This is a genomic window from Novosphingobium sp. TH158 (assembly GCF_002855555.1).
Taxonomy (GTDB): domain Bacteria; phylum Pseudomonadota; class Alphaproteobacteria; order Sphingomonadales; family Sphingomonadaceae; genus Novosphingobium.
The window spans coordinates 2,386,901-2,610,749 of the sequence record NZ_PKRT01000001.1; the positions used below are offsets into that span (position 1 = coordinate 2,386,901).

218 protein-coding genes, 1 tRNA gene, 2 pseudogenes and 1 riboswitch (2 of these 222 cut by a window edge) are annotated in these 223,849 nt (G+C 66.4%); of the genes and pseudogenes, 95 read left to right on the top strand and 126 right to left on the bottom strand.

The genetic code is table 11. The features are described 5' to 3' along the window. Positions 1–863: the 5' portion of a DUF1592 domain-containing protein gene (locus C0V78_RS11800; RefSeq protein ID WP_101797892.1), read on the bottom strand. It extends 853 nt beyond the left edge of the window; only the first 863 of its 1,716 coding nucleotides appear in the window; it begins with the start codon at positions 861–863; its stop codon lies off the left edge, out of view. 1 nt (position 864) lies between these two features. Continuing rightward, a complete protein-coding gene (locus C0V78_RS11805) occupies positions 865–2,094 on the bottom strand; it encodes a hypothetical protein (RefSeq protein ID WP_144039888.1) in 1,230 nt (409 codons plus the stop codon). Positions 2,095–2,366: 272 nt separating this feature from the next. On the opposite strand from C0V78_RS11805, the gene C0V78_RS11810 reads away from it, so the two are divergent. Beyond that, the gene (locus C0V78_RS11810; RefSeq protein WP_158241548.1) at positions 2,367–3,107 is read left to right on the top strand and encodes a DUF1080 domain-containing protein; all 741 of its coding nucleotides are present in this window, start codon (positions 2,367–2,369) and stop codon (positions 3,105–3,107) included. Positions 3,108–3,117: 10 nt separating this feature from the next. Here the strand turns inward: C0V78_RS11810 and C0V78_RS11815 are convergent, their stop codons facing one another. From C0V78_RS11815 to C0V78_RS11835, 5 genes are all read right to left on the bottom strand, one after another. Next, complete coding sequence (locus C0V78_RS11815; RefSeq protein ID WP_101797895.1) at positions 3,118–3,918, bottom strand: SDR family NAD(P)-dependent oxidoreductase; 801 nt, start codon at positions 3,916–3,918, stop codon at positions 3,118–3,120. A gap of 106 nt (positions 3,919–4,024) precedes the next feature. Continuing rightward, the gene (locus tag C0V78_RS11820; protein ID WP_101797896.1) at positions 4,025–4,960 is read right to left on the bottom strand and encodes a hypothetical protein; all 936 of its coding nucleotides are present in this window, start codon (positions 4,958–4,960) and stop codon (positions 4,025–4,027) included. A 240-nt stretch (positions 4,961–5,200) separates the two neighbouring features. Continuing rightward, positions 5,201–5,872 (bottom strand): DUF2490 domain-containing protein, encoded by a 672-nt coding sequence (locus C0V78_RS11825; RefSeq protein ID WP_101797897.1) that lies wholly within the window; start codon positions 5,870–5,872, stop codon positions 5,201–5,203. Between the two features lie 15 nt (positions 5,873–5,887). Continuing rightward, positions 5,888–6,565 carry an OmpW family protein gene (locus C0V78_RS11830; protein WP_101797898.1) on the bottom strand — a complete coding sequence of 226 codons (678 nt, stop codon included), beginning with the start codon at positions 6,563–6,565 and terminating at the stop codon, positions 5,888–5,890. Positions 6,566–6,638: 73 nt separating this feature from the next. Then, positions 6,639–7,229 carry a phosphoribosyl-AMP cyclohydrolase gene (locus C0V78_RS11835; RefSeq protein WP_101797899.1) on the bottom strand — a complete coding sequence of 197 codons (591 nt, stop codon included), beginning with the start codon at positions 7,227–7,229 and terminating at the stop codon, positions 6,639–6,641. Positions 7,230–7,306: 77 nt separating this feature from the next. Here C0V78_RS11835 and C0V78_RS11840 point away from each other — a divergent pair, with 77 nt between their 5' ends. The 4 genes from C0V78_RS11840 to C0V78_RS11855 all read left to right on the top strand — a co-directional run bounded on the left by C0V78_RS11840 (position 7,307) and on the right by C0V78_RS11855 (position 11,534). Beyond that, entirely contained in the window at positions 7,307–8,473 is a 1,167-nt protein-coding gene (locus C0V78_RS11840) for a sensor histidine kinase (RefSeq protein ID WP_216822179.1), read from the top strand. Continuing rightward, the gene (locus C0V78_RS11845) at positions 8,470–9,117 is read left to right on the top strand and encodes a response regulator transcription factor (protein WP_101797900.1); all 648 of its coding nucleotides are present in this window, start codon (positions 8,470–8,472) and stop codon (positions 9,115–9,117) included. The genes C0V78_RS11840 and C0V78_RS11845 overlap by 4 nt, the downstream gene beginning before the upstream one ends. An 8-nt stretch (positions 9,118–9,125) precedes the next feature. Beyond that, positions 9,126–11,081 carry an ATP-binding protein gene (locus C0V78_RS11850; protein WP_101798347.1) on the top strand — a complete coding sequence of 652 codons (1,956 nt, stop codon included), beginning with the start codon at positions 9,126–9,128 and terminating at the stop codon, positions 11,079–11,081. A gap of 132 nt (positions 11,082–11,213) precedes the next feature. Beyond that, positions 11,214–11,534: a response regulator gene (locus tag C0V78_RS11855; protein ID WP_256385685.1), complete on the top strand. Its 321-nt coding sequence runs from the start codon at positions 11,214–11,216 to the stop codon at positions 11,532–11,534. Between the two features lie 23 nt (positions 11,535–11,557). On the opposite strand, the gene C0V78_RS11860 is transcribed toward C0V78_RS11855, so the two are convergent. The 4 genes from C0V78_RS11860 to C0V78_RS11875 all read right to left on the bottom strand — a co-directional run bounded on the left by C0V78_RS11860 (position 11,558) and on the right by C0V78_RS11875 (position 17,194). Continuing rightward, a complete protein-coding gene (locus C0V78_RS11860; protein ID WP_101797901.1) occupies positions 11,558–13,435 on the bottom strand; it encodes an AMP-binding protein in 1,878 nt (625 codons plus the stop codon). A gap of 16 nt (positions 13,436–13,451) precedes the next feature. Further along, positions 13,452–13,955, bottom strand: a complete 504-nt coding sequence (locus tag C0V78_RS11865) for a GNAT family N-acetyltransferase (protein ID WP_101797902.1) — start codon at positions 13,953–13,955, stop codon at positions 13,452–13,454. A gap of 97 nt (positions 13,956–14,052) precedes the next feature. Next, entirely contained in the window at positions 14,053–15,735 is a 1,683-nt protein-coding gene (locus tag C0V78_RS11870; RefSeq protein WP_101797903.1) for an MFS transporter, read from the bottom strand. 22 nt (positions 15,736–15,757) lie between these two features. After that, positions 15,758–17,194: a DcaP family trimeric outer membrane transporter gene (locus C0V78_RS11875; RefSeq protein WP_144039889.1), complete on the bottom strand. Its 1,437-nt coding sequence runs from the start codon at positions 17,192–17,194 to the stop codon at positions 15,758–15,760. A gap of 201 nt (positions 17,195–17,395) precedes the next feature. Here C0V78_RS11875 and acs point away from each other — a divergent pair, with 201 nt between their 5' ends. Both acs and C0V78_RS11885 read left to right on the top strand, forming a co-directional pair. Further along, positions 17,396–19,345 (top strand): acetate--CoA ligase, encoded by a 1,950-nt coding sequence (gene acs, locus C0V78_RS11880; RefSeq protein WP_101798349.1) that lies wholly within the window; start codon positions 17,396–17,398, stop codon positions 19,343–19,345. Continuing rightward, positions 19,342–19,974 carry a response regulator transcription factor gene (locus C0V78_RS11885; RefSeq protein ID WP_101797904.1) on the top strand — a complete coding sequence of 211 codons (633 nt, stop codon included), beginning with the start codon at positions 19,342–19,344 and terminating at the stop codon, positions 19,972–19,974. Before acs ends, C0V78_RS11885 begins: the two co-directional genes overlap by 4 nt. Here C0V78_RS11885 and C0V78_RS11890 read toward each other — a convergent pair. After that, positions 19,951–23,292 (bottom strand): PAS-domain containing protein, encoded by a 3,342-nt coding sequence (locus C0V78_RS11890; RefSeq protein WP_101797905.1) that lies wholly within the window; start codon positions 23,290–23,292, stop codon positions 19,951–19,953. The two genes, C0V78_RS11885 and C0V78_RS11890, sit on opposite strands and share 24 nt — an antisense overlap. A gap of 135 nt (positions 23,293–23,427) precedes the next feature. Between C0V78_RS11890 and C0V78_RS11895 the strand changes: the two genes are divergently transcribed. Next, the gene (locus C0V78_RS11895) at positions 23,428–23,850 is read left to right on the top strand and encodes a nuclear transport factor 2 family protein (protein WP_158241549.1); all 423 of its coding nucleotides are present in this window, start codon (positions 23,428–23,430) and stop codon (positions 23,848–23,850) included. Between the two features lie 94 nt (positions 23,851–23,944). Beyond that, positions 23,945–24,175: a hypothetical protein gene (locus C0V78_RS11900; protein WP_101797907.1), complete on the top strand. Its 231-nt coding sequence runs from the start codon at positions 23,945–23,947 to the stop codon at positions 24,173–24,175. A 115-nt stretch (positions 24,176–24,290) separates the two neighbouring features. Here C0V78_RS11900 and C0V78_RS11905 read toward each other — a convergent pair whose 3' ends face one another. After that, positions 24,291–24,662, bottom strand: coding sequence for a thermonuclease family protein (locus tag C0V78_RS11905; protein WP_254049906.1), 372 nt, complete (start codon positions 24,660–24,662; stop codon positions 24,291–24,293). A gap of 98 nt (positions 24,663–24,760) precedes the next feature. Then, positions 24,761–25,996: a NupC/NupG family nucleoside CNT transporter gene (locus tag C0V78_RS11910; protein WP_101797909.1), complete on the bottom strand. Its 1,236-nt coding sequence runs from the start codon at positions 25,994–25,996 to the stop codon at positions 24,761–24,763. Positions 25,997–26,113: 117 nt separating this feature from the next. On the opposite strand from C0V78_RS11910, the gene C0V78_RS11915 reads away from it, so the two are divergent. The 14 genes from C0V78_RS11915 (at position 26,114) to C0V78_RS11980 (ending at position 40,057) form a co-directional block, all read left to right on the top strand. Further along, the gene (locus tag C0V78_RS11915; protein ID WP_101797910.1) at positions 26,114–26,749 is read left to right on the top strand and encodes a queuosine precursor transporter; all 636 of its coding nucleotides are present in this window, start codon (positions 26,114–26,116) and stop codon (positions 26,747–26,749) included. Between the two features lie 22 nt (positions 26,750–26,771). Next, the gene (gene argB, locus C0V78_RS11920; protein ID WP_101797911.1) at positions 26,772–27,668 is read left to right on the top strand and encodes an acetylglutamate kinase; all 897 of its coding nucleotides are present in this window, start codon (positions 26,772–26,774) and stop codon (positions 27,666–27,668) included. 89 nt (positions 27,669–27,757) lie between these two features. Beyond that, positions 27,758–28,051 carry a YggT family protein gene (locus C0V78_RS11925; protein WP_101797912.1) on the top strand — a complete coding sequence of 98 codons (294 nt, stop codon included), beginning with the start codon at positions 27,758–27,760 and terminating at the stop codon, positions 28,049–28,051. Then, the gene (gene folD / locus C0V78_RS11930; RefSeq protein ID WP_173843390.1) at positions 28,051–28,947 is read left to right on the top strand and encodes a bifunctional methylenetetrahydrofolate dehydrogenase/methenyltetrahydrofolate cyclohydrolase FolD; all 897 of its coding nucleotides are present in this window, start codon (positions 28,051–28,053) and stop codon (positions 28,945–28,947) included. The genes C0V78_RS11925 and folD overlap by 1 nt, the downstream gene beginning before the upstream one ends. Further along, positions 28,944–29,657: a hypothetical protein gene (locus C0V78_RS11935; protein ID WP_173843392.1), complete on the top strand. Its 714-nt coding sequence runs from the start codon at positions 28,944–28,946 to the stop codon at positions 29,655–29,657. The genes folD and C0V78_RS11935 overlap by 4 nt, the downstream gene beginning before the upstream one ends. A gap of 7 nt (positions 29,658–29,664) precedes the next feature. Next, positions 29,665–30,285, top strand: a complete 621-nt coding sequence (locus C0V78_RS11940; protein WP_101797914.1) for a MarC family protein — start codon at positions 29,665–29,667, stop codon at positions 30,283–30,285. Between the two features lie 99 nt (positions 30,286–30,384). Continuing rightward, positions 30,385–32,184, top strand: coding sequence for a hydantoinase B/oxoprolinase family protein (locus tag C0V78_RS11945; protein ID WP_101797915.1), 1,800 nt, complete (start codon positions 30,385–30,387; stop codon positions 32,182–32,184). After that, a complete protein-coding gene (locus tag C0V78_RS11950; RefSeq protein WP_101797916.1) occupies positions 32,181–34,253 on the top strand; it encodes a hydantoinase/oxoprolinase family protein in 2,073 nt (690 codons plus the stop codon). The genes C0V78_RS11945 and C0V78_RS11950 overlap by 4 nt, the downstream gene beginning before the upstream one ends. Positions 34,254–34,309: 56 nt before the next feature. Then, complete coding sequence (locus tag C0V78_RS11955) at positions 34,310–34,843, top strand: TetR/AcrR family transcriptional regulator (protein ID WP_101797917.1); 534 nt, start codon at positions 34,310–34,312, stop codon at positions 34,841–34,843. 65 nt (positions 34,844–34,908) lie between these two features. Continuing rightward, complete coding sequence (locus tag C0V78_RS11960; protein WP_101797918.1) at positions 34,909–36,297, top strand: hypothetical protein; 1,389 nt, start codon at positions 34,909–34,911, stop codon at positions 36,295–36,297. 5 nt (positions 36,298–36,302) lie between these two features. Beyond that, entirely contained in the window at positions 36,303–37,748 is a 1,446-nt protein-coding gene (locus C0V78_RS11965) for an acyl-CoA reductase (protein ID WP_101797919.1), read from the top strand. A gap of 6 nt (positions 37,749–37,754) precedes the next feature. Next, positions 37,755–38,468: an alpha/beta fold hydrolase gene (locus tag C0V78_RS11970; RefSeq protein ID WP_101797920.1), complete on the top strand. Its 714-nt coding sequence runs from the start codon at positions 37,755–37,757 to the stop codon at positions 38,466–38,468. 75 nt (positions 38,469–38,543) lie between these two features. Next, positions 38,544–39,290: an SDR family oxidoreductase gene (locus tag C0V78_RS11975; protein WP_101797921.1), complete on the top strand. Its 747-nt coding sequence runs from the start codon at positions 38,544–38,546 to the stop codon at positions 39,288–39,290. Positions 39,291–39,307: 17 nt separating this feature from the next. Then, positions 39,308–40,057 carry an SDR family NAD(P)-dependent oxidoreductase gene (locus C0V78_RS11980; RefSeq protein ID WP_101797922.1) on the top strand — a complete coding sequence of 250 codons (750 nt, stop codon included), beginning with the start codon at positions 39,308–39,310 and terminating at the stop codon, positions 40,055–40,057. 646 nt (positions 40,058–40,703) lie between these two features. On the opposite strand, the gene ppa is transcribed toward C0V78_RS11980, so the two are convergent. From ppa to C0V78_RS11995, 3 genes are all read right to left on the bottom strand, one after another. After that, positions 40,704–41,237: an inorganic diphosphatase gene (ppa, locus tag C0V78_RS11985; RefSeq protein ID WP_101797923.1), complete on the bottom strand. Its 534-nt coding sequence runs from the start codon at positions 41,235–41,237 to the stop codon at positions 40,704–40,706. 70 nt (positions 41,238–41,307) lie between these two features. Next, entirely contained in the window at positions 41,308–41,955 is a 648-nt protein-coding gene (locus C0V78_RS11990) for a DUF1345 domain-containing protein (protein ID WP_173843394.1), read from the bottom strand. Then, a complete protein-coding gene (locus tag C0V78_RS11995) occupies positions 41,952–43,913 on the bottom strand; it encodes a M61 family metallopeptidase (protein ID WP_101797924.1) in 1,962 nt (653 codons plus the stop codon). The genes C0V78_RS11990 and C0V78_RS11995 overlap by 4 nt, the downstream gene beginning before the upstream one ends. 139 nt (positions 43,914–44,052) lie before the next feature. Here C0V78_RS11995 and hisS point away from each other — a divergent pair, with 139 nt between their 5' ends. The 7 genes from hisS to C0V78_RS12030 all read left to right on the top strand — a co-directional run bounded on the left by hisS (position 44,053) and on the right by C0V78_RS12030 (position 51,831). Next, the gene (hisS, locus tag C0V78_RS12000) at positions 44,053–45,279 is read left to right on the top strand and encodes a histidine--tRNA ligase (protein WP_101797925.1); all 1,227 of its coding nucleotides are present in this window, start codon (positions 44,053–44,055) and stop codon (positions 45,277–45,279) included. After that, positions 45,279–46,343, top strand: a complete 1,065-nt coding sequence (prfA, locus tag C0V78_RS12005; protein WP_101797926.1) for a peptide chain release factor 1 — start codon at positions 45,279–45,281, stop codon at positions 46,341–46,343. The genes hisS and prfA overlap by 1 nt, the downstream gene beginning before the upstream one ends. Next, positions 46,344–47,207 carry a peptide chain release factor N(5)-glutamine methyltransferase gene (gene prmC / locus C0V78_RS12010; RefSeq protein WP_101797927.1) on the top strand — a complete coding sequence of 288 codons (864 nt, stop codon included), beginning with the start codon at positions 46,344–46,346 and terminating at the stop codon, positions 47,205–47,207. It abuts the gene before it with no gap. A gap of 194 nt (positions 47,208–47,401) precedes the next feature. Next, positions 47,402–48,166 carry a DUF4167 domain-containing protein gene (locus C0V78_RS12015; RefSeq protein ID WP_254049907.1) on the top strand — a complete coding sequence of 255 codons (765 nt, stop codon included), beginning with the start codon at positions 47,402–47,404 and terminating at the stop codon, positions 48,164–48,166. 77 nt (positions 48,167–48,243) lie between these two features. Next, positions 48,244–49,815, top strand: a complete 1,572-nt coding sequence (lnt, locus tag C0V78_RS12020) for an apolipoprotein N-acyltransferase (RefSeq protein ID WP_101797929.1) — start codon at positions 48,244–48,246, stop codon at positions 49,813–49,815. A 41-nt stretch (positions 49,816–49,856) separates the two neighbouring features. Beyond that, positions 49,857–51,062 (top strand): methionine adenosyltransferase, encoded by a 1,206-nt coding sequence (metK, locus tag C0V78_RS12025; protein WP_101797930.1) that lies wholly within the window; start codon positions 49,857–49,859, stop codon positions 51,060–51,062. A gap of 25 nt (positions 51,063–51,087) precedes the next feature. After that, on the top strand, positions 51,088–51,831 hold the full coding sequence (locus C0V78_RS12030; RefSeq protein ID WP_216822181.1) for a sulfite exporter TauE/SafE family protein: 744 nt from the start codon (positions 51,088–51,090) through the stop codon (positions 51,829–51,831). Between the two features lie 4 nt (positions 51,832–51,835). Here the strand turns inward: C0V78_RS12030 and C0V78_RS12035 are convergent, their stop codons facing one another. Genes C0V78_RS12035 through C0V78_RS12050 form a run of 4 tightly spaced genes read right to left on the bottom strand, consistent with a single transcriptional unit; the run spans position 51,836 to position 54,937 of the window. Then, complete coding sequence (locus C0V78_RS12035) at positions 51,836–52,387, bottom strand: glutathione peroxidase (RefSeq protein ID WP_101797932.1); 552 nt, start codon at positions 52,385–52,387, stop codon at positions 51,836–51,838. Positions 52,388–52,412: 25 nt separating this feature from the next. Further along, positions 52,413–53,072 (bottom strand): CoA transferase subunit B, encoded by a 660-nt coding sequence (locus tag C0V78_RS12040; RefSeq protein ID WP_101797933.1) that lies wholly within the window; start codon positions 53,070–53,072, stop codon positions 52,413–52,415. Positions 53,073–53,108: 36 nt separating this feature from the next. Then, positions 53,109–54,230 carry a hypothetical protein gene (locus tag C0V78_RS12045; RefSeq protein WP_101797934.1) on the bottom strand — a complete coding sequence of 374 codons (1,122 nt, stop codon included), beginning with the start codon at positions 54,228–54,230 and terminating at the stop codon, positions 53,109–53,111. Continuing rightward, a complete protein-coding gene (locus C0V78_RS12050; protein WP_101797935.1) occupies positions 54,230–54,937 on the bottom strand; it encodes a CoA transferase subunit A in 708 nt (235 codons plus the stop codon). Before C0V78_RS12050 ends, C0V78_RS12045 begins: the two co-directional genes overlap by 1 nt. Positions 54,938–55,158: 221 nt before the next feature. Here C0V78_RS12050 and C0V78_RS12055 point away from each other — a divergent pair, with 221 nt between their 5' ends. After that, on the top strand, positions 55,159–55,941 hold the full coding sequence (locus C0V78_RS12055; protein ID WP_101797936.1) for a universal stress protein: 783 nt from the start codon (positions 55,159–55,161) through the stop codon (positions 55,939–55,941). Positions 55,942–56,340: 399 nt separating this feature from the next. Next, a pseudogene (locus tag C0V78_RS12060) lies at positions 56,341–58,643 on the top strand (CDC48 family AAA ATPase). An 18-nt stretch (positions 58,644–58,661) separates the two neighbouring features. Here the strand turns inward: C0V78_RS12060 and polA are convergent. After that, a complete protein-coding gene (gene polA, locus C0V78_RS12065) occupies positions 58,662–61,514 on the bottom strand; it encodes a DNA polymerase I (RefSeq protein ID WP_101797937.1) in 2,853 nt (950 codons plus the stop codon). Between the two features lie 281 nt (positions 61,515–61,795). On the opposite strand from polA, the gene C0V78_RS12070 reads away from it, so the two are divergent. Together C0V78_RS12070 and C0V78_RS12075 are read left to right on the top strand one after the other, a co-directional pair. Further along, positions 61,796–61,993 carry a hypothetical protein gene (locus C0V78_RS12070; RefSeq protein ID WP_101797938.1) on the top strand — a complete coding sequence of 66 codons (198 nt, stop codon included), beginning with the start codon at positions 61,796–61,798 and terminating at the stop codon, positions 61,991–61,993. Between the two features lie 208 nt (positions 61,994–62,201). Next, a complete protein-coding gene (locus tag C0V78_RS12075) occupies positions 62,202–62,507 on the top strand; it encodes a hypothetical protein (protein WP_101797939.1) in 306 nt (101 codons plus the stop codon). A gap of 85 nt (positions 62,508–62,592) precedes the next feature. Here the strand turns inward: C0V78_RS12075 and C0V78_RS12080 are convergent, their stop codons facing one another. Next, the gene (locus tag C0V78_RS12080) at positions 62,593–63,708 is read right to left on the bottom strand and encodes a serine hydrolase (protein WP_254049908.1); all 1,116 of its coding nucleotides are present in this window, start codon (positions 63,706–63,708) and stop codon (positions 62,593–62,595) included. Between the two features lie 288 nt (positions 63,709–63,996). After that, positions 63,997–64,737 carry an outer membrane protein gene (locus C0V78_RS12085; RefSeq protein WP_101797940.1) on the bottom strand — a complete coding sequence of 247 codons (741 nt, stop codon included), beginning with the start codon at positions 64,735–64,737 and terminating at the stop codon, positions 63,997–63,999. Positions 64,738–64,911: 174 nt separating this feature from the next. Here C0V78_RS12085 and C0V78_RS12090 point away from each other — a divergent pair, with 174 nt between their 5' ends. After that, positions 64,912–66,051 carry a hypothetical protein gene (locus tag C0V78_RS12090; protein ID WP_144039890.1) on the top strand — a complete coding sequence of 380 codons (1,140 nt, stop codon included), beginning with the start codon at positions 64,912–64,914 and terminating at the stop codon, positions 66,049–66,051. Between the two features lie 86 nt (positions 66,052–66,137). Here the strand turns inward: C0V78_RS12090 and groL are convergent, their stop codons facing one another. From groL to C0V78_RS12105, 3 genes are all read right to left on the bottom strand, one after another. Continuing rightward, the gene (groL, locus tag C0V78_RS12095) at positions 66,138–67,781 is read right to left on the bottom strand and encodes a chaperonin GroEL (RefSeq protein WP_101797942.1); all 1,644 of its coding nucleotides are present in this window, start codon (positions 67,779–67,781) and stop codon (positions 66,138–66,140) included. Between the two features lie 45 nt (positions 67,782–67,826). Then, on the bottom strand, positions 67,827–68,114 hold the full coding sequence (gene groES / locus C0V78_RS12100; RefSeq protein WP_101797943.1) for a co-chaperone GroES: 288 nt from the start codon (positions 68,112–68,114) through the stop codon (positions 67,827–67,829). Positions 68,115–68,231: 117 nt separating this feature from the next. Next, positions 68,232–69,611 carry an MATE family efflux transporter gene (locus C0V78_RS12105; RefSeq protein WP_101797944.1) on the bottom strand — a complete coding sequence of 460 codons (1,380 nt, stop codon included), beginning with the start codon at positions 69,609–69,611 and terminating at the stop codon, positions 68,232–68,234. A gap of 129 nt (positions 69,612–69,740) precedes the next feature. On the opposite strand from C0V78_RS12105, the gene C0V78_RS12110 reads away from it, so the two are divergent. Then, positions 69,741–70,172 carry a cytochrome c family protein gene (locus C0V78_RS12110; RefSeq protein ID WP_101797945.1) on the top strand — a complete coding sequence of 144 codons (432 nt, stop codon included), beginning with the start codon at positions 69,741–69,743 and terminating at the stop codon, positions 70,170–70,172. Between the two features lie 19 nt (positions 70,173–70,191). On the opposite strand, the gene C0V78_RS12115 is transcribed toward C0V78_RS12110, so the two are convergent. From C0V78_RS12115 to rplJ, 3 genes are all read right to left on the bottom strand, one after another. Then, complete coding sequence (locus C0V78_RS12115; RefSeq protein ID WP_101797946.1) at positions 70,192–70,932, bottom strand: hypothetical protein; 741 nt, start codon at positions 70,930–70,932, stop codon at positions 70,192–70,194. A gap of 98 nt (positions 70,933–71,030) precedes the next feature. Next, positions 71,031–71,408 carry a 50S ribosomal protein L7/L12 gene (rplL, locus tag C0V78_RS12120; protein ID WP_101797947.1) on the bottom strand — a complete coding sequence of 126 codons (378 nt, stop codon included), beginning with the start codon at positions 71,406–71,408 and terminating at the stop codon, positions 71,031–71,033. 66 nt (positions 71,409–71,474) lie between these two features. Further along, positions 71,475–71,984, bottom strand: a complete 510-nt coding sequence (gene rplJ / locus C0V78_RS12125; RefSeq protein ID WP_101797948.1) for a 50S ribosomal protein L10 — start codon at positions 71,982–71,984, stop codon at positions 71,475–71,477. Positions 71,985–72,346: 362 nt separating this feature from the next. On the opposite strand from rplJ, the gene C0V78_RS12130 reads away from it, so the two are divergent. Continuing rightward, a complete protein-coding gene (locus C0V78_RS12130) occupies positions 72,347–72,991 on the top strand; it encodes an isoprenylcysteine carboxylmethyltransferase family protein (RefSeq protein WP_101797949.1) in 645 nt (214 codons plus the stop codon). A gap of 131 nt (positions 72,992–73,122) precedes the next feature. Here the strand turns inward: C0V78_RS12130 and C0V78_RS12135 are convergent, their stop codons facing one another. The 3 genes from C0V78_RS12135 to C0V78_RS15250 form a co-directional block, all read right to left on the bottom strand. Then, on the bottom strand, positions 73,123–73,365 hold the full coding sequence (locus C0V78_RS12135; RefSeq protein ID WP_101797950.1) for a helix-turn-helix transcriptional regulator: 243 nt from the start codon (positions 73,363–73,365) through the stop codon (positions 73,123–73,125). Next, positions 73,365–73,922 carry a DUF2975 domain-containing protein gene (locus C0V78_RS12140; protein WP_101797951.1) on the bottom strand — a complete coding sequence of 186 codons (558 nt, stop codon included), beginning with the start codon at positions 73,920–73,922 and terminating at the stop codon, positions 73,365–73,367. The genes C0V78_RS12135 and C0V78_RS12140 overlap by 1 nt, the downstream gene beginning before the upstream one ends. Positions 73,923–74,099: 177 nt before the next feature. Further along, complete coding sequence (locus C0V78_RS15250; RefSeq protein WP_256385672.1) at positions 74,100–74,228, bottom strand: hypothetical protein; 129 nt, start codon at positions 74,226–74,228, stop codon at positions 74,100–74,102. 160 nt (positions 74,229–74,388) lie between these two features. On the opposite strand from C0V78_RS15250, the gene C0V78_RS12145 reads away from it, so the two are divergent. From C0V78_RS12145 to rpoC, 3 genes are all read left to right on the top strand, one after another. After that, positions 74,389–75,459 carry an acyltransferase gene (locus C0V78_RS12145; RefSeq protein WP_101797952.1) on the top strand — a complete coding sequence of 357 codons (1,071 nt, stop codon included), beginning with the start codon at positions 74,389–74,391 and terminating at the stop codon, positions 75,457–75,459. Between the two features lie 288 nt (positions 75,460–75,747). Then, entirely contained in the window at positions 75,748–79,920 is a 4,173-nt protein-coding gene (gene rpoB, locus C0V78_RS12150) for a DNA-directed RNA polymerase subunit beta (protein WP_101797953.1), read from the top strand. Between the two features lie 74 nt (positions 79,921–79,994). Then, positions 79,995–84,275: a DNA-directed RNA polymerase subunit beta' gene (gene rpoC / locus C0V78_RS12155; protein ID WP_101797954.1), complete on the top strand. Its 4,281-nt coding sequence runs from the start codon at positions 79,995–79,997 to the stop codon at positions 84,273–84,275. Between the two features lie 116 nt (positions 84,276–84,391). On the opposite strand, the gene C0V78_RS12160 is transcribed toward rpoC, so the two are convergent. From C0V78_RS12160 to C0V78_RS12175, 4 genes are read right to left on the bottom strand one after another with little or no spacing between them, the layout of a single operon-like run. Continuing rightward, positions 84,392–84,601 (bottom strand): hypothetical protein, encoded by a 210-nt coding sequence (locus tag C0V78_RS12160; RefSeq protein ID WP_101797955.1) that lies wholly within the window; start codon positions 84,599–84,601, stop codon positions 84,392–84,394. A 20-nt stretch (positions 84,602–84,621) separates the two neighbouring features. Continuing rightward, entirely contained in the window at positions 84,622–84,813 is a 192-nt protein-coding gene (locus C0V78_RS12165) for a hypothetical protein (RefSeq protein ID WP_101797956.1), read from the bottom strand. Between the two features lie 8 nt (positions 84,814–84,821). Next, the gene (infA, locus tag C0V78_RS12170; RefSeq protein ID WP_101797957.1) at positions 84,822–85,082 is read right to left on the bottom strand and encodes a translation initiation factor IF-1; all 261 of its coding nucleotides are present in this window, start codon (positions 85,080–85,082) and stop codon (positions 84,822–84,824) included. A 4-nt stretch (positions 85,083–85,086) separates the two neighbouring features. Next, positions 85,087–85,293 carry a cold-shock protein gene (locus tag C0V78_RS12175; protein ID WP_101797958.1) on the bottom strand — a complete coding sequence of 69 codons (207 nt, stop codon included), beginning with the start codon at positions 85,291–85,293 and terminating at the stop codon, positions 85,087–85,089. 211 nt (positions 85,294–85,504) lie between these two features. On the opposite strand from C0V78_RS12175, the gene C0V78_RS12180 reads away from it, so the two are divergent. Then, positions 85,505–87,166, top strand: a complete 1,662-nt coding sequence (locus C0V78_RS12180) for an NAD+ synthase (RefSeq protein ID WP_101797959.1) — start codon at positions 85,505–85,507, stop codon at positions 87,164–87,166. Here C0V78_RS12180 and C0V78_RS12185 read toward each other — a convergent pair. After that, a complete protein-coding gene (locus tag C0V78_RS12185) occupies positions 87,107–87,991 on the bottom strand; it encodes a hypothetical protein (RefSeq protein WP_144039891.1) in 885 nt (294 codons plus the stop codon). The two genes, C0V78_RS12180 and C0V78_RS12185, sit on opposite strands and share 60 nt — an antisense overlap. A 201-nt stretch (positions 87,992–88,192) precedes the next feature. Continuing rightward, positions 88,193–89,344 (bottom strand): diguanylate cyclase, encoded by a 1,152-nt coding sequence (locus tag C0V78_RS12190; RefSeq protein WP_101797961.1) that lies wholly within the window; start codon positions 89,342–89,344, stop codon positions 88,193–88,195. Between the two features lie 106 nt (positions 89,345–89,450). Here C0V78_RS12190 and gltX point away from each other — a divergent pair, with 106 nt between their 5' ends. Together gltX and C0V78_RS12200 are read left to right on the top strand one after the other, a co-directional pair. Continuing rightward, positions 89,451–90,782 carry a glutamate--tRNA ligase gene (gene gltX, locus C0V78_RS12195; protein WP_101797962.1) on the top strand — a complete coding sequence of 444 codons (1,332 nt, stop codon included), beginning with the start codon at positions 89,451–89,453 and terminating at the stop codon, positions 90,780–90,782. Between the two features lie 520 nt (positions 90,783–91,302). Then, complete coding sequence (locus tag C0V78_RS12200) at positions 91,303–92,331, top strand: aspartate-semialdehyde dehydrogenase (RefSeq protein ID WP_101798353.1); 1,029 nt, start codon at positions 91,303–91,305, stop codon at positions 92,329–92,331. A 235-nt stretch (positions 92,332–92,566) separates the two neighbouring features. Here the strand turns inward: C0V78_RS12200 and C0V78_RS12205 are convergent, their stop codons facing one another. Both C0V78_RS12205 and C0V78_RS12210 read right to left on the bottom strand, forming a co-directional pair. After that, entirely contained in the window at positions 92,567–93,028 is a 462-nt protein-coding gene (locus tag C0V78_RS12205; RefSeq protein ID WP_101797963.1) for an MEKHLA domain-containing protein, read from the bottom strand. A 90-nt stretch (positions 93,029–93,118) separates the two neighbouring features. Beyond that, on the bottom strand, positions 93,119–94,201 hold the full coding sequence (locus C0V78_RS12210) for a YadA-like family protein (RefSeq protein WP_158241550.1): 1,083 nt from the start codon (positions 94,199–94,201) through the stop codon (positions 93,119–93,121). 95 nt (positions 94,202–94,296) lie between these two features. On the opposite strand from C0V78_RS12210, the gene C0V78_RS12215 reads away from it, so the two are divergent. After that, positions 94,297–94,698: a hypothetical protein gene (locus tag C0V78_RS12215; protein ID WP_101798354.1), complete on the top strand. Its 402-nt coding sequence runs from the start codon at positions 94,297–94,299 to the stop codon at positions 94,696–94,698. On the opposite strand, the gene C0V78_RS12220 is transcribed toward C0V78_RS12215, so the two are convergent. Then, a complete protein-coding gene (locus tag C0V78_RS12220) occupies positions 94,695–95,327 on the bottom strand; it encodes an SOS response-associated peptidase family protein (RefSeq protein WP_254049909.1) in 633 nt (210 codons plus the stop codon). The genes C0V78_RS12215 and C0V78_RS12220 overlap by 4 nt on opposite strands. 71 nt (positions 95,328–95,398) lie before the next feature. Here C0V78_RS12220 and C0V78_RS12225 point away from each other — a divergent pair, with 71 nt between their 5' ends. Next, a complete protein-coding gene (locus C0V78_RS12225) occupies positions 95,399–96,415 on the top strand; it encodes a sterol desaturase family protein (RefSeq protein WP_101797965.1) in 1,017 nt (338 codons plus the stop codon). A gap of 7 nt (positions 96,416–96,422) precedes the next feature. On the opposite strand, the gene C0V78_RS12230 is transcribed toward C0V78_RS12225, so the two are convergent. Beyond that, on the bottom strand, positions 96,423–97,289 hold the full coding sequence (locus C0V78_RS12230) for an MBL fold metallo-hydrolase (protein WP_101797966.1): 867 nt from the start codon (positions 97,287–97,289) through the stop codon (positions 96,423–96,425). A gap of 64 nt (positions 97,290–97,353) precedes the next feature. Between C0V78_RS12230 and C0V78_RS12235 the strand changes: the two genes are divergently transcribed. Genes C0V78_RS12235 through C0V78_RS12245 form a run of 3 tightly spaced genes read left to right on the top strand, consistent with a single transcriptional unit; the run spans position 97,354 to position 98,988 of the window. Next, positions 97,354–97,680: a helix-turn-helix transcriptional regulator gene (locus tag C0V78_RS12235; protein ID WP_101797967.1), complete on the top strand. Its 327-nt coding sequence runs from the start codon at positions 97,354–97,356 to the stop codon at positions 97,678–97,680. A gap of 5 nt (positions 97,681–97,685) precedes the next feature. Then, positions 97,686–98,219, top strand: coding sequence for a rhodanese family protein (locus C0V78_RS12240; RefSeq protein WP_101797968.1), 534 nt, complete (start codon positions 97,686–97,688; stop codon positions 98,217–98,219). 4 nt (positions 98,220–98,223) lie between these two features. After that, a complete protein-coding gene (locus C0V78_RS12245) occupies positions 98,224–98,988 on the top strand; it encodes a sulfite exporter TauE/SafE family protein (RefSeq protein WP_101797969.1) in 765 nt (254 codons plus the stop codon). Between the two features lie 24 nt (positions 98,989–99,012). On the opposite strand, the gene C0V78_RS12250 is transcribed toward C0V78_RS12245, so the two are convergent. Beyond that, positions 99,013–101,025, bottom strand: a complete 2,013-nt coding sequence (locus C0V78_RS12250; RefSeq protein ID WP_101797970.1) for an SEL1-like repeat protein — start codon at positions 101,023–101,025, stop codon at positions 99,013–99,015. 189 nt (positions 101,026–101,214) lie between these two features. Here C0V78_RS12250 and C0V78_RS12255 point away from each other — a divergent pair, with 189 nt between their 5' ends. The 3 genes from C0V78_RS12255 to C0V78_RS12265 all read left to right on the top strand — a co-directional run bounded on the left by C0V78_RS12255 (position 101,215) and on the right by C0V78_RS12265 (position 105,343). Next, the gene (locus C0V78_RS12255) at positions 101,215–102,063 is read left to right on the top strand and encodes a MipA/OmpV family protein (protein ID WP_101797971.1); all 849 of its coding nucleotides are present in this window, start codon (positions 101,215–101,217) and stop codon (positions 102,061–102,063) included. A 35-nt stretch (positions 102,064–102,098) separates the two neighbouring features. After that, positions 102,099–102,204: riboswitch (TPP riboswitch) on the top strand. Between the two features lie 37 nt (positions 102,205–102,241). Next, on the top strand, positions 102,242–104,101 hold the full coding sequence (gene thiC, locus C0V78_RS12260; RefSeq protein WP_101797972.1) for a phosphomethylpyrimidine synthase ThiC: 1,860 nt from the start codon (positions 102,242–102,244) through the stop codon (positions 104,099–104,101). Between the two features lie 228 nt (positions 104,102–104,329). Continuing rightward, positions 104,330–105,343 carry a hypothetical protein gene (locus tag C0V78_RS12265; RefSeq protein ID WP_144039892.1) on the top strand — a complete coding sequence of 338 codons (1,014 nt, stop codon included), beginning with the start codon at positions 104,330–104,332 and terminating at the stop codon, positions 105,341–105,343. A gap of 26 nt (positions 105,344–105,369) precedes the next feature. On the opposite strand, the gene C0V78_RS12270 is transcribed toward C0V78_RS12265, so the two are convergent. Beyond that, positions 105,370–106,422: a TrkA family potassium uptake protein gene (locus tag C0V78_RS12270; RefSeq protein WP_254049910.1), complete on the bottom strand. Its 1,053-nt coding sequence runs from the start codon at positions 106,420–106,422 to the stop codon at positions 105,370–105,372. A gap of 116 nt (positions 106,423–106,538) precedes the next feature. Between C0V78_RS12270 and C0V78_RS12275 the strand changes: the two genes are divergently transcribed. Then, a complete protein-coding gene (locus C0V78_RS12275) occupies positions 106,539–106,808 on the top strand; it encodes a hypothetical protein (protein WP_144039893.1) in 270 nt (89 codons plus the stop codon). Positions 106,809–106,826: 18 nt separating this feature from the next. Here C0V78_RS12275 and C0V78_RS12280 read toward each other — a convergent pair whose 3' ends face one another. Genes C0V78_RS12280 through C0V78_RS12290 form a run of 3 tightly spaced genes read right to left on the bottom strand, consistent with a single transcriptional unit; the run spans position 106,827 to position 108,015 of the window. Continuing rightward, positions 106,827–107,096 (bottom strand): DUF1971 domain-containing protein, encoded by a 270-nt coding sequence (locus C0V78_RS12280; protein WP_101797975.1) that lies wholly within the window; start codon positions 107,094–107,096, stop codon positions 106,827–106,829. 11 nt (positions 107,097–107,107) lie between these two features. Further along, complete coding sequence (locus C0V78_RS12285) at positions 107,108–107,416, bottom strand: alkylphosphonate utilization protein (protein ID WP_101798357.1); 309 nt, start codon at positions 107,414–107,416, stop codon at positions 107,108–107,110. Positions 107,417–107,430: 14 nt separating this feature from the next. Continuing rightward, positions 107,431–108,015, bottom strand: coding sequence for a DUF2585 domain-containing protein (locus C0V78_RS12290; RefSeq protein WP_254049911.1), 585 nt, complete (start codon positions 108,013–108,015; stop codon positions 107,431–107,433). A gap of 56 nt (positions 108,016–108,071) precedes the next feature. On the opposite strand from C0V78_RS12290, the gene C0V78_RS12295 reads away from it, so the two are divergent. Both C0V78_RS12295 and C0V78_RS12300 read left to right on the top strand, forming a co-directional pair. After that, on the top strand, positions 108,072–108,971 hold the full coding sequence (locus tag C0V78_RS12295) for a phytanoyl-CoA dioxygenase family protein (RefSeq protein WP_101797977.1): 900 nt from the start codon (positions 108,072–108,074) through the stop codon (positions 108,969–108,971). A gap of 10 nt (positions 108,972–108,981) precedes the next feature. Then, a complete protein-coding gene (locus C0V78_RS12300; protein ID WP_101798358.1) occupies positions 108,982–109,563 on the top strand; it encodes a TIGR00730 family Rossman fold protein in 582 nt (193 codons plus the stop codon). Here the strand turns inward: C0V78_RS12300 and C0V78_RS12305 are convergent. From C0V78_RS12305 to C0V78_RS12325, 5 genes are all read right to left on the bottom strand, one after another. After that, positions 109,560–109,943: a potassium channel family protein gene (locus tag C0V78_RS12305; RefSeq protein WP_101797978.1), complete on the bottom strand. Its 384-nt coding sequence runs from the start codon at positions 109,941–109,943 to the stop codon at positions 109,560–109,562. The two genes, C0V78_RS12300 and C0V78_RS12305, sit on opposite strands and share 4 nt — an antisense overlap. 3 nt (positions 109,944–109,946) lie before the next feature. Continuing rightward, positions 109,947–111,104: a glutathionylspermidine synthase family protein gene (locus tag C0V78_RS12310; protein ID WP_101797979.1), complete on the bottom strand. Its 1,158-nt coding sequence runs from the start codon at positions 111,102–111,104 to the stop codon at positions 109,947–109,949. A 1-nt stretch (position 111,105) separates the two neighbouring features. Beyond that, entirely contained in the window at positions 111,106–111,504 is a 399-nt protein-coding gene (locus C0V78_RS12315; protein ID WP_101797980.1) for a hypothetical protein, read from the bottom strand. 25 nt (positions 111,505–111,529) lie between these two features. Then, positions 111,530–111,937: a DUF350 domain-containing protein gene (locus C0V78_RS12320; RefSeq protein WP_101797981.1), complete on the bottom strand. Its 408-nt coding sequence runs from the start codon at positions 111,935–111,937 to the stop codon at positions 111,530–111,532. 104 nt (positions 111,938–112,041) lie between these two features. Continuing rightward, positions 112,042–113,295 (bottom strand): multidrug effflux MFS transporter, encoded by a 1,254-nt coding sequence (locus C0V78_RS12325; protein WP_101797982.1) that lies wholly within the window; start codon positions 113,293–113,295, stop codon positions 112,042–112,044. 82 nt (positions 113,296–113,377) lie between these two features. On the opposite strand from C0V78_RS12325, the gene dinB reads away from it, so the two are divergent. Beyond that, entirely contained in the window at positions 113,378–114,508 is a 1,131-nt protein-coding gene (gene dinB, locus C0V78_RS12330; RefSeq protein WP_371514439.1) for a DNA polymerase IV, read from the top strand. On the opposite strand, the gene C0V78_RS12335 is transcribed toward dinB, so the two are convergent. The 7 genes from C0V78_RS12335 to C0V78_RS12365 form a co-directional block, all read right to left on the bottom strand. Beyond that, the gene (locus C0V78_RS12335; RefSeq protein ID WP_101797983.1) at positions 114,471–114,962 is read right to left on the bottom strand and encodes an NUDIX domain-containing protein; all 492 of its coding nucleotides are present in this window, start codon (positions 114,960–114,962) and stop codon (positions 114,471–114,473) included. The genes dinB and C0V78_RS12335 overlap by 38 nt on opposite strands. After that, complete coding sequence (locus C0V78_RS12340; protein WP_101797984.1) at positions 114,950–115,570, bottom strand: 6-phosphogluconolactonase; 621 nt, start codon at positions 115,568–115,570, stop codon at positions 114,950–114,952. Before C0V78_RS12340 ends, C0V78_RS12335 begins: the two co-directional genes overlap by 13 nt. Positions 115,571–115,607: 37 nt before the next feature. Next, positions 115,608–116,069 carry a Dps family protein gene (locus C0V78_RS12345; protein ID WP_101797985.1) on the bottom strand — a complete coding sequence of 154 codons (462 nt, stop codon included), beginning with the start codon at positions 116,067–116,069 and terminating at the stop codon, positions 115,608–115,610. 97 nt (positions 116,070–116,166) lie between these two features. Further along, positions 116,167–116,721, bottom strand: a complete 555-nt coding sequence (locus C0V78_RS12350) for a hypothetical protein (protein WP_101797986.1) — start codon at positions 116,719–116,721, stop codon at positions 116,167–116,169. Positions 116,722–116,774: 53 nt separating this feature from the next. Beyond that, the gene (gene dcd / locus C0V78_RS12355) at positions 116,775–117,329 is read right to left on the bottom strand and encodes a dCTP deaminase (RefSeq protein ID WP_101797987.1); all 555 of its coding nucleotides are present in this window, start codon (positions 117,327–117,329) and stop codon (positions 116,775–116,777) included. 55 nt (positions 117,330–117,384) lie between these two features. Beyond that, positions 117,385–117,906: a hypothetical protein gene (locus C0V78_RS12360; RefSeq protein WP_101797988.1), complete on the bottom strand. Its 522-nt coding sequence runs from the start codon at positions 117,904–117,906 to the stop codon at positions 117,385–117,387. A 141-nt stretch (positions 117,907–118,047) separates the two neighbouring features. After that, entirely contained in the window at positions 118,048–120,372 is a 2,325-nt protein-coding gene (locus C0V78_RS12365; RefSeq protein ID WP_101797989.1) for a TonB-dependent receptor, read from the bottom strand. A 168-nt stretch (positions 120,373–120,540) separates the two neighbouring features. Between C0V78_RS12365 and C0V78_RS12370 the strand changes: the two genes are divergently transcribed. Beyond that, entirely contained in the window at positions 120,541–121,176 is a 636-nt protein-coding gene (locus C0V78_RS12370) for a TetR/AcrR family transcriptional regulator (protein ID WP_101797990.1), read from the top strand. A gap of 4 nt (positions 121,177–121,180) precedes the next feature. On the opposite strand, the gene C0V78_RS12375 is transcribed toward C0V78_RS12370, so the two are convergent. From C0V78_RS12375 to C0V78_RS12385, 3 genes are all read right to left on the bottom strand, one after another. Further along, entirely contained in the window at positions 121,181–121,945 is a 765-nt protein-coding gene (locus tag C0V78_RS12375; RefSeq protein WP_101797991.1) for a molybdopterin-dependent oxidoreductase, read from the bottom strand. Continuing rightward, positions 121,938–122,678 (bottom strand): cytochrome b/b6 domain-containing protein, encoded by a 741-nt coding sequence (locus C0V78_RS12380; protein WP_101797992.1) that lies wholly within the window; start codon positions 122,676–122,678, stop codon positions 121,938–121,940. Before C0V78_RS12380 ends, C0V78_RS12375 begins: the two co-directional genes overlap by 8 nt. 72 nt (positions 122,679–122,750) lie before the next feature. Continuing rightward, complete coding sequence (locus C0V78_RS12385) at positions 122,751–123,389, bottom strand: carboxymuconolactone decarboxylase family protein (protein ID WP_254049912.1); 639 nt, start codon at positions 123,387–123,389, stop codon at positions 122,751–122,753. Between the two features lie 130 nt (positions 123,390–123,519). On the opposite strand from C0V78_RS12385, the gene C0V78_RS12390 reads away from it, so the two are divergent. The 4 genes and pseudogenes from C0V78_RS12390 to C0V78_RS15175 all read left to right on the top strand — a co-directional run bounded on the left by C0V78_RS12390 (position 123,520) and on the right by C0V78_RS15175 (position 126,457). Continuing rightward, positions 123,520–123,593 (top strand) — tRNA-Gly (locus tag C0V78_RS12390). A 202-nt stretch (positions 123,594–123,795) separates the two neighbouring features. Further along, positions 123,796–125,004 (top strand): integrase arm-type DNA-binding domain-containing protein, encoded by a 1,209-nt coding sequence (locus C0V78_RS12395; protein WP_101798361.1) that lies wholly within the window; start codon positions 123,796–123,798, stop codon positions 125,002–125,004. A 529-nt stretch (positions 125,005–125,533) separates the two neighbouring features. Next, positions 125,534–125,770: pseudogene (locus C0V78_RS15170) on the top strand (winged helix-turn-helix domain-containing protein); the annotation flags it as partial. A gap of 72 nt (positions 125,771–125,842) precedes the next feature. Then, the gene (locus C0V78_RS15175; RefSeq protein WP_254049914.1) at positions 125,843–126,457 is read left to right on the top strand and encodes a restriction endonuclease; all 615 of its coding nucleotides are present in this window, start codon (positions 125,843–125,845) and stop codon (positions 126,455–126,457) included. Here the strand turns inward: C0V78_RS15175 and C0V78_RS12405 are convergent. After that, positions 126,454–128,760 (bottom strand): arylsulfatase, encoded by a 2,307-nt coding sequence (locus tag C0V78_RS12405; protein WP_158241551.1) that lies wholly within the window; start codon positions 128,758–128,760, stop codon positions 126,454–126,456. The genes C0V78_RS15175 and C0V78_RS12405 overlap by 4 nt on opposite strands. Before the next feature lie 37 nt (positions 128,761–128,797). Here C0V78_RS12405 and C0V78_RS12415 point away from each other — a divergent pair, with 37 nt between their 5' ends. The 3 genes from C0V78_RS12415 (at position 128,798) to C0V78_RS12425 (ending at position 132,232) form a co-directional block, all read left to right on the top strand. After that, on the top strand, positions 128,798–129,748 hold the full coding sequence (locus tag C0V78_RS12415) for a LysR family transcriptional regulator (RefSeq protein ID WP_144039894.1): 951 nt from the start codon (positions 128,798–128,800) through the stop codon (positions 129,746–129,748). A 71-nt stretch (positions 129,749–129,819) separates the two neighbouring features. Beyond that, positions 129,820–131,310 (top strand): sulfatase-like hydrolase/transferase, encoded by a 1,491-nt coding sequence (locus C0V78_RS12420; RefSeq protein ID WP_101797994.1) that lies wholly within the window; start codon positions 129,820–129,822, stop codon positions 131,308–131,310. A gap of 13 nt (positions 131,311–131,323) precedes the next feature. Continuing rightward, positions 131,324–132,232, top strand: a complete 909-nt coding sequence (locus tag C0V78_RS12425) for a formylglycine-generating enzyme family protein (protein ID WP_101797995.1) — start codon at positions 131,324–131,326, stop codon at positions 132,230–132,232. A gap of 472 nt (positions 132,233–132,704) precedes the next feature. Here C0V78_RS12425 and C0V78_RS12430 read toward each other — a convergent pair whose 3' ends face one another. From C0V78_RS12430 to C0V78_RS12445, 4 genes are read right to left on the bottom strand one after another with little or no spacing between them, the layout of a single operon-like run. Then, positions 132,705–133,139, bottom strand: coding sequence for a type II 3-dehydroquinate dehydratase (locus tag C0V78_RS12430; RefSeq protein ID WP_101797996.1), 435 nt, complete (start codon positions 133,137–133,139; stop codon positions 132,705–132,707). Positions 133,140–133,186: 47 nt separating this feature from the next. Next, positions 133,187–134,110: an XdhC family protein gene (locus tag C0V78_RS12435; RefSeq protein WP_101797997.1), complete on the bottom strand. Its 924-nt coding sequence runs from the start codon at positions 134,108–134,110 to the stop codon at positions 133,187–133,189. 18 nt (positions 134,111–134,128) lie between these two features. Then, a complete protein-coding gene (locus C0V78_RS12440) occupies positions 134,129–134,680 on the bottom strand; it encodes a nuclear transport factor 2 family protein (RefSeq protein WP_101797998.1) in 552 nt (183 codons plus the stop codon). Position 134,681: 1 nt separating this feature from the next. Next, the gene (locus tag C0V78_RS12445; RefSeq protein WP_101797999.1) at positions 134,682–135,563 is read right to left on the bottom strand and encodes an SDR family NAD(P)-dependent oxidoreductase; all 882 of its coding nucleotides are present in this window, start codon (positions 135,561–135,563) and stop codon (positions 134,682–134,684) included. A gap of 125 nt (positions 135,564–135,688) precedes the next feature. Between C0V78_RS12445 and C0V78_RS12450 the strand changes: the two genes are divergently transcribed. The 3 genes from C0V78_RS12450 (at position 135,689) to tcuA (ending at position 139,294) form a co-directional block, all read left to right on the top strand. Further along, positions 135,689–136,675, top strand: coding sequence for an NAD-dependent epimerase/dehydratase family protein (locus C0V78_RS12450; RefSeq protein WP_158241552.1), 987 nt, complete (start codon positions 135,689–135,691; stop codon positions 136,673–136,675). Continuing rightward, positions 136,672–137,724 (top strand): 2-methylaconitate cis-trans isomerase PrpF family protein, encoded by a 1,053-nt coding sequence (locus tag C0V78_RS12455; protein ID WP_101798001.1) that lies wholly within the window; start codon positions 136,672–136,674, stop codon positions 137,722–137,724. The genes C0V78_RS12450 and C0V78_RS12455 overlap by 4 nt, the downstream gene beginning before the upstream one ends. A gap of 73 nt (positions 137,725–137,797) precedes the next feature. Beyond that, the gene (tcuA, locus tag C0V78_RS12460; RefSeq protein WP_101798002.1) at positions 137,798–139,294 is read left to right on the top strand and encodes an FAD-dependent tricarballylate dehydrogenase TcuA; all 1,497 of its coding nucleotides are present in this window, start codon (positions 137,798–137,800) and stop codon (positions 139,292–139,294) included. Positions 139,295–139,322: 28 nt separating this feature from the next. On the opposite strand, the gene aqpZ is transcribed toward tcuA, so the two are convergent. From aqpZ to C0V78_RS12475, 3 genes are all read right to left on the bottom strand, one after another. Further along, complete coding sequence (aqpZ, locus tag C0V78_RS12465) at positions 139,323–140,009, bottom strand: aquaporin Z (RefSeq protein ID WP_101798003.1); 687 nt, start codon at positions 140,007–140,009, stop codon at positions 139,323–139,325. 125 nt (positions 140,010–140,134) lie between these two features. Beyond that, positions 140,135–141,796, bottom strand: a complete 1,662-nt coding sequence (locus C0V78_RS12470; RefSeq protein ID WP_101798004.1) for a DEAD/DEAH box helicase — start codon at positions 141,794–141,796, stop codon at positions 140,135–140,137. Positions 141,797–142,080: 284 nt separating this feature from the next. Continuing rightward, positions 142,081–142,917, bottom strand: a complete 837-nt coding sequence (locus tag C0V78_RS12475) for a TauD/TfdA family dioxygenase (protein ID WP_101798363.1) — start codon at positions 142,915–142,917, stop codon at positions 142,081–142,083. 125 nt (positions 142,918–143,042) lie between these two features. On the opposite strand from C0V78_RS12475, the gene C0V78_RS12480 reads away from it, so the two are divergent. Next, on the top strand, positions 143,043–144,182 hold the full coding sequence (locus C0V78_RS12480) for a helix-turn-helix transcriptional regulator (RefSeq protein WP_101798005.1): 1,140 nt from the start codon (positions 143,043–143,045) through the stop codon (positions 144,180–144,182). 113 nt (positions 144,183–144,295) lie between these two features. Further along, positions 144,296–145,612 (top strand): M20/M25/M40 family metallo-hydrolase, encoded by a 1,317-nt coding sequence (locus C0V78_RS12485; RefSeq protein ID WP_101798006.1) that lies wholly within the window; start codon positions 144,296–144,298, stop codon positions 145,610–145,612. Here C0V78_RS12485 and C0V78_RS12490 read toward each other — a convergent pair. Genes C0V78_RS12490 through C0V78_RS12500 form a run of 3 tightly spaced genes read right to left on the bottom strand, consistent with a single transcriptional unit; the run spans position 145,609 to position 149,304 of the window. Then, positions 145,609–146,901, bottom strand: a complete 1,293-nt coding sequence (locus tag C0V78_RS12490; protein WP_101798007.1) for a hypothetical protein — start codon at positions 146,899–146,901, stop codon at positions 145,609–145,611. The genes C0V78_RS12485 and C0V78_RS12490 overlap by 4 nt on opposite strands. Then, entirely contained in the window at positions 146,901–147,818 is a 918-nt protein-coding gene (gene prpB / locus C0V78_RS12495) for a methylisocitrate lyase (protein ID WP_101798008.1), read from the bottom strand. Before prpB ends, C0V78_RS12490 begins: the two co-directional genes overlap by 1 nt. Positions 147,819–147,828: 10 nt before the next feature. Next, a complete protein-coding gene (locus C0V78_RS12500) occupies positions 147,829–149,304 on the bottom strand; it encodes an aldehyde dehydrogenase (protein ID WP_101798009.1) in 1,476 nt (491 codons plus the stop codon). A 116-nt stretch (positions 149,305–149,420) separates the two neighbouring features. Between C0V78_RS12500 and C0V78_RS12505 the strand changes: the two genes are divergently transcribed. Both C0V78_RS12505 and C0V78_RS12510 read left to right on the top strand, forming a co-directional pair. Continuing rightward, complete coding sequence (locus tag C0V78_RS12505; RefSeq protein ID WP_158241553.1) at positions 149,421–150,770, top strand: MmgE/PrpD family protein; 1,350 nt, start codon at positions 149,421–149,423, stop codon at positions 150,768–150,770. Continuing rightward, positions 150,767–151,618, top strand: coding sequence for an SDR family NAD(P)-dependent oxidoreductase (locus C0V78_RS12510; protein ID WP_101798011.1), 852 nt, complete (start codon positions 150,767–150,769; stop codon positions 151,616–151,618). The genes C0V78_RS12505 and C0V78_RS12510 overlap by 4 nt, the downstream gene beginning before the upstream one ends. 2 nt (positions 151,619–151,620) lie before the next feature. On the opposite strand, the gene C0V78_RS12515 is transcribed toward C0V78_RS12510, so the two are convergent. The 3 genes from C0V78_RS12515 to C0V78_RS12525 all read right to left on the bottom strand — a co-directional run bounded on the left by C0V78_RS12515 (position 151,621) and on the right by C0V78_RS12525 (position 154,519). Further along, positions 151,621–152,799 (bottom strand): hypothetical protein, encoded by a 1,179-nt coding sequence (locus tag C0V78_RS12515; RefSeq protein ID WP_101798012.1) that lies wholly within the window; start codon positions 152,797–152,799, stop codon positions 151,621–151,623. A 109-nt stretch (positions 152,800–152,908) separates the two neighbouring features. After that, on the bottom strand, positions 152,909–154,168 hold the full coding sequence (locus C0V78_RS12520; RefSeq protein ID WP_101798013.1) for a cytochrome P450: 1,260 nt from the start codon (positions 154,166–154,168) through the stop codon (positions 152,909–152,911). Positions 154,169–154,192: 24 nt separating this feature from the next. After that, a complete protein-coding gene (locus C0V78_RS12525) occupies positions 154,193–154,519 on the bottom strand; it encodes a 2Fe-2S iron-sulfur cluster-binding protein (protein ID WP_101798014.1) in 327 nt (108 codons plus the stop codon). Between the two features lie 118 nt (positions 154,520–154,637). On the opposite strand from C0V78_RS12525, the gene C0V78_RS12530 reads away from it, so the two are divergent. Together C0V78_RS12530 and C0V78_RS12535 are read left to right on the top strand one after the other, a co-directional pair. Then, positions 154,638–155,294 (top strand): TetR/AcrR family transcriptional regulator, encoded by a 657-nt coding sequence (locus tag C0V78_RS12530; protein ID WP_101798015.1) that lies wholly within the window; start codon positions 154,638–154,640, stop codon positions 155,292–155,294. An 81-nt stretch (positions 155,295–155,375) separates the two neighbouring features. Beyond that, on the top strand, positions 155,376–156,284 hold the full coding sequence (locus tag C0V78_RS12535; RefSeq protein ID WP_101798016.1) for an SDR family NAD(P)-dependent oxidoreductase: 909 nt from the start codon (positions 155,376–155,378) through the stop codon (positions 156,282–156,284). Between the two features lie 4 nt (positions 156,285–156,288). On the opposite strand, the gene C0V78_RS12540 is transcribed toward C0V78_RS12535, so the two are convergent. The 5 genes from C0V78_RS12540 to C0V78_RS12560 form a co-directional block, all read right to left on the bottom strand. Then, positions 156,289–157,338 (bottom strand): nucleoside hydrolase, encoded by a 1,050-nt coding sequence (locus C0V78_RS12540; RefSeq protein ID WP_101798017.1) that lies wholly within the window; start codon positions 157,336–157,338, stop codon positions 156,289–156,291. Positions 157,339–157,392: 54 nt separating this feature from the next. Beyond that, on the bottom strand, positions 157,393–158,160 hold the full coding sequence (locus C0V78_RS12545) for an enoyl-CoA hydratase/isomerase family protein (RefSeq protein WP_101798018.1): 768 nt from the start codon (positions 158,158–158,160) through the stop codon (positions 157,393–157,395). Positions 158,161–158,352: 192 nt separating this feature from the next. Beyond that, positions 158,353–159,618 carry an acetyl-CoA hydrolase/transferase family protein gene (locus C0V78_RS12550; RefSeq protein ID WP_101798019.1) on the bottom strand — a complete coding sequence of 422 codons (1,266 nt, stop codon included), beginning with the start codon at positions 159,616–159,618 and terminating at the stop codon, positions 158,353–158,355. Then, entirely contained in the window at positions 159,615–160,499 is an 885-nt protein-coding gene (locus tag C0V78_RS12555) for a CoA ester lyase (RefSeq protein ID WP_101798364.1), read from the bottom strand. The genes C0V78_RS12550 and C0V78_RS12555 overlap by 4 nt, the downstream gene beginning before the upstream one ends. Before the next feature lie 17 nt (positions 160,500–160,516). Continuing rightward, positions 160,517–161,683 (bottom strand): acyl-CoA dehydrogenase family protein, encoded by a 1,167-nt coding sequence (locus tag C0V78_RS12560; RefSeq protein WP_101798020.1) that lies wholly within the window; start codon positions 161,681–161,683, stop codon positions 160,517–160,519. Between the two features lie 135 nt (positions 161,684–161,818). On the opposite strand from C0V78_RS12560, the gene C0V78_RS12565 reads away from it, so the two are divergent. Beyond that, a complete protein-coding gene (locus tag C0V78_RS12565) occupies positions 161,819–162,973 on the top strand; it encodes a CaiB/BaiF CoA-transferase family protein (protein ID WP_101798021.1) in 1,155 nt (384 codons plus the stop codon). Between the two features lie 12 nt (positions 162,974–162,985). On the opposite strand, the gene C0V78_RS12570 is transcribed toward C0V78_RS12565, so the two are convergent. The 19 genes from C0V78_RS12570 to C0V78_RS12660 form a co-directional block, all read right to left on the bottom strand. Further along, positions 162,986–163,585 (bottom strand): response regulator transcription factor, encoded by a 600-nt coding sequence (locus tag C0V78_RS12570; RefSeq protein ID WP_101798022.1) that lies wholly within the window; start codon positions 163,583–163,585, stop codon positions 162,986–162,988. Positions 163,586–163,786: 201 nt separating this feature from the next. Next, on the bottom strand, positions 163,787–164,176 hold the full coding sequence (locus tag C0V78_RS12575) for a flagellar protein FliS (protein ID WP_254049915.1): 390 nt from the start codon (positions 164,174–164,176) through the stop codon (positions 163,787–163,789). A 4-nt stretch (positions 164,177–164,180) separates the two neighbouring features. After that, a complete protein-coding gene (gene fliD, locus C0V78_RS12580; protein WP_101798023.1) occupies positions 164,181–165,617 on the bottom strand; it encodes a flagellar filament capping protein FliD in 1,437 nt (478 codons plus the stop codon). 42 nt (positions 165,618–165,659) lie between these two features. Next, a complete protein-coding gene (locus tag C0V78_RS12585; RefSeq protein ID WP_101798024.1) occupies positions 165,660–166,796 on the bottom strand; it encodes a flagellar biosynthesis protein FlhB in 1,137 nt (378 codons plus the stop codon). Further along, positions 166,793–167,575 carry a flagellar biosynthetic protein FliR gene (fliR, locus tag C0V78_RS12590; protein WP_101798025.1) on the bottom strand — a complete coding sequence of 261 codons (783 nt, stop codon included), beginning with the start codon at positions 167,573–167,575 and terminating at the stop codon, positions 166,793–166,795. The genes C0V78_RS12585 and fliR overlap by 4 nt, the downstream gene beginning before the upstream one ends. Then, positions 167,572–167,844 carry a flagellar biosynthetic protein FliQ gene (locus C0V78_RS12595; RefSeq protein ID WP_101798026.1) on the bottom strand — a complete coding sequence of 91 codons (273 nt, stop codon included), beginning with the start codon at positions 167,842–167,844 and terminating at the stop codon, positions 167,572–167,574. Before C0V78_RS12595 ends, fliR begins: the two co-directional genes overlap by 4 nt. 6 nt (positions 167,845–167,850) lie before the next feature. Next, a complete protein-coding gene (gene fliP, locus C0V78_RS12600; RefSeq protein WP_101798027.1) occupies positions 167,851–168,582 on the bottom strand; it encodes a flagellar type III secretion system pore protein FliP in 732 nt (243 codons plus the stop codon). Then, entirely contained in the window at positions 168,579–168,848 is a 270-nt protein-coding gene (locus C0V78_RS12605) for a flagellar biosynthetic protein FliO (protein ID WP_101798028.1), read from the bottom strand. The genes fliP and C0V78_RS12605 overlap by 4 nt, the downstream gene beginning before the upstream one ends. A 3-nt stretch (positions 168,849–168,851) precedes the next feature. Further along, positions 168,852–169,106 carry a flagellar motor switch protein FliN gene (fliN, locus tag C0V78_RS12610; RefSeq protein ID WP_101798029.1) on the bottom strand — a complete coding sequence of 85 codons (255 nt, stop codon included), beginning with the start codon at positions 169,104–169,106 and terminating at the stop codon, positions 168,852–168,854. 18 nt (positions 169,107–169,124) lie between these two features. After that, the gene (locus C0V78_RS12615) at positions 169,125–170,021 is read right to left on the bottom strand and encodes a FliM/FliN family flagellar motor switch protein (protein WP_101798030.1); all 897 of its coding nucleotides are present in this window, start codon (positions 170,019–170,021) and stop codon (positions 169,125–169,127) included. Then, positions 170,021–170,614: a flagellar basal body-associated protein FliL gene (gene fliL, locus C0V78_RS12620; RefSeq protein WP_101798031.1), complete on the bottom strand. Its 594-nt coding sequence runs from the start codon at positions 170,612–170,614 to the stop codon at positions 170,021–170,023. The genes C0V78_RS12615 and fliL overlap by 1 nt, the downstream gene beginning before the upstream one ends. A 26-nt stretch (positions 170,615–170,640) precedes the next feature. Continuing rightward, on the bottom strand, positions 170,641–171,984 hold the full coding sequence (locus C0V78_RS12625; RefSeq protein WP_101798032.1) for a hypothetical protein: 1,344 nt from the start codon (positions 171,982–171,984) through the stop codon (positions 170,641–170,643). A gap of 33 nt (positions 171,985–172,017) precedes the next feature. Continuing rightward, positions 172,018–172,449: a hypothetical protein gene (locus C0V78_RS12630; RefSeq protein ID WP_144039895.1), complete on the bottom strand. Its 432-nt coding sequence runs from the start codon at positions 172,447–172,449 to the stop codon at positions 172,018–172,020. Further along, positions 172,433–173,728, bottom strand: coding sequence for a FliI/YscN family ATPase (locus C0V78_RS12635; RefSeq protein ID WP_101798366.1), 1,296 nt, complete (start codon positions 173,726–173,728; stop codon positions 172,433–172,435). Before C0V78_RS12635 ends, C0V78_RS12630 begins: the two co-directional genes overlap by 17 nt. 26 nt (positions 173,729–173,754) lie before the next feature. Continuing rightward, complete coding sequence (locus C0V78_RS12640; RefSeq protein ID WP_101798034.1) at positions 173,755–174,348, bottom strand: FliH/SctL family protein; 594 nt, start codon at positions 174,346–174,348, stop codon at positions 173,755–173,757. Then, positions 174,341–175,369 (bottom strand): flagellar motor switch protein FliG, encoded by a 1,029-nt coding sequence (gene fliG / locus C0V78_RS12645; RefSeq protein ID WP_101798035.1) that lies wholly within the window; start codon positions 175,367–175,369, stop codon positions 174,341–174,343. Before fliG ends, C0V78_RS12640 begins: the two co-directional genes overlap by 8 nt. After that, entirely contained in the window at positions 175,366–177,006 is a 1,641-nt protein-coding gene (fliF, locus tag C0V78_RS12650; protein ID WP_101798036.1) for a flagellar basal-body MS-ring/collar protein FliF, read from the bottom strand. Before fliF ends, fliG begins: the two co-directional genes overlap by 4 nt. 3 nt (positions 177,007–177,009) lie before the next feature. Beyond that, the gene (gene fliE / locus C0V78_RS12655) at positions 177,010–177,372 is read right to left on the bottom strand and encodes a flagellar hook-basal body complex protein FliE (protein ID WP_173843396.1); all 363 of its coding nucleotides are present in this window, start codon (positions 177,370–177,372) and stop codon (positions 177,010–177,012) included. After that, positions 177,369–178,661, bottom strand: coding sequence for a sigma-54-dependent Fis family transcriptional regulator (locus tag C0V78_RS12660; RefSeq protein ID WP_101798037.1), 1,293 nt, complete (start codon positions 178,659–178,661; stop codon positions 177,369–177,371). The genes fliE and C0V78_RS12660 overlap by 4 nt, the downstream gene beginning before the upstream one ends. A 243-nt stretch (positions 178,662–178,904) precedes the next feature. On the opposite strand from C0V78_RS12660, the gene C0V78_RS12665 reads away from it, so the two are divergent. Continuing rightward, on the top strand, positions 178,905–179,729 hold the full coding sequence (locus C0V78_RS12665) for a flagellin (RefSeq protein WP_101798038.1): 825 nt from the start codon (positions 178,905–178,907) through the stop codon (positions 179,727–179,729). Positions 179,730–180,138: 409 nt separating this feature from the next. On the opposite strand, the gene C0V78_RS12670 is transcribed toward C0V78_RS12665, so the two are convergent. The 14 genes from C0V78_RS12670 to flgB form a co-directional block, all read right to left on the bottom strand. Then, on the bottom strand, positions 180,139–180,549 hold the full coding sequence (locus C0V78_RS12670) for a nuclear transport factor 2 family protein (protein WP_101798039.1): 411 nt from the start codon (positions 180,547–180,549) through the stop codon (positions 180,139–180,141). Between the two features lie 123 nt (positions 180,550–180,672). After that, positions 180,673–181,512: a flagellar motor protein MotB gene (locus C0V78_RS12675; protein ID WP_101798040.1), complete on the bottom strand. Its 840-nt coding sequence runs from the start codon at positions 181,510–181,512 to the stop codon at positions 180,673–180,675. A gap of 3 nt (positions 181,513–181,515) precedes the next feature. Further along, a complete protein-coding gene (gene motA, locus C0V78_RS12680) occupies positions 181,516–182,379 on the bottom strand; it encodes a flagellar motor stator protein MotA (protein WP_101798041.1) in 864 nt (287 codons plus the stop codon). 31 nt (positions 182,380–182,410) lie between these two features. Then, positions 182,411–183,331: a flagellar biosynthesis protein FlgL gene (locus C0V78_RS12685; RefSeq protein WP_101798042.1), complete on the bottom strand. Its 921-nt coding sequence runs from the start codon at positions 183,329–183,331 to the stop codon at positions 182,411–182,413. Positions 183,332–183,344: 13 nt separating this feature from the next. Further along, positions 183,345–184,682 carry a flagellar hook-associated protein FlgK gene (gene flgK / locus C0V78_RS12690; RefSeq protein WP_101798043.1) on the bottom strand — a complete coding sequence of 446 codons (1,338 nt, stop codon included), beginning with the start codon at positions 184,680–184,682 and terminating at the stop codon, positions 183,345–183,347. A 3-nt stretch (positions 184,683–184,685) separates the two neighbouring features. After that, complete coding sequence (locus tag C0V78_RS12695) at positions 184,686–185,000, bottom strand: rod-binding protein (protein WP_101798044.1); 315 nt, start codon at positions 184,998–185,000, stop codon at positions 184,686–184,688. Continuing rightward, the gene (locus C0V78_RS12700; protein ID WP_101798045.1) at positions 185,000–186,088 is read right to left on the bottom strand and encodes a flagellar basal body P-ring protein FlgI; all 1,089 of its coding nucleotides are present in this window, start codon (positions 186,086–186,088) and stop codon (positions 185,000–185,002) included. Before C0V78_RS12700 ends, C0V78_RS12695 begins: the two co-directional genes overlap by 1 nt. A gap of 8 nt (positions 186,089–186,096) precedes the next feature. Then, the gene (locus C0V78_RS12705) at positions 186,097–186,768 is read right to left on the bottom strand and encodes a flagellar basal body L-ring protein FlgH (protein WP_173843398.1); all 672 of its coding nucleotides are present in this window, start codon (positions 186,766–186,768) and stop codon (positions 186,097–186,099) included. 8 nt (positions 186,769–186,776) lie between these two features. Then, on the bottom strand, positions 186,777–187,565 hold the full coding sequence (gene flgG, locus C0V78_RS12710; RefSeq protein WP_101798047.1) for a flagellar basal-body rod protein FlgG: 789 nt from the start codon (positions 187,563–187,565) through the stop codon (positions 186,777–186,779). 18 nt (positions 187,566–187,583) lie between these two features. Beyond that, the gene (locus C0V78_RS12715; protein WP_101798048.1) at positions 187,584–188,324 is read right to left on the bottom strand and encodes a flagellar basal body rod protein FlgF; all 741 of its coding nucleotides are present in this window, start codon (positions 188,322–188,324) and stop codon (positions 187,584–187,586) included. 11 nt (positions 188,325–188,335) lie between these two features. Next, positions 188,336–189,151, bottom strand: a complete 816-nt coding sequence (locus tag C0V78_RS12720) for a flagellar hook-basal body protein (protein ID WP_101798049.1) — start codon at positions 189,149–189,151, stop codon at positions 188,336–188,338. Between the two features lie 12 nt (positions 189,152–189,163). Beyond that, positions 189,164–189,505 (bottom strand): flagellar hook capping FlgD N-terminal domain-containing protein, encoded by a 342-nt coding sequence (locus C0V78_RS12725; protein WP_101798050.1) that lies wholly within the window; start codon positions 189,503–189,505, stop codon positions 189,164–189,166. After that, positions 189,502–189,912, bottom strand: coding sequence for a flagellar basal body rod protein FlgC (gene flgC, locus C0V78_RS12730; protein WP_101798051.1), 411 nt, complete (start codon positions 189,910–189,912; stop codon positions 189,502–189,504). The genes C0V78_RS12725 and flgC overlap by 4 nt, the downstream gene beginning before the upstream one ends. Before the next feature lies 1 nt (position 189,913). Further along, positions 189,914–190,261, bottom strand: a complete 348-nt coding sequence (gene flgB / locus C0V78_RS12735) for a flagellar basal body rod protein FlgB (protein ID WP_101798052.1) — start codon at positions 190,259–190,261, stop codon at positions 189,914–189,916. A gap of 174 nt (positions 190,262–190,435) precedes the next feature. Here flgB and C0V78_RS12740 point away from each other — a divergent pair, with 174 nt between their 5' ends. The 8 genes from C0V78_RS12740 (at position 190,436) to C0V78_RS12775 (ending at position 196,555) form a co-directional block, all read left to right on the top strand. Then, positions 190,436–191,101: a MotA/TolQ/ExbB proton channel family protein gene (locus tag C0V78_RS12740; RefSeq protein ID WP_101798368.1), complete on the top strand. Its 666-nt coding sequence runs from the start codon at positions 190,436–190,438 to the stop codon at positions 191,099–191,101. After that, the gene (locus tag C0V78_RS12745; protein WP_144039896.1) at positions 191,101–191,553 is read left to right on the top strand and encodes a hypothetical protein; all 453 of its coding nucleotides are present in this window, start codon (positions 191,101–191,103) and stop codon (positions 191,551–191,553) included. Before C0V78_RS12740 ends, C0V78_RS12745 begins: the two co-directional genes overlap by 1 nt. Further along, complete coding sequence (locus C0V78_RS12750) at positions 191,550–192,083, top strand: flagella basal body P-ring formation protein FlgA (RefSeq protein WP_101798054.1); 534 nt, start codon at positions 191,550–191,552, stop codon at positions 192,081–192,083. Before C0V78_RS12745 ends, C0V78_RS12750 begins: the two co-directional genes overlap by 4 nt. Positions 192,084–192,165: 82 nt before the next feature. Then, on the top strand, positions 192,166–192,453 hold the full coding sequence (locus C0V78_RS12755) for a flagellar biosynthesis anti-sigma factor FlgM (RefSeq protein ID WP_101798055.1): 288 nt from the start codon (positions 192,166–192,168) through the stop codon (positions 192,451–192,453). Further along, the gene (locus C0V78_RS12760; protein WP_254049916.1) at positions 192,450–192,773 is read left to right on the top strand and encodes a flagellar protein FlgN; all 324 of its coding nucleotides are present in this window, start codon (positions 192,450–192,452) and stop codon (positions 192,771–192,773) included. Before C0V78_RS12755 ends, C0V78_RS12760 begins: the two co-directional genes overlap by 4 nt. Positions 192,774–192,836: 63 nt before the next feature. After that, on the top strand, positions 192,837–193,706 hold the full coding sequence (locus tag C0V78_RS12765; RefSeq protein WP_101798057.1) for a transglycosylase SLT domain-containing protein: 870 nt from the start codon (positions 192,837–192,839) through the stop codon (positions 193,704–193,706). Positions 193,707–193,709: 3 nt separating this feature from the next. Beyond that, positions 193,710–195,824 carry a flagellar biosynthesis protein FlhA gene (locus C0V78_RS12770; RefSeq protein ID WP_101798058.1) on the top strand — a complete coding sequence of 705 codons (2,115 nt, stop codon included), beginning with the start codon at positions 193,710–193,712 and terminating at the stop codon, positions 195,822–195,824. Further along, a complete protein-coding gene (locus tag C0V78_RS12775; RefSeq protein ID WP_101798059.1) occupies positions 195,821–196,555 on the top strand; it encodes a sigma-70 family RNA polymerase sigma factor in 735 nt (244 codons plus the stop codon). The genes C0V78_RS12770 and C0V78_RS12775 overlap by 4 nt, the downstream gene beginning before the upstream one ends. A gap of 1 nt (position 196,556) precedes the next feature. Here the strand turns inward: C0V78_RS12775 and C0V78_RS12780 are convergent, their stop codons facing one another. Further along, positions 196,557–198,602 carry a protein-disulfide reductase DsbD gene (locus tag C0V78_RS12780; protein ID WP_101798060.1) on the bottom strand — a complete coding sequence of 682 codons (2,046 nt, stop codon included), beginning with the start codon at positions 198,600–198,602 and terminating at the stop codon, positions 196,557–196,559. A 99-nt stretch (positions 198,603–198,701) separates the two neighbouring features. Between C0V78_RS12780 and C0V78_RS12785 the strand changes: the two genes are divergently transcribed. Both C0V78_RS12785 and C0V78_RS12790 read left to right on the top strand, forming a co-directional pair. Next, complete coding sequence (locus tag C0V78_RS12785; RefSeq protein WP_101798061.1) at positions 198,702–200,339, top strand: alkaline phosphatase family protein; 1,638 nt, start codon at positions 198,702–198,704, stop codon at positions 200,337–200,339. Further along, on the top strand, positions 200,336–201,547 hold the full coding sequence (locus C0V78_RS12790) for a UbiH/UbiF/VisC/COQ6 family ubiquinone biosynthesis hydroxylase (RefSeq protein ID WP_101798062.1): 1,212 nt from the start codon (positions 200,336–200,338) through the stop codon (positions 201,545–201,547). The genes C0V78_RS12785 and C0V78_RS12790 overlap by 4 nt, the downstream gene beginning before the upstream one ends. A gap of 16 nt (positions 201,548–201,563) precedes the next feature. Here C0V78_RS12790 and C0V78_RS12795 read toward each other — a convergent pair whose 3' ends face one another. Together C0V78_RS12795 and C0V78_RS12800 are read right to left on the bottom strand one after the other, a co-directional pair. Continuing rightward, positions 201,564–202,574, bottom strand: coding sequence for an LLM class flavin-dependent oxidoreductase (locus tag C0V78_RS12795; protein WP_101798063.1), 1,011 nt, complete (start codon positions 202,572–202,574; stop codon positions 201,564–201,566). Between the two features lie 11 nt (positions 202,575–202,585). After that, positions 202,586–203,080 carry a nitroreductase/quinone reductase family protein gene (locus tag C0V78_RS12800; protein WP_101798064.1) on the bottom strand — a complete coding sequence of 165 codons (495 nt, stop codon included), beginning with the start codon at positions 203,078–203,080 and terminating at the stop codon, positions 202,586–202,588. A gap of 172 nt (positions 203,081–203,252) precedes the next feature. On the opposite strand from C0V78_RS12800, the gene C0V78_RS12805 reads away from it, so the two are divergent. Next, entirely contained in the window at positions 203,253–204,611 is a 1,359-nt protein-coding gene (locus tag C0V78_RS12805) for an SRPBCC family protein (protein ID WP_101798065.1), read from the top strand. A 40-nt stretch (positions 204,612–204,651) separates the two neighbouring features. After that, a complete protein-coding gene (locus C0V78_RS12810; RefSeq protein ID WP_101798066.1) occupies positions 204,652–206,631 on the top strand; it encodes a TonB-dependent receptor in 1,980 nt (659 codons plus the stop codon). A gap of 9 nt (positions 206,632–206,640) precedes the next feature. On the opposite strand, the gene C0V78_RS12815 is transcribed toward C0V78_RS12810, so the two are convergent. From C0V78_RS12815 to hemC, 3 genes are read right to left on the bottom strand one after another with little or no spacing between them, the layout of a single operon-like run. After that, on the bottom strand, positions 206,641–207,534 hold the full coding sequence (locus C0V78_RS12815; RefSeq protein ID WP_101798067.1) for a hypothetical protein: 894 nt from the start codon (positions 207,532–207,534) through the stop codon (positions 206,641–206,643). After that, positions 207,531–208,211 carry a uroporphyrinogen-III synthase gene (locus C0V78_RS12820; RefSeq protein WP_101798068.1) on the bottom strand — a complete coding sequence of 227 codons (681 nt, stop codon included), beginning with the start codon at positions 208,209–208,211 and terminating at the stop codon, positions 207,531–207,533. Before C0V78_RS12820 ends, C0V78_RS12815 begins: the two co-directional genes overlap by 4 nt. Next, entirely contained in the window at positions 208,211–209,146 is a 936-nt protein-coding gene (gene hemC, locus C0V78_RS12825; RefSeq protein ID WP_101798069.1) for a hydroxymethylbilane synthase, read from the bottom strand. Before hemC ends, C0V78_RS12820 begins: the two co-directional genes overlap by 1 nt. 43 nt (positions 209,147–209,189) lie before the next feature. On the opposite strand from hemC, the gene tsaD reads away from it, so the two are divergent. From tsaD to C0V78_RS12845, 4 genes are all read left to right on the top strand, one after another. Continuing rightward, positions 209,190–210,218 (top strand): tRNA (adenosine(37)-N6)-threonylcarbamoyltransferase complex transferase subunit TsaD, encoded by a 1,029-nt coding sequence (gene tsaD / locus C0V78_RS12830; RefSeq protein ID WP_101798070.1) that lies wholly within the window; start codon positions 209,190–209,192, stop codon positions 210,216–210,218. Then, complete coding sequence (locus C0V78_RS12835; protein WP_101798071.1) at positions 210,215–211,207, top strand: NAD(P)H-dependent glycerol-3-phosphate dehydrogenase; 993 nt, start codon at positions 210,215–210,217, stop codon at positions 211,205–211,207. Before tsaD ends, C0V78_RS12835 begins: the two co-directional genes overlap by 4 nt. Next, positions 211,204–212,691, top strand: a complete 1,488-nt coding sequence (locus tag C0V78_RS12840) for a lipopolysaccharide biosynthesis protein (RefSeq protein WP_101798072.1) — start codon at positions 211,204–211,206, stop codon at positions 212,689–212,691. Before C0V78_RS12835 ends, C0V78_RS12840 begins: the two co-directional genes overlap by 4 nt. A 101-nt stretch (positions 212,692–212,792) precedes the next feature. Then, positions 212,793–213,524 carry a hypothetical protein gene (locus C0V78_RS12845; protein ID WP_101798369.1) on the top strand — a complete coding sequence of 244 codons (732 nt, stop codon included), beginning with the start codon at positions 212,793–212,795 and terminating at the stop codon, positions 213,522–213,524. On the opposite strand, the gene C0V78_RS12850 is transcribed toward C0V78_RS12845, so the two are convergent. Both C0V78_RS12850 and uvrB read right to left on the bottom strand, forming a co-directional pair. After that, on the bottom strand, positions 213,521–214,117 hold the full coding sequence (locus C0V78_RS12850) for a hypothetical protein (protein WP_144039897.1): 597 nt from the start codon (positions 214,115–214,117) through the stop codon (positions 213,521–213,523). The genes C0V78_RS12845 and C0V78_RS12850 overlap by 4 nt on opposite strands. Further along, entirely contained in the window at positions 214,114–216,300 is a 2,187-nt protein-coding gene (gene uvrB, locus C0V78_RS12855) for an excinuclease ABC subunit UvrB (protein WP_101798074.1), read from the bottom strand. Before uvrB ends, C0V78_RS12850 begins: the two co-directional genes overlap by 4 nt. 167 nt (positions 216,301–216,467) lie before the next feature. On the opposite strand from uvrB, the gene C0V78_RS12860 reads away from it, so the two are divergent. Together C0V78_RS12860 and C0V78_RS12865 are read left to right on the top strand one after the other, a co-directional pair. Then, a complete protein-coding gene (locus C0V78_RS12860) occupies positions 216,468–217,337 on the top strand; it encodes an OmpA family protein (RefSeq protein WP_101798075.1) in 870 nt (289 codons plus the stop codon). A gap of 105 nt (positions 217,338–217,442) precedes the next feature. Then, positions 217,443–217,781, top strand: a complete 339-nt coding sequence (locus C0V78_RS12865) for a PilZ domain-containing protein (protein ID WP_101798076.1) — start codon at positions 217,443–217,445, stop codon at positions 217,779–217,781. Here the strand turns inward: C0V78_RS12865 and C0V78_RS12870 are convergent. Continuing rightward, the gene (locus C0V78_RS12870) at positions 217,778–218,446 is read right to left on the bottom strand and encodes an extensin family protein (protein WP_101798077.1); all 669 of its coding nucleotides are present in this window, start codon (positions 218,444–218,446) and stop codon (positions 217,778–217,780) included. The genes C0V78_RS12865 and C0V78_RS12870 overlap by 4 nt on opposite strands. Before the next feature lie 227 nt (positions 218,447–218,673). Here C0V78_RS12870 and C0V78_RS12875 point away from each other — a divergent pair, with 227 nt between their 5' ends. From C0V78_RS12875 to C0V78_RS12885, 3 genes are all read left to right on the top strand, one after another. Further along, positions 218,674–219,807 carry a phosphoserine transaminase gene (locus C0V78_RS12875; protein ID WP_101798078.1) on the top strand — a complete coding sequence of 378 codons (1,134 nt, stop codon included), beginning with the start codon at positions 218,674–218,676 and terminating at the stop codon, positions 219,805–219,807. Positions 219,808–219,920: 113 nt separating this feature from the next. Further along, positions 219,921–221,504: a phosphoglycerate dehydrogenase gene (gene serA, locus C0V78_RS12880; protein WP_101798079.1), complete on the top strand. Its 1,584-nt coding sequence runs from the start codon at positions 219,921–219,923 to the stop codon at positions 221,502–221,504. 66 nt (positions 221,505–221,570) lie between these two features. Next, positions 221,571–222,692: an ATP phosphoribosyltransferase regulatory subunit gene (locus C0V78_RS12885; RefSeq protein WP_101798080.1), complete on the top strand. Its 1,122-nt coding sequence runs from the start codon at positions 221,571–221,573 to the stop codon at positions 222,690–222,692. Here the strand turns inward: C0V78_RS12885 and C0V78_RS12890 are convergent. Both C0V78_RS12890 and C0V78_RS12895 read right to left on the bottom strand, forming a co-directional pair. Further along, positions 222,689–223,621 carry an alpha/beta hydrolase gene (locus C0V78_RS12890; protein ID WP_371514440.1) on the bottom strand — a complete coding sequence of 311 codons (933 nt, stop codon included), beginning with the start codon at positions 223,619–223,621 and terminating at the stop codon, positions 222,689–222,691. The genes C0V78_RS12885 and C0V78_RS12890 overlap by 4 nt on opposite strands. Before the next feature lie 74 nt (positions 223,622–223,695). Next, a protein-coding gene (locus tag C0V78_RS12895) for an SRPBCC family protein (RefSeq protein WP_101798081.1) crosses the window boundary here: on the bottom strand, positions 223,696–223,849 show its end. It continues 1,181 nt past the right edge of the window; 154 of the gene's 1,335 nt are visible here — the last part of the coding sequence; its start codon lies off the right edge, out of view; it ends in the stop codon at positions 223,696–223,698.

Here is a 223,849-nt window from a genome sequence, read left to right on the forward strand (position 1 = left end):
TCCTTGAACAGGTCATTGAACCCGTCGAACAGCAGCATGTCCGAGAAGAACGAGCGGACCGCCTTTTCCAGTTTGGGCGAGGACACCAGCCGGTCGACCTGCCGGGCAAGGCCTGCCTCGGTATGGATCTCGCCGCTGGCGGCAGCGCGCAGCAGTTCCGCATCGGGTGCCGTATCGCTCAGGAAGTAGCTGAGCCGGGTCGCCTTGGACCAGGCGTCCAGCCGCTGCTGTCCGGGACGGGCCGGGTCCGGCTCCGTCCGTTCGATCCGCATCAGGAAGTGCGGAGAGACCAGCATGCCCGCAAGCGCGAATTCGAGCCCGTCATGGAACTTGCCCAGCTTCTGCTGTGCCGTTGCGGCAACGGTGACATAGCGATCACGCTCGGCAGAAGTGAGCGGACGGCGGAACAGGCGCTGGCCATAGGTTTCGACAAAGCGGGTGGCACAGGCCTTGTCGAAGGCGGCTTCATCCTTCGGCTGGCATGGCATGAACTGCGCGCGGCGTTTTTCGCTGGTGACTTCGGCGGCGATGCTGCGCGCCGAAATGTCGTACTGCTCGATGCTGAAGGCCGACATGCCGCCATAGGTCGTGCCCACGGCCAGCAGGCCATCGACGCGCAGGCCGCGTTCGAAACGGCCGGCAATCGGCACGTCGGGCGCGAAGATGTCGGCGATGGTGGCGCGGTACTGCGATTCGGTCAGGCGGCGCACATTGCCGGGCGCTGTCGCCGGCCCGCTTTCCGCTGCCTGTGCCGGTCCGGCCACGCGAGCGCCGTCCTGCTGCGTCCAGGCGAGCGTCCCGGCGAGGGCCAGCCCCAGCCCGATGCAGGTCTTGCGAAGGAACGATGGATGCTTGCGGGTCACTTCATTTCCTCATGGCAAGGGGCGCGTTGATGCTCTGCGTCTTCGTATCGACCACGAAGGCGGGCATCAGGCGGATCTTGTATTGTGTGGAGATCGTGGTGCAGCGGCCAGTGGCCGGGTCGCGGTGTCCGTCGGCGGCCTGCTGCATGGCCTGGTAAACGCCATTGCACGAATAGCCGAGCGCGCCGGCGCGACCCACCGAAGTCTGGATGCGCATCCGCTCGGGCGCCAGTTCGCCCTTCGCGTTCCGGCTGGTCCGTACGCCGAACTGCACGTTGTAGATCGAATCGATCGGCGAATAGCCGGCCAGGTAGCCTTCCATGCCGCCGTCTGGCGTGAAGGTCAGCCGCACACGGGCATCGCGCAGCTCGCGATCCTCGGACATCGAATTGACCACGTTGATCAGGCGCACGTCCATCGCGCCGCTGGTGAGGACACCATTGACGATCCGCCCCTTGGCCGTCGCGTGGTAGCGCTTGTCGCGGTGGACGGCATAGGTGGCAAAAGGCAGTGCATTGCGCGCCGCGCTCAGTTGCAGCGGGTCGGCATTGGCATAGATGCCGACTTCGACCTCGGGATCGTTGGCCAGGCTGTCCACGCCCTTGAGCGAGACGAGGATGCCCCACGATCCGGTGTACATTTCGGTCTGGAAGCCATTGCCGGCACCGGTTGACTGGAAGCCGGTGGTGCAGCCGATCACGCGGTAGAACTGGTTGTCGATACCGCGCTGGCCCTGCGCGCCGCGAAATTCGGGATGGCCGCAGGTCGCTGCGGACTTGCCCTTGCCCTTGCCATCGCCGTCGAGGTCAATGCCCTGGGCAATCGCATCGCGCCCTTCGACCATGCGCCAGTTGGGATCTGTCGGGCCGGCCTGCGGGTTCATGCAGATGTTCTGGCCGTTGGGCGCGGTGTTGACCATCATGTTCAACCGGCGCTGATAGCCCTGATCGCTCTCGCCTTCGCGCCGCGCCCCTTCGGGCCGGGCCTTCAGCTGTTCGACCAGTCCGCGGACGCCGCCGGTCAATCCGCGCGGGCATGCGTTCGACGCCGAAGCATCGGGGCCAAGGGCATATGCGAATTCGGTGGCGACGAAGCCTGCTTCGCCATTGCGCACAACGTCAGCGAAGACCTCGTCGCTGACCGGCGTCGGAGCAGGGGCGGGATTCGCCTCGGCCGGGCGCCAGAAGCTGGCACCGGCCGCCGCCGCAACCACCAGGGCGCTTATAGCCAATGGAGCCAATAGTCTGCGTTGCGGCACCCAACTCTCCTCGATCCCTGACACGGCAAGCCTCGTGGACCCGCCTGGTAAGACCGCATTATCGCGATCTCGCGGCAGATGGCCAGACCGATCGCCGCCGGTGCGACCATTTATTACAAGCTGCTACGAAGCCCCGAATGTGGCGGTTTACGCGGGGTATCGGCCTATTCCTGCCAGCCATGACCGGGTTGACACGCGGCGGATGCCTTCCGAATAGCCGGGCAGGCAATCAGCGGGAGAGAACGATGCGCCTTGCAACCTATGGCCTGGCCTTGCTGGCCGCTGGTGCCTCCATCGCGCCACTGGCGGCGAAGCCCGCCCGCGAAGTTGCGTTGTTCAACGGCAAGGATCTTTCCGGCTGGACCTTCTTCCTTGAGGAAAAGGAATTCAACACTGGCGGCAAGGGCCGCATTTCCGATTTTGCCCGGGTCTTGCCGGGCGGGGTGCTTGAGATTCGCCCCCGGATGCACGGCGCCCTGATCACCCGGCGCGATTACCTGAACTACCGTCTGCGGGCCGAATTCCGCTGGCCCGAACCCGGCCCGCGCGATGACAGCGGCCTGTTCCTGCGCGTCCGCCCGCCCTTCGCCTGGGACATGGTTCATGGCGAGATGGCGCGGTTCTACATGTTCCAGATCCAGCCCGGCAACACCGGCGACCTGTGGGTGATGGGCTACAGCGAATCCTTGCTGAAGACCGATCCGGCGCGCTCGTTCCAGCCGTTCGGCAATCTCCCGCTCGGGCCGGGCGGACATATCCGCCGCCACGTGAAGACCCACGATGCCGAGCGGCCCGCGGGCGAGTGGAACGCACTTGAAGCCGTGATCGAGGGCAAGACGGTGAAGGTCTATGTCAACGGCCAGTTGGTCAACGAAGGGCGCAACCTTGCCGACCTGCCCGGGCGCATCGGCCTGGAATCGGAACGCGGCACCATCCAGTACCGCAACATTCGCCTGCTTCCCCTCCCGGACAAGGCAGGGGGCTAGGCCGCAGGGATCAGGCGATCACGCCGCCATCGACCGGAAGGGTGCTGCCGGTCATGAACAGCGACATGTCGCTGGCGCAGAACAGCACGGCCCGGGCAACGTCGTCCGCCACGCCATGGCGGCCGAGCGGGCTGCCGGCGATGCCCGGGATGCCGGTGTGCTTGAAGATTTCCGCGCCGGCTTCCTTCAGGAACATGGTGTTCTCCGTCAGGCAGACGCCGGGCGCGATGCCCATCACGCGGATGCCGTGCGGGGCAAACTCGATCGAAAGCTCGCGCGTCAGGCCGACCACCCCGTGCTTGGAACTGACATACGCGGCCTGGCCCGAGGAAATGCCGCGCAGACCCGCGAGCGAGGCAATGTTGACGATGACCCCGCCCTTGCCGGCCGCGATCATCCGCCGCGCCGCCTCGCGCGCGCCGACGAAGGTGCCGCGCAGGTTGATGTTCTGCACCTTGTCCCATTCCTCGATGGCAAGGTCGAAGGCCGGGACGTGCGAGGCGACACCGGCGTTGTTGACCCATATGTCCAGTGAACCGAACCTGGCCACGGCGTGATCGGCCACGGCCTCGATCTCGGCAACATTGGCTGCGTCCATGCGGATGGCGCTGGCCGGTCCTTCCAGCCCCTGCGCGGTTTCCTGCGCGCCAGCCTCGTCGATGTCGCAGACCACGACACTGGCCCCGGCTTGTGACAGGCGGCGCGCGATGGCCTTGCCCAGCCCCCGTGCCGACCCGGTGACGACTGCCGTACGCCCCTTCAGCGAAACGATTTCGGAAACGGGCAGGTCGGTTACGTCGGGCAGTTCCATGTAATCCCCCAAGGACAGGCAGGCAGATAGTATGCGATACAATGTCGCGTAATATCCTGCGCACGGTCAAGCCGAAACTTTGCCCGGCGTCCCTTGCGCAGCGCCTTCAGCCGCCGATCATCCCCTGCGGGCCGGCATCGATTGCCGCCTGTGCGTGCATCTGGAAGTAGCCCAGGAACGAGGCCATGAAGGTGAGGAAGGAACAGATCATCAGGTCGGAAAAGCGGATCTGCCCGGTACGCCCCGGCGGTTCATCGAGCAGGCCCTGTTCATGGCCGCTGGCCAGCAGGCGCAGCAGGTTGCTGCGCGACCCGCCAAAGCGCCCGGCGGCACTGCGGATGCTCAGTTCCACCGCACTGCGCCGCAGTTCGGCATCTCCGGTGATGGAGGCGAGGGCCACGTGTTCCATCAGCAGCCAGCCACCATCCGATGCGGCGAAATGCAGCACTTCTGGAAAGGGGTCGATCGGCTGCCAGCCGGCCAGCAGTCCCTGTGCGCCCCGGATCCGCATTTCTCGGCCCAGCTCGGGAAAGTCGCGACGGATCTCCAGCAGGTTGCTGCCTGCCGCCGCATCGACCGAGGCAAAGATATTGTCGTTCCATTCCTCGACGATGGCCATGAACCGGCCGGTCGGTTCGAGATGGACGACGCGGCTGTCCAGCTTCGAGCGGACCGGGGTCAGGTAACCCCCCAGTTTCATGACGTTGAGGAAAGCAGAGACCCGGCCCGGACTGGCCAGGCCGAGCTGCCTGCAGACCCGCTGCAGGTTGGCCACGGTCAGCCCCGATCGCGGATCGCCGGGATCGCGGGTGGCATGCAGGTACAGCGTGAAGACCAGGATCTGGAACCGCCAGACTTCGGCCACCACCTTGTTGAGGATCAGGTTGTAGGCGAAGAACGGCTGCATCACGCCTTCATGGCGGCGCACACCGTCAAGGAAGCGGGGAAGGTTCCTGAAGGCGACGATACGATTCCATTCCGCTTCCGGCATGCGGCTGGCGAACAGCGCGTCATGCTTGCGGATATCCAGGCAGTCAGACATTCAACTCCTCGTCCCGGCGCAGGCCGACCGATCCGGCCGACCCGTCGCGGCACGCTTCCCGATAAGCTGCGCGATATACGTATAAATGCCTGGGCACGGATAACGGCGCACCGGCTTTTCCACGGTGGCGCCTGCCTTGCGGAACAATCGCCCCGGCATTGCGCACCGCCGGGACGGGAAGAGCCGATCAGCACGGTCGGCGCCGGCTCAGGGCTGAACAGCTGCTCTTGTCGTTGCGCGTCAGAAGCTGGCTGACAAGGTAAGGTTGGCGGTGTGGTCCACCCGGTCCGCACCGTTTCGCACCACCCACTGGTTGAGGTAGCCCGGCTCGAGCGTCACCGCCTTGCCCAGCGGCACGGAAACGCCCGCGAAGTTGCGCCACAGGCCCAGGCCATCGCGCTGGAAGCCGGTTTCGTTGAGGCCGATGAACGGTTCGGTCCACACCACGCCGCGCATCTTGCCCGATAGCGGCGCGGTCAGCCGCAACTGCTGGCGCAGGCGCCAGGCCGTGCCCGGCTGCTCTTCAAGGAAGCGCTGTTCCAGCCGGGTGCGGCCGGTGATCGTCACCCCCTTGCCATCGCCCAGCAGGCGGAACGAGAGCTGCTGGAATAGGCGGTGCTCGTTGGTCCGCACCGGGCCGACCGGATCGGTCATGACATAGGCATAGCCGATCCAGGCCGTGGTGGTCTTGTCCAGCTTGTAGCCGATCGCCGGACGCACCAGGAACTGGCCGAGGCGCGAGGCATCGTTGGTGAAACGCTCCTGCGCCTCGAGCCAGAGCTGGCCGCCACCGCCCAGGTCGACCGTGGCGGTCTGCGCCAGCCAGATGTTCGCATCTTCCTCTGCCGCGTGGGCGGCCAGTGGGACGAGGCAGCCGATCAGGCCTGCCATGACGGAGACGGTGCGAAACATCGGGCGGCCCTCCGGTCAGAAGCGGTAGCTGATGCCGCCGCTGACCACCCACGGATCGAGCTTGTGGTCGGTTTCCAGGGCGACTGCCGCACCCTTGTAGAAGCTCGCCGTGGTGTTGACGAAGTAGCGCTTGGCATCGACGCTCAGGCCAAGGCCGCGGTCGTTGATCGGCAGGTCGAAGCCGGCCTGCAGCGCCACGCCGAAGCGGTTGGAAAGATCCACCTTGGTCACGCCCAGCGTCGCGGCATCGGCGCCGACACCTTCGCTGAAGATGAAGAAGTGCGTCGGACCCGCGCCGAGGTAGGGTTTCACCCCGCCAAGGTCGAAGTGGTACTTCAGCGTAACGGTCGCCGGCAGGATGATCGCATTGTCGACCAGGCGCGCGCCGGCCAGTCCGCCCCGGCCGTTGACGTCGTGCGGGGTGACGCAGCAGATCGTCTCGATCGAGAAGTTGGGCGAAACGAAATATTCGACCGCCAGCGTGGGCACCACGGCATCGCTGGCCTTGGACTGCGTCGTCGCCGGGGCGCCCAGCGTGTTGGTCTTCACCGCGCTGATCTTGCCATCGGGCAGCACGCCGGTGGCAAAGGCCTTGACCTGGATCTTGCCCTCGCTGCTGCCGGCAAGCGCGGGCGAGGCAAGGGCAAAGGCGGAGACGAGCGCGGCGGATGCCGCAAGGGTACGCTTAAGCATGGGGGGAATGCTCCATCGGGAGGAAATGGGGCGGGCGGCTGCCGCTCAGGACCCGGCAGCCGCCCGGTCTGCCTTACTTCGGCGAGTAGGGCAGCGACGAATGGTGCAGGACGATGCGCAGCTTGCCGTCCCCGCCGCGGACATAGCCCCAGGTCTTGTCCACCTTGGTCATGTTGCCCTTGGCGTCCCAGATGGTGACGTTGCCCATCGAGATCGCGGAATTGCCGGTGACGACCACGCCGGCGTTGTCGATCTTGAACGTGCGCCAGCCCTTCAGCGCGAAGCCGCTGTCATTGGGATAGGTCTTGTCGCCACCCACGAAGTAGGCCAGCGCCCCATCGCGCGAGGTGCGGAAGGTCTGCGGCGTTACCGTCAGCGTCGGCTTGAACAACACCGGACCCATGCCATAGCCATAGGCGCTGTCGAGCACCTGTTCGGCCACCTTCTTGGCGGCGGCATGGCCCTTGGTGTCATATTCGGTGGCAATGGCGACCAGCGCCTGGCCCCAGGCCTGCTGCGCGGCTTCGACCTCGGCCACGGTGATCGGCGCATAGGTTGCGGTGGGGGCGGCGGCACCGGCGTGGTTGTGGGCCATCGCCGGGGTGGCAAGGGCCGCTGCGGGCGCCACGGCAAGGGCCAGAAGGCGCGTCTTGAAGGTCTTCATGGTGTTCGCTCCTTGAAACTTGGGGTCCTGGCTGATCGCCTGGAGAAGGGGGCATTGCACCGCCTCCGCCAATCGTCGTGAAGCAGATAGGCAATTGGAACTCGGGCAAGAATTGGCCGGATGGCTGGCTGCGCGGCCTAGGCTGGATGGCCTATGCACAAGGCGGCGGGCGGGGTATCAGGGCGGGCATGGAACAAGGCGCGCCTGCCCTGGCCCTTCAGGTCGAAACCGTGGCAGAGCTGCGCGAGCTCTATCGCGCGGCAGAGGCGCGGGCGGCGCGGATGCGGCTGATGTCCACCAGCGGCCGCCAGCTGGCCCTCGCCGAACCGGGCACTGCCGGACCGATCCTCGATGGCTGTGCCGAGCGGCTCGCCTATTTCCTGGGATCGCGCAAGGGCACGGTCAGCCACGATCCTGCGGCACCCGGCCTGCCGATCCCGGCGCCCGGCAGCGGCAATCGCAAGATCGGCGCTGTCCAGATCGAGGGCTTCTCCGCGCTCGACGACATCGCCGATCCCGAAGACCGCGAGGCCTGCCGCCTGCACCTGGAGATGATGGGCGCGACGATCGACCGGATCGACCGCGAACAGCGCCTGGAATTCGTCGTCGGCCGCCTGTTCACCGCGCAGGAAGAAGAACGCCGCCGCGTCAGCCACGAACTGCACGATGGCGTTGCCCAGACCGCGACGGCGCTGGCGCGGATGCTTGAAGGCGCCAGCACGGGCGGGCGTGATCTGGAAGCGGCGGACCGCGGCAGGCTGGCTGCCATCGCCCGCGAGCTGGTTGGCGAACTGCGCGCGGTGATCCGCGGCCTGCGCCCCACGATCCTTGATGACCTGGGCCTTGCTGCCGGGCTCCATTCGCTGGGCGAGGGCATCGAGGCCGAGGGATACCGCGTCACGGTGCGGATCGACAGCGATGTGGCCGCATGGCCCTCGCACGTGGAAACCGCCCTATTCCGCGTCGCGCAGGAAGCCGTCACCAATATCCGCAAGCATGCCGGGGGCCCCTGCGCAGTCACAATCGAGCTTTCCGCCCGCAAGGACGGCCCCTTGCCCTTCCTGCGCGTGGCCGACGGCGGTCGCGGCGCTGCGGCGGGCGGCTCCGGCGTGCCTTCGGGACCGCGCGAGCGGTTCGGCATCGACGTGATGCGCGAACGCATGGCCTCCATCGGCGGCGCGCTTGACTGGCAGGCCGGGCCCGCCGGCGTCACCGTCACCGCCAGCTTCCCGAGGCCCGAATGACCGTTCGCGTGCTTATTGTCGATGACCACCAGCTGGCCCGCGTCGGGCTCAAGGCGGTGCTTTGCGACGATGGCTTCGAGGTGGTGGGCGAAGCTGCCAGCGGCGAGGAAGCCGTGCGTCTTGCCGCCGAACTGGTGCCCGACGTGGTGCTGATGGACGTGCGCCTGGGCCCCGGAATCGACGGGCTGGAAGCCACCCGCCGCATCGCTGCGCTGGGCCTGCCGACGCGGGTGCTGATGCTCTCGCTGCACGAAATGCCCGCCTATGTGCGCGAGGCGCTGGCCGCCGGTGCTGGCGGCTATGTACTGAAGGACGCCAGCATCGGTGAACTGCGCGGCGCGGTCAGCCAGGTCATGGCGGGGCAGAGCGTGATCCCGCTGGGCCTGATCAACGCCGCCATGCGCGAGCCGCCGCCGCAGCGCGCGTCGCGGGCCGATCCCGTCGCCCTGCTGACCCCGCGCGAACGCGAGGTGCTCGGCGAAGTGGCGCGCGGGCGCACCAACAAGGAGATTGCCCGCGTGCTCGCCGTCAGCCCGGCGACGGTGAAGGCCCATGTCGAGCGGATCATCGCCAAGCTGGGCGTTTCTGACCGGACCGAGGCCGCGGTGCTTGCCGCCCGCGCAGCCGCCGGCGTGACGGAGTGAGGCGCGCCATGGCCCTGCGCACGCTGACCCGCTTCTGGGCCGATCGCCCGCTGGCGCTAAAGGGGCTGGTGGTGGTCGCCCTGCCGCTGGCCATCCTGCTCGGTGCGCTGGTTTCGCTCTACATCGCCAGCAATGCCGAAGTGCGCGCCGAGGATGACGTGCGCCGCGCCGTGGCGATCCAGCGCGATACCTATCAGGCCCACGCCCTGCTGGCCGAAGCCGCCGCCGGGGTGCGCGGCTATGCGCTGACCGGCCAAGATCGCTTCCTCGAACCCTATCGCAAGGCGGAAAGCTACCTGCCCGAAACGATGGCCCGGCTCGACCAGGCGATCCGCGACAAGGAGGTGCGCCAGCGCTTTGACCGGATCAACGAACTGGCCGGGCGCAAGCGCGAGGGCCTGCGCCGCATCGTCGAACTGGCCGACGATCCCGCTGCGCGGCAGGGTGAGCCTTCGCCGATCGAGCAGGCGCTGGTTTCCAACAAGGTCGTGCTCGATGCCATGCGGCTGGAGATCGAGCTGATCCAGCGCCGGGAATCGGTGCTGCTGGACGAGCGCCGCGCCCGCGTGGAGGAAGTGCGCGCGCGTTACCTTACGCTTACGGCGGTCAGTGCGCTGGTCGGCCTGCTGGGCAGTCTGGCGGCGGTCTACCTGTTCTCCACCGGCATCGTCCGGCGGGTGAAGATGCTTGAGGGCAATGCCGGCCGCCTCGCCCGCGGCGAGGAGCTGACCAACCTGCCCGATGACGATGCCGACGAGATCGGCCGGCTGGCGCAAAGGCTGGCGCGGGCCAGTGCCCTGCTGCGCGGCCGCGAACAGGCGCTGCGCGAAAGCGAGGAACGCTTCCGCCTGGTGATCGAGGAGGTGCGCGATTACGGCATCTTCGCGCTCGATCCCGATGGCGTCGTCACCAGCTGGAACCTGGGCGCGCAACGCATCAAGGGGTGGGAGGCGGACGAAATCCTCGGCCACCACTTCAGCAGGTTCTATCCCGAGGAAACGCGCGATTACCTGCCCGGTGAAATGCTCGCCCGCGCGCGGCAGGGCGGCACGGCAGAGGACGAGGGCTGGCGCCTGCGCAAGGATGGCAGCCGCTTCTGGGCCAATGTCGTCATCACCGCCCTGCACGATGAACTGGGCGAGCTGCGCGGTTTCGCCAAGGTCACCCGCGACATGACCGACCGACGCCGCTCGGAGGAAGCGCTGCGGGTGGCGCGCGAGGAGGCGATTGCCGCCAACCTTGCCAAGAGCGAGTTCCTTTCCCGCACCAGCCACGAACTGCGCACGCCGATGAGCGCGATCCTGGGCTTCGGCCAGTTGCTCGAACTCGACGAGGACCGGCTGGAGCCGCGCCATCGCGAGGCGCTGAGCCAGATCATGAAGGCGGGCCGCCACCTGCTTTCGCTGATCAACGACCTGCTCGACATTTCGAGCATCGAGGCGGGCGGGGCGGAGCTGTCGATCGAACCGCTCGATCTTGGCGAATTGCTGGAAGAGGTCCATGCGCTGGCCGGGCCGATTCTGGACACCGCCGGGCTGCACTTCGTGCTGGAGCCGCCGGCGCAGCCGCTCGTCGCCTGGGCAGACCGGCGGCGGGTGGTGCAGGTGATGCTCAACCTCGTGTCCAACGCGGCAAAGTACAACCGTACCGGCAGCCAGGTACGCTTGTCCTGCGCGCTGCGCAGCCGCGACATCCGCATCGCGGTGGAGGACGATGGCGAAGGTGTCGCCCCGGCCGACGTGCCGCGCCTGTTCACCCCCTTCGACCGGCTGGGCCAGCAGAACCGGGGCCGGGTGGACGGCACCGGGCTTGGCCTTGCCCTGTCCAAGCGGCTGGTGGAATCGATGGGCGGCCAGATCGGCTACGAGGCGCCCGGCCATGGCGCGCGGTTCTGGTTCACCCTGCCTTCGCGCCCGCGCAGCCGCGCCCGCGCTTCTGCCGCCAAAGCGGCCATCAAGGTCTGACCCATGCCCACCAACCTTGTCGACAGCGCCGAAATCCGGTCCCGCCGCATCCTCATCATCGATGACGAGGCGGCCAATGTCCTGCTGCTGGCCAGCGTGCTCGAGCGCGAGGGCTAAGGCGATATCCACTCGATCACCGATCCGACCGAGGCGGTGGCGGCCTTCGTCCGGCTTGAACCGGACCTTGTCCTGCTTGACCTGATGATGCCCGAGGTCGATGGCTTCCAGCTGCTCGAGGCGTTCAAGCGGCACGACCGGCCGGACGAGTTCCGCCCGGTGCTGGTGCTGACCGCCGATACCACCATCACCACCCGCCGCCGGGCGCTGGCGCTGGGGGCCAAGGATTTCATTTCCAAGCCCTTCGATGTCATCGAAGTGGCGCTCAGGATATCCAACCTGCTGGAAACGCGCGCGCTCTACCAGCGGCTGCGCGAGGGGCGGCAGGCAGACTAGGTCGCCCGCCGCCCCCGGCACGTTCAGCCCTGGGCCGCTTCCTGCAGCTTGCGCTGGATCGCCTCGGGAATCGAGGGGTCGTCGATCGTCGGCGGCGTTTCGAACGGCTGGCCGTTGGCGATCTTGCGCAGCAGGTTGCGCAGGATCTTGCCCGATCGGGTCTTGGGCAGTTGTGCCACCATGTGCGCGGTCTTGAGCGCGGCCACCGCACCCAGTTCGGCACGCACCGCGGCGATCACCTTGGCGGGAAGCGTCGCATCGTCCTCCGCCCCGGCGCGCGCGACGAAAAAGGCGATGGGCACCATGCCCTTGATCGCATCGTCCGCGCCGATCACCGCGCATTCCACGACGCCATCCTGCTGCGAGACGATCTGCTCCATCTGCCCGGTGGACAGACGGTGGCCGGCGACGTTGATGATGTCATCGGTGCGGCCCATGATCGACAGGAAACCATCGGCATCGAAGTGGCCGGCATCGCCGGTTTCGTACCAGCCGGGGAAGCCGGCGAAGTTCTTCTCGAAGCCGGCCTTGTTGTTCCACAGCGTGCGGAACGCTCCCGGGGCGAGCGGGGCGCGGATGGCCACGGCGCCGCTCTCGCCGGTCGGCACCGGCTGGCCATCCTCGCCCAGCACGGCGAATTCGAAGCCGGGAACGGGGAAGCCGGCGCTGCCGCGCTTGCGGCGCAGGTCACCCAGCGCGAAGCAGCTGGCGATCGCCGGCCAGCCCAGCTCGGTCTGCCACCAGTGGTCGATCACCGGCAGGCCGCTCTTGTCTTCCAGCCAGCCGATGGTGTCGGGATCGGCGCGCTCGCCCGCCAGGAAGATGGCCTGGCACTGGCCGGTGCCGATCTCGGCAAGGAAGGTGGCGTCGGGATCTTCCTTGCGCACGGCGCGGATCGCGGTGGGGGCGGTGAAGAAGCTTTTGACGCCGTGGCGCGCGATGGTGCGCCAGAAGGTGCCCGGATCAGGCGTGCCGACGGGCTTGCCTTCGAACAGCACGGTCGTCGCGCCGACCAGCAGCGGGGCATAGACGATGTAGCTGTGGCCCACGACCCAGCCCACGTCGCTTGCCGCCCAGAAGGTGTCGCCCGCACCGATGCCGTAGATGTTGGCCATCGACCAGGCGAGCGCCACGGCATGGCCGCCGTTTTCGCGCACCACGCCCTTGGGGGTGCCGGTCGTGCCCGAGGTGTAAAGGATGTAGAGCGGATCGTCCGATGCCATTTCCGCACAGGCGGGCGCGGGATCGGCCGCGCAGGAGGCGGCGAGCTCTTCCCAGTCGAGCGCGGTGCCAAGTTCGGCCTGCACCTGTTCGCGCTGGAACACCACCACGCTTTCGGGCTGGTGCGCGCAAAGGGTCAGCGCCTCGTCCACCATCGGCTTGTAGGCGATGGTGCGTGCGCCCTCGATCCCGCAGCTGGCGGTAAGCAGAACGCGCGGGGTGGCATCGTCGATGCGCTTGGCCAGTTCCAGCGGGGCAAAGCCGCCGAACACCACCGAATGGATCGCCCCCAGCCGCGCGCAGGCGAGCATGGCGAAGACGGTCTGCGGGATCATCGGCATGTAGATGATCACCCGATCGCCCTTTGCCACGCCGAGGCGGGCGAGCATGGCGGCGACGCGGCCGACCTCGTCCTGAAGCTCGGCATAGCTGTAGCGGCGGATCGTGCCGGTGACCGGGCTGTCATAGACCAGCGCCGGCTGTTCGCCCCGACCCGCCGCGACGTGGCGGTCGATGCAGTTGAAGGCGGTGTTGAGCGTGCCGCCGGCAAACCAGCCGCGGGCATCGTCCCAGGCCGATTGCGGCCGGGCAATCCAGTCGATCGCCTGTGCCGCGCGGCTCCAGAACCCTTCGCGATCCTCGATGCTTTCGCGCCAGGCGCTTTCGTAGGCTTCGCTCATCTGCCGCCCTCCCCGCTTACCGGAAAGTCTTGGAGAGGATCACGAGGGTCGGTTCGCCCTCGAAGGGTTCAGGGGTGAAGCCCTTTTCGCGTTCCAGTTCGATGGCGGCGTGGTTGTCGCGGCTTTCGATGGCGATCACCCGGCGTACGCCGCGCCGCCGGGCCTCGCTGCCCAGGAAATCGAGCAGTGCCCAGCCCACGCCCTTGCCCTTGTAGTCGCTGCGGATCGAAACCGCGATCTCGCCGGTGTCCAGCGCCTTGTCGCAGGCCAGCAGCGCCGAACCGACGAGCGCGCCGTTGGCGCTGTCGAAGGCGAGGAAGCTTTCCGACTGGTAGTGATCGGCATGGATCAGCGGATCGAGCTGTTCGTGGCTGACATGCTCTGCCGCGGCGAGGAACCGGAAGCGCCGGTCTTCATCGCTCACCGAATCGAAAAAGGCCGCGAGTGCGGCTTCGTCGGCTTCGCTGGCGATGCGCACGTCGAGCGCGATGCCGGACCGGGTGCTGAGCTGGGTAGTCATGGGTTACTCCGTTTGGTGGGGTCTGCGCCTATGGACCCCTGGAAGCGCCGCGCCATGATCGGGATCAAGACGCGGCGACTTCCTGGGGAGATGGCAATCAGTCGTCGATGTTCCGCTTGAAGGTTTCAGGCAGGAACAGCAGGCCGACAACCAGGGTCAGGCCGGCAACCACGATCGGATACCACAGGCCATAGTAGATATCGCCGGTAGCCGCGACCATGGCGAAGGCCGTGGTCGGCAGGAAGCCGCCGAACCAGCCGTTGCCGATGTGATAGGGCAGCGACATCGAGGTGTAGCGGATCCGGGTGGGGAACAGTTCCACCAGCAGGGCGGCGATCGGGCCGTAGACCATGGTCACCAGCAGGACGAGGTAGAACAGCAGGGCCACGGTGAGCGGCTTGTTGATCTGGTCCGGGTTGGCCTTGGCCGGGTAGCCGGCGGCGGCAAGGGCGGCCTTGACCTCTTCGGTGAAGGTCTTGATCGCGGCCTTGCGTTCATCGCCGCTCACCTGCGCCGGATCGGGCGCGGTGAAGGTCTTGTCGCCGATCTTGATCTGGGCGACCGTTCCTGCCGGAGCTTCCTGCGAGGTGTAGCTGACCGCCGACTTGGCGAGCAGCGCCTTGGCAATGTCGCAGCTCTTGCTGTCGAACTTGTTCTTGCCGACGGGGTCGAACTGCAGCGAGCATTCGGCATCGTTGGTGATGACCGTGACCGGTGCATTGACCTGGGCGGCGGCCAGCTGCGGGTTCACCGCAGAGGTCAGCGCCTTGAAGGTCGGGAAGTAGGTCAGAACCGCCAGCAGGCAGCCGGCCATGATGATGCCCTTGCGGCCGATGCGATCCGACAGCCAGCCGAAGAACACGAAGAACGGCGTGCCGATGGCCAGCGCGATGGCGGTAAGGATGTTGGTGGTGGCACCATCGACCATCAGCGTCTTCTCAAGGAAGAAGAGCGCATAGAACTGGCCGGTGTACCAGATGACTGCCTGGCCGGCGACGGCGCCGAGCAGGGCGATCAGCACCCACTTGGCGTTCTTCCACTGGCCGAAGGCTTCGGTCAGCGGCGCCTTCGAAGTGGTGCCTTCCTCCTTCATCTTCTGGAATACGGGGCTTTCGTTCAGCTGCATGCGGATCCACATGGAAACGGCGAGCAGCACGATCGAAACCAGGAACGGCACGCGCCAGCCCCAGTCCTTGAACGCTTCTTCGCCCACCAGCGTGCGGGTGCCGATGACCACCAGCAGCGCCGCGAACAGGCCAAGGGTGGCCGTGGTCTGGATGAAGCTGGTGTAAAGCCCGCGCTTGTTGTTGGGTGCGTGCTCGGCAACGTAGGTTGCCGCGCCGCCGTATTCACCGCCCAGCGCCAGGCCCTGCAGCAGGCGCATGGCCAGCAGCATGATCGGCGCGGCCACGCCGATCGAGGCGTAGGACGGCAGCATGCCGACCACGAAGGTGGAAAGGCCCATCAGGCCCATGGTGACGAGGAAGGTGTTCTTGCGGCCGACCATGTCGCCGATCCGTCCGAACACCAGCGCGCCGAAGGGGCGCACGGCGAAGCCGGCGGCGAAGGCGGCCAGCGCGAAGATGAAGCCGGTCGTCTCGTTCACGCCCGAGAAGAACTGGGCGGAAATGATCGTGGCGAGCAGGCCGTACAGGTAGAAATCGTACCATTCGAACACGGTGCCCAGCGAGCTGGCGGCAATGACCAGCTTCTCGTCCTGGGTGGCGGTGTGATGCTTGGGCAAGGCGGCGACATCCGCCGCTGTTTCATGGAATTCCATCGTCCCTCTCCGTTTGTTATCCTTAGAAGCTGTACTTGGCGACCACGTCGATGCGATCCGTCGAGCCTTCGGCCCCGCCGACCAGCTTGCGCTCGCCGTGGCGGTACTCAAGCCCCAGGTCGACGTTCTTCACCGGGGTGTAGAACAGGTTGGCGGCCGCGCTCCACGCGTGCTTGTTGAACGTGGCGAGGCTGGCGGCGGTCAGCGCATCGGCATAGTCGACCGTCTGGTAGCTGCCCATCAGGTTGACGCGCACGCCCGGCATCAGCGGCAGGCGGACCGCGCCGATCATGGCGAGCACGCTGGCCGATTCCAGCTTGTTGGTGCCGGGCACGAACACCGCGTCGGGCGCGAAGTTCAGGCCGACATAGCGGCCGATGTTGCGCCCGTAGGTGACCATGAAGCGGGCATCGCCGGTCTTCTCGTCGTTGAGGAACAGCTTGCCGCCCAGCGAGACGCCGAAGCCGCCCGCGCTGGCCGCAACGCCGCTGTTCTCCACCCGCACCTGCCGCGCCAGCGCGCCGAGCGAGAGTTCGCCCATCTTGCCGGCATAGGCCAGCCGGGCGACGAAGTCGGGCAGCCGGTCATCGCCGTTTTCGTTGAGCGCCGGTGCGCCGAAGCTCGCCGTGCCCGATTCGGGGTTTTCGACCGCAAGGTGCAGGGTCGTGCCGCCGCCCATCGGCGCGCTGTAGCGGATCAGCGGCTGGCGGACGAAGACGGTGCCTTCCGCGCCGCCGACATAGTCGGTGCTTTCGGGCAGGGCGCCGGTGTACTGGAAGGTCGACCAGTCCTGCCCGAAGGTCCAGCGATCGACCTGCATGAACGCGCGGCGCAGCGCCGGGTTATAGCCGTTGGTCGTGCGCTGCGAACCCTGCGTGCCGGGCGATGTCTGGAAGTCGAACTCGAGATAGCCCTTGAGCGCGTGGCCCGCGACAGTGCTGTCGAGATTGAGCCAGAAGCGCGATTGCTTGGCGGTGAAATCGGTATCGTGCGCCGAAGGCTGGCCCCCCGTGGGGATGGTCTGCGGCAGGTAGAAATCGCGGCCGGTTGAATTGGTCGCCACTTCGCCGTCGCTGTAATGGGTGCTCGATCCGATCAGCTTGATATAGCCGCCCAGCTTGATCGTCGTGTTGCCCGAACGGAAACCGTCCGCCGGTGGCGGCGGCGCGGCCGGGGCAGGCGCGGGCTTGCTTTCCAGCGCCGCGACGCGCTGGATGGCGCCGGCGCTTTGGCTTTCGGACAGGCTGGCGCGGGCCTCTGCGGCATTGGCGCGCTGCACGGCGGCGTCGGTTTCGGCGCGCGATTTGGCCAGGTCGGCGCGCAGCGCGCTGAGCTCCGCCTCAAGCCGGTCAAGCCGCGCCTCGACTGAATTGGTTGACCGGGCCAGTGCGGCGTGCGGTGCGGCAAGTGCCGATCCCGCCAGCAGGCAACAGGCCAGGGCCTTGATCCCCTTGTTCATTGCATCCCTCTCCTCAACAGCCCCGGCCGGGTGGTTGTGGCCCACCGTCTGGACCTGGGGTTCCCGCCAGCCTGCCCCCTGCCGTGCAGGGCAACCACCCCGACCATGGTCTGCCATCTACGACCTTGGTCTAGGTCCACGCGGGGCGCGGGGGCTCTAAAGGTGTCCGGCAAAACCAACGGCAGAGAGGAGAGTCTGACCATGGCGGAAGCGCTCTATCCCGTACCCGGCACCTGGGCCGAAACCGCGCTGATCGACGAGGCGCGCTATCATGCGATGTATCGTCGCTCGGTCGAACAGCCGGAGGACTTCTGGCGCGAGCAGGCCCAGCGGATCGACTGGATCCGGCCCTTTACCGAGGTGAAGAGGACCAGCTTTGCCGAGGCCGACTTCGGCATCGAATGGTTCGCCGATGGCACGCTGAACCTCTGCGTCAATGCGCTTGACCGCCACCTGGCCGAACGCGGCGATGCCATCGCCATCCTGTGGGAGGCCGACGATCCGGCCGAGCCCGAACGCCGCATCACCTATCGCCAGCTGCATGAAGACGTGTGCCGCTTTGCCAACCTGCTCAAGGCGCGCGGGGTGAAGAAGGGGGACCGGGTAACGATCTACCTGCCGATGATCCCGGAAGCGGCCGTTGCCATGCTGGCCTGCGCGCGGATCGGCGCGATCCATTCGATCGTCTTTGCCGGCTTCAGCCCCGAAGCGCTCGCCGGGCGTATCGAGGACTGCGACAGCCGGGTCGTCCTCACCGCCGATGAAGGCCTGCGCGGGGGCAAGAAGGTGCCGCTGAAGGCCAATGTCGATGAAGCGCTGGGCCATTGCCCGGCGGTCGATACGGTCATCGTTTTCCGTCGCACCGGGGCCGATGTGGCCATGGTGCCGGGTCGCGACGTGGATTGGGCGGGGGAAGTGACCGCCCAATCCACGTTTTGCCCGCCAGAGGAAATGGGCGCGGAAGATCCGCTGTTCATCCTCTATACCTCGGGTTCCACCGGCAAGCCCAAGGGCGTGCTGCACACCACCGGCGGCTATGCCGTCTGGGCGTCGATCACGCATGAATACGTGTTCGATTACCGTCCCGGCCAGATCTACTGGTGCGCCGCCGATATCGGCTGGGTCACGGGCCATTCCTATGTCGTCTACGGTCCGCTGATGAACGGCGCGACGACGGTGATGTTCGAAGGCGTGCCCAACTTCCCCGATGCCAGCCGCTTCTGGCAGGTGGTGGACAAGTTCGGCGTCGAGATCTTCTACGGCGCCCCCACCGCCCTGCGCGCCCTGATGCGCGAGGGCGACGAATGGGTGAAGGCCACCAGCCGCAAGAGCCTGCGCCTGCTCGGCTCGGTGGGCGAGCCGATCAATCCCGAAGCCTGGGAGTGGTATCACAAGGTGGTGGGCGAAGGGCGCTGCCCCATCGTCGATACCTGGTGGCAGACCGAAACCGGCGGCACCATGATCACCCCGCTGCCCGGCGCGACGGCGCTGAAGCCGGGTTCGGCCACCCGCCCGTTCTTCGGCGTCCAGCCGATGCTGGTCGATAACGAGGGCGTACCGATCGAGGGGCCGGGCGATGGCTGCCTGGTCATCACCGATTCCTGGCCCGGCCAGATGCGGACCGTCTGGGGCGATCACGATCGCTTCTTCCAGACCTATTTCAGCACCTTCAAGGGCCAGTACTTCACCGGCGATGGCTGCCGCCGCGACGAGGATGGCTATTACTGGATCACCGGCCGCATCGATGACGTGATCAACGTATCGGGCCACCGCATGGGTACGGCAGAGATCGAAAGCGCGCTGGTGGCCCATGCCAAGGTGGCAGAAGCCGCCGTGGTGGGCATGCCGCACGACATCAAGGGGCAGGGCATCTATGCCTTCGTCACGACCAATGCCGATGTCGAACCGGACGAGGCGCTGCGCAAGGAGCTGGTCCAGTGGGTGCGCCACGAGATCGGGCCGATCGCCACGCCGGACGTGATCCAGTTCGCGCCCGGCCTGCCCAAGACCCGTTCGGGCAAGATCATGCGCCGCATCCTGCGCAAGATCGGCGAGAACGACGTATCGAACCTGGGGGATACCTCCACCCTTGCCGATCCGTCGGTTGTCGATCATCTTCTGGCCAACAGGCCGCAGCTGGAGAAGGCGTGAGCGAAACCGTACTGATTGCCGACGACCATCCGCTGTTCCGCCAGGCGCTTTCGCTGGCGGTAACGCGGGTGCTGCCCGATGCCCGCATTGTCGAGGCAGGAACGCTTGCCGCCGCGGCCCAGGCTGTTGCCGGGGCGCAGGACCTGCGCCTGATCCTGCTCGACCTGAAGATGCCCGGCGCGGTCGGCTATTCGGGCATCGCCATGCTTCATGCCGAATGCCCCTCGGTGCCGATCCTTGTCGTTTCCAGCGCCGAGGCCAGCGTCGCGGCGGATGAGGTCCGCTCGTTCGGGGCCATCGGCTTCCTGCGGAAGGACAGCGACCTTGCGCAGATCGAGGCGGCGATTGCCCAGGCGCTGGGCGGCAAGGCCGTGCGCGCCGCCGCCGAAAGCCCGCAGACCCCGCTCGATGCGATCCGCCGCGAAGTGGCGGAGCTGACGCCGATGCAGTTCAAGGTGCTGCTGGCGGTGCTCGATGGCCAGCTCAACAAGCAGATCGCCCACGGGCTGGGCATCAGCGAGGCGACGGTGAAAGCGCACATGACCGCCATCATGCGCAAGCTGGACGTTTCCAACCGCACCCAGGCAGCCCTGGTTGCGCGTTCGCTAGGCCTCGACCTCAGGCACTGATAATTCCGCCATGACCCGCTGGAGCATGGCGGGATCGACCGGCTTGGCCAGCACCGGCACTTTCATCGCCGCCGCACGCTCCAGCATCTGCGCCCCGCTTTCGGCCGTAATCAGCAGCGCCGGCTTGCCGGGATGGCGCCTGCGCACCGCCTCGATCAGCGTCAGCCCGTCCTCGCCATCGTCCAGCTGGTAATCGACCAGCATCAGGTCTGCCCCGGCGCAGCGGGCAAGGGCATCGGCGATGGTGTGCCCGCCCAGCGGACGATGGCCCAGCCGGTCAAGCAGGGCCGACGTCGCCGCGACGATCCGCTCGTCATTGTCGATCACCAGTACCGTCAAGGGCCGCGCGTTTGCCTGCCGCGCCCGTGCCTGCGGGGCGCCGGCAAGCGGCCCCGCGCCGTCATGCACCGGCAGGATCAGGCTGAAGCGGCTGCCCTTGCCGGGGACCGAGGCAAGGTCGATCCGCCCGCCGAGCACGCGGCTGATCCGTTCGACCAGCGCCAGCCCCAGTCCGAGCCCTTCCACCTCGACCTCGCCCAGCCGGGTGAACTCGCCGAAGATCGCATCGAACTGGTCGGGCGCGATGCCGACGCCGGTGTCGATCACGTCGATGCGCCATTCCTCGCCGCGGCGGCGGGTGCCGATCAGGATGCCGCCGCTGGGCGTATAGCGCAGGGCATTGGTCAGCAGGTTCTGCAGCACCGAGCGCAGCAGCCCGGGATCGGTTTCCACCACGCCGGGGCACGGGCCGACGCGCAGGTCCAGCGCCTTTTCCGCGGCCAGCGGACGGAAGCTTTCGGCCAGCGCGGTGATGAAGGCCTGCAGCGCCACCGGCTCTGGCCGGGGGCTGACCCCGCCGGCATCGAGCTTGGATATGTCGAGCAGCGCGCGCAGCAGGTCTTCCGCCGCGCCGATGGCCCCTTCGACATGGCCCACCAGCTTGCGGCCCGGTCCTTCGGTCTCGCGCTCCAGCGCCGCGGTGAACAGGCGCGCGGCGTGGAGCGGTTGCAGCAGGTCGTGGCTGGCGGCGGCCAGGAAGCGTGTCTTTTCCCGGTCGGCCTTGGCCAGCCGCCGGTTTGCCTCGGACAGTTCGCGGGTGCGTTCGCTGACGCGCTGCTCCAGCTCGTCGAGCGTGTGTTCCAGCTCGTCGCGCATGCGCACTTCTTCGGTGATGTCGGTGAACGACATGACATAGCCGCCGCCCGACATCGGCCCGCCCACGGTCTTGATTACCCGCCCGTCCTTGCGCCGCCGCTCGAAGGCGTGTTCCAGCCGCCGGCGCAGGTGGTTCAGGCGCTTTTCGATGTGGAACTCGATATCGCCGGGCCCGAAATCGCCGCGCTGGGCGTTGTGCCGGATCAGGTCTGCCACCGGCACGCCGACGCGCACCAGCCCGGGCGGATAGTCGAACAGTTCCTCATAGCGGCTGTTCCAGGCAACGAGGTTCAGTTCGGCATCGACCACGCTGATCCCCGCATCGATGTTCTCGAACGTTTCGGCCAGCAGCTGCCGCGAGAAGCGCAGCGATTGCCCGCCTTCGTCCAGCAGCCGCGTCACGTCCTGCAGGCTCATCTGCCCGCCAGCGAGCGCCGAGGTTACCAGCGCGCGGGCAGACGAGGAGCCGACCACTCCGGCGATCAGCTGCTGCGCGCGATTGGCCCAGCGGCGGTTGACCGGCTTGCCGGCGCGTTCGGCGGGAAATTCCCTGTCGGCGCGCTCCTGCCCGACGAAGCTGGCGGTCAGCTGCACCAGGTCCTGAAGATCGGTGACGCGCCGGGTGCGCAGGATCTTGGGCAGGGGGCGCGGCCGGGAGTGGCGCGCGGCGACAAGAGCATAGACCAAAAGGTTGGCGCCAAGGCTCCAGATCACGCCATGGGCCAGCGGCGATGCCTGCCCGATGCCGAACAGGCGCAGCGGATTGAACGGCCCCGCCGCCAGCCCATCGAGCAGGTTTGTGGGCAGGATCGGCGGCAGGCCAAGGGTGTAGAGCCAGACCACCAGCCCCGTCGCCAGGCTCGCCCGGGCCGCCAGCGGATCGCGGTTCGCGCCCTGCACGGCGAGGATCAGGTGAGGGGTGAACTGGGCCATGGCGGCGAAGGCCACCAGCCCGATCGACGCGAGCGATTCCCGCGCCGAAACCAGCATGGCCCAGGCCAGCGCCAGCGCGATGATCCCGGCGATCGACAGGCGCCGCACCAGCAGCATCCGCCGCCCGATCGCCCCGCCTTCCAGCGCCCGCTTGCCGCGCAGCACTGTGGGGAAGATAAGGTCGTTGGAGACCATGGTGGCGAGCGCAGAGGAATCGACGATCACCATCGCCGCCGCCGCGCTGATCCCGCCCAGCAGGGCAATGGCCACGATGCCGCCGTGCCCCGATTCGGCGGGCAGCAGCAGCACGTAGACGTCGGCCGACTCGCGGCTGCCGATCTCCGTGGTGCCGGCCAGTGCGATCGGGATCACCACCAGCGCCATGGCGAGCAGGTAGGCCGCCAGCCCCAGCCGTGCGCGCGGCAGGTCGTCGGGGGACTGCGCCTCTGCCAGCCCCATGTAGAACTGGCGCGGCAGGACGATGATCGCCATGGTGGAGATCAGGAAGATCACCGCGACGTCGAGCGACAGCCGACCCGGCGCGAACCGCTCGCCCAGCACCGCCGCGCCCTGCCGCACCACGGCCCAGGGCTCGGCGAGCAAGAGCCAGACGGCGAGGAAGCCGACCAGCACCAGCGCCGCGATCTTGATCAGCGATTCCATGCCGATGGCGAAGAGCAGCCCCTCGCTGCGCCCGGCCAGCTCGAAGCGCCGGGCGGCGAACAGCATGGAGAAGACGGTGAGCAGGCAGGCCGCCGCCAGCATGGCCGATCCACCCACCTGCTGGCCGGAGACCACGGCAAAGGCATTGCCGATCGAGAGGAACTGCAGGGCGATGTAGGGCACCGTGCCAAGCAGCGCGATCACCGTGACCAGCCGCGCCACCACCACGTCATGGCCAAAGCGCGCGGCGATGAAATCGGAAACCGTGGCGGCCTGTTCGTCTGCCACGCTGTGCGCCAGCCGCCGCAGGAAACGCGGTGCGGCAACCAGCAGCAGGATCGGGCCAAGGTAGATCGGCAGGTAGGTCCAGCCATCGCGCACCGCGCTGCCGACCGCGCCGTAGAAGGTCCAGCTGGAACAGTAGACGCCCAGCGCCAGGGTATAGGCAAGGTGGCGCAGCCTTGGCGTGTGGCGCAGCGCCTCGGCCTTGCGCTCGACCAGCGCGGCCACGCCGAACAGCAGCAGGATCAGCGCCAGCGCAAGGATCGCGGCAAGGTCCAGGCTCAAGTGGCGGGCACCTCCGTGTGTCGAAGCTGCGAGGACTAGCAGCATTCATCCCTTGCGCAACCGGGCGCGCGAGCACCGTCTCGACCCCGCCGTGCGATAGTGCCAAGGATGGCGGGCAAAAGAGGAACGCCAGCCATGACCGACGCTTACGAAATCCAGCAGCTCATCAACCGTTATACCCTTGGCGTCAGCCAGCCCGACTGGGACCTTGCCATCGCCACCTTCGCCGATGACGGCGAGTGGCACGTTGCCGCTTCCGGCCTGACGCTGACCGGACGCGAGGCGATCCTCAAGGGCATGCAGGGCTTTCACCGGCTGTTCGACTGGTTCGTGCAGGTCAATGCCCCGGCGGTGATCGAGCTGGATGGCGACAAGGCGCGGGCGCGTTCGGTGATCCGCGAGAATGGCAAGTTCGCCGGGCGCGACGAGGTGGTGATGGTGGGCGGCGTCTATGTCGACGATCTGGTGCGCACGGGCGAGGGCTGGCGTTTCGCCCGCCGCGCCTTCCACGGCGCAGGCTCGTTCCACCACCCGGCCACGGCTGGCCTGGGCTTCTGATCGCTTGGCCAACAAACATCCCTAACGCCACAACCACAGGTCCTCACCGCGTTCGGGAACTCCATCCTAACCGCCCGGGGCGAATCTGCCTTCCATGCAGTCCCCGCTCTTCCTTTCCTCAGGTTCCCGTCGTCGCGGCCTGGCCCTGACCGGCGCTTTCGTGGCGCTTGCGCTGGCCGGCCTGGTCGCGGCGCGGGAACTTCATGCCTGCCCGGCGCAGGCGCAGGCGTTGCAGCAGGCGCAGCCCGGCATGGTGCTGATGGCTGGCGATGCGGGCGATCCGGCCTGCGTCGGCAAGCGCCGGCCGCGCAAGGCGAACGACTAGACCCGGCTTCCCCGCGCGGGGCGGTCTGCCCACTGCCCGCGCTGCCTCCCCCTCCGATCCCGCACGCAGCATATGACGGAGGGGGAGGCCTAAATTTCCGAGGGACTTCGCGGGCTCAGCTGCACCAGCCGGAGCGCCGCCCCTTCCACGTTTCGGCCAGCCCTTCGCTGACCAGCACCTGCCCGATCGACTGGCCGCGCCGCGTCACCGTTGCCAGCCGCCGGCCATAGCGGTCGTGGCTGCGGGTGCCCTCGACCAGCTCGAACGGCCCGGCATTGAGCAGCACGATCAGGCGCCGGGTTGCCGCTTCGCCGCGCTGGCGTTCATCCGGGCATTGCGCGCCGTGCGTTTCGGGGGCGTTGATATCCGCCATGCGGATTTTCTCGCCCGCCAGCCAGAAGGTATCGCCATCGACGACGCAGGTGGTGCGGGGGCCTTCCGGGCATAGCGCGAAAAGGGCGGCGGCGGTGATCGTTGCAAAGGCCATGGCCCCGGGCAAGAACGCCCGGAGCGGCCAAAGTTCCATACGCGCAAATGCGGGGTTTTCCTCCGGAATGGAGGATCAGGCGCGGACAGGCCCCGGCGTCACGCGCCGATGAACAGCCCCGCCAGCGCCGCGCTCATCAGGTTGGAAAGGCTGCCCGCTGCCAGCGCCTTGATCCCCAGCTTGGCGATCATCGGCCGCTGGCTGGGCGCAAGGCCGCCGGTAACCGCCATCTGGATGGCGATCGAGGAGAAGTTGGCAAAGCCGCAGAGCGCGAAAGTGACCACCGCCACCATCCGTTCGGACAGGCCCGCGCCAGTGGTGGTCAGCCCCTGGAAGCCGACCACTTCGTTCAGCACCACCTTGGACCCGAAAAAGCCCCCGGCGCGCAGCGCTTCGGACCAATCAGGGTTGCCGATCAGGTAGAACACCGGGGCGAAGACATAGCCGACCAGCCGGTCGAAGGTCAGCCCGGGAAGGCCGATCCAGTTGCCCACGCCGCTCAGCATTCCGTTCGCCAGCGCCACCAGCGCGACGAAGGCCAGCACCATGGCGCCCACGGCAACCGCCAGCTTCACGCCGGTCTGCGCGCCCTGGGCGGCGGCCATGATGATGTTGGCAGGCTCTTCCTCCTCGAAGCTGCCGATGGCGACCTCGTCGGGCTCGACCCGCTGTTCGCCGCGCGGATCGGGCATGATGATCTTGGCCATGAGGATGCCGCCCGGTGCCGACATGAAGGCGGCGGCGACAAGATAGACCGTGCTGATGCCCATGCTGGCGTAAAGCGCCAGGATGGTTCCGGCCACGCCGGCCATGCCCACGCTCATCATGCAGAACAGCTGCGAGGGGGTCAGCGCGGCGATGTAGGGGCGGATCACCAGCGGGCTTTCCGACTGGCCGACGAAGATGTTGGCCGCCGCGCCAAGGCTTTCCACCTTGGTGATGCCAGTGACCTTCTCCAGCGCGCCGCCGATCCACTTGATGATCAGCTGCATCACGCCGAGGTAGTAGAGCACGGAGATCAGCGCGGCGAAGAAGATGATTGCGGGCAGCGCCCCGATGGCAAAGCTGGCGCCGCCGATTTCGGGCTTGGCCAGCGGCCCGAAGACGAAGTTCACCCCGTCGCGCGCATAGGAGATCAGCATGTCCACGCCCGCCGCCGCGCCTTCCAGCGCCGCCTTGCCCCAGGGCACGTAAAGCACCAGTGCGGCAAAGCCGGCCTGCAGGGCAAAGGCCGCCCCGACCACGCGCAGGCGGATCGCCTTGCGATCGGATGACAGCAGGAAGGCGACAAGCAGGATCAGGGCAATGCCCAGGATGCTGTAGAGGATGTGCATGGAACCGGTGCTCCCCATTCGGTTTTCGCCGCGCAGCCTAATCGCCGATCTCGGCGGTGGATAGCCCCCGCGCCGCACCCTTCCCCAGCCGCGGCATCCTCGCTAGACCTTGCCGCCATGACAGACACGAACCCCCGCGCCCTGCCGCTCTCGCTCCTGTTCCTTGCGCTGTTCTACGGCGGCATGGTGACCATCGCCGGCGTGCTGGGGGCAAAGCAGGTGGCAATCGGGCCGCTGGCGGTGGAGGCGGGAATCTTTCCCTTCCTGATCCTCGTCGGCATTTCCAGCGCCGTGGCGCAGATGCACGGCAAGGCCATGGCGGACCGGTTCGTGCGCTTCGGCTTCGCCCCGCTGGTCGGCGCGATCCTGCTGACGCTGTTCGTGCTCAAGCTGCCGATGGACCCGGACATGTATCCGCCGGCCAAGGAAGCCTTCCCGATCATCCTCGGCCAGTCGTGGCGGATGATGGCGGCGGGCATCCTGGCCTATGGCGTGTCGGTCACGCTCAACATCTGGATCTTCGACAAGCTGCGCGGCGCGGCGGGCAATGCCGGGGTGCGCGGTTTCATCGCCGCCGCCCTTTCGCAGATCGTCGATACGCTGATCTTCATCTCGGTCTCGTTCCTTGGCGAACGGCCGATCCTGAACCTGATGGTCGGGCAGATGGTGGCCAAGGTGGTGCTTTCCGCCGTGGTCGTGCCGCTGATCATCTGGGCGGCGGTGCGGCTGGCGAAGCGGGTGGACGCAAGCTGAAAAGCGGTTAAAGGGCCGGGCCATGGCAAATCCCCACGATCCCGCAATGCTGACCAAGGCCGAAACCCTCGTCGAGGCGCTGCCTTACCTGCGCCGCTACGAAGGGCGCACCTTCGTGGTGAAGTACGGCGGCCATGCCATGGGCGATCCCGAACTGGCGCATGACTTTGCCGAGGACGTGGTGCTGCTGCGCGCGGTGGGGATCAACCCGGTGGTGGTCCACGGCGGCGGTCCGCAGATCGATGCCATGCTCAAGAAGCTGGGCGTCGAAAGCCAGCGCATCAACGGCCTGCGCGTGACCGACAAGGAAACCGCCGACATTGCCGAAATGGTGCTCTCGGGCGCGATCAACAAGCAGATCGTCAGCTGGATCGCCGGGGCCGGCGGCAAGGCCGTGGGCATTTCCGGCAAGGACGGCGGCCTTGTCACCGCCACCAAGGCGCAGCGCACCGCGCGCGATCCTGACAGCCAGATCGAACGCGTGGTCGACCTGGGCTTCGTGGGCGAGCCGACGACGATCGACACCCGCATCATCGATGCCATCTGCGCCGCCGGCATGATTCCGGTGATCGCCCCGATCGCGGTGGGCGACGATGGCGAAACCTACAATGTCAATGCCGATACCATGGCCGGCGCGATTGCCGGTGCCCTGGGCGCGGCGCGGCTGTTCCTGCTGACCGACGTGCACGGCGTGCTCGACAAGGCGGGCAACCTGCTGACCGACCTCAAGCCGGCGGACATTGCCCGCCTGCAGCAGGACGGCACGATCTCCGGCGGCATGATCCCCAAGCTGGAAACCTGCGTCCACGCGGTCGAGGCCGGGTGCGAGGCGGCGGTGGTGCTCGATGGCCGGGTCAGCCACGCCATGCTGCTCGAAATGTTCACCGAAAAGGGTGCAGGCACGCTGATCCGCGCCTGATTTTCCGCGTCGGGAAACCATTGCCGCGCGTGACTTGGTCCCTAGGCTCGGCTATCAGCGCCGGGTAATCCAATGGGAAAGGTCCCCCGGTGCTGTTCAACACGATCTACGATATCGTCGGTATCGTATTCTACGTGATCCAGACCCTGCTCATCGTCATGATGGTGCTGGGGCTGCTGCTCGCCTTCAATGTCGTCAACACGCGCAACCAGTTTGTCATGTCGATCTGGCAGGCGCTCAACGCCCTGCTCGAACCGCTGCTCAAGCCGCTCCGGCGCGTGCTGCCCGATACCGGCGGCGTCGATTTCTCGCCCCTGCTGCTGATCGTGCTGATGCAGGTCATTATGACGATCCTGGGCAACGTTGCGGCGGCGACCCTGTGATGGCGGGCGCGGTGATTGACGGCAAGGCCTTCGCCGAGGGCCTGCGGGCGCGGATCGCGGTGGCGGCGGCGCAGTTCGAAGTCCATGCGGGCCGCAAGGCGGGCCTCGCCGTGGTGCTGGTGGGCGAAGACCCGGCAAGCCAGGTCTATGTCCGCAGCAAGGGCAAGCAGACGGTCGAATGCGGCATGGCCAGCTTCGAACACCGGCTTTCCGAGGATACCAGCGAGCATGACCTGCTGGCCCTGATCGAAAAACTGAATGCCGATCCGGCGGTGGACGGCATCCTCGTCCAGCTGCCGCTTCCGGGCCATATCGACGAGCAGAACGTGATCGCCACGATCAGCCCGGACAAGGACGTGGACGGGTTCCACGTGGTCAATTCCGGGCGGCTCTCGGTCGGCCTGCCGGGCTTTGTTCCCTGCACGCCGCTTGGCTGCCTGATGCTGCTGAAGGACAAGCTGGGTTCGCTTTCCGGCCTCGATGCCGTGGTGATCGGCCGCTCCAACATCGTCGGAAAGCCGATGGCGCAGCTGCTGCTGGCCGAAAGCTGCACCGTCACCGTGGCCCACAGCCGCACCAAGGACCTGCCCGAGGTTGTCCGTCGCGCCGATATCGTGGTTGCCGCCGTGGGCCGTGCGGAAATGGTCAAGGGTGAATGGATCAAGCCCGGCGCCACCGTGATCGACGTGGGCATCAACCGCCTGCCGCCGTTGGAGGCCTCGCCCAAGGGCAGGCTGGTCGGCGATGTTGATTATGCATCGGCCATTCAGGTCGCCGGCGCCATCACCCCGGTCCCCGGAGGAGTAGGCCCCATGACCATCGCCGTCCTGCTGCGCAACACGCTGGTTGCCGCGCACCGCAACGCGGGCGTGGATTTCGACGAGTCCTCGCTGTGAAGAAGGTGCTGCTTGCGCTGGGCCTGGTGGCGCTGTCCGCCGGGGCTTTCGCGCAGGAGCGCCCGCGCGAACGTGGGCCGCGCAATTCCTATGCCAACCCCTCGGCGGTGATCGCCGCCGAGATCGCCTTTGCCCAGCTGGCGCAGGACAAGGGCCAGTGGACCGCCTTTGCCGCCACCGCCGCGCCCGATGCGGTGATGTTCGTGCCGCAGATGGTCTGGGCGCAGCAGTGGCTGAAAGGCCGCGCCAACCCGGCCCGCCCGGTGAAGTGGCAGCCGCATATCGTCTGGTCGAGCTGCGACGGATCGCTGATGGTCAGCCACGGCGCCTGGCAGTCGGACAAGGGCACCGGCTATTTCACCACCATCTGGCAGCGCCAGAAGGACGGCAAGTACAAGTGGGTGCTCGATCACGGCGACGAGCTGAAGGAGCCGCTGATCGCCCCGGAAATGCTCTCCGGCCAGACCGCCGATTGCCCCGATCGCGGCAAGCGACCGGCGGGTTCGCCGGCCAAGGCGAAAGAGGTGAAGGCAAAGGACCTGCCGCCGCTCGATCCTGCGGGACGCTCGGGCAAGTCGCTTGACGGTACCCTGTGGTGGGAAGTGACGGTCGATCCCAGCGGGGCGCGCAACCTTTCCGTGTCATGGAAGAAGGACGGTTCCGACCAGCCCGCGCTGATCGAATCGGTCGATGCGCCGGTGAAGGAATAGGCCCGGCTTGATCGACCTTTTCCTCTCTGCCTTCGTCACCCTGTTCGTGGTGATCGACCCGCCCGGGTGCGCGCCGATCTATGCCGGGCTTTCCGCCGGGGCGAGCCGGCGGCAGGCGGTGAGCATGGCGGCCCGCGCCTGCCTGATCGCGGCGCTGATCCTGATCCTCTTCGCGCTGTTCGGCGAACAGCTGCTCGGCGCGCTGCATATCGAGCTCAATTCCTTCCGCATCGCCGGCGGCATCATGCTGTTCTTCATCGCCATGGACATGGTGTTCGAAAAACGCACCGAACGGCGTGAAAAGCGGGCCGAGGAACTGCTCGGCACGCCCGAGGTGGAGGATGTTTCGGTCTTCCCCATGGCCATGCCGATGATCGCCGGGCCGGGCTCCATCGCCACGATCATGCTGCTGATGGCCCGCGCCGAAGGGACCGAGCAGACGCTCGTCATCCTGGGCGCCATGCTTGCCGTGGTCGTGCTGACTTTCGCCGCGCTGGCCGCTGCCGGGCCGCTGATGAAGCTGCTGGGCAAGCATGTCGAAGCGGTCATCACACGGCTGCTCGGCGTGCTGCTGGCGGCACTGGCGGCGCAATATGTCGTCGACGGGCTGAAGCAGGTCCTCGCCTGAGCGATTCGCCTGCTGCCGATGGAACTTCGCCCCCAGTAGAGCGCCCGGCGCGAGCGAAAGCCTAACCCTTGGCCCGATAACGGGAGAGGGAAGGCCGCGATGTCCTTCGAATTGAACCGCAAGCTCGCCGCCCGGCGCGGGCCGCTGCCGACAGGGGCAGAGATCGATTCCGTCACCGCCGACATCATCCGCGGCGCTTTCGAGACGGTATGCTTCGAAAGCGCGACGCACCTGGGCAGGGCCGCATCCTCGCCGATCATCAACCAGTCGAACGAGCGCAACGCCGCCATTGTCGATGCCCATGGCCGGCTGGCGATGGGGGCCATCGGCACGCCGCAGCTGACCTTCGTCAACCAGATGATGGTGCGCTGGGCGCTGATGAACATGGAGGATTACGACATCGGCGCGGGCGACGTGCTGCTGTCCAACGATCCCGATCACGGCGGCGGGCACCTGCCGGATTACTGCGTCTATGCCCCGGTCTATTCGCCTGAGGGCGAGCTGATCCTGTTCATCACCCTGCAGGCGCATCAGGGAGACACCGGCGGCAAGGATCCCGGCGGCTTCACGCTGGAGGCGACCGACGTGTTCACCGAAGGGGTGCAGTTCCCTTGCGTCAAGCTGGTCCACCGCGGGCAGCGGCGCAAGGACGTGTTCGACATGGTGGTGCGCAACAACCGCTTCGCCACCATCGCGGGTGATCTCGCCGCGATGATCGGCGGGGTGCAGCAGGGGGTGAAGCGGCTGGAAGCGCTGATCGCCCGCCACGGTGCCGATGTGATCAAGGCGGCAATCAACCATTCGATCGCCCACACCGAACGCCGGATGCGCGAGGAGTTTTCCCGCTGGCCCGACGGCTCTTACGAAGCCACCGTGCTGATCGATGCCGATACGCTGGGCACGCCGGACGTGAAGGTCCACGTCACCTGCACGGTCAGGGGCGACAGCCTGACCGTGGACCTTACCGGCACCGATGACCGGCAGGAGCTGGTCGGCGTGTGGAACACCTTCGCCAATTCGCGCAGCTATGTGATGACGCAGGTGGTCGCCATGGTCGATCCCGCCATCGTCAAGAACGAGGGCTGCTTCGACGCGGTGGATATCGTCATCCCCGAAGGCTGCATTGCCCAGCCGCCCCCGAACAAGCCCGCCGCGCTCGGCTCGTTCCACCCGGCCTGCGAGATTACCGAGGCGGTCTGCCTCGCGCTTTCCGCCGTGGTGCCCGAACGGGCGCAGCCGCAGCTTTACAAGATCGGCATGCCCAATGCCGTGATCGGTTTCAACGCGGCGGGCATGTGGATGGACCAGGGGGTCGATTGCCGCTCGATGGACTCCTCCGCCGTGCAGGGGATCGACGGCTGGGGATCGTGTCCGGTGAGCCTTGGCAACCTGCTGCTCTCCGAGGCGGAAGACGCCGAGGCGCGCTTTCCCATCCTCAACATCAGCCGCGAGATGACCACCGATGGCGGCGGCGCGGGGCAATGGCGCGGGGCGCCGGGCAGCCTCAACGTCAAGCAGGTGCTGGAGCCCACCATGGCCATGGCCTGGATGGTCAGCGCCGACCACCCCTTGCGCGGCATGTGCGGCGGCGATGATGCGATCCCCTACAGCAACCGGTTCGAGGTCGGCTCGCCCAGCGAGTACAGGATCGAACGCACCGCCCAGGCGCAGCTGCCGGCAGGGGCGGTGATCGCTTACCAGCATGGCGGCGGTGCCGGCTTCGGCCCGGCCCTGCTGCGCGATCCCGAGGCGGTGAAGGAGGACGTGCTCGACGAATATGTCAGCCTCGCCGCGGCGCGCGACCGGTATGGCGTGGTGCTGACCGGCAGTCTCGAGGACTATACCCTCGCGGTCGACCACGCGGCGACCGAGGCCCTGCGGCGGGAGATGCGCGCATGACTTACCGTGTCGGCATCGACATCGGCGGCACCTTCACCGATTTCGCCCTGCTGAAGGATGGCGCGGTTACGCTGCACAAGAACCTCTCCACGCCCGCGGATCGCTCGCTCGGCGTCATGCAGGGGCTGGAAGTGCTGGCGGGCAAGGAGGGGCTGTCGCTCGGCCAATTCCTCGCCCGCTGCGATGCCATCGTCCACGGCACCACCGTGGCCGACAATACCCTGATCGAGATGAACGGCGCGCTGACCGGCCTGATCACCACGGCCGGTTTCCGCGACGAGATCGAGTATCGGCGCGGCTTCAAGGAGGATATCTGGGACGTCCGCCTCGCTCCCCCGAAGCAGATCGCCCCGCGCCGCCGCCGCCTGACGGTGAAGGAACGGGTGCTGCACGATGGCACGGTGCACCAGCCGCTCGATGAAGAAAGCGTGCGCCATGCCTGTCGCCAGCTGGGCAAGCAGGGCGTCGAATCGCTCGCCGTCTCGCTGCTCTTTGCCCATGTGAACAGTGCTCACGAGAAGCGCGTGGCCGAGATTGCCGCAGAGGAACTGCCCGGCGTGCCCCTGTCGCTCAGCCACAAAGTGCTGCCGCGCGCGCCGGAATATGACCGGACCAGCACCACCGTGGTCAACGCCTTCGTCGCGCCGCGGGTGAAGCACTATCTCGACCGGCTGGTGGAGCGGCTGCGCGAAGCGGGCTATCCCGGCCAGCTGATGGTTATGCAAGCATCCGGCGGGGTGATGAGCGTGGACTACATCGCCGGCTCGCCGATCCGCGTGCTCGCCTCCGGCCCGGCCGGCGGGGTGATCGGCTCGGCCCATGTCGGCAAGGCGAAGGGCTGCGAGAACCTGCTTTGCGTCGATATGGGCGGCACCTCCTATGACATGAGCCTGGTGCTGGGCGGCGAGGCTCCGGCAGAGGCCGGCTGGAACATGCACCATCGCTACCTGATCGGCGTGCCGATGGTGAAAGTGGAGACGCTGGGGGCGGGCGGCGGCTCGATCTGCCACGTCCACGCAGGCGCGCTGCACGTCGGCCCGCGCTCGGCCGGATCGGAGCCCGGCCCCATCGCCTACGGGCGCGGCGGCACCGAGCCGACGATCACCGATGCCCTCGTCATGCTCGGCATCCTTTCCACCGGAGAGGGCTTTGCCGGCGGCTCGTTCCGCCTGTCGCAAGCCGGGGTGGAGGAGGCCTTTGCCCGCATCGGCGCCGAAATGGGCACCTGTGCCGAACAGGCCGCATTCGATTGCTGGCGCGTGGTCAATGCCCAGATGAGCCAGGGCGTGCGCCGCACCACGGCAGGCAAGGGCATCGACCCCAAGGACCTGGTGATGCTGGCCTATGGCGGCAATGGCCCGGCCTTCGCCGCGATCCAGGCGGAAGACCTGGGCATCGCGCGGGTGCTGGTGCCGCGCGCCTCGCCCACCTTCTCCGCGCTTGGCACGCTGGTGGCCGATCCGGCAATCGACGAGGAACGCTCGCTGATCGCGCGGGTCGATGCGCTCGATCATGCGCGGCTGCGCGGCCTGTGGGGCGAACTGGGCGAGCGGGCAGAGCGCTATTTCACCGCAGCCGGCTTTGCGCGCGAAAGCGTGCTGGCCAGCTACCGCGTCAACATGCGCTATCCCGGCCAGAACTTCTCGCTGACCTTCGATGTCGCCCCCGAAGGCGCGCTGGGCGACCTCTCGTTCATCGACGAGGGCCTGGGTGGCCGCGCGATGGCCGCGTTCAACGCGCGGCACATGGCCGAATACAACCACGTGCGCGAAGGCGAACTGCCCGAGATCACCGGCCTGCGCCTCGCCACGCGGGTGATGACGCCCAGTCCCGCGGCAGCGGGCGGCGCGGTGCCGCCCATGCCCGCCCCGCGACCGGCCGAGGTGCGGCGGGCGAACCTGGGCCAGGGCTTCGGCCCGGTGCCGGTCTATCGCGGCGCGGACCTTGCGCCGGGCCATGTCGTTCCCTCGCCCGCGATCATCGAGGAGACCTTCACCACCATCGTCGTCTATCCCGGCTGGTCGGCCCGGATCGATGCGGCGGGAGACTACGAACTGCTGCGCGACTGAGCACAGCCGGCCGGGGCACCTTGCCGAAAGGCGACGGGCAGGCCATCACGCGCGGCATGGACGCGCGCAAGGTCAGGTCACGCAAGGCGTTGCAGGAAGCCCTGCTCGACCTGCTGGAGGAAAAGCCGCTGTCGGCCGTTTCGGTGCGCGAGCTGACCGAGCGGGCCGGGGTCGGCTATGCCACCTTCTTCCGCCATTATCCCACGCTGGAAGACCTGCTGCGGGCCATCGCCGAAGACGCGGTCGGGCCGCTGCTCGAACGCGGGCTGCCGCTGCTGTTCGGCGATGACCGGCGGCAGGCGGCGCGCGACCTTGTCCGCCACGTCGGCGAGAACCGCAAGCTGTGGTCGCTGCTGCTCAACCAGGTTGGCGGGGCGGTCCTGCGCGAACAGTTCGGCAGTGCCGCGCGCAAGCTGGCGGAGAGCCGGCCGCCGGCGCGATCGGGCGCACCGCTGGAACTGCGCGTGCACTTTGCCGTGCGCGGCGCGGTGGACATCCTCGCCTGGTGGCTGATGCGCCGGCCCGATATCTCCGAGGCCGATGTGGTGCGCTACCTTGACCAGCTGGTGATCCGCCCGATCGAAGCCTGATGCTTGACTTATGATCCATATGGATCAAAACCCGCAAGGAAGATCACTCGCGTGGAGAGAGTCGCATGTCGATTTCGTTGCTGCCGGACAATCCGGGCGCCTGGACCTATCGCAGCTGGGAAGACCTCATGTCGATCCCGCGCGAGGAGCGCGAGAAGCTCCAGCTTGAAGCCGTGCGGATCAGCTTTGCCCGGCTGCGCAACCGCATCCCCGCGCTGAAGAAGCTGGCCGACCGGCAGGGGGTGGAGCAGATCGACCGGATCGAGGACGTGCTGCCCGTCTGCTTCGATCACCGCGTGTTGAAGAACTACCCGATCCAGATCATCGAGAACCGCGATTTCGCGAAGCTCACAACCTGGCTCGACAAGCTGACCGCCCATGACCTGACGAAGGTGGACCTCACCGGCCTCACCACGATCGAGGAATGGCTCGCCCGGCTCGAGGCCTATGGCATGCTCGTCACCTATTCCAGCGGCACCACCGGCAAGCTGTCGTTCGTGCCGCGCTCCTATGACGAGCTGGGGCCGTGGAAATACCACTTCTACAACGTCAACTATGCCTCGAACGGGATCGATCCGTGGAAGGTGAAGCTGCCCACGCTCTCGCCCACCTATCGCGGCGGCTACCAGACCATGCTCAAGATGATGACGCTGTTCAACGTCGAGATGGCCGGCGGCGAGGAGCATTATCACACGCTGTACGACAGCCACATCCCGGCGGACCTCATGGCGCTTTCGGGCCGCCTGCAGGCCGCCGAGGACAAGGGCGAGGTGATGAGCCTGGGCCTCGATCCGGCGCTGCTCGAACAGCGGCAGGCCATGCTCGAACAGGGCCGTCGCCGCGATGCCGACATGGAGGCGTGGTTCGGCAAGCTGATCGGCCAGTACAAGGGCCAGCGCGTCAAGGTCGGCGGCACCTTTGCCGATCTCTATCGCGTGGCGAAGGCCGGGCTGGACAAGGGCATGCGCTGCGAATTCGCCCCCGGCTCGATCCTTACCGGCGGTGGCGGCATGAAGGGCTACAAGGATGCGCCCGACGACTGGGAAGACCAGGTGAAATACTTCTTCGGGGTCGACAAGCTGGGCAACCAGTACGGCTTCTCCGAATGCATCGGCAATGCCCCGCTGTGCGATCACGGCTTCTTCCACCTGCCGCCCTATTCGGTGCCGCTGCTGATGGATACCGATGGCAACGCGCTGCCGCGCGAAGGCGTGCAGAAGGGGCGCCTCGTCCTCGTCGATCCGATCCCGCAGTCCTACTGGGGCGGCTTCACCTCGGGCGACGAGGTGACGATCCACTGGGAAGAGGATTGCTCCTGCGGCTGGAAGAGCCCGCGCATTGCCAAGACCATCCGCCGCTTTGCCGAGAACGAGGGCGGTGACGACAAGATCACCTGCGCCGGTTCGCAGGCCGCCTACAATGAATTCATGGCCTTCGTGCAGGGCGAGGCGTGAGCGCCATGCGTGACATTCCCATCATTGCGCGCGGCCAGCTGATCATGCCGGGTGACCATGCGGTGGAGTTCAAGGGCCGCGGCGGGGCCTCCTTCCGCCAGGCCGATCCGCACAAGCACATCCACGACCTCGTTTTGGGCAACACGGCGCGCCTGCGCGACCTGCACGATACGCCGATGGCCGAGATCGTCGACCTTCTGGCCGAACTCGGCAAGCGGCTGAAGCTGGAGGACAATCCCCTGCTGCAGGAAAGCTTCGAGCTGGCCCTGCAGGCGGGTGGGCTGGCCGAGCCGATCCTGCGCGGGGTCTATGATGCCCTGCCCCAGATGTTCGATCCGGCGATGATGCTGGCCATGGTCGATAAGACCATCGGCCTTGATTACATTGATGGCTGGGTGCCGGGCGACGGCAGGTTCGATAACGTCAGCATCCGGGCGGTCGGTACGCGCCAGCTGCACATCACCGCCGGCAATGTTCCGGTGGTCGCCGCGATGACCGTCGCCCGCGCCGGGCTCACCAAGTCCGACATCCTGATCAAGTCGCCGTCGAACGATCCGCTGACCGCCAATGCCATTGCCCGCACGCTGATCGGGCTGGCGCCGGACCATCCGGTGACGAAGCACATCGCCGTTGCCTACTGGAAGGGCGGCGACGAATTCATGGATTCGCAGATCGTCCGCACCAGCCGCATCGACAAGATCACCGCCTGGGGCGGGATGAGCTCTGTCCGGCACATCCAGAAGTTCCTCCAGCCGGGGATCGACCTGACCGCGCTCAACCCCAAATACTCGATGTCGATGGTCGGGCGCGAGGGGCTGGAAAGCGATGCCGCGCTTGACGAGGTGGCCGTGGGGCTGGCGACGCTCGCCGGGTTCTACAACCAGACCGCCTGCGCCAACACCCGCATCGTCTATGTCGAAAGCGACACCGACGAGGATTCGATCGAACGCATTGCCGAGCTGGGCCGCCGCATGGTCGCCGCCTATGCCAAGCTGCCGCCGCTGCTTTCCGTGCCTTTCACCGAACGCAACCGCGAGCTGGAAGCCGAGCTGGATGCCGTGCGCGACGAGGACGATTTCTACCACGTCGAGGGCGATACGCTGAACGGCGGCTTCGTTGTTTCCAAGTTCAACGACCGGGTCGAATTCTACGACAAGCTCAACAACCGGGTGGTGAACTTCGTGCCGGTGGACAGCCTGCTCGATGTCATCAAGTGGTGCGACGATACCACGCAGACCGTCGGGCTCTATCCCGAAAGCCGCCGCGCGGAACTGCGCGATGCCTTTGCCCTTGCCGGCGTGCAGCGGCTGGTTTCGCTGGCGGGCGGGGATCCGATGACGGTCTATGCCAATTCGCACCACATGCCGCCGGGCAGCCCGCATGACGGGATCGAGCCGATGCGCCGCTCGGTGCGCTGGGTGGTGGACATGCAGCCAGTTGCGGCGCACTGACCGGCCATGGCAACCTTCGTCCTCGTACACGGTGGCGGTCACGGCGGCTGGTGCTGGCAGCCGGTGGCGGACCTGCTGCGGGCACGAGGACATGCGGTCCATGCGCCCACGCTGGTCGGCGTGGCGGAACGCGCGGCAGAGCTGCGGCCCGGCATAGACCTGGAAACCCACATTGCCGAAGTGGCCGCGCTGCTCGCCTCGCTCGCGCCCGAAAGGGTGGTGCTGGCGGGCCATTCCTATGGCGGGCTGGTCATCACCGGGGCGGCGGACCGCGCGCCGGAGCGGGTGGCGCGGCTTGCCTATGTCGATGCCCCCTTGCCCCGCGATGGCGAGGCGCTGTTCGACATTTCGCCGGGCCTTGCCGTGCTGGCCGAGGACGTGGTCGAGGTCGATGGCGTGCCGCTGGGGCTGTGGCCCGATGAACGGGCGCTGGCGATCTACGGCCTCACCGGCGCGCTCGCCGAAAGTGCCCTTGCGCGGCTGACTCCGCACCCCTGGGCCTGCTTTACCAAGCCGCTGCGCCTGACCGGTGCAGAGGCGCTGGCGCGCATCCCCACGGCCATGCTCAACTGCGCCGGCACCATGGCGCACCGCCCGGAAAAGTTCCGCCAGCGCCTGCTCGCAGGCGATCTCGTCGAGACGATCGACGCGCCGCACGATGTCATGCTCACGCACCCGCAAGCCGTTGCCGATTTCCTCGACCGGCTGGCTGCGGACTGATCGCCGCAGCGGCAGGCCGGCCATTGCGCGGTGCTGAACGGGTGTTAAATCAACGTCGCAGGGAGAGTCGCCGCTATGGCAGGAGTGCTTGAAGGCAAGGTCGCGCTGATTACCGGCGCTGGGCGTGGCATCGGCAAGGTGCTGGCCGAGCGGCTGGCGCGCGATGGCGCGGCGATCGTCGCCAACTATGCCGCCAGCGCAAGCGGGGCCGAGGAAGTCGTCGCCGCGATCGAACAGGCGGGCGGCCGGGCCATCGCGGTCAAGGCGGACATTACTTCGTTCGACCAGGTCAAGGCCATGTTCGCCCGCATCGACGAGGCGTTCGGCAGGCTCGATATCGTCGTCAACTGCGCCGGGGTCAGCGCCGGCGGTGCGCTTGCCGATGTGGACGAGGCGCAGGTGGACTGGCTGATCGGCGTCAACGTCAAGGGTCCGCTGTTCGTCGCCTCCGAAGCATCGAAGCGCCTTGCGGACGGCGGGCGGATCATCAACTTCGCATCGGTCATGGCCGAATATCCGATGGCCGGCACCGGTATCTACACCGCCTGCAAGATGGCGGTGAAGGGCATGACCGAAAGCTGGGCCAAGGAACTGGGCAAGCGGGGCATTACGGTCAACACTGTCACCCCGGGGCCGACCGCGCCGGGCATGATGGACAGTTGCCCGCCCGGCTATCGCGAACACTTCGAAAAGAAATCGCCCTTCGGCCGCATCGGCACGGCGGGCGAGGTGGCCGAAGTGGTCGCCTTCCTCGCCTCCCCGGCGGCAAGCTGGGTTTCGGGCACGCATATCCTCGCCCACGGCGCGGCGATTCCGGACTGATCGAAAGGACAAGACTGATGGCAAACAAGGTAGCACTCGTAACCGGCGCACAGGCAGGCATCGGCGCGGCCTGCGCCAAGCGGCTGGCCCGCGATGGCGTTGCGGTGGGCGTGCTCGACCTCAAGGCGGAACTTTGCGCCGATACGGTGCAGGCGATCCGCGATGCCGGGGGAGAAGCGATTGCCCTGGGTGCCGACATTTCCAACCGGGCAGAGGTGAAGGCGGCGGTGCAGCAGCTGCGCGAAACCTTCGGGCCGATCACCATCGTGGTGAACAATGCCGGCGTCACCGATTTCGTGCCCTTCGAGGAGATCAACGAGGACCGCTGGGAAGTGGTCTACAAGATCAACGTGCTCGGCCAGATCATCGTTACCCAGGAAGTCCTGCCCGACATGAAGGCGAAGGGTTGGGGCCGCGTGGTGATGATCTCGTCCAGCTCGGCACAGACCGGTGCCGTGGGCATGACGACCTATTCGGGATCGAAGGGCGCCGTCGTTACCATGACCAAGACCCTGGCGCAGGAACTGGGGCCGCTGGGCATCACGGTGAACAACATTCCGCCGGGTTCGGTGATGGGCACGATCATGTCCGAAGCCAACCGCCATCGCTTTCCCATCCCCGAACAGCAGCTGCTCCAGGCGATCCCCGTGGGCCGCATGGGCGAACCCAACGATATCGCCAATGCCTGCGCCTGGCTGTGCCACGAGGATACGGGTTACGTGAACGGCCAGACCATCGGCGTGAACGGTGGCCGCGTGGTGAGCTGAGGGGCGGCTTTCCTTCAGGGTTCTCGCAGGTCTTCAGGGTTCTCGCAGAGACGCAGAGGAAGCAGAGAACGCAGAGGTGTAGCGCCTTGGGCGAAGCCCCCTTTTGCCCCGCTACTTCCGAGCAGCGGGACGGGGCGATGGATACAAGAGCCTGCGGCGCAGAGTACCCTCTCTGCGCCCGTTGCTGCATCTGCGTCTCTGCGAGAAACCCATAACCCACACAACGTCCTCCGCAGCAGGCGGATCGGGGCAATCGGGGCTGTGAACACGGGCGGACGGGCTGGCCGGCGCTGGGGTTTTTTGCCTGAACCGAACAGGCTTGGCTTGCGTTGTCTTTGCTTGCGAACGGCTGGCGGGCGAAACGCTGTGATCCCGACGGCTCGGCCCTGTCGTGCGAGGCTGCGGCAGGGCGGGCTCGCCAAACTGCTGCCGGCATCCGGGGCATACCCCGATGTTGCGCGGCCGAAGAATCGTCGGCCGCTCCTCGCATCCCTGGTTTGCGGACGCCTCCGCGATGGGGGCGCCGGCCACTTGGCGGGGTGGAGGCGAGAGCTCACCGCCCCGCACCCGTCGCGCGAGGCAGTTAACCCATTTGGTTCAAATTGTCAAGAACATTAACCGAACACTGGTTCGGACGTCGAAGCGATTACTTCGACGCCTTGTACCGTTCGATCGCCTCGATCACCAGGCGCTTGGCCTCGGCCGCATCGCCCCACTTGCCGACGCGCACCCACTTCTCGGCTTCGAGATCCTTGTAGTGCGTGAAGAAGTGCTCGATCTGCTGCAGCACGATCGAGGGCAGGTCCTTCTGCTCGCCCACGTCGGAATAGTAGGGGAAGGTCGAATCGACCGGCACGCATATCAGCTTTTCATCGCCGCCGTGCTCGTCTTCCAGGTGCAGCACGCCGATCGGGCGGGCACGCACGACGCAGCCCGGGACGAAGGGCGAGCGCGCCACGACCAGCGCGTCGATCGGGTCGCCATCGTCCGACAGCGTATGCGGCACGAAGCCGTAATTCGCCGGGTAGCGCATGGGGGTGTGCAGGATCCGGTCAACAAACAGGGCGCCCGATTCCTTGTCGAACTCGTATTTCACGGGTTCGCCGCCGACGGGCACTTCGATGATGACGTTCAGGCTCTCGGGCGGATTGTCGCCCACGGGGATCAGGTCGATACGCATGATGCGCGGCCCCTAGCCTCGCTCATGCTGCGCTGCAACAGGAATGAGCCGGAATTACCGGCAAAAATCTTCAGCCGAGCGCGTTTATCGTGAAGGCAATGATGCCGATGTTGAACGCGAAGGCGGCCATCGAGTGCAGCAGCACGACCCGGCGCAGCGCCGGCGAGGTGATATCGGCATCGCTGGTCTGGAAGGTCATCCCCAGGGTGAAGGCAAAATAGGCGAAGTCGCTGTAACTGGGGGTTTTCGTGCCGGGAAAGGCAATGCCCTCGGCATCTTCGGCCGCACCGGCATACCAGGCGTGGGCATAGTGCAGCGCATAGACCGAATTGGCGAACAGCCAGGTCAGCGCCAGGGTCACGATCAGGCGGGTCATGGCCGTGGCATCGCCCGCCTTGGCCCCCGCCAGCTCGCCCGATATCGCCGCGAGGATGACAAAGGTCACCACCAGGGTGATCAGCAGGACCAGCGGCCGGTTGGCATCGTTCTCCTGCGAATGGCGGCGCATCTCGGCGCGGCTGCGGTCCCTGAGCAGCGGCAGCAGCGACAGCAGGAAAAGCGCGGCGGCAAAATCGAAGCCCATCGCCAGGGCGTCCTGCCACTTCGCGGCCGGCTCGATCAGGTGCCAGCCGAAATAGCCCAGCGGCAGGAGAAGGAGGAACGTCAGGAAGCGCGGCGGGCCGAGCCGGTTGCCGAGCGTCTGGCGTTCCCCGCTCATTTTGCTGATTTGCCGGGTGCAGCCGGGCGCTTGGGTGCGAGCAGCAGGTCGAGCCCGGTCGGCTGGGTTCCCGGTGCGGCGCGTTCCAGCCAAGGCCAGCGCAGGCCGCCGCGGTAATCCGGCTTCACCGTCTGGAACTTCGTGCCGCGCTGCACCAGCAGGTCCAGCGGTGCGCCGTCCTTTGCCGCAGTGATCGCCTTCTTCAGGCTGTCTGCGTCATAGGTTTCGCCGTTCACCGCCAGCATCCGCGCGCCCGTGACGATCCCGGCGTTGAAGGCCGGACTGTCCCACCGGGTGGAAGTGACGCGCCCGTCCTTGTCGATATTCACGCCCAGCGAGTGATAGAGGTTGAGGTTCTTGCCCTCGGCCATCGCCGCCTTGTCGAAGGGGTTGGGCTCGGCCTTCCACACCAGGCGATAGCCGCCCAGTTCGATGCCGCGGATCGGCGCGGGCTGGTCGGGGCGGTTGATGCGGGTGTCGATGAAGGTCTTCCAGTCATGGGGGTGGACGGCGTTCAGCTTGGCGATGATCTCGTCCACCTCGAAGGGGAGCTGGCCCCAGTCGCCATCGCGCATGCCGAAGAACAGTTTCGCGAAATCGTCGATGGACTTGCGCCCGCCGGTGCCGGCGCGGATCACCTGGTCGATCTCGAGCCAGATCAGCGCGCCTTCGCGGTAATATTCCTCGCCGCGGGCCAGGCTGGCAAAGGGCTTGGGCTTGCGCGCGGCGAAGACCGGATCGATGCCGGTATCCTCCACCGAGCGCCAGCCGCGGCCCGGCTGTTCGGAGAACACGCCAGCCCAGTTGGCCAGCATGGCCAGCACCATGTCCTTGCCCTGAAGCCCCGACCGCGCCGCCAGCACGGTGCCCCAGAACTGGTCCTGCCCTTCATAGGTCCACAGCAGGTCGCCCTGCATCGGCTGGCGATAGTCAGGCGTCCACAGCCGGGCCGGGCGGCGGAACTTGCCCGACCACGAATGGGCATATTCGTGCGGCAGCAGGTTGCGGTCGTATTCGTTCTTGTCCCACTCGGTGAAGGCATCAGGCTCAAGCTGGTTCTCGCTGGACCGGTGATGTTCCAGCCCGATCGAGCCCATGCGGTCGGTCAGCGCCAGCAGGAATTCGTAATGGTCGAAGTGGTTGGCCCCGAAGGCCAGGCGCGCTTCGGTTACCAGGTTGCGGTGCAGGGCGATGTGCTCGGGCTTGGCGGCGAGCTGGTCGGGCTTGTCGGCCACCACGTGCAGCGTCACCTTCTGGCCGAGATCCCACGCCTTGTAGTGCTTGCCCGCGAAGATCGGCGAATCGACCAGCGTTTCGTAATCGGTCTCCGCCCAGGTCACGCGGTTGCCCGCCACCTCCTTGCCATCGAGCGCGGTGGCCACCTGCCAGCCGGCGGGGAAGGTGACGCTGGGCTTCACCTTTATCCGGCGGACATAGTGCCCGGCGGGGTAAAGGCTCATCTTTTCCCATTGCAGGTTGAGCATTTCCTGCGTCACCGCCACGCGGCCCTCGCTGGGCTGGAGCGGGCTGGTATGGACGAACCGGGCGACGACCGCGCGCGCCCCTTCGGGCACGTCGACGTGGAAGGCATAGACCTCCACCGGATCGCGCTTCCACGTGAGCGGGGTATCGCCGGCAAAGAATTTCACGTCCACCAGCTCCGCCAGTGGCCCGCGCGAGCCGTGCGTGCCCGGCAGCCACTGCGGGAACAGCAGCGTCAGCCGGCGCGTGCCGGGGGCAACCGGGATCGTCTGGCGAACGCGGAAGGCGGCGCGCACGGTATCGCTGGCGTCGATATCCAGCAGCATGGTGCCGCCGGGATAGGGAATGTCGCGCGCGTCGGGCACGGTTTCGGGGATCGCCACGGCCATCGGCGCCGAACGCTCGACCGGCTGGGCAAGGAGGGGGGCGGAAAGCAGCAGGGCTGCGAGCGGGGCGACCGCGAGAACCGATTTCATGTCGAACTATCTGCCGCGATGATTCGCGCTTCGCAACAGGGACTTTCACGGGGGTGTCGCCAGCGGCCGGGCAGGCGGGGAAGCGGCCCGGGCCGGTGCCGCTTCCACCGGGTGGCAAAAAAGTCTAAGCGCGCGGGCCATGAGCAAGACCCCACAGGCCATTCGCGGCACGCAGGACATTTTCGGCGCAGATGCCGAGGCTTTCGCCTTCGTGGTCGAAACCTTCGAGCGCGTGCGCAAGCTCTACCGTTTCCGCCGGGTGGAAATGCCGGTGTTCGAAAAGACGGAAGTGTTCAGCCGCTCGATCGGCGAGACGACCGACGTCGTTTCCAAGGAAATGTATTCGTTCGAGGACCGCGGCGGCGATTCGCTGACCCTGCGCCCCGAATTCACCGCCGGCCTTGCCCGCGCTTTCCTGACCAACGGCTGGCAGCAGCACGCCCCGCTGAAAGTGGCCACGCACGGCCCGCTGTTCCGTTATGAGCGCCCGCAGAAGGGCCGCTATCGCCAGTTCCACCAGATCGATGCCGAAATCATCGGTGCGGCGGAACCGCAGGCCGACGTGGAACTGCTGGTCATGGCCGACCAGCTGCTCAAGGAACTGGGCGTGGCCGATGGCGTAACGCTGCAGCTCAACACGCTGGGCGACGGTTCCAGCCGCGAGGCCTGGCGCGCCGCGCTGGTCGACTATTTCCGCGCGGTTGCGGGCGAGCTTTCCGAGGATTCGCAGGAGCGCCTCGAAAAGAACCCGCTGCGCATCCTCGATTCCAAGGACCCGCGCGACAAGGCCTTCGTCGGCGATGCGCCGAAGATCGACGATTTCCTCTCGGCAGAAGCGCAGGACTTCTTCGGCCGGGTCACCGCCGGCCTGGACGCTGCTGGTGTGGAATGGACCCGCGCCCCCAGCCTCGTGCGCGGGCTGGACTATTACCGCCACACCGCCTTCGAATTCGTCACCGACCGGCTCGGTGCGCAGGGCACGGTGCTGGGCGGCGGACGCTATGACGGGCTGCTGGAAAGCCTTGGCGGCCCGCACACGCCCGCAGTCGGCTGGGCGGCCGGGATCGAGCGGCTGGCGATGCTGGTTGGCGACAAGGGCGAAGCCCAACTCGACGCGATCCTTGTCGTGGAAGACGACAACCGCCTGCACGAAGCCGTGCACCTGGCCCGCAAGCTGCGCGAAGCTGGCTATGTCACCGATACGATTTCGACCGGCTCGCCGCGCAAGCGCTTTGACAAGGCCGCCAAGATCCCGTCGCACACCTTGATCTCGTTCCCCGTCAGCGAGGATGGGACCGCACTTCGCATCCGTGGCGACGGCGGCGAGACAGCCACTGCTGTCGAGACTCTGGTCCTCAACCGCTGATGAGCGTCTCCGACGCCCGCCTTGCCCAGATCGCCGCGCGCTTTTCCGAACTGGAGGCGCGGCTGGCTTCGGGCACGCTTGAGGGCAAGGAGTTCATCGCCGCCAGCCGCGACTATGCCGAGCTTGAACCGGTTGCCAAGGCTGCCGCGGAAGTGGCCACCATGCGTGGTGAGCTCGCCAGCCTCGCGACGCTCGATGATCCCGAGATGCGCGAACTGGCCGAGGAAGAGTTGGCCCGGATCAAGACCGAACTGCCTGAGGCCGAGCACAAGCTCGCCATTGCCATGCTGCCGCGCGATTCGGCTGACAGCCGCCCCGCCATGCTGGAAATCCGCGGCGGCACCGGGGGCGATGAGGCGGCGCTGTTCGCCGCAGACCTGTTCCGTATGTACGAACGCTATGCCGCCGAGCAGGGCTGGCGGGTGGAGGTCGTCTCGGTCAACGCCAATGACATCGGCGGCTACAAGGAAGTGGTGGCCAACGTTGCCGGCAGCGGTGTCTTCGCCAAGCTGAAGTTCGAAAGCGGCGTCCACCGGGTGCAGCGGGTGCCGGTAACCGAAAGCGGCGGGCGCATCCACACCAGCGCCGCCACCGTCGCCGTCCTGCCCGAGCCGGACGAGGTTGACGTGCAGATCGAGGACAAGGACCTCAAGATCGACATCTACCGCGCCAGCGGCGCGGGCGGGCAGCACGTCAACACCACCGATTCCGCCGTGCGCATCACCCACCTGCCGACCGGGCTCGTGGTGATCTGCCAGGACGAGCGCAGCCAGCACAAGAACAAGGCCAAGGCCATGCAGGTGCTGCGGGCCCGCCTGTACGAAAAGATGCGCGACGAGGCGCAGGGCGAGGAAGCCGCCGCGCGCAAGGCGATGGTCGGATCGGGTGACCGTTCCGAACGCATCCGCACCTACAACTTCCCGCAAGGCCGCGTGACCGATCACCGCATCAACCTGACGCTGCACCGCCTGCCCGAAATCCTCGAAGGGCCGGGCCTGGGCGAACTGATCGACGCGCTGATCGCCGAGGACCAGGCCAAGCGGCTGGCGGCGATGGGGGAGTGAGTGAGCGTCGGCCTCGCCATCCGTGAAGCGGCCGAGGCGCTGGCTTCGGTTTCCGATACGCCCCGGCTCGATGCCGAATTGCTGATGGCCCATGTGCTGGGCGTGTCCCGCTCGGACATGCTGCTGAAGCATATGCGCATGCCGGTTCCCGAGGGGATCGCCCGGCTGGTCATGCGCCGCATGGGGCACGAACCGGTGGCCTATATCATCGGCGAGCAGGAGTTCTACGGCCACGCCTTCCGCATCACCCCGGACGTGCTGATCCCGCGCGGCGACAGCGAGGTGCTGGTCGATGCGGCGCTGGCCGCGCGGCCGCAGGCGGCCCGCGTGCTCGATTGCGGCACCGGATCGGGCGCCCTGCTGCTTTCGGTGCTGGCCGGCCTGCCGCGCGCCGAGGGCGTGGGGATTGATCGCTCCGCCGCCGCGCTCGACGTGGCGCGGGGCAATGCCGAAAGCCTTGGCCTTGCCGCGCGCGCCACGATGGCGGCGGCAGACTGGCACGCGCCGGGCTGGGCGGACGGGCTGGGGCGGTTCGACCTGGTCCTGGCCAACCCGCCCTATGTCGAGGATGCGGCCGAGCTCGATCCCTCGGTGCGCGGGCATGAACCCGCCGGCGCACTGTTCGCCGGGCCGGAAGGGCTGGACGATTACCGCGTGCTGGTGCCGCAATTGCCCGCGCTGCTTGCGCCCGGCGGTGCGGCGCTGGTGGAGATCGGCCATGCCCAGGCAGAGGCGGTCAGCGCCATCGCTGCGGCAGCGGGGCTCTCCGCCCGGCTCCACCGCGACCTTGCCGGGCGTCCGCGCGTGCTCGAAATGGCGCAAAGTGCGGAATTTCCCCTTGGCAAAGGGTCCGCCAGCGCCTAGACCGGAAGTCAGCCAGCGGTTGGATGTGAATGCTTTCGCGTCCCGCAGGCACTAATTCCAGCATTTGCAAAGACTTGGCGATAAGGCCTGGTACATGGCAGATGTCGGGACACCGCGCTTTTGCGCGGTGCAGGCAAGGACGATTCCCTGTTGCTCCAGGTGGCGCGGCGGGAACGGTGAAGGATTACTCACCCTTGAACAACAATCGTGGTAATAACCGCCGGCGCGGCCGGGGCAATCGCCAGAATAACGGTGGCGGCGGCCAGCAGTTGAACCGGATCGACAGCCGGGCGCGCGGCAATGCGCCCCAGATGCTCGAAAAATACCGCAAGCTGGCGCACGATGCGCACCTCAACGGTGATCGCGTCCAGGCGGAATATTACCTGCAGTTCGCCGATCATTACTTCCGCGTGATTGCCGACCAGCGCCAGCGCCAGGAAGAACAGCGCGCCCGCCGCGACGATCGCTGGCAGGAAGGGTCTGATGAAGGCGAGGATGCGGTGGAAGATACCGCACCCGGCGATTTCCCGACCTTCGACCAGCCGGTCTACAACCGCCGTGAAGATCGCCAGCCCCGCGAAGAACGCCAGCCCCGCGAGGAGCGCCAGCCGCGTGAAGAACGCCAGCCGCGCGCGGTGGAAGACGATGCCGACGAGGGCGAAGCGGCCCCGGCTGACGTCGATCCGGCCTCGATCTTCGAACCGGCGGAAAACCCCTTCGTGCGCGAGCGTTCGGGCAATCGCGGGCTGAAGCCCCGCCGCGAAGAACGCCGTCCGCGCCGCGAACGCAGCGAGGACGATGCGCCTGCCGCGCTCGATGCCTCGATCCTGCCCCCGGCCATCGGCGCATCGCGTGACGAAGCTCCGGCTAACGAACCGGCTGGCGAGGAAGCACCGGCCCCGCGCCGTCGCACCCGCAAGCCCAAGGCCGAAGCTGCGCCCGAGGAAGCGGCGGAATAATTTCCGCGCGCTTCGCGGGCGGTGCGCCGCCCGCGCCACCTTGCGCCCCCGGGTGAACCCCGCCACAAGCGTGGCCGATGGTTGCACCTGCCCGTATCGCTGAAAGCCTGCTGTCGCGCCCGCTGCTGCTGGCGCCGCTGTTCGGCGCCCTTGCCGCCTGCGGTTTCGAGCCGCTGCATCTCTGGCCGCTGACGCTGGTCTCGCTGGCCTGGCTTGTCGTCGCCGTTGCCTGCGCGCCCGATCGCAAGCGCGCGCTGCTGACCGGCTGGCTGTGGGGCGTGGGCCATTTCACCGTGGGCAATACCTGGATCGCCACCGCCTTTGGCTATCAGGCGCAGATGCCTGCGTGGCTGGGCGGCATCGCGGTGTTCCTGCTTTCGCTTTATCTCGCGGTCTATCCTGCGCTGGCAACGCTGGCCGCATGGCATGCCCGCCGCCGGCCGCTGGCGCTGGTGATCGCGCTGGCGGGCGCATGGATCGTGGCCGAATGGCTGCGCGGCTGGGTGTTCACCGGCTTTGCCTGGAACCCGCTGGGCGTTGCCCTGCTCGGCCCGCACGAGGGGCAGGGGCTGGCCATGGTCACGCGCTGGATCGGCACTTACGGGCTTTCGGGCCTCGTCGTGCTGATCTCGGGCCTGATCCTTGCGCTCGGCAGGAACCGGCGCGGCGCGCTGCCGGCGCTGGGGCTTGCCGCCACGGTGGCGGCGATGCTGGTGAAGGGCACGATCCCCGAGCCGCAGGGCCGCATTCCCTACACGCTGGTCCAGCCCAACATCCCGCAGCAGGACATCGCCAACCCCGCCGCCTTCGAGGACCAGTTTCAGAAGCTGGCACGACTCTCGCTGCCACAGGACCGCGATGCGCGGCGGCTGGTGCTCTGGCCGGAAAGCGGCGTTCCCGATTACCTGCGCGAGGGCTATCCCCGCTATTTCTATCAGGAAACCACCTATGCCGCCGATCCGGTGCTGGCCCGCCGCCGCATCGGCTCGGTGATCAGACCGGGCGCGCTGCTGCTGACCGGCGCGGTCGATCTCGAGATGGCGGGCGATGCCGTGCTGGGCGCGCGCAACGTCGTCACCGCGCTTGACGGGCAAGGGGCGATCCGCGCCTCCTATGCCAAGGCGCACCTTGTGCCTTATGGCGAATACCTGCCGATGCGCAGCCTGCTCGAACCGCTGGGCCTGTCGCGGCTGGTGGCGGGCAGCCTTGATTTCCTGCCCGGTCCGGGCCCGCGTTCGGCCGATTTCGGCGCCTATGGCAAGGCAGGCTTCCAGATCTGCTACGAGATCGTCTTTTCTGGCGAGGTGGTGAACCGCGCCGACCGGCCTGACTATGTGTTCAACCCGTCCAACGATGGCTGGTTCGGTGCCTGGGGGCCGCCGCAGCACCTTGCCCAGGCCCGTCTGCGCGCGATCGAGGAAGGGCTGCCGGTGCTGCGTTCGACCACCAACGGCATCAGCGCGGTGATCGACGCCGATGGCATCGTCCGCCAGCAGCTGCCGCGCTTCGTGGCCGGGCGGCTCGACGGAACAGTGCCGCCCCCGCACGTGCCGACGCTTTTCGCACGCTTCGGCAATGTATTGCCGCTTGTCCTGGCAGCAGTTCTTCTTGCCTTCAGCCTGCTTGTCTTGCGCCGCGCGGGCCGCTAGGTAGCAAGACATATAACGATTGCTTTATATCAGGATCGACCATGCGCGAATCGTACCTCTTCACTTCCGAATCGGTTTCCGAAGGCCACCCGGACAAGGTTTCCGACCAGATCAGCGATGCCATCGTCGACCTGTTCCTGTCGAAGGACCCCGAAGCGCGCATCGCCTGCGAAACGCTGACTACCACCCAGCTTGTCGTCCTGGCCGGCGAAATCCGCTGCAAGGGCGTGTACGAAAACGGCGAGTGGGCCCCCGGCGCGAAGGAAGAGATCGAGGCTACCGTCCGCCGCACGGTGAAGGAAATCGGTTACGAGCAGGACGGCTTTCACTGGGAGAAGCTGGAATTCATCAACCGCCTGCACGGCCAGTCCGCCCATATCGCGCAGGGCGTGGACGCGGGCGCGAACAAGGATGAAGGCGCCGGCGACCAGGGCATCATGTTCGGCTATGCGACGGACGAAACGCCCGACCTGATGCCGGCAACGCTGGATTACAGCCACAAGATCCTGGCCCGCATGGCGGCGGATCGCCACTCGGGCGCGGCTCCGTTCCTTGAGCCCGACGCCAAGAGCCAGGTGACGCTGCGCTATGAAGGCAGCCTGCCGGTGGCCGCCACCGCCGTGGTCGTCTCCACCCAGCACGCCAAGGGCTATGACGAGGGCGAGAAGGAAGCCGAACTGCACGCCTATGTGAAGCGCGTGATTGCCGATGTCATCCCGCCGGTGCTGCTGCGCGACACCGAATACTTCATCAACCCGACAGGCTCTTTCGAGATCGGCGGACCCGATGGCGATGCCGGCCTCACCGGCCGCAAGATCATCGTCGATACCTATGGCGGTGCGGCTCCGCACGGCGGCGGCGCCTTCAGCGGCAAGGACCCGACCAAGGTTGACCGTTCGGCGGCCTATATCACCCGCTACCTCGCCAAGAACATCGTCGCGGCCGGCTATGCCACGCGCTGCACGATCCAGCTGGCCTATGCCATCGGCGTGTCGAAGCCGCTGTCGCTCTATGTCGACACGCACGAGACCGGCACGGTGGGCGACGACAAGATCGAAGAGGCGATCATGGGCATCGCCAAGCTGGGCGGCCTGACTCCGCGTGCGATCCGCACCCACCTGGGCCTCAACAAGCCGATCTACCGCAAGACCGCCGCCTATGGCCACTTCGGCCAGAAGGCCGAGGGCGACCTGTTCCCCTGGGAACGCACTGACCTGGTGGACGACCTGAAGGCGGCGCTGGGCTGATCCGGCCGGCGGGGAGAGAGCGGCCTTGGACTTTAGCCAGACCGACTACCTCCTTGCGCTGGCGATGATGATCGGAGCGACGCTCTATTCGAGCGTCGGCCACGGCGGGGCATCGGCCTATATCGCGCTGATGGCGCTGTTCGGCGTGCAGCAGCCGGTGATGAAGCCTACCGCGCTGGTGCTCAATCTCGTTGTTTCGGGGCTGGGCTCGCTGCGCTTTGCGCGCGCCGGGCAGCTCCGCTGGCGCACGCTCTGGCCCTTCCTTGCCGGATCGCTGCCCTTTGCCTTCATCGGTGGCGGGCTGAAGGTTCCGGCAGAGCTTTACCGCCCGCTGGTCGGCGCGGTGCTGCTCTATGCCGGGCTGCGCCTGCTCTGGCCAAGGCCGGTAAAGGCGCAGGCCGAATGGCGCGATCCGCCGGTCTGGCTGGCGGTGCTGTGCGGCGCGGGGATCGGGCTGCTTTCAGGCATCACCGGCACCGGCGGCGGCATATTTCTCTCGCCGCTGCTGCTGTTCATGGCCTGGTCGCTGCCCAAGCCGGCAAGCGGCGTTGCGGCGCTGTTCATCCTCGCCAATTCGGTCGCCGGGCTGGCGGGCAATGTGGCGCAGGTGCAGGCCCTGCCGCCGCAATTGCCGCTTTATGCCGGGGCCGTGCTGCTGGGCGGGCTGGCGGGCACCACGTTGGGTATCCGCCTGACCGCGCCCTGGGTGGTGCGGGCGCTGGGCGCAGTGCTTCTGGTCGCCAGCGCCAAGATGTTCGGGGTGTACTGAGGGCTCAGCCGGCCTTGGCCAGCTCTACCTCGATCGCACCGACCAGCGCCATGTCGTCCGGCGTCACCGCAGGCGAAAACCGCGCCGCCACTCGCCCGTCGCGGCCGATCAGGAACTTTTCGAAGTTCCACAGCACTTCCGGGTCCTCGGTCGGCGTCATGCCATAGCCGCGCAGCTTCTCGCGCCAGGCAGCCGCATCGCCCTGCTTCATTGGCATTTCGGCGGTCAGCGCGGCATAGAGCGGCTGCTTTTCCAGGCCGGTCACGTCCGCCTTGGCGAAAAGCGGGAACGAGACGTTGTAGTTGACCGAGCAGAAATCGGCGATCTCGGTGTTCGAGCCGGGTTCCTGTCCGCCGAAATCGTTGGCCGGGAAGCCCAGCACCTCGAAGCCCTGGTCCTTGAAGCGGCGGTAGAGCGCTTCCAGCCCCTCGTACTGCGGGGTCAGCCCGCATTTGGAGGCGACGTTGACCACCAGCAGCACCTTGCCGCGATGATCGCCCAGCGTATCGAAGCTGCCATCGATGCGGGTCAGGGGAATGTCGGCAAGGCTGCTCATGGGGTCTCTCCGCTTTGGACTGGTGTTATTCGACGTAGTGCGCGCTGGTGCGGGCGCGGACTTCTTCGGCGGTCACGCCGGGAGCCAGTTCGACCAGCCGGAAGGCCGAAGCATGATCGTCGCGCTTGAACACGGCAAGGTCGGTCACGATCATGTCCACCACGTTGCGCCCCGTAAGCGGCAGGGTGCAGGCCGGGATGAACTTGGCGCTGCCGTCCTTGGCGCAGTGTTCCATCACCACGATGATCTTCTTGACGCCGGCGACAAGGTCCATCGCGCCGCCCATGCCCTTGATCATCTTGCCGGGGATCATCCAGTTGGCGATGTCGCCGTTCTCGGCCACTTCCATCGCGCCCAGCACGGTCAGGTCGATGTGCCCGCCGCGGATCATGGCGAAGGACTGAGCAGAGTCGAAATAGGCCGAATGCGGCAGTTCGCTGATCGTCTGCTTGCCGGCGTTGATCAGGTCTGCATCCACCTCGTCGTCATAGGGGAAGGGGCCGATGCCCAGCATGCCGTTTTCCGACTGCAGCGTCACCGTGATGCCTTCGGGAACATGGTTCGCCACCAGCGTCGGGATGCCGATGCCCAGGTTCACGTAATAGCCGTCTTCCAGCTCCTGCGCGGCGCGGGCGGCCATCTGGTCTCGGCTCCAGCCCTTGGTCAGGCTGTCATGGGTGGTCATTGTCTGTCAGGTCCTTAGGCAATCGGGAAAGGGCAATCAGGGAAGCGGGGCAGGGGCGATGAACCAGCCGTTGCCGAACAGGCGGTCGGCCGGGATCGTTGCCTCGGCATCCTTGAGGTAATCGAAGGCTTCGTCGAAATCGCCGCGACGGTCGCCCGCCATGGCGAGCACGCACCAGTTGCGCGCGGCAGAAAGGCGGCGCGCCTGCTTGCGATCGCCGGGCCCCTTGAGCAGCAGCAGGCGATCGGTCTTGCTCGGGTCCAGTCCGGTGCGGGCCAGCGCGCTGGCAACCTGTTCGGCCTGTTCCACCGGCAGGGCGCTGGACCACAGCACGGTGATCCCGGCCGCGCGCATGGCGGAAAGCGCCTCTGCCAGGCCGGGCTGCGGCGCGGCGGCGGCGGGGTTGAACACGTCGAGCCCCGGATCGAGATCGATCATCACCGCCGGTTGCAGCTTGCCGCACTGGGCACGGCGCGGGCTGGAAAGCGGATCGTTGGCATCGATCACGTCAAGCACGGCATCGGCCTGCGGCGAGTTCACGCGGCTGAGCGCATAGGAGGTAAGGCCGAGGTAGCCCGAGCTCTTGCCCGTAACCGGGATGGCCTCGGGTGCCGGCGGCAGCATGGCGGACTTGCCCATGGGCGGTTTCGGCGCGCTCGGCACCAGCTCGGCAGTTGGCGCGGCGGCGGCAATGACCGGGGCTGCGGACCGCGGCGCTTCTGCGGGCTTTGCTGCCGGGGCGGGGTCGATCGGCCTGGGTGCCGGGCCAAGCACCTGCGGCGCGATGCTGACCGGGGCGGGGGTGGCATAGGCCGCCTTGCTCACGGTCGTCGCCGGAGCAGGCGCGCTGGCAGGCGCCGGTGGCTGCTGTTCGGTTACGGTATAAATCCGCGGGCCGGCCTGCGCCGGTTCCACCGCCACGGGGCTGGTCACCACCGTGGGAGCAAGGCTGGCCTTGGGCGGTTCCTCGCCCACGAACACCGCCTTGCGGACTTCCTTGGGCGGCACGGAGGCGTCGGGCTTGCCGGATTCGCCATCGACCTGGGTCTTGGTGATCGCGGCACCGGCAATCACGGGAATGGCGGCGGCAACGCAGCCTTGCAGCGCCATCAGCGCCGCCACGGCGAGGCCTGCCCTGAGCGCCCCCGCCCCCCGCATCAGGCCGATTCCCGCTCGCGCACGGTGCGGAATTCGATCTTCTTGTCGTAAGGCGCGCCCAGCACCAGCCGCTGGACATAGACGCCCGGCAGGTGGATCGCATCGGGATCGAGGCTGCCCGGCTCGACGATTTCCTCCACCTCGACCACGGTCACCTTGCCGCAGGTGGCGGCGGGCACGTTGAAGTTGCGCGCCGTCTTGCGGAACACGACGTTGCCCGTGGTATCGGCCTTCCATGCCTTGACGATGGCCAGGTCGGCAAAGATGCCGCGTTCCAGGATGTATTCCTGCCCGTCGAACTCCTTCACTTCCTTGCCCTCGGCAACGGCCGTGCCGACGCCGGTCTTGGTGTAGAAGCCGGGAATGCCCGCGCCGCCGGCGCGCATGCGTTCTGCCAGGGTGCCTTGCGGGCAGAATTCCACTTCCAGCTCGCCCGAAAGGAACTGGCGTTCGAACTCCTTGTTCTCGCCCACGTAGGAAGAGATCATCTTCTTCACCTGCCGCGTACGCAGCAGCTTGCCGATGCCTTCGTTATCGATGCCGGCGTTGTTGCTGGCGAAGGTCAGGTCCTTGACGCCCGATGCGGCGATCGCGTCGATCAGCCGTTCGGGGATGCCGCAAAGGCCGAAGCCGCCGCTGGCGATCAGCAGGCCATCGCGCAGGAGGCCGTCGAGGGCAGCGGTCGCGTCGGGATAAAGCTTGTTCATTCTCGCTCCGGAATCGAAGGCATCGGGAAAACTTCCCCCTGACTAGCCGAACCATCCGGGCGGAGCAATTGCGCCCATCGCACTTGCCGCTGCGGCCTGTGCAACCGGGGTCTCGGTATTTGACCTGAGTCATGGTATCGTCCCGCCCAGCACTGCAAGATGCAAAAGGTCGCACGATCCAGGCCGGCGGGAACCGGCCGCAACCTTGGGAGTATTCGCCGATGCGCTCCATTCTCGTTCTTGCCGACCGGTCCGACGCTGCGCGCGGACGGATCGATACCGCCCTCTCGCTCGCCCGCATGACCGAAGGCCACGTCACCTTGCTGGTCGATACGCCGGTGATGCGCTTTACCGCCGTCGATGCCATGGGCGGGGCCATGGTTGCCACCGATGCCCTGCAAGAGGCCGTGCGCAACGACGATGCCTATGCCCAGGAGATCGAGGCACATCTTTCGCGCGCCGACGTGCCCTGTTCGGTCATGCGCGCCGAAGCCGAGCCGCTGGATGCGATGAGCCAGTCCGCCCGCCTTTCCGATATCGCCATCGTCTCGCGCGGGGATCCGCTGGCCGGTGACCTGCCGCTGGCCATGCGCGGCCCGGTGCTCGCCGTCAGCGACGAGCGCGAACTGGCCTTCCCGCTCGCCCGCGCCTGCATCGCCTGGGATGGCAGTGCCGAGGCGGCGGCCGCGCTGCGCGGCGCGGTGCCGCTGCTCGCTGGCTGCGGCGAAGTGACGGTGATCACGGTCGAGGATGCGCCGCGCGAATGGCCCGCCACTGATGCCGTCGAATACCTGTCGCGCCATGGCGTCTCGGCAGAGATGCAGGTGCTGCCGCGGATCGGCTCGGTTGAGGAAACGCTGCTGCGCGAAGTGCAGATGCGCGATGCCCAGCTGCTGATCATGGGCGCCTTCGGCCACAGCCGGGTGCGCGAGTTCCTGTTCGGCGGGGTGACCCGTTCGATGCTGGAAATGAAGCACGGTCCGGCATTGCTGCTGGCGCACTAAATCCCTGCTGCAATGCAGCAAAAGCAGTTGCAACAAGGCGCATCCACCTCTCCCGGTGGGTGCGCCTTGTTCATTTGGCGTTAAAAAACCCAAGATTTCCGTGGGCTGAAATTACTCTTGCGATCTTTGCAACTGACTACGCACATTTCGCACTTGCACAATAAGGGGCCCTGACCCATATAGGGCGGGCCTTTCAGGCATCCTCTCCCAAAGACTTCCAAAGGCCCGGTCGGAAACGCCCGGGCCATTTTTTTGCGCTTTGCCGCGGGGCAGCGGGATTCCGCCCCGGTCCCCACCCGCCGGGCCGCACTCTGCCATGCCGTCCGATTGCAATAGGCCTTTGCAGTTCCTAGCTTTGTCATGCCCCATCCGGGGACAGGCAGCCACAAGGACGATTTCATGGCCGAAGCAAAGGGCAAGGAAGCAACCAGCGTGAAGCTCCAGGTCGCGGCGGCGCGGCAGGAGGAGAGCGGCCACGGCATCGCCCGCCTGCCCAAGTCCACGCTTTCCGCGCTCGGCGTGACCGAGGGCGACGTGATCGAGGTGATCGGCAAGCGGTCCACCCCGGCGCGCGTTTTGCTGGCCTATCCCGAGGACGAAGGGCTGGAAGTGATCCGGCTCGACGGCCTCCAGCGCGCCAATGCCGAGGTCGGCTCGGGCGACCACGTCGAGGTGCGCCGCGCCGAATCGCGCCCGGCCACCCGCGTGATCTTTGCCCCCGCCCAGCGCGAGATGCGCCTTCAGGGCCCGTCCGAGGCGCTGCGCCGCAACTTCTTCCAGCGCCCGCTGCTGGCCGGGGACCTTGTCGCCACGGCCGGGCAGCAGCAGGTGCGCGACATGCCGCCGCAGGTGGCGCGCATGTTCAACGCGCCGGCCTATGCGCTCACCCAGATCCGCCTGATGGTGGTTTCCACCATGCCCAAGGGCATCGTCCACATCGACGAGAACACCGAGGTGGAACTGCGCGAGGAATACGAGGAGGCCCGCGACAGCCGCGCCGATGTCAATTACGATGACGTCGGCGGCATGGGCGATACCATCCGCCAGCTGCGCGAGATGGTGGAACTGCCGCTGCGCTATCCCGAACTGTTCACCCGCCTGGGGGTCGATCCGCCCAAGGGCGTGCTGCTCCATGGCCCGCCGGGAACCGGCAAGACGCGCCTTGCCCGCGCCGTCGCCAATGAAAGCGATGCCCACTTCATCACCATCAACGGGCCGGAAATCATGGGCTCGGCCTATGGCGAGAGCGAGCGCCGCCTGCGCGAGGTGTTCGAGGAGGCGGCACAGAATTCGCCCGCGATCGTGTTCATCGACGAGATCGATTCGATCGCGCCCAAGCGTTCCGGCGTCCAGGGTGAGGCGGAAAAGCGGCTGGTCGCGCAATTGCTGACGCTGATGGACGGGCTGCACGCGCGTTCCAACGTGGTCGTGATCGCCGCCACCAACCGCCCCGATGCAATCGACGAGGCGCTGCGCCGCCCCGGCCGCTTCGACCGCGAGATCGTGATCGGCGTGCCCGACGAGAAGGGCCGGCGCGAGATCATCGGCATCCACACCCGCGGCATGCCCCTGGGCGAGGATGTCGATCTCGACGAGCTTTCGCGCACCACGCACGGCTTTGTCGGCGCCGATCTTGCGGCTCTCGCCCGCGAGGCGGCGATCGAGGCGGTGCGCCGCATCATGCCCGAGCTTGACCTCGAGGCGCAGACCGTGCCGCCCGAAGTGCTGGAAAAGCTGTGCGTCATGCGCAACGACTTTGTCGAGGCGCTCAAGCGCGTGCAGCCCAGCGCCATGCGCGAAGTGATGGTGCAGGTGCCGAACATCGGCTGGGACGATGTCGGCGGCGTGCCCGAGGCAGAGGAACGGCTGCGCGAAGGCATCGAACTGCCGCTCAAGCACCCCGAGGCCTTCCACCGGCTGGGCATCCGCCCGGCCAAGGGCTTCCTGCTCTATGGCCCGCCCGGCACCGGCAAGACCCGCTGGCGAAGGCCGTGGCCAAGGAGAGCGAGGCGAACTTCATCTCGATCAAGAGCTCCGACCTGCTGTCCAAGTGGTATGGCGAGAGCGAGCAGCAGATCAGCCGCCTGTTCGCCCGTGCGCGGCAGGTTGCGCCTTGCGTGATCTTCATCGACGAGATCGACAGCCTTGTGCCTGCGCGCGGTTCCGGCGCGAACGAACCGCAGGTGACCGGCCGCGTGGTCAACACGATCCTGGCCGAGATGGACGGGCTGGAGGAATTGCAGTCGGTGATCCTGATCGGCGCGACCAACCGCCCCGGTCTCGTCGATCCGGCGATCATGCGCCCCGGCAGGCTGGATGAGCTGATCTATGTCGGCACGCCCAACCTGGAAGGCCGGATCCAGATCCTCGGCATCCACACCGCGAAGATGCCGCTGGCCAAGGACGTGGACCTGCGCCTTGTCGCGCTGGAAACCGAACGCTTCACCGGTGCCGACCTTGAGGACGTGGTGCGCCGCGCCGGCCTCAACGCCATCCGGCGCGCCGGCGAGAAGGTGAAGGCCGTCACCATGGAAGACTTCGGCGCGGCCCTGGCCGACAGCCGGGCGACCGTTACCGCCGAAATGGAAGCCGAATACGGCCGGATGAAGGGCGAACTGAAGAAGCGCGCCATGGCCGTGCCGCAGATCGGCTTCCTCGCCCCGGGCATGGTAGAGCCAAAGCGCGAGCGCAAGCACGGGTGAAAACGGGCGGGCGGTGCCTTAGTGCGCCGCCCCCCAGCTTGTCCCCGTGCCGATCTCCACGCCCAGCGGCACGTCAAGCTGTACGCTTGGCAGGGCAGCCTCGGCCATTACGCGTTCGATCACCGGCCGGGCCGCCGCTACGTCGGCTTCGGGCAGTTCGAACACCAGTTCGTCATGCACCTGCAGCAGCATCCTGACATCGGGCAGGCCCGCATCGGCGAGCGCAGGCCCCATGCGGACCATGGCGCGCTTGATGATGTCGGCGCTGGTGCCCTGGATCGGCGCGTTGATCGCCGCGCGTTCGCTGCCCTGCCGCTCGGCCCCGTTTGACGAGGAGATGCGCGGGAACCACGTCTTGCGGCCGAACAGCGTTTCCGAATAGCCCTTTTCGCGCACGTGCTCGATGGTCGAGTGGATGTAGCGGCGGATGCCGGGGAAGCGCTCGAAATAGCGGTCGATCATCGCCTGCGCCTCGTCCGCCGTCACGCCGAGGCGCGGGGCGAGGCCCCAGCGGCTGATGCCGTAGAGGATGGCGAAGTTGATCGTCTTGGCGCGCCCGCGCGTTTCGCGGTCTACCGTGCCGAACAGCTCCTGCGCGGTGCGGGCGTGGATGTCCTCGCCATGGGCGAAGGCTTCCTTCAGTTCGGGCACGTCGGCCATGTGCGCGGCAAGGCGCAGCTCGATCTGGCTGTAGTCGGCGGCCATCAGGACATGGCCCGGCTCGGCAACGAAGGCATCGCGGATCTGGCGGCCGATCTCGGTGCGGATCGGGATGTTCTGGAGGTTCGGCTCGGTGGAGGACAGCCGGCCCGTCTGCGCGCCGACCAGGCTGTAGCTGGTGTGGACACGACCGGTGCGCGGGTTGATCGCCGCCTGCAGCGCCTCGGTATAGGTGGAGCGCAGCTTGGTCAGCTGGCGCCATTCCAGCACCTTGGTGGCAATCTCCGCACCTTCGCCGGCCAGCCCTTCCAGCACCGACTGGTCGGTGGAATACTGGCCGCTCTTGCCCTTCTTGCCGCCCTTGAAGCCCAGCTTGTCGAACAGGATCTCGCCAAGCTGCTTGGGGCTGCCGATGGTGAATTCCTGCCCGGCGAGCGCGTGGACCTCTCCCTCAAGCTTGGCGATCTCGGCGGCGAAGGTGGCGGAAAGGCCGGCCAGCCGGTCACGATCGACCTTGATGCCGTGCCGCTCCATCTGCGCGACGACGGGCACCAGCGGGCGGTCCACCCGCTCATAGATGCGCGTGCCGCCTTCATGGCTGAGGCGCGGCTTGAGCACGCGGTGCAGCCGCCAGGTGATATCGGCATCCTCGGCGGCATATTCGGTGGCGCGGGCAATCGGCACTTCGGCAAAGGAAATCGCCTTCTGCCCGGTGCCGCACACGTCCTTGAAGGCGATGCATGTGTGCGAAAGGTGGCGCTGGGCCAGTTCGTCCATGCCGTGCCCGCCGCCGATCCCGTCGATCGCGCGGCCGGCATCGAGCGCGAAGGATATCACCATGGTATCGTCAAGCGGCGCCACGGCCACGCCATGGCGCGCCAGCACGTTGAGATCGTACTTGGCGTTGTGCCCCACCTTCAGCACGGCATCGCTTTCCAGCAGCGGCTTGAGCAGGGCCAGCGCCTTGGCCCGGTCCACCTGCTGCGGCCTTTCGGCAAACATGTCGCTGCCGCCATGGCCCAGCGGGATATAGCAGGCATCGTTCGGCCCGAGCGCCAGGCTGATGCCGACAAGGTCCGCCTGCATGGCATCGAGCGCGCTGGTTTCGGTATCGAAGGCGACCAGGCGGGCGGCAAGGGCGCGCTCCACCCAGGCCGCAAGCCGCTCAACCGTTTGCACGCATTCGTAGGCGGCATGGTCCACCGCCGGCATGTCCGGCAGGGGCTGGCGGTTGCCCTCGGGCGCGGGGGCGGCTCCGGCGGTGACGGGCTTGGCGGGGTTCAGGTCCACCCGCCGCTCGGGGCTGCCGCGCCCGTCGCCCAGCCGCTTGAGCAGGCTGTGGAAGCCGTGCTCGCCAAGGAAGGCGGCCAGCGGATCGGGCGGGATCGCGCCCAGCTTGAAATCTTCCAGCGGCACGGGCAGCGGGCAGTCTTCCTTCAGCTGCACCAGCACCCGCGAAAGCCGCGCCATCTCGGCATGTTCGATCAGGTTGTCGCGCAGCTTGGACGGCTTCATTGCCGGGGCTGCGGCCAGTGCCGCTTCAAGGCTGCCGTGTTCCTGGATCAGCTTGGTCGCCGTCTTGGGGCCGATGCCGCGGATACCGGGGACATTGTCCACCGAATCGCCCATCAGGGCCAGCACATCGCCCACCAGTTCGGGCGGCACGCCGAACTTCTCGACCACTTCGGCCACGTCGATCCGCTGGTTCTTCATCGTATCGAGCATGTCGATGCAGGCTTCGCCATCGCCCTCCTGCGGCTTGCACTTGCCGACGAGCTGCATCAGGTCCTTGTCGGAGGAAACGATGGTCACGTCCCAGCCGCGCGTGGTGGCGGCGCGGGCGTAGGAGGCGATGAGGTCGTCCGCTTCCAGCCCTTCCTCCTCGATGCAGGGCAGGCTGAAGGCGCGGGTCGCGTCGCGGATCAGGGGGAACTGGGGCTTCAGGTCTTCGGGCGGGGGCGGGCGATTGGCCTTGTACTGGTCGTAGATGTCGTTGCGAAAGCTCTTGCCCGAGGCATCGAGGATCACCGCCAGGTGCGTCGGGCCGTCCGCCTTGTTCAGGTCTTCCGCCAGCTTCCACAGCATGGTGGTGTAGCCATAGACCGCCCCCACCGGCACGCCGTGCGGATTGGTCAGCGGCGGCAGGCGGTGATAGGCGCGGAAGATATAGGCCGAGCCATCGACGAGATAGAGGTGCTGCTTGGCGTCCATGGTCGAATCTCTAGCAGCATTGCCCCCCGATGCCACCCGAGCGCTGGGGAAAACCTGTGGCCATACGTCTGCCACATTTACGTGCGATAGGGGAAGAATCGGCGGAAAACCGCCACACTGGCTCGACGCAACTGGCGTCTGAGCGACAAGTGCTTGCATCCTGCAGCGAACCGCATTATTTGTCCGCGCGAAGTCTACTGGATAGGTAGGCTTTACCGGGAGGATTCGCGGCATTGGGCCAAGGGTTCGAACGGGGTCCACTCGCTTAAGGATTACGATACATGCGCAAGATCGTTCTCGCCGCCGCTGTTGCCGGCGTCTTCGCTCTGTCGGCTTGCAAGGGCCAGGAAGCTGCTCCGGAAGCCACCACCGAAGCCACTGAAGCTGCCACCACCGAAGCTTCGGCTCCGGCTGTTGACGCTTCGGCTGCTCCGGCTGCTGACGCTTCGGCTGCTGCCAGCGAAGCTCCGAAGATGTAATCTTCGCCTTCTGGCAAAGAATTGGGGCGTGCAGGCTTGGCCTGCGCGCCCTTTTCTTTTGTCTTTTGTTGCACTTGCGAGATTGCGGACAGGGCGATTTGGCGGATTGACTCGCCCCCCGGCACGATCCAGCTTTCGCCCCGGGCTGGCGGAGTCGCATCACGCGGGGCTGCTGGCCGGGTCCAGACGCAACAAAGGATTATTGCCCATGCGCAAGATCGTTTTCCTCGCTACCGCGGCTTCGGCTGCCCTTGCCCTCTCTGCCTGCTCGAAGAATGAAAACGCCGCCGATGCCGTTGGCGATGCCGCCTCGGGCGCGGTCGAACAGGCTTCGGGTGCCGTCGATGCCGGCGCTGCCAAGGTCGATGAAGCGGCTGACAAGGCGGCCGACAAGGTTGGCGAAGCGGCCGGCGACGTGAAGGCTGCGGGCGAAGACGCGATCAAGGCCGGCGCGGCCAAGGTCAGCGAAGGCGCAGACAAGGTGAAGGCGGCGGCGGACAAGGTCGCCCAGTAAGGCTGTTTTATCCTGAGAAGCCTCAGAGGCGCGCCCCGGTCATCGCCGGGCGCGCCTTTTCTTTGTCGGGGACGAGTGGCTGGCTTTAGCGCAGCGCGGCACGGCGCGAGCTGGCTGCCTCGGCAAGGTAGCCATCGTAGAGCGCGCGGGCGATCGCGGCGATGCGGGCATCGCGCTGCGGCTTGCCGCCCTGTCCGGTCACGTAGATCGCCACCGCCAGGTTGCGCCCGTCGGGCGTCTTGATGAAGCCGACATCGCTGGCCGTGTTGGAAAGCGTGCCGGTCTTGTGCGCCACCTGCGTGCCCTGCGGCAGCAGGCCGCGGATGCGGTGCTTGCCGGTGACGGTGCGGCTCATCGCGCCCAGCAGCACGTCGCTCGACATCGGGCTCAGCCATTCGCGGCGGTAGATGCCCGAAAGCAGCCGAACCATGCCCAGCGGGGTCACGCTGTCACGCTTGTCGATCGAAACCGCGGGGTTCACCGCGCCATCATCGCGCACCAGGGTGGCGATGGTGCGGTCAATGCGGAAATCGGTGATGCCGGTGCGCGAATGGACCCAGCGCGTCACGGCATGCGGCCCGCCGACTGCGGCCAGCAGGGCATCGGTTGCCTGGTTGTCGCTGCGGGTGATGGTCGCCTCGATCAGGCTCAGCGCGCTCATCATCGTGCCTTGGCGGACCGGGGCCTGCGCGCTGGAGAACTTCTTCGACGGCACGGGGACCAGCAGCGGGTACTGGTCGTACAGCTTGAAGCGGCCCTCATCGACGCCGGCGAGGAACGTGGCGACAATGGCGATCTTGCTGGTCGAGGCCATGGGGAAGGCCTGTTCGCCCAGCACGGTAACCGCGCGGCCGCTGTCGAGATCGAGCGCGGCAACGCCGATGCGGCCCTGCGAGCCTTCCGCCAGCGCCGCGATCGAGGCTTCGAAGGGGTTGGCAAAACTGGGCATGGCAGGGGCCGGGTTGACCGGGGCCAGTGCCACCAGCGGCGCGGCCTGCGCGCTTGCCTTGGGCGCAACGGAGCGCTGCACAGTGATGCGGGGGGCAGCAACCTCTGCCCGCACCTTCGGCGCGGCAGCGGTGAACATGCTGTCGAATTCGGCTTCGAGCGAGCCGGCGGAGGCGGCGTGGGCCGGAGCCATGGCCGCCAGTGAGGCCGCCGAAAGCGCCGTCAGCAATCGCAAAGTCAGTCCCGTTTTCACGCTGCAAAACCTAGTCCGAGGAGGTTTACATATGCTCTACAGTTTACAATTTCGCCGCCAAGAGGCTAGCGGTGAAATGCACCGGGCGCGCGAGAAAATGCAAAAAACCGCAGAAAACCGTGCCTTATGTTGCAAAAAATTAACGAGTGCCACTCCGGTTTGCCCTCTCGGCAGGGGTTAAAACGCACAAATATGCAACACATTGGCCCGCCGCACGGCCACATGAAAAAGGACCGGAGGATTGCTCCCCCGGCCCTTCCTTGCCCGGACTGTGGCAGTCGGTGAATCTCAGAAGCCGACGCGAAGCCCCAGGCCGTAGCTGGTGGTCTTGATCTTGCCGAGCTGGTAGCCCGACACCGCATCATAGGCGACATCGACCTTGCTGACCCGGCGGTGGCGGAAGTCCGCGGTGAGCGCGATCGAGTCCGAGAGCTTGAATGCCACGCCCGCACCGATCTGCCAGGCGAACTTGCCCTTGCCTTCGCCGTCCACCTCGAAGCCGGCCACGCCAAGGCCGCCGCCGATGTAGGGCTCCACCTTGCCGCCCATGGGGATGTCGAACCACAGGTTGGCCATGGCGCTAAGCTGGCGCAGCTTGGGGCCGGATGCGAAGTTGACAGTATTGGTGCCGCTGAGCGTGCAATTGGTATATTCGATGTAATCGCAGAAATCGGTCGCATCGGCGCCAGTCAGCGTCACCGCCGTGCCGTTGACCTTGGCCAGCGAAACGGCCCGGATGGAATTGCGGGCATAGGCGATCTGCAGGTCGGCGCGAACGGTGCCGAAATCGTAACCCAGCGTGCCGCCGAACATCGCGGCCGACTTCAGGTCATAGCTGCCTTCGACCGTGTCCTTTGTCCCGTTGGCGACACCGAAGGTGCCGTCGGCATCGTAGATCGTCACCGGCACGTCGCTGACCGCGTTAACGCCAGCTTCGAGGCTGCCATAAAAACCGCGCCCCTCATCGGCCAGTGCCGCGCCCGGCACGAATGCCGCTGCAACCATCAAGCTCGCAATCATCCTGTTCATCGTATTCCCCTGAGTAGAATATCCCTGTGCCGGCCAAGGCCGGCTGCCTTTGCCGATAGACAGGGCCCTGCCGGGGAAAAATTCCCCGAACGTGGAAGCAATATGCTTCCCCCAAGGGGGAGGGGTTCGGTATTTTCTATTGTGCGATCATGCACTTGCATATAGCCCCAGGCCATGTCGAGCGAATGGGGGCGGCACCCGAAATCCCAGGGTGCGTTGGCGCGGCGGAGGATGCTGGAACACCTGGACCTGCTCTGTTCGAGCGGTGCCGGGCTTGAAGCGATCGCGGCAAGCGCCTGCGATATCATCCGGCATTATGTCGGCTCGGCATCGGCAACGATGTTCTGGAAAGGCGGGGATGGCGAGGCTGCCGGCTTCTACCACGATTGCGCCACGGCCGAACTCAAGGACCTGTTCGTCACCCGTTTCGAGGAACTGTTCTCATCGCCTGACGAGCCCAACATGATGTCGCTGGCAGAGTCGGTGGGGCCGCTGATCGGCAAGCTGGTGACACCCGAGGGCGTGGCGGCGTTCCAGTCCTGCAATGTCTATCGCTACCTCTGCGAACCGCTGGGCCACCATTACAGCCTGGATATCCGCATCGAAGTGGCCGGGCGGGGTGTGGCGGCCATGTTCCTGTTCAACGGCGAAGGCCGCCCCTTCGGCAAGCGCGAACTTGAAGCGGTCGAACCGGTCCAGAAGCTGCTTGCCAAGGCAGCCGCGGAACGGCGCGAAGGCGTGCACTGGCTATCCGCCTCCGATCGCACGGCGCACTTCGTGACGGATCTCGAGGCAACCCGACTGCTGGCCATCAACCAGCCGGCCGAACGCCTGCTGATGCGAGGGCACCTCTTGCGCCAGAACGTGCCGATCGTCGGCGAAGTGCGCAAGGCCCCGGGCTTTGCCATGCAGCTTGCCGCGCAACTGGCGCAGGGCGGGCCGGCATCGCTGCACCTGCCGATGGCAGACGGGCGGCTGGTCGCCACGGCGACAAAGATCCGCTCGCTCGCCCAGGGAGACGACATGCACGCCACCAACATGTCCGTCTCGCTCGACCTGCAGGTACCGGCCGATGCCATCGTCGCCGACCATGTGGCTGCCTTGCCGTTGACCTACCTGCAGAAGTCGATCGCCCTGTTCGCCATGCTGGGCGGTGCCCGCAGGGATTGCGAGGCGCAGTTCTCGATCAGCGAGGAAGCGCTCAAGAAGCACCTGCGCGCAATCATCCAGGTGCTTGGTGTGTCGGGGTGGACCGATCTGGGGCCCCTGGCACGTCAGGTGGTGCAGGATCGCATCGCCGCCCTGGCCGGCTAAGCCGGCTGCACCCCGCCTTGTCACACGAAAAAGGGCCGGAGGATTGCTCCCCCGGCCCATGTTTTCCGTTCGGGATGGACCCGGGCTTAGAAGCCCATGTCGCCCATGCCGCCCATGCCACCGCCCATCGGCGGCATTGCCGGCTTGTCTTCCGGCTTTTCGGCGATGGCGGCTTCGGTGGTGATCAGCAGGCCCGAGACCGAGGCGGCGTCCTGCAGGGCAGTGCGGACAACCTTGGTCGGGTCGATCACGCCGGCAGCCACGAGGTTCTCGTAGGTGTCGGTCGCGGCGTTGAAGCCGTGGTTCTCGTCCGACTGGTCGAGCAGCTTGCCGGCGACAACCGCGCCGTCATGGCCGGCGTTCTCGGCAATCTGGCGGATCGGAGCCTGGATCGCCTTGCGGACGATGTCGATGCCGCGGGTCTGGTCCTCGTTCGCGCCGGCCAGGCCTTCAAGGGCCTTGGTGGCGTAAAGCAGGGCCGTGCCGCCGCCGGGGACGATGCCTTCCTCAACCGCAGCGCGGGTGGCGTGCAGGGCGTCGTCGACGCGGTCCTTGCGCTCCTTCACCTCGACTTCGGTCGCGCCGCCAACCTTGATCACGGCAACACCGCCGGCCAGCTTGGCCAGGCGTTCCTGCAGCTTTTCACGGTCGTAGTCGCTGGTGGTGACTTCGATCTGGGCGCGGATCTGTTCGACGCGGCCCTTGATGTCGTCAGCCGAACCGGCACCGTCGACGATGGTGGTGTTGTCCTTGTCGATGGTGACCTTCTTGGCCTGGCCGAGCATGGCGAGCGTGACGTTCTCCAGCTTGATGCCGAGGTCTTCGGAGATCATTTCGCCGGCGGTCAGCGTGGCGATGTCGCCCAGCATGGCCTTGCGGCGATCGCCGAAACCCGGAGCCTTGACGGCTGCGACCTTGAGGCCGCCGCGCAGGCGGTTGACGACGAGCGTGGCCAGTGCCTCACCCTCGATGTCCTCGGCGATGATGAGGAGCGGACGGCCCGACTGCACCACGGCTTCGAGGATCGGCAGCATCGACTGCAGGTTCGACAGCTTCTTCTCGTGGATGAGGATGTAGGGGTTTTCGAGCTCGACCAGCATCTTTTCGGCGTTGGTCACGAAGTAGGGCGAGAGGTAGCCGCGGTCGAACTGCATGCCTTCGACGACATCGAGTTCGAATTCGAGGCCCTTGGCCTCTTCCACGGTGATCACGCCTTCCTTGCCGACCTTTTCCATGGCTTCGGCGATCTTTTCGCCGACTTCACGGTCGCCATTGGCCGAGATGATGCCGACCTGGGCGATCTCGTTGGAACCGGCGACGGGCTTGGAGCGGCCCTTGAGGTTTTCGACAACCTTGGTGACGGCGAGGTCGATGCCGCGCTTCAGGTCCATCGGGTTGGTGCCGGCGGCGACCGACTTCATGCCTTCGCGCACGATGGCCTGGGCCAGCACGGTGGCGGTGGTGGTGCCGTCACCGGCAGCGTCGTTGGCCTTCGATGCCACTTCGCGCAGCATCTGGGCGCCCATGTTCTCGAACTTGTCCTTGAGCTCGATTTCCTTGGCGACGGAGACGCCGTCCTTGGTGATGCGGGGAGCGCCGAAGCTCTTCTCGATCACGACGTTGCGGCCCTTGGGGCCGAGGGTGACCTTCACCGCATTGGCGAGAATATCGACACCGTTGAGGATGCGTTCGCGCGCATCGCGCGAAAAGCGGACTTCCTTGGCAGCCATTGTGAATTCCTTGAATTATCTGGATGGATTGGAGGTGGACGGTGCTCAGCCGAGAATGCCGAGGATGTCCGATTCCTTCATGATCAGCAGGTCTTCGCCATCGACCTTGACTTCGGTGCCCGACCACTTGCCGAACAGCACGCGGTCACCCACCTTGACGTCCATGGCGATGCGATCGCCGTCTTCGTCACGCGCACCTTCGCCAACGGCGACGATTTCGCCCTCGGCGGGCTTTTCCTTGGCGTTATCGGGGATGATGATGCCGCCGGCGGTCTTTTCTTCAGCTTCGACGCGGCGAACCAGCACGCGATCGTGCAGGGGACGGAATGCCATTGGTGATTTCCTCTCAATGGGTTGACATGGTTTTGGCACTCCCCCTTCGAGAGTGCCAGCGGGGCGCATATGGGTGGGGGTTCATCCTGCGTCAAGGTGACTCGCAGGGAAAAAATTTCAGGCCGGAACCAGCCCCAGCCGCTCGCGCCGCCACCAGCGCCAGCCCAGCAATGCGGCCACCACGACCAGCCCCGCCATCAGCCCGATCCACACGCCGACCCCCTCCAGCGGGGTGCCGAGGCCGAGCCAGGCGGCAACGGCGAAACCGACCAGCCAGTAGCCCGAAAGCGCGATGATCATCGGCCACTTGGTATCCTGCAGGCCGCGCAGGGCGCCTGCCGCAACGGTCTGCACGCCATCGAACAGCTGGAAGGCTGCGGCGATGACGAGGTATTGCAGCGCGAAGGCGACCACCTGCGCGTTTTCGGCCGCATCGGGATCGACATAGGCCGAGATGATCAGGCGCGGCGCGCCCAGCATGGCGGCAATGGCGATCACCTGGGCGGCAAGGCAGACGCCGAACACCGCAAGCCCCGCGCGCGCCACGCCCTGCCGGTCTCCCGCGCCATAGTGATAGCCCACGCGGATCGTCGCGGCCTGGCCGATGCCATAGGGGATCTGGAAGAAGGCGGCGGCGACTTGCAGGGCGATGGTGTGCGCCGCCAGTTCCGCCGCGCCCAGGTTGCCCATCAGGTAAGCGGCCGATCCGAACAACCCGCCTTCCGCCATCACCGTGAGCGCAATGGGGATGCCCAGCCGCACCATGGTTTTCAGCCGCGACCATTCGGGCCGCCAGATCCGCCCCCAGATATGGGTGCGGCGCATCCGCCGGTCGGTCTGGATGACGACGATATAGGCCAGCATGGTGATCACGGCGGTGATCAGGCTGGACAGCGCCGAGCCGGGCAGGCCGAGCGCGGGGAAGCCGAAATGGCCGAAGACCAGCGCGAAGTTGCCGATCACGTTGACGAGGATCGCCAGCGCCGTGATTAGCGTGGCGAACACCGGCTTGCCCATGGTCGAAACGAAGGTGCGCAGCACGTTGCCGACGATCATCGGCAGCAGCGCGAAGCTCAGGATCGTCAGGAACTCCTGCGCCATCGCGGCGATCTTCGGGTCCTGCCCGGTGGCCAGCATGATGGCGTGGCCGAACTGGCAGACTACCATGCCCACCGCCGCGCAGAGCAGGCTGAGCCACAGGGCCATGCGCATGGTGCGGCGCACTTCGCGCACCGAATGCCGCTTGTGCCCCAGCTCTGCCGCGATCAGCGGGGCCGCGGCGCCGGTGAGGCCCAGCAGCCCCCAATTGACCAGCATGAAGATCGACACGGCCAGGCTCGATGCCGCCAGCGCCTCCTGCCCCAGCCGGGCGACGAAGATCACGTCGCTGGCATAGACCGCCATCTGCAACAGGTTGGCAAGCGCCAGCGGCCCCGCCAGTCGCAGGGTCGCGCCGATTTCCGCGCGCATGGGAGAAGGGGTGCCGGTCTGCGCCATGGAGCCGGACCGGATAGGCGCTGGTTGCGCAAAGGGAAAGCGCGGATGCACAGAAGGCGCGTGGCGGGGCGTTGACGGAAAATCCGGCGCGGCGCATGGAGGCGCACCCCGTTCAACAAGGAGCGCCCGATGCGCAAGTTCTTTGCCCCTGCCCTGTTGCTCGCCCTGGCAGCCTGTGGTGGCGGTGCCGACAAGGCCGATGCCCCTGCCGAGACCGCTGCCGATACGCCTGCCGCGCCGAGCCCGGCCGAAACCGGCCCGAGCCTTGCCTCTGCCCCTGCCGCTTTCGGCCAGTGCGCCGCCTGCCATGCGATCAAGCCCGATGCCAACGGCGTCGGCCCGACGCTGTTCGGCGTGGTCGGCCGCAAGGCGGGAAGCATGACGGGCTATGCCTATTCCCCGGCGATGACCGCCTCGGGCCTGACCTGGGACGAAGCGACGCTCGATGCCTACCTGGCCGATCCGCGCGCCAAGGTGCCGGGCACCAAGATGGTCTATGCCGGCCAGCCCGATGCGGCCAAACGCAAGGAACTGATCGATTTCCTCAAGACGCTGAAATAGCGCCCGCCCTCGGCCGGGCTCAACAGGGCTCGGCGATTGCCGCGCTGGCGCGGGCAAGCTGGCCCTCGCTGGCGAAAGGCACCTGGATGCGCCCGCTTTCCAGCGGATCGCCCAGGATCGGCTGCATGACGATCCGGCCGTCGAGCCGGATATCGAGCGGCAGGTTGAGCGAGTTCTGCGAGACCTGCCGCAGCGCCTTTGCCCCGCGCGGATCGAAGGCGATGGTCAGCGCCATGGTACCCGGCGCAGCACGGCCCGATTGCCTTGCCACCACGCCCGCCTTGCAGGCCCGCACCGGGCCGATCCACAGACCCTGCGCCATGGGCGCGGTGCGCGCCGCCGATGCCGCCTCGTAAGCGGCAATGGCCGAGACCGCGCGGGTGGCGGACTGGTTTAGCGTGGCGACCGTGCAGGTGGGGAAGGCCTTTTGCGTGGTATCGCGCCAGAAAGCCTCGACACCCCGCGCATCGAGATCGTGCCCCTTTACCTGCATGCCCCAGATGCCGCGGTCGCGCCCGATCGCATTGTCCAGCCGGTCTGCCAGGTCGGTATAGCGGCGGCGGGTGGCCAGCGGCACCTTGTGCAGCGCGCAATTATCGAGGAACCCGGCATAACGGCGCGCGTCATTCAGCCGCGCCTGCAGGTCTGCCGGGTATTCCAGCGGCAGGCCGGGAAGCGGCAGGGGCGCGGCGGGCTTTGCCAGGGCCGAGGGGGCCAGCAGCAGCGGGGCAAGGGCGATCAGGACAACCGGACGGGACATGAGCTTCGCGCCTTGCTGCAGGGCCGATGAGAGGAGGATGAACGAAAAGGGCGGCCCCGAAGGACCGCCCTTTCCTGTTTGCGAGAACTCGCGAAGTCTTACTTGACTTCGACGGTGCCGCCGGCGCCGGTGATCTTGGCAGCGATGTCGTCGGCTTCAGCCTTCGAAACGCCTTCCTTGATCGCCTTCGGAGCGGCTTCCACCAGCGCCTTGGCTTCGGTCAGGCCGAGCGAGGTGATCGCGCGGACTTCCTTGATGACGGCGATCTTGTTGCCGCCGTCGCCGGTCAGGATGACGTCGAATTCGGTCTTTTCTTCGACCGCTTCAGCAGCAGCGCCACCGCCAGCGGGGGCAGCAACGGCAACGGCAGCAGCGGCGCTGACGCCCCATGCTTCTTCCAGGGCCTTGGCAAGGTCAGCCGCCTCGAGGACGGTCAGCTTCGAAAGTTCTTCAACAAGCTTGGCGATATCGGCCATGATGTTTCACTCCAGATTGATGTGGCCGGAACAGGGATGTTCCGGTGGAAAGTTGAATGCGTCTTATCAAGCAGCCTTGGCGTATGCGCCGAAGACGCGGGCCAGCTTCGCCGCCGGAGCGGTGGTGAGCTGGGCGATCTTCGTGGCAGGCGCCTGGATAAGCCCGATGAGGGTGCCGCGCAGTTCGTCGAGCGAGGGCATCGAGGCGAGCGCCTTGACACCTTCGGGGGTCAGAACCTGGGTACCCATCGAACCGCCAACGATTTCGATCTTGTCGTTGGCCTTGGCGAACTCGACAACGGCCTTGGCCGCCGCGACCGGATCTTCCGAAGAAGCCAGCGCCGTCGGGCCGGTGAGGAATTCACCGATGCCGACGTAGTTCGTGTCCTGGATGGCAAGCTTGGCAAGACGGTTCTTCGCAACCTTGTAAGTCGCACCCGCATCGCGAATCTTCGTGCGCAGCTCGGTGGACTGCGCCACCGAGAGACCCAGGTTGCGGGTGACGACCACCACGCCGGCCTGGTTGAAGACCGCGTTGAGCGAAGCGACCGATTCGGCTTTCTGCGAACGATCCATGCCTTACTCCTTCACACATGGCTGCACGGGAAATGCCCCTGCAACCGGCTACGTTGTCCCATGCGCCGAAGCACACGGGGCGAGTCCGTCGATGGGGGAAGGAGCTGCGGAAAACCGCAGACTTGGCACCGCACCCGCAATCGGGCGAAGGGCCGTGGAATCTCTTTTCCCCGTCTAGGCTGCAAATTAAGGTGGAAGCCACCAGCAACTGTCTCGGACGGATGATCGGCAGCACGGGGCCACCGGTCAGGTCCGCGCCATTAGCAGCATGGCCGCACGAGTCAAGGATCTGCGCGGCTCAACGCTTCGTTAACCATATGCTGCCATCCCGCCTTCTACGTGATTGTCCGTGAAGGGGTGCCATGACTACGACCGTTGAAAGCCAGGTGCGAAGCGCGGCGCCTTCGTGGCTTACCCCGCGCTTTGCCGACCGTGCCGAGCAGGTGGCCATCGTCATCCTGTGGGGCATCCTCGCCTGGCGCGTCGAGTTTTCCGACAATCCCTGGGCGCCGCTGCTGCTGCTTTCGGAATCGACCATCGCCTTCTTCACCCTGATCCGCCGCCCGACCGAGAAGCTGTCGATGCGGCTGGGCGACTGGCTGCTGGCCATGACCGCCACCTGCGCCGGCCTGCTGGTGGTGCCGGGCGTGGTGCTGGTGGAAGCGCTGGTGCCGCTGGCCGTGCTGCTGTTCATCGGCGGCAACCTGTTCCAGCTGTGGGCCAAGCTGGTGCTGCGCCGCTCCTTCGGTGTCGCGCCGGCCAACCGCGGAGTGAAGATTTCCGGCCCTTACCGCTATGTCCGCCACCCGATGTACCTGGGCTACGGCATCGTCCACCTGTCGCTGCTGCTGCTGATGTTCTGGCCGCTCAACATCGTGATCTACGCCATCGGCTGGTGGGCGCAGATCCTGCGCATCCTTGCCGAGGAGCGCGTGCTGAGCCAGGACCCGGCCTACGCCGAATACATGAAGCAGGTGAAGTGGCGCCTGATCCCCGGGGTGTTCTGAGGGCCCTTTCGCCAACCGATACGCCATACGTCAAAGGGCGGCGCCTTGGGGGGAAGGCGCCGCCCTTTTGCCATCGGCCGGCGCGGGGGGCGGGGTTCGCCAGCCGGGCGAATTTCAGGCGGGAAGGCAGCTCATGCGCCCTGCCCGCCATTGTCGAAGCCCAGCAGGTCGCCCGGCTGGCATTCCAGGACTTCGCAGATCGCTTCCAGCGTCGAGAAGCGGATCGCCTTGGCCTTGCCGGTCTTGAGGATCGACAGGTTGGCGAGGGTGATGTCCACCTTGGCCGCCAGTTCGGTGAGCGTCATGCGGCGGGCGTGGAGCAGGTCGTCGAGCCTGACCACGATGCGCGTCCGTTCTTCGGTTTCCTCGCCCATCACACGGTCCCTTCCAGGTCTTCGCGCATCTTCGCGCCTTCGCGGAACACGCGGGCAAGGATGAACAGGAGGAGCGCCATCAGGATGCCGCCGAGGCCGATGCCGACGTCGAGACCGCCCCTGCGAAACATGTGCGTGAGATATCCGGCCAGTGCGCCGCCCGGGATCGAGGCGACCTGTGCGACCACGCTCATCCAGCCCATGCGTTCAAGGCGGGTTGCATTGCCGGGATTGAACGCATCGCCCGAGCCGACACTGTCGATGATCGCGCGCAGTTCGCGCAGCCAGAAATAGGCCAGCGCCAGAAAGGCGGCAAAGAACGCCAGCAGCACGGCGATAGCCAGGACGATTCCCGGCCCGGGGTTGCTCACGGCATGATGCGAGATGCGGACGATCACCTCGTCCTGCATGAACGGCAGGCTGACGGCGACGATGGCAAGGATACTGCCGAAGATGGCCGACAGCACCATGATCATGTTCACCAGCACGCGCGCCGATGTCAGCAGCCAGTCGCGCCGGGGCAGGGCGGAGGGAGGGGCGATGTTGTCTTGGTCCACGGGGTCCTCCGGCAGGTGCAGGATCGGGGGCGATCAGGCAGGACGATCAGGCGACGGCCGGGGCCAGCGTCGTTGCCCACAGCAGGGTCGAGACGTGCAGGGCAATGGCGATGGCGGTGGCGCGGGCGAGGATCGGGCTCATGGCGGATTTCATGGCGGGGTTTCCTTGAACGGGGGTCATGCCAGCGTGTGCAGCGCGAGCGCGGCATCGCTGGTGAGGCGGGCGGGACTGATCGTCGGGGCCCAGAGCGCGAAGACCATCACGGCGGCCATCAGCGCGGCGAGAGGGGACTTGGTTGCGGTCATTGATCGTTCTCCGATAATCTCAATATCGATATTCAATAAGCCGAGTCGCATTTATTGTCAATCAATAATATCGAAAAACAATATGTGATGCATCGATTCTCGAAAAAGCGCGGATGCTTCGGCCCTTGCCCTGGCCTTGCCGGCGTGGAATGGCGCGCCGATGCAGGCTGACCCATCCCGACCGGCGCGCGGTCCCTTCGGCACCGGTCCGGACACGCTTGTCAGCGTTCAGTACCTGCGCGCTCTGGCTGCCCTGATGGTGCTGGTAACCCACGGCGTCGGGCCGGCGGGCGGGCCTGTGCAGGCGCTCGGCGCGGGCGTGGACCTGTTCTTCCTGATCAGCGGCTTCATCATGATCGTCACCACGGGCGAGCAGACCACGCCGCGCACCTTCATGATCCGGCGCATCGTGCGGGTGGTGCCGCTATACTGGCTGCTGACCCTGCTGGCCGTTCTGACCGCCCGTTACATCCCGATGTTCCATTACCCGATCGCCTGGTGGCAGGCGCTGGCAAGCTTCCTGTTCGTGCCGGTGGCAAGCGCATGGAACCCCGAAATGGCGCGGCCGGTGATCGGTCTGGGCTGGACGCTTAACCACGAGATGCAGTTCTACGCGCTCTTCGCCGCTGCCCTGTTCCTGCCGTGCCGCTGGCTGCCCTGGGTGGTTGGCGGGACGATCTGCCTGCTGGTGGCGGCGGGCATTGTCCTGGCTCCGTCATCGCCGGCAGCGGCCTTCTGGCTGGATCCGGTCAAGCTGGAGTTCGTCGCGGGCATTGTCGTGGCCGTGGCGTGGCAGCGGCGGGTGCGGCTCGCGCGTCTTGCGGCAATCTTCGCGCTGCTGGGCGCGCTGGGCATCGGGCTGCTTGCTGCCGGGCTGCTGGGGGTGCCGGGCAACCCCCAACGCCCTCTGCTGATGGGGCTGTTCGTGCCCGTGCTCTGCCTGGCGCTGTGGCTTGAACAGACCGGCCGCCTGCCGCGCTGGCGCTGGGCCATGCTGCTCGGCGATGCGAGCTATTCGATCTACCTGTGCCAGTTCTTCGTCCTCCTGGCCTTCGCCGGGCTGGAACTGCGCCTGGGTGCGCCGCCGATGCTGCGCCTGCCTTTCGTGCTGGCCGGCGGCATCGCGCTGGGACTGGTGGTGCATTTCGCCTTCGAGCGGCCGGTCCACCGCGCCCTGCTCGAACGGCTGCGGATCGGGCGCGCTGGCAGCACATCGCTCGCCCCGGCCTGAGCCGCGAAAACCGCGCCCGGCGTTTGACTCAAAGGCCCCTCGCGCCTATAGGCGGCCCCTCGCTCGGCGCTTCGAGCAAGGGTTCCCCATGCGCAGGGGGTTCCCACGGAAGGAGGCGGCGGGTTTTCCATCTGACGCGACAGGCTGCAGGCCATGCCCGTTCCCCCGTGGGGAAAGGTGCGTGTGCTGTGTGGCCTTTTGTCGTCTCCTGATGGTGCCATTCGTTGCGCGTGGCACAGTTTTTCCGCCGGATTTCCGGCATTTTAGAGCAAAGAGGCAAGACCCCTCATGGCGAAGAAGGCCCAGGCCGCAAACGGTGCGGCTCCCCGCAGCCAGTCCCAGCGGCGCATCCGCAAGATCTTCGGCGACATCCACGAAGTCGTCCAGATGCCCAACCTCATCGAGGTGCAGCGCGAATCGTACGAGCAGTTCCTCCGCTCCGATCCCGCCACGGGCTATGTCTCGGGCCTGGAAAAGACCCTGCGCTCGGTCTTCCCGATCCGCGACTTCGCCGGCACCAGCGAGCTGGACTTCGTCCACTACGAGCTGGAAGACCCGAAGTACGACGTGACCGAATGCCGCCAGCGCGGCATCACCTACGCCGCGCCGATGAAGGTCACGCTGCGCCTGATCGTGTTCGAGGTGGATGCCGAAACGGAAACCCGCTCGGTCCTCGATATCAAGGAGCAGGACGTCTACATGGGCGACATGCCGCTCATGACCGAGAACGGCACCTTCTTCATCAACGGCACCGAACGCGTCATCGTTTCGCAGATGCACCGCTCGCCGGGCGTGCTGTTCGATCATGACCGCGGCAAGACCCACTCCTCGGGCAAGTACCTCTTCGCCGCCCGCGTGATCCCCTACCGCGGTTCGTGGCTGGACTTCGAATTCGACGCCAAGGACATCGTCAACGTCCGCATCGACCGCAAGCGCAAGCTGCCGGTCACCGCGCTGCTTCACGCGCTGGGCCTCAACGACGAGGAAATCCTCAACCACTTCTACCAGACGATCACCTGGGATCGCGGTGAAGGCGGCTGGCGCGTGCCCTATGTCGTCGAACAGTGGCGCGGTTCGAAGCCGCAGTTCGATATCGTCGATGCCAAGTCGGGCGAGGTGATCTTCCCCGCCGGCCAGAAGATCAGCCCGCGCGCCGCCAACAAGGCGGAGAAGGACGGCCTGAAGGAACTGCTCATCCCGACCGAGGAAGTGTTCGGCCGCTATGCCGCACGCGACCTGATCGACGAGAAGACCGGCCGCATCTACATCGAGGCGGGCGACGAGGTTTCGCCCGAGAACCTCGACATTCTCGACAAGGCTGGCATCGACCGTCTGGAACTGCTGGACATCGACCACACCAATACCGGTCCGTGGATCCGCAACACGCTCAAGGCCGACAAGTCGCCTGATCGTGACCATGCCCTGTCGGACATCTACCGCGTCATGCGCCCCGGCGAACCGCCGACGCGCGAAACCGCCGAAGCCCTGTTCGAAGGCCTGTTCTTCGATGCAGACCGCTATGACCTCTCGGCCGTCGGCCGCGTCAAGCTTAACATGCGCCTTGCCCTTGAGTGCGAGGACACCATCACCACCCTGCGCACCGAGGACATCCTCGCCGTGGTCAAGGAACTGGTGAACCTGAAGGACGGCAAGGGCGAAGTCGACGACATCGACAATCTCGGCAACCGCCGCGTCCGTTCGGTGGGCGAGCTGCTCGAAAACCAGTATCGCGTCGGCCTGCTGCGCATGGAACGCGCGGTGAAGGAACGCATGAGCTCGGTCGACGTGTCGACCGTCATGCCGAACGACCTGATCAACGCCAAGCCCGCCGTGGCCGCGGTGCGCGAGTTCTTCGGCTCCAGCCAGCTCTCGCAGTTCATGGACCAGACCAATCCGCTCTCGGAAGTCACCCACAAGCGCCGCGTCTCGGCGCTCGGACCGGGCGGCCTCACCCGCGAGCGCGCGGGCTTCGAAGTCCGCGACGTCCATCCGACGCACTATGGCCGCATCTGCCCGATCGAAACGCCGGAAGGCCCGAACATCGGTCTGATCAACTCGCTCTCCACCTTCGCCCGCGTCAACAAGTACGGCTTCATCGAAACCCCGTACCGCAAGGTGATCGACGGCAAGGTGACCAAGGACGTCATCTACCTCTCGGCGATGGAAGAGCAGAAGCACACGGTCGCGCAGGCTTCGGCCGAAACGAACGAGGACGGCTCCTTCGTCGAGGAACTGGTCTCGGCCCGTCAGAACGGCGAATTCGTCATGGCGCCGCGTGAACACATCACGCTGATGGACGTCAGCCCCAAGCAGCTCGTCTCGGTTGCCGCCTCGCTCATTCCGTTCCTGGAAAACGACGACGCCAACCGCGCGCTCATGGGCTCGAACATGCAGCGCCAGGCCGTGCCGCTGGTCCGCGCCGAAGCGCCGTTCGTCGGCACCGGCATGGAAGCCACCGTGGCGCGCGATTCGGGCGCTGCCATCGGCGCGCTGCGTTCGGGCGTGGTTGACCAGGTCGACGCGACCCGCATCGTGATCCGCGCCAGCGGCGATATCGAACCCGGCCAGTCGGGCGTCGATATCTACCGGCTCCAGAAGTTCGAGCGTTCGAACCAGTCGACCTGCATCAACCAGCGCCCGCTGGTGAAGGTGGGCGACGTGGTCGAGGCCGGCGACATCCTGGCTGACGGTCCCTCGACCGAACTGGGCGAGCTGGCCCTGGGCCGCAACGTGCTCGTCGCGTTCATGCCCTGGAACGGCTACAACTACGAAGACTCGATCCTGATCAGCGAACGCATCGTTAAGGAAGACGTCTTCACCTCGATCCACATCGAGGAATTCGAAGTCATGGCCCGCGACACCAAGCTCGGGCCTGAGGACATCACCCGCGACATCCCGAACGTCGGCGAGGAAGCCCTGCGCAACCTCGACGAGGCGGGCATCGTCTACATCGGTGCCGAAGTGCACCCGGGCGACATCCTGGTCGGCAAGATCACCCCGAAGGGTGAATCGCCGATGACGCCGGAAGAAAAGCTGCTGCGCGCCATCTTCGGCGAAAAGGCCAGCGACGTGCGCGACACCTCGCTTCGCCTGCCGCCGGGCGTGGCCGGCACCATCGTCGACGTGCGCGTGTTCAACCGCCATGGCATCGAGATCGACGACCGTACCCGCGCCATCCAGAACGAGGAAATCGAACGCCTCGCCAAGGACCGCGAGGACGAGCGCGCGATCCTCAACCGTGCAACCTTCAACCGCCTGCGCGAAATGCTGGTCGGCCAGGTGGCTGCGGCAGCTCCCAAGGGCTTCAAGAAGGGCGACGCGATCACCGAGGAAAACCTCGCCGAGATCGAGCGTCACGAATGGTGGAAGTTCGCCGTTGCGGATGACCGCATGCAGGGCCAGCTCGAAGCCGTGAAGGGCCAGTACGACGACGCCGTCAAGGCGATCCAGGAGAAGTTCGAGGATCGCAAGGAAAAGCTCGAACGCGGCGACGAACTCGCCCCGGGCGTGCTCAAGATGGTCAAGGTCTTCGTCGCGGTGAAGCGCAAGCTGCAGCCGGGCGACAAGATGGCCGGCCGTCACGGCAACAAGGGTATCATCAGCCGCATCCTGCCGGCCGAAGACATGCCCTTCCTCGAAGACGGCACCCCGGTCGATTTCGTTCTCAACCCGCTGGGCGTGCCTTCGCGCATGAACGTCGGGCAGATCTTCGAAACCCACCTGGGCTGGGCTGCCCGCGGCCTTGGTCGCCAGATCGGCGAGGCGCTGGATTCCTGGCGCGAAGCCAATCCCGACCCGCAGGCCGGACAGCCGCCCGAAGCGGTCCGTTCGGTGCTCAAGACGATCTACGGCGACAACTACGCCGACGAGATCGACGCCCGCAGCGATGCCGGCGTGATCGAACTGGCCGAATCGATCCGCGGCGGCGTGCCGATGGGCTCGCCGGTGTTCGACGGCGCGATCGAAAAGGACGTTACCGACATGCTGCGTCTGGCCGGCCTCGATGAATCGGGCCAGGTCGACCTTTATGACGGCCGCACCGGCGATCGCTTCGACCGCAAGGTTACTGTCGGCTACAAGTACGTGCTCAAGCTGCACCACCTTGTCGACGACAAGATCCACGCGCGTTCGATCGGGCCCTACAGCCTCGTCACCCAGCAGCCGCTGGGCGGTAAGGCGCAGTTCGGCGGCCAGCGCTTCGGTGAAATGGAGGTCTGGGCGCTCCAGGCCTATGGCGCGGCCTATACGCTGCAGGAAATGCTCACGGTGAAGTCGGACGACGTGGTCGGCCGCACCAAGGTCTACGAAGCGATCGTCAAGGGCGACGACACCTTCGAGGCCGGCATTCCGGAAAGCTTCAACGTGCTCGTCAAGGAAATGCGTTCGCTGGGCCTCAACATCGACCTCTCCTCGCTGGCCGACGAGAGCGACGACGACGGCTACGCGGAGGCTGCGGAATAAGCGGAACGGGGCGGCCGGCGCCGCCCCTTCCAGCCACTCCGCCCACAGAATTTCACCCGTAAGGGAAAAGAACCATGAACGACCTGACCAAGTTCACCAACCAGATGGCGAAGCCCGAAACCTTCGACCAGATCCAGATCGGCATCGCGAGCCCGGAACGCATCCGCTCGTGGTCCTTCGGCGAAATCAAGAAGCCGGAAACGATCAACTACCGCACCTTCAAGCCCGAGCGTGACGGCCTGTTCTGCGCCCGCATCTTCGGCCCGGTGAAGGACTACGAGTGCCTGTGCGGCAAGTACAAGCGCATGAAGTACAAGGGCGTCGTCTGCGAAAAGTGCGGCGTCGAAGTCACTGTCACCAAGGTGCGCCGCGAGCGCATGGGCCATATCGAACTGGCCGCACCGGTCGCGCACATCTGGTTCCTCAAGTCGCTGCCTTCGCGCATCGGCCTGCTGCTCGACATGCAGCTCAAGCAGCTTGAGCGCGTGCTCTACTTCGAAAGCTACATCGTCACCGAACCCGGCCTGACGCCGCTCGAGAAGTACCAGCTGATCACCGAAGACGAGCTGTACGAATACCAGGACGAGTACGGCGAAGACGCCTTCTCGGCCGGCATCGGCGCCGAAGCGGTGAAGATGATGCTCATGGATCTCGATCTCGAGCAGGAACGCACCGACCTTCTGGAAGAGCTCGCCACGACCAAGAGCGAACTCAAGCCCAAGAAGATCATCAAGCGCCTCAAGGTCGTCGAAAGCTTCATCGATTCGGGCAACCGCCCCGAATGGATGATCCTCGATGTCGTGCCGGTCATTCCGCCCGAACTGCGCCCGCTGGTGCCGCTGGACGGTGGCCGTTTCGCGACCTCGGACCTCAACGACCTCTACCGCCGCGTCATCAACCGCAACAACCGCCTCAAGCGCCTGATCGAGCTGCGCGCGCCGGACATCATCGTCCGCAACGAAAAGCGCATGCTGCAGGAAGCGGTTGACGCGCTGTTCGACAACGGCCGCCGCGGCCGCGTGATCACCGGTGCCAACAAGCGCCCGCTGAAGTCGCTGTCCGACATGCTCAAGGGCAAGCAGGGCCGCTTCCGCCAGAACCTGCTCGGCAAGCGCGTCGACTATTCGGGCCGTTCGGTCATCGTGACGGGTCCGGAACTCAAGCTGCACCAGTGCGGCCTGCCCAAGAAGATGGCGCTCGAACTGTTCAAGCCGTTCATCTACGCCCGCCTCGATGCCAAGGGTCTGTCGATGACCCTGAAGCAGGCGAAGAAGTGGGTCGAAAAGGAACGCAAGGAAGTCTGGGACATCCTCGACGAGGTGATCCGCGAGCATCCGGTTCTGCTGAACCGCGCGCCGACGCTGCACCGCCTTGGCATCCAGGCCTTCGAACCCGTGCTGATCGAAGGCAAGGCGATCCAGCTGCACCCGCTCGTCTGCTCGGCCTTCAACGCCGACTTCGACGGTGACCAGATGGCCGTCCACGTGCCGCTTTCGCTGGAAGCCCAGCTTGAAGCGCGCGTGCTGATGATGTCGACCAACAACATCCTGTCGCCCGCCAACGGCAAGCCGATCATCGTGCCTTCGCAGGACATGGTTCTCGGTCTCTACTACCTCTCGATGGACCGCGAAGGCGAGCCGGGCGAGGGCATGCTGCTGGCCGACATGGCCGAAGTGCACCAGGCGCTGGAAGTGGGTGCGGTGACGCTCCACACCAAGATCGTTGCCCGCGTGCCGCAGACCGGCGAAGACGGCGTGGAGCGCATGGTGCGCTATGAAACCACCCCGGGCCGCATGCTGATCGGCGAATGCCTGCCCAAGTCGCACACCGTGCCCTTCGACGTGGTCAACAAGCTGCTGACCAAGAAGGAAATCGGCGACGTCATCGACCAAGTCTATCGCCACACCGGCCAGAAGGACACCGTGCTGTTCGCCGACGCCATCATGGCGCTGGGCTTCCGCCACGCGTTCAAGGCCGGCATCAGCTTCGGCAAGGATGACATGATCATCCCCGACAGCAAGGTGGAACTGGTCGAGAAGACCAAGGAACTGGTGGCTGACTATGAACAGCAGTACCAGGACGGCCTGATCACCCAGCAGGAAAAGTACAACAAGGTGATCGACGCCTGGAGCCGTTGCGGCGACCAGGTGGCGAACGCCATGATGGACGAAATCCGCGCGACGCCGAAGGACGAGAACGGCCGCCAGAAGCCGGTCAACTCGATCTACATGATGTCGCACTCGGGTGCTCGTGGTTCTCCGACGCAGATGAAGCAGCTCGCAGGCATGCGCGGCCTCATGGCCAAGCCGTCGGGCGAAATCATCGAGACGCCGATCATCTCGAACTTCAAGGAAGGCCTGACCGTCCTTGAATACTTCAACTCGACTCACGGCGCCCGCAAGGGTCTGGCCGATACCGCGTTGAAGACCGCGAACTCGGGTTACCTCACCCGCCGTCTCGTCGACGTGTCGCAGGACTGCGTCGTCGTGGTCGACGATTGCGGCACCGAACGGGCGCTGGAAATGCGCGCGATCGTGCAGGGTGGTTCGGTCATCGCCTCGCTGGGCGAGCGTATCCTGGGCCGTACCCTGGCCGAGGACATCGCCGACAAGGACGGCAACCTGGTGGTCGCCAAGGGCACGCTGCTCGACGAAGCGGCCACGGCCCTTGTCGAAGGCACCGGCGTGCAGGCGGTGAAGATCCGCTCGCCGCTGATCTGCGAGGCCGAACAGGGCGTCTGCGGCACCTGCTATGGCCGCGACCTGGCTCGCGGTACGCCGGTCAACATCGGTGAAGCGGTCGGCGTCATCGCCGCCCAGTCGATCGGTGAACCCGGCACTCAGCTCACCATGCGTACCTTCCACATCGGTGGCGCTGCGCAGGTGAACGAGCAGTCGCACCTCGAGGCGATCTGCGACGGTACCGTGCAGTATCGCGATATCCCGACGATCACCGACAAGCGTGGCCGCCGCCTCAGCCTTGCCCGCAACGGCGAGATCGTGGTGGTTGACACCGACGGGCGCGAACGGGCGATCCACAAGGTGCCCTACGGTACGCACCTGCTGCACGAGAACGGCGCGATCATCAACGAAGGCGATCGCCTGGCCGAGTGGGACCCGTTCACCCTGCCGATCATCACCGAAACCTCGGGCGTGGTGAAGTACCAGGACCTCGTCGAAGGCCGCACCATGGAAGAGCGCGCCGACGAAGCGACCGGCATGACCAGCCGCGTCGTTACCGAGAACCGCACGACCAGCCGTTCGAAGAAGGAAGACCTGCGTCCGCGCATCACCCTTCTCGACGAGAGCTCGGGCGAGGCTGCACGCTACATGCTGGCGCCGGGCACGACGCTTTCGGTCGATGATGGCCAGACGGTCGATGCCGGTGACGTGGTGGCCCGTGCCAGCCGCGAAGCCGCCAAGACCCGCGACATCACCGGTGGTCTGCCGCGTGTTGCCGAACTTTTCGAAGCCCGCATGCCCAAGGACAACGCGATCATCGCGAAGATCTCGGGCCGCATCGAATTCGTTCGCGACTACAAGGCGAAGCGCAAGATCGCGATCATCCCGGAAGAGGGCGATCCGGTGGAATACCTGATCCCCAAGTCGAAGGTGATCGACGTCCAGGAAGGCGACTGGGTCAAGAAGGGCGACAACCTGATCTCGGGCTCGCCCAACCCGCATGACATCCTGGAAGTGCTCGGCGTGGAAGCGCTGGCCGAATACCTCGTTGCGGAAATCCAGGAAGTCTATCGCTTGCAGGGCGTGAAGATCAACGACAAGCACATCGAGGTGATCGTTCGCCAGATGCTGCAGAAGGTCGAGATCACCGACGGTGGCGACACCACCCTGCTGGCGGGCGAACAGCTTGACGCCGAGGAAATGAACGCGGTCAACGCCAAGCTGGCTCCGGGCCTGAAGCCGGCAGAGGGCAAGCCCATCCTGCTCGGCATCACCAAGGCTTCGCTGCAGACGCGCTCGTTCATCTCGGCAGCGTCCTTCCAGGAAACCACCCGCGTGCTGACGCAGGCGGCGGTCGAAGGAAAGAAGGACTCGCTGATCGGCCTGAAGGAAAACGTGATCGTCGGCCGTCTCATCCCCGCCGGTACCGGTGCGGGCATGAACCGCCTGCGCGTTGCCGCCTCCAGCCGCGATGCCGCGCTGCGTGCGCAGTACCGCAAGCTGCAGGAAGCACTCATCGCGCCGCACACCGCGGCCGAAGAGCACGCAGCCGAACTGGCGCAGGGCCCGGAAGCGGCGATCGGCGACGATCCGCTGGCGGCAGTCGAGGGTGAAACCCACGGCACCGACGCCGATGCCGGCGAATACCTGAACCCCGAAGCCGGCGAGGAATAAGCTCCTCGCCCGCACCTTCCGGGTGACGCAAAACAAAAACCCCGCCGGTTCGCGCCGGCGGGGTTTTTCGTTGTCGAACGCCAGGACCGCGCCCGCCCTGAACGGGTGAGGCGGGCCTATTTCGTGGTGAACTGCCCCGCCTGAGCGCGGAAATTGGCGCGGGCAAAGGCGCGGGCATCATTGGCCGTGCGGAACCGTTCGTCCTGCAAGTTGGCCGAGATGAGCGGGTAGCCCTGCGAGTTGTAGCGCGTTTCGCGCACAGTCAGGCGGTAATCGCCCTGGGCATCCTTGGCGATGAGGAACGGATGCGAGGTTTCCTTGCGCATGGTGGCAATCCTTTGCTGGTTCAGACCCGCATGGTCCGTTCGTTATCGATCCGCTGGCGTTCAGCGAGGGTTGCCCCCCGCTGGTCCGCCAGTTTCTGCCAGGCAGCCTGCGATCGCAGAAAGCGTTCGCGCTGATGCGGCAGGCTGGCCTCGCTGGCCTGCCTGCCGCACATGGCAGCCTGTTCGAGGAAGAAGCTGACGTTCGGATGCATGGCGATTCCTATCGGCGCTTGCGCACCGGGCCGCCACCGCCCGATCCGGGCCCCTTGTCCCGAAAGACGATGCGGCCCTTCTGCAGGTCATAGGGAGTCATCTCGACGCGAACCCGGTCACCCACGACAGAGCGGATGCGGAACTTGCGCATCTTGCCTGCGGTATAGGCGATGATCCGATGGTCGTTTTCGAGCATGACGCCGAAGCGACCATCGGGGTAGATTTCGTCGATCTGGCCTTCGAGGGTCAGCAACTCCTCCTTGGCCACGGCCTCAGGCCGCTTCGAGGTTCACGGCCGAGCTCTTGCCGCGCCGGTCGGTTTCCATCTCGTACTTGACGCGCTGGTCCTTCTCGAGCGTGGCCATGCCCGAACGTTCGACGGCACTGATGTGGACGAAGTTGTCCGGAGCGCCGCCATCGGGAGCGATGAAGCCGTAACCCTTGTCGGTATTGAAGAATTTTACGGTGCCGATAGGCATGGGATGTTCCTTTCGCGAACAGGTTTACCCGCGGCAAAGCGCCGCGAGCAGCAAAGGTGGCGAGAAAGGGAACGAGGAGCCGCAAGGGGCAGAAAGTTCCGTCGCAGGCGACGAGAGCCACTTGCCTATGCACGAAAACTGCGTCTTTGGCAAACGAATGTCCCGCACGGCAGAGATTGCCCCGTCGCCGGCCCGGCTCTAGGGTCTTGCCATGACCGATATGCTCAGGATCACCCTCGCCCAGCTTAACCAGTCCGTCGGCGATCTTGCCGGCAACGCCGCCCGGATGCTCGAAGTGCGCGAGCGGGCGCGGATGGCGGGGTCGGACCTCGTGGTCTATCCCGAACTGCAGCTGATCGGCTACCCGCCCGAAGACCTCGTGCTGAAGCCCGCCCTGATCGAGCGCGCCGCGGCCGAATTGCAGAAGCTGGCCAAGGTCACCGCCGATGGTGGCCCGGCCATGCTGGTGGGATCGGTCTTCGTCGTCGATGGCGCGCTGCATAACGGCGTCGCCCTGCTTGAAGGTGGCAAGGTGGCGGCGATCCGGCTGAAGCACGAGCTGCCCAATTACGGCACCTTCGATGAAATCCGCCTGTTCCAGCCCGGCCCCCTTCCCGAGCCGATCCTGTTTCGCGGGGTGATGATCGGCGTGCCGATCTGCGAGGACATCTGGCATCCTGACGTCTGCCAGCACCTTGCCGATTTCGGGGCCGAACTGCTGCTCTGCCCCAATGGCAGCCCCTACGAGATCGACAAGGACACGCTGCGCATCGATGGCGTGGCCAAGCGGCGCGCGGTCGATACCGGGCTGCCGCTCGCCTACCTCAACCGAGTCGGCGGGCAGGACGAGCTGGTGTTCGATGGCGCCAGTTTCGTGATCAACGGCGATGGCAGCCTGGCCGTGCAGATGACCGACTGGGAGGAACAGGAAGTCACCACCACCTGGCGGCGCGGCGCGGGCGGGTGGGCCTGCGAGAAGGGCGAGATCGCCCCGCTGGCCGATCACCCGGAAGACATCTACTGCGCCATGGTGCTGGCGCTGCGCGACTATGTCGATCGCAACCGCTTCCCCGGCGTGGTGCTCGGCTTGTCAGGCGGGATCGACAGCGCGATCTGCGCCGCCATCGCTGCCGATGCGCTGGGCCCCGACCGGGTGTGGTGCGTGATGCTGCCCAGCCGCTTCACCAGCCAGCTCAGCCTTGACCTTGCCACCGAATGTGCGCGGATGATCGGCTGCCGTTACGACACGATCCCGATTGCACCGGCGGTCGATGCCTTCGATACCATGCTGGCCGGGAGCTTTGCCGACCGGGCGGTCGACATCACCGAGGAGAACGTCCAGTCGCGCATCCGCGGGGTGAGCCTGATGGCGCTGTCCAACAAGTTCGGCCCGATGCTGCTGACCACCGGCAACAAGAGCGAGATGAGCGTCGGCTATGCGACGATCTATGGCGACATGGCGGGCGGCTACAACCCGCTGAAGGACGCCTACAAGATGACCGTCTTTGCCATCAGCAAGTGGCGCAACAGCCACAAGCCGAAGATCGGCCTTGGTCCGGACGGCCCGGTGATGCCCGAGGGCATCATTACCCGCCCGCCTTCGGCCGAGCTGCGTCCTGACCAGAAGGACGAGGATTCGCTGCCCGCCTATCCCGTGCTCGATGGCATCCTGCTGGGGCTGGTGGAGCACGAAAAGAGCGTCAACCAGCTCGTCGCCGAAGGGTTCGATCGCGATGTCGTGGTGCGTATCGAGCGCCTGCTACACCTGGCCGAATACAAGCGCCGACAGGCCCCTCCGGGCGTCAAGCTTGGATCACGCAACTTCGGGCGCGACCGGCGCTACCCCATTACCCACAGCTTCCGCAGCGCCTGAGGGCGCCTCGGACGCGGCCTTGCGCTGCTGGCGGATCGCGGCCGGTCGCAGCGCCAGGACGAGCAACACCGATGCCAGCCACAGCCAGTTGCTGGCAAAGCCGGTCATCTTGTGGAACAGCCGGGCCTCCGGCGCGGGGAACTGGTTGACCATGGTCACGTGGGGGGCGTTGTAACGCAGGATTTCCCACTTCTGGCGTTCGGCCTGGGTGATGTAGAGCCGCTTGCGCCCGGCCTCTGTCCGCATTTCGTCGAGCGGGTGCAACCGGGTGCGATCGCGGTCAACCGGGCCCCAGGGGTCGACGATGTACCAGCGGTTATCAATCCAGGCCGCCGTGAAGAAATGCCGCGGCACGCCCACGGTCGCATAGGTAACGCCCATCTGCTTCAGCGCGGCCTGCACCACCAGTGCCTGCTGGCTGCAGGCGGCGGCATCGTATTGCAGGATCTCGCTCGGCTCGACCAGGGCATCGTAATCGGGATTGACGATCCGGGCAGACAGCCAGGCCAGCCAGTTTTCACGCAGGCCATAGCGGGTGTAGCCATGGTAGAACCGGTTCCGGACGATCTCTTCCAGTTCATGCACCTGGTCGACCAGCGGCGCGCCCGTCGTACGGGAGCGGGTCAGCGCGACAATGTCCTCGACACTTTTAAGGTCACCGTACGTCGGATCGTAGCGTTCCTTGGGCGTCACCCAGGGCGGCTGCTTCGCGGGCGGGGCAAGGAACGATCCGGCGGTGAATGCGCAGATGACGAGGGCGACGGCTGCAGCCAGCCGGAACACGCCAAGGGGGCCTAGCCACGGTTTGCGAAGCGGGAGTGCCATGATATAGGGGAAAATACCTAAATAATATCAATCACTTGGCTCTCCCGCCCGTTAACCTTTCTTGCCTTGAGCGGCAACCTCCCTGCCTGCGGAACTGCCGCCAAACTGGCACGAGTTGCCATGCCTCTGCGACGGGCCGAGGCGCGACCCGTGAATTTCCAGCTTCTTGGTGGTGGTGTCGTTGCGGCGCTTGCCGCGCGCTCAGCTTGCCTCTGCGCGGCGCAGGGCGTGGACCCCATAGGGCGCCGCTTCATCGCCGCTTGCGCCCTTGGCGCGGTACAGCGCGCGATCGGCCACGCGCAGCAACTGGTCGAGCGTGGTGCCGTCGTCCGGCCAGACGGCAATGCCGAGGCTGGCGCCGACATGCAGCCGGTGCCCTTCGAACTCGAAGGGGAGGGCAAGCGCGGCAAGCAGTCCGGTGCCGATGGCCTCGGGCGAACGCTGCGAACCGGGCAGCACCAGCACGGCGAATTCATCGCCGCCGATGCGGCTGGCAATGCCGTCCGTTCCGGTCACATCGGAAAGGCGCTGGGCGACCTGGCGCAGCACTTCGTCACCCGCGGCATGGCCGTGCCGGTCGTTCACCGGCTTGAACCCGTCAAGGTCGAGCAGCAGCACCGAGGGGCCGTGCCCGCCCCGGGCATGGCCGACCGACTTCTCCAGCCGGTCCTGCAAGGCGCGACGATTGGCAAGCCCGGTCAGCGGATCGGTCTGCGACAGGGCAACCATGCGCTGTTGCAGCACCAGCAGCTCGACAAAGCGGTCATGCTGGAAGCGGAGCAGCGCGAACAGGAAGCCGGACGTGACGATGATCGAGGCTGCGGCGGAAATCGCCATGCGATCGCCTGAAAGCAGCATGGCCATGGCGATCGGGCCAAGGCCCACGGCAAGATGGAAGGTTGCGGCACCGCGCAGCATCGACAGGCAATAGGCGGTCGAAAGCGTGCCCATGGCCATGTAGAGCGGGAAATAGATCGCCCGGTCCGGATCGGCCAGCGCCCAGCTGTTCAGGCACCACAGGCTGCACGGGATCGCGGTAAGCGCGGAAATCACTTGCCCGCGCAGCACCATGGAGCGGGCCTTGTCCACCGTGGGCAGCCCCGGCGGACGACGCAGCCAGACGATCATGCGGGTGACGCAGATGGTGACGACCAGCGCCGGCACGCCAAGGCGAATCCACACTGGCCCCTGCGGGCTGCCGGCAATGGCCCCGGCGATGATCAGCACGATGGCGATATAAAGCATCGGCGCCATGCCGCGCAGGCGCTCGTACTGGGCAAGGACATAGGCTTCGGCAACCTGCGCGGGAACGCGCGGCCACAGCCAGTCCTTCAGTGCTTGCGCCAGTGTCATGCGCTCCAGGCTAGGGCGTAAAGGTCAACTTACGGTAAAAAACGGGTAAATTCGGCGCAACACCTTCGCGCTTGGCCTGCCGCCGGGGTCGGCTATATGCCCATGCATGATCACCACCCGCTTCGCCCCCAGCCCCACCGGCCGCCTGCATGTCGGCAATGTCCGCACGGCGCTGCATAACTGGCTTCTGGCGCGGCAGGCGGGCGGGCGGTTCCTGCTGCGGATCGACGATACCGATGCCGAGCGCAGCCGCGAGGAACACGTCGAGGCGATCCGTGCCGACCTTGCCTGGCTGGGCCTGGTGCCGGACGGGGAAGAGCGGCAGTCCGCCCGCTTCGACCTTTACGAGCGCGAATTCGCCAGGCTGGTCGCCGCCGGCCGCGTCTATCGCTGCTATGAAACCGCGCAGGAACTGGATCTCAAGCGCAAGGTGCTGCTGGGGCGGGGCCTGCCGCCAATCTACGACCGCGCCGCCCTGTCGCTGAGCGAAGCGGACCACGAGGCGAAGGCAGCTGCCGGGGAACGGCCGCACTGGCGCTTCCGGCTCGATCATGACCGGCCGATCGAATGGGTCGACGGCATCCGCGGCCGCCAGCACTTCGATCCCGCGCAAATGTCCGATCCGGTCGTGCGCCGGGCGGACGGGTCGTGGCTCTATATGCTGCCCAGCGTGATCGACGATATCGCCATGGGCGTTACCGACGTGCTGCGCGGCGAAGACCACGTTTCCAACACCGCCGCGCAGGTGCAGATGTTCGGCGCCTTCGGTGTCGATCCCCCGGCCTTCGCGCATGAGGCGCTGCTGGTGGGCAGCGAGGGCAAGCTGTCCAAGCGGCTCGGCTCGCTCGGCATGGAAGAACTGCGTGAAGCCGGGATCGAGCCCGAGGCCGTGCTTTCGCTGCTGGCACGGCTGGGCACCTCGCAGCCGGTCGAAGCGGTGATCGACCGCGAGCAACTGGCAGCAGGTTTCCGTCTCGATACCTTCGGCCGCGCCCCGGCCCGCTTCGACGAGGCGGAACTGGCGCGGCTCAACGCGCAGGTCGTGCACCAGTTGTCCTTCGCGGCGGTGCGCGAACGTCTGCCAGAAGGCATGGACGGGGCGGCGTGGCAGGCCGTGCGGCCGAATCTCAACACCGTCGCCGAGGCGGCGGACTGGTGGGCGGTGGTCAAGGGGCCGATCTCCGCACCGGATTTCGCAGCCGAAGACCGCAGCTATCTTGCTGCCGCCGCCGACGCGCTGGGCGGCATCGAATGGGGCGAAAATCCGTGGCCGGCGCTCACCGGCGCGCTCAAGGAAAGCACCGGGCGCAAGGGCAAGGCCCTGTTCCTCCCGCTCCGCCTTGCCCTCACCGGACGCGAGCATGGGCCGGACATGGCGGCCCTGCTGCCGCTGATCGGGCGCGATGAGGCTTTGGCTCGGCTGGGGGCGATGGGCTGATTTATCCTGCCGCGTTTTGCGTTCCGGAACCGTCGAGGGGTTCTCGCAGAGGGCGCAGAGGAAGAAGAAGAGGCGCAGAGATGTTGCTTCTGCGGCGAAGCCGCTTTGCCAATCCACTGCTGCATTGCGGGCAGCGCGGCGGGATAGAGGGAGCCTTCGGCTCGGCGCGGCCCCTCTGCGCCTCCACTTCTTCTCCGCGCCTCTGCGTGAACCATCCCCGCCGAGCCTGCCACCGCACCCACCGGAAGCGACGACAAGAATGAAAGGTTTCCGCTGAAACAATATTTCCGCTGCACCGCAACAAAGGGCATTTACATTGCGCGACCGCGCGGCTAGGGGCGCGCTCATGTTCGTCAAGCCGATCATTACCATTACCAGCAAACCGACCGCCGTCGCGGGATCGGTTGCCCTGGTGCGTGGCAAGTAGGCACCCGGACAACCCGCCCCGCATGAGCAGGCGGGGCTTTCCATCAGGATAAACCAACCCTCGCGCTGCTCCTCAGTTTTTGGAGACGTCATGATGGTTGCCAAGTTTGCCCCCGGCCAGAAGCTCAATGTCGGCATTGTCGGCGCGACCGGCCTTGTCGGTTCGATGATCCGCGAAATCCTGGCGGAACGGAATTTCCCGATCGCCTCGCTGCGCCTGTTCGCCTCGGCCCGTTCGGCGGGCAAGGTGGTCGATGGCGTGACCATCGAGGATGCCGCCACCGCCGATTTCTCGGGCCTTGATGTGGTGCTGTTCTCGGCCGGCGGGTCTACGTCCAAGGAACTGGCGCCCAAGGCAGCGGCGGCTGGCGCCATCGTGATCGACAACAGCTCGGCCTGGCGTTCCGACCCGGACGTGCCGCTGGTGGTTGCCGAAGTGAACCCCGATGCGCTGGCGAACATTCCCAAGGGCATCGTCGCCAACCCCAACTGCACCACCATGGCGGCCATGCCGGTGCTGAAGGTGCTGCATGACGAAGCCGGGCTGAAGCGCCTGATCTGTTCGACCTACCAGGCCGTTTCGGGCGGCGGGCTTGAAGGGATCGACGTGCTCGCCCGCCAGATCGCCCATGTTGGCGACAAGGCGCGCGAACTGGCGCAGGGCGGCCATGAAGGGCTGCTTCCGCAGGCGGAAAAGTGGGCCGTGCCGATGGCGCACAATGTCGTGCCGCTGAACTACGTCTATGCCGAGGACGGCTATACCGAGGAAGAGATCAAGCTGCGCGATGAAAGCCGCAAGATCCTGAACCTGCCGGGCCTGCCGGTTTCGGGCACCTGCGTGCGCGTGCCGGTGTTCACCGGCCACTCGCTGTCGATCAATGCCGAGTTCGATCGCGAAATCAGCCCCGAGCGCGCGCTGGAACTGCTCTCCACCGCCCCCGGCGTGGTGGTGAGCGAAGTGCCGAACCCGCTGGAAGCAACCGGCAAGGACCCGGTCTTCGTCGGCCGCGTGCGCCGCGATCCCACCGTCGAACACGGCCTGGCGCTGTTCCTTGCCAACGACAACCTGCGCAAGGGCGCAGCGCTCAACGCGGTGCAGATCGCGGAAGTGCTGCTGGGCTGATCGGCCACCCGGACAAAAGTGCTGAAAGGGGCGGGTGGAATTCCACTCGCCCCTTTTGCGTCTGCGGAAAGGTCGGAATTGTTCTCGCAGAGGCGCAGAGAACTGCGCCGAGCCGAAGGCTCAATCTTCAACGGACACTTCCGATCGAGCCCATGCAGGCGATTCGAGAGCGGGTTCGCCGCAAGCGGAACATCTTCGCGCCTCTCTTCTTCCTCTGCGCCTCTGCGAGAACTCTTCAAAGCTCAGTCCAGCAACGGAAGCTGGCCGCCTGTCCGCAGACGCCGCCGTCCGCCCCGATCAGGTTCCACACCGTGGCCTGTTCGATGCGGAAGCGCTGGCCCGTCAGCGATATCCGCACGCCGGAATAATCGGCGATGAAGCCGTCGCGGCTGACCCGGTCGAGCAGCGCCTGCCGCTCGGCGCGGTTGGGCGCTTCGGCGGACAGGCGCGATGGCATGCCGATGATCTGGTCCAGCCTTGCATCGAAGCGCGCAAGTGCCGCCCGGTTGGCGAAATAGAACAGCGGATCGGCCTCGGTCCCGTGGGCCAGGATCACCTGCGGCGCGTTCCACAGGGCCTCGGCCAGGTCTTCGCCCTCTGCGACAAGCGGCGCGCCCAGCAGCCGTGCGTGGCTCTGCGCGATCAGCGCGATGCGGCGGGCAAGGGCGGGATCGCGGAAGCGGTCGGGCAGGTCCATCGGCGCCTGCGCTAATCCAGCACGCCGGCAAAAGCAAAGGCGGGAGGCAGCCGAAACTGCCCCCCGCCCTCGGTGGAAGCCGGGACTGGCTTAGAACCCGAAGGTCAGGCCCACGCGGCCGGCAGTCTTGCCGCCCTTGTTGAAGCCCGTGGCGACGCCGGCGTTGACGGCGACGTTCGGCGAGACCAGCGCGTTGAGCTGGAACGAGCCGGCATAGGCGCCGTCATAGGTGGCGACGTTGGCCGTCATCGAGACCTTCTTGTCGGGCAGGAAGGTCGCGCCGCCCATGGCCACGGCAACGGCGGTGGAAGCCGCTGCGTAGTTTTCGAGGCGGCCAACCCGCGAGGTCAGCGACGAAAGGCTGGTGCCCATCGCGTTGATCTGGTTCTGCAGGTTGATATCGGCATTGGTGCGGTTGGTAATCTCGGTGTTGAGATTGTTCGTCAGCAGGGCGTCAGCGTTGGTGCGGGCGGTAATCTCGTTGTTGAGATTGGTGGTCAGCAGAGCTTCCGCAGCCGTGGCGCGGGTGATCTCCGCCTGCAGCTGGCTGCCATTCACGGCATCGGTGCTGCTTGCGCTGACCGTGCCGGCAGCAACGTTGACGATCTTGCGCTCTGCCCCGACGGCGCCGACCGAGACGGTGTTGGCTGCCGAAGCGACCGATCCCGCACCGATGGCAACGCTGTTGGCACCGCTGGCGATTGCACCGCCGCCCAGGGCGACGTTGCCCGCCGCATTTGCCTGGGCACCGCCGCCGAAGGCGATGGCGCTGGCAAAGTCAGCCCGCGAGCTGGTGCCGATGGCGATGCCGTTGGCGCCGGCTGCCTGCGAATCCCAGCCGATGGCCGTGGACGCCGAACCGGCAGCACGAGCCGAAACACCGAGGGCCGAGGCCTGCGCGCCGGTCGCGGTCGCGCCGTTGCCCAGAGCCGTCGAGTTATCGCCAAGCGCCTTGGCATTGTTGCCGCCTGCGAGCGAGCTGGAACTGCGCGGGATTCCCCGTCCGGCGCAGTGGTCCCGATCTATGGTACCGGGCGGCGGACTGTCAAACCGGTTGGCGAAAAATATTGAATAAGTACAATAGCTTAAAGTATATTGCCTTAGGTGGTAATGCGGGTTCTCCGGGCCGGCGGATCCGCGTTTGCGGGGGGGGCTTTCGCAGGACAGGGGCAATCCCCCGGCAATCGTGCGGAAGTCTATGGACTTGCGGGCAATAGGTCGCCATCTTCCCGGGCGGGAGCCATTGGGAAAAAGGGATAAGAGGGCACATGACCCAACCGTTTGACGCGCCTGCCTGGTCCAGCCTGATCCTGGGCATGGCCGCAATGTTTGCCGGCATCGGCGCGCTGAGGAAGCCGGGCATCTGGCGCACCATGCTTGAAGAGATCGAGCGTTCGCCCACGCTGCAGTTCCTCTGCGGCCTGATGGAACTGCTGATCGGCACCCTGGTCTACCTGGCGAATCCCTGGGCCCCGGCCGACGTGCTTTCCTGCGTGATGAAGGCGCTGGGCGGGCTGATGATGATCGAGGCCGTGGCGATCCTCGGCTTCGTCGATATCTACACCCAGTTCTGGCTGCGCAGCCTGACGCACATGCACCGCGGCTGGGCGATGACGACCGTGCTGTTCGGCCTGGCGCTGAACATCGCCGGTGCCATGCGCTTCAACTAGGTCTCGCGCATCATTCCCGAGGGATAGGGCTGGAGCAGCGCTTCGGCCCCTTTCCATTCGCTGCGCAGCCAGGTGGTCCAGGCGCGCGGGTCGGCAGGCAGGATTGCCGGCATGCGATCGTGCCCGGCATCGCGCAGCAGGGCATTGGCCTCAACCGTCAGTAGCGCGAGCGAGGAAATCTCGCTGTCCTTCCACACCCCGGCCATGGCGAACAGCGGCTGGTCGGCGCAGGCCAGCCAGTGCTGGCGGCGCTTGCCGCTTGCAGGGGCGATCCGGCCCCAGGCCATGAAGGCGCTGGCCGGAACGAGGCAGCGGAACTCGCTGTTCCTGAGGTTGCCGATCCAGAAAGGCGAATCCGGGTTGCGCACGGTGAGCACCAGCCGCGACGGATCGCCGGCAGAAGGCGGGGGCGGCACGCCCCACAGGCGCGGGATCAGGCGGCGCGGCGGATCGCCCGCAGGCCTGGGCCCGGCCACTTCCTCACGGCCCGAGGTGATGACCGGGGCAAAACGGCCCGGCGCGATGGTGCCGCCGGCCCAGGGATCGGCCCCGGCATGGGCGCCGAACCGGGCGGCAATGGCAGCGGCGGGGGCATCGAGGCGGTAAAGGGTCAGCACGCTGCCTGCCATGGCGCGCGGCACGGCGCGCTGTCCAGCCGGGTTAGCACATTGTTAGGCATGATCGCGTAACCCCGGCCGCGATGAATGACGGCGCAGCGATCCTTCAGGCGATTGCCGAACGCGGGCAGCATTTCCTTGCCCTCGTGTGGGAGCGGCTGGCCGGTCAATTCGTCTCTCCCTGGGCCGATCTTTCGCTGTTCACGCTCGGCTCGGCGCTGCTGGTCGCGGCGCTGTGGGTGTCGCGCGGGCGGCGGCGGCCTGTGAAAGTGCTGGTCCGCGCGCTGTTTCCGCGCCGCTGGCTTTTCGGCCCCTCGGCCCGGGCGGACTGGGGCTTCATGCTGCTCAACAAATTCGTTGCCGGGGCGCTGGTCGGCTGGGCAATCGTCTCGGGCACGCTGATCGGGCAGGGGGTTGAACACTGGCTGGCCAGCCTGTTCGGCCCTGCCACTGCACCCGCCGCGCCGCACGGCTGGGTGGCAATTGTCCTGGCCACGGTGGCGCTGTTCCTGGCGCATGAGGCGGCCTATTTCACCGATCACTACCTGGCGCACCGCGTGCCGCTGCTGTGGCACTTCCACCGCGTGCATCACCTGGCCGAGACGCTGAGCCCGCTGACGAACAGCCGGGTCCATCCGGTCGATTCGGTGGTGTTCTTCAATATCGTCTCGGTGTTCACCGGCACCATGCTCGGCATTCTGGCCTATGCCCTGCCGGGCGCGCAGCCGCTGGAGCTGGCCGGCACCAACGCGGTGATCATCGTTGCGCTCTACCTGTTCACCCACTTGCAGCACAGCCACATCTGGCTGCCGGTAACGGGCAAGTGGGGGCGGATCATCATGAGCCCGGCGCACCACCAGCTGCACCATTCCGACAATCCGGCGCATTACGACTGCAACTTCGGCAGCAACCTTGCCCTGTTCGACTGGCTGGCCGGCACGCTCGTCGTGCCCGAAGCGCGGCGCCAGAAGCTGACCTTCGGCGCAGGCCCCTATCCGGTCGATCCGCATTCGGTCCACGGCGCGCTGGTCCAGCCGTTCATCGAGGCGGCGGCCCCCCTGCTGCGCCGGGTGCGGACCGGCGAGGCGGCCCGCACCTGACACGCCGCTACAGCGCGTTCACCGGCAGCTTGAGGTAGACCTTGCCGTTCGCCTCTGCCGGGGGCAGGGCACCGGCGCGGATGTTCACCTGCAGCGAAGGCAGGATCAGCACCGGCGCTTCAAGCTGGGCATTGCGCGCCTCGCGCAGTGATACGAAGTCTGCCTCGGTCACGCCGTCACGGATATGGACATTGGCGGCGCGCTGTTCGCCGACAGTGGTTTCCCAGCGATAGTCCTTGCGGCCCTCGGGCAGGTAATCGTGGCCGACGAACATCCGCGTTTCTGGCGGAAGGGCCAGGATCTTGCGGATCGAGGCATAGAGCGCCGCTGCGCTGCCGCCGGGAAAATCGCTGCGGGCCGTGCCATAGTCCGGCATGAACAGCGTATCGCCCACGAAGACGGCATCGCCGATCACATAGCTGACGCAGGCCGGGGTGTGGCCCGGCGTGTGCAGCACGCGGATCGACAGCTCGCCCAGCGGCAGCTCCTCGCCTTCCTCCACGAGCCGGTCGAACTGGCTGCCATCGGGGGCAACGTCGGTGGCGGCAAACAGCGGGGCAAACACCTTCTGCACCTGGGTGATGTGCCGCCCGATAACGATCGGCGCGCCGGTCTTTTCGCGCAGGTAATGGGCGGCGGAAAGGTGATCGGCATGGGCGTGGGTTTCCAGGATCCAGTCCAGCTTCAGCCCCTGCGCCGCCACATAGCCCAGCACGGCATCGGCCGATGCGGTCGACGTGCGGGCGTTGCGCGGATTGTAGTCCAGCACCGGGTCGATGATCGCCGCGCGCAAAGTTGCGGGGTCGTGGACCACGAACGTGGCGGTGAAGGTGGCCGGATCGAAGAAGGCTTTGACGGTAGGGGCATTGGACATGAATCGTCTCCTTTGCGCCTATATTAGGGCTTGCTAATTTAGAATCAATGCATATAATGATGCCATGTTCGATCTCGCCCGTTTCAACCTTGCCATGTTCGAGGAAAGCGCCGGCCGCGCCGCCGCCCTGCTGCGGCTGCTGGGCAATGAAAAGCGCCTGATGGTCCTGTGCCAGCTGTCCGAGGGGGAACTCTCCGTCGGCGAGTTGCAGATGCGCGTCGGGCTTTCGCAGTCCGCGCTGTCGCAGCACCTTGCCCTGCTGCGCGAACAAGGCGCGGTGGCAACCCGGCGCGAGGCGCAGACGATCCATTACCGGATCGCCGACCCGGCCGTGATGCGGGTGATCGAGACCCTGGCGGAGCTGTTCTGCCCCGCCGAACTGAGGAACTGAAAACCATGACTGCCACGCTCCACAAGCTCTCCCCCAAGGAAGTCCAGGCCCGTCTTGCCTCTGGCAAGGCCGTGCTGGTCGATATCCGCGAGGCCGACGAATTCGCCCGCGCGCACATTCCCGGTGCCCGATCGCAGCCGCTTTCGGCATGGGAACAGGCGCACCTGACGATCGATCCCGATGCCGATGTGGTCTTCACCTGCCGCACCGGCATGCGCACGGCCGGTGCCTGCGACCGGCTGGCGGCCCGCGTCTCGGGCGATGCCTTCGTGCTCGATGGCGGACTTGATGCCTGGTCGAAGGCCGGCCTGCCGGTGGCCGAAGACCGCAAGGCGCCGATGGAGATCAACCGGCAGGTGCAGATCACCGCAGGCCTGATGATCCTTGCCGGCGTGGTGCTCGGCTTCACCGTCGCGCCCGGCTGGTTCGGCTTGTCCGCCTTCGTCGGTGCGGGCCTGACCTTTGCCGGGCTCACCGGCACCTGCGCCATGGCACGGCTGCTGATGGCCATGCCGTGGAACAGGCCGCGGGCAGCCTGACGCCATGACCGGGTGGGAACCGCTGCTGCTCGCCTTGGCCGGCGGCGCGCTGATCGGCCTGCTGCTGACCCTGTTCGGCGGCGGCGGATCGGTGCTGGCAACGCCCTGGCTGGTCTACGTCGTGGGCGTGGCCGATGTTCACGCGGCCATCGGCACCTCGGCAGCGGCCGTGGCGGTGAATGCCGCCACCGGCCTTGCCGCCCAGGCGCGCGCCGGGCGGGTCAAGTGGCCCTGTGCCACGGTTTTCGCCCTATCCGGGCTGGCCGGCGCGCTGGCCGGCGCGCACCTTGCCAAGCAGGTGGACGGGCAGGCGCTGCTGATGTGGTTCGCCTTCGCCATGATCGCGATTGCCGTCTCGATGCTGCTGCCGAAAAAGAATGCCGGCGATCCGGGCGTCCACCTGACCCCGCCGATGGTACTCAAGCTAGCCCCCGTCGGCCTGCTGACCGGGCTTGCCGCAGGGTTCTTCGGCATCGGCGGCGGCTTCCTCATCGCGCCGGGGCTGATGGCTTCCACCGGCATGACCCTGGCCAATGCCGGGGCAAGCTCGCTCGTCTCGGTCACCCTGTTCGGCACGGCGACAAGCGCCAGCTACGCGCTGTCGGGCCAGATCGACTGGCCGCTGTTCGGCGCGCTGGTGCTGGGCGGGGCCATGGGCACGCTTGCCGCCCTGCCGGTTGCCCGGCGGCTGGAAAGCCGGGTGGTGCTGGCCCGCACGGTCTTTGCCCTGATGGTGATCGGCGTGGCGCTGTTCATCCTGCTGCGCTGATGAAGGCGCAGGCCGGCCTGCCGGTCAGAGCCGGCAGGTCTGGTAGTCGGTAAGCTCGCAAGTCATGATCGCGCGTTCGCCGGTGGCCTGCTGGGCGGGAGTCAGCCGTTTCCACAGTGCATCGACCCGCGCCCCGTCCTTGGACGTTCCATAGCGCATCGCCGATTTGGCCCAGAACCAGGCGCGCATCAGGTCAACCGGGGTTCCCTTGCCGGTTTCGTAAAGCTGCGACAGCTCCACCATGCTCTTCTGGTCCGGCTGTTTCTCGACAGCGATCTTGCGCCATTTGAAAGCTAGCTGCGGATTGCCAAGGCCGGGCGGGCTGGTTCTGGAATAGATGCTCGCCAGCTGGCCTGCCGCACTCTCGCTGCCAGCGGCGTGAGCCATTTCGTAGTAACGCGCCGCCAGCCGATAGTGCCCCAGCACTTCGGCAATCTTGGTGGGGTTGCTGCCCATGTAATTGGTGCCCAGCGCCCCGCGCAGGTGATAGACTTCGGCTGCTGCTCCGGTGGCCCAGGGGTCGCGGGTGGCCGCTGCCCGGTCAAGCCAGGATCGTTCCATGCCCTCGTCCTTGGCCAGCCCGTGCCAGCCAAGGAAATGCCAGCGCGCCAGTTCGACCATGGCGGACGGGTATCCGCGCTCTGCGGCACTGCGCATCAGGCGCAGGCGCTCTGCATCGGAGATTTCGCTATCGCTGTCGGCAACCTTGTACATCGCCTGGAGCAGGCTCTGCCGCGCGGCCTTGCGGTAGAAATCGCGGGCCTGCTGGCTGTACCTGCGCTCGATCGCATCCTGCTGGTCCGAAGTGAGCTCCTTGCCCTTCGCATCCTTCGTGGGGGCGCGGTCATACTGGGTTTCCGAGGCATAGGTGTATTGCGCCAGGGCATTGCCGGCATCGGCCTGCTGCTTCAGCCATGCCTTGGCCTGGGCTTCCTTTTCGTCTGAGACCCGGCTCATGGCCTGCACCGCCTTGGTCATGTCGCGCGGAAAGCCCTCGGCCCCGGCATAGAGCAGGCCGAGCTGGTAATTGTGATCGCCATATTCGGCCTGGCTGAGGAATCGCACGGCATCGGCCACGTTCTTCGGCACGCCATCGCCGGCGAGCGCCATTTCGCCCATGCGGACCCAGGCTTCCTCGCGATCATACTTGCCGATGTCCGTAGCCTGCGCGACTTTGGCGTAATAGCGATAGGCCGTGGCGGCATCGCGCGGCACGCCCTCGCCGTCGTCCAGCTTATCCGCCAGCCGCTGCGCGGCAATGGTCAGCCCGCCGTCGGCAGCCTTGCGATACCATTTCACCGCCTCTGCCGGGTTGAACGCCTTGGACTGCTTGTCGTCGTAGGCCAGCCCGACAAGGTACTGCGCCCGCAGGTTGCCAGCATTGGCTGCGAGCTCGACGCAAGGCCCGCCTTCGCCCAGCCGCTGGCCGCCCATCTTGTAAAAGGCATAGTCGGCGCGCAGCAGGTCTGTCCCCGTGCCCTTGCCGGTCTGGTAGGCCATGCCGAGGCAGGCCCGGGCAAAGGGGTCATCGGTTCGCGACCACTGGGTCACCGCCCCCGCAGCATCGCCTTCCTGCCACAGCATGCGGCCAAGGTGCGCGCGTGCGTGCCCGGAATAGAAGGGATAGTTCCGGTTGGCGGCGGCTGTGAACCAGCTCTTCGCCTCCGCCTTGAGCGCAGGGGCATTTTCGCGTTCCAGCTCCTCGCCAATCTTCAGCATGGCCTGGATGTCGCCCAGTTCCGCAGCACGGCGGAAAGACGCGCGCGCCGCCGCCGGGTCCTTGGCTCCGCCCATGCCCTGTTCGTGCAATTGCCCGAGCACGAAGTGGGCGCGGGCGAACTGGGCGAGCGCCGGTTCGGCGAGGATGGCCCGCACGGCAACGAAATCCTTGCGCTTCTGGGCATCCCCCGCCCGCTCCAGAGCGGCCTTTTCCGATGGGGTGGGTTCGCGTTCCTGCGCGGTGGCGCTGGCCGGAAGCGCGAAGAGCGCCGCCGCTGCCAGCAGTCCCGCAATGCTCTTCCGAAAACTGCCGCGCATGTCTTTCCCCCAAGTGGTTTACACTTATGATGCCGGTTCCGGCCTTGTCGGGCAAGCTGCGTCGTTGACATGAGCAGAGGCTGAACGAAGGCCACCAAACACTCTGCCCGAAAGTGCACGTTGCAGAGCGGACGCGGCACCCTATCTCCCGATCAAAGGCCCGCCTGGGCGACAACGGACATTCCTGCCATGCGACGTGCCATCATCCCCGCAATCACCGCATCGCTGCTCGCTGCCGCCCCGGCGCTCGCGCAGGAACAGGGGCCGCCTCCGGGCGTCGCGCAGGGCGGCGGCAAATGGGGGCCTGACCGCGTGACCGTGGGGCTGGGCGGCGGCATTGCGCCCGACTATTCGGGCTCGGACGATTACGAGTTCCAGCCCGGCGGCATTGTCCAGGGCACAGTTTCCGGCTTCAACTTCGCCATGCGCGGCACGAACCTGTACGTCGACCTTGCGCGCGAGCAGCGCGGTTCGGGGATCGACGTGATTGCCGGCCCGGTGTTGCAGGTGCGCCTTGAGCGCAATGGCTCGATCGAGGACCCGCGCGTCGCTGCCCTTGGCAAGCGCAGCGCCGCTTTCGAGGCTGGCGGCTATTTCGGCATCGGCAAGCGCGGCGTGCTTTCGCGCTTTGACGAGGTTTCGATGGATGTCACGCTGGTCCACGACGTGGGCAGCGTGCACAAAAGCTACGTCATCCGCCCCTCGCTGGGATACCAGACGCTGATCGGCAAGCGCACCTTCACCCAGCTTCGCGCTTCGGCGGACTTCGTCGGCAAGGGCTTTGCCCGCACCTATTACGATGTGCCCGCCGGCAGCCTGCTGCCGGCCTATTCGACCAATGGCGGCGGGCTGGAGAGCGTCGGCCTCACCGCGCTGGCCACCCATGCGCTGGGTCGCGATCCGCGCCGGGGGTGGAGCGTCTTCGCACTTGGCGGCTGGTCGCGCGTCACCGGCAGGTTCGCCCGCTCGCCCATCGTATCGGTTGCGGGTGACCCCAACCAGTTCCGGCTGATCGGCGGGCTGGGATATACCTTCTGAGGCGCTGGACTAGCGCCGCCACCTCGCTTAAAAGAGCGTCATCCCCGGGGAGCCATGCGGCTGAGAGGGGCGCGTAGCGTCGCCCGACCCGTCGAACCTGAACCCGTTAGCACGGGCGGAGGGAAGGGTTGCCGCGCCTGCGCTTCCCCTTTTTCTCCGTCCAGAGAAGGAAGCGCACATGGCCGACATCAACAGCAAGCTCGAAATCGGTGTGACCACCGGGCCCATCCGTGGCTCGCGCAAGATCCACGTCGGGCCGCTCAATGTCGCCATGCGCGAAATCCACCTCGAGCCCAGCTCGGGCGAGCCGCCGGTGCGCGTCTATGACACCTCCGGTCCCTATACCGATACCAATGCGGTGATCGATATCGCCGCCGGCCTGCCCGAACTGCGCCGCGACTGGATCCGTGCGCGCGGCGATGTCGAGGAAGTCAGCCAGCGCGAAGTGAAGCCCGAGGACAACGGCCAGCTCGGCCCGGACCGCTCGGGCGGCGTGCCCCCGTTCCCCAACGTGCGCCGCAAGGTTCTGCGCGCCAAGGCTGGCAGCAACGTCAGCCAGATGCATTATGCCCGCAAGGGCATCATCACGCCGGAGATGGAATACGTCGCCACCCGCGAGAACCTGGGGCGCGAGATGCTGCGCGAATACAAGCGCGACGGGCAGGACTTCGGCGCCTCGATCCCGGACTTCGTCACGCCCGAATTCGTCCGTGACGAAGTGGCACGCGGCCGGGCGATCATTCCCAGCAACATCAACCACCCTGAATCCGAGCCGATGGCGATCGGCCGCAACTTCCTCGTCAAGATCAACGCCAATATCGGCAACTCTGCCGTCGCCTCGGACGTGGCGAGCGAGGTCGATAAGATGGTCTGGTCGATCCGCTGGGGCGCGGACACCGTGATGGACCTCTCGACGGGCCGCAACATTCACGACACCCGCGAATGGATCCTGCGCAACAGCCCTGTGCCCATCGGCACCGTGCCGATCTACCAGGCGCTGGAAAAGGTCGGCGGCATTGCCGAAGACCTCACCTGGGAAATCTTCCGCGACACGCTGATCGAACAGGCCGAACAGGGCGTCGACTATTTCACCATCCACGCCGGCGTGCGCCTGCCCTACATCCCGCTGGCGGCCAAGCGCATGACCGGCATCGTTTCGCGCGGCGGCTCGATCATGGCCAAGTGGTGCCTCGCGCATCACAAGGAGAGCTTCCTCTACGAGCGCTTCGACGAGATCACCGAGATCATGAAGGCCTATGACGTCGCCTATTCGCTGGGTGACGGCCTGCGCCCCGGCTCGATCTACGACGCGAACGACGAGGCCCAGTTCGCCGAGCTTTATACCCTTGGCGAGCTGACCAAGCGCGCCTGGGCCGAAGACGTGCAGGTGATGATCGAAGGCCCCGGCCACGTGCCGATGCACAAGATCAAGGAGAACATGGACAAGCAGCTCGAAGCCTGCGGCGAGGCGCCGTTCTACACGCTTGGGCCGCTCGTCACCGATATCGCGCCGGGCTACGATCACATCACCAGCGGCATCGGCGCCGCCCAGATCGGCTGGTACGGCACGGCGATGCTCTGCTACGTCACGCCCAAGGAGCACCTCGGCCTGCCTGACCGCGATGACGTGAAGGTCGGCGTCGTCACCTACAAGCTCGCCGCCCACGCCGCTGACCTTGCCAAGGGCCACCCCGCCGCGCAGGTCCGCGACGATGCGCTGAGCAAGGCCCGCTTCGAATTCCGCTGGCGCGACCAGTTCAACCTCAGCCTCGATCCGGATACTGCCGAGCAGTACCACGACCAGACGCTTCCGGCCGAAGGCGCCAAGTCTGCACACTTCTGCTCGATGTGCGGGCCGAAGTTCTGCTCGATGAAGATCAGCCAGGAAGTCCGCGACTTCGCGAAACTCCAGAACCAGCCCTCCGACAGCTTCGTCGCCGCAGACGAAGCCGAAAAGGGCATGGCCGAGATGAGCAAGGTCTACGACGAGACGGGCCGCGAGCTTTACATCGGCGCCGGCGGGCGGGAGCACGACTGAGCGTCTTGCCCCGGTCCGTCCCGGCGATAGCTGATCTGGATCATTGAATTCGATTGCTGGCCATCGAATAGCTGCAGAACGGCGTCGCGGTTCTGAAAGGCATTATCGATGGGCAGCAATCGGGGAAGGTACCGGCTCCTGAGCGGGGCAATCGGCGCAGCACTGCTAGTCGCCAGCCCCGCCGGACTTTCCGCGCAAGACAATGCGCGAACCCCGTTGGGCGCCGACATGAAGGGCGAGACGACCGTCGAGGCGGAGGCGGGCAAGATCGAGGCAAAGCTGCTTTCGGGCCTTGCCGTAAAGAATGCCGCGAAGCGTATCGTTGACGAGATCGGCACCGATTACACCAACCTGACCTTCGTTGTCCTGCCCCTGCCCAAGGACGAGACGGCATCGAGCGACTATGTCGGTGGTGCCGGCTGGGACGTGCTGCCCAACCTGGAAAGCCTGCCGAAGCTTAACGACATGCTCCAGCTGCGCGAGGACCTTGACGGGTTCAAGATGCGCTATGCCAGCATCGTTGCGGCCGGCACGAAGGCCTGCAAGCCGGCGCTCCAGTCAGAGGCCATCGACAAGTCGATCACCGGATCGCTGGGCTCCGCCACATCGGTTCTCAACGCGGCTACCCCGCTGCTTGACCTGTTCAAGCAGGATTTCACCTATGGCGGGCATTCGCTGAGGATCAGGGACGGGATGCTGGTTTCGGCCATTCGCGGTGAAATTGCCAAGCGGCGCAAACCGCTGGCACCATCCGCAGCATCCGGCGGGGCCCGGACCTTTGCCGCGGCAATGCAGATGCTCGAACGCGAACTTTCCGCTTTGCCAACCGCTGCCCGGTGCGCCGAAGATAGCGGCGCGGAACAATTGCGAAAGGAACTGGCGGATGAATTTGCCCGGTTCCGCGCCGACCTGTCATGGCCCGGCAGCGAGGAAGGGCTGACCGTGCTGGAAGCTGCCGAAAAGCAATTGCGCCAGTTCGGCCCGAGGCCAGCGACGCTGGTGCTTTCCATCGATGCAAGCGGGGCGACGACCGTAAAGAAGAAAAACCTCTTCACCATGTTCGGCGCGGAATCGCTGACGGTCTCGAGCGGGGTCGTGGTTTCGTACGAATTCTACGAGCCCCGGTCCGGCGGCGTGCGATCCCTGCGTGCCGGCGGTGTCCTCAGCTGCATGTCGGGCGCAGTCGGTTTTCGCGCGATCCACAAGGGCCGCAAGGTGACTTCGCAGGCGACCTGTTACTGATCCGGCAATCGGCGCCGGGCGGAAAGTCAGCTCGTCCGGATAACCTCGACGATGCGGTCGCCCTCGGCGATTACCGGGTTCTGCCAGAAGCCCAGCGTTTCTTCGCCGCGGACCAGCTTGATCGCGCGGCCGGTGGTGATCGCGTCGAGCGGTTTGCCGACCTCGCTGGCGCTGGCACGGCGCTCGTGGAGCAGCAGGCCGGCATCGGCGGAGGCAAGGTCGGCGAGCGTGTCCACCGCGTGCCGGTCTGCGGCGGCGCGGGCGAGCATGTGGCCGCCCATGCGGACCGGGTTGAGCACGATATTGGCCCCGGCCTGGGCGAGCAGGTCCTCGTTTTCCTCAAGCCGGGCCGTGGCGCTGATCTGCACGTCGGGATGGAGCTGGCGTGCGGAAAGGACGACCAGCGCGGTCGCATCGTCGCGGCTGGTGGAAACCAGCACGGCGCAGGCGGTTTCGATGCGCGCTGCCTTCAGCACCGAATTCTGCGTGGCGTCGCCCTCGATCGCGCTGAAGCCTTCGGCGGTCGCGGCGGCAATGCGGGCCGGATCGGGATCGACGACCACGATCTGTTCGGGACGGACCCCGCCTGCCACCAGTTCACGCGCGGCGAAGCTTCCGCCCGCGCCATAGCCGCAGATGATCGTATGGTCTTTCAGGGAGTTGCGGATCATGGCGGTGCGTATCCTGTCGATCGAATTGCGGAAGACGAAATCGTAGGCCGTGCCCAAGAAGATCAGCCAGACGAAGACCCGGATCGGCGTGACGACGAAGGATTCGAACAGCTTGGCCTGGTCGCTGATCGGCACGATATCGCCATAGCCCACCGTGGTGATGGTGATCGTGGTGAAATAGATGGCGTCGATGAAGCTGATGTGGCCGTCGATATTGTCCTTCAGGCCGTCGCGGTCGAACCAGTGGACGGCGAGTGCCATGCCCATCAGCGCCAGCACCAGCATCACGCGCAGGCCCAGCGACTGCCACGGATCGAGCGTGGCGCGGCGGCGCAGGGGATGGAAGCGGTCGGCCCGCTTCAGGCCCTGGCTGCGATAGACGACGGGGGCGCGAAGACGCATGGCCATGTGATGCGCATTCCCGCACGAAAAGGCAACCGGCACTGCGGCTTGCCGAAAATCGTGGCGCGCGCGGCAAGGTGCGCTAAACTCTGCCCGTCGCCGGTCCGAGAAGGAGGGTACTGATGCGGCATATCAATCCATTCAGGGCAGCAACATCGGTGGGCGTGGTGCTCGGCCTGTTCCATTTCGCCTGGGCCATGCTGGTGGCGCTGGGCTGGGCGAAGCCGATCATGGACTTCGTGCTGGGCCTGCATTTCATCCAGCTGGAATATGGCATGGCCCCCTTCGCCGCAGGCACGGCGGCAGGGCTCGTCGCGCTGACCTTCAGCGTGGGATACCTGTTCGGGCTGGTCTTCGCGCTGGTGTGGAACCGGCTGGTCGGCAAGCCCTGACTCCGCCGGGGGCGGCGCTCAGGCCAGCGGGTTCTCGTGGTAGAATTCCACCTGCATCTTCGCCCCCGCGGCGGGCTCGACATGGTGCAGCACTTCCGGCGGGATGAGGCCGGGATTGCCCGGCGTCACCCGCACGTTGCCCGATCCGTCCTCGAAGACGAGCAGGACTTCCCCTTCCAGCACGTTCAGCAGGCCCCAGGTTCCCGCCTTGGTCGAATGGGCCGAACGGATGCCTGCGGGCAGGCGGTCGGACGTCCAGACGGAGGTGGTCTTGTAAGGCTCTGCCATCGCGTGGTCTCCTAGCGTTTGCGGACGAACTCTGCCCGCAGGACAAGCCCCTTGATGCCGGGATACCTGCAGTCGATTTCCTGCGCATCGCCGGTCAGGCGGATCGAGGGGATGACGGTGCCCTGCTTCAGCGTCTGGCCCGCGCCCTTGACGGTAAGATCCTTGACCAGCGTCACCGAATTCCCGTCGGCCAGCAGGTTGCCCACGGCATCGCGCACTTCAACCGCGCTTTCCGCGGCCCGCTTTGCGGCCAGTGCCGAGGCGGGCAGCCATTCGCCGCTGTCCTCGTCATATACATAGTCTTCGTCGTCGCCGCTCATCGGGTTCCCTGTCTTCATCCTGCCTGCCAGACGCGGATCGCATCGACCGGCCAGACGAGCATTAGCACGTTGAGGGTAAGGTTGTCGCGGATCATCGCCAGGGTAAACAGCTCGAAGGCCAGTGCCAGCGCCACGCTCGCCCAAGCCGGCAGGCGACTGGCGACAAGAAAGCCCAGCACCATGAAGCCGATGTCGGACAGCGAATTGACCACGCTGTCGCCGGCATAGCCATAGCTCATGGTCACGGCGCGATAGCGGTCGATGATCACGGGCGAGTTTTCCAGCAGCTCCCAGAAGCCTTCGAAGGCAACGGCGATCGGCAGCGCCCAGATCGCCGGCCTGCCGCCGAACCATCGCCAGCGCCGCCACAGCAGGTGTGCGAAGAAATAGAACAGCAGGCCATGGATCACGTGGCTGAACGAATACCAGTCGGCGATGTGCTGGCTGTTCTCGGCAGACTGGACCAGCCCGTGCCACAGTTTCACCGTGCCGCACTGGCAGATCGGCACCCGCCCCATGGCAAGCAGCACGGCACCGATGGCCAGCGCCATGACCAGCGAGAGAACCGCGCTCCGGCGGTTGGGAAGGAGGCTCTGCATCGTGTTCATCATGCCCGATCGTTGCGCCTTCGCAAGCTTTGGCTAAGAAAGTGCGAATGAACCGCACGGTGCCGATAACCGACGAGCAGATTGCCGCCTTCGCGCGCGATGGCGCGGTCGTGCTGCGCGGGGTGCTGGACACGGCGGAGCGCGACCTGCTGGCCGCCGGGGTGGAAGAAGCCTGGCACCGGCGCGACCATCGCCACTCCATCGTCCGCAATGCGGAAGGCCGGGGCGAGACGCTGGTCGAGCAATACCCCAGCCAGTCCAGCCCGTCGCTTGCCGCGCTGTTGCAGGGCGGGCTGCCCGCGCTGATTGCCGCGCGGATGATGGGCACGCCCACGGCCCAGCTGATCTTCGACCAGGTGTTCTACAAGGCGGCAGGCCCCATCGCGCCGACCCCCTGGCACCAGGACACGCCCTTCCTGCGCGTGCGCGGAGACCAGATGGCGCGCGTCTGGCTCTGTGCGGATCGCAGCCCGGGAGACCTGACCTTGCAGGTGGTGCGCGGATCGCACCGCTGGAACGTGGTCTACAACACCCGCACTGTCGCCGCATCGCCGGTCATGTCGGAGCGCAAGGGAGAGTTCGAGGCGACCCAGCTGGGCGATGCCCACTTGCCGCTGGTGCCGGACGTGGCGGGCAATCGCGACAGTTTCGACATCCTGCGCTTCGATGTCGAGCCCGGCGATGCGCTGGTGTTCCACGGCAACGTCCTGCACGGGGCCGATGGCCACCCCGACTGGCCGAGCCCGCGCCGCGCTTTCGCCACCCTGTGGGGCGGGCCGCAGCTGCGCCATCACCGTAGCGAGGGAAAGAGCTTTCCGCCGCCCGGTGGCGAACCGGACGGGCCGATACCGCACGGCGATGCCATATCGCTGCACCCGCGCGCGTTTCCGCAGGGCTGGCCCATCGCCCGCGCCGATGGACTGGCGCAGCCGTCGCGGCGCGGCTAAGGCAGCGGGCATGAAACGCCTTGCCGTCTATTGCGGGTCTGCCAGTCCCGCCGATCCGCGCTATATCGAACTCGCCGCAGAGGTTGGCCGCGGCCTTGCCGAACGCGGCATCGGGGTTGTTTATGGCGGCGGCCGGCTGGGCCTGATGGGCGCGGTTGCCACGGGGGCCTTGCAGGCCGGCGGCGAGGTGATCGGCGTGATCCCCGAAGCGCTGGTATCGTCAGAGGTCGCCAACCGCGAATGCACCGAACTGCACGTGGTGCCCGGCATGCACGAACGCAAGCTGGCCTTCACCGAGCTGTCCGACGGGTTCCTGACCATTCCCGGCGGCGTCGGCACCATGGACGAGCTGTGGGAGGCCGTTTCCTGGGCGCAGCTGGGCTATCATTCGAAGCCGGTCGGCGTGCTCAATGCCTTCGGGTTCTATGACCAGCTGCTGGCCTTCAACCGCCACATGATCGAGGTGGGCTTCATCCGTCCCGCCCATGCCGGGATCATCATTGCCGAGCACGAACTGGACCTGCTGCTCACCCGCATGGCCGCGCACGAGCCGCACACGCCGATCTTCGCCATGAAGGCGGACGATCTCTAGGGCCTTGCGCCCCGGACCTGTTCCAGCCGTTCCAGTCGCTCGTCGATCCGCTTCAGGCTATCGAGGATCTGCACCTGCTCTTCATGGGTGAAGGCATCGCGATCCTCGTTGAGGCGGTCGACCAGCCGCACGACGATCATCGGCGCGACGACGAAGATCGACAGGTGCATCAGCGCAACCGCCACGAACTGCCCCGCGCCGGTCTTGGGGCTGATATCGCCATAGCCGGTGGAGGTGGCGGTGGTCGCCGCCCAGTATAGCGCCGTGGTATAGTCCAGCCCTTCGAAGCGGGCGAGCAGGGCGGCGCTGACCAGCAGCAGCACGGCATAGATGATCGCCAGTTCGACGAAGGTATCGGTCGCAGCCCTCAGCTTCTTCATGGCTCAGTCCTCGATGATGTGGGGGATGAAGCGCGATCGGTTGGCGGTGATCAGCCCGTCCTCGCGGATGCCCAGACCGGCCGCCTCGCCGCCGACGATCCACGCACCGAGCACCGGATAGGCCTTGCCCCCGACCGGGCCGAAATCGCGCAGCGGGTAGCGTTCCTGGTAGACCAGCCGCGCCCGGCTGTAATTGCCTTGCGAGCGTGCGACGACGCGCCCATCGGCGACCACTTCGACATTCGCCCCCTCGCGCGCCAGCACCGGCTTCGAGACATAGTCCTTGCCCGCCTTGTGGGCATCGAAAGTGGCGGGCAGCAGGTTGGGATGGCCGGGGAACATGTCCCACAGCACGGCCAGCACCGCCTTGTTGCTCCACATCATCTTCCACACCGGTTCGATCCACAGGGTGTCGGTGATGCGCGGCAGGATCTTCTCGCCGAAATCCTCCACCGCCATCCATTCCCATGGATAGAGCTTGAACAGCGCGGTGATCAGGTAATCGTCCTGGTCGAGGATGCGCCCCTGCGCATCGATGCCGATCTGGTCAATCAGCACGCCCTGCGTCTCGCAGCCGGCCTCCATGGCGATCTCGCGCATGTAGGTGGTGGTGATCGTGTCCTCGTGCGCCTCGTCGTCGACATGGGTGAACCAGGCCCGTCCGCCGGGCAGGCGGGGCAGGATCGTGCGCCAGCGCGCCACGAGCTTTTCGTGCAGGCTGTTCAGCTGGTCGCGCTGGGGAAAGCGGTCTTCCTTCCAGTCCCACTGGACGATGGCGGTTTCCAGCATGGAGGTGGGCGTATCGCAGTTGAACTCGAACAGCTTGGGCGGGCCGCTGCCGTTGTAGCCGAAATCGAAACGGCCATAGTCGAGCATGGGGTCCTGCCGCTGCCAGGCCTGGCGCACGGCATCGTGGTAGGCGGAGGGGATGCCGCAGAGCGAGAGCAGCCGTTCATCGCCCGCGATCTTATCGCCGGCCTGGCGGTAAAGCGACTGGACTTCCTCGGCCGCGGCCTCGATCGCCTCGATCTCCGCCAGGGTGAAGCTGTAGCAGGCGCTCTCGTCCCAATAGGCGCCGTCGGCATCGCTGTGCCAGATCAGCCCCTGTTCCTCGACCGCCGCCTGCCAGTTCTCGCGCGGCTGGACCGCAAGCCGCTTCACGTCAGGAGCGGCCGCCGCCGAACGAGCGCGAGCTTGAGCCGAAGCCCCCGCGCGAGACCGCGGCCGAGCGGGTCAGGTTGGTGGCCGAAGGCGCGCTGGCGTAGGACTTGAACGGGTCTGCCGTGGCGCTGCCGACAAAGCGCTTGTCGCTGATCGAATCCCCGTAATAGGGCACCGGCGAGCGCCGGGCGATGTAGTACCAGCCGCCCGAATGGCCCGAGCGATAGGTGCTGCGGTTGTTGCAGCGCCAGTCCTCGATGCGCTGGCCGTTCTGGTCCACGCAGACGCGGGTGTCGTTATCGGCGATCACGTTGCCGTCCCAGTCATCGCCGGACGAGCAGCCCGCAAGCGACGAAAGCGTCGCCGCCATGGCCGAGGTGAGGACGAGTTGTTTCTTCATGGGCTCTATCCTTCGTCAGGGCCGGTCAGGGCACCATGCAGGCGGCCTGCAGCACGCCTACGCCAAGCCCCATGCCGCCCACGAAGATGCCCGATGCGGTGCAACCTTCGGCAATGCGCTGCGAGATCGCCTTGAACAGGAAGCGCGCCACGATAACGAAGACCGCCAGCTGCACCAGCGCGGCCACCGCACCCCACAGCAGCATGTCGGGGATGGAGACCGAATGGCCGATGACGATGGCCATGGGCACGGCAAAGCCCAGGAAGGTGCCGGTCAGCTGCGTGGCGGCAGCCGAATTGCCATCGCGGATCAGGGCGAATTCGCGGTGCGGCGTGCAGAACGAATAGAGCGCCAGGAAAGCCGCTGCCAGCGCCACGGCCGAGCCGAAATAGGCCAGGAAGTGAGGCAGGGTCTGGGTGAAATAGTGCAGCATCGATCTTCCCCCTTGCGGCGCTGTCCAGTGGCGCGGCCTTCAGCGTTTATACGCTGACCATGCCACCGGGGCGGGCAAGTAGCAACCTGTTGTGGCAAAACGATTCAGACGGGATGTGGGCCCTTCGAACCCGGCGGGTTGAGCCGGCGGAACAGGCGACCGCGCTCGCTGAACAGCACCAGCGCCAGCGCCATCAGGCCCGAGATCACCAGCGCCTGCGAAAAGGGCAGCGCGGTCTGGTCGTAGGACTGGCCCACGGCCCAGCCGATCAGCGATGCCAGCGCCAGCCGGATGAAGGCCTGGACCGAGCTTGCCGCCCCGGCAATCCGGGCGAAGGGCTGAAGCGCGATCGAGCTGAAGTTCGCGCCGACAAAGCCCATCAGCATCATGGTCAGCGACTGGGCGATGACGAACTGCCAGAGCGTCTGGTGTCCGCTGCTTGCCATCCACAGCTGCAGGCTGCCCACCACCAGGTAGGCCAGCAGCGCGGTGTGCGAGACGCGCCGCGCGCCGAAGCGTTCGACAATGCGCGAATTGGTGAAGTTGGCGCAGGCCATGGCCAGGGCCATGCCGCCGAAGATCACCGGGAACAGCGCTCCTGCGCCGAAATGTTCGGCCACCAGCTGCTGGCTCGACTGGATATAGCCCCAGCCGACGCCCAGCATGAAGGCGCTGCCCAGCACATAGCCGATGGCGGAGCGCGTCATCACCGCCTCGCGCATGTTGGCGGCGATGATCTTCGGATCGATCGGCTGGCGGTATTCGGGGTGCAGCGTTTCGGGCAGCCGCGCCCAGACCCACACCATCATCAGCAGCCCCAGCAGGCCCATCGCGCCGAAGATCCAGCGCCAGCCGATGGCCAGCATGATCCCCTGGCCGACCGTGGGCGCCAGCATCGGCACGACAAGGAAAATCACCGAAATCAGCGATTGCAGCCGCGCCATGCGATCGCCCTCGAAACGGTCGCGGATGATTGCCGGCGGCACGACGGAAAGCCCGGCGCTCATCAGGCCGAGCACGAAGCGCATGGCGATCAGCGCATCGATATCGTTGACCAGTGCCGATGCCAGCGACAGCACGACATAGCCGGCCACGCAGGTCAGCAGCACGGTCTTGCGGCCGAAACGGTCCGCCAGCGAACCGGGAAACAGCGAGCCCAGCCCCAGCCCGATCAGGAACACGCCGATGATCAGCTGCCGCTTGTTGGGATCGGCAACGTTGAGCTCGCTGGAGATCACGCCCAGCGCGGGCAGCATGGCATCGACGGCAAAGGCATGAAGCGCTTGCAGCAGGGCCAGCATGAACACCAGTTCGCGTTCGCCGATGGCCAGCGGCGCCGGGGGAGGAGTGGGCGACATGGCCCCGTCAATGAACGTTTGCCCAGCCAAGTGCCACCCCCGACGGCGAATATTTCGCACAGTGTGGCAGAAATCGAATAGCATGGGCGCCATGGAAACGACCGACCCGGATGAGGTGCGCGAGCCGATGGGGCTGCGCAAGATCATCCATGTCGACATGGATGCCTTCTACGCCTCGGTCGAGCAGCGCGACGATCCCGCGCTGCGCGGCCGGCCGGTGGCCGTGGGCGGCGATGGCCTGCGCGGGGTGGTTGCGGCGGCAAGCTATGAGGCGCGGCGCTTCGGCGTGCGCTCGGCGATGGCCTCGGCCAAGGCCAGGCGGCTGTGCGCGGAGCTGGTTTTCGTGCGGCCGCGCTTTGCCGTGTACCGCGAGGTGTCGCGCCAGATCCGCGCGATATTCCGCGAATATACCCCGCACGTGGAGCCGCTTTCGCTCGACGAGGCCTATCTCGACGTCACCGAAGACCTCAAGGGCATCGGCTCCGCCACGCGCATCGCCGAACTGATCCGGGCCCGGATCAAGGCCGAAACCGGGCTGACTGCCAGCGCCGGGGTTTCCTACAACAAGTTCCTCGCCAAGATCGCCAGCGACCAGAACAAGCCCGATGGCCTGTGCCTGATCCGCCCGGGCGAGGGCGCGCGTTTCGTTGCGCAGCTGCCGGTGCGGCGCTTCCACGGCATCGGCCCCAAGGGCGCGGAAAAGATGGAGCGGCTGGGCATCCACACCGGCGCGGATATTGCGGCGAAGGACCTGCACTTCCTGCGCCAGCACTTCGGCAGCCAGGCGGAATACCTCTACCGCGTCGCCCGGGGGATCGACCTGCGCCGGGTGAGCGCCGACCGTCCGCGCAAGTCGGTCGGGGCGGAGCGGACCTACGATCACGACATCTCCACCGGCCCCGCCATGCACGAGGCACTCGACCGGATCGTCGCCATTGTCTGGGGCGATATCGAGCGGTTGGGGGCCAAAGGCCGCACGATAACGCTCAAGCTGCGCTATTCCGACTTCACCCTGAAAACGCACGCCCGCTCGCTGGCGCAGGTGGTCAACGGGCGCGCCGAATTCGCGGCCATCGGTCATGCCCTGTTGGACGAGCTACTGCCCCTGCCGCAGCCGGTCCGCCTGCTGGGGCTGACCCTGTCATCGCTGGAGGGCGATGGCCCGGCCGGCCCGGTCAGCCCGCGAGAGGCCGCGCAGCTTTCGCTGCTGTGACATAGCCCGGCAACGCGCCGACCAGCTTGGGGGACATAGCCTGCGGCAGGCGGTCAAGCGCGAAAAAGCACGCCTCGATCACCTCGCGGCCATCGGGCCGGGGGCTGTCTTGCGTCCAGCCGGCAACGATGCGGACCTCGTGACATGCGCCATGCAGGACATCGCTGACGAAGCCCACCTCGACCATGCCGGACAGTTGCAGGCCCGCCTCTTCCATCACTTCACGCGCGGCGGCGGCGCGGGCATCTTCGCCGCGCTTCAGACCTCCGCCAGGCAGCATCCAGCCGCGCGAGCCATAGGAATGGCGGATCAGCAGCACCCGGTCCGTGTCGTCCAGAACCACCACCCGGCAGCCTGTCACCCGCGCGCCGCTCCATCGCCACCAGCGCAGGCGGATGAAGTGGACCGTGCGCAGCGCAACGATGTGGACGGGGCGGGGTATCAGGTAAAGCATGTGACGGGCGCGTGCACCACCTTCAGCAGCCGCGCCACCGGCAGGTCATTGGCGCCCAGTGCCGCCGCCTCGAACAGTGCGCGCTTTTCCGCGCCGCGAATGACGAAGAACAGCGCGTCGCAGTCGGCGAGCGCCGGAATGGTCAGCGTCAGCCGGTCGAACGGGGCTTCGGGCGGCAGGGGATCGGGCGTGATGCGGCGCAGCGGCAGCGGATCGTCCGCCTGTGGATCGGTATTGGGGAACAGCGAGGCGACGTGGCCATCGTTGCCCATGCCCAGCCAGGCGAGCGCGAAACGCGGCGGCACCGCGCCTTCCGCCAGTGGCACGATCCGCGCGCCCAGCGGTTCCAGCAGCGCCCGGATGCGGCCGACATTCGATGCGGCATGGTCCTCGGGCACGATGCGGTCATCCCCCGGCCAGACGCAGACGCGGCGCCAGTCGATGGCGTGATGCGTCAGTTCGGCAAGGATCGGAAAGGGGGTGGATCCGCCCGGCAGGGTGATAGCCACCCCTTCCGAGCCCGCCCGCTGCAGCGCGATCAGCAGGCGGTCGGCGATCCAGTCGGCAATGGCGCGGTCGCTGGCGTTGTCGATCACTTCGATGGGCATGGCATGGGTCTAGCCCCTTTGCGCCGCCCTGTCGCGCCTAACCGATCACGCTGGAGAGGAACCATACCCGCTGCTCGGCCTGGTCGGTCCAGTCATCGACGATGCCGTCGGTGGCATTGTCCCCCGCATTGCCGGCGGCTTCCTTCACCTCGCGCAGCCGGGCGATGAAGGCGCGGTTATCGGCCACCAGTTCACGCACCATGGCTTCGGCATCAAGGTCGGCGGCGTCCTGATCGGCGATGGACGAACGCGCGGCGATGGCGCCGATCGAGGTCAGCGTGGCGCCGCCGTTCTTGCGCACGCGTTCGGCGATCAGGTCGGTCAGGGCGAAGATTTCCGCCGCCTGCTCGTCAAACAGCAGGTGCAGGTCGCGGAACTGCGGGCCCTTGACGTGCCAGTGGAAATTCTTCGTCTTGATGTAGAGCGCAAAGCTGTCAGCCAGCAGGTGGTTGAGGCTGTCGACAAGCGCGCGTCGGGCATTGGCATTGTGGTCAGTCATGGTCCGGTTCCCTTTCGCTGGGCAATAAAGGGATCATGCCGCAAATCGTTCAATCGGTTAAACTGATAAGAATGGAAAGTTTGATCAAATTAAACGATCAAGGCAATCCGCGCCAGGCAAGCAGCAATCCGGCGAGCAGCAGGAAGGCACCGGCGATCCGCCGCAACCGGGGCATCAGCGGATGGCCTGCGATTTCGGGCGCGGTCCATGCCGTGGCCAGCGCCACCGCGCCGCTGGCAATGGCACCCAGGGCCGCGGTTACCGGCGCGGCGCTGAGCAGGGCGAGGGCAAGGACCATGAAGCGCACGGCGTCGGTCACCTGCTGCGCAGCGATGACAAGCCCTGCGGCGAACAGCGACTGCGTCGGCTCCTCTGGCGGGCGCTTGGCCCCCAGCAGCAGCGCCTCGCCACCGGCAAGCACCAGCGCAATTCCGGCGAAGATCATCTTCGCGCCGCTGCCCGGCACCTGCCCCGAAAGCGTCGTCGCCAGCCAGGCGGCGGCGGCACAGGTCAGCGCGGTGACGGCAAGCGCGACGATAAGCAGCCCCGGCCGCGCACCCTGCCGGGCAGACATCTGCGCCACCAGCAACTGGTCGCGCGCGCCAAGGCTGGCGAGCAGGCAGGCAAGGAAGGCGAAAAGAAAGCCGCTCATGCCGGTTCAGCCACGGCGCCTTGGCGGCAGGGCGGGTTTCGTGCCACCCGCGCCTAGAGCCTCGGCAGCGTCACTCCGCGCTGGCCCATGTACTTGCCCGCGCGGTCGGCATAGCTCGTCTCGCAGGGCTCGTTGCCCTTGAGGAACAGGAACTGGCAGGCGCCTTCGTTGGCATAGATCTTGGCGGGCAGGGGCGTGGTGTTGGAGAATTCCAGCGTCACGTGGCCTTCCCAGCCGGGTTCCAGCGGCGTCACGTTCACGATGATGCCGCAGCGGGCATAGGTGCTCTTGCCCAGGCAGATGACGAGCACATCGCGCGGCACGCGGAAGTATTCGACCGTGCGGGCAAGCGCGAAGGAATTGGGCGGGATCACGCAGACGTCGGTCTTGCGGTCGACGAAGGAGTTGGCGGCGAAGTCCTTGGGATCGACCACGGCGCTATCGACATTGGTGAAGATCTTGAACTCGTCCGCCACGCGCGCGTCATAGCCGTAGGAGGAGAGCCCGTAGGAAATGCAGCCTTCGCGCCGCTGGCTTTCGACAAACGGCTCGATCATGCCGTTTTCGCGCGCCTGCTGCCGGATCCACTTGTCTGAAAGAATCGCCATGCGCCTGTGATTCCCCAGCGAAGCGGCTGGGGCAAGGGCACTGGCACGGTTTTCCTTACCTGATTTCCCGCGCGCCCAGCTGCGGGTTGAGCCGCGTGACAAGGTTGAGCCACAGCTTGGGCCGTCTTACCAGGTTCTGCGGCACGTCGGCCCTGATGCCCACCATCTGCGCGATGCGGGCGACGAAATGGATGCAATTGCGCTTGTCGAGCAGGTAGCGCTTCTGGCCCGGCGCATCCTTCCACGCGTTCACCTCTGCGACGATGGCCTGGTACTGGGCATCGCTGAGCGGCACGGTAAAGTGCCGGTTGGTGGAGCGGATGTACTTGTCCTTTTCCACCTGGATGATCCCCGGCACCGGCCCGTTAAGCGCCGACAGCGCAGAGGCGCTGGTGGAATAGCCATAGTTTTCGCGCACCTGTCGCCCGTCGGCCAGGGTGCCTTCCAGCACGATGAAGGCATGGGGATAGCGCCCGCCCAGGTAGGATCCATTGAACGAATGGAAAGAAAGCAGGACCTGCGCCGATGCGGGCAAGGGCAGCAGGAGCAGACAAAGAGCGACCAGGAAGCGGAACATGCCCGCATCCTAGCCGCCAGGTGGTGGATGGTTCCGTGGCGCGATCGAAAATGCGCCGGACGGATAGGATGACGGGCCTGCCCGATCGGGGAGGGTTGATGGACAGGCCCGTATGTCCCCCGCAGGCGGGGGGGAATTGGATCAGAAGCGCACGCCGACCGTGACGTTCCAGGTGCGCGGATCGCCGTAGTAGACGGTCTGGATGTTGCCGACCGAGCTGAACTCCTGCCCGTCGGTGCGATAGCGGCTGTCGGACACGTTCTTCACCATGCCGCGCAGGTAGTAGGAGCCAAGGTCCACCTGGGCATAGAGATTGCCGAGGAAGTAGCCCGGCTCGACCAGTCCCGGACGGTTATCGACCGAGAGGTAGTGCTTGTCGACAAAGCGGGCATCGCCGCCCAGCGTCAGCGTCGCTTCACCCATCGGGATCTTGTAGTCCGCGCCAAGGCGCAGCGTCAGCGGCGGCGCGAAGGCGGGGCGGCAGGTGATCGCCGTTCCGGTGGGGTTGCAGCTGTAGGACGGAGCGCGGCGGCCGTCGTTGAATTCCTGGTAATCGGCATCGAGGTAGCCGACCGAGGCATTCAGCGTCAGCGCCTTCGTCGGCTTGATCGTCGCCTCGATCTCGAAGCCCTGCATCCGCAGCTTGCCGGCGTTGATCACCGGGAAGCTGCCACCGTTGATGCCGGTGTTGCCGCCACCGACGCGGGCCTGGAAATCGCGGTACTGCGAATGGAACAGCGCGGCGGAAAGCAGGACGCGGCCATCGAGCAGGCTGGCCTTGGCGCCCAGTTCATAGGTCCACACGGTTTCAGGCGCGAAAGTGGGGACGATCTTGGTGGTCGATCCCACTGCCAGCGTCACGTCGCCAAGGCCGTTGACGCGGCCGTTGAACCCGCCCGACTTGAAGCCCTTGCTGGCCGAAACGTAGATCGTGCTGTTCTCGGTCGGCTTGTAGGACAGGCTGGCCATCGGCGTCCACGCGTCGAACGTCACCCGGTCCAGCGTGTTGAACGGCGAGGGCAGGCTGTTCGGGAAAGTGAAGGTGCTGACGATGTTGATCGTCGAGAATACCGGGCTGGTCGTGGTTGCCGTGGTGGTGCGGAAATAGTCCTTCGATTCATGCGTGTAACGCAGGCCCGCCGTGAGCGAGAGCTTGTCGGTAAGGCTGTAGGTCAGCTGGCCGAAGGCGGCGTAGCTCTTGGTCACCTGGTCGTCGCTGATCGTGCGCAGGAAGTTCAGCGGCGTGCCGAGGTAGCGCAGGTAGCTGTCGGCATAGGCTTCCTGGTAGGAATCGACGCCTTCGTTCAGGTAATAGAGGCCGAGCACGCCCTTCAGCTTGTCACTGGTGTACTTCAGCTGCATTTCCTGGCTGAACTGGTGCTGGTCCAGCCCGACGAAGACATCGCCCAGCTCGGCCGCCGTCGCGTCGATATCGACGAAGAAGGCGGTCTTCAGCTTGCGATAGGCGGTGATCGAGGTCAGCTGCAGCGCATCCGACAGGTCGACGTTGATCGTGCCCGAGACACCCCAGTGGTCGAGTTCCTGCCCTTCGTTGCCCTTGAAGCTGGTCGAGGCCTTGAAGGCGTAGGGCGCGGTCGGCGCGGCAGCGATGATGAACGGAGTGACGGCCGAGAAGGTGGCGTTGTAGTCAAAGCCCACCAGGTCTGCCGTGGCATGGCCCAGCGTCAGGCTATTGCGCTGGCGGGTATAGTCGCCCGAGACCAGCAGCTCGACATTTTCGGCGGCCTTGACGCGCAGGATCGAACGGAACGACAGGTTGTCGCGGTCATTGTACTTGCGGCCCGTAGCCGGGTCGGTGACGATGCCGTCGCGCTGGTCATAGACCCCGGCGAGCGAGATCGCGGCCATTCCGGGCGCCAGCGGCACCGAGACATAGCCCTTGGCGGTCATCTCGTTGTAGCGGCCATAGGTGAAGGCGGCTTCGCCGTTCAGCGCATCATAGTCCGGCTTCTTGGAGACGATGTTCACCGCGCCGCCGATGGTGTTCTTGCCATAGAGCGTGCCCTGCGGACCGCGCAGCACTTCCACGCGCTGGACGTCGAACATGTTGAGCAGCGCGCCCTGAATGCGGCTGAGATAGACGCCATCGACATAGACGCCGACCGCCGGGTCGAAGGTCTGCAGCGCGTCGGGCTGGCCGATGCCGCGGATGAAGAAATTGGCGCTGGTCGCCGAACCGCGGCCCTGCACGATGTTCACGTTGGGAACCGCGCCCTGCACGCCGGAAAGGTCGGCCGCGCCCAGCTTGGTTAGCTGCGCGCTGCCCATGGCGGTAACCGCGATCGGCACGTCGATCAGCTTTTCCTCGATCTTGCGCGCGACCACGGTGATTACTTCGCCATCGGCCTCTTCGGCGGGCGCATCCTGCGCGAAGGCGGGGGTGGCAAGCGTGGTGAGGGCCGTTGCGGCCAGGGCCATGCGGATGGTGCGACGCGTGCGGATCATGGAACGAACTCTCCCTGCGGCGCCCGATTGCGCCGACTCCTGATTCGTCAATATTGAAAGTTGAACCACCTTTCAACTTTTGATTGGCGAACGCGCCGGTTCGCGTTAAGCCGTGGCGCAGAGGCAACAGCGGCGAAGGGCCGGCTGCCCGGCGGGAGACTTGGGAAAGTGGCGCAGGATCCGGCGCAGAAAGTGCAGAAGGGCGCGGCCAGCCCCGGCAAGGAGCCGCGCACCGCGCGTGGGCGCGAAACGCTGCGCCGCCTGCTCGATGCCGCCGCCGCCGAATTCGGCGAGCGCGGTTTCCATGAAGCCTCGATCAGCGGCATCACCCGCCGCGCCGGCACCGCGCTGGGCAGCTTCTATACCTATTTCGACAGCAAGGACGCGATCTTCTCGGCGCTGGTGCGGCACATGAGCCAGTCGGTCGCCACGGCGGCCGCGGCGGGCGTTACCCCGGGCAGTACCGGCGTCGTCCGCGAGCGCGAGGCGCTGGCCGCTTTCCTTGCCTTCGCGCGTGAGCACAAGGAATTGTACCGCATCATCGACGAGGCGGAATTTGCCGATCCAGCGGCCTGGCGCGCGCACTACGAAGGCACCGCCACCCGCATCGCGGCCCGCTTCGACGAGAGCGTTGCCGCTGGCAGCGTGGCTCCGGGCGACAGCGAGGTGCGCGCCTGGGCGGTGATGGGAATGAACGTGTTCCTGGGCCTGCGCTTTGGCATCTGGGGGGATGACCGCAGCGTGGATGACGTTGCCGCAGAGGCCGAGAAATTGCTGCGCGACGGTGTGGGCCGCCGGCCCTAGGCGGTCAGATCCCCGCCCACCACTGGTAGCCGCGCGCGTCCTCCCAATAGCCGCCCTTGCCGCCATAGAGCCCGGCGAGGCTGGACCGCGCCTCTATCCGCATCACGTATTTCGCGTGCTTGTAGCCCAGCTGGCGTTCTGCCCGCAGGCGGATCGGTGCGCCGTGGGCCACGGGCAGCGGCAGGTCGTTCATCGCCCAGGCCAGGATCGTCTGGGGATGGTGGGCCTCGATCAGGTCGAGCGATTCGTAATAGGGCGCAGAGCCGAAGCTGTCGGCGCAGTGGAACACGATGAAGCGCGCGGCGGGCAGCAGGCCCGCCTGCTTCAGGATCGGGCCGAGCTGCGGCCCTTGCCACTTGCCGATCGCGCTCCACCCTTCGACGCAATCGTGCCGGGTGATCTGGCTGCGCTGCGGCATGCCCCTCAGCGCCTCGAGCGGCAGGTCCAGCGGGCGCAGCACCAGCCCGTCGACCCGCAAGGCCCAGCGCGCGAAGCCATCGGCCAGATGGCTCGCCCAGGCGGCATTGCCGTTGGCGTGCAGGTTGCCGTTGGCGCGGAACACCGGCGAGCGTTGCGAGGGCGCGAACTCGGGAGCCAGGGCATTGCCGGCGATGCCGCGCTGCACGGCATAATGCGCGTCGGCCCCGGCCTCGAGCAGGCTGCGGAAGGGGCCGGGCTGCGTCAGCCGGTCGCACCCGCCAAGCAGCAGGCCACCGGCGCCAAGCGCTCCGGCAGAAAGCAGGCGGCGGCGGGAAAGCGGCTCAGCCATCGTGGGCCTCCTTGCGCGCTGGGGGCAGGGCGAAGCGACCGGTGATCATCGCGCGCACCCCGTTCACCGGCCCGGCGAGCAGCACCATGGCAAGGTGGACAATGACGAACAGCACCAGCCCGGCAGCGCACAGGAAGTGGACCGATCGCGCCGACTGCCTGCCGCCGAACAGGTCCGGCAAGCCATGCAGCGCCGCGCCGATCGCCGGGGACATGGCCAGCCCGGTCAAAACCAGCAGCGGCAGCAGCACCAGCAGGACAAGGCAATAGGCCAGCTTCTGCAGCACGTTGTAGCGCGCCGCCGCCTCGCCGCGAGGCAGGCGCAGGCGGGCGTGGCTGGCGATGTCATGCCACAGGTTGCAGGGCGAGAGCTCTGCCAGCCGGGGCCGCAGGTCGCGCCACAGGTGCCCATTGACCAGCGACCAGCCGAGATAGGCAGCCGTCGCCAGGCCGAACAGCCAGGCAAAGGCCAGGTGCCACAGCCGCGCATCGGCAAGGTTGTAGGTGGAAGGAAGGGTCATCCAGCCGGGAAACTCGGGCAGTTCCAGCCAGGCCTTGTCGGGATTGGCGCCAAAATGCCCCCAATAGAGCCGCGGGTGCGCGTTGGAGATCATCAGCCCGCTCATCAGCATGACGGTTGCCGTCGCAAGGTTCACCCAGTGCCACAGGCGCGTGGACAGGCGGTGGCGCGCGATCACGCGCGGCGTTGCTTGCTGACCGGCAATGTCCTGCATCGGCGATCCTTCCCTGCCGCCGGCAATGCTAGCCGCAGCCGCGCGATTGGGCAAATGGCACCGGGCGCCCGCTTAGCGGTGGCTGAGCCCCGGGTTCTCCGGCGTAAGCATGATCCGCAGCGAGTTCTGGACGAAGGCGATGGTGACATACTGGCCGACCATCGAGGGAAACTCGATCATCTGCGCCTCGTCCCAGCTCCGGGCCAGAACCTCCCATGTCTCGCTGGTCATGGCATGGTCGCCAATCAGCTCTTCCACGCCGCGCAGGACGGCTGCCTCGTGCTCGCTCCAGCCCGGATCGGCCGAACCGCGCGTCACCCGTTCCACCTCCTCGGCGCTCACCCCGAAGCGCTTGGCGATGTCGACATGCTGGCCCCATTCGTAAGGTGCGCGGGTAAGCCAGCCGATGCGCAGGATCGCCAGTTCGCGCTCGCGCGCCGGGATGCGGCCGTTGAACAGGGCGGTGCCCATTTCCATCTGCCGCACGAACAGCTCGGGGTGCTTCATCATGGTGCGCATGTAATCGGGGATCTTGTCCGGCGTGACCGAGACGGCCCCCGCCCCGTTGCGCACCGCATTGACGAGCCCCAGCGTGCCGACATCCACGGCATCGCCCGTCAGCGCTGCAATCCGCGGGCCATCGCCGATGACCTGCGCCTCGCGCTCGGCAATGTCGAACCGGATCTCGCCATGCTCGATTTCACCCATCATTCCGCTCCTGACTGGCCTCGCCCGCAGGCTAGAGGCGACCGCCGACAGCAGGCAAGCGCTGGCAGGACTGATCGCCGGGAAGATGCCGTTGACCCCATCCCGCCCCCTGTGCCAAAGGACCTGCACTCGGGCGGGTGTAGCTCAATGGTAGAGCAGAAGCTTCCCAAGCTTACGACGAGGGTTCGATTCCCTTCACCCGCTCCAGCCCTCCCTTCCCAGAACATCCCGAAAATGCTACGGAACCCTCGGAAATTCTAGGGTTTTCACGCCGCATTTGTCCCGCCTGCACCCGCCTTATCTCGCCACGTCTCGCGAATCTGGGGGCCATTTCGGGGGCCAAGTGGGTTTGGTTCAATTCGAGTGGCCCCCAGCCTGGGGGCCACTTGGGATGGAAGGGACTGAAATCGTGGCACTAACTGACGTCGCTGTCCGCAATGCCAAGCCGGGTCCGAAGCCCTACAAGTTGGGCGATTCCCACGGCCTGTTCCTGCTGGTCCAGCCAACCGGCGGGAAACTTTGGCGGCTCAAGTACCGGGTTGACGGGCGGGAGAAGAAGCTGGCGATTGGCACTTACCCAGAGATCGGTCTGGGCGAGGCACGCAGGCGGCGCGATGAAGCTCGCGAGGCCATGGCCGCCGGCAAGGATCCGGCACGGGAGAAACAACGCGACAAGGTCCGAGCGAAACTCAACGCAGAAAACACCTTCGCCGCCATCACCGCCGAGTTTTGCGAGAAGCGAAAGCGGGACGGTCAGCGGGCCTGGGCACCGGCTACTGCCAAGCGTAGCGAGTACCTTCTGGCGATCCTGTGCGGTTCAATCGGCAACATGCCGATCGCCGAGATTGAGCCCGCAGATGTGCTGGTCGCAGTTCGCCGGATCGAAGGCAAAGGCAAACTCGAAAGCGCCCGGCGCACGCTCCAACTGGCAGGCTCGGTGTTCCGCTATGCGGTCGCCACGGCGCGCCTCAAGTCCGACCCTACGCGTGACCTCAAGGGGGCACTGACAAGCCCCACCGTCACCCACTACGGGGCAGTCATCGATCCCGCCGGGGTGGGCGAACTGCTCCGGTCAATCGATGGGTATGAGGGGCAGCCGATTACCAAACTCGCGATGCAACTTGCCCCTCATGTGTTTGTCCGCCCCGGCGAACTACGACACGCGGAATGGTCGGAAATCGATCTGGAAGGGGCAGTATGGACGATCCCGGCAGGGAAGACCAAGATGCGCAAGGAAAATGTCGTTCCGCTCTCGCGCCAGGCCATTGCGATCCTGAAGAACGTGCAGCCACTGACCGGACCGAGCGGCTATGTTTTCCCCTCCGTCCGCACCCGACGCCGCCCGATGAGCGACAACACGATCAACGCGGGGCTCCGCCGCCTCGGTTATGCGACCGACGAAATGACCGCCCACGGCTTCCGCGCGATGGCATCCACACTGCTAAACGAAAGCGGCAAATGGAACCCCGACGCCATCGAACGTGCACTGGCCCATGGCGACACCGACAAGGTACGCGCCGCGTACCATCGCGGCGCCCATTGGAAGGAGCGGGTGGCCATGGCGCAGTGGTGGAGTGACTACCTGGACGAGCTGCGGAACGGGGCGAAATCGGTCTGAGGGGCGATCGAAAAGGGCCGGCCGAATGCAACAGGCGCGCAAATCGCGACTTGCGCGCGATTTTTCAGGATAGGTTATTGTTATTGCTGTATTTATCCTCGTCGCAGGTGCGATTGCAAATCATGATTTGGAGGCAAATCGGTTTGACACTAGCCTGAAATTTCCAGTTTTTCCCAATTTTACCAACCGCTTGTACCCTGCAGTCCACTGCGTACGGTGTGCTTGTCAGCCAACTGCAGATCCAGCTTCAATCGCTTGGCATGCAGGACTTTCAAGTAGAAGAACTCTTGTCTGACGTGGCCGAAGCCTCGCGGCGCCTGAGCGTGCATAATTCGACCTATTCGACAAACTTAGCGTAGCGGATTGCCCGTCGCCCGTACATCCTGCTAGCCACAGCTCCATGCCCATACCAGACTACCAGACGCTAATGCTTCCAGTGCTTTCCGTTGCTGCAGGAGGCGAGGTAAGGGTACCGATTGCAGCTCAGATAATCGCTGATCAGCTGGGTCTTACCTAAGATGAACGCGAGGAGATGCTGCCAAGCGGCAAGCAGCGCCTTTTGCATAACCGCGTTCACTGGGCCAAGTTCTACATGTCGAAGGCAGGCCTGATCGACAGTCCAAAGCGGGGCGTCTTTGTGGCGTCCCCTGCTGGTCACGCATTGCTCGCCACCAAGCCCGAACGTATCGACGTCGAGACGCTCAAGGCCTTTCCGTCGTTTGCCGAGTTTTACGGGCGGGCAGGGGCTAGTGCCGAGCCTGACTAGGCTGCAGCGACCGTCGCGGCGACGCTTTCTGACGCCACGCCCGAAGAACAGATCGACGCTGCGCATTCTGTAATGACCGCAGCGTTGAAAGCCGATTTGCTGCAGCGCGTTCTCGAGCAATCTCCTGCCTTCTTTGAACGCCTGATCATCGATCTACTCGTAGCAATGGGTTACGGCGGGTCTCATGAAGATGCCGCGCGCCAGCTTGGCAGGTCCGGTGACGGTGGCATAGACGGTATAATTGACGAAGATCGGCTTGGCTTGGACCGAATCTATGTTCAAGCGAAGCGCTACTCGACTGGTTCCGCAGTGGGCCGCCCCGAAGTCCAAGGGTTCGTCGGAAGCCTTGTCGGATTGGGCGCGAGCAAGGGCGTTTTCGTAACGACCTCTGCCTTCAGCAAGCAAGCTACGGAATACGCTCGAAGCCTGCAGCAACGGGTTGTTCTCATCGATGGCCCACGCCTTACCGAACTGATGACCGAGTTTGGTGTTGGTGTCCGAACTACCCGCGTGATCGACGTCAAGCGGCTCGATGAAGACTTTTTGCGGATGATGTTTGAACGTCAACAGCTGGGACAATTCTGCCGTTCCCAAGTCACCGTCAAACGGCAGAGTTTGCCAAAGGCGGACTCAGTTGGTGAGGCCCTGAATGGCGACAATCTCAGACGAAGGCGTCCAGAAATCTAGGGGCTACTCACATGGCTGCCCTGGGCGCTGCTGCTGAAATCAAATAGAATGTCCTCAATCCTGCCAGAAATTGGAGTGTCGGCCCTAGCTTCGGACAGGACAGTTGAACCGTTGTCGATGCCGACACCGAAGACCTCGGAAATGCCGAAGGAGGCCGGTATGGCGAAGGAGATCGCCTCGGATGCGACGCGCTGTCCGTTCACTTTGATTTCCACGTCATGTTCCGGAGACCCGCGCGTGCCGGAAAAGGCCAGTTCAACTGTCGCCTTGCCGGCAGCAATCGGTACGTTGGCGGCAACTTCTTTCACTTGTCCCGACAGCGACCGTAGCACCAGTACCGGCTTGCCCTCCCTAAGGTAGAGTCCCATGCCCCCCAGCTGACCACCCGATGCGAAAATCGGGCCTGTCGCACCGTCTTCAAACAGATCCAGCGTCGCCTTCATGGTGAAGCCAAGTGAGCTGACAGGAGGGGCGACTTGTGCCGGGATGTTGCCCACTGTGCCAGAATAGCGCCACTTGCCTCCTCGGCTCCGGAAATTGGCAGCGAACTTACTGACGCCCGTTTGCACGCTTTCTGCGATGCCTCCGAGAGGATAGACATTGTACCGTACAGCTTGCGCCTCGAACTCTTTGGCAAGCAAACTTGTGCGTTCAGGCTCACGAGCGGCAAGATCGGTTGTCTGGCCAGGATCGCGCGCGATATTGTAGAGTTCCCAGGCTTCACTGGGCGCGCCAGAGCTGGTGTTGTCCCAGGTCTTGATCCGGTGCGTCGTGTTTATCGACCACTCGCCATCGATCAGCGCTTTGTTGCCGTGCAGCTCGTAGTACTGTGCCGGCCGCGAAGTATTCGGCTCCCGGGCAGTAAAACTGTAGGCGAAGCTTACTCCGTCCATGGGTTGCTGTTTCACGTTGTTCACAGTCTCGGCCAGCGAAACGCCGGTCGCATTCAGGATGGTCGGAGAAATGTCGGTTACGTTGACGAATTGCCTCCGCAATTCGCCCCGCGCAGCGATCCCCTTGGGCCATGACACCACGAGCGGTACATGGATTCCCCCCTCGTGCGTTACCTGCTTCCAGTAGCGGAAAGGCGTATTTCCAGCGACGGCCCATCCCGCGCTGTAATGAGGGTATGTTTCGGGGCCACCCCACCGATCCAAGTAGGCCATGTTTTCCGCATCGTCGGGATAGGCCCCCGTAACCAGTGCGGCCTCGTTGTGCATTCCGCCTCTTCCGCCTTCGGCGCTGGCGCCATTGTCGCTGGTGACGATGACCATCGTGTTTTCCAGTTCGCCGCGCGCCTGCAGATCATCAAGGATACGGCCAAATTCGTGGTCAGCATAACCGACCGAGGCAGCGAAAACTTCCATTTGGTGCGCGTAAAGCCGCTTCTGCTCCGATGTCAGGCTTTCCCAGGCAGGTATTTCGGCAGGTCGTGGCGCAAGCTTCGTACCCTTGGGGACCAGCCCTTTGGCTATCTGGTTCTTCAGGATGATTTCGCGAGCCTTGTCCCATCCCATGTCAAACTGGCCGCGATAGCGCTCGATCCATTCCCGGGGGGCATGGTGGGGAGCGTGTGCTGTCCCGGTCGCCCAGTACATGAAAAAAGGTGCCGGGGAACCTGCGGCATCGCGATCTCCGATCATGGCAATGGCACGGTCGGCAAGATCACGATTGAGATGATACATTGGGTCTGTGGGTCTTGCGACGGGTGTCGTGTCGCGGATCAGGATCGGGTTCCAGTTGTCGGCATCGGCGGCCAGGAAGCCATAGAAGCGATCAAAGCCTTGCCCGGTAGGCCATTGGGTGTACGGCCCTGCGGGCGAGGCCTCGCTGGCAGGCAAGTGATCCCATTTGCCGAGTGCAAATGTGCGGTATCCGGCTTGCCTGAGATTGGCAGCGATGCTCCCTGCCGACGGCGGGATTTGCGCATCATAACCAGGAAACGGTCGCGCGGAAGCTGCATGGCCGCCGAGATGGACAGTGTGCGGGTTCCGACCAGAAAGGATGGCGGCTCGACTAGCCGAACATATCGCTGCAGTCCGATAGTTGGCATAGACCAGACCCATTCGTGCCACGCGGTCGATGTTGGGAGTTGCCACGAGGCCGCCGAAACATGAGAGCTGGGCGAAGCCGATGTCGTCAAGCATCCAGACAAGTACGTTTGGTCGTTGTTCCTGCCTTTGCGATGCGGCCACGGGCGGAGAGCCTTGTGTTGCCTGCTGCGCGCGGGCGGAACCGGCGATGCAGACGGCCAATGCCAGAGAGCTTGCCATCGCGGCCATCGAACCCATCCGCATTTTCATACCGTCTTTCCACTTGTGACTAATCGTTGGCACTTGAATGACCCCGCAGCTTTCTGTCAAATTCATTCGGATGCCCAAACTTATAACTTTGCCGAACATCGATTTCCGTCAGTTGCGACATGTGGTCGTGCTGGCCCGACACCTCAGCTTCACAATTGCGGCCAGAGAACTGGGATTGACGCAACCCGCCCTGACCAAAAGCATTCAAGCGATCGAGGAGCGTTTGGGCGCCAGGCTTTTCGACCGGGACCGTGGCGGCGTGAGGCTTACCGAACTGGGCTGGCGCTACGCGAGGCGGGCCGGCGACCTTCTGGTCGAGGCCAAAGAACTGGATGGGATGGCACGGCAGTCCGCAAATGGCGTGGGAGGTGAAGTCCATTTCGGCATGGCGCCTTTGCCGGCGCAAGTTCTGCTTCCCGCACTTTTCATCCGGGAGTTCAAGGAAAACCCGGAGTTGATCAGTCATGTCGCTATCAGCGACCCAGAGACTCTGGTTGCACGCGTGGCTTCCGAGGAACTTGAATTTTGTGTTTGCCCGCAGCGTTCATCGCTCCCATCGATGCTGCGGCGCGATGATCTGGGGACAATTGGCATTTCCCTGCTCGTTCGGGTAGATCACCCTCTCATCGTCGATCCTGAAAGCAACCGCCTTGAGGATTTTCCCCTAATTGTATCCAGTCAAATGCCTGATGTCGGACTGCAGATGCCTGGCAGCCCGAAGTTGGGGCCGCTGCGTGTCGCCGTTGATGATTTCGGCGTGCTGACTCGCATCGCCAGGGGGAGCGATGCCGTGTGGCTGTCATCAGCATTTGCCGCCCGTCAGGAGCTTGAGGATGGTCTGCTCACCAAGCTCTCCGCATTTGACGGCTTGCTTGAGGCTCGGATCAGCCTCGTAATGTACAGTCACTCGCGACGCTCGCTTTCCCCGGCAGCAAAGCGATTCAGGGATTGGTTTCACACGCAGATCATCTCGCATTTGCCGGCTTAACCACAGTACGACCATTTACGGGTCTCTCGCCTATCTGAAATCAAACAGGACAGTAGCGACCTTTCCGGGGAATGATGATGCTCGACAAGCGCCTAGCTGACGACATCATCCGGTATCTGCGCAACCAGAACGCCGCCGCGCCGGGCAAGCGCTTCATGCTCTACTGGGCGCCCGGATCGACTCACGCGCCGCATCAGGCTCCCGCAGATTACATCGCCCGCTTCAAAGGCCGGTTCGATCAGGGTTGGGACAAGCTGCGCGAGGAGACGTTCAAGCGCCAGCTTGCCGCCGGGATCGTGCCTAAAGGGACGAAGCTCACCCCACGTCCTGCCGAAATCCCTTTGTGGGATTCGCTGACCGCCGGCCAGAAGGCTTTCGCCGCGCGGGCCATGGAAGTCGCTGCTGCGCCGATGGCCTATCAGGACGAGCAGATCGGCCGCGTGCTGGCTGAACTTGACCGGATGGGCCTGTCATCGAACACCCTCGTCTCGATCATACAGGGTGACAACGGCGCAAGCGGAGAGGCAGGACCTCCCGGCACGATCAACGAGCTTCGCTCGATCAGCACGCACGACGAGAACGAGGCGTGGATGGAGGCCAACACCGACAAGCTCGGCGGGCCTGAGACCTATCGCAACTCCCCGGTCGGCTGGGCCTGGGCGATGAACACACCGCTGCGCTGGGTGAAGCAGATGCCGTCGATGCTGGGCGGGGTGCGCAACGGCATGATCCTCAACTGGCCCGGCCATGTGGCGCATCCGGGCGCGGTGTGCAGCCAGTTCGGCCACCTTGTAGATATCGCGCGGACCGTGCTCGATGCGGCGAAGCTGCCCGCGCCCGACAGCGTCTATAGCGTGAAGCAGAAGCCGCTCGACGGGCAAAGCCTGCTTGGCTCGCTGGCGGCTTGCGATGGCGCCAAGCCGCGCACGCAGTACTTCGAGATCGGCGGCAAGGTTGGCCTCTATCTCGACGGCTGGTTCCTCTCCGGCGATGATGGCCGCCCTTCTTGGATCGAACAGACCAAACCGCGCCCGCTGACGTGGACGCTCTACAATCTCGACAAGGACTTCGCCCAGGGCACCGACCTTGCCGCCAAGGAACCGGCCAGACTTTCCGAGATGCTTGCGTTGTGGAAAGCTGAAGCTGCGCGCAACAATGTCTTCCCGCTCGACAAGCCGGACGCCTCGGGTGCGGTCCTCGCATGGGGCAGCAAGTTCGGAGGCCTAGGCCTCTATCTCGATCACGGCCACGCCGCCTTCGCGTGGGCCAAGTCCACCGATCCGGCGGAGATGGCAACCGTGCGTTCGGCAACAACCCTGCCGCAAGGCAAGGTCAACCTCACTCTGCGGTTCGAGATCAAGGGCGGCACGGCAATCGCGATCCTTTCCAGCAATGGCGTTGAGCTGGCGCGCGGGCCTTTGCCGTCCATCGCGTTCCAGCCTTCCGGCAATGGAGAAAGCCTCGACATCTGTCGCGATCTTGGCGTAGGGGTCACCGCCTATGCCACGCCGTTCGGCGAGATCAAGGGCGATGTTCCGCATGTCTCAATTGACTTCGACTGACCTCCATCGCGGCATGGTGCGGCTTGACGGCGGCACCTTCGCGATGGGGTCGGACAGGTTCTACCCCGAGGAGGTCCCCGTCCGACGGGTGCGGGTCGATGCATTCTGGATCGACGAAACCCCGGTGACCAACGCCGATTTTGCCCGGTTTGTTGCCGAGACCGGCTATGTCACCTTCGCCGAACTGCCGCCCGATCCGAAGCAGTACCCGGGGATGGATCCTGCTCTTGCCCACCCCGGCTCGCTGGTGTTCGAGCCGACGCTCTGGCCGGTGCCGCTGAACGAGGTTTCCTGGTGGCAGTTCCGCCTCGGCGCAAACTGGCGCCAGCCGCTCGGCCCCGGTTCGACGATTATAGGGATCGAGGATCATCCGGTTGTGCATGTCACCCATGCCGATGCTGAAGCCTTCGCTCGCTGGGCTGGTAAGTCGCTCCCGACTGAAGCCGAGCACGAGTTTGCCTCACGCGGGGGCCTGGAGGATGCGGACTATGCCTGGGGCGATGAACTCGCCCCAGACGGGGCGATGCTCGCCAACTACTGGCAGGGCGCCTTTCCTCACGGAAACACCCTCGAAGACGGGTTCCTGCGCACCTCGCCGGTAAAATCCTATCCGGCCAACGATTATGGTATCTACGACCTCATTGGCAATGTCTGGGAATGGACCGACGACTGGTACGGTCAGCCCAAGCTCGAGAAGAAGCGTGCAGGGTCATGCTGCATACCTGAGAACCCGCGCGGCGGATTGCGCGGCGGTTCGATCGACAAGCGCGAACCGGTTCGCATTCCGCGCAAGGTCCTGAAGGGTGGCTCGCACCTTTGCGCCGAGGACTATTGCAGGCGCTATCGCCCGGCAGCCCGCTATCCGCAACCGATCGATACCTCGACCTGCCACGTCGGCTTTCGCTGCGTCGTGCGCGGTTAGGGAAAGGCAAGCAAGATCACAGCGCCGGCCACTCCCTAACCCACGTCTGGCGCGAATAGAAAAATTCCCAAATTGCTGCCGCTTTCGGGAAGCCCGCCGGTTACCCCGAATAGCCACTATGTCCTCGGCTATTGCCTGGATCACAAGGCACATGCCATCGGCAGGTTTTGGCGCAAACAGACATTCAAACGCCTTCTACAGAATGGCAACATCTGGTCGATTGCTGCCGCAATCAATGGTGCCGGTCTGTCGGCAACAGCGGACGATCTCGTCTGGTATTGTCTTTCTGAATCTCAGGATTTCCACAGGCATCTGACGCAGCAGGGGGCCATATTGGGGGCCACTGCCGCATTGGTACATCGAAAAATTATTTTTAATCTGTGCATTACGGTAGTTTTTGGCTTCCCTTCACCGCTCCAATTTCCCCACATCGCAGGCGCAAGTCCGCCGCGGGGCACGCGCGCTCTGCGCCTCAGCGTCCGGCGAGGTAGCGTACTGCCAGGGCGTAGCCGGTCGCGCCGAGGCCCGAGATGGTGCCGGTCACCGCCTGGCTGATGATCGTGTCCTTGCGCCAGTCTTCCTCGCGGCGGTGGATGTTGGAGATGTGCACCTCGACCACCGGGCAGTCGACCAGCTTGAGCGCGTCGAGAACCGGATAGCCGGCATAGGAGAAGGCGGCGGGGTTGATGACGATGCCGGCGAGGCCCTTGCGGCCCTGCTGGATCCAGTCGACCATTTCCGCCTCGCTGTTGGTCTGGCGAAAGTCGATGGCATGGCCGGTGGCATCGGCCTCTGCGCGGCACATGGCTTCGATGTCGGCCAGTGTGGTGCTGCCGTAGATTGCCGGTTCGCGCTCGCCCAGCAGGTTGAGGTTCGGTCCGTTGAGGACGAGGATGGTGCCGGCCATGGGACTTCGTGCTCCTGTTGCGTCCCCGCCTTAGGGCAAAGCGCGGCTCAGGGGAATCCCTTCGCCTTGTAAGCGGCAACCACCTCGGCCAGGACGGAAAGGGCCAGCGTTTCCGGATCGCGGGCAGAAGGGATCAGGCCGATCGGGCCATGGATCGCGGCGCTGCGGCTTTCGGGCACGCCTGCCCCGGCCAAGGCGGCGAGGCGGCGGACGTGCGTGGCGCGGCTGCCCATGGCGCCGATCCACAGCGCCGGCTGGTCAAGCGCACGGGCCAGCAGCGGCACTTCCCAATCGTGATCGTGGAACAGCATGACGAGGGCCGACCAGCGATCGAGTTCCAGCGGCACGGGCGAGCCGGGGGTCTTGAGGTGGAACACGGCCGGATCGGCGGCAAGGTGCTCGTCGGGCGTAAGGATCGCGGTATCCGCCCCCCAGGCCTTGGCGAGGCGGGCGAGCGCCTCGACCTCTTCGCCATGCCCGGCGATGACGAGGCGCAGCTGCGGCACGATGGTCAGGCGGAAGGTTTCGCCCGCCCATCCGCCGCGCGCGGGCGAGGGGGCGGCGGCAAGCTGCAGGGAGCCATCCGTGGCGAGTTCAAGGGTGACGGGGTTTCGGGCTGCGAGCTGCGCCAGTGCGGCCTCGACCACGGCCATGTCGGGCGCGGGGATGATCAGCAGGTCGATGGCCGAACCGCAAGGCAGGCGAATGTCGATCAGCGGCGATCCGGCGCCGATGCGCAGGGTCTCGGCCTTGCCGGCAGCAATGACGCGCCGCGCCTCGCCAGCCAGCGCGGCTTCGGTGCAGCCGCCCGAGAGCGAGCCGGCCCACGGCCCGGCCTCGCTCACCCCCATCAGCGAGCCGACGCCGCGGGCCGCGCCGCCCTCCACCGCGGTAAGGACGATCAGCGCGCTCGCCTCGCCCCGGGCATGTGCCTGGCGCAGGAAGTGCAGGACGGTTTGCGGCGTTGCCATGCGGCGGGTGCTAGCGGGTTATCCCGCCGGATTGAAGGGCTCGCGCAGGTTGGTCAGCGGGCGGCGATAGGAAGGGTCTTCCTTGCTGCGGCTGGAGAGGCCGTTCTTCTCGATCCCCGGCACGTCGCCGAAGGGGATCGGCATGGCCGGCGGCAGGCAGCCCCATTCGATGATATTGGTGCGCAGGGCGATGCGCCATTCGCCATCGCGGCGTTCCAGCCGGTCGATATAGCGCCCGCCGGCCATCCACACGCTCTCGTCGCGATTGCGCGCCACGAAGATGTAATAGCATTCGGAATGCGCCGTATCGCCATCGATATCGACCGTCTGGTTCAGCAGCGAATGGTGCGTCAGGATCTGTCCGGCCTCGTGCATCGGCACGGCCCAGTCCCAGCAGCCCGGCACGTCGCCGACATAGGGGCCGGCCGCCATTTCGGCATCGGGCCAGAAGGCGGAGAGGTAAAGGTCGCGATCGAAGCGGTCCATGCCGCGCGAAAAGCGGGTCAGGCAATCCTGAATCTCGATGCGGTCGGCGGCATATTCCAGCCGGGCAAGGCGCTTTTCGTCCATGTCAGTTCGCTCCAATCGGTTCCCAGATCGGGTTGCCACGCGTCGCCCGGGCAGAGGGGATGACGCTGCCGTCGATATCGGTGACGCCATATTCCATCGCCAGTTCGGTGGTGACGAATTCGCCGCCGGAACGCTTCATCACGTTCGGATCGGCAGCCAGCGCAGCGATGACGCGGCCCGGATGTTCCACCGAGGAACCGGCCATCGAGGTGATGGACGTGGTCATCTTGTCGCCCATCTTGGCAAGGTTGTCCTGCGCCTTCTCGGTCAGGGTCAGGCCCTGCCACAGGGTGACGGCGGCGACGTTGTGCGGGGCCAGCTCCACCGCCATGTCGCGCGTCATGCGGCCGACCGCGGTCTTGGATGTGCCGAAGATCACGCCATAGGTATAGGTCGTGCCGGCAAAGCCAGAAATGGCGACCATCAGCCCCGAACCCTGCGGCGCCATGATCCGTGCGGCGTGCCATGCGGCGACGTAGTTGGACTTCACCCCGACATCCCACATTTCGAGGTTGGAAAGCGGCTTTTCCCAGAACCCCTTGGGCTCAAGCAGGTCGTCCGAGAGGGTGAAGGCGTTGTTGACGAGGATATCGAGCCGGCCTTCGTCCTTCGCGATCCGGTCAAACAGCGCGGCAACTGCGGCGTCATCCCCGTGATCGCAGGCCACCGCCACACCGCTGCCGCCGCTCTCGCGTCCGCGCTCGTCGCATTCCGCCGCCGTGCCGCCAACGGTGCCGGGCAGGTAATAGTCGCCCTCCTTCACCGTCCGCCCCGTGACATAGACCCGCGCGCCCTGCTCGGCGAGGACAAGGGCGATGCCCTTGCCAATGCCGCGGCTGGCTCCGGTGACGAGTGCGACCTTACCGGCGAGTGGCGCTGCCATCTGATTCCTCTTCCCTGCGATGGCTTGCCTTGTAATCCGCCGCCAAGGCCTGTCGAGCCGCGCGGGCGATACCGGCAGGCGGGTGCGATTGACTAATGATACGCTTCCGTATCTATTCCTTGGCTATGCAGATTGCGGGAAACACGTTCGTCGTAACCGGGGGCGCCAGCCTGATCGGAAGCCACGTTGCCGACCAGTTGCTCGCGGCCGGGGCCGGAGAGGTCGTGCTGCTCGACAATTTCTCGCTCGGGACGCCGGAAACGGTGGCGCATCTGGAAGGCGATGCGCGCGTGCGGCTGGTGCGCGGCGATATCCTGCGCATCAATGACCTGTACGATGCCTTCAAGGGTGCCACGGGCGTTTTCTCGATCGCCGGCTTCCTCACCCTGCCATTGAGCCAGAACCCCTCGCTGGGGCTGGCAGTCAATGTCGAAGGCCAGGTCAACGTGTTCGAGGCGGCGCGCTATGCCGGGGTGAAGAAGGTGGTCTTCTCCTCCTCGATCGCCTGTTACGGCGAGCCCGAGAGTGATGCGCTGATCGACGAGACCTTCCCTGCCAACCTTGTCAGCTACCAGCCGGGATCGATGCTCTATTCCTGTTCCAAGCTGATCGGCGAGGCGCTGTGCAAGCTCTATGCCCAGAAGCACGGGATAGAGGCGGTCGCGCTGCGCTATTCCACCGTCTATGGCGAGCGGCAGCACTATCGCGGGGTCAACGCGCTCTACATCATCCAGAACTATGACCGGATCGTGCGCGGCGAACGTCCGACGCTGCCGGGCGATGGCTCGGAAGTGCACGATTACATCCACGTTGCCGATGTTGCCCGGGCCAATGTCATGGCCATGGCGAGCGATGCCAGCGGCGAGGTGTTCAACGTTGTCTCGGGCGTCGAAACCACGGTGAAGCGCATCACCGAAATCCTGCAGGAGATTACCGGAAGCAGCCTTGAACCGCTTTACGAGGACGATCCGACTGCGGTGAAGGCCACGTCCAGCACCAGCCTGCGTCTCAGCCGCGAGAAGATCGGCAAGGCCATCGGCTGGGAGCCGCAGGTTTGCGTGGAAGAGGGGATCGCCCGGCTGGTCCGCTGGATCGTGGCGCAGGGACGATGAGCCTGCGCCGCCTGCCCGCAAGCTACTGGCGCGGCGGCACATCGCGCGGGCTGGTGTTCCATGCCCGCGACCTGCCGGCCGAACGCGCCGGGTGGGACGCGATCTTCCTGGCGGCCATGGGGGTGCCCGACAGCAACGGGCGCAATCTCGATGGCATGGGCGGGGGGCTGTCCTCGCTTAACAAGGTCTGCGTCATCGGGCCGTCGAGCCATCCGCAGGCGGATGTCGATTACACCTTCGCCCAGTGCGCGGTGAAAGAGGCGCGGGTCGATTATGGCGGCAACTGCGGCAACATGTCGGCAGTGGTCGGCCCCTTCGCGGTCGAGGAGGGGCTGGTCGCCGCGCCTGCCGATGGCGAGGCCGTGGTCCGCATCCATAACACGAATACCGGCAAGATCATCGCCGCTCGGTTCCCGGTCGAGGGCGGCAGGCTGGCCAGTGCAGGCGATCTGGCGATTAACGGGGTCGATGGCCGGGCTGCGCCGATCCGGCTCGAATTCCTCTCCCCCGGCGGCGCGAAGACGGGTGCCCTGCTGCCGACCGGGAAGCCGGTGCAAAGCCTTGAGGGGCTTGCCGCCAGCCTGGTCGATGCGGCCAACCCCACCGTGTTCGTCACGGCCGAAAGCATGGGCAAGACGGGCAGCGAAAGCCCCCAGGCGCTTGAGGCCGACGCGCAGTTCCTGGCCCGCATGGCCGCCATCCGCGAGGCCGGGGCGCAGGCCATGGGCATTCCCGGATCGGCGAGCGTGCCGCTGGTGGCAATGGTCGCGCCGGGCGACGGCTCGTGCGACATTGCCGTGCGGATAATCTCCATGGGCCAGCCGCACCGTGCCACGCCGATAACCGGCGCGATCTGCCTGGCCATCGCCTGCCGCATTCCCGGCACGCTGCCGCACGGCCTGTGCGCTGCGGCGGAAGGACCGATCCGGATCGGCCACCCCTCGGGCGTGACCATGGTCGATGCGGAGCTGGACGCGCAAGGGCAGGCCCGCCACGGCGCGGTCTACCGCACGGCGCGGCGGCTTTTCGAAGGTTTCGTGCTGTTCTGATCGCCCCTGCGGTTTTACGGCGACAGCCAATCGGATAAATGGCGCCTTGGGCGTATCATTAAGGAAGTCGAGCATGGCAGAGGACAAGAACTGGGACGTCATCGTTGTCGGAGCGGGCAATGCCGCAATCTGCGCCGCGCTTTCCGCGGCGGAACAGGGCGCCAAGGTCCTCGTCCTCGAAAAGGCGACCAAGGAAGATCGCGGCGGCAACTCCACCTTCACCGCCGGCGGCTTCCGCTTCTGCCACAATGGCGTGGAAGACCTGCGCACCGATATCCTCGATGACATGACCGAGGGCGAGTACGAGAGCATCGGCAACCTGCCGCCGCTTTCAGAAGACGAATTCATGGCCACCCTGATGAAGGTGACCGAGCATCAGGCCGACGAGGACCTGGGCCGCATCCTCATCGGCCAGTCGCGCGAGACGATGCGCTGGATGCGCACGCACAAGATCCGCTTCATCCCGATGTTCGGCCGCCAGTCGTTCAAGATCGATGGCAAGCACCACTTCTATGGTGGCGTGAATATCGAGGCGGTCGGCGGCGGCTGGGGCCTGGTCGACATGCTGATGCAGGCGGCGGAGCGCATGGGCATCACCGTGCTTTACGAAACCGGCCTGCGCGAGCTGATCCAGGATGAAAGCGGCGCGGTAACCGGCGTGCGCGCTTTCGGGCCGGATGGCTACGTGAACTTCATGTCGAAGGCCGTGGTCCTGGCCTGCGGCGGGTTTGAATCGAACCCGGAAATGCGCGTGCGCTACCTCGGGCAGGGCTGGGACCTGGCGCGTGTGCGCGGCACCCAGCACAACACCGGCGATGGCATCAACGCCGCGCTGAAGATCGGCGCCCGCCCGCACGGTGGCTGGTCATCGTGCCACGCCGTGCAGTGGGACATTTCCGCGCCGCCCTATGGCGACCGCGTGGTGCTCGACAATTTCCAGAAGCACTCCTACCCGATCGGCATTGTCGTCAACATGGAGGGCAAGCGCTTCATCGACGAGGGCGCGGACTATCGCAACCACACCTATGCCAAGTACGGCAAGGAAGTGATGAAGCAGCCGGGCCGAGCCGCCGTGCAGATCTTCGACGAGAAGACCCATGCCAACGTGCGCGACGAGTACCGCATCCGCGAAGTGACCAAGGCCACGGCAGACACGATCGAGGAACTGGCGGTAAAGCTGGAAATCGACGTCGAAGGGCTGAAGAAGACGATCGCGGAATTCAACGCCGCCTGCCAGCCGGGCGAATACAACCCCTCGATCCTCGACGGCGTCTGCACCAAGGGGCTGGAAGTGCCCAAGTCCAACTGGGCGCTGCCGATCGATAAGGGGCCGTTCCACGGCTATGTGGTCACCTGCGGCATCACCTTCACCTTCGGCGGCCTGAAGATCGATACCGACGCGCGGGTGCTGGACCTGTGCGACAAGCCGATCCCCGGCCTCTATGCCGCGGGTGAGCTGGTGGGCGGGATCTTCTACCAGAACTACCCCGGTGGCACGGGCCTGCTCAACGGTTCGGTCTTCGGGCGGCTTGCCGGCAGGAACGCGGGCCAGATGGCTATCGCGGCCTGATCGGAAAAGCCCCTGGCGGAGGGCGCGTTCAATCCTTGTTGAACAGCGCCTTCCACGCCACCGCGCCCAGCACGCCGCCGAACAGCGGGGCCAGCCAGAACAGCCACAGCTGCCCCAGCGCTGCATTGCCCGCGACCACGGCAACGCCGCTTGACCGTGCCGGGTTGACCGAGGTGTTGGTCACCGGGATCGAAACGAGGTGGATCAGCGTCAGCGCCAGGCCGATGGCCAGCGGTGCCACGCCGGCAGGCGCATCGCGCCGGGTCGCGCCAAGGATGACGATGAGGAACCCGGCGGTCAGGATCGCCTCTGTCAGGAAGGCAGAGGCCATCGAGTAATTGCCCGGCGATAGCGCGCCATAACCGTTCGAGGCGAAGGAGCCGGGCAGGAAGCCGGCCTTGCCCGAGGCGATCATCAGCAGCGCGCCTGCCGCCAGGACCGACCCGAAAACCTGCGCGAAGCAATAGGGCAGCACGTCCTTCATCGGAAAGCGCCCGGCAACGGCCAGGCCCAGCGACACGGCCGGATTGAAATGGCCGCCGGAAATGCTGCCCAGCGCATAGGCCATGGTCAGCACCGAGAGGCCGAAGGCCAGCGATACGCCGGCAAAGCCGATTCCCGTTTCCGGAAAGGCCGCGGCGAGGATGGCGGAACCGCAACCGCAGAACACCAGCCAGAAGGTGCCGATAAGCTCGGCGGAAAGTCGCTTGATCATAGGCCTGCTCCCCTGATCCCGAACACGGGATCAGGGGAACGAATTGCACAGGTCATGCGGGCGAGTCAGGCCCGAATTATGGCGCAATAGCAGGCAGTTGACCCAGATTGGGACGGTGGCGCGGATCAACCCCGCGCCGCGCCGCCCTTGCCGCCGCCGAAGCGGCGCTTGGCCGGGAATCCGCCGCCATTGCCGCCGGCGTTGCCGCGCTGCTGGCGCGGTGCGCCATCGCGACGGCCTTCGCCGCCCTGCGGACGACGCTCGCCCTCGCGGCGCGGCTGGCGATCGCCCTGTCCGCGGGTGTCGCGGCGGGTGTCGCGGGTTTCGGCATCGGGCGAACCGACGGGATCGAAGCCGGAGCTGCGCGGGTTGCGCCAGGCATCGCGGGCATGGGCATCCCGGCTGCGCCCGTCGAGGCCCTGACCGCCGTTCGCGCGGTTGTTGTTGCGCGGCCGTTCGCCGCGTTCACCACGCTCGCCGCGTCCGCCATGGGCGGGACGGTCGGCCGGAACGCCACGACCGCGGCGGTGCTGGCGTCCGTCGCTGCGACCTTCGCCGCGTCCGGGGCCACGTTCCTGGCGCGGGCTGGGATCGGTCGGCTCGGTGCGCTTGGCAGGGGCGGGCAGGCGCGCGGCTTCCTTCTGGAAGTCCTCGGGCAGCGGCAGCGGCATCAGCTTGACCTGCGTCAGCCGTTCGATGTCGCGCAGGTAGGGCTTCTCGTCGGGTGCCACGAAGCTCACCGCAACGCCGTCCGCCCCGGCGCGCGCCGTGCGACCGATGCGGTGGACGTACTGTTCGGGCACGTTCGGCATCTCGTAGTTGAACACGTGGCTCACGCCCGTCACGTCAATGCCGCGCGCGGCGATATCGGTTGCCACCAGCACCGGGCAAGCGCCCTTGCGGAAGGCATTGAGCGCCGCGGTGCGCTGGGCCTGGCTCTTGTTGCCGTGGATCGCCGCAGCCGTGACACCCGCCGTGGCAAGGTGGCGCACTACGCGGTCCGCACCGTGCTTGGTGCGGGTGAACACCAGCGCCCGGTCAATCGACTGGTCGGCAATGCCCGCGCGCAACTTGAGCGTCAGCAGGGCCTGCTTTTCGGACTGGTTGATGTGGGTGACGAACTGGTCCACCCGCTCTGCCGTGGTCGCCTGCGGCGTCACTTCCACGCGCACCGGGTTGTGGATGAACTGCTTGCCAAGATCGGCAATCGCCTTGGGCATGGTGGCCGAGAAGAACAGGCTCTGGCGGTCCTTCGGCAGCAGCGCGGCAACGCGCTTCAGCGGCACGATGAAGCCCAGGTCCATCATCTGGTCAGCCTCGTCGAGCACGAAGATCTCGACGTTGCGCAGCGTCAGGGCGCGCTGGTCGATCAGGTCGAGCAGACGTCCCGGCGTGGCGACGAGCACGTCGCAGCCCGGCACCAGGGCGCGCGCCTGCTTGCCCACCGGGATGCCGCCGAACACGCACTGGACCGAGAGGTTCAGGTACTTGGCATAGCCGCGCATGTTCTCGGCGATCTGCGCTGCCAGCTCGCGCGTCGGCGAGAGGACAAGCATGCGGCAGGAGGCATTGCGGCGCGGCTGCGGATCGGCTGCCAGCCGGTGCAGCGAAGGCAGCGAGAAGGCAGCGGTCTTGCCGGTGCCGGTCTGGGCAATGCCCAGGATGTCGCGGCCCTGAAGCAGTGCGGGGATCGCCTGCTGCTGGATCGGGGTGGGGTCGGCATAGCCCTTGGCGTCAAGCGCACGAAGGAGGGGCTCGGCCAGGCCAAGGTCGGAAAAATAGGACATGAATATCTCTCAATATGGAGCTTGGCGCACGCACGGGTGCCGTGCATGCGAAGCGAGGGTTCGTTTCGATGCGACCCTGCGTGAAAAAGGAAGCTTCCAGCGATTTCGGCTATCGAAAGTCCGGGCAGGTTCAGCGATGAAAACGCGAACCTCACGCTGCCGGGACTGCGCCGGGTAGAGCCCGCGCGCCGATTGCTGGAGAGAGATATAGGGAAGGTTGCGGGGAGAAGCAAGATAATTGCGTGGCCCCCGCCTCCTTCCCTCAATAAACCGGGCCCGAGCCCTCAGACGATCGGCTCGTCACCTTCGATCTTGGTGCGGTGCAGGACGCGCCCGCAGGTTGGATCATAGCGGGTCGCGCGATGGAGGGTGCCGGTGTTGTCCCAGAGCACGCAATCGCCGACGGTCCATTCATGCAGGTATGAAAACTCTTCCCTGGTCGCAAAGTCGCGCAGGCGGACGAGGAGTTCCTCACCATCGAGCGGATCGAAATCGAGGATGTTGTGCGCCGAATTGCCGATAACCAGCGACTTGCGGCCCGACCGATGTGTCCAGACCAGCGGCAGTTCCTTGCGTCCGACCGCGCGCCATTCCTGCCACTGGGCATAGGACGGTTCGGGATAGACATCGAGCTGGGTCGCGGCGAGTGCGTGAACTGCGCGCAGCTTCGAGATGAGCTCCTTGTCCTCATCGGACAGCGCTTCGTAGGCGGCATAGGTATTGGCGAACTCGGTATTGCCCGTGCCCTTTGGTGACAGGACCTTGGCGCTCATCACGCTCGCGCGGATCGGCATGGGCGACATGAAACCGTCGAAATGCCAGTAGAACGCGGCGTTGAGGTAGTCGGCGGTGGCCGTCACTTTCGGGTCGAGGCTGATCTTGTAGACCGCTTCCCCGCGAAGTTCGAAAGCGAACTTGCCCAGCGTATTCGTGAAAGCAACCTGCTCTTCATCGGTGAGATTGAGCTGCGGAAAGACGATGACGCCGCGCTGTTCGAGCAGTTCCATGATTTCACCGGAAAGCGAACCGTCGAGCAATTCCTCTTTCGAATTCAGAACCCGCGCCCCGATCAGCGGCTTGACGTTTTCACTGCGAAGCTTGTTGGCCTGCATCACGCTCATCATTGCTCTCCCATAGCTCGTCGGCCCAAGGTGTGGGTACTGTCCGGCTTTCACCAGTTGCAGTGCAAGGTTGCCAGCGTGGTTCGCAGCCGATAACCCCCAAATGGGGGTAAGAAGGAAGTGTTATGGCGGGCACGGAATCCGGCGAAGATCTGACATTAAGCCTGCTCGATGGCCCGCTGGAATCTCCGCCTTGGCAATCGTTTCTCGCGCAGCTTCGCGAGGCTACCGGTGCCGATCACGCGACGCTGCTCGTCCGCAGCCGAGGCCTTCCACTCGGTGAAGCCTTGCGTGTCTACTCCGGCGCTGCAGATGACGAAGCTGTTCAGCAGAACCTTGATCAGTACGAGGCCAGCCTGGGCTTTTTCGGCGAGTTCGAAGGACCCGAAGGAACCGTGCAGGAATTTGCGAGCGGGGCCAGTCCCGGGTCAGATCCGGGTTCGGGAATCCTTCCCCATCTGAGGATGCCGCACCCGATGGAGGGCGTGCGCGTGGTCCGGATTACGGAACCGAGCGGGGTCAACGCCTGGCTTTGCCTTGCCCTGGAGAAAGGCAGCTTCGAAAGAGAAGCTGGCGAAATCCTGGAGCGGCTTGTGCCGCTCATGCGCGGCGCCCTGCGGCTTTATGTTCGCCTTGAGCGCGAGAAATTCGTTTCCGAAATAGCCGACGATGCGATGCGCTCCCTTCACTTCGGCTGGATCGGCCTGGATGCCGAAGGGAGGATTATCGACTGCGATTTCAGCGGCAACTCCGTGCTGATGCGCTCCAAGGTCGTTTACCGGGATGTCCGGGGCAGGATCACCGCCCGAACAAGGCAATTGGCTGCAGAACTGGATGCTGCAATCCGCAAGCTTGCGACGGACCCTGATGCGCGTCCGGTAGCACTGGTCATGAGCCGCGATCCCTGGCTTGACATGCTGCTGGTTCGTTCGACGAAGCGCAATCCTGCGGCGGCCCAGGCTCCGTTAGTCATCGCCTATGTACATGGTGACAGCTGGGCATCGACCGACCGCTGCGAGCAGTTGGCCTCTCTGTTCGATTTGTCCAACAGCGAGTCGCGGCTGGCGCTCGCCCTGAGCCGCGGGAGGACACTTGCGGAAGCGGCAGTTGAACTCTCGCTCTCGATCCAGACGGTCCGCAGCTATTCCAAGAACATCTATGCCAAGACAGGGGCGAAGGGGCAGGCCGACCTCGTCCGCATCGTCATGCGCAGCGTGCTGGCCTTTGCGCCTCAGACAGGTGACGGCCAATCACGGCTGGCTTGATCAGCTCTGCCTTGTACCTCCGGCTTTGCATCAATTAATTTTCCCCTGCAGCCGCAGGCCGCGCCTTTGCGCTGACGATTGCCCTCGCGTGGCAAATGGGTAGTCTGCGCGCCATGCTGAAAACACCCCTGGCCGTGCTGGCCGTCGCTCTCACTGCCGCCCCTGCGCTCGCGGCATCTCCGTCTGCCGCCGAGAAGACCATGATCGCCACGGTCGACGCCGAACAGGCGCGACATCTCGATCTGCTGGAGCGTATGGTCAACCAGAACAGCGGTACCCGAAATGCCGATGGCGTGCGCAAGGTGCGTGACTTGCTGGTGCCCGAATTCGAGGCGCTGGGCTTTACCGTGCGCTGGATCGCGCAGGACAAGGTGGACCGCGCCGGCCACATGATTGCCGAGCACAAGGGCCGAAAGGGCGGCAAGCGGCTGCTGCTGATCGGGCACCTCGATACCGTGTTCGAGCCCGATCATCCCTTCCAGAAGTTCGAGCGGATCGCGCCCGACAAGGCGCGCGGGCCGGGGGTGGGCGATGACAAGGGCGGGATCGTCACCATCCTTGCCGCCCTGCGGGCCATGCACCGGGCAGGAACCCTGAAGCAGGCCAATATCGAGGTGTTCCTGACCGGCGACGAGGAAGAGGCGGGCCTGCCGCTCGACCAGTCGCGGGCAGACCTGCTGGCCGCAGGACGGCGCGCCGATGCGGCGCTCGATTTCGAAGGACTGGTCCGTGAAAACGGCAAGGACATGGGTTCGGTCGCGCGGCGTTCCGCAGGCAACTGGAAGGTCACGGTCACCGCGCGCAGCGGTCATTCCAGCGGCATCTTCTCGGAACGGGCGGGCGAAGGGGCGATCTTTCCGCTGGCGCGCATCGTCGCCGATTTCCGCAAGGAACTGCCCGAGCCGAACCTGACCTTCAACGTCGGCATGGTGGCGGGCGGGGCCAGTGCTTCGCTATCGCCAAATGACGCCAATGCCGAGGCGAGCGGCAAGACCAACATCATCCCCGGCGTCGCCATTGCGCGGGGAGACCTGCGCGCGCTCACCCGGGAATCAATCGACCGTACCGTCGCCCGGATGCGCGCCATTGTCGCGCGGCCCTTCAACGGCGGCTCGGCGACTTTCGAATTCGAGGACAAGTATCCGCCGATGGCGCCGACCGATGGGAACCGCGCGCTGCTCGACAAGCTGAACGGCGTCAACACCACGCTGGGCCTTGAGCCGATGGCGGCGCTGGACCCGCTCAAGCGCGGGGCGGGCGATGTCAGCTTCGTGGCAGCGGACGTCGATTCCCTTGCCGGACTTGGCCCTGCCAGCGAAGGCGATCATACGGCGGCGGAAGTGGTCGATATTCCCAGCATCTGGCGGCAGGCCAAGCGCGCCGCGCTGCTGATGACGCGCCTTTCGCGGGAAGCAGCGGTCAAGCGCTAAGCTCGAAGCGCCTGGCCGAGGATTTCGCGCAGGGTGGCGCCGAAGTCTTCGCGCTCCCAGGTCAGCATCAGCGCGGTATAGATCGAAGTGTAATTGCGCGCCGGATCGGCGCTGACGGGCAGGAACATCGGATCGCGAGGGCCACTGGCCGTCACGCATTCGGGCATGCGGAAACGGATCACTTCCGGGGCGGCGAGCATTCGCGCCGTGCCCATCAGCGCCATGTGGACATGAAGATGCTGCCTGAGCTCAACCAGCGTCACCCGTGGGCCGCCGTGGGCATGGTATTGCGCCACGAACAATGACAGCAGGCGATCGAGGTGGTGCTGCCAAATGTCATGGTGTGCGGCGCAGAGCCCACCCCACAGCGCCGCGCCGAAGGTGATCTGGCCGAAGCGGCCCCAGTCGATCAGCCCGCAATGCAGGGTGCCGTGCTCGCGCCAGAACCAGGCGTTGTCGATGTTGCTGTTCCAGTGGTTGAGCGAGATCAGGCGCGGGTCGGCGGCGAGGAAGCCGCGGATGGCCTGGTCGTTCTCGTAAACCAGCCAGGCATCCTGTTCCATCCGGTCAAGGAAAGCCGGTTCGCTGAGCGCCGGGGGCATCAGGTGCGGGCAATCGCGGGCGAAGGCACGGCACTGCGCGATCTGGGCCGCCAGTTCGGCGCGGGTCTGGCGGATCGGATCGGCATTGCCGACCTGCGGATCCCAGGGAAAGCGCGCCTCGATATCGGCCCCCAGCGCGCCTGACCGGTGCGCCGCCGCCAGCCGGGCGAGCGCGGAAACGGTGGCGCTGTAATATTCCAGCGGACCGTCCATCGTCTGCCAGTCCAGGCACTTGCGGCGGTGCGGCTCGATCCCGTTCTCGCCAAAGGCGATGCGCTCGGTAATCACCAGGCCCGTGCCGCTATCGGCGTGATAGTCCGCGAAATAGCCGCGCGGCACGCGGATCGGGAACTGCGCCCCGCGCGAAAGGGCGACGAGCCGGGCCTCGCCTTCCATCTCGTCGCGCTGCCGGTCACGGCGCTCGTCGTCGAAATCGCGGCTGAACTTGGCGAAGACCACCCGGTCCAGCCCCGGTTCGGGCCGCAGCGTCTCAAGCGTAAGGAACAGCTTCTTGCCGGTGCTGCCGCCGGGGCATGGCTCGGCGGTGAAGGCGGTTATGGCATTGTCCGGCGCCAGCGAGCCGAACTGGCGCAAGGCCATGGTCAGCCACTCCGGCCCGGCAGCGAGCAGCGCTGCAGGATGGGCGGGAATGCGCAGCCCCGTGGCGTCGCCGGTGAACAGGTCCATCAGTCTTCCGGATGGCCGCCGGGGATGGCGGAACGGGCGATGGAGCCGTCGAGCTCCTCGTAGTCGTGATAGCCGATCGTCGCGTAAAGCTCGGCGCGGGTCTGCATGCGGTCGATCACCGGCCCGGCCCAGTCCGCCGCCGCCAGCGTCGCATAAAGCTCCTCCTGCGCCTTGGCCGCCATGCGCAGGGCGGAAACCGGCCAGATGATCATCTTGTAGCCCAGCCGTTCGAACTCGGCCGCCGTCATCTGCGGGGTCTTGCCGAACTCGGTCATGTTGGCGAGCAGCGGCACCTTCACTTCGGCAGCAAAGCGGGCGAAATCGGCCGGATCGGACAGCGCCTCGGGGAAGATCGCATCGGCCCCCGCCTCGACATAGAGCTTGGCGCGGGCAATGGCGCCTTCCAGCCCTTCGCGCTCAAGCCCGTCGGTGCGGGCAACGATGTAGAGGTGGCGGCGGGCCTTGCGGGCAGCGGCAACCTTGGCGGCCATGTCTGCAGCCGGCGCCAGCTTCTTGTCGTTCAGGTGGCCGCACTTCTTGGGCAGCAGCTGGTCCTCGATCTGCACCGCCGCCGCGCCCGCATCCTCGAAGGCGCGGACCATCTGCATCACGTTCAGTGCCTCGCCAAAGCCGGTATCGCCGTCGACGAGGATCGGCAGTTCCGATGCCCGCGCGATCTGGCGGATGAAGAAGCAGACATCGTCGATGGTGGTAATGCCGAGGTCCGGCAGGCCCATCGATGCCGACATGGCCGCGCCCGAAAGGTAGACCCCGTCAAACCCCGCGGCCTTGGCCTGCAGCGAGGACAGGCCGTTGTAGGCCCCCGGAAGGCGCAGGATGCCGGGCCGCTCCACCAGTTCGCGGAACCGCTCGCCGGCGGGCTGGGTGGGCAGGTCTGCGCCGACGAGATAGGTCATTCAGGCCCCTTCAGAACTTCATCGAGAACGGATCGCGGCGGTCGCCGGAATAGTCGATGAACACGGTCTTGGTCTGCAGCCATTCGAGCAGGCCGGCGTGGCCGCGAACCCGGCCATAGCCGGAATCCTTCATGCCGCCGAACGGAACCTGCGGGGCGGCCTGGCGGTAGGTGTTGACCCAGACCACGCCCGACTTGATCGCCCGCATCATTCGCATGCAGCGGTTGATATCCTGCGACCACACGCCCGAGGCGAGGCCATAGGGCGTATCGTTGGCGATCTGCACCGCCTCTTCCTCGTCATCGAAGGGGATGATCGAAAGGACGGGGCCGAAGATCTCTTCGGCGGCGACCTTCATGTCGTTGCGAACGTCGGCAAAGATCGTCGGCTGGACGAAGAAGCCCTTTTCCAGCCCCGGGCCATCGGCGCGCCCGCCGCCGGCAACCAGCCGCGCGCCATCGCCACGGGCAGCCTCAATGAAGGAGAGGATCTTGTTGAACTGCGGCTCGTTGGCGGCAGTGCCCATCTCGGTTTCGGCAAGGCGCGGATCGCCCATGCGGATTTGCGCGGCGCGCGCAGCCAGGCCTTCGACCATGCGGTCATAGACACCGCGCTGGACGAGCAGGCGGCTTCCGGCGATGCAGGTCTGGCCGGTTGCACCGAAAATGCCGGCGAGCGCACCGATCAGCGCCCGGTCGAAATCGCAATCGTCGAACACGATGTTGGGCGATTTGCCACCCAGCTCAAGGCACACCGGCTTGAGGTTCGCCGCCCCGGCAGCGGCAATCGCGCGGCCAACGCCCGGGCTGCCGGTGAAGCTGATCTTGTCCACCCGCGGATCGGAGGTCAGCGCCGCACCCACCTCTCCCGCACCGGTGACGACCTGGAACACGCCCGCCGGGAATCCGGCCTTCTCGACCAGCCGGGCGATCTCCAGCGTGGTGACCGAGGCGTGCTCGCTCGGCTTGGCGATCACGCAGTTGCCCGCCGCCAGTGCCGCCGGCATGGTGTTGCACAGGATGGCAACCGGCGAGTTCCAGGCCGTGACGCAGGCGATCACGCCGAAGGGCTCACGCACGGCAAGGCCCGCGGTATCCGCGACGTCGAGCGGCACGACATCACCCGTCACCTTGTCTGCCCAGCTGGCGTAATAGCGGAACAGGCGGGCGGCATAGCCCATCTGGTTCGACGTTTCGCGGATGACCTTGCCGTTGTCGGTGGTCTCCAGCAGGGCGAGGCGCGCGGCATCGGCGTCGATCAGGTCGGCAAGCTTGTTGAGCAGCGCGGCGCGCGCGCCCGGAAGGGCGCTGCCCCAGGCCGGCGCGGCACGGCGGGCCGCAGCGACCGCCTCGGCAACGTCGCCAGCCGTGGCGATCGGGATATGCGCATGGACTTCCTGGTTGAAGGGATTCACCGCCGGAATGGTCTCGCCGCCAGCGGCGTCGCGCCACTTGCCATCGATGAAGAGCTGGTATGTCTGCGCCATTCCTGTTTCCTTCGCGGTGCGGTGGCGGCTGTCAACAGTTGACTGCCGCGCCAATATGATACTTATCCGGTGCCATTATGTTTAGCGCATTGACCCCATCGCAGGCCATTGGCGAATTGGCTGCCACACTCCGCCTCGGCGATGTTGCCCCCGCGGTGGTGGCCCGGGCCAAGCTGCATATCCTCGATGCGCTGGGACTGGGGCTGGCATCGAGCGTGCAGGACTTCGGCCGGTCGGTGATGGCGGGAACGCTGGCCATGGCGGGCGAGGGTCCCTGTTCGGTAATTGGCCGGTCCGAAAGACTGCCCTTGCGCGATGCCGCCATGGTCAATGGCACGCTGGTTCACGGGCTCGATTTCGACGATACGCACCTTGCCTCGATCATCCACGCCACCGCGACTGCGCTGCCCGCGGCGCTGGCCCTGGGCGAAGCGCTGGATGCCAGCGGGGCAGACATGCTGGCGGCGTTCGTTGCCGGGGCCGAAACCGCCATCCGCGTGGGTCTGGCCGTTGATGGCGGGTTCCATCACACCGGGCATCACGCCACGTCGATGGTCAGCCATTTTGCCAGCGCGGTTACGGCGGGGCGGCTGCTGGGCCTTTCCGGCATGGCCATCGGCGCAGCACAGGGCATCGCCGGATCGACCGCTTCGGGCATCCAGGTATTCCTTGAAGAAGGCGCCTGGACCAAGCGCTTTCACCCCGGCTGGGGCGCAGTGGCCGGCATTACCGCCGCCTATCTTGCCGAGGCGCAGTTCAAGGCTCCGTCGCGGGTTTACGAGGGCCGTTTCGGGCTGTTCCATGCCCATCTGCACGGGCAGGAAACGAAGAACGACGAACTGACGCGCGGCCTGGGCGAGATCTGGCATTTCGGCGAAACGGCGCTGAAGCCCTATCCGGTCTGCCACTTCATTCATGGCTGCGCCGATGCGGCGATAGACCTGCATCGCGAGATCGCGGGCGCGGACATCGTCTCGGTCGAGGCGCGGCTGGGCGAGCCGACCCTGCACATCGTCTGCGAACCCGAAGAGGCCAAGCGCAGTCCGACCAACGAATACGAAGTGAAGTTCTCAGCCCACTTCGTCGTGGCCTATTGCCTGCTGCATGGCCGTTTCGGCCTGCCCGACCTGCTGCCTGCGGCAATCGCCGATCCGGCCGCTCTCGCACTGGCCCGGAAGGTCACCTGCAAGGCCGATCCCGATAGCCGTTTCCCGGAATTCTATTCGGGCGGCGTCACCGTGACGCTGGCGGACGGGCGCGTGCTTTCGCGCCATGTCCCGGTCAATTCCGGGGCGGGGGAGAACGCGTTGAGCGCAGAGCAAGTTGCTGCCAAGTTCATGGCCTCTGCCAGCCTGGCGATCGATGAGGCGCAGGCCGGCCGCGTGCTTGACCGTGTGATGCGACTGGAGTCCATTCCCGTGCGGCAACTGGCGGCAGCGTTGCGGACGGAGGAAGCGCGGACATGAGCGGAAACAGGATTGCAGTCATCACCGGGGCAAGCGCCGGGGTCGGCCTGGCTGCGGCAAAGGCGCTGGCCGCAGAAGGCTGGCGCGTGATCGGCCTCGGCCGCAACGCGGCGCGCTGCGCGGCGGCAGAGGCGGAACTGCGGGCCTCTGCCCCCGGTGCCGAGGTTACCATGCTGCGCGCCGACCTTTCGCTCATGGCCGATGCGGCGCGCGTGGCGAAAGAGATTGCCGGCATGGTCGATCATGTCGATCTGCTGGCCAACAATGCCGGCGGCATGATTCCCGAACCGGCGGTGACCGCCGAGGGGCTTGAGGAATGCTTTGCCGGCAATCACCTTGGGCCGTTCGTGCTGACCACGCGGCTGCTGCCCTTGCTGCTCAAGGCTCCGCAGCCACGAGTGATCAACACCAGCTCCGACGGCAGCGAAATGATACCGGGGATGAACTGGGAGAATCTGGAAGACCCGCTCGGCAGTTCGCCGGGCGCGGCCTATTGCAGCGGCAAGCTGGCCAATGTGATGTTTGCGGCGGAACTGGCGCGGCGCCATGGCGGGCAGGGGCTGCTGGCCTTTTCGTTCCACCCCGGCACCGTGGCATCGAACTTCTTCGCCCATGTCCCGCAAGCGACGCGGGCCCATACCGAAGCGCTGGAAAAGATCACGCCCGAAGAAGGCGCGGCAACGCTGCTGTGGCTGGCAAGGCAGCCTGCCGAGGCGCTCGACAACGGCGGCTATTACTATCGCTGCGCCCCGCGCGACCCCAACCCCACCGCGCACGATCCCGCGAACGGCGAGCGTCTGTGGGCCCTAAGCGAGCAGCTTGTCGCCAGCGCCCTGGCCCGTTCCTGAACTTACCAGCGCCGCCGCCGTTGGCAGGCGCGGACGCGGCGAGCCAGTTCCTCGCGGCGCTGTTCGGGCGTCACCACCGGCGTATCGGCGGGCAGGTGCGCGCGCAGGTCTTTCAGCTTGACGCGCTTGATCGTCGGCACCGGCTCTGAATCGCAATCGTACCAGCGGCCATAGATGCCGCCCTCGGTGTAGCCCGCCGGATCCAGCCAGTTCGGCACGCCCGGGTCTTCCAGCGAGATGACCGCGCGGTACTTGCCGTCGCTGGACAGCCTGGCCATCGCGCCATTGGTGCTGGACAGGCGATAGACATATTCCAGCGCGTTGAAGAGCGGATCGTTGAGCTGGATGTTCCAGTAGGGCGCCTTCTTCGGAATCTCCGTCTCGATGATCAATGCCTCGTCGGCATCGAACTGGAAGCAGGCGGGCCAGTAGGTCTGCTTCACCAGCGCGCCGGGATAGCGCACGGGTTCGAACACGTTGTAGCCGACGCGCTGGCGCACCGCGTTCTGCATGGCGTTGTAAAGCTTTGTCTTGCGCGCGGGGAACTTCGCCATCTGCCGGATGCGTTCAAGGATCTGTTCAGGGCTGAGGCGCGGCTTGGGACCGACCGGGGAGAGGCATTCGATCGACAGCTGGGGATCGCGCTCGTTCTCCCAGTCGTACATGCGATAGCGCAGGTACATGCCGCGTGCCGCCGGGTGCAGCGGTGCCCAGTGGCCGGTATAGCCTTCCGGGCGCTTCTCGCTGAAGATGATCTCGAAGTCCTCGCCAAGGCCGATGCCGATATCGTTGGTGTCGAGCTCGTTGTGCCCGTTCGGCACAGGCATTTCATCCACCGTGCCGGAAAGGGCAGCCTGGGTGGTGAAGGAGAGGATCTTGCAGGTGCCGCGATTGCCCGAAACGCGGTAGGTCAGCCGACCGTCGATCGGCGACTGGACGTAGATATCGTCCGGGTTGGGCTGGAGGGTGTAAACCGGGTTCCACAGCGGCGCCCAGTCCGGGTGCTCGGCATCGGCGTGGAAGTACATGAAATAGGCGTAGGACAGGCTGGTCATCGTCTGGCGATAGAGGTCAGCCCGGAAGGCCGGGTCCTCGGGGTGCCAGGTGTCCTTGAGATTCGCCACCGCGCCTTCAAGATCGGCAAGGTAATGAAGGATATCGGGGTTTATCTCGGTCGCCATGCGGGCCTCTCCTGCCAATGCAGGCAAAGGGTAACCCGCCGCGAGCGCAGCGCAAATCGCCCCGCCGATCACCTCGCGGCGGTCGGCGGGGAAACCGGTCATTGCAGGCTCAGGCCTTCCAGACGAGCGGCAGGTGCTCGGGTCCGATCACGCCGCCGGGGCGGTACTCGATCTCGGTACCGGCCTTCAGTTCGAAGTCGGGAATGCGCTTGAGCCATTCCTGCAGCGAGATCTTCAGCTCGAGACGGGCGAGGTGCCCGCCCATGCACGAGTGCACGCCGACGGTGAAGGCAAGGATCGTCTTGCGCGGACGGTCGAAATCGACCTTTAGCGGATCCGGGAACACTTCAGGGTCGAAGTTGGCGGCGGGCAGGACGCAGGTGATGCGATCGCCCTTCTTCATTTCCACGCCCTTGAAGACGTAGTCCTGATCGAGCACGCGGCCCGAGAAGGTCACCGACCAGCGGCGCAGCAGTTCTTCGACCACCTTGTCGGGATCGGTTTCCATGCGGGCGATCACTTCGCGGCGCAGGTCCGCATCGCGGGCCAGGTGCAGCCAGATGTTGTTCAGCGTGGCGAAGACCGTGTCGAGGCCGCCGATGAACAGGAAGCAGACGAAGCCGAAGACTTCCTTGTCGGACAGCGGCTTGCCCTCAACCTCGGCATTGGCGATCAGGCTGACCACGCCGTTATCCGGGTTCGCCTTCTTTTCGGCGATTGCCCCCTTCAGGTATGCGGTGATCTTCTGCATCGCATCGGCCATCGCTTCGCGCGAGTTCGAATGGAGCAGCTGCACCGCCCATTCAACGAAGGTATCGCGCATGTCCTGCGGCAGGCCCATGATGTCGAGGAACACCGAAACCGGCAGCGGGCGACCGAAGGCTTCGGTGTACTCGCATTCGTTGCCCTTGGCCTGGATCTCCTCGATCAGGTCGATGGCACGCTGGCGGATCAGGCCTTCAAGCTGCTTCACGCCCGCCGGGCAGAACAGCGGATCGACGATGTTGCGATACTTGCGATGATGCGGCGGATCGATCTCGATCGGGATGAAGTAGAAGTAATCGTCCGGATCGCGCGGGAAGGGGGTGGCGCCTTCGTTGGAGAAGATCTCCGGGTGGCGCAGGATGAACAGGCAGTCCTCGTGCTTGATGGCCTGCCACATGTTGCCCATCGGGCCGACGTTGTAATGGATCGGCGGCAGCTTTTCATGCATCGCCGCCATGAAGCCGTGCGGATCGGCGAGGAATTCGGGGCCGAAGGTGAGGCCGGTTTCGGTCACCAGTTCGGCCGGCACGTGGGCCGGGATCTGATCACGCCCGACAACGCGGGGGAAGTTGGGCGGTACGGGATTGGCTGCGTCGATTGCCATTGCGCTATCCTTTCGGGCCGGGGATCAGAACTGGGTTTCGGGCATGTGGACGACAAGCCCGTCGAGCTCGTCGGACATGATCACCTGGCAGCACAGGCGGCTGGTGGCATTGGCCTCGACCGAAGTGGCTTCGAGCAGTTCGGCTTCCGCTTCCGAAGAAGGCCCACCGACCTTGCTGGCCCAGTCCGCGTCGATGAACACGTGGCAGGTGGCGCAGGAGCAGGCGCCGCCGCATTCGCCGGCAATGCCCTCGATGCCGTTGTAGAGCGCACCGCGCATCACGTTTTCGCCGACGGCCACGTCGACAGTCTGGCTTTCTCCATCAAACGAAACGTAGGTAACCTTCGGCATTGCTTGACTCTCCGACATCCATGCAGCACAGTGAGAACGCTGTTCTCGTTTTCTAGGGGAAGGAACGTGGAAGAGTCAACGGGCAAAGTTGCGCTCTGCCACGAAGTAGCGAGGGATTATGGAAAATGTCATTGCCCGGAACCCGGTGCCACGGGTGCGGCCGAGCGGCTCCGAACGCCGCCGCCAGATCGTCGAGGCCGCCTATGACCTGCTGGCAGAAGATGGCCTCGACGGGCTGACGATACGCGCCGTGCTGACCCGCACCGGCCTTGCCCGGCGCGCCTTCTACGAAAGCTTCGGCGGCAAGGATGACCTTGTCATCGCCGTGTTCGAAGAGACGCTGAAGCTGGCCGCGGACCATTACAGCGGCCTTTCCGCAGGGTATGACTCGCCGATGGAGCGGCTGCGCTTCATCGTCACCTCGATCATGCTGGGGCAGGGTTACCTGGGCGAACAGCCCGACCAGCCCCGCGATCGCCGAGGGGCCGCGCTCAGCCGCGAGCACATGCGGCTTGCCGAAAGCCATCCGGCGCAGTTGCAGGCGGCGCTGCGCCCCCTGCTTGCCGTGCTGGCCCGCAACCTTGCCGACGGCATGGAGCAGGGAGTCATGCGCCGTGCCGATCCCGACCGGCTGGCGGCGCTGGTCTACAATCTCGTCTCCAGCACCGCCCATACCGAATTCGTTGCCGCAGAAGGCGGCGTGCTCGATCCGGTCCGGCGCAAGGCGCTGGCGGAGGACATCTGGGAATTCTGCCGCCGGGCGGTGATTGCCTGACCCGCTCGGGCGATCTTGTACGGGCCGGCTGGCAGCCGGCAGCCTTATCGGGCAGCACACGGGAAAATACGGGAGGATGGCATGGCACTGCGTTTCGATGGCCGCGTGGCGGTGATTACCGGGGCGGGGCGCGGGCTCGGGCGGGCCTATGCAGAACTGCTCGGCTCGCTTGGCTGCAAGGTCGTGGTCAATGACAACGGCAGCATCATCAAGGGCGAAGGGGCCGATGCCGGGCCGGCGCAGGAGGCGGTCGACGCCATCCGCGCCGCAGGGGGCGAAGCGATTGCCTGCACCGAAAGCGTCGCGACACCCGAAGGCGGCCGCGCCATCATCGCTTCCGCGCTCGATACCTGGGGCAGAATCGACGTGCTGATCCACAATGCCGGCAACGTGCGCTACGGCACGATCCGCGAGCTTTCGGACGAAGACCTGAACGCCGTGCTCGACGTTCACCTGAAAGGCGCGTTCCACGTCGTGCGCGCCGCCATGGGGCCGATGTGCGACGCGGGTTATGGCCGCGTGGTGCTGACCAGCTCGATCGGCGGGGTTTATGGCAACAACCGCTGCGTCAACTATGCCATGGCAAAGTCAGGCATGATCGGCCTCAACAACGTGATCGCGCTTGAGGGCGAAGAGCATAACGTCAAGTCCAACGTCATCGTGCCGGGGGCTGTCACCCGCATGGCCGAAGGGCTGGACACCTCGATGTACCCGCCGATGGGGCCGGAACTGGTCGCCCCGATGGTCGGCTGGCTGGCGCACGAGGAATGCTCGGTTTCGGGCGAGATCTATGCCGCCGTCGCTGGCCGCATGGCAGAAATGTTCATCGCCGAAACGCAGGGGGCCTATCGGCCCGAGTGGACGGTGGACGATGTTCACGCCGCCATCGGCAAGATCCGCGACAAGGCCGATCCCAAGGTTTTCGGCCTTCACGGCCATGTCGATCACCTGACCTACAGCTTCGGCATGGCGCGCGGAGCGGAGGGCTGATCCCCTACCGCGCCGGGTAGTTCAGCTCCAGCTTGGCGAAGAAATCGCCGAACATCAGGCGGGTGTCGATGTCGCGGTAAATGCGCACCTTGCGGCCATCGCTGCGCGGCGTGAAAGTGCCGTCTGCGTTCATCAGCGGGCAGGGCACCTCGTCGTAATGCCCGGCGCTCGTCCGGTCCCAGCTGACGGTCCGGGTCGGGAAGTCGAAATTCGGCACCCAGTCGGTCAGCGAGGTGAGCACGGCGAGCGGGCTGTCACCCAGGATCCAGGTTTCGCCCGCGTTGAACTTGAACTTGAGGTCCGGGGAGAGATTGCGCGACATGTCCGCTGGCGCGCTGACCAGCTTGCCGTAAAGCCATTTGCCGATCTTCCCGTGCGGCGCCACCCGGGCCTGAAGCTCGGTGGCGGAGACGATGCAGGTCGAATAGACGGCTTGCGGGATCGTCCACATCGGCACCTTGGCATCATTGAAGATGAAACGGGCGGCGTCGGGATCGATGTTGAAGTTTGCCTCGTGCGCCACGCCGGCGGGCATCGAACCGCCGCCGATCCAGATCAGCGTCATGCGTTCCGCGATCTTCGGCTCAAGCAGGATGGCGCTCGCCACCTCGCTCAGGCCACCGCCAACCGCGACATAAAGCGGCAGTGCGCTATCCGTCCGCATGGCTTCATCGATGATCGCCTGGACGCCCGGGGAAGCCTGTGGAGTCCTGTCCTTGCCGATCGCCTTCGCACATCCGGCCACCACGGGCACTTTCACGCCCATGAGTGCCATCATCTCGCGACCCAGCCGGGTCGAGTGATCGGCGCTCTCGTGCGGCCCCGTGAAGCCCGAACCGACAATCGTGCGCAGCTCGGAGGTCTTGGAAAGCGCCATATGGGCAGTGGCGAACAGGCCGTCGATATCGCCCGCCAGATCGTTGACGTAAACCACGCGCGACCGCGGGCCATAGTAGGGTGCAAACGGCTTCACCTTCGCGGCAAGCGGCGCGGCAAAGGCGGTTCCCGCGAGTGTGGCGGCACCTGCGATCAGGCTGCGGCGATTGACTGGCATTTGACCTTCTCCCTTTGCGGGCAAGGTCTAATGTCTATAAATCGACTGTCCAGTCTATTTTCCGGTCCACACCGGCTTGCGCTTCTCCGAAAAGGCGCGGGGGCCTTCCTGGGCATCGTGCGAGTTGTAGCACTTCTCGTGCGCGGCATAGGCGGCGTCGATGGCCTGGGCCCGGCCCATTTCGGTGCTGAGCATCACCGTGTTACGTGCGGCCTCCACGGAAAGCGGCGCGCCCTCGATCACCTCGCGCGCCAGCTCCAGCGCGCAGTCCATCAGGGCATCGGGTTCGGCAAGGCGGTTGACCAGCCCGATCTCGTAGGCGCGCTGGGCGGTAATCGGCTTACCGGTCAGCACGATTTCCATGTAGATCCGCTGCGGGATCATGTGGATCAGCGGCGCGGCCCAGGGGCTGCCGCGGCCCACCTTGACCTCGGTAATGGCGAACTTCGCCGCAGTTGACGCCACACACAGGTCGCAGGCCTGGGCGATCATCCAGCCGCCGGCAAAGGCAACGCCGTTGACCGCGGCGATGGTCGGCTTGGACAGCTGCATGTTCTCGTAAGGCACCGGGAACATGTCGCGCGGTGGCACCTTCAGCTGCTTTTCGACCATTTCCTTGAGGTCGCCGCCGGCGCAAAATGCCTTTTCGCCGGCACCGGTAAGGATCGCGATGCGCGCTTGCGGATCGTTCTCGAAGCGATCCCACGCCGCGAACAGGCCCTGCCGCACTTCGAGGCTGAGGCAATTGCGCTGCTCGGGCCGGTCAATGGTGATGACGGCAATGCCGGGCTCGACGATCTCGTAACGGACAGCTTCAGTCATTTCATGCTCCGTTAAAATGGTTCGCGCAGAGGCGCAGAGGAAGCAGAGAGGCGCAGAGATGCCGAACTTGCGGCGAAGCCGCTTTCGATCCTTGCCATGCGCCACTCGCAACGTGCGTACGTGAAAGAGTGCTTTCGCACTCGCACCTTCTCTGCGCCTCCCCTTTGTTCTCTGCGTCTCTGCGTGAAACCCTTAAAACCCCCGCCTGGCGATTTCGAACGCCTCGCGATCCAGCTCTTCGCGGAAGTCCGGATGGGCAATGGCGACAAGCCGATGCGCGCGCTCGGCCAGGCTGCGGCCCTTGAGCTCTGCCGCGCCGTATTCGGTGACGACCACGTCCACCTCGCTGCGCGCCGTGGTTACAGGACCGTTGAGCGCCGGCACGATCTTGCTGATCGTCCCGCCCTTCGCGCTGGCGGCAAGCACCATCAGCGCTGCGCCGCCGGGCGATCGGGCACCGGCGCGGACGAAATCGACCTGCCCCCCGGTGCCGCCCATGTAGCTGAGCCCGCTGGCCTCGGCATTGACCTGGCCGGTCAGGTCAACTTCCAGCGCGGAATTGATCGTGACGAGGCGCGAAAGCCGGCCGAGCACGGCAGCATCGTGGGTATAGCTGGTGGGTGTCATCCGCACCGCCGCATTGCGATTGCAGAAGTCGTAAAGCCGCCGCGTGCCGATCAGCGCACCGTTGATCGTGACGCCCGCATCGATTTCCTTGCGGGCATTGGTGATGACGCCCGCCTCGATCAGGTCGACCAGCCCATCGCCGAGCATGCCCGAATGGACGCCCAGGTCCTTGCGGTCGCCCAGCTGCCGCAGGATGGCATCAGGCACGGCGCCCACGCCGGTCTGGATCACCGATCCATCACCGATATAGGCGGCGCAGTGGCGGGCGATGGCCTCGTCCGTCTCGGAAATTCGCGCCGGGGCCACCTCGACCGGGGCGGCATCGGTATGAACGAAAACGTCGATGGCAGAGGCCGGAATCGTCTCGCCGTGCGTGAAGGGAACGGCCTCGTTCACTTCGGCGATCACCACCCGCGCCTTTTCCACCGCGGCGCGGACATAGTCGGCGATCAGGCCGCAGGAATGGTTGCCTTGCGCATCGGCCGGGCTGACCTGGATCATCGCCACGTCGCAGGGGATCACGCCGGCGGCGATCAGCGGGCCGACCTGGCTGACATGGACCGGGATGACGTCCAGCGCATTGGCCTTGGTCATCGATCGCAGCGCGCCGATCGCCCCCATCGAGGACAGCCGGAAACTTTCGGCCGTTTCGGGGGTGAACAGGCCCGAAAAGCTGGTGGCGATGAAGGCGCCAAGCTGGCCGATATCCTTGCCCTGCGCGATCAGCGCGCGGACCAGTGTCGTCGGCTCGCCGCAGGCCTGCCCGAAAACGATGCGGTCGCCAGGCCGGAGGAACTGGCGCAGGTCGAGCGCTTCGGGCGTGGTCTTCACAGTCGGCCAGCCTGCCGCAGCAGGCGCTCGGCGCGGGCGAGGTAGGGGCGGTCAAGCATGCCGCCCTTCCAGCCGATGGCACCCACACCGGGATTGGCGGCGAAGATGTCGACGATCTCCTGCGCTTCGGCGATTTCCTCTTCGGTAGGGGTGAAGGCCGCGTTGATCACATCGACCTGCGCCGGGTGGATCGCCATCATGCCGCGGAAGCCGTCGCGGCGCACGCGCTCGGCGCGGCGGCGCAGGGCCTCAAGGTCGCGGAAGTCGGCGCTGATCGTCTCGATCGCGGTCACGCCCGCCGTCGCCGCGCCCAGCACGGTCATGCTGCGGGCCAGTTCGTAAGTGAAGGTATAGGCGCCGCTCTCGTCCTTGTTGGAGCTGGCGCCGATCGAATCCGCCAGGTCTTCCGCCCCCCAGGTCAGCGCCACGACGCGCGGTGCGCCCTTGTAGTCGCCGGTGTGGAACATGGCCTCGGCGGTTTCGGTGATCAGCACGATCACCGGGGTGGAACCTTCCTCGATGCCGTTGGCAACTTCCAGCGCGGAGAGGCAGTGGTCCAGTTTTTCCACTTCCTGCCGGCCATAGACCTTGGGCAGCATGATCCCGCCGGGACGGGCCGGCATGATTGCCGCCAGGTCGAACAGCGTGTGCGGGCCATCGAAGGGGTTGATGCGCACCCACAGGCGGTCGCGCTGGGCGGGGTTGGCCTTGATGAAATCGTGGACCATGGGCCGCGCCGCCGCCTTCATGTCCGGGGCGACGGCATCCTCAAGGTCGATGAGGACGATGTCGGCGCTGCCTTCCATCGCCTTGGTCATCTTCTTTTCGCTGTCGCCGGGGGCGAACAGCCAGGAACGGGCGGTGGCGGGCTGGTGGGTCATGGGATATTCCTGTTCGCTCAATACGATTTCGGCAGGTCGAGCACGCGCTCGGCGATGAAGTTCATGATCTGGTGCGGGCTGACCGGCGCGATGCGCGGGATCATCACTTCGCGCAGGTAACGCTCGACGTGATACTCCTGGGCATAGCCCATGCCGCCCATCGACATGACTGCGGTCTGGCAAGCCTCGTAGCCCGCTTCTGCCGCGAGGAACTTGGCGGAGTTCGCTTCCACGCCGCAATCCTCGCCCTTGTCGAACAGGGTACCGGCCTTCCACACCATCAGTTCGGCGGCGGCCAGCTGCATCCAGGCCTTGGCCAGCGGGTGCTGGATGCCCTGATTCTGGCCGATCGGGCGGCCGAACACGATGCGTTCCTGCGCGTACTTGGAGGCGCGGGCGATTGCCGCCTTGCCAAGTCCGATGGCTTCTGCCCCCAGCAGCACGCGTTCCGGGTTGAGGCCCTGGAGCAGGATCTTGAATCCCTGTCCCTCGGCCCCGATGCGGTCTTCCTCGGGCACGAACAGGTCGGTGATGAACAGCATGTTCGATCCCACCGCGTGGCGGCCCATCTTCGGGATGATCCGCGCCTCGACCTTTTCGCGGTCGATCTTCGTGTAGAAAAGGGTCAGCCCTTCCGTCTTCTTCTTGACGTCTTCCAGCGCGGTCGTGCGGGCGATGATCAGCATGTAGTCCGCCACGTGGGCGTTGGTGATCCAGATTTTTTCGCCGTTGAGCAGGTAGCCGCCGTCAACCTTGGTGGCGCGGGTCTTGAGGCTGGTGGTATCCAGCCCGGTGTTGGGCTCGGTCACCGCAAAGCACATCTTCTTCTCGCCGGACAGGATCGGCGGGATCATGCGCTGCTGCTGTTCCTCGGTGCCGAACAGGATCACCGGTTCAAGTCCGAATACCGGGCCGTGGATCGTCGATGCCGCAGCCATGCCACCGCCCGATTCCGCCACGGCCTGCAGCATGATCGCCGCCTCGGTGATGCCCAGGCCCGCACCGCCGACGCTTTCCGGCATGGCGATGCCCAGCCAGCCGGCTTCGGCCATGGCCTTGTGGAACTCGTGCGGCCATTCTCCCGACCTGTCCTTTTCAAGCCAGTATTCGTCGGTGAACTGCGAGCAATGCTGCAACACGGCTTCGCGAATGTTCCGCTGGTCTTCGGTGAACGAGAAATCCAAGGCGCTGACTCCATCTGCCGGCGTTTAGGGGATGCGGCAGCGGCTAGCAGCGAGCCGGCTGGCCGACAACCGATCCGGCCTGATATCGGCACGGCGAATGGATTTAAAGCGCAGGCTGGGCTAGCCGCTCTGGCCATGAGCGATCCAAAGGCAAAGTCCGGCCCCCTTGCCGGCATCCGCGTCGTCGACCTGACCAGCGTGGTCTTCGGACCCTATGCAACCCAGGTCATGGCAGACATGGGTGCGGACGTGATCAAGGTGGAAGGGCCGGAGGGCGACAACACGCGCTGGATTTCCGCCGGGCCGGAAACCGGGATGGGCGGCATCCACGTCAACGTCAATCGCGGCAAGCGCAGCCTGATGCTCAACCTGCGTGACGAGGCGGACAAGGAAGTGCTGCGCCGCCTGATCGCCACTGCAGACGTGTTCATCCATTCGATGCGGGGCAAGGCCATCGCGCGGCTGGGCTTTGACTATGCGGCGGTCAAGGCGCTGCGCCCCGACATCGTCTACGTCAATTGCTATGGCTATTCGCGGCGCGGGCCAGAGGCGGACCAGCCGGCCTATGACGATACCATCCAGGCCGAATGCGGCATCACCCATGTGCAGCAGCTGATCAATGGCGAGCCAGGCTTTGTCGGCACGATCATGGCCGACAAGGTGGCCGGGCTCCACGCGCTTTACGCCGCGCTCATGGCGCTGTTCCACCGCGAACGGACCGGCGAGGGGCAGGAAGTGGAAGTGACGATGTTCGAGGCGATGACCTCGTTCATGCTGGTCGAACATGCCAACGGGCGGCTGTTCGATCCGCCGCTTGGCCCGGCGAACTATCACCGTGCGGTGGAGCGCAATCGCCGCCCCTACAAGACCCGCGACGGCTATGTCGCCGCGCTGGTCTATAACGACAAGCACTGGAACGCCTTTATCGAGGCGGTGCAGCCGGAATGGAACTCGCCCGAGTTCGCCACGCTGGAACTGCGCGCCAAGCAGATCGGGCGGGTCTACGGCCTGCTGGGCGAAACCTTCCTGACGCGCACCACGCAGGAATGGATGGACCTGCTGCGCCAGCTCAACATCCCGGTGGCGCGCCTGCGCTCAACCGACGAACTGTTCGAGAACGAGCACCTGAACGCCGTGGGCTTCTTCGAAGAGGTCGAGAGCCCCTATGGCAAGCTGACCTATCCGGGCGTGCCGGCATGGTTCGGTGCGACGCCGGGCCGGGTTGCCGGTCCTGCGCCGCGCCTGGGCGAACACAATGATGAACTGAAGGCGGAACTCGGGCTCGATTGAGACGCGCCGGGATCAGTTGATCAGCGATGCCTCGATAGCGATGCGGATCGCTTCGCTGGTGTGATTGGCGCCCATCTTGTTCAGCATGTTCGCGCGGTGGATTTCGACCGTGCGCGGAGAGATGGACAGCTTTTCACCGATCATGCGGTTGGAAAGGCCATCGGCGACACCGGCCAGAACTTCGCGTTCGCGCCGGGTCAGCCGCTCGATGCGGCTGCGTGCGACGGCTTCGCGCAGGCGGGCTCCCGACATGGCGGCAGCGCGGCTTTCGGCCAGCGTGGCGCTGTCTACCAGCGTCTGCGCATCGAAGGGCCAGGAAAGGTAATCGACCGCGCCCTGCAGCACCGCCTCGACAATGCGGCGGGCATCCGGCGCTTCGGCAAAGGCGACGATCGGCAGCCAGTTGCCGGTGCTGCCCATGTGATCGAGCAAGGGGGCGATGGCCTGCCCGTCGTCATGCACCAGGACGATCCCCTCGCGCGGGTTGCGGGCGACGAATTCGCCGGCATCCTCGAACGGTTCGACGTGCAGCGCCGAGCCGGAAAGGCAGTGCGAGATGGCGGCACGACGGCGAAGATCGCTGTCAACGAGCAGAATGGAAGTGCGTGTCATAGGACAAATTCTTACCGGATCGCGCTTAGGGGTTAAGACTGAGACACGTCCGTTTTGGCATCCGGTTATGTCCAAAATGACGAGAAATTCGATGAATATTCATCGGCTTAGAAATAGGTGCATTCCCTTATGGTCCGTGCGGCAGGCACGGCTTTTGCCGCCCCGGACGACGGCGCGGTTAACCTTGTTGGTTAGCAAGTCTCAGTGCGGCGTGGCGGTTCCCGTCATGGCGCGAAGGATGTCGATGTAGTCCTGCCGGATCGTCGCAATGGCCCCGGCATCGAAGGCCAGGACGCTGTCGAGCACCGACTTGCGGGTTGCCTCGTAGAGGTGCCGCAGGGCCCAGGTGATCTCGCCCTCGCCGCTGATGCCCAGCTGCAGCGCGGTGAGCGAGGAGAGCGCGCGCGTCAGGCTTTCGCTCTTGCGCTGGTTGTCGCCCGCCTCGGCGGCATGCAGCGCGGTGCCAAGCGCGCCGATCAGCTGCTCATAACACAGCGAAACCAGCTGGCGCGGGTCCGAGCCGCCGATCCGGGCATCGAGTTCGACCCGGCGATAGGCATCCTGGGGAGTGTTTCGGGCAAGCAATGTCATGGCATCAGTTCTTCGAATTCCACGCATCGATCTGGTTCTTCAGGAACGAGAGCGTGGACTTGGAGGCGCCGACCCCGGCATTCATCCGGGCAAAGCGAGTGATCAGCTGGCTGCGCAGTTCTTCCTGCCTCTCGGCAAGGTCGGTCTGGTCCGCCTTCAGCTTGGTGGCCTGCGCGGTGTAGCGCGCGATCGAGCCGCCCAGCGATCCCGGGTCGGAGGTCGAGGTCGCCCGGCGGGCAAGCGCGTCGAAGCTGGCGAACACGCCGTAAAGCCCGTTGGTGAACATGGCGGCCACGCCCTGCGGATCGGCGGTGAGCATCGCATTGAGCCGGCCGGTGTCGAGCTTGAACGTGCCGTCGCGCTGGATCGAAAGGCCGATTTCGGCGAGCGTCTTCGGCTCGTTCCCGGTCGCGCCCGGCATGATCACCTGCGTGCCGAACTGCGCCAGCGAGCGCTTGAGGCCGCGCGCACCGGCATCCTGCGCCAGCTCTCCGGTCTGCGGATTGGTCGCCTGGTTAAGCGCCGCGACCACTTCGTTGAAGGCGCCCACCAGCTCCTGCATGGCGGAACGGATGGCGGCGGCCGGATCGGCAAAGCTGAGCTGCGTGGGGCTGCCGGTGTTCGTGGCCGTAAGCTTGAGGTTCAGGCCCGGAATGGCATCGGTAACGGTGTTGCTTTTTGCCGTCATCGCCAGCCCGTCGATCCTGAAGGCGGCATCGCCGGCCGCGGCCTTGAGCCGCGTGGCATCGCCTGCCGGCGTCCAGGCCAGGTTCGCCAACCCTTCCTCTCCCGGTGTCTCCGTGGCTTCGAGGACGAAGCCGTTGGCCGCGCCCTCCTGGCCCTTGAGCACCAGCTGCGCGCCAGCCGCCGTATTGGCGACGAAGGCGGCAACGCCGGCATTGGCAGCGTTGATCGCGCCTGCGACATCGGCCAGCGTCGCGCCGGTCGGGATGGTGACGGTAACCGGCGTGTGGGCCGTGTCCTCGGTAAAGCCGGAGCCTGCAACGGTGCCGAACCGCAAGGTCAGGCTGCCCGCGCCAACCGGGGCAGTTGCCGCAGGATAGGCCGGGCTGGCGAGCGTCTGCGCCGAGGCGAGCGTCGTCACTTCGAGCGAGAACGTGCCGCGCGGGCGGGCCGTGCCGGAAAGCGTCGGCTTGGCGACCGCGCCGTTCGCCAGCGTCGGCTGGGGCGAGAGGTCTCCGGTGCGGACGCGTTCGCCGAGCGAGGCGGACAGGTTGACCAGCATCGACTTGAGCGAGGAAGCGGCGGAGATGTTCGCCTGCAACCGCTCGGACTGGACCGTCAGCCGGTCGCTCTTGGCCGCGAACTGGGCATTGGCGAGCGTCTCGGCCAGCGCCGCCATGTCCACGCCGCTGCCCCCGCCAAGCGCGGTGATGAGCTGGCTGGTCGCCGATGCGGTGGTGGAGGAAGTGGTCGCCATGCCGCTAAGGACGGTTACGGAAGGGCCCGGTTAAGGGGTCACTCAGGCCGTGGCCGGATCAAGCCGGCCTTCGGCGTCGAAACGCAGCGCGACCGGCACCTCGATGGCAGGCGCGCGGGGGCTCTCGCCGCGCTTCAGGGCAAGGACGAAGGCAAGCACGGCAGCGACCGCGCCGTACAGCTCCTCGCGGATCACCTGGTTCTCGCGCGTGGTGTAATAGACCGAGCGGGCGAGCGAGGGGTATTCTAGGCAGGGCAATTCCAGTTCGGCGGCCAGTTCGCGCATGGCCAGCGCCTTTTCCCCGCGCCCCTTGGCCAGGACGATCGGGGCCGAAGCCTTGAGCGGATCATAGGCCATGGCCACCGAGAAGTGCGTCGGGTTGGTGATGACGAACTGCGCCTCCTTCATCGCCCGGGCCACGCCGCCGCGCGCCAGCTGGCGCTGTTTCTGGCGGATCGCCGCCTTCTTTTCGGGGCTGCCTTCCTGCTCCTTGTGCTCATCGCGCAGGTCCTGGTGGCTCATCTTCAGGCGGGACAGGCGGCGCAGCCACTGGATCGGGAAGTCGATCAGGGCGATGACCGCCAGACCGGCCGAAAGCGCGAAGAGCAGCGAGGTGAGCGCGGCCCAGCCCGCCGCGATCTGTCCGGAAAGCGGCATGGCGGGCAGCGCCGCGATCTCGCCCCAGTGGGCCCGTGCCCAGAACCAGGTGATGGCGCAGAGCAGCAGCGCCTTGGCCACCGACTTGCCCAGCTCGATCAGCGCCTGCAGGCCGAACATGCGTTTCAGGCCGCTCAGCGGGTTGATCCGCGATGCCTTGGGGGCAAGGTTGCCCATCAGCCAGCGACCCTCGCCAAAGCCGAGTTGCGAGACGATCGAGGCGATGATGACGACCGCTCCCAGCACCAGCACGGGGGGAGTCACCGCCAGCAGGGCCGATGTCATCAGCCTGCCGGGCTCGAAACTGCCGACATCCGCGCGCGTGAAGGTCAGGCCCGATGAAAGCCCGGTCGCCAGCTTGTCGAACAGCCATGGCCCGGCAAAGGCCAGCCATGCCGCTCCGGCCAGTGCCGCCGCCGCCGTCGCCAGTTCGCGGCTGCGCAGGACATCGCCCTTGCGGGCAGCGTCCTTTTTGCGCTTCTGGGTTGGGGCCTGGGTCTTTTCGCCGGCGCTTTCGCTCATCGTGCGATGACCTTTTCGGCGTGGGCCAGAGCATCGGCGGTGAGCGCGGCCATGGCGTCGGGCAGCAGCTGGGCGGAAAGGATCAGCGCGCCGATCCCGGCCAGCACGCCCGCCGGCAGGCCAAGCGCGAACAGGTTGAGCGAAGGCGCGGAGCGGCTGAGCATGCCGGCAGCAAGCTGGACCAGCAGCAGGATCAGCGTCACCGGCAAGGCAATGGCCAAGGCGGTAAGCAGCATGGTTGCCGCATAGCCGCCCACCATGGCGATGCGGTCCGGCCCCAGCCAGGTCTGGCCGGGGGGAAAGGTCTCATAGCTTTTCAGCACCAGGTCGATGAACAGGAGGTGCCCGCCGAGCGCGAGGAAGACGAGCGTGAGGACGACCGAGTAATACTGCCCCAGCGCCGGGGAGTGGGCGCCCGTGTTGGGATCGGCGGCCGTGGCGATCGACATGCCCATACCGGCGCCGACCAGTTCGGCGGCAATCACCGGCGCGGCAAAGGCGATCTGCAGCACCATGCCCAGCGACAGCCCGATCAGCACCTCGCCGGCGACAGCCAGCATCCCGGCAAGCGAGAGCAGCTGGGCCGGAGCCTGCACCGGCAGCCAGTTGCACACCAGGATGCCGATGGCACCGGTCACGATGACGCGCACCTGCATGGGCACGCTGGATGCACCGAAGAAGGGGGCGGCGAGCAGGGCCGCGCCCACCCGGGTCATGATGAACATCCAGCGCCAGAATTCGGCCTCTACCGCACCGAACCCGAAGGTAAGCTGCATCATCGGCCAAGCCGCCCGATCTCTTCGAAGATGTCGCCAAGGAAATCGGCGACAAGCCCCATCATGGATGCGCCCATCACCACCAGGACCAGGGCGATCACCACCAGCTTGGGAACGAAGGTCAGCGTCTGCTCGGAAACCGAGGTCGCCGCCTGGACGATGCCGATGACCAGGCCGACAGCCAGACTGGCGAGCAGCACCGGTGCGGCGACCAGCGCGGTAACCCACAGCATCCGGTCAGCCAGCGCAAGGAGGGAGGAAGCCTCGTCCATCGCGCGCTATCCGAAGCTGGCCGCAAGGCTGCCCATCAGCAGGGCCCAGCCATCAACCAGCACGAACAGCAGCAGCTTGAAGGGCAGGGAGACCACGGTCGGGCTCATCATCATCATGCCCAGGCTCATCAGCACCGACGAGACCACCAGGTCGATGACGAGGAAGGGCAGGAACAGCATGAAGCCGATCTGGAAGGCAGTCTTGAGCTCGCTGGTAACGAAGGCCGGCAGCAGGATCGACCATGGCACGTCATTGGGCGAGGCGAACTTGGGCGCCTTGGCCATGTCGGCAAACATGGCCAGATCGTGCTCGCGCGTCTGGCGCAGCATGAACTGGCGGAATTCGCCGCCCGCTGCGGTGATTGCCTGTTCGGCATTGATCGTGCCCGCCGAATAGGGGGCAATGGCATTGGCGTTCACCTTTTCCAGCGTCGGCGCCATGATGAACAGCGAAAGGAACAGCGAAAGGCCAACCAGCACCTGGTTGGGCGGGCTCTGCTGCAACCCCAGCGCCTGCCGCAGGATGCCCATGACGACGAGCACGCGGGTGAAGCTCGTCATCATCAGGATCAGGCTGGGCAGGATCGTAAGCAGCCCCATCAGCAGCAGCAGCTGGAGCGAGAGGCTCATGCCGCTCGGCTGGCCACCGTTGATCGAGGTGAAGGCCCGGTCGATCGCGCCGGGAATGGCCGTCGGCGCCTGCGCGGCGGCGGTGGCGAGCAGGTCGATCATGCTCATTCGCCCGACTCCGGCACAGGGACTTCGGCAAGGCGGACAAGGCCGTTGCGCGATGCGGAAACGAGGATCTGGCGGCCGTGGAATTCCAGCACGGCCAGCTTGAGCGTGGGCGAAAGCATGGTGGTTTCAACCACCCGCACCGAACGCGCGCCCTGCTGCGGGCCGCCGTACCGGGCCTGCATCTTCTGCATCAGCTTCAGGCTGCCCCAGATCAGTGCGCCGATCAGCGGCAGCAGGACGATCAGCTTGACGACGTACCACAGCACGGCTCAGCCCTCCGATCCGGCCAGCTCGACGATGCGCAGGCCGAAGCGGTTGTTCTCCGCCACGATCTCGCCCCGCGCGATCAGCTTGCCGTTGACCATGACGTCGAGCAGCTCGTCGGTCAGCCGGTCGAGCATGACCACGCTTTCCTCGCCAAGCGAGAGCACGTCCTTCAGTTTCATTTCGGTGCGGCCCAGTTCGACGGAAAGGCGCACGTCGACGTCTTTCAGCAGGTCGAAACTGCGGGGCTGGGCTGTCATGGAAGCAGATCCTCTTCTTCAGGCGAATGACTGGGTGATGCGCAGGGCGACGCGATCGTCGGCCTCGCCGACCATGCCCGTGGCGATGACCTTGCCCGCCACCTTGAGCGGCACCTGCCGCGCGACGGCGACGGGCAGGACCTGTCCGGGGGTGAGCGCGGCGAGCGTCGCCATCGACATGCGCATGTCGACAAGCACGGCGGAAAGTTCGAGCGGCAGGTCGGCAAAGGGCGCCTCGGCCGGATCGGCCCGGCCGCGCACGCGGGGCGGCGGGGCAGCGCTCTTTTCGTCGAACAGTGCGGGCAGGTGGGCTTCCAGCAAAGCGACGTGGAGCGGCCAGGGCTCGCGGCCTTCCTCGAAGACCTCAAGCTTCATCGCGGCCAGCGGCGCGCCATCGGGGAAAGGGGCCAGCGCGCCAAGCGAGCCGTCGCGACGCAGTACGTTGATCGCATCCGCCGGCAGGTTCAGCGCGGCGGCAAGGCTGTTTGCCACCAGCGCTTCGACGCGGCGGATCATCAGGTCGGCAGACAGGGGGAAGCGCGGCGGCAGGTTGCCGCGCAGCTCGCCCCGTCCGCCAAAAGTGCGGTCGACCAGTCCGAGCACGGCGGAGGCCTGCACGGAAACGAGCAGCGGCACGCCGGCATGGCCGATCGAGAACAGCGTATTGGCGGCGAGCGGGCCAACCTCGGCACCGAACATCAGGTCATCGTCCTGCCGCGCGGCATGGGCCTTCACGCGCAGCGCCTCGCAGCCGTGCAGCGGGGCCAGCGCCGGGGCAAGGGTGCGGGCCATGGCCTCGCCCATGGTGCCCAGGCGCGGCATCAGGTCTCCCACCGGGGCTACCACGCCGCGCAGCAGCTCGGGGCAATGCTGCGCCGCGACCCGCTCGGCAACAAAGGCGCGTTCGGGCTTCATTACTGCACGATCATCGAGCGGAAGTAGACGGCATCGACGCCGCCGAAGCCTTCGGTATCGGTCAGCACCTTGTTGATCGCGGCGGTCAGGCGCTTCTGCAGCCGGTCCTTGCCCTCGATCGAATAGACGTCTTCCTCCGGCGTATCGGCCAGGACTTCCAGCAGGCGGCTGCGGATTGCCAGTTCGTGCTTCTTCAGCCACATCAGCACCCGGCCGTCGCGGCGGGTGGAGCAGGCCAGGCTTACCTGGACCAGCGCCTCGGAATTCTTGAGGTTCGAGGTGAAGTCCTCGGAGAAGGTGTAATAGCTGGTGCGGTATTCGCTGCCGCCATCGCCTTCCACTTCGGCAGCGCCGCCTTCGCCCTCCTTGCCGCCTTCCTTCTTGGGGGCATAGGGGTCTTCCTCGCCCTTCTTCACCAGCTTGGGCTTGTTGTCTTCCTTGACCTCTTCCTTGTGGCCAAGCAGCCCGGCGACCATGGCGCCATAAACGCCCCCGCCGCCGACGGCGAGGAGCGCCACCGGCAGGATCAGCTTCTTGACGAGCCCCCCCTTCTTCTTGGCGGGCTTGGCATCGGTTGCAGCTTCAGTACTCATGGTTCAGCGTTCCTCGGTCGGATCGGTCAGGCGAAAATGCCGCGCCGGCGCTCGGCCGGGGGCTGGTCGGATGGGGCCGCGCGGTCATTGCGCGCAGCGGTGCCGCGCTGGTCAGCGCCGGCATTCTGGCGGGCGGAGGACTGGCCCTGCCCGCTGGTGAAGGAGAAGCCGCTATCGCCCTGCCGCGAAGGCTGGCCGCTGCTGCTGCCGGTCGTTTCTGCCCCGGCGCTTGCTGGCGGGACCAATGCGGCTGCCTCGACAGCGCGGGCGAACTCCGGGTCCGGACTGGCAAGCGTGACGTTGAGGCCCGAGGCATCGGGCGCGAACGACAGCGAGACCTTGCCGAACTGCGCATGATCGAGCGAAACCTTGACTGCCGCCGGTGCCACCGCCTCGCGCGCGGCGACGAGGCGATCGACCAACTGGGCAAAGTCCACCGGCGTTTCGCTGCGGTTCGCGGCAGGAACTGGCGCGGCTTCGGGTGCAGGCTGGAACGCCGCCGGGGCGAGGTTCACCGAAACCGATGGCTGCTGTGCGGGTGCAGGCGCGGCGGTGCGCTGCTCGGGCCGGGCGGCGCTTGCAGCGGCTGCGGGCTCAGAGACCTGCACTGCCTCGGCGGGTTCCAGCGCCATGCGCGCGGACAGGATTGCGGCCGGTAGCGGCGCAGGCTGCTGCGGCCCGGTTTCCGGCTTGGCCGGCTGCGCGGGTGCAGCCGGGACCGGCTGGTGGAGTGCGACCGGGGCGCGCTCCGCCTCGCCGCGCCGGGTGCGAACCTGGACCGGTGCGGGCGCAAGCGGAGGCAGTGCGGGTTGTGCCGACACGACCGGCAGGGTGCCAGCGGCAGGATCGGCTGCGTCCGCCGGCTCTTCATCGGTAACGACCGGTTCGGCGGTTTCTGACGGCCTGCCGCTCTCTTCCGCATGTGCGGCGGCGCGGGCCGCGCGCATGGGGCGTGCCAGGGCAATCACCGGGGCGGGCGAGGATGGCATCTGCCCCGCCACCGGCTCGGAACCGGATGCGGCGTCCACTTCTCCCAAAGAAACCTCAAGCCTGGTCGAGATTGCTGCCGAAGGTGCAGCCTTTCCGGCAACCGGGCTATCTGCCGATGCTGCGGCAACCGGCGGCAACACAACCGGCAAGGTATTGCCGCTTGCCGGCAATACGGAGAGTGTCGGGGGCGGGCTGGAGGCAGCCAGCGCCATACTCCCACCAACGCCCGACTGGGGCACCGCCGCAACGGGGCTTTCGATTTCCAGCGCCAGAAGTCCAGCAAATCCGCCAGTCTCCTCGCTCGCCACGGCTGGCCCAGCGCGCATTTCGGGCATGGCGCCGCCAAGTGGCAGAAGCGACGGCGCGGCCTGATCGATCATTGAAACTGCTCCCCGGTTGCGGTTCGTCAGTGACTATTCAAGACCCGTGCCAGATTGCCTGCGGGCACCTTGCGGGGTGTGGCTGTCGCGCTGGCCAAGCGCCGTTGCCTCGCTTTTTGCACGGTCTTCCACCGCCTGCCGGCGGCGCTCGGCCTCGGCCAGGTGGGCCAGCTTGGCATCGGCATGGGACCGGGCGCGCAGGGCATCGGCGCGGGTCGCCTCGCCCACGCCGGACAGTCCGCTGCGAAAGCGCGAGAGGTTTTGCAGTGCCGCGCCGTCCGCCACGTCGATGCGCGCGGCATAATCGCCCAGCAATTGCCCGGTCCGGGTGGCGAGGGCTTCCAGCTGGGCGAGGGTCGATTCCGCCTTGGCAGCCTCGCGCGCGGCCGCCTGCTTGGCGACGGCGCGGACCTTTTCGAGCCGTTGCAGCCGCAACAGCCGGCGCGGATCAGCCCGGTTCGCCAAGCAGCGCCTCCAGCGCGGCGATCGACGGGCCCAGCGGCACGACCTCGCCCTGTTCCTGGCAAAGGAAGCCGCGCAGCGCGTCCTGCATGGCGATGGCCCGGTCGAGCAGGGCATCGGCCCCGGCGCGATAGGCGCCCATCAGCACAAGGTCGCGATTGGCCTCGTAACTGGCTGTCAGGGCGCGGAAGGTGCGGGCGTGCCGCTGGTGCAGCGGCGTGACGATGTCAGACATCACGCGGCTGAGCGAGGCGCCGACATCGATGGCGGGATATTGCCCGCGCTGGGCAAGGTCGCGGCTCAGCACCACGTGGCCGTCAAGGATCGACCGGGCCGTATCGACCACCGGGTCGTCCTGGTTGTCGCCATCGGCCAGCACGGTGTAAAGCCCCGTGACCGAGCCGCCGCTCGCGGCCGAATTGCCGGCGCGTTCGACCAGCTTGGTGATCGTGGCCAGCGCCGATGGGGGATAGCCGCGCGCGGCACCGGGCTCGCCCAGCAGCAGCGCGATCTCGCGCGCGGCATGGGCAACGCGGGTCAGGCTGTCCATGATCAGCAGCACCTTGCGGCCCTGGGCGCGGAAATGTTCGGCCAGGCTGGTGGCGAGCATGGCACCGCGCAGCCGCAGGTTGGGGGCATGATCGGCCGGCACCGCGATAACGGCGGTGCGCGCGCGCTTTTCTCCCGCCATGTGGCGCTCGACGAAGTCCGAAACTTCGCGCGCACGTTCGCCGATCAGGCCGACGATGACGATCTCCGCCTCCGCGCCAGTGGCGATCATGTCGAGCAGCACCGACTTGCCGACGCCCGAACCGGCCATCACGCCGATGCGCTGGCCTACGCCGAAAGTGGTCAGCGCGTTGAGCGCCCGTACGCCGGTGTCGAAGGTTTCACGCACGGGCGAGCGATCGAGCGCCGACGCGCGCACTCCGCCGGCGGGCCATTCGTGGCGCGAGTGGATCGGCCCCATACCATCAATCGGATGGCCCTCGCCATCGACTGCCCGGCCGAGATAGGCCTCGCCGACATGGAGCATCCCCGGCCGTCCCTCGGGCCGCACCTTGGCGCCGGGGCGGAGCATCACCGTATCGCCAAGCAGCATGGCCAGCGTGCGGCCGTTGCGAAAGCCGATCACTTCGGCGAGCGGTTCCCCGCGGCCATGTGCCACCCGGCAAAGCGCACCGACCGGGACGGAAAGGCCGGAAACCTCGATCAGCCCGCCATCGCAGGCGGCGACAAGGCCATAGCGGTGCGGCGTGAAATCGGGCTGGGCGGCGGCCATGCCATCGAGCAGCGTAGCAATGGTGTTCAGCACGATTCAAAGGCCTCGGCCAGGGCCACGCGCCATTGCGCGGGGCCATCCTCGACCCCGCCGCTGGAGCTTTCCACCCGCAGGTGGCCGCGCGCCAGCGACGGGTCGCCCTGTACTGTCCACTGCTGGTCAAGCTTTCCGGCCACCAGCTTGAGATCGTCGGGATGAAGGCGGATCACCCGCTCGTCATCGGCCCGGGCAAGCATGGCGACGGCGCGCTCCACCCGTGCGGCCAGCGCATCGGGATCGAGCGCAAAGGGCACCAGCGTCGCCTCGCACAAGGCCATTACCGTATCGACCATGCGCTGGCGCAGGTCTTCTGCCATCTCGGCATCGAGCCGGGACAGTGAGAGACCAAGCGCCTCACGCGCATCGGCATCGGCCTGGGCCTGCGCTGCGGCTTCTGCCCGTGCGCTTTCGATCCCGGCGGCAAAGCCATCGGAGAAAGCGAGGGCAAGCGGGTCTTCGGGCTCGGTCTCGGGTTCGATGGGCGGCAGGGGTTCCGCGAGGGGGCCGGGCGGGGCAAAGCGCCGGTCCTGCCGGAAGCCCGCCGCTTCCCCGCGTCCGGCGAGGGCGGCAAGGCTAGACATATTCGTCGTCGCCCCCGCCCACGCCGAAGACGATCGTGCCTTCGGCGGCCAGTTTGCGGGCGATGCCGACGATGGTCTTCTGCGCGGCCAGGACATCGGCCATCTTCAGGCGTCCCCGGCTGGCGATCTCGTCCTTCACGCCATCGGCGGCGCGGCTCGACATGGCGCGGAAGAACACCTCGCGCGATTCCTCGTCGATGCCCTTGAGCGCATCGATCAGCACGTCGCTTTCGACATCGCGCAGCAGCGCGCCCATCGATTGCGGATCGAGCACAAACAGGTGCTCGAACTTGAACATCTCGTTCTCGATTTCCCTGGCGAGGCCTTTGTCGAGCTTGCCGATCTCGGGCATCACGCGCTTTTCGACAGACTTGCCGGCACCGTTGATCAGGTCCGCCGCCTCGCGCGGGCCGCCCATGGCGAGCGGGGCATTGCCGTGGCTCTCGCGGATGCGGGTGGAAAGCAGGTCTTCCAGCATCTGCAATGCCTCGGGTGCGACCGGGCCAAGGGTGGCGATGCGGTGGACGACTTCGGGCTGCACGCCGGCGGGCAGCTGCGACAGCACTTCGGCAGCCACTTCCGGATCGAGCTGGACGAGCAGCACGGCGATCGCCTGGGGGTGCTCGTCACGCACCAGCGGCAGCAGCGACTGCGGGGTAAGCCAGCGGGCAAGTTCCAGCGGGCTGGGCGGGCGCTGGTCCGGCACGATCCGGGCCATCAGGTTGTCTGCCTTCACATCGCCGACGGCGCGGGTCATCAGGTTCTTCACCTGCCCCAGCCGGTCATGCGCGCTCAGCCCCAGCTTCTCGGTGCGGGCAACGAAGCTGGTGATGGCATGGGCGATCACCTCGGGCCCGATCTCGCCCAGCGCGCACATCTTTTCGCCCAGCAAGCGCAGTTCGGCGGGCTCAAGCCGGGCAAGCAGGCCGGCGGCCTGATCGTCGTCCAGCACGATCATCATCACGGCAGCGCGTTCGGCATCGCCGAGGGCCTGGGGGTCGATTGCGGCGGCCTCGCTCATGCCTTGCCCTCCTCGGCGGGCTTGAGCATTTCGCGCAGGGCCTCAACCGCCTGGTCGGGCCGTTCGGCAACGATCTGCTGCGCCATCGAAACCTGCCGGCCAAGCAGCGCCGCATCGATCGCGCCGGTGACGGGATCCTTCACCTGCGCCACGGCGGCCTCTGCCTGCTGCTCGATGCTTGCGCCGGTCGGGGGGAGCTGCGCGGCCGGGGCCGGATCGCGCTTCAGCGCGCGGACCAGCGGCTTCACACCGAGAAGCAGCACGAGCAGCACGCCCAGCAAGGCAACGCCATAGCGCACAAGGGTAAGGAACCAGCCTTCCTGATAGAATGGCGGCGGTTCTACCGGCGGGGCATCGAAGTTGCGGACCATCACCGCCACCTGGTCGCCGCGCTGGGCGTCGGCACCCACAGCGGCGCTGACCAGCGCCTTGATCTGGTCGATGTCCTGTTGCTTGGCCTTCTTCATCGCCGCGCCAGAAAGCGCGACGGCGACCGACAGCCGCTTGATCTTGCCCGGCGCGCCATTGGCGACGGCAACCTCGCGGCCCAGTTCATAGGTGCGCGTGGCAGAGCTTTCGCCACTCGTCTGGGGCGTTGCCGGCGTGGCAGGCGTGCCTTGCGGCGGGGCCGGGACGGCAGTCGTAGCCGGCGGCGGGGTGTTGGACAGGACGCCCGGCACACCGGTTGCCGGCTGGGTCGCGCCCGATTGCGAGGCCGCCTGCGTCTCGGTGCGCAGCACGCCTTCCTTGTCATAGCTTTCGCGCGCGGAGGTGACCTGGTCCATGTCGAGCTCGACCTGGACCTCGTTGGTGAAATTGCCCTGTCCCAGCATCGGGGTGAGCAAGGCATCGAGCTGGCTGCGCAGCTTTTCCTCAAGCTGGCCCTGCATCTCCAGCCGTTCGTTGCCGCCCGCGTCCTTCGCGGTCAGCAGCCGGCCATGCTGGTCCACCACCCGGACCGAATCGGGCGACATTCCCGGCACCGATCCCGCGACGAGGTTGACGATGGCCGCAACCTGGCTGTCGCCCAGCGTGCGCCCGCGGGCAAGGCGGACCATGACCGAGGCGGAAGGCGGCACGTTTTCGCGCACGAAGACAGACTTCTCCGCCTGCGCCAGATGGACGCGCACGGCTTCCACGCCTTCGATTTCCATGATCGAGAGTGTCAGTTCGCGCTCGCGGGCAGAGCGCAGGTGCTCGCCCTCCAGCGTTCGGCTGGCGCCCATCGGCAGGCTGTCGAGCCCGGCGGCGGCAGGCGAGGCAAGCGCGCCGTCCTCTGCCACCAGCATCCGCGCGCGGTAGAGATCGTCCTCGCCCACGGTCAGCGTGCCGGTCTGGTTGTCGATGGCATAGCCGATCTGCGCCTTGTCCAGCGCGGCAACCACCTTGGCACGCTCGCCGTCGCTGAGTTCGGAGTAGAGCACGCGCTGCGGCGCGGGGGCGAGCGTGGCCCAGGCCAGCGCGGCCAGGCCTATACCGGCGATGCCGCCGAACCACGGCAGCATCCGGCGCACCGGTCCCTGCGCGGTAAAGCTCTTCAGCCGGGTCAGGGCCGGGCCGCCTGCCGGGTCGGTAAGCGGGGCAATGATCGACGGGGCGGGCGCAGTGCCTGCCGCTGCGGGGGCAAGGTCAGCCATTCATCACACTCCCATCCGCATGATGTCCTGATAGGCGGAGAGCAGCCGGTTGCGCGTCTGCAGCGTGGCTTCGAAGGCGACCGAGGCTTCCTGCCGGGCCAGCATCACCTTGGCGACATCGGTCACCTCGCCGCGCTGGTAGGCTTCGGTGATCGATTCCGACTTCGCCTGGGTTTCCTTCACCGAATCGAGCGCGTTCCTGAGCGCGCCGGTAAAGCCCTCGGCCGGACCGGCTGCGCCCGTCTGCGCGGTTTCGGGAGCGGCCGTCTTGACCTGCTGGAGCAGGTTGGACCGGTCGATGATCTGCTGGCGCATGGCCAGGATCGACTGGATCCCGCCACCGCCGCCAATGCCACCGATGCTCATCGCCGGGCACCCGCAGCATTGGCGGCCACCGCGATGCCGGCCTCACGGAACGAGGCGAGGCGATAGCGCAGCGTGCGCTCGGAAATGCCCAGCTGGCGTGCCGCTTCCACCCGGCTGCCGCCGACCGATGAGAGCACCTCCATGATCGCACGCGCCTCGTGCATCTGGACAATGTTGGAAAGCTTGCGTCCGCCGCCGGCGGGAATCGGGACGGGAGTGCTTCCCCCGGCGACGGACGATGCCTCGACCAGCCTTGCGGCGCTGTCGAAGTGGATGTGTTCGGGCCCGATCATGGCCTGCCCCTGGGCAAGCAGAAGGGCGCGGCGGATGACGTTTTCCAGCTCGCGCACGTTGCCCGGCCAGCCGTGGTGGCGCAGCATGGCGAGCGCGGCATCCGAGAGCCACGGCGCCGGCAGGCCCTGCGGCGCATGGCGCAGCAGCAGTGCGAAGGCCAGCGGGGCCACGTCCTCGCTGCGTTCGCGCAGCGGCTTGAGCGCGAGGGGGAAGACGTTGAGGCGATAGAACAGGTCGGCGCGGAAGCGGCCTTCCTGCACTTCCAGCGGCAGGTCGCGGTTGGCGCAGGCGATGATCCGCACGTCAACCTTGATCGGGCGGGTCGCGCCGATGGGAACCACCTCGCCCTCCTGCAGCGCGCGCAGCAGCTTGGCCTGGAGCGGCAGGGGCATCTCGGCGATCTCGTCGAGCAACAGGGTGCCGCCATCGGCCGCGCGGAAGAAACCCTCGCTGGAACCCTGCGCGCCGGTGAAGGCGCCCTTCTGGTGGCCGAACAGCAGCGCCTCCAGCATGGTCTCGGGCATGGCGGCACAGTTCACCGCGATGAAGGGGCCGTCCTTGCGCGGGCTGCGGGCATGGATGAAGCGGCTGAGCACTTCCTTGCCGGTGCCGGTCGGGCCGTTGATCAGGACCGGGATCTCGCTGGCGGCGAGTCGCTCGGCCAGGGCGAGGATCGACAGGCTCTCCGGATCGAGCGCGATCGGCATGTCGGCCGGGGTGGCGGCGGCGATGAAGGCTGCCAGGGCCGATTCGCTGACCGGGTCCGCATAGGCCAGGACGTGCCGACCGGTGCCCTCGCGCCGGGTCAGCGAAGGGTGCGCGGCACGGGCGAGGGTGATCGCGGCCTTGCCCCCCGGCACGCCGCGCAGTTCCTCGATATCGCAGACAACCGGGGCATCAAGGCCCAGCGGGCTCATGCCCATGACTGCCTGGGCGCGGTGCAGCAGCGGTGCGTGCTGCTTTTGCGCGGCAGAAGAAATTTCCAGTCCCGACATCGAATTCCAACCCCGTCATTAACCATTCGATGGGGCTGTTTTTGGCGGGTGAACGACAAAAGGTTCGGTAATTTAAGGCCTGGCACAAATACTTAGGGGTTTGCCCGTGGAACGGCAGGGCCGGCGGCAAGGGCTTGCCGGCTCCGGCTTAAACTTGCCGGGGCATTGCCGGTCTTTTGCCTGGCAGCAGCGCCGGATGGTCCGGCCCGCTGATCCATCCGGGACTTCACACGGGAGTAAACCATGTCGGTAATCAACACCAATATCGGCGCGCTGCGCGCCGCCAACGCATCGACTCAGGCCGCGAACATGCTCGGCACGGCGATGCAGCGCCTGTCGACCGGCAAGCGCATCAACACGGCCAAGGACGACGCCGCAGGCCTCGCCATCTCCACCTCGATGACCGCCCAGATCAACGGCATGAACCAGGGCGTGCGCAACGCCAACGACGGCATCAGCCTTGCCCAGACGGCAGAAGGCGCGTTGAACGAGGTTACCAACATGCTCCAGCGTGTCCGCGAACTGGCCGTGCAGTCGGCCTCGGGCACTTACCAGAGCGCAGACCGCACCAACATGCAGGCCGAAGTCACCTCGCTCACCACGCAGATCAACTCGGTGCTGACCGACACGAAGTTCAACGGCAACGCCCTGTTCTCGACCACGGCGGGCACGGACCTGACCTTCGACATCCAGGCCGGCGCGAACTCCAGCGACGTGATCACGCTGACCTCGACCGCGATCGACGGCGGCAACATCGACGCCACCGCGCTCGACGTGACGACCGCTGCGCTTGCCACCACGACCATGGCGAACGTCGACCTGGCCCTGGCGGAAGTTGCTGCCACCAACGCAGGCTTCGGTGCAGGCGAATCGCAGCTCCAGTCGGCGGTGAACAACCTCACCTCGAACGCGACGAACCTTTCGGACGCCCGCAGCCGCATCATGGATGCCGACTACTCGACCGAAACCACCCAGATGGCGAAGGCCCAGATCCTCAGCCAGGCATCGACCGCGATGATCGCGCAGGCCAACCAGAGCCAGCAGAACGTCCTGTCGCTGCTGCGTTAAGGCAAGGCTTCCAGGCACCCGTCCCTTCCGGGTGCCTTACCCTGTCCCTGCGGGGCAGGAACTGGCCCGGCGGTCGCCCCCCGACCGCCGGGCTTTCGATTCCGCCGCGCGGGCGAAACGGGCGCTTGAGGTTGACAAGGTTGACACCGTGTAAACCTCACCTCTCGATCGCAAAGCCTCGATTCCTGCGTCGTTGCGACCGCATCACCCGGCAATTGCGCGCAGGAAAATAAAAAACCGGCTGGCCTGGACCAGGCGGAAGGGAGGGAAAGCGGACGATGCGAAAGAGCCTGCCCGACGCGGGGCGGCCTATTCTTTCGCATGGCGGGCGGGGTGTAGGAAAGCGGGATTGCAGGCCTTGTCAGACGGCTCTGAGAGCTTTTGCCAGCAACAGCCCGCCTTCGGGCGCTCAGCCCATTTCCTCGATCATCACCTTGTAGACGCGGGCGGCGAACAGCCACTGGCCGCCCTGCTTGCGCAGCACGTCCTCATAGCGGCCGACCAGCCGGTGCCCGCCCGCTCCGTCCTTGAAGACGAGCCGTTCCTGCGCATAGGACCGGCAGGTGGCGGTATCGCCCGCGATTTCGCAGGAACCGATCTGGCCAAGGAAGCTGGTGGTTTCGACATTGCCCATCAGCCCGTCATAGGTCGCGGCGATGGCGGCCTTGCCCGAGACATCGAAGTAATGGGTCCACCAGCTGGCATCGTCGGTCCAGCAGGCCAGCCAGTCGGCACGGTCCATCCGGCACGAAGCGTCGGTATAGCTGTCGAACAGCTCGCGGATGGCGATGCGGTCTTCGATCGGGCCGGTGAACGGCATGGCAGGCTCTCCCCTGGTTGCCGGGGCGAAGATTGCCTGACTGGAGCGCCAGCGCAAGGCGGCAAACGAAATTGATCGCCGTTGCGAGGGCCTGTGCGCCCTGCGATGGCGGGATGCGCGCGCCTAGTTCGACAGGGTGATGGAGATTCGCCGGTTGCGCGGGTCTTGCGGGTTGTCCTGCACCAGCAGCTCGCGATCGGCGACGCCTTCGATGCGCTTGAAGCGGTTTTCGGCAATGCCGCCCAGCATCAGCGCCTGTCGGGTCGCCTCGGCGCGGCCGGCGGAGAGCGACCAGTTGTTGGCCACCTGCCCGCGCTTCCACGGCAGCGAATCGGTATGCCCGCGCACCGATACCGACCCCGGTTCGGGGTTGAGCGTCTCGGTGATCGCCTTGAGCAGGTCGCGCGCCTGCGGGGTCAGCACGGTGGTGCCCAGCTGGAACATGGCGAACTGGGCATCGTCGACCAGGTCGATGCGGATGCCTTCGGTGGTGTCCACCATCTTCACCTGCCGCGCCAGTCGGCGCAGGGCTTCGGTCTTGTTCAGCTTTTCGGCCAGGACCTGCTTCATCCGGTTCATTTTCTGCACCCGGCCCGCGCCGTCCTTCGAACCCCCGGTGGTGTCGCGCGGGATGGTCAGCGCCTTGGTGCCGGTCTGCCCGGCGCGGTGGGGATAATTGTCCACATCGACGATGGACGATCCGCCCAGCAGGCCGTTGGCCCCGGCGCTTTCCTGCCGCAGCTTGACCAGTGTGGGGGTGAAATAGTCGGCAATGCCCTTGCGCTGCTTTTCGGTCGTCGCGCCCAGCAGCCAGAGCAGCAGGAAGAAGGCCATCATGGCAGTGACGAAGTCCGCATAGGCCACCTTCCACGCGCCGCCGTGATGGCCGCCGGCCACGATGGTGACCTTCTTGACGATGATCGGCGGGGGCAGTTCGTTCTTGCCGCGCGGTGACTTGGCCATGGATCAGCGTCCGCGCAGCGAATCGAGCAGTTCGGACAGGCCGGGCCGGAAGGCATGGCTCAGGCCCGAACGGGCGCTTTCCACCACCAGCGGCTGCGGATAGCCGTGCAGGCTGGCGATCACCACCTGCTTGACCGCGTGGAAGATCTGTTCGTCGGCCTCGATCACCTGCTTCAGGCGACCGGCCATCGGCGCGACCATGCCATAGGCCAGCAGCACGCCCATGAAGGTGCCGACCAGCGCCGAGCCGATCATGCCGCCCAGTACCGAGGGCGGCTCGTCGATCGAGCCCATGGTCTTCACCACGCCCAGCACGGCGGCGACGATGCCCAGCGCGGGAAGCGCGTCTGCCAGCGTCTGCAGCGCGTGCTGCGGCTCGTGCATTTCGTGGAAATGCGTCTTCATCGCATTGTCCATCACTTCCTCTACCGCGTGGACTTCCAGCGTGCCCGAGGAAACGACGATCAGGGTCAGCGTGTCGCAGATCAGGTCAACCAGCGCGTGATTGGCCAGCAGGCGCGGAAACTCGGCGAAAATCGCGCTGCTCTTGGGATCGGTAACGTGGCTTTCCAGCGCCACCGGGCCTTCGGTGCGCAGCAGCTTCATCAGCTTGGTGGTCAGGATGATCGCATCGACATGATCCTGCTTGGTGTGCCTGGGCCCCTTGAAGATCTTGCCGAAGGCACCGCCGATCAGCTTCAGCTCGTGCAGCGAATTGCCCGTAACCGTGGCGCCGATGGCGGCACCGCCGATGATCAGCATTTCGTGCGGGATCGCGTGCATCACGGGCCCCAGCGCGCCGCCGGTCAGCGCAAAGCCGCCGAACACCATGACAAGCAGGATGACGATGCCGATAATGGCGTACATGGATCGGTGGCCCCCCTCGGCCTTCGGAAAATCAGCGCAGCACGTCGAACAGCGAAAGCTGCGCCAGCTTGGCGAAACTTGCCTGGCTGGCTTCCAGAACGGTCATCGTCTGCTGCAATTTAGCCACGGTGGCGGCAATGTCGGTGCCGCCCACCTCGGCTTCCTCGCCGGCGCGCATCTCGTTCATGTCGATGCGCCGCTCGTTGGTCAGCTCGATCCATGCCAGGCGCGAGCCGACGACCGACTGCGCGGTCGATATCTTCTCCAGCCCGGCATCGAGGAGGTCGAGCGAATCGTGCGCGGCGGCCTGCGGATCGGCAGAGCCGCCTTGCAGGGCATCGCCCAGGGTCTTCATCACGGCCATCAGGTCCTGCGGGCCACCCGCGGCGGCAAAGGTCAGGAATTCCGGACCGGTCAGCCCGCGGCTTACGGTCTGCCCGTCGCCCAGCGGCAGCTCCCCGGCGCTGTTCGTGCCGATGTAGGTGGCATTGCCCAGGGCATCGGTAACATAGGCCCCGCCCGCCGCCTCGCCGCCGAACAGCGCGTGGCCGGTGGCATCGCGGCTGTTGGCAAGGCCGATCACGTTCTGCCGGATCGCGGCGATTTCCGCCCCGATCGAGCTGCGCTGCGCCGCGGTGAGCGTGCCGGTCGAGGCTTGCAGCGCCAGTTCCTTGACCCTCGTGACATAGCCCGCGAACGAGGACAGCGCGCCGTCGGTCAGTTGCAGGTCGGATGTTGCGCGCTGCGCGTTGGCGGTGTCGATGGTGGACAGGGCATTGCTGCGCGCCAGCTGGCGCAGGCGCGACGATGCCACCGGATCGTCGGCCGAGGTGGCCAGCCGCTGGCCGCTGGCAAGGTTCGCCTGCAGCTCTTCCGCTTCGGCGCGCAGGCCTTGCAGGCTCATCAGCGAGCGATCGTAGAAGGCGCTGGTGCTGGTGTTGACGATGGTCATGGGATCATGCCTTTCACTTCAGGCCGAGCAGCGTGTCGAAGATGGTTCCGGCGATCTGCATGGCCTTGCCCGAGGCCTGGAATGCCTGCTGGTAGCGCACCAGGTTCACCGCCTCCTCGTCGAGATCGACGCCGGCCTGCGATTCGAGCGCGACGCGGGCGTTGCCGGCGATGGCATCCAGCGCGCCCTGGGTGACTCGGCGGCTCGATACGGTAGAGGATATGTCGAAGATCAGCGCGTCCATCCCGCCCGCCGGATCGGCCGAGGCGAGTGCGGAGCGCAGGGCATCGAGGTTGCCGGGATTGCGGCTGCCCGTGGTCGAACCGGCCGGGGCCGTGGCAAGCAGCGAGCCGTTGGCGAAGGCCAGTGTCATGCCCGATGCGCCCGATCCGGAAAACAGCGGCACGCCCGCCGATCCGTCAAGCGCTGCGCCATTGGCCTGCGCGGCGTTGACCGTCGCCATCAGGCTGTCGGCCACGGCATCGAGCTGGCTGCGCGTTTCGGCCAGCTTGTCGAGCGCCAGCGCCTGTCCGGCCAGCGAGCCGCCGGACAGCGCGACGGAGGCAGCGCCCACCGAGAAGCTCAAGGTGCCGTCGGCAGCTGTCGCCATGGTCAGCGCCGTGGCCGCGCCGCCCTGGACGATCCGCTCGCCGCTGCTGCCCCCCAGGCGCACTTCCACCTGGCCATCGACGGCAAAGGTGGTGGCGATGTTGCCGAAGGTGCTGATCCGTTCGAGCAGGTTGTCGCGCTGGTCGAGCAAGGTGGACTGGTCGCTCGAGGCATCGGAGGCGCGGGCAAGGCGCAGGTTGACGCGGGCCAGTTCGTTGGCGAGCGTGTTGACATCGGCCACCCCTGCGTCGGCATCGAACTGCAGCCCGGCGGAAACCCCGTCCAGCCCGTTGGCGGCGATGTTGAAGGTGCCGGTCATGGTCCGCGCCGCCTCGATCACGCCGGCGCGCAGCGAAGGATCGGTCGGATCGCCGGCGAGCCGTTCAAGCGCGCCCTCGAACTCGACCATGGCGGGAAAGGCGCGGCTCTGCTCGATGGCGGCGGCGATGTTCTCAAGACCGCGAACCTCTGTTCCGGCGCGGGCGGAATCGGCGCCGGTGCGGCGCACTTCGGCCTGGCGGAACATGTCGGCATTGCGGACCACGCTGTCGAGCCGCACGCCCGAGAGCGAAAAGTCCTGCGGGCGGTTGAACGCGCCGGTGCCCGACACTTCCTTGAGGCTGATCGAGCGGCGGACATAGCCCGCCGTGCTGGCGTTGGCGATGTTGTGCGCTGTCACGTCCAGTCCGGTCCGTGCGGCGCGGGTGCCGGAAAGCGCGATGGAGAGAAGATCGGATGCCACGGCCTAGCCCTTCGCCTCCGCCTGCGCCTGCCCCGGTGCGGGCGGGGGCGAGGGCAGGTTGCGCGAAAGCTGCGCCTCGATGATCCGGGCAAAGCCCAGCGCGCCGCTTTGCGAGGCGATCTCGGCAAAGCGTTCGTCCTGCATCTGCTGGAAGGTCTGCGTTGCCTGGCTGGAAAACAGGCCGTCACCAAAGCTGGCGGCTCGGGCCGAGCTCAACATCTGGCGCACGAAGATCGCCTCGAAGGCCTCGGCGGCCTTGTGCAGGCGTTCGCGCTCGGTCGGGGTCTGCGTGGCGAGCGGGATGGGGGAGACCTGCATCACAGCACCACCATTTCCGCCTTGAGCGCCCCGGCTTCCTTCAGTGCTTGCAGGATCTCGACAAGGTCGGACGGGCCGACACCCAGCAGGTTCAGCGCATCGACCACCTTGGAAAGGCTTGCGCCGCCTTTCATCGAGATCAGGTGCGAGCCCTTTTCCTCGGCCTCGATCGCGCTCGATTCCACCTGCCGCGTCTCGCCCCGGCTGAGCGGCGCGGGCTGGCTGACAGAGGGTTTCTCATCGATCCGCACCGTCAGCTTGCCGTGGCTGATCGCTGCGGGGGAAAGGCGCACGGCGGAATTGATCACCACGGTGCCGGTGCGGCTGTTGACGATCACCTTGGCGGGCGTTTCCGCCGGCTGGACCTGGATCATCTCGATCGCGGCGAGCATCGAGGCGCGCGCATTGGCCTCTGCCGGCATGCGGATGGCCAGCGTTACGCCGTCTTCCACCTCGGCAACCGGGCCGAAGCGGGCGTTCACCGCATCGCGCACCCGCGCGGCGGTAAGGAAATCGGCCTGGTAAAGGTTCCAGCGCAGCAGCTCGTCGCGGTCGAACCCGGTGGCGACCGCGCGCTCGACGCTGGCCCCTTCCGGAATGCGGCCGACCGTGGGGACATTGACCGTCAGCTTCGATCCGTCGCGACCGGAAACGCCAAGCCCGCCCACCGCAAGGTTGCCCTGGCTCATGGCATAGATCTGCCCGTCCGCGCCATAAAGCGGCGTCATCACCAAAGCGCCGCCGCGCAGCGACTTGGCCTTGCCGATGGCGGAAACGGTCACGTCGATCTTCTGTCCGGGCTTGGCGAAGGCGGGAAGCTGGGCGGTGATCATCACCGCCGCCGCGTTCTTCAGTCCCGGCGAAACGCCCGGCGGCAATTGCACGCCCAGCCGCCCGGCGGTGCCGCGCATGGCCTGCGTCAGGTATTCGAGGTTGTCATCGCCCGTGCCGTCAAGCCCGACGACAACGCCATAGCCGGTGAGCTGGTTTGAGCGCACGCCCTGGAACGCGCCAAGATCGCGCACGCGCTCGGCATGGGCGGGGGCGACGACGGCGAACAGCAGCGGAAGGACAAGGCGGCGCAGCATGGCGATCCTCAGAACGGCGAAATCATGTTGAAGAAGCGGCTGAGCCAGCCTTCGCGGCTGGCGCGCTGGATCGAACCCTTGCCCGAATATTCCATGCGCGCATCGGCCACCTGCGGCGAACGCACGGTGTTTTCGGCATCGATATCGGCAAGGCGGACGATGCCGGAAAACTGGATCCATTCATCGCCCTGGCTCAGCAACATGCGCTTTTCTCCTTTGACCAGCGCGGTGCCGTTGGGCCGCACTTCGGCGATGGTGACGGCCACGGTGCCCGAAAGGCTGCTGGTCTGTGCGGCGGTGCCGTCTCCCTTGAACGACGATTGCCCGCTGGCTTTAAGGGCATCGGGGTTGAGGAACGACAGCGGCCCGGCGGTGGGCGGGGTGATCGAAAAACCGCCGCTGCGCCCGGTCTTCGATCCGGCGCTCTTGGACGTGGTGGTGTTCTCCACCAGCACGATGGTCAGCGGATCGCCGACCGAACATGCGCGGTTGCCCGAGACAAGCGGGGCATAGCCCGCCGCCGCGTTGAAGATTGCCCCGTCCGCGGGGCGCGGCTGGGCCGGCGATACCGGCAGGGCGGCTTCGAAGCCGGTAATCTTGGGCGCCTTGGCCCGGGCGTTGGCCACGCCGGCGCTCGTGACGAGGAGCAGTGCGGCGACCAGGGCGGCGTTTGAAGGCATCGGCATCCTCACAGCGTCTGGTTCGCGTTGCGCAGCATCTCGTCCACGGCGGCGATCATCTTGGAATTGATCTCGTAGGCGCGCTGGCATTCGATCATGTCGACCAGTTCCTCGACCACGTTGACGTTGGAGCTTTCCAGCATTCCCTGCCGGATGTTGCCGCGCCCGCCATCGCCCGCCGCGCCGATCTGCGCCGCGCCGCTGGCTCCGGTTTCGACCAGGAAGTTGTCGCCGATGGCCTTGAGGCCGGCGGGATTGGCAAAGCTTGCAACCGTGATCTGGCCCAGCGTCGTTGCCTCTGCCTGTCCGGCAACGGCGGCGGATACGGTGCCGTCTGCGGCGATGGAGATCGAGGTGGCGTTCTCGGGGATGGTGATCGCCGGTTGCAGGGCATAGCCCTGCGAGGTGACGAGCTGGCCCTCGGCCGAGCGGGTGAAATTGCCCGCGCGGGTATAGCCCAGCTGCCCGCCCGGCAGCGCCACCTGGAAAAAGCCGTTGCCGTCCAGGGCCAGGTCCAGCGCATTGCCGGTGGTGGCCAGTTCCCCCTGCGTCTCGATGCGCGAGGTGGATTGCACGCCCACCCCGGTGCCCAGGTTCAGGCCGATGGCGTAGGTCGTTTCGTTCGAGCTTTGCTGCCCGGCAACGCGCGCATCCTGATAGGCCAGGGTGGCGAAATTGGCGCGGTCGCGCTTGTAGCCGGTGGTGCCGACATTCGCGAGGTTGTTGGCGATCACCCGCATGCGCTGGTCCTGGGCTTCAAGACCGGTGCGGGCGACGTGGAGGGCGGATGAGGGCATGGTTTGCTCCTATGCAGTTCAGGTGATGCGCATCAGGGCCGCGCCGCCCTCGTCGATGTCGCGGGCGGTGGCGACCAGCTTGGTGCGGATGTCGAACAGGCGCTGGGCCTCGATCATTTCGGTCAGGACTTCGGTGGCGCTGACATTGGACTGCTCCAGCGCACCAACCATGACGCGGCCTTCCTCGTCCCCCGGCAGAACGCCGCCGCCGAACACGCGGAACAGGCCGTCGAGACCCTTCTCGATCCGCGTGCCGGCCGGACTGGCCAGCTTGATGCGGTCCAGCCGGACAGGCGGCACGTCGGGCGTGGCCGGATCGCGCAGCAGGATCTGCCCGTCGGGGGCAATGATCGCCTCGCGCCCGGGCGGAATGGTGATCGGCCCGCCTTCGCCCACCACGGGCGCGCCTTCGCCGTTCACCAGCAGGCCCGATGCCGCGATGTTGAGATCGCCGCGCCGGGTATAGGCCTCGGTGCCGTCGCTGGCCTGGACGGCCAGCATGACATTGCCTTCCATGGCGATGTCGAGCCCGCGCCCCGTGCGGTTGACCGATCCCGCCTTCATGTTTGCCCCGCGCACTTCGGTGGAATTGGCGGCGCGCACCTCCAGCCCCGGGCCTTCCAGCGTCATCGGCGTCATGGCCAGCAGGTCGGCGCGAAAGCCGATGGTCTGGGCGTTCGCCATGTTGCTGGCGATCACCCGCTGGCGCTGCATCGAGCTGGAAAGGCCGGAGAAGGCGGTGTGGATCAGGCGGTCCATGGTTCAGCCCGTCAGGTCCGCAGGTTGATGATCGTTTGCGACACCTGCGTTGCCGTATCGATCGCCTTGGCATTGGCCTGGAAATAGCGCTGCGCCGTGATCAGGCCGACCAGCTCTTCGGCAATATCGACGTTGGACCGCTCGACCGCGCCCGAAAGCAATGTGCCGAACTGGCTGGTGCTGGGCTGGCCATAGATCGGCGCGCCGGAAATGCCGGTGGCCTCCCAGTTCGAATTGCCCAGCTGCTGCAGCCCGTTGGGCGCGATGAAATCGGCCAGCGCGATCACGCCGATCGTGGTGTTGCTGCCATCGGCGTAGGAGGCGATGACCTTGCCCTCGTCGCTTACCGTCACGCCGGCAAAGTCCGATCCGGCGCCATTGGTGGCCGGGATCAGCGCATCGACCGTGCTGGCGGTGGAAGTGATGTTGCCCGCCGTGTCGACCGGGAACAGCTGCAGCCGGTTGCCGCTGGCATTGGTGATGTAGCCGGCGCCATCGACGCCGAAGGATCCGGCGCGGGTGAACTGGGTGCGGCCTGAAAGCGGGGCCTTGGTGGTGAACAGGCCATCGCCGTTGACCGCAAGGTCCAACGCGTTGCCCGTCTGCTCGATCGGGCCGAGCGAGAATTCCTGCGTGATCGAGGCGACGCGACTGCCGATGCCCTGCGTCATCGAGGGATCGGTCAGCACCGATACGGCAACGATATCGGCAAAGTTGGTGCGGCTCTTCTTGAAGCCGGCGGTTTCGGCATTGGCCAGGTTGTGGCTGATCACGCCAAGATCGGTCTGGGCGTTCTTGAGGCCGGTGAGCGAGGTGTAGAAGGACATGGGAACGGTTCCTTAGGCGGGGGTGGAGGGCGTGGCGGCGGCGGACGGTGCGGCGGGGGCGTTGACCAGCGATGCCAGGCTGGCGGCGGCGGCCTGCTGGGCGGCGATCACGGCATCGAGCTTTTCGGCGATGGCCTTGAGCGTCGTGCCGCTTTCGCTGGTCGCCGAAAGCGAGGAAAACTGGGCGAGCTGCGCCAGCATGTCCTTGTTGTCGACCGGGTCGGTCGGGTCCTGCTGCGAAAGCTGCGCGGTCATCAGCTTGATGAAGTCGCCCGCGCCCAGCGCGGCGAAGCCGTATTTCTTCTCGCCTGTCGCGGCTGCGGCAGCGCCGTTGGTTCCGGTGATCGTGGTCATTTCATCCTCATCGTTTCGAGCATCAGCTGCTTGGCGGTGGACATGGCCTCGACCAGGTTCTGGTACTGGCGCGAAGCTTCGAGCATCTCGACCATCTCGGCGTTCTCATCGACCGGGGCGGTCCAGACATTGCCCTCGGCATCGGCGAGGGGGTGGTCGGGGTTGTACTGCTTGACCGGCGCGGCCTGGCTGCGGACCACGGCGGTAACGTCCACGGCAGCAAGGCCGCTCGCCTGGTCGAGGCTGGCGGCAAACACGGGGCGCAGCGGGCGGTAGGTGCCCTCTGCGCTGCCCGCGACCGATCCGGCATTGGCCAGGTTGGAGGCGGCGGCGTTCATCCGCACCAGCTGGGCGGACATGCCCCGCTGGGCGAGGTTGAACAGGCTGGTGGGCGGGGTCCCGGCCATGTCACTCGCCCTTCAGCGCGCGGGTGATCGTGCTGACCCGGCCGTTGATGAACTGGAGCGTTGCCGAATAGCCGACCGCATTCTCCGAGAAGGCGAGCTGCTCGGTCGCCATTTCCACGGTGTTGCCGTCAAGGCTGGGCATCGTCGGCACGCGAAAGCGCGTGGCGCTGGCCACCGCCTGCTCATCGCTCATGCCGCGCGTGCGGGCATTGAGCGCGGCGGCGAAATCGATGTCGCGCGCCTTGTAGCCGGGAGTGGCGGCATTGGCGATGTTCGAGGTGAGCAGGCCCATGCGTTGCGAACGCAGTTGCAGCGCCACCCCGTGTATGCCGAAAAGTCCTTTGCTCATGGCTCCAATCTGCCTTTCGCATCTGTGCGCGATGGAAAGAGCAAACCCCGTGCCAAATGCAGGAATGGCGCAATTGCGTGCTTTGCGCGCCGCGTGACCGGCAAGGGCTTGCCGCTGACCGGCAAATGTCCGCCGCCGGCTGAATTGCTGCGAATGCCGCCGTTCTTCGAAGGCATGACTTTCGAAAGCCTTATCGACGGGCCCAGCGCCCTGATCGTCATCGGCGGCACCGTGCTGGCCACGGTCCTGCGCAGCGGCTGGCGCGAATGCGCGGTTGCGGCCAGGGAGATCGCCCACCTGTGGGGCACGCCTTTCGTCCCGGGAGAGGCGCGGGCGGAACTGGCGCGACAGGTGCAGGATATCCGCCAGGACGGCCTGCTGCGCGCCACCCACCACCACACCGGCGACCCCGAGCTGGATGATGCGACCGACGCGCTGTTCCACAAGCGCTCCATCGCCGCGCTTGTCGCCGCGCATGAAAAGCACAAGGCGCGGCGGCTGGCGATGAGCAACACCGCCGTGCGCCTGTTTGCCCAGGCGGCGGAACTGGCGCCCGTGTTCGGCATGGTCGGCACGCTGGTTTCGCTCAACCACCTGCCGCAGGAGCTGGCCAATGGCGACTATTCGGGCGCCATCGGCATGGCCGTGCTGACCACGCTTTACGGCCTGCTCGCCGCCAACCTGATCTTCGCCCCCATCGCCCGCCTGATCGAGCGCGCCGCCAACAAGGAAGAGGCGCAGCGGCAGGAAGTGGTCGAATGGCTGACCGCCCAGCTTGCCGATGCGGGCACGCCGATCGGCCCGTTCGAACGCCGCCGCGCGCAGCAGGAGGCGGCGTGATGGCAATTGCCCCGGTGCAGATGCGCGCCGGTGTCGGCTGGCAATATGCCTTTACCGACATGGCGCTGATCCTGTTCATGGTCTCCGCAGCCGCGCTGGCGAAGGCGCCTGCCGCCGGCACCTCTGCCCCGCCTCCGGCAAGGCCCGCAGCCCCGCCTGAACTGGCCGACCCGGTGGGCTTGTGGCGGCCTGCGCCGGGTATGCCGGGCCTTGCCGAATGGCTCGCCCGCCAGCCGCGCGATGCCCGCCAGCGGCTGACCATCGTTGCCCGCTATGCCGGAAGCGACGCCGCCCCGGCATCCGCCCGCGCTGCCGCCCTGCTGCGCGAGGCCGGAACTGCTGCCGGCCCGGTCCGGCTGGTCGTCGAACCCGGCGAGGCGGACGATCTTGCCGCCGCGCTCACCTGGGATGCCGGCGCTGTGCCTGCCCCGAAGGATATCAAGAAGCCATGAAACGCCTTGCCCTGTCACCCGCCGTTCTCCCCGTCGTTATCCTTGCGTCTGCCGCGCTGCTTGCTGCCCCCTTGCAGGCGCAGGCCACGGCAGACCTTGCCGCCATCGACCGCGCGGTTGAGGCCTTTACCGGTGCCCCAATCGGCGCGCCCGGCGGGGCGGCCCAGCCGGTTGACCGGCGGCTGCACCTTGGCCGATGCGCCGCGCCGCCCGCGCTTTCGTGGTACGGATCGCGCCGCGATACCGTGCTGGTGCGTTGCCCCGATCCCGGATCGTGGCGGGTGTTCGTGCCGCTTTCGGTCGGTTCCGCGCCCGAGCGTTCCACCCCCGCCGTCCTGCGCGGAGAGGGCGTGACGATTGCCGTTGCCGGTGAAGGCTTCACCGTCGCACAGGCCGGCGAGGCGCTGGAGCCGGGGCCGATAGGTGCCTGGATTCGCGTGCGTTCCGCCCAGGCCGGCGCCCAGCCGATCCGCGCCCGCGTGGTCCGCCCCGGGCTTGTCACGGTCGATCTCGGCAATGGCTTGCCGTGATGGGGCGGCAAGAAATTTCCGCCCGGCTTAAATTTCTTGCCGGGTCGCCGTTCTGCTCCTCGGACAAACACGGAGCGGCACCATGCCAATCGAACCAAGCCAGTCAGTCGGGCCCCTGCGCACTGTCAGCGCACTCGATGCCCGGACCGTCCGTACGGGTGCCGGAGAGCGCCCTGCCGACACCGGCCGGGCAGCCCCGCAAACGATGGTCGCCACCAGCGAGGCGCTCGATCCCGGGCCGGTCCCGGTCGATACCGAACGTGTCAGCCAGGTGCGCAAGGCGATCGAAAGCGGCAGCTATCCGCTGGTCCCGGCCAAGATCGCCGATGCCATCATCGCTGCCGGCCTGCTGCTGAGGAGCCCCAAATGAGCCAATTGCGCGACCAGTTGCGGCAGATGGTTGCCGTTCTTGAAGACGAACGGCAGGCGCTTGCCGGGCTGGACCTCGATGGCATCGTCGGTGCCAGCCAGGGCAAGACCACGCTGTGCGACGTTCTGGCCGAAGCCGACGCCGCGCAGGTGGACGAGGAATGCCGCGGCCTGCTGGAAGCGGCGCGGCGGCTGAACGAGGTAAACCGCCAGGTTCGCAACCTGATTGCGGCCAATGTCTCGGCCCGCCTCGATGCCCTCACCGGCTCGGCCTCGCTTTACCGCGCCAGCCCGGCCTATGCCTATGCAGGTGCCCGATAGGGGCAACTGGCACGCCTCTTGCTGAACCCCTGAGCGGAACCACCGCTGCAAGGGGGCAAGAGTTTGAGCCAGGTCCAGTCGCCAGCGCCAAGGGCAACAGGCGAAGCGCACGTCCGCGCCGCCATCGCGCGTGCCGCCAGCGCTACCGGCGTCGATTTCGATTTCCTGCTGGCCCAGGCCAAGATCGAATCCGGCCTGAAGCCGAACGCCGAAGCGCCAACCTCATCGGCGGCGGGGCTTTACCAGTTCACCAACTCCACCTGGCTGCGCACCTTTGCCCGCCACGGCGAGAAGCACGGCATCGGCTGGGCGGGGGCGGCGCTTTCCGATCCGGCCATGCGCACGCAGGCCATGGCGCTGCGCTATGATCCGCAGGTCGCGGCGCTGATGGCGGGCGAACTGGCCAATGACAACCGCGCCGCGCTGACGGCATCGCTGGGCCACGAACCCGATGCGAGCGAGCTGTATCTTGCCCATTTCCTCGGTTCTGCGGGGGCGGGCCGGTTCCTAAACGCACTGGCCAGCGATCCCGCGCAAAGCGCGGCCGCGCTGCTGCCTGCTGCTGCCGGGGCGAACCGTTCGATCTTCTACACGCCCGCCGGCGCGCCGCGCTCGGTCAGCGAAGTCATGGGCCTGATCCGCGCCAAGGTGGACGGCGCGATGGAGGGCGGGGAAGGGCCGGGCCCCGGCCTGCCGGCTCCCTTTGCATCCCCTGACGCAGCTTTCCCGACGGCCCTTGCCGCCGCCGCGCCGCCGTCGGTGCCGATGGGGCCGATTGCCCGCGAATTCCACGCCGCCGCGCCGCCCACGCAGGAGCGCCCTTCGATGGCCGAGACGCTGCGCCAGGCTTTCGCGCTGGGCACGCAGGCCGGCAGCGCCGCGCCGGGCCATGTCCGCACCGCCTATGCGCGGCTCTCGGCGATGGGGCTCTAGGCCATGCTGAAGCGCTTTTCCAAGCCCGCAGCCCTCGCGCTGCCGGCAGGCATCCTCAGCCTGATCCTGCTGATGATCGTGCCGGTGCCGACCTTGCTGCTCGACGTGTTCTTCGTGCTCAACATCGCCTTGTCGGTCGCCGTGCTGATGGCCGCGCTCAATGCGGAAAAGCCGCTCGATTTCTCGGCCTTCCCCTCGGTCCTGCTGTTTGCCACGCTGCTGCGGCTGTCGCTCAACGTCGCCTCGACCCGCGTCGTGCTGGTCAACGGGCACGAAGGGGGTGCGGCCGCCGGCAAGGTGATCGAGGCATTCGGCGAATTCCTCGTCGGCGGCAATTTTGCGGTCGGGCTGTTCGTCTTCCTGATCCTCGTCATCATCAACATGGTGGTGGTGACGAAGGGCGCGGGCCGCGTGTCCGAGGTTTCCGCGCGCTTCACCCTTGATGCCCTGCCGGGCAAGCAGATGGCCATCGACGCCGACCTTGCCGCCGGACTGCTGACTGCCGAGGAAGCCAAGGCGCGGCGCAAGGAAGTGGCGACCGAGGCCGATTTCTACGGCGCGATGGACGGTTCGTCGAAGTTCGTGAAGGGCGATGCCATTGCCGCGCTGCTGATCCTGGCGGTGAACATCATTGCCGGCTTCATCCTTGGCATGGTCAGCCACGGCCTTTCCGCGAGCGAGGCCGCACAAAACTATATCACCTTGGCCGTCGGCGATGCGCTGGTGGCGCAGGTTCCGGCGCTGCTGCTGTCGATTGCCGCCGCGGCTATCGTCACCCGCGTATCCGACAACCGCGACCTTTCCGGGCAGATCGGCAGCCAGTTCGCCGGTCCTTCGACCTGGCTGCCGGTGGCGGTCGTGCTGGCGGCGATGGGCTGCATTCCCGCCATGCCGCAAAGCATCTTCTTCCCCGCCGCTGCCGGTGCCTTCATGCTTTACCGCAAGCTCAAGGCCCGAGCCGAGCGCCCGGTTCCCGTGGCCGAGCCGCCCGCCCCCGATCCCGGGCGCATCGCGCTGGAGGACGTTTCCGACCATACGCTGGTCACCATCGAGCTTGGCTATGGCCTGGTCCACCTGGTCGACGACAAGCGCGGATCGCCGCTCGTCGCCCGGATCACGGGGGTGCGCAAGCAGCTCAGCCAGACCTTCGGTTTCATCGTGCCGCAGTTCCGGGTGCGCGATGCGCTGGAACTGCCGCCGAACGACTATCGCGTCCTGCTGGGCGGCGTGCCGCTGGGCGGGGCCACCGTCCGGGCGGACAAGGTATTGGCCATCGATGCCGGCGACGCGCGCGACAATCATACGCTTGCCGGAGAGCCGACCACCGATCCCAGCTTCGGCTGTCCCGCGCTGTGGATCGATCCCGGCCAGCGCGACCATGCCGTGGCCGAGGGCTTCCTGACGGTCGATCCCGGCACGGTCATCGCCACGCACCTCAACCAGCTGCTCGGCGATCGCCCGCAGGCCCTGCTCGGCCCGGACGAGGTGCGCGCCATCCTCGATGGCGTGAAGGAGCACGCCGCCGGTCTGGTCGAAACGGTCACGCCCGCGCCGCTCAGCCTTGCCGCGCTTACCCGCCTGCTGCGCACGCTGCTGGAAGAGGGCGTGCCCATCGGCCACCCGCTGCCGATCCTCGCCAGCCTGAGCCAGGCGGTGCAGGTGACGGTGGAGCACGAACGGCTGGTGGACATGGTCCGCGCGGACCTGGGTGGGCTGATCGTCGGGCGCATCTGCGCGCCGGGCGAGCGGTTGCCGGTGCTCACCCTCGATGCCAGCCTTGAGCAGGCGATCGTCCAGGGGCTGCACGATCCCACGACCGGCCAGCCGGTGATCGAGCCCGACCTTGCCCGCGCCATTGGCGAGCGGGTGGCCGCCATCGTCGCCAGCCAGCCCCCCGGCGGGCCGCCACCGGCGCTGATCGTCCAGCCGCGCGCGCGCCGGGCGCTGGCCCAGCTGCTGCGCCTGCGGGCACCTGCCTGCACCGTGCTTTCAATCGCGGAGCTGCCGCCCGCCCAGCCGATCGAAGTGCTCAGCGTGATCGGCGGCGAAGCGCTTGCGCCCGAAGTTCCCGCGCTCTCCGCGCCCCATTCCACTCCCAGTGAAGAGCTAGCCGCATGAAGCATGATCACACGCCTTTTGCCGCCGCCCGCAACGCCTATCGCGGCGATATTGCCGACCGGGTGCGGCGCTTCCTGCCGATGGTGAAGCGCCTTGCATGGCACGTTCACGGATCGGGCCGGCCGGGGATCGAGATGGAAGACCTGATGCAGGCGGGCCTCGTGGCGCTCACCGAATGTGCGCAGAAGCACGCCGGGCCGGGCGAGGACGGGTTCGCCGCCTATGCCAAGCTGCGGGTGCGCGGCGCCATGGTGGACCTCATCCGCCGCTCCGTGCCGCTGTCGCGCGGGGCGACCGAACGGCGGCGCAACCTGCGCGAGAAGGAAACCGTGCTGCGCGGCCAGCTGGGGCGCGACCCGACCAGCGCCGAACTGGCCGAGGCCATGGGCCTAGACGAGGCAGAGCTGGCCGACATGCGATCGACCAGCGAGCCGCTGCGCTTCGAGGCAATCGACGAGGCCTATTCCGACAGCGACATGGCTTTTGCCGACGACAGCCCGGATTCGTTCAACCTGCTGGCTGACGAGGAAGTGCGCGAAGCCCTGGCCGAGGCCATTGCCGGCCTGCCCGAACGGCTCAAGCTGGTAACGCAGCTCTACTTCGTCGAGGAACTGAACCTCTCGGAAATCGCCTCGGTCCTCGAAGTCTCGATCCCGCGCGTGCACCAGCTGAAGGCGCAGGCGCTGGCCAGGCTGAAGGAAGCGATGGAGGGCGTGGCGGAGGTGTTGTGAACTAGTCGCCCCTGCTGCCGGCTTTCTCGATCAGCAGTCCCACACTCAACACCTGCGGCAATTGCTCCGTATCCTTGCCCGGCGCGTACCACAGGTAGAGCGGCACCCCGGCGGCGCCCTGTTCGGTGAGGAAACGGGTGATCGCCGGATCGCGGCGGGTCCAGTCGCCGACGAGCACCTGTACGCCGGCCTTGTCGAAGGCGGACTTGGTCTCCTCGCGCTCGATGGCGGCCTTCTCGTTGACCTTGCAGGTCAGGCACCAATCAGCGGTGAAGTAGACGAAGACCGGCCTGCCCGATGCGCGGGCCTTGGCCAGGGCTTCTTCGGAAAAGGGCTTGGCATCGAGGATGGATTCGATGCCTGCATGTCCCGGTGCGTAGAGCCTGGGCAGCTTTTCGACCCCAACCAAGCCGATCAGCACCAGCATGGCCGCGAGCATCCAGCCTGCGGCCTTGCCGGCGCGCTGGCGGCGGCCTGTCGACCACAGGGCGACAATCAGGGCGAGCGCAAGGAAGGCGCTAAGCACGGCGAACCCGTCTCCCCCCAGCCGCCAGCACAGCCACAGCAGTGCCAGCGCGGTGAGCGCCATCGGCACGGCCATCAGCTTCCTGAACCACACCATCCACTTGCCGGGGCGCGGCAGGAGGCCGCGCAGCGCCGGGACATAGGCAACCGCGAGGAAGGGAAGGGCCAGCCCCAGCCCGAGCGCGATGAACAGCGCCATGCCCTCCGCCACTGGCAGCAGCAGCGCCGCGCCCATGGCGGCGGCCATGAACGGGCCGGTGCAGGGCGTGGCGGCGAAGGCGGCAAGCAGCCCGGTGGCAAAAGCACCCTGGGGGCTGCCTTCGCGGGCAAAGCCGGGGACGGCGAATTCGTAAAGGCCGAGCAGGTTGGCGGTGATCGCCGTCGCCAGCAGCAGCAGGACGACGACGACGCCCGGCTCCTGCAACTGGAAGGCCCAGCCCACTTCTTCGCCGCCCGCGCGCAGGGCGAGCAGCAGCGCCCCCAGCGCCGCGCAGGCGAGGACGACGCCGGCGGTATAGGCCAGCCCCTCGCGCCGTGCCTCGGCCTCGCTCTCGCCTGCGCGGGCGAGGGACAGGGCCTTCAGGCTGAGGATCGGGAAGACGCAGGGCATCACGTTGAGCAGCAGGCCGCCCGCGAGCGCGGCGAGCAGCAGCATGGGCAGCGACAGGTCGGTAGCGGCATCGCCTTTCAGCGGCGTTCCACCGGCGGGGACCTGGCCGGGAACGGCAGTCAGCTCAACCCCGTCTCCGGCTGCATTGAGCCGCAGGACGCCGGTGAACGATGCCGGATCGATCGCGGCGATCTTCGGCCGCTTCAGCGTGACGATCAGCCAATCGCCGTTGCGGGCAAAGGCCTGGGCGGCGGCATAGTCCACCACATGGTCCTCTCCGGCGAAGAGGTGCGGCTTTTCCAGCTTCACCCCCGCCGGCATGGGAATGCCAAGGCGAATGGCATCGCGGCCAAGCTCGAACTTCGCCTCTGCCCCCAGCGGCGCGGGGAGGGCGGCGCGCCAGCCGTCGAAACGCGGATCGGCCCGGCCCTTGCCGACGGTCAGGCCGGTGGCAAGCTCTGCCGCTTCGGGCACGCAGATCTGGTCGGTGCAGGCCAGCCATTCGGCCTTCACGCGCAGCGGCAGCACCGATCCGGGGCGGGCATCCTGCGGCACGGTGAACTGCGCCAGCACGGCATAGTCATGCTCGTAAACATGGTTCATCAGGCCGGAGATCAGAAGCGTCTCGGGCGTGGGGTACATCAGCGTGCCGCCGGCCACCTTCGCATTGCCGATGAACCATTGGGTCCGCATGCCCTGCCCGGCGTCGCCGGGATTGCGCCAGTATCCGTGCCAGCCCTTGTCCGGCTTCATCACGAAGGCCAGCGTCACCTTTTCGCCGGGCATGGCGGGCTTTTCCGCAACCAGTTCGGCCCGGATGTTGGTGGGGCGCGGCTGGGCCTGCGCCGGGGCGAATCCGGCTGCGGCCAGCAGGGCCAGCGCGATGATGGCGATAAGTCTGCGAAGGGTCATGCGAACGGGGATTCTTTCGTCCAACAGCCCTTGCGCAGTGCGCGCGGGCGTTCCATTCACGGATGTGCCGTTTTTGTTGGCCCGTTTCAAGGAAGACCCATGCGCCTGCGTGCTTTCGCTGCCGTTTCCGCCCTGATTGCCACGCCTGCCCTTGCTGCTGATGAGCCTGCCGCCGCCGCGCCGCCGCGCCTGATCGTCGCGGTTTCGGTTGACCAGTTGAGCGCGGACCTCTTCGCGCAGTACCGCCGCAACTTCACCGGCGGCCTGGCCCGCTTGCAGGACGGGGCGGTGTTCCCCTCTGCCTACCAGGGCCATGCCGCCACGGAAACCTGCCCCGGCCATTCCACCCTGCTTACCGGCGTGCGGCCGGGGCGTAATGGCATCATCGCCAACCACTGGTTCGATCTTTCGCTGCCCCGCGCCGAGAAGCGGATCTACTGTTCCGAGGATGCCTCCGATCCCGAAAGCGGGCCGGACAAGCCGGTGGTTTCGCCGCGCCTGCTGAAGGTGCCGACGCTGGGCGAATGGATGAAGCGCAAGTGGCCCGCCAGCCGCAATGTCGCCGTTTCGGGCAAGGACCGGGCCGTGGCGATGATGGGCGGCCACAAGATCGACCAGGGCTATTGGTGGAAGGGATCGGGATTCACCACCTACAAGGGCGCGCAACTCTCGCCCGTGGTCGAGGCCGAGAACGCGCTGATCGCCAAGGCCATCGCCAAGGGCAGCAAGGCTTTCGCCGCACCGGCATGGTGCGCCCCGCGCGACCGGGCGGTGCGGCTGGGCAAGGATTTCGAGATCGGGCAGGGCCGCTTCCCGGCACCGGCCAAGGACGTGACCGCCTTCAGCCGCAGCCCGCGGCTCGATGCGGCGACGCTCAGCCTCGCCGGGCGGCTGGTGGACGAGATGAAGCTGGGCCGGGGCGATGCGCCCGATCTGATTTCGGTCAGCCTTTCCGCCACGGACTACATCGGCCATTCCGTGGGCAACGAAGGCGTGGAGATGTGCATCCAGCTGGCCGAACTCGATCGCGGACTGGGCGCATTCTTCGCCAGGCTGGACAAGGCCCGGATCGACTATGCCGTGGTGCTGACCGCCGATCATGGCGGTGTCGACGCGACCGAGCGGCTGGCCCAGCAGGCCCTGCCGCGCGCGGTGCGTGTCGATCCCGCGCTGATGCCCGGCGCGCTGGGCCGGGCGATTGCCGCGGAACTGGGCATTACCGGCGTACAGCCGCTGATCTATGGCGATGGGCCGGCGGGCGACATGTATCTCAACCGCGCGCTCACGCCCTCGCAGAAGAGCCGCGCGCTCGATGCGCTGGTATCCCGGCTGCGGGCCCATCCGCAGGTCGCGGCGGCCTATGCCGCCGGCGAACTGGCGGCAACGCCGATGCCGGTGGGCAGCCCGCAGGACTGGAACCTGCGCGACCGTGCCCGCGCCAGCTTCGATCCGGAACGTTCGGGCGATGTCGTCGTCCTGCTCGACCGTGCGGTGATGCCGATCGCCGTGCCGGGCAAGGGCTATACCGCCACGCACGGTTCGCCTTGGGACTATGACCGCCGGGTGCCGCTGATGTTCTGGCGCAAGGGGATCAACGGCTTCGAACAGCCCGCCCCGGTTGAAACCGTGGACATTGCCCCCACCTTGTCCGCGCTGCTGCGGCTGAAGGTGCCGGACGGCAGCTTCGATGGCCGATGCCTCGATATCGATGGTGCAGCAGGGAACACGTGCCGATGAGCGACAGCGCAGATCTCGTCATCCTGGGAGGCGGGCTGGTCGGCATGACGCTGGCCCTGGCCGCCGCGAAGGAGGGCATCTCCAGCCACGTCATCGATCGCGCGACCGAGGCGGAACTGACCGCCGAGGGCGTCGATGGGCGCGCTTCGGCCATTTCCACGGCGAGCTGGAACCTGTTCTGCAACATCGGCCTTGGTGATCGGCTGGCGCCGCTCGGCTGCGCCATCCAGGCGATTGCCGTAACCGATGCGATGAAGCCGGGCCGCATCGATTTCCGCCCCGGCGCGGACGAAGGCACGCTGGGGCTGATGTATGCCAACCGCGATATCCGCATGGCCCTGTTCGCCGCAGCGAAGGAGCAGCCGCTGATCCAGTGGCATACGGCTGCAGAGGCGGTCGAGCGCGAGCGCGGCGAACACGGCGTTCGCGTGACGCTGAGGGACGGGCGCGTCCTGTCGGGCAGCCTGCTGGTCGCCGCCGAGGGCCGGCAATCGCCGACCCGCGACGAGGCCGGCTTCAGCCTCGCCAAGTGGGACTACAAGCACCGCGCGCAGGTGACGGCCCTGTACCACGAGAAGAGCCACGAAGGCGTCGCCTGGGAAATCTTCTATCCTGCCGGGCCGTTCGCGCTTCTGCCGCTGCTGGATGAGAACGGCCGGCATCGTTCGGCGCTGGTCTGGACCGTGGCGGAAAAGGATGCGGCGGCATGGACAGGCCTTTCCGACCGCGCCTTCCTTGCCGAAGTGCAGGAACGGGTGGGCGAGATCCTCGGCAAGGTGGAACTGGCCGCACCGCGCATGTCCTACCCGCTCAACTTCCACCACTCGCGCCACCTGGTGGACAAGCGGCTGGCGCTGGTCGGCGATGCGGCGCACGGCATGCACCCGATCGCCGGGCAGGGCCTCAACCTTGGCCTGCGCGATGTCGGCGCGCTGGTGGAAGTGATCGCCGACGGCATGCGGCTGGGGCTGGAACCCGGCGATGCGCAGGTGCTCGCCCGCTACGAACGCTGGCGCTCGGTCGATGCCTTCATGGTCATGTCGGCCACCGATGCGCTGACCCGCCTGTTCGGCATTCCCGGCCGCCTGCCCTCGGCAATCCGCCGCCTGGGCATGAGCGCGGTGCAGCGGATATCGCCGCTCAAGAAGTTCTTCATGGAAGAAGCCCGCGGGATGAGCGGCGACCTGCCGAAGCTGCTTCGGGCCTGAGCCCGAAGCCAGCGCGTCAGGCGAAGGCGGGCATCACCTTGTCGGCCAGGACCTGGGCATAGGCCTTGAACCGCTCTGCCGGCAGGCCGGGCGGGCGCATCAGCATCAGGTGTTCCAGCGCCGGAGCCTTTGCCTTCATCGCCTCGAACTCGGCCACGGCTTCGTCCGGGGTCATGATCTGCAGGATGCCGCTTTGCTTGAAAGCATCGAGGTCCATGGTCTTGAGCGCGGCATTTTCCATGCCGATGGCCTGGTCTTCGGCCATGAATTCGGAATAGGTGTTGTTGACGTGGTGGTAATAGGGGGCAAGCTCCTCCATCGCCGCATCCTTGTCTTCGGCCATGACCATGAACAGGCAGGTGGCCAGCGCGCGGGCGCTGCCGGGGTCCTTGCCCAGCTCCTTCAGCTTTTCGACATAGGGCGCCACCGCGCCGATATCGCCGAAGTAGCCATCGGCATATCTGGCCACGCGCTCCAGCGCCTTGGGCGCGAAGCCGCCGATGTGCAGCGGGATGCGGCCGCGCGGGGCAGGGGGCATGAGCTGCGCGCCCTTGAGCGAGAAATGCCGCCCTTCGAAATCGACCGTTTCGCCTGCCCACAGCCGGGTGGCGATCTCGAGGAATTCGTCGAACCGTGCCCCGCGCTTGGTGAAATCGAGCCCGTAGGCCTCATACTCGCGGCGGCGGTAGCCGATGGCCAGCGCCATCTCGAGCCGCCCGCCGGAAATGGCATCGAGCGCGACGCAATCTTCGGCAAAGCGCACCGGGTGGTACAGCGGGGCAAGGGCAATCGCGCTGCCCAGCCGGATGCGGCGGGTGCGGGCGGCCATGGCAGCCAGCGCGATCATCGGCGAAGTGACATAGCTGTCACCGGCAAGGTGGTGTTCCGGCACCCAGGCGGCATCGAAGCCCGCTTCCTCGGTCCAGGCGGCAAGAGCTATGGTTTCCTCATAAAGCTCGTGCCAGTCACGCTTCCACTGGTCGGGATTGCGGAAGTCGAACAGGTAGCCGAAGGTCAGGCGGGGCATGGGCGGTTTCCTTATTCGGGGGCCGTGAATACGGGGATTTCGGCCACAGGGCGCATCAGGATCAGCGGCAGGACGCGGTCGGTCGATGCCTGGTAATCCTTGTAGAAGGCGAAGTTGCTGGTCAGCACGGCCCAGGCGAAATCGCGCTCTGCGCCTTCCGGTTCGCGCCATTCGCCCTGCCAGGCCTGCGTGCCGATCTGGAAATCGACCCGCGGATCGGAAATGAGGTTCAGGTACCAGTTTGGGTGGTGATCGGCGCCGCCCTTCGATCCGCAGATAAGCACTTCGCCGCCAACCATGGTGTAGCACAGCGGGGTGATGAGGGTGCGACCGGACTTGCGACCCTTGAAGCGGATCATGCAATGCGTGCCCAGCACCGGCCCGCCCACAGGCGTGATATCCATGATATGGCCCCTGGTGCCGCCGGAACCGATGTACATTTCCATGTGTTCGGTTTTCCAGTCCTTGCGGGCTGCCGCGATTTCCGCGCTGGATTCGTTGCTCATGCAAAAGTCTCCCGGTCGATATCGCGCGATCTTGGCGCATCGAAGCGGTCAGGCCAACCGTCTTGGCCGGGGCCGGGCATCGCCGAGGGGATAAGCCGCGCAGCCCTTTCGCCCGCCTGCGGGTTGCTGTTAGTTTGGCGTCACAACAGCCAGGATCGGGAGAACAGTCGTCGTGGCGGATATCAGTGGAATTGTCGAATCGGCGGATGATCTGGAAGCGCCGGTCACCATCGGCGTCGATGCCTATATCAGCGAAGACTATGTCCGGCTTGAACGCGACCGGCTCTGGCGCAAGACCTGGCTGCAGGCGGGCCGGGTGGAAGACATGCCGCAAGCCGGGTCGTTCATCACCTTCGACATCCTTGACGATTCGATCCTCATCGTGCGCGGCGAGGATGACCAGTTTCGCGCCTTCTGGAACGTGTGCACCCATCGCGGGCGGCGGCTGGTCGATACCCCCAAGGGCCGGCGCAACGCGCGCGGGCTGAAGAAGAACTTCGTCTGCGGCTTCCACGGCTGGACCTTCGACGGCAAGGGCACCTGCACCTATGTGCACGAGCGCGAACACTGGCAGGGCAAGCTGACTGCCGAGAACACCGATCTTGGCCCCGTGCAGTGCGACACCTGGGGCGGCTGGGTGTGGATCAACATGGATCCCGAGGCCGGCCCGCTGCGCGAATACCTCGAACCCGCGGCATCGATGCTCGATCCCTACCAGTTGCAGAACATGCGCTATCGCTGGCGCAAGTTCGTGGTGTTCGATTGCAACTGGAAGGTGGCGCTGGAAGCCTTCAACGAGACGTACCACGTTCCGGTGACTCACCCGGAATTCATGGAATTCGGCGATTTCCCCGGCTGGGCCCGCAACCAGGGGCTGCATTCGAACATCGGCTACGACGCGCCCAAGGACATGGAAGAGAACGCCGGCAAGCTGCGCGTCGGCACCGGCGATGCGCGCATCTCGACGGCGCAGATGCAGAACTACACCTGGGCAGCGGCGAACACCAACACCACGCAGACCATGGTCGATGTCGCCAACAGCCTCGTCGACGAACTGCCCGAAGGCACGCCCAATGCCGAGGTGCTGGGCTACTGGATCAGCCGCAGCAAGCAGATCGATGCGGAACAGGGCGTCGTCTGGCCCGAAGTGCCAAGCAGCCATACGGCGCAGGCGGGCACGGCCTGGCAGATCTTCCCCAATTTCCAGATCGGCCACGCGGTGAACAACATGCTGTGCTACATGGCGCGGCCCTACGGCAACGATCCCAACAAGTGCTATTTCGAAGCCGCCGTATTCCAGCTCTATCCCGAAGGCGAAGCGCCCGAAACGGACTGGGACTATACCGAGCCGGAAGACTGGCCGCCGGTCCTGCAGCAGGATTTCAACAACATGGCGGCGGTCCAGCAAGGCATGAAGAGCGGCGGGTTCAAGGGCACCTTGCCCAACCCCTACCGCGAACGGGCAATCCCCAGCCTGCACATGAACCTGGCCCGCTTCATGGGCCAGGGAACGCCGCGCAAGCTGAAGTAGGGCCTCCCCGGTGGGCGGGGGACGGTGTAAGCGCGCGGCCATGCTGCGTCGCCTTGCCCTGATTCCCGCCCTTGTAGCCGCCCCTGCCTGGGCAGAGGATCCGCCGATCCTCGTCACCGCAACGCGCGATGCGGGCGATGGCGTGCAGGTGGCTCAGGTCCGCTCGCTAGACGAGGTGCGCTCGTCCGCCGCCTCGGGCCGGATCGAGGACGTGCTGGCCAATGTGGCCGGCCTGCAGCAGTTCCGCCGGTCCGACAGCCGCTCGGCAAACCCCACGGCGCAGGGCATCACCCTGCGTTCGCTCGGCGGCAATGCCTCAAGCCGCACCGTGGTCCTGCTCGATGGCGTGCCGATGGCCGATCCCTTCTTCGGATCGGTGCCGCTATCCGCGCTGGTGCCCGAACGGCTCGGCCGGATCGAGGTGACGCGCGGCGGCGGTGCGGGGCCGTTCGAGGCCGGGGCAGTGGCCGGAACGCTTGAGCTGACCAGCGCCAGCCGGGACGAGGCCGGGCTGCTCAGCGCCTCCGCCTTTGTCGATGATCGCGGATCGAGCGAGCTTTCCGCCAGCCTTGCCCCGCGCCTTGGCGGCGGCCATGCCGTACTTTCCGCGCGCTGGGATCGCGGGCCGGGTTTCTGGACCACGCCGGCGGCGCAGCGCGTGCCGGCCAGTGTCAGGGCGCGATACGACAGCTGGTCCACCGCCCTGCGGGCCGTGGCGCCACTGGCCCCGGATGCCGAATTGCAGTTCCGCGCGCTGGTCTATGAAGATCATCGCACCCTGCGCTTTGCCGGGGCCGATTCCTCGATGAGTGGGCAAGATGCCTCCGTCCGCCTGCTGCTGCGGGGCGACTGGCAGGTGGATGCCCTGGCCTATGTCCAGGCGCGCGACTTCAGCAATGTCGTGATCAGCGCCATCACCTTCCGCAAGGCGCTGGACCAGTATGCCACGCCCGCGACCGGGCTGGGGACCAAGCTGGAACTGCGCCCGCCGCTCGGCGCCGGGCATGACCTGCGCTTCGGGCTCGACTGGCGGCATGGCTCGGGCGAGACGATGGAGGAAGCCTTCAACGCCAGTACCGGCGCGCTAATCGCCCGCCGGCGCGCGGGCGGGAGCCAGGGCAACCTGGGCCTGTTCCTGCGCCACGAATTCGCCGCCGGGCCGGTTACGCTGGGCGCCGGCGCAAGGGCCGATCGCTGGAGCCAGTCCCCCGGCCGCTTCACCGATGTCGTAACCGCCTGCGGCACGCTTGGCAGCCTTGCCGAACGCTCCGGCTGGGACGGATCCTTGCGCGGTTCTGCCCGGGTTCGCCTGGGCAGCGGCGTGACGGTCCGCGGTGCCGCCTATTCGGCCATGCGCCTGCCGACGCTTAACGAGCTCTACCGCTCGTTCATCGTCAACGCGGTGGCCACCTGCCCCAACGCGTCGCTCGCCAATGAGCAGTTGCGCGGCTTCGAAGGCGGGGTGGACTGGGCACCGTCGCGCAATTTCTCGCTGGGGGTGACCGCCTTCGACAACCGGGTGAACAAGGCCATCGCCAATGTCACCATCGGCAACAACCTGCGCGAGCGGCGCAATGTCGATGCCGTCCGCGCGCGCGGGATCGAGGCGCAGGCGACCGGCTGGATCGGTCAGTTCCACCTGCGCGGCTCGCTGGCCTGGACCGATGCCGAAATGGTCGGCAGCGGGCTATCCGCGACGCTCGACGGAAAGCGACCGGCGCAGACACCGCGCCTTGCCGCCAGCCTGAAGCTGGGGTGGAATCCCGCGCCGGACTGGCAGTTCGCCCTGATGCTGCGCCATACCGGCGCGCAGTTCGAGGATGATCTGGAAAGCGATGCCCTGCCTGCGGCGACCACGATTTCGGCCTATGCCGAAGTGCCGCTGGCCAAGGGCTTCGCGCTGGTATTGCGCGGCGAGAACCTGACCGACGAACAGGTCGTCACTCGCAACCAGTCGGGTTCGATAGACCTTGGCACCCCGCGCACCGTCTGGGCAGGGGTGCGGGTCAGCCTGCCGTGAGGAATAGCCTCAGATCGACGAGCCGGGCGGGACGATGACCGGGCTCGGCTGCTCGGCAGACTTGCCCGAGCTGTCGGCCGGGGTCACGCTTTCGAGCAGCGCGGCGCTTTCCAGCGTGTCGAGCGCCCTGCGCGCGCCATCATAGCGGCGGGCGGCGACAAGCCAGTCGCGCGCGGCGGCATGGCCGGGCATGGCCTCGATTTCCTTTGCCGCTTCGGCAATGCGCCCGGCCGAAAGCATAAGCCGCGCCCGCTCCAGCCGGTTCTGCGGGGCCGGGCTGGGGGCATCGTCGTGGCGCACGACGAACAGGGCGGAAAGCTCCTGCTGGGCGCGCTGCCAGAAGTCCCCGCGCGCCGGGATGCCTGCGAGGCGCGGGGCGATGACCTCAAGGTCGGCGGCCAGCGTATCGAGCGTGACGGGTGATTTGGCCGCATCGATCACCTGGTTTACCTCTGCACCGTGGCGCGCGTTGAAGCGCAGGCGCAGCTGGTCTTCCAGGTAGCCGAGCGGCGATCCCTTATCGAGCGCCCGCCGGGCGGCGAGGGCGACCAGCAGGCCTTCGGCGCGCGAGGCATTGCCCGATGCCGCCTGGGCGCGCAGGTCGATGCTGGCCAGACGCTGTTCAAGCGCCGCAATGCGCACCGCAAGCGCGGCTTCGGCGGCGGGAAGTTGGGCAATGGGCGGCGTGGCGGCGGGCGGGGCGACCGCAGCCGGGCCGGGCTGGTTAAGCAGGCGGTCCGGAGTGCGGCGCTCGATCGGCAGCAGGTCTGCCCAGGCAAGGTAGGCCACCGCAGCTGCACCCAGAACGAAAGCGAGAAACGCCATGGCCACGGCCAGCCGGCCGTTGCCGGTGCGGCGCGGCGTCAGGGGTGGCGGCGTGCGCGAGAGATATTTGTCGTTCATCGCGCGCGTTCTTGGCACATTCGCGCGGCAAGGGCCAGCAGCGCGGTATCGTTCGGGCTTTCGGCGGATTCGCAGGCCTGCCAGCCACGCCCCGCCGCTGCGGCAATCCGCGGGCCGAGTGCGGCCAGTGCAATCGTTTCGCGCGGCAGGCCAAGGCGGTCGCACTCGGCGGCAAAATGGCGGGCTGCATCCGCCGAATGGAGCAGCACCACGGGCGCGTTCTGCAATTCTTGCACCAGCGCTTCCGGCATGGCTTGCGGCTTGCTCGCATAGACCACCCGCTCCGCCATGCGGACTCCTTCGGGCGGAAGCAGATCGACGCGCTCTTCCCCGGCTAGGCGCAACAGGCGGGTGCCTGCGGGTATCGTGTCGAGCACGGCTTGCAAGCCGCCCCGGCCGCAACCGGCAACGGCGAACCCGGCTGCGCGCGCAGCCTCTGCCGTCGTCTCGCCAACGCAATGGACCGGCAAGTGCCGCAGCCCTTCGAGCCCCGCGCCGCCCTTGCGGAACACGTTGGCACTGCCCACCAGCAGGCCATCGAACCCGGCCGGGTCAGGCACGGCCCAGGGTCTCTGCTCGATGGCGAAAAGGGGAAAGCCCTGCGCTTCCAGCCCGGCAGCCCGCGCGGCAGCCAGCGTGGCGGCGCACCCCGGTTCCGGTCGGACGACGATCAGCATCAGCGCGGCGGATCGAAGCAGGCGGCAAGGCCGCCACTGGCGCGCGACAGCAGGTCTGCGGCAAGGCGCGCGGGGCCGGCTGCATCGCCTGCGGCAAAGCGCGCTTCGCCTTCCACCTTTTCCGCGCCGTCTTCCGAAAAGATCGCCGCACGCAGGACAAGGTCTGCGCCTTCGCTGCGGGTATGGACGCCCACCGCGCTGTGGCAATTGCCGCCCAGCGCCGCGAGCAAAGCCCGTTCCGCCATCAGCGCCCTATGGCTTGGCGCATGGTCGATGGCGGCAAGCAGGGCGCGCATTGCCGCATCATCGGCACGGCATTCGATGGCGATGGCGCCTTGTCCTGGTGCGGAGAGCCAGCCTTCAAGCGCCAGCGGCGTGCCGACCTCGGTCTGCCCCAGGCGGTTAAGCCCGGCCAGCGCCAGCAGCGTTACCTCTGCCTCGCCAGCCTCAAGCCTGCCGAGCCGCGTGGCGACATTGCCGCGGAAGGAGACTACCCGGCAATCGGGCCGCAGGTGCAGCGCCTGCGCGGCCCGGCGCGGGGCGCTGGTGCCGATGCGAGCTCCGGCCGGCAGCTCTGCCAGCGAGGCGGCGCCCACCAGCACGTCGCGCACGTCCTCACGCTCAAGCACGGCGGCGATGGCCAGCCATTCGGGCCGCAGCGTCTCGACATCCTTGGCGGAATGGACGGCAAAGTCGATTTCGCCGGCGTGGAGCCACTGGTCGAGCTCCTTGGTCCACAGCGCCTTGCCGCCGATCTCTGCCAGCGGGCGATCGAGCACCTTGTCGCCGCTGGCGGTCACGGGCACGATTTCCACTGCGTTAAGTGGCCAGCCATGCGCGGTGCACAGGCGGGCGCGGGCTTCTTCGGCCTGGGCCATGGCAAGCGGCGAGCGGCGGGTTCCGAGGCGGACAGGGGTTGTGGGCAGCGCAGTCATCGCCGCTTGTGCTAGTCGGCATTGTCTTTAAGGGAAAGTGAGGATGCGGGTAGTCCTCGGAATTGAATCGTCCTGCGACGAAACGGCAGCCGCGCTGGTGCGCGAGGATCGGACGATCCTTGCCCAGCGCATTGCCTCGCAGGACGAGGAACATCGCCCCTATGGCGGCGTGGTTCCCGAGATCGCCGCGCGGGCCCATGCCGACCGGCTGGCTCCGCTGATCGCCGCGACGCTTGCCGATGCCGGGATGCAGCTGGCCGATGTCGATGCCGTGGCCGCCACCGCCGGTCCGGGCCTGATCGGCGGGGTGATGGTCGGCCTGGTCAGTGCCAAGGCGCTGGCCATGGCGGGTGACAAGCCGCTGATCGCGATCAACCACCTGGAAGGGCACGCGCTTTCGCCGCGGTTGGCCGATCCTGCGCTGGCCTATCCCTACCTGCTGCTGCTGGTGTCCGGCGGCCATTGCCAGGTGCTCGAAGTGCGGGGCGTCGGCCAGTACCGCCGCCTTGCCACGACCATCGACGATGCGCTGGGCGAGGCTTTCGACAAGACCGCCAAGATCCTTGGCCTCGGCTATCCCGGCGGTCCGGCTGTGGAGCGGCTGGCGCGCGAAGGCGATCCCGGCAAGGTTCGCCTGCCGCGTCCCCTGCTGGGCAGTGCCGAGCCGCATTTCTCCTTCGCCGGGCTCAAGAGCGCCGTGTTGCGCGCCAAGGAGGCCGGCATCCATGCCGATGCCGATCTTGCCGCCGCGTTCCAGCAGGCCGCGCTCGATTGCGTGATTGATCGTACGCGCCACGCGCTCGGCATGGCAGGCGATGTGACCGCGCTGGTCGTGGCTGGCGGGGTTGCTGCCAACCAGGCGATCCGTACCGCCTTGCAGGAACTGGCGGCCGAACACGGCCTGCCCTTCGTCGCGCCACCACTGGCGCTGTGCACCGACAATGCGGCGATGATCGCCTGGGCCGGGGTGGAACGGCTTGGGCAGAACGATTCGCTGGACTTTGCCGCGCGCCCGCGCTGGCCGCTCGATCCCGATGCGGCCCCGGTGCGCGGTGCGGGAGTGAAGGCATGACCATCGGGGTGATCGGGGCAGGGGCCTGGGGCACGGCGCTGGCGCAGGTGCTGGCCAGCGATGGCACGCCGGTGCTGCTCTGGGCGCGCGAGGAGGAACTGGTCGCCGAGATCAACTCCGCCCACACCAACAGCCTGTTCCTGCCGAGCGCGAAGCTGGCGCAGACGATCACCGCAACCAGCGATCTGGCCGACCTCGCAGGTCTGTCCACGGTGCTGGCCGTCGCCCCGGCGCAGCACCTGGCGCGCGTGCTTTCCGGCCTGCCGGACAGGACGCGCGATCTTGTGCTCTGCGCCAAGGGGATCGAGGCGGGCAGCGGCCGGCTGATGGGCGAGGTGGCCGCGCAGGCCGCGCCGCGTGCGCGCCTTGCGGTGCTTTCCGGCCCGACCTTCGCGCACGAGGTGGCAGCCGGATTGCCGACCGCGGTGACGCTCGCCTGTTCGGGTGGCGAGGCGCAGTGGGAACGGCTTGCACCGGTCATCTCGCGGCCCACCATGCGGCCCTATTATTCCGACGATGTCATCGGTGCGGAGATCGGCGGTGCGGTGAAGAACGTCCTCGCCATTGCCTGCGGCGTGGTTGACGGGCTGGACCTTGGCCAGAACGCCCGCGCCGCGCTGATCGCGCGCGGCTATGCCGAGATGCTGCGCTTCGGCATGGCGCGCGGCGGGCGGGCCGAAACGCTGGCCGGGCTGTGCGGGCTGGGAGACCTGGTGCTTACCTGCTCATCCACTTCGAGCCGCAATTTCTCGCTGGGCAAGGCGCTCGGCCAGGGAATGACCGCCGCCGAGGCGCTTGCCGGCAAGAACTCGGTGGCCGAAGGCGCGCATACCGCCCCGGTGCTGGCCGATCTCGCCAGCCGCGAAGGGCTCGACATGCCGATCGTCCAGACCGTCAACGCCCTGCTTTCCGGCGCGATCGGCGCGCGCGAGGCCGTGGCCAGCCTGCTTTCCCGCCCGCTGCGCGCCGAAGGGCCGGGCACCGCGTGAGCGAGGCTGCCAACCAGGACATCGCCGCGCTGGCCAAGGGTGGGCGGACCAACGTGTTCGGCTTCCTGCTGCGCCTTGCCGCGCGCATACCCTTCCTGTTCATCGCCGGCCGCCTTTACAGCGCGGACGATGGCGGTGCGGCACTGGGGCGCTTTGCCTCGGCGCTGGTCGCGGTGGAATTTGCCGCGCTGATCTGCACCCTGGGCCAGAAGCGCGGGCTGGCGCAGCGCCTTTCCGAAGAGCCGCAGAACCCGGCGAACATCGTTGCCGATGGCCTGCTGATGTCTGCGATCATCGCCTTGCCGCTGGTCGCGCTGCTCTATGCCTTCCCGGTGCTGATGTTCCCCAGCGGCATCTATCACGAGCCGGACCTGCTGCTGCCGCTGACGGTGATCCCCATCGCCTTCACCGACATTGTCCTTGCCGCCCTGGCCTATCGCTTCGACATCGGAACGACCGTGCGTTCGCGCTCGGTGGTGGAGCCGTGGGTGCTTTCGCTGGCATCGGCGGCGCTCTATTTCGTCGTGCCGAAGGGCGGGCTTTCGCTGGCCTACATCGCCTCGATCGCGGCGGCCCTGCTTACCGCCCTGCTGCCGCTCTACCGCGCCTATGGCCTGCCGCACGAATGGAAGCCCCACCCGCTGCGGCTGGGCCGGGTGGCGCTGGCATCGGTGCCGCTGGCAATTGCCGATGCGGTGGAATGGGGATCGCGGCGGCTGGACCTTGCCATCCTCGGGGCCTTCGTCTCGCCTTCAGCGGTCGGCGTTTACTGGGCGGCGCAGCAGATCGCCTCGCTGCCGCAGAAGTTCAAGACCAGCTTCGAACCCATACTCGGCCCCGTCATCACCCGGTCGATCCGCGAAAACGACATGGCGGCGATTGCCCGGCAGGTCTGCCAGGTGGGCTTCTGGATCACTGCCGCGCAGCTGGGCGTGGCACTGGCGCTGGGCATCCCGGGCGAGGGCGTGATGGGGCTGATCGGGCCCGAATTCGTCGGAGGCACCGGGGCATTGGCGCTGCTGCTGCTGGCCGAAGTCGTCGCCGCGACGGCGGTCGTCAGCGAGGCGGCGCTGATCTACCTTGCGCGGATGCGCAACCTGATGATCTCGGTGGCGACGATTGTCTTGCAGATTGGCTTTTCGGTTGGCGGAATCCTGCTGGTCAAGGACATGGGCCTGAACGACAAATATGCCGCCGCGGCGGTTGCCGGCGGGCTGATGCTGTCGCTTGCCTGCGCGTCGATCGCCAAGTCGCTGGTGCTCTCGCGCATCCTTGGCGAAAGCGTGAACAACTGGCGGCTGTCGCTCGCCTGGGCGGCGATCCCGGCGATGGCCGTGGGCGCGGCGGCCGTCCTGTTCCTGCCCGAATGGCTGGCGATGATTGCTGGTATCCCGCTGATCCTGGGCGTTTACCTGTGGATCGTCTGGCACAAGTGCTTCGGCCCGGAAGACCGCGTGCTGTTTCGCAAGAACGTGGGCAGCTGAGGCCATTCGGCAAGGCTGGCCGATAATGCCGCCTCCACCTGCCTTCCCAATCCGGCCCCCATGTCCTATCTGGGATTCAGATACCGGATAGGATGAAGGCGATGATGCAGCAGATCGAAGCGAACTGGCCGGTGCTGGGGGCAGTGGCCCTTCTGGTGCTGTTGGTGGCCTGGTGGTTGCTCGCCCGGTCGAAGAAGCCTGCCCGGCGCGAATACCGGCCCGATGTGCTTGATGAAGGCGTTGCCCCGGCGCAGCGCAACCAGGCCTTGATCGACGCGCCGCCGGCTGCGGCCATCGATCCGGTGATCCCGGCCCCTGCCGCCGGCGTGCTGGGCGGCGTGGCCGAAGTGGTTGCCGTTGCCGCGCAGGATGTGGTCGAGGAAGCGGAAGTCGCCCGGGCCGCACCCCCTCCGCCCCCGCCCCCGCCGCCCGCACCGGAAACGCCCCCGCCGCCGCCCGAGCCCGAGGTTGAGCCGGCAGCGCCGCCTGCGCCCGAGATCGAACCCGCGCCGCCCATGCCGGAAGTCGAACCCGCACCTTCCGCGCCCGAGATTGCGCCGCCCGCGCCGACCCCGGCTGCGCCCGAAGCCCCGGTTGCCGATGATCTTTCGCGCATCAAGGGTCTTGGTCCCAAGCTGCAGGCGCTGCTGCCCACGCTCGGCATAACCAGCTATGCCCAGATCGCCGCGCTGACCGAGGCTGACCTTGCCGCGCTCGATGCCAGGCTGGGGCCTTTTGCCGGTCGCCCAGCCAAGGACAACTGGGTGGAACAGGCCAAATACCTTGCCACCGGTGATGTCGCCGGTTTCGAGGCGCTGTTCGGGAAGGTCTAGCCTTCGGCGCCCTCTTCGGGCGGCGCCTCGCTGGCCGAAGCATCGGGCAGTTTCGCGCCGCCGCGGCAATCGTCGAGCAACTTGCCGGGAAGCGATGACGCCGGCCAGCGCAGCGTGCCGCCGCCGGGCAGCGTTGCCGCCACGCCCGCGCCGCCCTTGATCGCTTCCACCGCCTCGTCGAAGGCGCTGGCCGTTCCCTGCCATTCGCCGGGATCGCCGGCGCGCACCACGTCAAGCGGCACGCGCGCGACATGGCCATTGCCCTCGATGGCGAAGAAGGCCTTGGCCCCCTGCTCGGCGCGGGTGAAGCGGGTGAAGCGGACCGTCGCGTCCGGACTTGCCCGCCGCTCGCAGGAAATCACCAGCAGCGGCCCCTGGCCCGGCGCGGCGAAGGCAACCGACCCGTCCGCCCGTGCAGACCAGACCGTGCCTTCGGGCTGCTTCGGTGCCTCGCGCAGCGGCGCGGGGTCGGACGGGATGACCAGCCGCTTGGGGTTTTCCGGCGATTGCTGCGCCTCGTCTCCGCCGGGAGAACAAGCGGCAAGGCCGAGGAGGGCGAGAAGGGCGAGGGAGGCTGTCTGGCGGTGAATCACCGCCCCCATTTGCGTTGCGACTTGCCGTAACGCAACTTGCGCGTCCCCGGTTTTCCCTCGTTGCTGCGGCCGACGCGCGGTGCCTTGTGCTCGCCCTCGGGCAGGCCGAGTTCGGTGGCTTCCAGCCTTCGGATTTCGTCGCGCAGGCGGCCGGCTTCCTCGAATTCCAGGTCGGCGGCGGCAGCCCGCATGCGCTTTTCCAGGTCCTCGATATAGGCGCGCAGGTTGTGCCCGACGAGGTTGTTGCGATCATCGTCTTCCAGTTCGACGACAACGCCGTCGCGGCTGGCCGTATCGGCCACGATATCGTGGATGTTGCGCTTGATCGTTTCGGGCGTGATACCGTGCAGTTCGTTGTAGACGCGCTGCTTTTCGCGGCGGCGGTCGGTTTCCGCCATGGCGCGTTCCATGCTGCCGGTGATCCTGTCGGCATAGAGGATGACCCGGCCATCGACATTGCGCGCGGCGCGGCCGATGGTCTGGATCAGCGAGGTTTCGCTGCGCAGGAAGCCTTCCTTGTCGGCATCGAGGATGCATACGAGCCCGCATTCCGGAATGTCGAGGCCTTCGCGCAGCAGGTTGATGCCCACCAGCACGTCATAGACGCCAAGGCGCAGGTCGCGGATCAGCTCGATGCGCTCCAGCGTTTCCACGTCGGAGTGCATGTAGCGCACGCGCAGGCCCGCCTCGTGCATGAACTCGGTCAGGTCCTCGGCCATGCGCTTGGTCAGCGTGGTGACCAGCGTGCGATAGCCCTTCGCAGCGGTCTGGCGGCATTCCTCGATGCAGTCCTGCACCTGGTCCTCCACCGGGCGCACCAGCACCGGCGGGTCGATCAGCCCGGTGGGGCGGATCACCTGTTCGGCGAAGACGCCGCCCGCCTGCTCCATTTCCCATGCGCCGGGGGTGGCGGAAACGGCCACGGTCTGCGGGCGCATCGCATCCCATTCGTTGAAGCGCAGCGGGCGGTTGTCGATGCAGCTGGGCAGACGGAAGCCGAATTCGGCCAGGGTGATCTTGCGGCGGTGGTCGCCCCGCGCCATCGCGCCGATCTGCGGCACCGTCTGGTGGCTTTCGTCGACGAACAGCAGGGCATTGTCCGGCAGGTATTCGAACAGGGTCGGCGGCGGTTCGCCCGGCAGTCGCCCGGTGAGGAAGCGGCTGTAGTTTTCGATCCCGGCGCAGGATCCGGTCGCGGCGATCATCTCCAGGTCGAAATTGGTGCGCTGTTCCAGCCTCTGCGCCTCAAGCAGCTTGCCCTCGGCATTGAGTTCCTTGAGCCGCTCGGCCAGCTCGAAGCGGATCGCCTCGCTCGCCTGCTTCATCGTCGGGCCGGGGGTGACGTAGTGCGAATTGGCGTAGACCCGCACCTTTTCCAGGCTTTGCCCCTTCTTGCCGGTCAGCGGATCGAATTCGGAAATCTCCTCGATCTCGTCGCCGAAGAAGCTGATCCGCCAGGCCATGTCCTCGTAGTGGCTGGGGAAGATCTCGAGGTTATCGCCCCGCACGCGGAAGTTGCCGCGCTGGAAGGCGGCGTCGTTGCGCTTGTATTGCAGGGCCACCAGCTTTCGGATGATCTCGCGCTGGTCCTCGGTGCCGCCTTTCTTCAGGTCGAAGATCATGGCCGAATAGGTTTCGACCGAGCCGATGCCGTAGAGGCAGCTTACCGAGGCAACGATGATCACGTCATCGCGCTCCAGCAGGGCGCGGGTGGCCGAATGGCGCATCCGGTCGATCGCCTCGTTCACCGAGCTTTCCTTCTCGATGTAGGTATCGGTGCGCGGCACGTAGGCTTCGGGCTGGTAGTAATCGTAGTAGGAAACGAAATACTCCACCGCATTGTCGGGGAAGAAGCTCTTCATCTCGCCATAGAGCTGCGCGGCGAGGATCTTGTTGGGCGCAAGGATCAGCGCGGGGCGCTGTGTCGCCTCGATCACCTGCGCCATGGTGAAGGTCTTGCCCGAACCGGTCACGCCCAGCAGCACCTGCGTCACCTCGCCATTGCCGATGCCCTCGACAAGGTCGGCAATGGCGGTGGGCTGGTCGCCCGCCGGTTGGTAATCCGAAACGATGCGGAACGGCCGTCCCCCGTCCGATTTCTCGGGACGTGCCGGCTTGTGGGGCACGAACGAGCCTGAGGTGTCGGGCTCTGAAAGGCCACGCCGGATGATGAGTTCAGCCATGCGGGGGATATGGAAGCGCCGGGTTTGTTGTGCAATGCCCGCTTCGATCCGTCGCAACACGCAACCGCGCTGCCCGCTTATCCTACACCGATGTCAGTAGCGTTCATCTGCCAGCAAGGTTAGGCTTAACAGGCCGTCTGCGGGGCGCAGAGCGATCGAGGAGCCATATGCCTATCCATTCCAACGCCAGCCGGGCCCTGTGCCTGCTGGCCCTGATTTCCGCACCGCTTTCCGGCAGCGCCATGGCGCAGCAGGTCGGGACCAATCCCAACATCGTTGTCACCGGTGATCTCCAGCCCGATACCAGCGCGATGACCGCCGGGCCGGAGATCAAGGGTGTCATCACCGCGCGGGGAGCAGACCGCATTCGCGTGCTTTCGCCCGATGGTTCCAGCACCATCGTGTTCTTCAACGAAACGACGAAGTTCAAGTCGGCCAGCGGCCTGTTCGGCAGCAAGGCCAAGGTGGGTTCCGAAGCCCTGCTCAACGGCCTGCCGGTGACGGTCAAGACCATGCAGGCCGGGCAGGTGCTGCTGGCCAGCCAGGTGGCCTTCAAGACCAACGACCTGAAGGTGGCGGCGATGATCCGCAACGGCACGGCCCAGGGCTTTGCCGAGCAGACCGCGGCCACCCAGGCCCTGCGCGGGCGGCTGGGCGATATCGACAAGTACAACGTGAAGAGCACGTCGAACGTCTATTTCGACACCGGCAAGTGGGCCTTGTCGCCCGAGGCCAAGGCGGAACTGTGCAATGTCGCCAGCTCTGCCGAGGCGACCGACAATGCCCTGCTGCTCGTGGTCGGCTATACCGACTCGGTCGGGGACGAGGAATACAACCAGCAGCTGAGCGAAAAGCGAGCCGGCAGCGTGATCAATCACCTGCAGCAGGCCTGCCGCTGGAAGCCCTATCGCGTGCTGACGCCCACGGGCATGGCCGAATCCGATCCGGCGGCCAGCAATGATACTGACGAAGGCAAGGCGCAGAACCGCCGCGTGGCGGTGAACGTCCTCGTCAGCAAGAGCGTCGACGGGATGTAGGCAAAGCCGGGCAGGGCGGCGCCGGTGCGCTTCCCTGCCCGCCAGCCCTTAAACCCGCGGGCCTTCCGGTCGTCCTCCCGGTCAAAGACTGCTGGAGGATTGCCCATGGCCGAAACCCTTGCCTTTCTGCGCCGCAGCCGCCGCTTCGTGCTGGCCATGCCGGCCCGGTTGCGCCTGCCGGGCGGCCCCGGCGAACCGGTGCTCGTCACCGACCTTTCCGAGCATGGCTGCCGCATCGAGTGCTGGGGCATGGCACTGGCCGAGGGCGACCGCGTTATCCTGCGGCCACAGGGGCTGGAGCCGCTTTATGCCACGATCCGCTGGATCAAGGGCGCGCGGCTGGGGCTGGTCTTTTCCCGTCCGCTGTATGGCCCGGTGATCGAGCACCTGGCGCGCTGCCATCCACCCTATGACGCGGCGTCCGAGCGGCGGCTGGTAGCCTAGCGGCAGAACCGTCCGCTGCCCGGTTCAACATGCAGGTGATCGCGGTGCGCGGCATTGTAGGCCGGGCCCAGCACTGTGCCGAACCGCTTGCAGGCGCTGGCGTGGATCGTGGTCAGGAACAGTCGCTCTTCCGGTGAGCCTGCGTTCCAGTGCTCCGATACCGAAATGCGCCGCCCGTCTCCCAGCACGAAGGCCGAAACGTCGATGGCATTGGCCGTGGCATGGGCCGACATCCGTTCCCGACCGGCGACGGTGCGGCAGCTGTAGGATCCCATCGTCTCGATCCGCACCAGCGGACTGCCAAGGATCTGCCGTGCGGCGCGATCGACGCCGAATCGCGCCCAGGCGGCAAAGGTCTGGGCCAGCGGGCAGGCAACCGCATCAAGATTCGAGACGCCGAGCGTCGCATCGTCGCTGCGCAGGGCGGAAAGCCGCACCGCACTTACCGCCGAGCAGCCTGCGCCGAAGTACTGGTCGGGCAGGGGGGTGAAGTTCGCCCTCGTCAGGCCAAGTCCGCTGTAGCATGCCTGCGCCTCCGGGCTGGGGGTGAACGCCTGCGTGGACTGGCGCACCGCCCTTTGTTGCGGCGCGCTTCCTTGCGGAACCACGCTTCCGCAGGCGGATAGCGCGGCGAGGGCGGTCAGCAGGGCAAGCCGGCGGAACATGGAGCGGAGGATGCCGCAGAAATGGTTAACGGCAAAGCACAGGCTTTGGCTGGCCGGCGATAAGCCCTCTGCATGTTGCACTTATGCTGCAATGCCGGGTGCAGCATAAGTGCAGCAAAAAGTGCGTCGCTCCGGAATTGCCTTGACATGCTGCGGCGCACAACTAGGAGCGGCTCCGGGCCACGCGGTCCCAACGCCGCGCGAGCTCTCTGCAAGGAGAGTCAGACATGACTGACATTACAATGCCGGCGCGCAAGCCTGCGCGGCCGTTCTTTTCTTCCGGTCCCTGCGCCAAGCCGCCGGGCTATTCTCCTGAAAAGCTGGCAACCGAATGCCTTGGCCGCTCGCACCGCGCCAAGATCGGCAAGTCGCGCCTTCAGTACTGCATCGACCTGATGCGCGAAGTGCTGCAGCTGCCCGAAACGCATCGCATCGGCATTGTCCCCGGTTCTGATACCGGCGCCTTCGAAATGGCCATGTGGACCATGCTCGGCGCCCGCGGCGTTACCGCGCTGGCCTGGGAAAGCTTCGGTGAAGGCTGGGTGACCGACGCGGTCAAGCAGCTCAAGCTGGAACCCACCGTGTTCCGCGCCGACTATGGCCAGCTGCCCGATCTCGACAAGGTCGACTGGTCGGATGACGTCCTCTTCACCTGGAACGGCACCACCTCCGGCGTACGCGTGCCCGACGGCGAATGGATCCCGGCCGATCGCGAAGGCCTGTCCTTCGCCGATGCCACCTCGGCGGTCTTCGCCTACGACATCCCGTGGGACAAGATCGACGTTGCCACCTTCTCCTGGCAGAAGGTGCTGGGCGGCGAAGGCGGCCACGGCGTGCTGATCCTTGGTCCCCGCGCGGTCGAACGGCTCGAAACCTATACCCCCGCCTGGCCGCTGCCCAAGGTGTTCCGCCTGGTTTCCAAGGGCAAGCTGGCCGAAGGCGTGTTCAAGGGCGAGACCATCAATACCCCGTCGATGCTGGCGGTCGAAGATGCGATCTTCGCGCTCGAATGGGCCAAGTCGCTCGGCGGTCTCGAAGGGCTGCAGGCGCGTTCCAATGCCAATGCCGCCGCGCTCGACAAGATCGTCGCCGAGCGTGACTGGCTGAGCCACCTCGCCGTGGACAAGGGCATCCGCTCCAAGACCTCGGTCTGCCTCTCGGTAGAGGGCGCCGACGCCGATTTCATCAAGGCCTTTGCCGGCCTGCTGGAAAAGGAAGGCGCGGCCTATGACATCGCCGGTTATCGCGATGCCCCTGCCGGCCTGCGCATCTGGTGCGGTGCCACGGTCGATACCGCCGATATCGAGGCGCTCGGCCCCTGGCTCGACTGGGCTTACGCGACCGTCAAGGCTGCGGCCTGACCTTCCCTTTTTGAGTCACCCCGGCCCTGTGCCGGGGGGCGCTTCCCCTTTCCCCGCCCGCACAGACAAGCGGGATCCCGGATCAGGTCCGGGATGACGAAGGATCAAAGATCATGACCAAGCCCCGCGTACTCATTTCCGACAAGATGGACCCCAACGCCGCGAAGATCTTCGAAGAGCGTGGTTGCGATGTCGATGTCATCACCGGCGAAACGCCCGAACAGCTCATCGCCCGCATCGGCGATTACGATGGCGTCGCCATCCGCTCGTCCACCCGCGTGACCAAGGAAATCCTCGACGCCGCCAAGAACCTCAAGGTCATCGGCCGCGCCGGTATCGGCGTCGACAATGTCGACATCCCCTACGCCTCGTCGAAGGGCGTGGTGGTGATGAACACCCCGTTCGGCAACTCGATCACCACGGCCGAACACGCCATCGCCATGATGTTCGCGCTGGCCCGCCAGATCCCCGAAGCCAATGCCCAGACCCAGGCCGGCCTGTGGCCCAAGAACGGCTTCATGGGCGTTGAAGTCACCGGCAAGACGCTCGGCCTGATCGGCGCGGGCAACATCGGCTCGATCGTCGCGGCCCGCGCGCTCGGCCTGCGCATGAAGGTCGTCGCCTTCGACCCGTTCCTCTCGCCCGAACGCGCGGTGGAACTGGGCATCGAGAAGGTCGAACTGGACGAACTGCTCGCCCGTGCCGACTTCATCACCCTGCACACCCCGCTGACCGACCAGACCCGCAACATCCTTTCGAAGGAAAACCTCGCCAAGACCAAGAAGGGCGTGCGCATCATCAACTGCGCGCGCGGCGGCCTGATCGACGAGGCGGCGCTGAAGGAAGCGATGGACAGCGGCCAGGTTGCCGGTGCCGCGCTTGACGTGTTCCAGACCGAGCCGGCCAAGGAATCGCCCCTGTTCGGCACGCCGAACTTCATCTGCACCCCGCACCTTGGCGCCTCGACCACCGAAGCCCAGGTCAACGTGGCGCTGCAGGTGGCCGAGCAGATGGCCGATTACCTGGTCAATGGCGGCGTTACCAACGCGCTCAACATGCCCAGCCTTTCGGCTGAGGAAGCGCCGAAGCTCAAGCCTTACATGGAACTCGCCGAAAAGCTCGGCAGCCTTGTCGGCCAGCTGACCACCGGTTCGATCCCGCGCATCTCGATCCACACCGAAGGTGCGGCCGGCGAACTCAATGCCAAGCCGATCGTCGCTGCCGTGCTGGCAGGCTTCCTGCGCACGCAGAGCGATACGGTGAACATGGTCAACGCGCCGTTCCTCGCCAAGGAGCGCGGCATGGAAGTGCGCGAGGTGAAGAGCGAGAAGGAAGGCGATTACCACACGCTGGTGCGCGTTTCGGTGAAGACCGATGCGGGCGAGCGTTCGGTTGCCGGCACCCTGTTCTCCAACCGCGAGCCGCGCCTTGTCGAACTGTTCGGCATCAAGGTGGAAGCCGAACTGGCCGGCCACATGATGTACATCGTCAACGACGACGTGCCCGGCTTCATCGGCCGCATCGGTACGCTGCTGGGCGAGGCCGGGATCAACATCGGCACGTTCAACCTGGGTCGCCGTGAAGCCGGTGGCGAAGCGGTTCTGCTGCTTTCCGTCGATAGCGCGGTCCCGGCCGACGTCATCGAAAAGGCGCGTGCGATTGCCGGCGTCAAGCGGGTGATGGCCCTGTCGTTCTGATCCCGAAATCCTCCCCCTCGCCGGGGGAGGATTTCAATTCCTGCGGTATCGTCTAAAGGCCCGCACATGGATACCGATCGCGATCTCCTGCCCGAAGGCCTCGAAGACCGGCTGCCCGCCAGTGCGGCAGCTGCGGCCCGCGTCACGCGCTCCGTGCTCGATGTGCTGGATTCGCACGGGTATGACCGTGTCCAGCCGCCGAGCATCGAGTTCGAAAAGTCGATGGCCAGCCGCATGGCCGGCGTGCAGCCGCGGCGGATGTTCCGCTTTGTCGATCCCTCCTCGCTGCGTACCCTGGCGCTGCGCAGCGATATTACCGTGCAGGTCGGCCGCATTGCCGCCACCAGCCTTGCCGGAGCCCAGCGCCCGCTGCGCCTGTGCTATGCCGGGCAGGTCGTCACCATCAAGGGCGACGGGCTGGACCCCACGCGCGAACGGCTGCAACTGGGCGCCGAACTGATCGGCAGCGACAGCGTTGCCGCTGCCGGCGAGATCGTCGCCGTCGCCATCGAGGCACTGCAGGCGGCGGGCGCGACCGGGATTTCGGTCGATTTCACCCTGCCTGACCTTGTCGATACCCTTGCCGCCAAGGCCCTGCCGCTTGCCGCGGACAAGGTCGAGGCGGTGCGCCGCGAGCTGGATGCCAAGGATGCCGGTGCGCTGGTCGCAGCCGGGGGCGAGGCTTACCTGCCGCTGCTGACCGCCATCGGGCCGTTCGACACCGCGATCGAGCGCCTTGCGGCAATCGACGCCGGCGGGGCACTGGCCGGCCGCATCGCGGCGCTGCGCGAAATTGCCGCGCGCGTCGGCGGCATGGCGCGCCTGACGCTCGATCCCAGCGAGCGCCACGGCTTTGAATACCAGTCATGGTTCGGCTTCACGCTCTATGCCGAAGGGCTCTCGGGCGCGCTCGGGCGGGGCGGCACTTACACGATCCTCGGCGCCGGCGACGGCGAGAGCGAGCCTGCCATCGGCTTCTCGCTCTATCCCGACGACCTCATCGACACTCTGGCAAGCGCCGAAGCCCCGCGCGAAGTGCTGTTCCTGCCGATGGGCCACGTTGCCGCCGTTGCAGATCGCCTGCGCAAGATTGGCTGGCGCACGGTCGCTGCGCTCTGCGGCGATTGCGATCCGGTCAGGCTTGGCTGCACCCACCGCCTTGAGGACGGCGAAGCGATCCGGCTCTAGGAGCCGAACACACCCTTCAGCCAGGCATCGACCACGCCGGTCGCCGGATATTCCGGATCGCCCAGCCGGCGGTTGATCTCGCCATGCCCTTGCAAGCCGGTGCCGGGGAATTCGCGCCGCTCCACCCGCGTGCCGGCGGCCTTCAGCGCTGCTTCCAGGCCCTTGTTCTGTTCAACCCCATCCTTGCGCTGGACATGGATCAGCAGGAACGCCGGCGCATTGGGTGCGCCGGCATGATGGGCCGGGCTAAGCGCCCTCTGCCGCGCCGGCTCGGTGCCGAAGGCCTGCTCGTAGGTCGGCTTCATGAAGTTGCCGCTTTGCGCCACCTGGGCGGGCACGTCATAGGCCGCGCCGTCGTTGGGGATCACGCCATCGAGGTTGGCAAAGCTGAGGCCGGCTTTCTTCAGGTATTGCTCGTCCGTGCCGACAAGCGCGACAAGGTGGGCACCGGCGCTGTGGCCGGTGATGACCACGCGGTTGCGATCGATGCCCAGTTCGCCCGCCTTGTCGAGCAGGGCCTTCAGCGCCCGGGCCACGTCCTCGGCCTGGTCCTCGACCTTCGCGTTCGGCACCAGGCGATAATTGATCGCCGCATAGGCATAGCCCAGCCCGGTGAAATGGGCCGGGGCAAAGCGACTCGCCGCCACGTCCTTGCTGCCGCGCTTCCAGCCGCCGCCGTGGACGAACAGCACCAGCGGTGCCGGGCCTGATGCCTTGGCGGGCTTCCAGAAGTCGATCTCCTGCAAGCGATCGCTGCCATAGCTCAGGGTCTGCGCCGGCGGGGTTACCGGCGCCTGCGGGTTGTCCTGCAGGCGCGCGGCCATGCGTTCGCGCATCTTCTCGCGAAAACGGTCACCGGGGGCCGCGGCGGCAATCGACGTGGCCAGCAGCGCGCTTGCCCCCAGCGCCAGGAACAGCTTGTTTTTCATCGTCATCCTCCGTTCGTCGCAGGCACTCATGCGACGAGCCGGATAAACGGGCGATGAATTGCCCTGCGGTGCCGTCAGGCGCCCATCCAGCGGTTCCAGGCGCGGTGGAACCGCGCGACCGAAAGCTCCTCGCGGATCAGCGAAAGGTGCGTCAGTCCCTTGTTGCGCAGGCCCGCCTGCTGGCGCGGCATCTGGTCATAGTCCTGCTGCAGGGCAAGGAAGTAGGGG

Coding starts and splice junctions, on each gene's coding strand:
- hisS (WP_101797925.1), top strand. CDS start 44,053: ATGAGCAAGACCCCACAGGCCATTCGCGGCACGCAGGACATTTTCGGC.
- groL (WP_101797942.1), bottom strand. CDS start 67,781: ATGGCTGCCAAGGAAGTCCGCTTTTCGCGCGATGCGCGCGAACGCATC.
- rpoB (WP_101797953.1), top strand. CDS start 75,748: ATGGCGAAGAAGGCCCAGGCCGCAAACGGTGCGGCTCCCCGCAGCCAG.
- dcd (WP_101797987.1), bottom strand. CDS start 117,329: ATGGCGATTCTTTCAGACAAGTGGATCCGGCAGCAGGCGCGCGAAAAC.
- C0V78_RS12615 (WP_101798030.1), bottom strand. CDS start 170,021: ATGAAGCCCGAACGCGCCTTTGTTGCCGAGCGGGTCGCGGCGCAGCAT.
- C0V78_RS12750 (WP_101798054.1), top strand. CDS start 191,550: ATGAAACGCCTTGCCCTGTCACCCGCCGTTCTCCCCGTCGTTATCCTT.
- C0V78_RS12845 (WP_101798369.1), top strand. CDS start 212,793: ATGATGCAGCAGATCGAAGCGAACTGGCCGGTGCTGGGGGCAGTGGCC.
- C0V78_RS12165 (WP_101797956.1), bottom strand. CDS start 84,813: ATGCATCCGAACGTCAGCTTCTTCCTCGAACAGGCTGCCATGTGCGGC.
- C0V78_RS12815 (WP_101798067.1), bottom strand. CDS start 207,534: ATGAACGACAAATATCTCTCGCGCACGCCGCCACCCCTGACGCCGCGC.
- C0V78_RS12790 (WP_101798062.1), top strand. CDS start 200,336: ATGAGCGACAGCGCAGATCTCGTCATCCTGGGAGGCGGGCTGGTCGGC.
- C0V78_RS11830 (WP_101797898.1), bottom strand. CDS start 6,565: ATGCTTAAGCGTACCCTTGCGGCATCCGCCGCGCTCGTCTCCGCCTTT.
- C0V78_RS12835 (WP_101798071.1), top strand. CDS start 210,215: ATGACCATCGGGGTGATCGGGGCAGGGGCCTGGGGCACGGCGCTGGCG.
- C0V78_RS12160 (WP_101797955.1), bottom strand. CDS start 84,601: ATGCGCAAGGAAACCTCGCATCCGTTCCTCATCGCCAAGGATGCCCAG.
- C0V78_RS12520 (WP_101798013.1), bottom strand. CDS start 154,168: ATGGCAATCGACGCAGCCAATCCCGTACCGCCCAACTTCCCCCGCGTT.
- C0V78_RS11835 (WP_101797899.1), bottom strand. CDS start 7,229: ATGAAGACCTTCAAGACGCGCCTTCTGGCCCTTGCCGTGGCGCCCGCA.
- C0V78_RS12205 (WP_101797963.1), bottom strand. CDS start 93,028: ATGGACCTGCCCGACCGCTTCCGCGATCCCGCCCTTGCCCGCCGCATC.
- C0V78_RS12575 (WP_254049915.1), bottom strand. CDS start 164,176: ATGACATTGCTTGCCCGAAACACTCCCCAGGATGCCTATCGCCGGGTC.
- rplJ (WP_101797948.1), bottom strand. CDS start 71,984: ATGGATCGTTCGCAGAAAGCCGAATCGGTCGCTTCGCTCAACGCGGTC.
- C0V78_RS11960 (WP_101797918.1), top strand. CDS start 34,909: ATGTCGATTTCGTTGCTGCCGGACAATCCGGGCGCCTGGACCTATCGC.
- C0V78_RS12250 (WP_101797970.1), bottom strand. CDS start 101,025: ATGCGCGGCAGTTTTCGGAAGAGCATTGCGGGACTGCTGGCAGCGGCG.
- C0V78_RS12640 (WP_101798034.1), bottom strand. CDS start 174,348: ATGTCTAGCCTTGCCGCCCTCGCCGGACGCGGGGAAGCGGCGGGCTTC.
- C0V78_RS12545 (WP_101798018.1), bottom strand. CDS start 158,160: ATGACTGAAGCTGTCCGTTACGAGATCGTCGAGCCCGGCATTGCCGTC.
- C0V78_RS12490 (WP_101798007.1), bottom strand. CDS start 146,901: ATGGACCTGTTCACCGGCGACGCCACGGGGCTGCGCATTCCCGCCCAT.
- gltX (WP_101797962.1), top strand. CDS start 89,451: ATGATCACCACCCGCTTCGCCCCCAGCCCCACCGGCCGCCTGCATGTC.
- C0V78_RS12045 (WP_101797934.1), bottom strand. CDS start 54,230: ATGCGGGGGGCGGGGGCGCTCAGGGCAGGCCTCGCCGTGGCGGCGCTG.
- C0V78_RS11970 (WP_101797920.1), top strand. CDS start 37,755: ATGGCAACCTTCGTCCTCGTACACGGTGGCGGTCACGGCGGCTGGTGC.
- C0V78_RS12445 (WP_101797999.1), bottom strand. CDS start 135,563: ATGGCAGCGCCACTCGCCGGTAAGGTCGCACTCGTCACCGGAGCCAGC.
- C0V78_RS12865 (WP_101798076.1), top strand. CDS start 217,443: ATGGCCGAAACCCTTGCCTTTCTGCGCCGCAGCCGCCGCTTCGTGCTG.
- C0V78_RS12800 (WP_101798064.1), bottom strand. CDS start 203,080: ATGAGCAACGAATCCAGCGCGGAAATCGCGGCAGCCCGCAAGGACTGG.
- C0V78_RS11955 (WP_101797917.1), top strand. CDS start 34,310: ATGGACGCGCGCAAGGTCAGGTCACGCAAGGCGTTGCAGGAAGCCCTG.
- C0V78_RS12405 (WP_158241551.1), bottom strand. CDS start 128,760: ATGAAAATGCGGATGGGTTCGATGGCCGCGATGGCAAGCTCTCTGGCA.
- C0V78_RS11875 (WP_144039889.1), bottom strand. CDS start 17,194: ATGAACAAGGGGATCAAGGCCCTGGCCTGTTGCCTGCTGGCGGGATCG.
- C0V78_RS12055 (WP_101797936.1), top strand. CDS start 55,159: ATGCGCTCCATTCTCGTTCTTGCCGACCGGTCCGACGCTGCGCGCGGA.
- C0V78_RS12745 (WP_144039896.1), top strand. CDS start 191,101: ATGGCAATTGCCCCGGTGCAGATGCGCGCCGGTGTCGGCTGGCAATAT.
- C0V78_RS12180 (WP_101797959.1), top strand. CDS start 85,505: ATGACCGATATGCTCAGGATCACCCTCGCCCAGCTTAACCAGTCCGTC.
- C0V78_RS12860 (WP_101798075.1), top strand. CDS start 216,468: ATGCCTATCCATTCCAACGCCAGCCGGGCCCTGTGCCTGCTGGCCCTG.
- C0V78_RS11980 (WP_101797922.1), top strand. CDS start 39,308: ATGGCAAACAAGGTAGCACTCGTAACCGGCGCACAGGCAGGCATCGGC.
- C0V78_RS15250 (WP_256385672.1), bottom strand. CDS start 74,228: ATGACCGCAACCAAGTCCCCTCTCGCCGCGCTGATGGCCGCCGTGATG.
- C0V78_RS12435 (WP_101797997.1), bottom strand. CDS start 134,110: ATGGCAACGCCGCAAACCGTCCTGCACTTCCTGCGCCAGGCACATGCC.
- C0V78_RS12700 (WP_101798045.1), bottom strand. CDS start 186,088: ATGCTGCGCCGCCTTGTCCTTCCGCTGCTGTTCGCCGTCGTCGCCCCC.
- C0V78_RS12795 (WP_101798063.1), bottom strand. CDS start 202,574: ATGCCCCGCCTGACCTTCGGCTACCTGTTCGACTTCCGCAATCCCGAC.
- C0V78_RS12245 (WP_101797969.1), top strand. CDS start 98,224: ATGACCGGGTGGGAACCGCTGCTGCTCGCCTTGGCCGGCGGCGCGCTG.
- C0V78_RS12595 (WP_101798026.1), bottom strand. CDS start 167,844: ATGGACGAGGCTTCCTCCCTCCTTGCGCTGGCTGACCGGATGCTGTGG.
- C0V78_RS12225 (WP_101797965.1), top strand. CDS start 95,399: ATGAATGACGGCGCAGCGATCCTTCAGGCGATTGCCGAACGCGGGCAG.
- C0V78_RS12320 (WP_101797981.1), bottom strand. CDS start 111,937: ATGCTGCACTATTTCACCCAGACCCTGCCTCACTTCCTGGCCTATTTC.
- C0V78_RS12570 (WP_101798022.1), bottom strand. CDS start 163,585: ATGACACGCACTTCCATTCTGCTCGTTGACAGCGATCTTCGCCGTCGT.
- C0V78_RS12345 (WP_101797985.1), bottom strand. CDS start 116,069: ATGACTGACCACAATGCCAATGCCCGACGCGCGCTTGTCGACAGCCTC.
- groES (WP_101797943.1), bottom strand. CDS start 68,114: ATGGCATTCCGTCCCCTGCACGATCGCGTGCTGGTTCGCCGCGTCGAA.
- aqpZ (WP_101798003.1), bottom strand. CDS start 140,009: ATGATCAAGCGACTTTCCGCCGAGCTTATCGGCACCTTCTGGCTGGTG.
- C0V78_RS12870 (WP_101798077.1), bottom strand. CDS start 218,446: ATGTTCCGCCGGCTTGCCCTGCTGACCGCCCTCGCCGCGCTATCCGCC.
- fliN (WP_101798029.1), bottom strand. CDS start 169,106: ATGACAGCCCAGCCCCGCAGTTTCGACCTGCTGAAAGACGTCGACGTG.
- C0V78_RS12135 (WP_101797950.1), bottom strand. CDS start 73,365: ATGGGCGAGGAAACCGAAGAACGGACGCGCATCGTGGTCAGGCTCGAC.
- C0V78_RS12755 (WP_101798055.1), top strand. CDS start 192,166: ATGCCAATCGAACCAAGCCAGTCAGTCGGGCCCCTGCGCACTGTCAGC.
- C0V78_RS11820 (WP_101797896.1), bottom strand. CDS start 4,960: ATGTCTGACTGCCTGGATATCCGCAAGCATGACGCGCTGTTCGCCAGC.
- C0V78_RS11895 (WP_158241549.1), top strand. CDS start 23,428: ATGACCGACGCTTACGAAATCCAGCAGCTCATCAACCGTTATACCCTT.
- tsaD (WP_101798070.1), top strand. CDS start 209,190: ATGCGGGTAGTCCTCGGAATTGAATCGTCCTGCGACGAAACGGCAGCC.
- argB (WP_101797911.1), top strand. CDS start 26,772: ATGGCAAATCCCCACGATCCCGCAATGCTGACCAAGGCCGAAACCCTC.
- C0V78_RS12525 (WP_101798014.1), bottom strand. CDS start 154,519: ATGCCGAAGGTTACCTACGTTTCGTTTGATGGAGAAAGCCAGACTGTC.
- C0V78_RS12255 (WP_101797971.1), top strand. CDS start 101,215: ATGCGACGTGCCATCATCCCCGCAATCACCGCATCGCTGCTCGCTGCC.
- C0V78_RS12130 (WP_101797949.1), top strand. CDS start 72,347: ATGACTACGACCGTTGAAAGCCAGGTGCGAAGCGCGGCGCCTTCGTGG.
- C0V78_RS12350 (WP_101797986.1), bottom strand. CDS start 116,721: ATGAGCGGCTTTCTTTTCGCCTTCCTTGCCTGCCTGCTCGCCAGCCTT.
- C0V78_RS11965 (WP_101797919.1), top strand. CDS start 36,303: ATGCGTGACATTCCCATCATTGCGCGCGGCCAGCTGATCATGCCGGGT.
- thiC (WP_101797972.1), top strand. CDS start 102,242: ATGGCCGACATCAACAGCAAGCTCGAAATCGGTGTGACCACCGGGCCC.
- C0V78_RS12265 (WP_144039892.1), top strand. CDS start 104,330: ATGAAGGGCGAGACGACCGTCGAGGCGGAGGCGGGCAAGATCGAGGCA.
- C0V78_RS12275 (WP_144039893.1), top strand. CDS start 106,539: ATGCGGCATATCAATCCATTCAGGGCAGCAACATCGGTGGGCGTGGTG.
- C0V78_RS12770 (WP_101798058.1), top strand. CDS start 193,710: ATGCTGAAGCGCTTTTCCAAGCCCGCAGCCCTCGCGCTGCCGGCAGGC.
- C0V78_RS12050 (WP_101797935.1), bottom strand. CDS start 54,937: ATGAACAAGCTTTATCCCGACGCGACCGCTGCCCTCGACGGCCTCCTG.
- C0V78_RS12325 (WP_101797982.1), bottom strand. CDS start 113,295: ATGTCGCCCACTCCTCCCCCGGCGCCGCTGGCCATCGGCGAACGCGAA.
- C0V78_RS11915 (WP_101797910.1), top strand. CDS start 26,114: ATGACAGACACGAACCCCCGCGCCCTGCCGCTCTCGCTCCTGTTCCTT.
- C0V78_RS12810 (WP_101798066.1), top strand. CDS start 204,652: ATGCTGCGTCGCCTTGCCCTGATTCCCGCCCTTGTAGCCGCCCCTGCC.
- C0V78_RS12480 (WP_101798005.1), top strand. CDS start 143,043: ATGGCGGGCACGGAATCCGGCGAAGATCTGACATTAAGCCTGCTCGAT.
- C0V78_RS12295 (WP_101797977.1), top strand. CDS start 108,072: ATGAACCGCACGGTGCCGATAACCGACGAGCAGATTGCCGCCTTCGCG.
- C0V78_RS12530 (WP_101798015.1), top strand. CDS start 154,638: ATGGAAAATGTCATTGCCCGGAACCCGGTGCCACGGGTGCGGCCGAGC.
- C0V78_RS12035 (WP_101797932.1), bottom strand. CDS start 52,387: ATGAGCAGCCTTGCCGACATTCCCCTGACCCGCATCGATGGCAGCTTC.
- C0V78_RS12305 (WP_101797978.1), bottom strand. CDS start 109,943: ATGAAGAAGCTGAGGGCTGCGACCGATACCTTCGTCGAACTGGCGATC.
- folD (WP_173843390.1), top strand. CDS start 28,051: ATGGCGGGCGCGGTGATTGACGGCAAGGCCTTCGCCGAGGGCCTGCGG.
- C0V78_RS12425 (WP_101797995.1), top strand. CDS start 131,324: ATGGTGCGGCTTGACGGCGGCACCTTCGCGATGGGGTCGGACAGGTTC.
- rpoC (WP_101797954.1), top strand. CDS start 79,995: ATGAACGACCTGACCAAGTTCACCAACCAGATGGCGAAGCCCGAAACC.
- C0V78_RS12040 (WP_101797933.1), bottom strand. CDS start 53,072: ATGACCACCCATGACAGCCTGACCAAGGGCTGGAGCCGAGACCAGATG.
- flgB (WP_101798052.1), bottom strand. CDS start 190,261: ATGAGCAAAGGACTTTTCGGCATACACGGGGTGGCGCTGCAACTGCGT.
- dinB (WP_371514439.1), top strand. CDS start 113,378: ATGGGCGCCATGGAAACGACCGACCCGGATGAGGTGCGCGAGCCGATG.
- uvrB (WP_101798074.1), bottom strand. CDS start 216,300: ATGGCTGAACTCATCATCCGGCGTGGCCTTTCAGAGCCCGACACCTCA.
- C0V78_RS12220 (WP_254049909.1), bottom strand. CDS start 95,327: ATGGCAGGCAGCGTGCTGACCCTTTACCGCCTCGATGCCCCCGCCGCT.
- motA (WP_101798041.1), bottom strand. CDS start 182,379: ATGTACGCCATTATCGGCATCGTCATCCTGCTTGTCATGGTGTTCGGC.
- C0V78_RS11990 (WP_173843394.1), bottom strand. CDS start 41,955: ATGAGCGGGGAACGCCAGACGCTCGGCAACCGGCTCGGCCCGCCGCGC.
- C0V78_RS11995 (WP_101797924.1), bottom strand. CDS start 43,913: ATGAAATCGGTTCTCGCGGTCGCCCCGCTCGCAGCCCTGCTGCTTTCC.
- acs (WP_101798349.1), top strand. CDS start 17,396: ATGGCGGAAGCGCTCTATCCCGTACCCGGCACCTGGGCCGAAACCGCG.
- fliF (WP_101798036.1), bottom strand. CDS start 177,006: ATGGCTGACCTTGCCCCCGCAGCGGCAGGCACTGCGCCCGCCCCGTCG.
- C0V78_RS12885 (WP_101798080.1), top strand. CDS start 221,571: ATGGATACCGATCGCGATCTCCTGCCCGAAGGCCTCGAAGACCGGCTG.
- C0V78_RS11905 (WP_254049906.1), bottom strand. CDS start 24,662: ATGGCCTTTGCAACGATCACCGCCGCCGCCCTTTTCGCGCTATGCCCG.
- C0V78_RS12230 (WP_101797966.1), bottom strand. CDS start 97,289: ATGTCCAATGCCCCTACCGTCAAAGCCTTCTTCGATCCGGCCACCTTC.
- prpB (WP_101798008.1), bottom strand. CDS start 147,818: ATGACCTATCTCGTCGGCGCAGACCTGCCCACCCAGCCCGCCGGCGAG.
- fliL (WP_101798031.1), bottom strand. CDS start 170,614: ATGAGTACTGAAGCTGCAACCGATGCCAAGCCCGCCAAGAAGAAGGGG.
- C0V78_RS12380 (WP_101797992.1), bottom strand. CDS start 122,678: ATGCAGGACATTGCCGGTCAGCAAGCAACGCCGCGCGTGATCGCGCGC.
- C0V78_RS12090 (WP_144039890.1), top strand. CDS start 64,912: ATGTCGAGCGAATGGGGGCGGCACCCGAAATCCCAGGGTGCGTTGGCG.
- C0V78_RS12785 (WP_101798061.1), top strand. CDS start 198,702: ATGCGCCTGCGTGCTTTCGCTGCCGTTTCCGCCCTGATTGCCACGCCT.
- C0V78_RS11870 (WP_101797903.1), bottom strand. CDS start 15,735: ATGGAATTCCATGAAACAGCGGCGGATGTCGCCGCCTTGCCCAAGCAT.
- C0V78_RS12280 (WP_101797975.1), bottom strand. CDS start 107,096: ATGGCAGAGCCTTACAAGACCACCTCCGTCTGGACGTCCGACCGCCTG.
- C0V78_RS12215 (WP_101798354.1), top strand. CDS start 94,297: ATGACCCAACCGTTTGACGCGCCTGCCTGGTCCAGCCTGATCCTGGGC.
- fliD (WP_101798023.1), bottom strand. CDS start 165,617: ATGGCGACCACTTCCTCCACCACCGCATCGGCGACCAGCCAGCTCATC.
- C0V78_RS12360 (WP_101797988.1), bottom strand. CDS start 117,906: ATGTTCCGCTTCCTGGTCGCTCTTTGTCTGCTCCTGCTGCCCTTGCCC.
- C0V78_RS11975 (WP_101797921.1), top strand. CDS start 38,544: ATGGCAGGAGTGCTTGAAGGCAAGGTCGCGCTGATTACCGGCGCTGGG.
- C0V78_RS15175 (WP_254049914.1), top strand. CDS start 125,843: ATGACCGCAGCGTTGAAAGCCGATTTGCTGCAGCGCGTTCTCGAGCAA.
- C0V78_RS12475 (WP_101798363.1), bottom strand. CDS start 142,917: ATGAGCGTGATGCAGGCCAACAAGCTTCGCAGTGAAAACGTCAAGCCG.
- C0V78_RS11860 (WP_101797901.1), bottom strand. CDS start 13,435: ATGAGCGAAGCCTACGAAAGCGCCTGGCGCGAAAGCATCGAGGATCGC.
- C0V78_RS11945 (WP_101797915.1), top strand. CDS start 30,385: ATGTCCTTCGAATTGAACCGCAAGCTCGCCGCCCGGCGCGGGCCGCTG.
- C0V78_RS12720 (WP_101798049.1), bottom strand. CDS start 189,151: ATGTCCTTCTACACCTCGCTCACCGGCCTCAAGAACGCCCAGACCGAT.
- C0V78_RS12875 (WP_101798078.1), top strand. CDS start 218,674: ATGACTGACATTACAATGCCGGCGCGCAAGCCTGCGCGGCCGTTCTTT.
- C0V78_RS12665 (WP_101798038.1), top strand. CDS start 178,905: ATGTCGGTAATCAACACCAATATCGGCGCGCTGCGCGCCGCCAACGCA.
- C0V78_RS12315 (WP_101797980.1), bottom strand. CDS start 111,504: ATGAAGAAACAACTCGTCCTCACCTCGGCCATGGCGGCGACGCTTTCG.
- C0V78_RS12185 (WP_144039891.1), bottom strand. CDS start 87,991: ATGGCACTCCCGCTTCGCAAACCGTGGCTAGGCCCCCTTGGCGTGTTC.
- C0V78_RS12555 (WP_101798364.1), bottom strand. CDS start 160,499: ATGACCCACCAGCCCGCCACCGCCCGTTCCTGGCTGTTCGCCCCCGGC.
- C0V78_RS12775 (WP_101798059.1), top strand. CDS start 195,821: ATGAAGCATGATCACACGCCTTTTGCCGCCGCCCGCAACGCCTATCGC.
- C0V78_RS12635 (WP_101798366.1), bottom strand. CDS start 173,728: ATGGCCGCCGCCCAGCCCGATTTCACGCCGCACCGCTATGGCCTTGTC.
- ppa (WP_101797923.1), bottom strand. CDS start 41,237: ATGCGTATCGACCTGATCCCCGTGGGCGACAATCCGCCCGAGAGCCTG.
- C0V78_RS12695 (WP_101798044.1), bottom strand. CDS start 185,000: ATGCAGGTCTCCCCCATCCCGCTCGCCACGCAGACCCCGACCGAGCGC.
- C0V78_RS12685 (WP_101798042.1), bottom strand. CDS start 183,331: ATGACCATCGTCAACACCAGCACCAGCGCCTTCTACGATCGCTCGCTG.
- C0V78_RS12540 (WP_101798017.1), bottom strand. CDS start 157,338: ATGCCAGTCAATCGCCGCAGCCTGATCGCAGGTGCCGCCACACTCGCG.
- C0V78_RS12085 (WP_101797940.1), bottom strand. CDS start 64,737: ATGAACAGGATGATTGCGAGCTTGATGGTTGCAGCGGCATTCGTGCCG.
- fliR (WP_101798025.1), bottom strand. CDS start 167,575: ATGATGCAGCTTACCTTCGGGTTCGGTGCGGTAGAGGCCGAATTCTGG.
- fliE (WP_173843396.1), bottom strand. CDS start 177,372: ATGAGCATCGGTGGCATTGGCGGCGGTGGCGGGATCCAGTCGATCCTG.
- C0V78_RS12715 (WP_101798048.1), bottom strand. CDS start 188,324: ATGGACCGCCTGATCCACACCGCCTTCTCCGGCCTTTCCAGCTCGATG.
- C0V78_RS12725 (WP_101798050.1), bottom strand. CDS start 189,505: ATGACCACGATCACCGGAACCAACGGCGCTGCCGCAGCCGCGACAGGC.
- C0V78_RS12510 (WP_101798011.1), top strand. CDS start 150,767: ATGAGCGGAAACAGGATTGCAGTCATCACCGGGGCAAGCGCCGGGGTC.
- C0V78_RS12290 (WP_254049911.1), bottom strand. CDS start 108,015: ATGCAGAGCCTCCTTCCCAACCGCCGGAGCGCGGTTCTCTCGCTGGTC.
- C0V78_RS12430 (WP_101797996.1), bottom strand. CDS start 133,139: ATGGCCGGCACCATCCTCGTCCTCAACGGACCGAACCTCAACCTGCTG.
- flgC (WP_101798051.1), bottom strand. CDS start 189,912: ATGGCCGGGACCCCGCCCACCAGCCTGTTCAACCTCGCCCAGCGGGGC.
- C0V78_RS12385 (WP_254049912.1), bottom strand. CDS start 123,389: ATGATGGGTGAAATCGAGCATGGCGAGATCCGGTTCGACATTGCCGAG.
- C0V78_RS11850 (WP_101798347.1), top strand. CDS start 9,126: ATGGCCCTGCGCACGCTGACCCGCTTCTGGGCCGATCGCCCGCTGGCG.
- serA (WP_101798079.1), top strand. CDS start 219,921: ATGACCAAGCCCCGCGTACTCATTTCCGACAAGATGGACCCCAACGCC.
- C0V78_RS12285 (WP_101798357.1), bottom strand. CDS start 107,416: ATGAGCGGCGACGACGAAGACTATGTATATGACGAGGACAGCGGCGAA.
- C0V78_RS12420 (WP_101797994.1), top strand. CDS start 129,820: ATGATGATGCTCGACAAGCGCCTAGCTGACGACATCATCCGGTATCTG.
- C0V78_RS12740 (WP_101798368.1), top strand. CDS start 190,436: ATGACTTTCGAAAGCCTTATCGACGGGCCCAGCGCCCTGATCGTCATC.
- C0V78_RS12660 (WP_101798037.1), bottom strand. CDS start 178,661: ATGTCGGGACTGGAAATTTCTTCTGCCGCGCAAAAGCAGCACGCACCG.
- C0V78_RS12535 (WP_101798016.1), top strand. CDS start 155,376: ATGGCACTGCGTTTCGATGGCCGCGTGGCGGTGATTACCGGGGCGGGG.
- C0V78_RS12175 (WP_101797958.1), bottom strand. CDS start 85,293: ATGCCTATCGGCACCGTAAAATTCTTCAATACCGACAAGGGTTACGGC.
- C0V78_RS12500 (WP_101798009.1), bottom strand. CDS start 149,304: ATGGCGCAGACATACCAGCTCTTCATCGATGGCAAGTGGCGCGACGCC.
- C0V78_RS12115 (WP_101797946.1), bottom strand. CDS start 70,932: ATGTCCCGTCCGGTTGTCCTGATCGCCCTTGCCCCGCTGCTGCTGGCC.
- C0V78_RS11900 (WP_101797907.1), top strand. CDS start 23,945: ATGCAGTCCCCGCTCTTCCTTTCCTCAGGTTCCCGTCGTCGCGGCCTG.
- C0V78_RS12340 (WP_101797984.1), bottom strand. CDS start 115,570: ATGCCCATCGAAGTGATCGACAACGCCAGCGACCGCGCCATTGCCGAC.
- C0V78_RS12365 (WP_101797989.1), bottom strand. CDS start 120,372: ATGATCCGCACGCGTCGCACCATCCGCATGGCCCTGGCCGCAACGGCC.
- C0V78_RS12105 (WP_101797944.1), bottom strand. CDS start 69,611: ATGGCGCAGACCGGCACCCCTTCTCCCATGCGCGCGGAAATCGGCGCG.
- C0V78_RS12450 (WP_158241552.1), top strand. CDS start 135,689: ATGCAGATTGCGGGAAACACGTTCGTCGTAACCGGGGGCGCCAGCCTG.
- rplL (WP_101797947.1), bottom strand. CDS start 71,408: ATGGCCGATATCGCCAAGCTTGTTGAAGAACTTTCGAAGCTGACCGTC.
- C0V78_RS12200 (WP_101798353.1), top strand. CDS start 91,303: ATGGTTGCCAAGTTTGCCCCCGGCCAGAAGCTCAATGTCGGCATTGTC.
- C0V78_RS12270 (WP_254049910.1), bottom strand. CDS start 106,422: ATGGCCATGCGTCTTCGCGCCCCCGTCGTCTATCGCAGCCAGGGCCTG.
- C0V78_RS12470 (WP_101798004.1), bottom strand. CDS start 141,796: ATGTCCTATTTTTCCGACCTTGGCCTGGCCGAGCCCCTCCTTCGTGCG.
- C0V78_RS11810 (WP_158241548.1), top strand. CDS start 2,367: ATGCGCCTTGCAACCTATGGCCTGGCCTTGCTGGCCGCTGGTGCCTCC.
- C0V78_RS11815 (WP_101797895.1), bottom strand. CDS start 3,918: ATGGAACTGCCCGACGTAACCGACCTGCCCGTTTCCGAAATCGTTTCG.
- C0V78_RS12670 (WP_101798039.1), bottom strand. CDS start 180,549: ATGCCGTTCACCGGCCCGATCGAAGACCGCATCGCCATCCGCGAGCTG.
- C0V78_RS12075 (WP_101797939.1), top strand. CDS start 62,202: ATGCGCAAGATCGTTTTCCTCGCTACCGCGGCTTCGGCTGCCCTTGCC.
- prfA (WP_101797926.1), top strand. CDS start 45,279: ATGAGCGTCTCCGACGCCCGCCTTGCCCAGATCGCCGCGCGCTTTTCC.
- C0V78_RS12145 (WP_101797952.1), top strand. CDS start 74,389: ATGCAGGCTGACCCATCCCGACCGGCGCGCGGTCCCTTCGGCACCGGT.
- C0V78_RS12070 (WP_101797938.1), top strand. CDS start 61,796: ATGCGCAAGATCGTTCTCGCCGCCGCTGTTGCCGGCGTCTTCGCTCTG.
- tcuA (WP_101798002.1), top strand. CDS start 137,798: ATGGCAGAGGACAAGAACTGGGACGTCATCGTTGTCGGAGCGGGCAAT.
- flgG (WP_101798047.1), bottom strand. CDS start 187,565: ATGCCCTCATCCGCCCTCCACGTCGCCCGCACCGGTCTTGAAGCCCAG.
- C0V78_RS12110 (WP_101797945.1), top strand. CDS start 69,741: ATGCGCAAGTTCTTTGCCCCTGCCCTGTTGCTCGCCCTGGCAGCCTGT.
- C0V78_RS12585 (WP_101798024.1), bottom strand. CDS start 166,796: ATGAGCGAAAGCGCCGGCGAAAAGACCCAGGCCCCAACCCAGAAGCGC.
- C0V78_RS11865 (WP_101797902.1), bottom strand. CDS start 13,955: ATGACTACCCAGCTCAGCACCCGGTCCGGCATCGCGCTCGACGTGCGC.
- fliG (WP_101798035.1), bottom strand. CDS start 175,369: ATGAGCGAGGCCGCCGCAATCGACCCCCAGGCCCTCGGCGATGCCGAA.
- C0V78_RS12485 (WP_101798006.1), top strand. CDS start 144,296: ATGCTGAAAACACCCCTGGCCGTGCTGGCCGTCGCTCTCACTGCCGCC.
- C0V78_RS11950 (WP_101797916.1), top strand. CDS start 32,181: ATGACTTACCGTGTCGGCATCGACATCGGCGGCACCTTCACCGATTTC.
- fliP (WP_101798027.1), bottom strand. CDS start 168,582: ATGAGCATGATCGACCTGCTCGCCACCGCCGCCGCGCAGGCGCCGACG.
- C0V78_RS12780 (WP_101798060.1), bottom strand. CDS start 198,602: ATGACCCTTCGCAGACTTATCGCCATCATCGCGCTGGCCCTGCTGGCC.
- C0V78_RS12300 (WP_101798358.1), top strand. CDS start 108,982: ATGAAACGCCTTGCCGTCTATTGCGGGTCTGCCAGTCCCGCCGATCCG.
- C0V78_RS12375 (WP_101797991.1), bottom strand. CDS start 121,945: ATGGCTGAGCCGCTTTCCCGCCGCCGCCTGCTTTCTGCCGGAGCGCTT.
- C0V78_RS12760 (WP_254049916.1), top strand. CDS start 192,450: ATGAGCCAATTGCGCGACCAGTTGCGGCAGATGGTTGCCGTTCTTGAA.
- C0V78_RS12820 (WP_101798068.1), bottom strand. CDS start 208,211: ATGCTGATCGTCGTCCGACCGGAACCGGGGTGCGCCGCCACGCTGGCT.
- C0V78_RS12890 (WP_371514440.1), bottom strand. CDS start 223,621: ATGAAAAACAAGCTGTTCCTGGCGCTGGGGGCAAGCGCGCTGCTGGCC.
- C0V78_RS12675 (WP_101798040.1), bottom strand. CDS start 181,512: ATGGCCAAGTCACCGCGCGGCAAGAACGAACTGCCCCCGCCGATCATC.
- C0V78_RS11825 (WP_101797897.1), bottom strand. CDS start 5,872: ATGTTTCGCACCGTCTCCGTCATGGCAGGCCTGATCGGCTGCCTCGTC.
- C0V78_RS12455 (WP_101798001.1), top strand. CDS start 136,672: ATGAGCCTGCGCCGCCTGCCCGCAAGCTACTGGCGCGGCGGCACATCG.
- C0V78_RS12565 (WP_101798021.1), top strand. CDS start 161,819: ATGAGCGATCCAAAGGCAAAGTCCGGCCCCCTTGCCGGCATCCGCGTC.
- C0V78_RS12335 (WP_101797983.1), bottom strand. CDS start 114,962: ATGCTTTACCTGATACCCCGCCCCGTCCACATCGTTGCGCTGCGCACG.
- lnt (WP_101797929.1), top strand. CDS start 48,244: ATGGTTGCACCTGCCCGTATCGCTGAAAGCCTGCTGTCGCGCCCGCTG.
- hemC (WP_101798069.1), bottom strand. CDS start 209,146: ATGACTGCGCTGCCCACAACCCCTGTCCGCCTCGGAACCCGCCGCTCG.
- C0V78_RS12515 (WP_101798012.1), bottom strand. CDS start 152,799: ATGGCGACCGAGATAAACCCCGATATCCTTCATTACCTTGCCGATCTT.
- C0V78_RS12190 (WP_101797961.1), bottom strand. CDS start 89,344: ATGACACTGGCGCAAGCACTGAAGGACTGGCTGTGGCCGCGCGTTCCC.
- polA (WP_101797937.1), bottom strand. CDS start 61,514: ATGGACGCCAAGCAGCACCTCTATCTCGTCGATGGCTCGGCCTATATC.
- C0V78_RS12235 (WP_101797967.1), top strand. CDS start 97,354: ATGTTCGATCTCGCCCGTTTCAACCTTGCCATGTTCGAGGAAAGCGCC.
- C0V78_RS12240 (WP_101797968.1), top strand. CDS start 97,686: ATGACTGCCACGCTCCACAAGCTCTCCCCCAAGGAAGTCCAGGCCCGT.
- C0V78_RS12625 (WP_101798032.1), bottom strand. CDS start 171,984: ATGATCGATCAGGCCGCGCCGTCGCTTCTGCCACTTGGCGGCGCCATG.
- C0V78_RS11845 (WP_101797900.1), top strand. CDS start 8,470: ATGACCGTTCGCGTGCTTATTGTCGATGACCACCAGCTGGCCCGCGTC.
- C0V78_RS12415 (WP_144039894.1), top strand. CDS start 128,798: ATGACCCCGCAGCTTTCTGTCAAATTCATTCGGATGCCCAAACTTATA.
- C0V78_RS12440 (WP_101797998.1), bottom strand. CDS start 134,680: ATGGACGAAAAGCGCCTTGCCCGGCTGGAATATGCCGCCGACCGCATC.
- C0V78_RS12705 (WP_173843398.1), bottom strand. CDS start 186,768: ATGCCTTCAAACGCCGCCCTGGTCGCCGCACTGCTCCTCGTCACGAGC.
- C0V78_RS11910 (WP_101797909.1), bottom strand. CDS start 25,996: ATGCACATCCTCTACAGCATCCTGGGCATTGCCCTGATCCTGCTTGTC.
- metK (WP_101797930.1), top strand. CDS start 49,857: ATGCGCGAATCGTACCTCTTCACTTCCGAATCGGTTTCCGAAGGCCAC.